Source organism: Egibacter rhizosphaerae (genome assembly GCF_004322855.1).
Taxonomy (GTDB): domain Bacteria; phylum Actinomycetota; class Nitriliruptoria; order Euzebyales; family Egibacteraceae; genus Egibacter; species Egibacter rhizosphaerae.
This window is the reverse complement of the sequence record NZ_CP036402.1, coordinates 1,651,265-1,881,950: the sequence shown is the minus strand read 5'-3', so window position 1 is coordinate 1,881,950 and position 230,686 is coordinate 1,651,265. Positions and strand designations below refer to the sequence as shown.

210 protein-coding genes, 2 tRNA genes, 1 other RNA gene and 4 pseudogenes (2 of these 217 cut by a window edge) are annotated in these 230,686 nt (G+C 71.9%); 125 read left to right on the top strand and 92 right to left on the bottom strand.

From position 1 onward, the window contains the following. From ER308_RS08750 to ER308_RS08720, 7 genes are all read left to right on the top strand, one after another. Positions 1–621: the 3' end of a DISARM anti-phage system protein DrmE domain-containing protein gene (locus ER308_RS08750; protein WP_476700502.1), read on the top strand. The gene continues 960 nt to the left of window position 1, outside the view; the window shows 621 of its 1,581 coding nt (coding positions 961–1,581); the start codon falls outside the window, past its left edge; it ends in the stop codon at positions 619–621. 119 nt (positions 622–740) lie between these two features. Beyond that, positions 741–4,298, top strand: coding sequence for a helicase C-terminal domain-containing protein (locus tag ER308_RS08745; RefSeq protein ID WP_131154627.1), 3,558 nt, complete (start codon positions 741–743; stop codon positions 4,296–4,298). Beyond that, positions 4,298–6,100: a hypothetical protein gene (locus tag ER308_RS08740; RefSeq protein WP_131154626.1), complete on the top strand. Its 1,803-nt coding sequence runs from the start codon at positions 4,298–4,300 to the stop codon at positions 6,098–6,100. Before ER308_RS08745 ends, ER308_RS08740 begins: the two co-directional genes overlap by 1 nt. Before the next feature lie 17 nt (positions 6,101–6,117). Beyond that, on the top strand, positions 6,118–6,477 hold the full coding sequence (locus tag ER308_RS21485) for a hypothetical protein (protein ID WP_165491926.1): 360 nt from the start codon (positions 6,118–6,120) through the stop codon (positions 6,475–6,477). Further along, the gene (locus ER308_RS08730; protein ID WP_131154624.1) at positions 6,402–7,019 is read left to right on the top strand and encodes a phospholipase D-like domain-containing protein; all 618 of its coding nucleotides are present in this window, start codon (positions 6,402–6,404) and stop codon (positions 7,017–7,019) included. Before ER308_RS21485 ends, ER308_RS08730 begins: the two co-directional genes overlap by 76 nt. A gap of 86 nt (positions 7,020–7,105) precedes the next feature. Continuing rightward, positions 7,106–8,959, top strand: a complete 1,854-nt coding sequence (locus ER308_RS08725; RefSeq protein ID WP_131154623.1) for a hypothetical protein — start codon at positions 7,106–7,108, stop codon at positions 8,957–8,959. Positions 8,960–9,470: 511 nt separating this feature from the next. Further along, complete coding sequence (locus ER308_RS08720) at positions 9,471–9,881, top strand: hypothetical protein (RefSeq protein WP_131154622.1); 411 nt, start codon at positions 9,471–9,473, stop codon at positions 9,879–9,881. Positions 9,882–10,577: 696 nt separating this feature from the next. On the opposite strand, the gene ER308_RS08715 is transcribed toward ER308_RS08720, so the two are convergent. Further along, on the bottom strand, positions 10,578–11,021 hold the full coding sequence (locus ER308_RS08715) for a putative toxin-antitoxin system toxin component, PIN family (RefSeq protein ID WP_165491925.1): 444 nt from the start codon (positions 11,019–11,021) through the stop codon (positions 10,578–10,580). A 2-nt stretch (positions 11,022–11,023) separates the two neighbouring features. Next, complete coding sequence (locus ER308_RS08710; protein WP_131154620.1) at positions 11,024–11,230, bottom strand: hypothetical protein; 207 nt, start codon at positions 11,228–11,230, stop codon at positions 11,024–11,026. 275 nt (positions 11,231–11,505) lie between these two features. Here ER308_RS08710 and ER308_RS08705 point away from each other — a divergent pair, with 275 nt between their 5' ends. The 3 genes from ER308_RS08705 (at position 11,506) to ER308_RS08695 (ending at position 13,958) form a co-directional block, all read left to right on the top strand. Continuing rightward, positions 11,506–12,342, top strand: a complete 837-nt coding sequence (locus ER308_RS08705; RefSeq protein WP_131154619.1) for a DinB family protein — start codon at positions 11,506–11,508, stop codon at positions 12,340–12,342. Beyond that, the gene (locus ER308_RS08700; protein WP_131154618.1) at positions 12,339–13,013 is read left to right on the top strand and encodes a CocE/NonD family hydrolase; all 675 of its coding nucleotides are present in this window, start codon (positions 12,339–12,341) and stop codon (positions 13,011–13,013) included. Before ER308_RS08705 ends, ER308_RS08700 begins: the two co-directional genes overlap by 4 nt. 234 nt (positions 13,014–13,247) lie before the next feature. Beyond that, on the top strand, positions 13,248–13,958 hold the full coding sequence (locus tag ER308_RS08695; RefSeq protein WP_165491924.1) for a GAF and ANTAR domain-containing protein: 711 nt from the start codon (positions 13,248–13,250) through the stop codon (positions 13,956–13,958). 49 nt (positions 13,959–14,007) lie between these two features. Here ER308_RS08695 and ER308_RS08690 read toward each other — a convergent pair whose 3' ends face one another. The 3 genes from ER308_RS08690 to ER308_RS08680 all read right to left on the bottom strand — a co-directional run bounded on the left by ER308_RS08690 (position 14,008) and on the right by ER308_RS08680 (position 17,164). After that, positions 14,008–15,024, bottom strand: a complete 1,017-nt coding sequence (locus tag ER308_RS08690; RefSeq protein ID WP_131154616.1) for an alpha/beta fold hydrolase — start codon at positions 15,022–15,024, stop codon at positions 14,008–14,010. A gap of 142 nt (positions 15,025–15,166) precedes the next feature. After that, a complete protein-coding gene (locus tag ER308_RS08685) occupies positions 15,167–15,505 on the bottom strand; it encodes a hypothetical protein (protein WP_131154615.1) in 339 nt (112 codons plus the stop codon). 150 nt (positions 15,506–15,655) lie between these two features. Then, positions 15,656–17,164: an alkaline phosphatase family protein gene (locus ER308_RS08680; RefSeq protein WP_165491923.1), complete on the bottom strand. Its 1,509-nt coding sequence runs from the start codon at positions 17,162–17,164 to the stop codon at positions 15,656–15,658. A gap of 293 nt (positions 17,165–17,457) precedes the next feature. Between ER308_RS08680 and ER308_RS08675 the strand changes: the two genes are divergently transcribed. The 3 genes and pseudogenes from ER308_RS08675 to ER308_RS08665 form a co-directional block, all read left to right on the top strand. Continuing rightward, positions 17,458–17,715 (top strand): hypothetical protein, encoded by a 258-nt coding sequence (locus ER308_RS08675; protein WP_131154613.1) that lies wholly within the window; start codon positions 17,458–17,460, stop codon positions 17,713–17,715. A gap of 188 nt (positions 17,716–17,903) precedes the next feature. Then, positions 17,904–19,646 carry an IS1634 family transposase gene (locus tag ER308_RS08670; RefSeq protein ID WP_131154612.1) on the top strand — a complete coding sequence of 581 codons (1,743 nt, stop codon included), beginning with the start codon at positions 17,904–17,906 and terminating at the stop codon, positions 19,644–19,646. Positions 19,647–19,796: 150 nt separating this feature from the next. After that, positions 19,797–20,165, top strand: a pseudogene (locus ER308_RS08665) (type II toxin-antitoxin system VapC family toxin); the annotation flags it as partial. Positions 20,166–20,242: 77 nt separating this feature from the next. On the opposite strand, the gene ER308_RS08660 reads toward ER308_RS08665, so the two are convergent. From ER308_RS08660 to ER308_RS08635, 6 genes are all read right to left on the bottom strand, one after another. After that, on the bottom strand, positions 20,243–20,971 hold the full coding sequence (locus ER308_RS08660) for an MFS transporter (protein ID WP_131154610.1): 729 nt from the start codon (positions 20,969–20,971) through the stop codon (positions 20,243–20,245). Further along, the gene (locus ER308_RS23170; protein WP_420826251.1) at positions 20,893–21,579 is read right to left on the bottom strand and encodes an MFS transporter; all 687 of its coding nucleotides are present in this window, start codon (positions 21,577–21,579) and stop codon (positions 20,893–20,895) included. Before ER308_RS23170 ends, ER308_RS08660 begins: the two co-directional genes overlap by 79 nt. Before the next feature lie 211 nt (positions 21,580–21,790). Next, the gene (locus ER308_RS08650) at positions 21,791–22,246 is read right to left on the bottom strand and encodes a YybH family protein (RefSeq protein ID WP_131154608.1); all 456 of its coding nucleotides are present in this window, start codon (positions 22,244–22,246) and stop codon (positions 21,791–21,793) included. Positions 22,247–22,354: 108 nt separating this feature from the next. Further along, positions 22,355–22,630, bottom strand: coding sequence for an NAD(P)-dependent oxidoreductase (locus tag ER308_RS22770; RefSeq protein ID WP_165491920.1), 276 nt, complete (start codon positions 22,628–22,630; stop codon positions 22,355–22,357). Then, entirely contained in the window at positions 22,618–22,851 is a 234-nt protein-coding gene (locus ER308_RS23165; protein ID WP_131156963.1) for an NAD(P)H-binding protein, read from the bottom strand. The genes ER308_RS22770 and ER308_RS23165 overlap by 13 nt, the downstream gene beginning before the upstream one ends. Beyond that, positions 22,787–23,233 (bottom strand): imine reductase family protein, encoded by a 447-nt coding sequence (locus ER308_RS08635; RefSeq protein WP_338029794.1) that lies wholly within the window; start codon positions 23,231–23,233, stop codon positions 22,787–22,789. Before ER308_RS08635 ends, ER308_RS23165 begins: the two co-directional genes overlap by 65 nt. Positions 23,234–23,355: 122 nt before the next feature. Between ER308_RS08635 and ER308_RS08630 the strand changes: the two genes are divergently transcribed. Then, positions 23,356–26,619: an ATP-binding protein gene (locus ER308_RS08630; RefSeq protein ID WP_131154605.1), complete on the top strand. Its 3,264-nt coding sequence runs from the start codon at positions 23,356–23,358 to the stop codon at positions 26,617–26,619. Positions 26,620–26,640: 21 nt separating this feature from the next. Here ER308_RS08630 and ER308_RS08625 read toward each other — a convergent pair whose 3' ends face one another. Beyond that, positions 26,641–28,239, bottom strand: coding sequence for an MFS transporter (locus ER308_RS08625; protein WP_131154604.1), 1,599 nt, complete (start codon positions 28,237–28,239; stop codon positions 26,641–26,643). 246 nt (positions 28,240–28,485) lie between these two features. Between ER308_RS08625 and ER308_RS08620 the strand changes: the two genes are divergently transcribed. The 5 genes from ER308_RS08620 (at position 28,486) to ER308_RS08600 (ending at position 31,695) form a co-directional block, all read left to right on the top strand. Then, positions 28,486–28,683, top strand: a complete 198-nt coding sequence (locus ER308_RS08620; RefSeq protein ID WP_131154603.1) for a hypothetical protein — start codon at positions 28,486–28,488, stop codon at positions 28,681–28,683. A 164-nt stretch (positions 28,684–28,847) separates the two neighbouring features. After that, positions 28,848–29,456 carry an NADPH-dependent FMN reductase gene (locus ER308_RS08615; RefSeq protein WP_131154602.1) on the top strand — a complete coding sequence of 203 codons (609 nt, stop codon included), beginning with the start codon at positions 28,848–28,850 and terminating at the stop codon, positions 29,454–29,456. 54 nt (positions 29,457–29,510) lie between these two features. Further along, entirely contained in the window at positions 29,511–30,413 is a 903-nt protein-coding gene (gene sigJ / locus ER308_RS08610) for an RNA polymerase sigma factor SigJ (protein WP_131154601.1), read from the top strand. A gap of 63 nt (positions 30,414–30,476) precedes the next feature. Beyond that, a complete protein-coding gene (locus ER308_RS08605; protein ID WP_131156962.1) occupies positions 30,477–30,914 on the top strand; it encodes a carboxymuconolactone decarboxylase family protein in 438 nt (145 codons plus the stop codon). Between the two features lie 46 nt (positions 30,915–30,960). Further along, positions 30,961–31,695, top strand: a complete 735-nt coding sequence (locus tag ER308_RS08600) for a class I SAM-dependent methyltransferase (RefSeq protein ID WP_131154600.1) — start codon at positions 30,961–30,963, stop codon at positions 31,693–31,695. On the opposite strand, the gene ER308_RS23160 is transcribed toward ER308_RS08600, so the two are convergent. Next, positions 31,623–31,925: a tautomerase family protein gene (locus tag ER308_RS23160; protein ID WP_165491919.1), complete on the bottom strand. Its 303-nt coding sequence runs from the start codon at positions 31,923–31,925 to the stop codon at positions 31,623–31,625. The genes ER308_RS08600 and ER308_RS23160 overlap by 73 nt on opposite strands. Then, complete coding sequence (locus tag ER308_RS08590) at positions 31,849–32,640, bottom strand: GntR family transcriptional regulator (RefSeq protein WP_131154599.1); 792 nt, start codon at positions 32,638–32,640, stop codon at positions 31,849–31,851. The genes ER308_RS23160 and ER308_RS08590 overlap by 77 nt, the downstream gene beginning before the upstream one ends. A gap of 207 nt (positions 32,641–32,847) precedes the next feature. Here ER308_RS08590 and ER308_RS08585 point away from each other — a divergent pair, with 207 nt between their 5' ends. The 3 genes and pseudogenes from ER308_RS08585 (at position 32,848) to ER308_RS23150 (ending at position 34,788) form a co-directional block, all read left to right on the top strand. Continuing rightward, complete coding sequence (locus ER308_RS08585) at positions 32,848–33,732, top strand: alpha/beta fold hydrolase (protein ID WP_131154598.1); 885 nt, start codon at positions 32,848–32,850, stop codon at positions 33,730–33,732. Further along, a pseudogene (locus ER308_RS23155) lies at positions 33,729–34,376 on the top strand (four-carbon acid sugar kinase family protein); the annotation flags it as partial. The gene ER308_RS08585 and the pseudogene ER308_RS23155, both read left to right, overlap by 4 nt. Then, positions 34,333–34,788 carry a nucleotide-binding domain containing protein gene (locus tag ER308_RS23150; RefSeq protein ID WP_131154597.1) on the top strand — a complete coding sequence of 152 codons (456 nt, stop codon included), beginning with the start codon at positions 34,333–34,335 and terminating at the stop codon, positions 34,786–34,788. The pseudogene ER308_RS23155 and the gene ER308_RS23150, both read left to right, overlap by 44 nt. A 137-nt stretch (positions 34,789–34,925) precedes the next feature. Here the strand turns inward: ER308_RS23150 and ER308_RS08570 are convergent, their stop codons facing one another. Then, a complete protein-coding gene (locus ER308_RS08570) occupies positions 34,926–36,593 on the bottom strand; it encodes a methyl-accepting chemotaxis protein (RefSeq protein WP_205745975.1) in 1,668 nt (555 codons plus the stop codon). A gap of 147 nt (positions 36,594–36,740) precedes the next feature. Further along, positions 36,741–37,367, bottom strand: coding sequence for a YczE/YyaS/YitT family protein (locus ER308_RS08565; protein WP_131154596.1), 627 nt, complete (start codon positions 37,365–37,367; stop codon positions 36,741–36,743). A gap of 257 nt (positions 37,368–37,624) precedes the next feature. Here ER308_RS08565 and chrA point away from each other — a divergent pair, with 257 nt between their 5' ends. Next, complete coding sequence (gene chrA, locus ER308_RS08560; RefSeq protein ID WP_131154595.1) at positions 37,625–38,899, top strand: chromate efflux transporter; 1,275 nt, start codon at positions 37,625–37,627, stop codon at positions 38,897–38,899. Here chrA and ER308_RS08555 read toward each other — a convergent pair. Further along, positions 38,883–39,728: a YihY/virulence factor BrkB family protein gene (locus ER308_RS08555; protein WP_131154594.1), complete on the bottom strand. Its 846-nt coding sequence runs from the start codon at positions 39,726–39,728 to the stop codon at positions 38,883–38,885. The two genes, chrA and ER308_RS08555, sit on opposite strands and share 17 nt — an antisense overlap. A 110-nt stretch (positions 39,729–39,838) precedes the next feature. Between ER308_RS08555 and ER308_RS08550 the strand changes: the two genes are divergently transcribed. The 3 genes from ER308_RS08550 (at position 39,839) to ER308_RS08540 (ending at position 42,604) form a co-directional block, all read left to right on the top strand. Continuing rightward, on the top strand, positions 39,839–40,216 hold the full coding sequence (locus ER308_RS08550) for a DUF2203 domain-containing protein (protein ID WP_131154593.1): 378 nt from the start codon (positions 39,839–39,841) through the stop codon (positions 40,214–40,216). Between the two features lie 7 nt (positions 40,217–40,223). Beyond that, positions 40,224–41,351, top strand: a complete 1,128-nt coding sequence (locus ER308_RS08545; protein ID WP_131154592.1) for a DNA glycosylase AlkZ-like family protein — start codon at positions 40,224–40,226, stop codon at positions 41,349–41,351. Between the two features lie 173 nt (positions 41,352–41,524). After that, positions 41,525–42,604, top strand: coding sequence for an LLM class flavin-dependent oxidoreductase (locus tag ER308_RS08540; protein WP_131154591.1), 1,080 nt, complete (start codon positions 41,525–41,527; stop codon positions 42,602–42,604). A gap of 22 nt (positions 42,605–42,626) precedes the next feature. Here ER308_RS08540 and ER308_RS08535 read toward each other — a convergent pair whose 3' ends face one another. After that, positions 42,627–43,289, bottom strand: coding sequence for a hypothetical protein (locus ER308_RS08535; RefSeq protein ID WP_131154590.1), 663 nt, complete (start codon positions 43,287–43,289; stop codon positions 42,627–42,629). A 138-nt stretch (positions 43,290–43,427) separates the two neighbouring features. On the opposite strand from ER308_RS08535, the gene ER308_RS08530 reads away from it, so the two are divergent. Beyond that, on the top strand, positions 43,428–43,670 hold the full coding sequence (locus ER308_RS08530; protein WP_131154589.1) for a hypothetical protein: 243 nt from the start codon (positions 43,428–43,430) through the stop codon (positions 43,668–43,670). A gap of 15 nt (positions 43,671–43,685) precedes the next feature. Here the strand turns inward: ER308_RS08530 and ER308_RS08525 are convergent, their stop codons facing one another. Together ER308_RS08525 and ER308_RS08520 are read right to left on the bottom strand one after the other, a co-directional pair. Next, positions 43,686–44,429 carry an ABC transporter permease gene (locus tag ER308_RS08525; RefSeq protein WP_131154588.1) on the bottom strand — a complete coding sequence of 248 codons (744 nt, stop codon included), beginning with the start codon at positions 44,427–44,429 and terminating at the stop codon, positions 43,686–43,688. Continuing rightward, entirely contained in the window at positions 44,426–45,373 is a 948-nt protein-coding gene (locus ER308_RS08520; protein ID WP_131154587.1) for an ABC transporter ATP-binding protein, read from the bottom strand. Before ER308_RS08520 ends, ER308_RS08525 begins: the two co-directional genes overlap by 4 nt. Positions 45,374–45,566: 193 nt before the next feature. On the opposite strand from ER308_RS08520, the gene ER308_RS08515 reads away from it, so the two are divergent. From ER308_RS08515 to ER308_RS08495, 5 genes are all read left to right on the top strand, one after another. Beyond that, complete coding sequence (locus tag ER308_RS08515; protein ID WP_131154586.1) at positions 45,567–46,730, top strand: sensor histidine kinase; 1,164 nt, start codon at positions 45,567–45,569, stop codon at positions 46,728–46,730. Then, on the top strand, positions 46,718–47,389 hold the full coding sequence (locus ER308_RS08510; RefSeq protein ID WP_131154585.1) for a response regulator transcription factor: 672 nt from the start codon (positions 46,718–46,720) through the stop codon (positions 47,387–47,389). The genes ER308_RS08515 and ER308_RS08510 overlap by 13 nt, the downstream gene beginning before the upstream one ends. A gap of 148 nt (positions 47,390–47,537) precedes the next feature. Next, on the top strand, positions 47,538–47,888 hold the full coding sequence (locus tag ER308_RS08505; protein ID WP_131154584.1) for a hypothetical protein: 351 nt from the start codon (positions 47,538–47,540) through the stop codon (positions 47,886–47,888). Between the two features lie 156 nt (positions 47,889–48,044). Then, positions 48,045–48,938, top strand: a complete 894-nt coding sequence (locus ER308_RS08500) for a serine hydrolase domain-containing protein (protein WP_131154583.1) — start codon at positions 48,045–48,047, stop codon at positions 48,936–48,938. Further along, a complete protein-coding gene (locus tag ER308_RS08495) occupies positions 48,935–49,582 on the top strand; it encodes a serine hydrolase domain-containing protein (protein WP_131154582.1) in 648 nt (215 codons plus the stop codon). Before ER308_RS08500 ends, ER308_RS08495 begins: the two co-directional genes overlap by 4 nt. Positions 49,583–49,593: 11 nt before the next feature. Here the strand turns inward: ER308_RS08495 and ER308_RS08490 are convergent, their stop codons facing one another. Then, positions 49,594–50,976: a PQQ-dependent sugar dehydrogenase gene (locus ER308_RS08490; protein WP_131154581.1), complete on the bottom strand. Its 1,383-nt coding sequence runs from the start codon at positions 50,974–50,976 to the stop codon at positions 49,594–49,596. Positions 50,977–51,179: 203 nt separating this feature from the next. On the opposite strand from ER308_RS08490, the gene ER308_RS08485 reads away from it, so the two are divergent. After that, on the top strand, positions 51,180–52,382 hold the full coding sequence (locus ER308_RS08485; protein ID WP_205745974.1) for a winged helix-turn-helix domain-containing protein: 1,203 nt from the start codon (positions 51,180–51,182) through the stop codon (positions 52,380–52,382). Positions 52,383–52,399: 17 nt separating this feature from the next. Here ER308_RS08485 and ER308_RS08480 read toward each other — a convergent pair whose 3' ends face one another. The 4 genes from ER308_RS08480 to ER308_RS08465 all read right to left on the bottom strand — a co-directional run bounded on the left by ER308_RS08480 (position 52,400) and on the right by ER308_RS08465 (position 56,930). Further along, positions 52,400–53,236 carry an ABC transporter permease gene (locus tag ER308_RS08480; protein ID WP_131154580.1) on the bottom strand — a complete coding sequence of 279 codons (837 nt, stop codon included), beginning with the start codon at positions 53,234–53,236 and terminating at the stop codon, positions 52,400–52,402. Beyond that, entirely contained in the window at positions 53,233–54,288 is a 1,056-nt protein-coding gene (locus ER308_RS08475; RefSeq protein ID WP_131154579.1) for an ATP-binding cassette domain-containing protein, read from the bottom strand. The genes ER308_RS08480 and ER308_RS08475 overlap by 4 nt, the downstream gene beginning before the upstream one ends. A gap of 283 nt (positions 54,289–54,571) precedes the next feature. Then, the gene (locus tag ER308_RS08470) at positions 54,572–55,594 is read right to left on the bottom strand and encodes a sigma-70 family RNA polymerase sigma factor (protein WP_205745973.1); all 1,023 of its coding nucleotides are present in this window, start codon (positions 55,592–55,594) and stop codon (positions 54,572–54,574) included. A gap of 184 nt (positions 55,595–55,778) precedes the next feature. Beyond that, positions 55,779–56,930, bottom strand: a complete 1,152-nt coding sequence (locus ER308_RS08465; protein WP_131154577.1) for an epoxide hydrolase family protein — start codon at positions 56,928–56,930, stop codon at positions 55,779–55,781. Between the two features lie 88 nt (positions 56,931–57,018). Between ER308_RS08465 and ER308_RS08460 the strand changes: the two genes are divergently transcribed. The 5 genes from ER308_RS08460 (at position 57,019) to ER308_RS08440 (ending at position 61,089) form a co-directional block, all read left to right on the top strand. Next, positions 57,019–57,978 carry a helix-turn-helix transcriptional regulator gene (locus ER308_RS08460; protein WP_165491917.1) on the top strand — a complete coding sequence of 320 codons (960 nt, stop codon included), beginning with the start codon at positions 57,019–57,021 and terminating at the stop codon, positions 57,976–57,978. A gap of 192 nt (positions 57,979–58,170) precedes the next feature. Next, positions 58,171–58,524 (top strand): YciI family protein, encoded by a 354-nt coding sequence (locus tag ER308_RS08455; protein ID WP_131154575.1) that lies wholly within the window; start codon positions 58,171–58,173, stop codon positions 58,522–58,524. Positions 58,525–58,529: 5 nt separating this feature from the next. Then, on the top strand, positions 58,530–59,756 hold the full coding sequence (locus ER308_RS08450; RefSeq protein WP_131154574.1) for an RNA polymerase sigma factor: 1,227 nt from the start codon (positions 58,530–58,532) through the stop codon (positions 59,754–59,756). Positions 59,757–59,969: 213 nt separating this feature from the next. Next, positions 59,970–60,209, top strand: a complete 240-nt coding sequence (locus ER308_RS08445; protein ID WP_131154573.1) for a hypothetical protein — start codon at positions 59,970–59,972, stop codon at positions 60,207–60,209. Between the two features lie 118 nt (positions 60,210–60,327). Beyond that, positions 60,328–61,089, top strand: a complete 762-nt coding sequence (locus tag ER308_RS08440) for an isocitrate lyase/PEP mutase family protein (RefSeq protein ID WP_205745972.1) — start codon at positions 60,328–60,330, stop codon at positions 61,087–61,089. 100 nt (positions 61,090–61,189) lie between these two features. Here ER308_RS08440 and ER308_RS08435 read toward each other — a convergent pair whose 3' ends face one another. Together ER308_RS08435 and ER308_RS08430 are read right to left on the bottom strand one after the other, a co-directional pair. Further along, positions 61,190–61,552, bottom strand: a complete 363-nt coding sequence (locus ER308_RS08435; RefSeq protein WP_205745971.1) for a cupin domain-containing protein — start codon at positions 61,550–61,552, stop codon at positions 61,190–61,192. A 666-nt stretch (positions 61,553–62,218) separates the two neighbouring features. After that, complete coding sequence (locus ER308_RS08430; RefSeq protein WP_131154571.1) at positions 62,219–62,476, bottom strand: DUF2277 domain-containing protein; 258 nt, start codon at positions 62,474–62,476, stop codon at positions 62,219–62,221. Between the two features lie 111 nt (positions 62,477–62,587). Between ER308_RS08430 and ER308_RS08425 the strand changes: the two genes are divergently transcribed. Both ER308_RS08425 and ER308_RS08420 read left to right on the top strand, forming a co-directional pair. Beyond that, positions 62,588–62,974, top strand: a complete 387-nt coding sequence (locus ER308_RS08425) for a VOC family protein (protein ID WP_131154570.1) — start codon at positions 62,588–62,590, stop codon at positions 62,972–62,974. Positions 62,975–63,005: 31 nt separating this feature from the next. Next, positions 63,006–63,419, top strand: a complete 414-nt coding sequence (locus tag ER308_RS08420) for a cupin domain-containing protein (RefSeq protein WP_131154569.1) — start codon at positions 63,006–63,008, stop codon at positions 63,417–63,419. A 102-nt stretch (positions 63,420–63,521) separates the two neighbouring features. Here the strand turns inward: ER308_RS08420 and ER308_RS08415 are convergent, their stop codons facing one another. After that, positions 63,522–64,181 (bottom strand): ribosomal RNA small subunit methyltransferase A, encoded by a 660-nt coding sequence (locus tag ER308_RS08415; protein ID WP_131154568.1) that lies wholly within the window; start codon positions 64,179–64,181, stop codon positions 63,522–63,524. A gap of 14 nt (positions 64,182–64,195) precedes the next feature. On the opposite strand from ER308_RS08415, the gene ER308_RS08410 reads away from it, so the two are divergent. The 5 genes from ER308_RS08410 (at position 64,196) to ER308_RS08390 (ending at position 68,296) form a co-directional block, all read left to right on the top strand. Continuing rightward, on the top strand, positions 64,196–65,806 hold the full coding sequence (locus ER308_RS08410) for an amidase (RefSeq protein ID WP_205745970.1): 1,611 nt from the start codon (positions 64,196–64,198) through the stop codon (positions 65,804–65,806). Continuing rightward, positions 65,806–66,498, top strand: coding sequence for a TetR family transcriptional regulator (locus ER308_RS08405; protein ID WP_131154567.1), 693 nt, complete (start codon positions 65,806–65,808; stop codon positions 66,496–66,498). The genes ER308_RS08410 and ER308_RS08405 overlap by 1 nt, the downstream gene beginning before the upstream one ends. A gap of 277 nt (positions 66,499–66,775) precedes the next feature. Next, positions 66,776–67,258 (top strand): hypothetical protein, encoded by a 483-nt coding sequence (locus tag ER308_RS08400; RefSeq protein WP_131154566.1) that lies wholly within the window; start codon positions 66,776–66,778, stop codon positions 67,256–67,258. Positions 67,259–67,264: 6 nt separating this feature from the next. Further along, positions 67,265–67,603, top strand: coding sequence for a hypothetical protein (locus tag ER308_RS08395; RefSeq protein WP_131154565.1), 339 nt, complete (start codon positions 67,265–67,267; stop codon positions 67,601–67,603). Positions 67,604–67,690: 87 nt separating this feature from the next. Continuing rightward, positions 67,691–68,296 carry an NADPH-dependent FMN reductase gene (locus tag ER308_RS08390; RefSeq protein WP_131154564.1) on the top strand — a complete coding sequence of 202 codons (606 nt, stop codon included), beginning with the start codon at positions 67,691–67,693 and terminating at the stop codon, positions 68,294–68,296. Between the two features lie 101 nt (positions 68,297–68,397). Here the strand turns inward: ER308_RS08390 and ER308_RS08385 are convergent, their stop codons facing one another. Next, a complete protein-coding gene (locus tag ER308_RS08385) occupies positions 68,398–68,595 on the bottom strand; it encodes a hypothetical protein (RefSeq protein ID WP_131154563.1) in 198 nt (65 codons plus the stop codon). A 240-nt stretch (positions 68,596–68,835) separates the two neighbouring features. Between ER308_RS08385 and ER308_RS08380 the strand changes: the two genes are divergently transcribed. Genes ER308_RS08380 through ER308_RS08370 form a run of 3 tightly spaced genes read left to right on the top strand, consistent with a single transcriptional unit; the run spans position 68,836 to position 70,950 of the window. Next, entirely contained in the window at positions 68,836–69,825 is a 990-nt protein-coding gene (locus ER308_RS08380) for an ABC transporter ATP-binding protein (RefSeq protein WP_131154562.1), read from the top strand. After that, entirely contained in the window at positions 69,822–70,673 is an 852-nt protein-coding gene (locus ER308_RS08375) for an ABC transporter permease (RefSeq protein WP_131154561.1), read from the top strand. Before ER308_RS08380 ends, ER308_RS08375 begins: the two co-directional genes overlap by 4 nt. Positions 70,674–70,710: 37 nt before the next feature. After that, positions 70,711–70,950, top strand: a complete 240-nt coding sequence (locus ER308_RS08370; protein ID WP_131154560.1) for a helix-turn-helix transcriptional regulator — start codon at positions 70,711–70,713, stop codon at positions 70,948–70,950. 15 nt (positions 70,951–70,965) lie between these two features. On the opposite strand, the gene ER308_RS08365 is transcribed toward ER308_RS08370, so the two are convergent. Next, complete coding sequence (locus tag ER308_RS08365; protein ID WP_131154559.1) at positions 70,966–71,418, bottom strand: VOC family protein; 453 nt, start codon at positions 71,416–71,418, stop codon at positions 70,966–70,968. Between the two features lie 79 nt (positions 71,419–71,497). After that, positions 71,498–72,376, bottom strand: a complete 879-nt coding sequence (locus tag ER308_RS08360; RefSeq protein ID WP_165491916.1) for a class I SAM-dependent methyltransferase — start codon at positions 72,374–72,376, stop codon at positions 71,498–71,500. A gap of 116 nt (positions 72,377–72,492) precedes the next feature. On the opposite strand from ER308_RS08360, the gene ER308_RS08355 reads away from it, so the two are divergent. Beyond that, a complete protein-coding gene (locus ER308_RS08355; protein WP_131154557.1) occupies positions 72,493–73,458 on the top strand; it encodes a helix-turn-helix transcriptional regulator in 966 nt (321 codons plus the stop codon). Positions 73,459–73,619: 161 nt separating this feature from the next. Then, entirely contained in the window at positions 73,620–75,344 is a 1,725-nt protein-coding gene (locus tag ER308_RS08350; RefSeq protein ID WP_131154556.1) for a gamma-glutamyltransferase, read from the top strand. Here the strand turns inward: ER308_RS08350 and ER308_RS08345 are convergent. From ER308_RS08345 to ER308_RS08310, 8 genes are all read right to left on the bottom strand, one after another. Continuing rightward, positions 75,289–76,491, bottom strand: coding sequence for a DUF418 domain-containing protein (locus tag ER308_RS08345; protein ID WP_131154555.1), 1,203 nt, complete (start codon positions 76,489–76,491; stop codon positions 75,289–75,291). The two genes, ER308_RS08350 and ER308_RS08345, sit on opposite strands and share 56 nt — an antisense overlap. A 174-nt stretch (positions 76,492–76,665) precedes the next feature. Further along, the gene (locus ER308_RS08340; protein ID WP_165491915.1) at positions 76,666–76,995 is read right to left on the bottom strand and encodes a cupredoxin domain-containing protein; all 330 of its coding nucleotides are present in this window, start codon (positions 76,993–76,995) and stop codon (positions 76,666–76,668) included. Positions 76,996–77,152: 157 nt separating this feature from the next. Further along, positions 77,153–78,670, bottom strand: coding sequence for a xylulokinase (locus ER308_RS08335; protein ID WP_131154553.1), 1,518 nt, complete (start codon positions 78,668–78,670; stop codon positions 77,153–77,155). Between the two features lie 114 nt (positions 78,671–78,784). Then, entirely contained in the window at positions 78,785–80,158 is a 1,374-nt protein-coding gene (locus ER308_RS08330) for a sensor domain-containing diguanylate cyclase (protein WP_131154552.1), read from the bottom strand. A gap of 196 nt (positions 80,159–80,354) precedes the next feature. After that, complete coding sequence (locus tag ER308_RS08325) at positions 80,355–81,074, bottom strand: PIG-L deacetylase family protein (RefSeq protein WP_131154551.1); 720 nt, start codon at positions 81,072–81,074, stop codon at positions 80,355–80,357. Between the two features lie 315 nt (positions 81,075–81,389). After that, positions 81,390–82,520: an Lrp/AsnC family transcriptional regulator gene (locus ER308_RS08320; RefSeq protein WP_131154550.1), complete on the bottom strand. Its 1,131-nt coding sequence runs from the start codon at positions 82,518–82,520 to the stop codon at positions 81,390–81,392. Positions 82,521–82,647: 127 nt separating this feature from the next. Then, entirely contained in the window at positions 82,648–83,310 is a 663-nt protein-coding gene (locus ER308_RS08315; protein ID WP_131154549.1) for a PhoU domain-containing protein, read from the bottom strand. A gap of 11 nt (positions 83,311–83,321) precedes the next feature. Beyond that, positions 83,322–84,488, bottom strand: coding sequence for a Na/Pi symporter (locus ER308_RS08310; RefSeq protein WP_165491914.1), 1,167 nt, complete (start codon positions 84,486–84,488; stop codon positions 83,322–83,324). 435 nt (positions 84,489–84,923) lie between these two features. Here ER308_RS08310 and ER308_RS08305 point away from each other — a divergent pair, with 435 nt between their 5' ends. The 4 genes from ER308_RS08305 (at position 84,924) to ER308_RS08290 (ending at position 90,299) form a co-directional block, all read left to right on the top strand. Next, entirely contained in the window at positions 84,924–86,423 is a 1,500-nt protein-coding gene (locus ER308_RS08305) for a methyl-accepting chemotaxis protein (protein WP_165491913.1), read from the top strand. Between the two features lie 141 nt (positions 86,424–86,564). Next, complete coding sequence (locus tag ER308_RS08300; protein ID WP_131154547.1) at positions 86,565–87,341, top strand: phosphate/phosphite/phosphonate ABC transporter substrate-binding protein; 777 nt, start codon at positions 86,565–86,567, stop codon at positions 87,339–87,341. Further along, positions 87,338–89,284, top strand: coding sequence for a glycoside hydrolase family 3 protein (locus ER308_RS08295; RefSeq protein ID WP_131154546.1), 1,947 nt, complete (start codon positions 87,338–87,340; stop codon positions 89,282–89,284). The genes ER308_RS08300 and ER308_RS08295 overlap by 4 nt, the downstream gene beginning before the upstream one ends. Before the next feature lie 28 nt (positions 89,285–89,312). Next, positions 89,313–90,299 carry a Gfo/Idh/MocA family protein gene (locus ER308_RS08290; RefSeq protein ID WP_131154545.1) on the top strand — a complete coding sequence of 329 codons (987 nt, stop codon included), beginning with the start codon at positions 89,313–89,315 and terminating at the stop codon, positions 90,297–90,299. 111 nt (positions 90,300–90,410) lie between these two features. On the opposite strand, the gene ER308_RS08285 is transcribed toward ER308_RS08290, so the two are convergent. Further along, positions 90,411–93,119 (bottom strand): cell wall-binding repeat-containing protein, encoded by a 2,709-nt coding sequence (locus ER308_RS08285; RefSeq protein WP_205745969.1) that lies wholly within the window; start codon positions 93,117–93,119, stop codon positions 90,411–90,413. 99 nt (positions 93,120–93,218) lie between these two features. Continuing rightward, positions 93,219–94,049, bottom strand: a complete 831-nt coding sequence (locus ER308_RS08280) for a DUF4349 domain-containing protein (RefSeq protein ID WP_420826249.1) — start codon at positions 94,047–94,049, stop codon at positions 93,219–93,221. Between the two features lie 522 nt (positions 94,050–94,571). On the opposite strand from ER308_RS08280, the gene ER308_RS08275 reads away from it, so the two are divergent. The 5 genes from ER308_RS08275 to ER308_RS08255 all read left to right on the top strand — a co-directional run bounded on the left by ER308_RS08275 (position 94,572) and on the right by ER308_RS08255 (position 100,989). Continuing rightward, a complete protein-coding gene (locus tag ER308_RS08275) occupies positions 94,572–95,957 on the top strand; it encodes a DEAD/DEAH box helicase (RefSeq protein WP_205745968.1) in 1,386 nt (461 codons plus the stop codon). A gap of 79 nt (positions 95,958–96,036) precedes the next feature. Further along, positions 96,037–96,816 carry a DeoR/GlpR family DNA-binding transcription regulator gene (locus ER308_RS08270; RefSeq protein ID WP_131154542.1) on the top strand — a complete coding sequence of 260 codons (780 nt, stop codon included), beginning with the start codon at positions 96,037–96,039 and terminating at the stop codon, positions 96,814–96,816. Between the two features lie 147 nt (positions 96,817–96,963). After that, the gene (locus tag ER308_RS08265) at positions 96,964–97,719 is read left to right on the top strand and encodes an HAD family hydrolase (RefSeq protein WP_131154541.1); all 756 of its coding nucleotides are present in this window, start codon (positions 96,964–96,966) and stop codon (positions 97,717–97,719) included. A gap of 304 nt (positions 97,720–98,023) precedes the next feature. Further along, positions 98,024–99,601: a SulP family inorganic anion transporter gene (locus ER308_RS08260; protein WP_131154540.1), complete on the top strand. Its 1,578-nt coding sequence runs from the start codon at positions 98,024–98,026 to the stop codon at positions 99,599–99,601. A gap of 149 nt (positions 99,602–99,750) precedes the next feature. Then, the gene (locus tag ER308_RS08255) at positions 99,751–100,989 is read left to right on the top strand and encodes an MFS transporter (protein WP_131154539.1); all 1,239 of its coding nucleotides are present in this window, start codon (positions 99,751–99,753) and stop codon (positions 100,987–100,989) included. 30 nt (positions 100,990–101,019) lie between these two features. Here ER308_RS08255 and ER308_RS08250 read toward each other — a convergent pair whose 3' ends face one another. Next, entirely contained in the window at positions 101,020–101,910 is an 891-nt protein-coding gene (locus ER308_RS08250; RefSeq protein ID WP_131154538.1) for an EamA family transporter, read from the bottom strand. A gap of 246 nt (positions 101,911–102,156) precedes the next feature. Beyond that, positions 102,157–103,430: pseudogene (locus ER308_RS08245) on the bottom strand (hydroxyacid-oxoacid transhydrogenase). Positions 103,431–103,556: 126 nt separating this feature from the next. Here ER308_RS08245 and ER308_RS08240 point away from each other — a divergent pair. Beyond that, the gene (locus ER308_RS08240) at positions 103,557–104,306 is read left to right on the top strand and encodes an enoyl-CoA hydratase-related protein (RefSeq protein WP_205745965.1); all 750 of its coding nucleotides are present in this window, start codon (positions 103,557–103,559) and stop codon (positions 104,304–104,306) included. On the opposite strand, the gene ER308_RS08235 is transcribed toward ER308_RS08240, so the two are convergent. Then, positions 104,303–105,157 (bottom strand): alpha/beta fold hydrolase, encoded by an 855-nt coding sequence (locus tag ER308_RS08235; RefSeq protein WP_131154537.1) that lies wholly within the window; start codon positions 105,155–105,157, stop codon positions 104,303–104,305. The genes ER308_RS08240 and ER308_RS08235 overlap by 4 nt on opposite strands. Beyond that, a complete protein-coding gene (locus tag ER308_RS08230; RefSeq protein ID WP_131154536.1) occupies positions 105,147–106,454 on the bottom strand; it encodes an MFS transporter in 1,308 nt (435 codons plus the stop codon). The genes ER308_RS08235 and ER308_RS08230 overlap by 11 nt, the downstream gene beginning before the upstream one ends. 77 nt (positions 106,455–106,531) lie before the next feature. Between ER308_RS08230 and ER308_RS08225 the strand changes: the two genes are divergently transcribed. Continuing rightward, the gene (locus tag ER308_RS08225; RefSeq protein ID WP_165491912.1) at positions 106,532–107,086 is read left to right on the top strand and encodes a TetR/AcrR family transcriptional regulator; all 555 of its coding nucleotides are present in this window, start codon (positions 106,532–106,534) and stop codon (positions 107,084–107,086) included. 65 nt (positions 107,087–107,151) lie between these two features. After that, complete coding sequence (locus ER308_RS08220; protein ID WP_131154534.1) at positions 107,152–109,311, top strand: RecQ family ATP-dependent DNA helicase; 2,160 nt, start codon at positions 107,152–107,154, stop codon at positions 109,309–109,311. Positions 109,312–109,365: 54 nt separating this feature from the next. Here ER308_RS08220 and ER308_RS08215 read toward each other — a convergent pair whose 3' ends face one another. The 7 genes from ER308_RS08215 to ER308_RS08185 all read right to left on the bottom strand — a co-directional run bounded on the left by ER308_RS08215 (position 109,366) and on the right by ER308_RS08185 (position 117,675). Next, a complete protein-coding gene (locus ER308_RS08215; RefSeq protein WP_131154533.1) occupies positions 109,366–109,920 on the bottom strand; it encodes a hypothetical protein in 555 nt (184 codons plus the stop codon). Positions 109,921–110,009: 89 nt separating this feature from the next. Next, complete coding sequence (locus ER308_RS08210; RefSeq protein ID WP_131154532.1) at positions 110,010–111,293, bottom strand: CoA transferase; 1,284 nt, start codon at positions 111,291–111,293, stop codon at positions 110,010–110,012. Positions 111,294–111,359: 66 nt separating this feature from the next. Continuing rightward, the gene (locus tag ER308_RS08205; RefSeq protein WP_131154531.1) at positions 111,360–111,896 is read right to left on the bottom strand and encodes an RES family NAD+ phosphorylase; all 537 of its coding nucleotides are present in this window, start codon (positions 111,894–111,896) and stop codon (positions 111,360–111,362) included. Positions 111,897–111,909: 13 nt separating this feature from the next. Then, positions 111,910–112,356, bottom strand: coding sequence for a hypothetical protein (locus tag ER308_RS08200; protein WP_131154530.1), 447 nt, complete (start codon positions 112,354–112,356; stop codon positions 111,910–111,912). Positions 112,357–112,489: 133 nt separating this feature from the next. Further along, entirely contained in the window at positions 112,490–113,107 is a 618-nt protein-coding gene (locus tag ER308_RS08195) for a TenA family protein (protein WP_131154529.1), read from the bottom strand. A 3-nt stretch (positions 113,108–113,110) separates the two neighbouring features. Continuing rightward, entirely contained in the window at positions 113,111–116,401 is a 3,291-nt protein-coding gene (locus ER308_RS08190; RefSeq protein WP_165491911.1) for an AAA family ATPase, read from the bottom strand. Then, positions 116,398–117,675, bottom strand: a complete 1,278-nt coding sequence (locus ER308_RS08185; protein WP_131154527.1) for a metallophosphoesterase family protein — start codon at positions 117,673–117,675, stop codon at positions 116,398–116,400. The genes ER308_RS08190 and ER308_RS08185 overlap by 4 nt, the downstream gene beginning before the upstream one ends. A gap of 509 nt (positions 117,676–118,184) precedes the next feature. Between ER308_RS08185 and ER308_RS08180 the strand changes: the two genes are divergently transcribed. From ER308_RS08180 to ER308_RS08170, 3 genes are all read left to right on the top strand, one after another. Beyond that, positions 118,185–119,573 (top strand): ABC transporter substrate-binding protein, encoded by a 1,389-nt coding sequence (locus ER308_RS08180; RefSeq protein ID WP_131154526.1) that lies wholly within the window; start codon positions 118,185–118,187, stop codon positions 119,571–119,573. A gap of 103 nt (positions 119,574–119,676) precedes the next feature. Further along, positions 119,677–120,564, top strand: a complete 888-nt coding sequence (locus tag ER308_RS08175; RefSeq protein ID WP_420826248.1) for a carbohydrate ABC transporter permease — start codon at positions 119,677–119,679, stop codon at positions 120,562–120,564. Then, positions 120,561–121,472, top strand: coding sequence for a carbohydrate ABC transporter permease (locus ER308_RS08170; RefSeq protein ID WP_131154525.1), 912 nt, complete (start codon positions 120,561–120,563; stop codon positions 121,470–121,472). Before ER308_RS08175 ends, ER308_RS08170 begins: the two co-directional genes overlap by 4 nt. Positions 121,473–121,555: 83 nt before the next feature. Here ER308_RS08170 and ER308_RS08165 read toward each other — a convergent pair whose 3' ends face one another. Further along, positions 121,556–122,584, bottom strand: a complete 1,029-nt coding sequence (locus tag ER308_RS08165; protein WP_131154524.1) for an SCO4651 family lipoprotein — start codon at positions 122,582–122,584, stop codon at positions 121,556–121,558. A gap of 202 nt (positions 122,585–122,786) precedes the next feature. Here ER308_RS08165 and ER308_RS08160 point away from each other — a divergent pair, with 202 nt between their 5' ends. Next, the gene (locus ER308_RS08160) at positions 122,787–124,067 is read left to right on the top strand and encodes an amidohydrolase family protein (RefSeq protein WP_131154523.1); all 1,281 of its coding nucleotides are present in this window, start codon (positions 122,787–122,789) and stop codon (positions 124,065–124,067) included. Between the two features lie 36 nt (positions 124,068–124,103). On the opposite strand, the gene ER308_RS08155 is transcribed toward ER308_RS08160, so the two are convergent. From ER308_RS08155 to ER308_RS21475, 4 genes are all read right to left on the bottom strand, one after another. After that, the gene (locus tag ER308_RS08155; protein WP_131154522.1) at positions 124,104–124,880 is read right to left on the bottom strand and encodes a DUF427 domain-containing protein; all 777 of its coding nucleotides are present in this window, start codon (positions 124,878–124,880) and stop codon (positions 124,104–124,106) included. A gap of 136 nt (positions 124,881–125,016) precedes the next feature. Continuing rightward, positions 125,017–125,769: a hypothetical protein gene (locus ER308_RS08150; protein WP_131154521.1), complete on the bottom strand. Its 753-nt coding sequence runs from the start codon at positions 125,767–125,769 to the stop codon at positions 125,017–125,019. A gap of 101 nt (positions 125,770–125,870) precedes the next feature. Then, positions 125,871–127,184, bottom strand: a complete 1,314-nt coding sequence (locus ER308_RS08145; RefSeq protein ID WP_165491910.1) for an acyltransferase family protein — start codon at positions 127,182–127,184, stop codon at positions 125,871–125,873. Positions 127,185–127,806: 622 nt separating this feature from the next. Beyond that, complete coding sequence (locus ER308_RS21475; RefSeq protein WP_165491909.1) at positions 127,807–128,370, bottom strand: hypothetical protein; 564 nt, start codon at positions 128,368–128,370, stop codon at positions 127,807–127,809. A 222-nt stretch (positions 128,371–128,592) separates the two neighbouring features. On the opposite strand from ER308_RS21475, the gene ER308_RS08135 reads away from it, so the two are divergent. From ER308_RS08135 to ER308_RS21470, 4 genes are all read left to right on the top strand, one after another. After that, a complete protein-coding gene (locus ER308_RS08135) occupies positions 128,593–129,729 on the top strand; it encodes a Re/Si-specific NAD(P)(+) transhydrogenase subunit alpha (RefSeq protein WP_131154518.1) in 1,137 nt (378 codons plus the stop codon). Next, positions 129,726–130,016 carry an NAD(P) transhydrogenase subunit alpha part 2 gene (locus ER308_RS08130; protein ID WP_131154517.1) on the top strand — a complete coding sequence of 97 codons (291 nt, stop codon included), beginning with the start codon at positions 129,726–129,728 and terminating at the stop codon, positions 130,014–130,016. Before ER308_RS08135 ends, ER308_RS08130 begins: the two co-directional genes overlap by 4 nt. Further along, complete coding sequence (locus ER308_RS08125) at positions 130,013–131,440, top strand: NAD(P)(+) transhydrogenase (Re/Si-specific) subunit beta (protein WP_131154516.1); 1,428 nt, start codon at positions 130,013–130,015, stop codon at positions 131,438–131,440. The genes ER308_RS08130 and ER308_RS08125 overlap by 4 nt, the downstream gene beginning before the upstream one ends. Positions 131,441–131,589: 149 nt before the next feature. Continuing rightward, positions 131,590–132,120, top strand: a complete 531-nt coding sequence (locus ER308_RS21470) for a phosphoglycerate mutase family protein (protein ID WP_165491908.1) — start codon at positions 131,590–131,592, stop codon at positions 132,118–132,120. A 41-nt stretch (positions 132,121–132,161) separates the two neighbouring features. Here ER308_RS21470 and ER308_RS08110 read toward each other — a convergent pair whose 3' ends face one another. Next, positions 132,162–132,890 carry a S24/S26 family peptidase gene (locus ER308_RS08110; protein ID WP_131154514.1) on the bottom strand — a complete coding sequence of 243 codons (729 nt, stop codon included), beginning with the start codon at positions 132,888–132,890 and terminating at the stop codon, positions 132,162–132,164. 186 nt (positions 132,891–133,076) lie between these two features. On the opposite strand from ER308_RS08110, the gene ER308_RS08105 reads away from it, so the two are divergent. From ER308_RS08105 to ER308_RS08040, 14 genes are all read left to right on the top strand, one after another. Beyond that, on the top strand, positions 133,077–134,051 hold the full coding sequence (locus ER308_RS08105) for an aldo/keto reductase (RefSeq protein ID WP_420826247.1): 975 nt from the start codon (positions 133,077–133,079) through the stop codon (positions 134,049–134,051). A gap of 214 nt (positions 134,052–134,265) precedes the next feature. Then, positions 134,266–136,650, top strand: coding sequence for a hydrogen gas-evolving membrane-bound hydrogenase subunit E (mbhE, locus tag ER308_RS08100; RefSeq protein ID WP_131154512.1), 2,385 nt, complete (start codon positions 134,266–134,268; stop codon positions 136,648–136,650). Beyond that, positions 136,647–137,132: an MnhB domain-containing protein gene (locus ER308_RS08095; RefSeq protein ID WP_131154511.1), complete on the top strand. Its 486-nt coding sequence runs from the start codon at positions 136,647–136,649 to the stop codon at positions 137,130–137,132. Before mbhE ends, ER308_RS08095 begins: the two co-directional genes overlap by 4 nt. Next, on the top strand, positions 137,129–137,482 hold the full coding sequence (locus ER308_RS08090; RefSeq protein WP_131154510.1) for a sodium:proton antiporter: 354 nt from the start codon (positions 137,129–137,131) through the stop codon (positions 137,480–137,482). The genes ER308_RS08095 and ER308_RS08090 overlap by 4 nt, the downstream gene beginning before the upstream one ends. Next, positions 137,479–139,062 carry a monovalent cation/H+ antiporter subunit D family protein gene (locus ER308_RS08085; protein ID WP_131154509.1) on the top strand — a complete coding sequence of 528 codons (1,584 nt, stop codon included), beginning with the start codon at positions 137,479–137,481 and terminating at the stop codon, positions 139,060–139,062. Before ER308_RS08090 ends, ER308_RS08085 begins: the two co-directional genes overlap by 4 nt. A 3-nt stretch (positions 139,063–139,065) precedes the next feature. Continuing rightward, positions 139,066–139,482 (top strand): Na+/H+ antiporter subunit E, encoded by a 417-nt coding sequence (locus tag ER308_RS08080; protein ID WP_131154508.1) that lies wholly within the window; start codon positions 139,066–139,068, stop codon positions 139,480–139,482. Next, on the top strand, positions 139,479–139,739 hold the full coding sequence (locus ER308_RS08075; RefSeq protein WP_131154507.1) for an MrpF/PhaF family protein: 261 nt from the start codon (positions 139,479–139,481) through the stop codon (positions 139,737–139,739). The genes ER308_RS08080 and ER308_RS08075 overlap by 4 nt, the downstream gene beginning before the upstream one ends. Continuing rightward, entirely contained in the window at positions 139,736–140,074 is a 339-nt protein-coding gene (gene mnhG, locus ER308_RS08070; RefSeq protein ID WP_131154506.1) for a monovalent cation/H(+) antiporter subunit G, read from the top strand. The genes ER308_RS08075 and mnhG overlap by 4 nt, the downstream gene beginning before the upstream one ends. 317 nt (positions 140,075–140,391) lie before the next feature. Continuing rightward, complete coding sequence (locus ER308_RS08065; protein ID WP_131154505.1) at positions 140,392–141,672, top strand: Kelch repeat-containing protein; 1,281 nt, start codon at positions 140,392–140,394, stop codon at positions 141,670–141,672. A 47-nt stretch (positions 141,673–141,719) separates the two neighbouring features. Beyond that, entirely contained in the window at positions 141,720–142,232 is a 513-nt protein-coding gene (gene tadA, locus ER308_RS08060) for a tRNA adenosine(34) deaminase TadA (RefSeq protein WP_240732013.1), read from the top strand. Beyond that, positions 142,218–142,304: transfer RNA gene (locus ER308_RS08055), tRNA-Ser, on the top strand. The genes tadA and ER308_RS08055 overlap by 15 nt, the downstream gene beginning before the upstream one ends. Positions 142,305–142,373: 69 nt before the next feature. Beyond that, positions 142,374–142,808, top strand: a complete 435-nt coding sequence (locus tag ER308_RS08050) for a very short patch repair endonuclease (RefSeq protein WP_131154504.1) — start codon at positions 142,374–142,376, stop codon at positions 142,806–142,808. A gap of 53 nt (positions 142,809–142,861) precedes the next feature. Continuing rightward, on the top strand, positions 142,862–144,031 hold the full coding sequence (locus ER308_RS08045; protein ID WP_205745962.1) for a hypothetical protein: 1,170 nt from the start codon (positions 142,862–142,864) through the stop codon (positions 144,029–144,031). A gap of 117 nt (positions 144,032–144,148) precedes the next feature. Next, positions 144,149–145,237, top strand: a complete 1,089-nt coding sequence (locus ER308_RS08040; RefSeq protein ID WP_131154503.1) for a DNA cytosine methyltransferase — start codon at positions 144,149–144,151, stop codon at positions 145,235–145,237. A 26-nt stretch (positions 145,238–145,263) separates the two neighbouring features. Here ER308_RS08040 and ER308_RS08035 read toward each other — a convergent pair whose 3' ends face one another. Next, positions 145,264–146,094, bottom strand: coding sequence for a class I SAM-dependent methyltransferase (locus tag ER308_RS08035; protein WP_131154502.1), 831 nt, complete (start codon positions 146,092–146,094; stop codon positions 145,264–145,266). 67 nt (positions 146,095–146,161) lie between these two features. Here ER308_RS08035 and ER308_RS08030 point away from each other — a divergent pair, with 67 nt between their 5' ends. Together ER308_RS08030 and ER308_RS08025 are read left to right on the top strand one after the other, a co-directional pair. Further along, positions 146,162–147,235, top strand: coding sequence for a zinc-dependent alcohol dehydrogenase (locus tag ER308_RS08030; RefSeq protein ID WP_165491907.1), 1,074 nt, complete (start codon positions 146,162–146,164; stop codon positions 147,233–147,235). Beyond that, a complete protein-coding gene (locus ER308_RS08025; protein WP_131154500.1) occupies positions 147,232–148,161 on the top strand; it encodes a sugar phosphate isomerase/epimerase family protein in 930 nt (309 codons plus the stop codon). Before ER308_RS08030 ends, ER308_RS08025 begins: the two co-directional genes overlap by 4 nt. 109 nt (positions 148,162–148,270) lie before the next feature. On the opposite strand, the gene iolC is transcribed toward ER308_RS08025, so the two are convergent. The 4 genes from iolC to ER308_RS08005 form a co-directional block, all read right to left on the bottom strand. Then, complete coding sequence (gene iolC, locus ER308_RS08020) at positions 148,271–150,181, bottom strand: 5-dehydro-2-deoxygluconokinase (RefSeq protein ID WP_165491906.1); 1,911 nt, start codon at positions 150,179–150,181, stop codon at positions 148,271–148,273. Positions 150,182–150,200: 19 nt separating this feature from the next. Continuing rightward, complete coding sequence (locus ER308_RS08015) at positions 150,201–151,205, bottom strand: Gfo/Idh/MocA family protein (protein ID WP_131154498.1); 1,005 nt, start codon at positions 151,203–151,205, stop codon at positions 150,201–150,203. Then, positions 151,202–152,392, bottom strand: a complete 1,191-nt coding sequence (locus ER308_RS08010; protein ID WP_205745961.1) for a Gfo/Idh/MocA family protein — start codon at positions 152,390–152,392, stop codon at positions 151,202–151,204. The genes ER308_RS08015 and ER308_RS08010 overlap by 4 nt, the downstream gene beginning before the upstream one ends. A gap of 64 nt (positions 152,393–152,456) precedes the next feature. Further along, the gene (locus tag ER308_RS08005) at positions 152,457–153,230 is read right to left on the bottom strand and encodes a GntR family transcriptional regulator (RefSeq protein WP_205745960.1); all 774 of its coding nucleotides are present in this window, start codon (positions 153,228–153,230) and stop codon (positions 152,457–152,459) included. A gap of 329 nt (positions 153,231–153,559) precedes the next feature. Here ER308_RS08005 and ER308_RS08000 point away from each other — a divergent pair, with 329 nt between their 5' ends. The 7 genes from ER308_RS08000 (at position 153,560) to ER308_RS07970 (ending at position 162,321) form a co-directional block, all read left to right on the top strand. Further along, positions 153,560–154,600 (top strand): sugar ABC transporter substrate-binding protein, encoded by a 1,041-nt coding sequence (locus tag ER308_RS08000; protein ID WP_131154497.1) that lies wholly within the window; start codon positions 153,560–153,562, stop codon positions 154,598–154,600. A gap of 85 nt (positions 154,601–154,685) precedes the next feature. Next, entirely contained in the window at positions 154,686–155,750 is a 1,065-nt protein-coding gene (locus ER308_RS07995; protein WP_131154496.1) for an ABC transporter permease, read from the top strand. Further along, complete coding sequence (locus tag ER308_RS07990; RefSeq protein WP_131154495.1) at positions 155,747–156,730, top strand: ATP-binding cassette domain-containing protein; 984 nt, start codon at positions 155,747–155,749, stop codon at positions 156,728–156,730. Before ER308_RS07995 ends, ER308_RS07990 begins: the two co-directional genes overlap by 4 nt. A gap of 65 nt (positions 156,731–156,795) precedes the next feature. Beyond that, complete coding sequence (gene iolB / locus ER308_RS07985; RefSeq protein WP_131154494.1) at positions 156,796–157,710, top strand: 5-deoxy-glucuronate isomerase; 915 nt, start codon at positions 156,796–156,798, stop codon at positions 157,708–157,710. Next, entirely contained in the window at positions 157,707–159,605 is a 1,899-nt protein-coding gene (gene iolD, locus ER308_RS07980; protein ID WP_205745959.1) for a 3D-(3,5/4)-trihydroxycyclohexane-1,2-dione acylhydrolase (decyclizing), read from the top strand. The genes iolB and iolD overlap by 4 nt, the downstream gene beginning before the upstream one ends. Further along, positions 159,602–161,104 (top strand): CoA-acylating methylmalonate-semialdehyde dehydrogenase, encoded by a 1,503-nt coding sequence (locus ER308_RS07975; protein WP_240732010.1) that lies wholly within the window; start codon positions 159,602–159,604, stop codon positions 161,102–161,104. The genes iolD and ER308_RS07975 overlap by 4 nt, the downstream gene beginning before the upstream one ends. A 62-nt stretch (positions 161,105–161,166) precedes the next feature. Next, positions 161,167–162,321, top strand: coding sequence for an iron-containing alcohol dehydrogenase (locus ER308_RS07970; RefSeq protein ID WP_205745958.1), 1,155 nt, complete (start codon positions 161,167–161,169; stop codon positions 162,319–162,321). Between the two features lie 8 nt (positions 162,322–162,329). Here ER308_RS07970 and ER308_RS07965 read toward each other — a convergent pair whose 3' ends face one another. The 5 genes and pseudogenes from ER308_RS07965 to ER308_RS22925 form a co-directional block, all read right to left on the bottom strand. Next, positions 162,330–163,598, bottom strand: a complete 1,269-nt coding sequence (locus ER308_RS07965) for a metal ABC transporter substrate-binding protein (protein WP_131154492.1) — start codon at positions 163,596–163,598, stop codon at positions 162,330–162,332. A 74-nt stretch (positions 163,599–163,672) separates the two neighbouring features. Further along, the gene (locus ER308_RS07960) at positions 163,673–164,554 is read right to left on the bottom strand and encodes a metal ABC transporter permease (RefSeq protein ID WP_131154491.1); all 882 of its coding nucleotides are present in this window, start codon (positions 164,552–164,554) and stop codon (positions 163,673–163,675) included. Then, the gene (locus ER308_RS07955; protein WP_165491905.1) at positions 164,551–165,432 is read right to left on the bottom strand and encodes a metal ABC transporter ATP-binding protein; all 882 of its coding nucleotides are present in this window, start codon (positions 165,430–165,432) and stop codon (positions 164,551–164,553) included. The genes ER308_RS07960 and ER308_RS07955 overlap by 4 nt, the downstream gene beginning before the upstream one ends. A 79-nt stretch (positions 165,433–165,511) precedes the next feature. After that, a complete protein-coding gene (locus ER308_RS07950; RefSeq protein WP_131154489.1) occupies positions 165,512–166,171 on the bottom strand; it encodes an O-methyltransferase in 660 nt (219 codons plus the stop codon). 51 nt (positions 166,172–166,222) lie between these two features. After that, positions 166,223–167,184 (bottom strand): annotated as a pseudogene (locus tag ER308_RS22925) (nucleoside hydrolase). 155 nt (positions 167,185–167,339) lie between these two features. On the opposite strand from ER308_RS22925, the gene ER308_RS07935 reads away from it, so the two are divergent. Beyond that, positions 167,340–168,302, top strand: coding sequence for a nucleoside hydrolase (locus ER308_RS07935; protein ID WP_131154486.1), 963 nt, complete (start codon positions 167,340–167,342; stop codon positions 168,300–168,302). Positions 168,303–168,348: 46 nt separating this feature from the next. Here ER308_RS07935 and ER308_RS07930 read toward each other — a convergent pair whose 3' ends face one another. From ER308_RS07930 to ER308_RS07900, 7 genes are all read right to left on the bottom strand, one after another. Next, the gene (locus ER308_RS07930) at positions 168,349–169,392 is read right to left on the bottom strand and encodes a LacI family DNA-binding transcriptional regulator (protein ID WP_131154485.1); all 1,044 of its coding nucleotides are present in this window, start codon (positions 169,390–169,392) and stop codon (positions 168,349–168,351) included. Then, positions 169,385–170,011: a cysteine hydrolase family protein gene (locus ER308_RS07925; protein WP_131154484.1), complete on the bottom strand. Its 627-nt coding sequence runs from the start codon at positions 170,009–170,011 to the stop codon at positions 169,385–169,387. Before ER308_RS07925 ends, ER308_RS07930 begins: the two co-directional genes overlap by 8 nt. A 22-nt stretch (positions 170,012–170,033) precedes the next feature. Further along, a complete protein-coding gene (locus ER308_RS07920) occupies positions 170,034–172,340 on the bottom strand; it encodes an MGH1-like glycoside hydrolase domain-containing protein (RefSeq protein WP_131154483.1) in 2,307 nt (768 codons plus the stop codon). 30 nt (positions 172,341–172,370) lie between these two features. Then, positions 172,371–173,504 (bottom strand): ABC transporter ATP-binding protein, encoded by a 1,134-nt coding sequence (locus ER308_RS07915; RefSeq protein ID WP_131154482.1) that lies wholly within the window; start codon positions 173,502–173,504, stop codon positions 172,371–172,373. 57 nt (positions 173,505–173,561) lie between these two features. Beyond that, complete coding sequence (locus ER308_RS07910; protein WP_131154481.1) at positions 173,562–174,494, bottom strand: ABC transporter permease; 933 nt, start codon at positions 174,492–174,494, stop codon at positions 173,562–173,564. Next, positions 174,491–175,324, bottom strand: a complete 834-nt coding sequence (locus ER308_RS07905) for an ABC transporter permease (RefSeq protein ID WP_131154480.1) — start codon at positions 175,322–175,324, stop codon at positions 174,491–174,493. Before ER308_RS07905 ends, ER308_RS07910 begins: the two co-directional genes overlap by 4 nt. 110 nt (positions 175,325–175,434) lie before the next feature. Further along, positions 175,435–176,613: an ABC transporter substrate-binding protein gene (locus ER308_RS07900; RefSeq protein WP_131154479.1), complete on the bottom strand. Its 1,179-nt coding sequence runs from the start codon at positions 176,611–176,613 to the stop codon at positions 175,435–175,437. Between the two features lie 377 nt (positions 176,614–176,990). Between ER308_RS07900 and recC the strand changes: the two genes are divergently transcribed. From recC to ER308_RS07855, 9 genes are all read left to right on the top strand, one after another. Next, complete coding sequence (gene recC / locus ER308_RS07895; RefSeq protein ID WP_165491902.1) at positions 176,991–180,458, top strand: exodeoxyribonuclease V subunit gamma; 3,468 nt, start codon at positions 176,991–176,993, stop codon at positions 180,456–180,458. Beyond that, complete coding sequence (locus ER308_RS07890) at positions 180,455–184,348, top strand: UvrD-helicase domain-containing protein (RefSeq protein ID WP_131154477.1); 3,894 nt, start codon at positions 180,455–180,457, stop codon at positions 184,346–184,348. Before recC ends, ER308_RS07890 begins: the two co-directional genes overlap by 4 nt. Next, a complete protein-coding gene (recD, locus tag ER308_RS07885) occupies positions 184,345–186,282 on the top strand; it encodes an exodeoxyribonuclease V subunit alpha (RefSeq protein ID WP_205745957.1) in 1,938 nt (645 codons plus the stop codon). The genes ER308_RS07890 and recD overlap by 4 nt, the downstream gene beginning before the upstream one ends. Before the next feature lie 188 nt (positions 186,283–186,470). After that, positions 186,471–186,995, top strand: coding sequence for a DUF4242 domain-containing protein (locus ER308_RS07880; protein ID WP_131154476.1), 525 nt, complete (start codon positions 186,471–186,473; stop codon positions 186,993–186,995). Positions 186,996–187,000: 5 nt separating this feature from the next. Further along, entirely contained in the window at positions 187,001–188,095 is a 1,095-nt protein-coding gene (locus tag ER308_RS07875) for an acyl-CoA dehydrogenase family protein (RefSeq protein ID WP_131154475.1), read from the top strand. Further along, positions 188,071–188,820, top strand: coding sequence for an ABC transporter ATP-binding protein (locus ER308_RS07870; protein WP_131154474.1), 750 nt, complete (start codon positions 188,071–188,073; stop codon positions 188,818–188,820). Before ER308_RS07875 ends, ER308_RS07870 begins: the two co-directional genes overlap by 25 nt. 50 nt (positions 188,821–188,870) lie before the next feature. Continuing rightward, the gene (locus ER308_RS07865) at positions 188,871–190,061 is read left to right on the top strand and encodes an ABC transporter substrate-binding protein (RefSeq protein ID WP_131154473.1); all 1,191 of its coding nucleotides are present in this window, start codon (positions 188,871–188,873) and stop codon (positions 190,059–190,061) included. Position 190,062: 1 nt separating this feature from the next. Then, the gene (locus ER308_RS07860; protein WP_131154472.1) at positions 190,063–190,887 is read left to right on the top strand and encodes an ABC transporter permease; all 825 of its coding nucleotides are present in this window, start codon (positions 190,063–190,065) and stop codon (positions 190,885–190,887) included. 117 nt (positions 190,888–191,004) lie between these two features. Beyond that, positions 191,005–191,430, top strand: coding sequence for a DnaJ family domain-containing protein (locus ER308_RS07855; protein WP_131154471.1), 426 nt, complete (start codon positions 191,005–191,007; stop codon positions 191,428–191,430). On the opposite strand, the gene ER308_RS07850 is transcribed toward ER308_RS07855, so the two are convergent. Both ER308_RS07850 and ER308_RS07845 read right to left on the bottom strand, forming a co-directional pair. After that, a complete protein-coding gene (locus ER308_RS07850; protein WP_131154470.1) occupies positions 191,427–192,437 on the bottom strand; it encodes a glutaminase in 1,011 nt (336 codons plus the stop codon). The two genes, ER308_RS07855 and ER308_RS07850, sit on opposite strands and share 4 nt — an antisense overlap. After that, a complete protein-coding gene (locus ER308_RS07845; protein ID WP_131154469.1) occupies positions 192,434–193,195 on the bottom strand; it encodes an IclR family transcriptional regulator in 762 nt (253 codons plus the stop codon). Before ER308_RS07845 ends, ER308_RS07850 begins: the two co-directional genes overlap by 4 nt. Before the next feature lie 121 nt (positions 193,196–193,316). On the opposite strand from ER308_RS07845, the gene ER308_RS07840 reads away from it, so the two are divergent. The 13 genes from ER308_RS07840 to recR all read left to right on the top strand — a co-directional run bounded on the left by ER308_RS07840 (position 193,317) and on the right by recR (position 206,632). Continuing rightward, the gene (locus ER308_RS07840; RefSeq protein ID WP_131154468.1) at positions 193,317–194,009 is read left to right on the top strand and encodes a beta/alpha barrel domain-containing protein; all 693 of its coding nucleotides are present in this window, start codon (positions 193,317–193,319) and stop codon (positions 194,007–194,009) included. Continuing rightward, a complete protein-coding gene (locus ER308_RS07835) occupies positions 194,006–195,103 on the top strand; it encodes a sugar kinase (RefSeq protein WP_131154467.1) in 1,098 nt (365 codons plus the stop codon). The genes ER308_RS07840 and ER308_RS07835 overlap by 4 nt, the downstream gene beginning before the upstream one ends. 164 nt (positions 195,104–195,267) lie before the next feature. Continuing rightward, positions 195,268–196,701, top strand: a complete 1,434-nt coding sequence (locus ER308_RS07830) for an ABC transporter substrate-binding protein (protein WP_131154466.1) — start codon at positions 195,268–195,270, stop codon at positions 196,699–196,701. Positions 196,702–196,772: 71 nt separating this feature from the next. Beyond that, positions 196,773–197,723 (top strand): carbohydrate ABC transporter permease, encoded by a 951-nt coding sequence (locus ER308_RS07825; protein WP_165491901.1) that lies wholly within the window; start codon positions 196,773–196,775, stop codon positions 197,721–197,723. Positions 197,724–197,726: 3 nt separating this feature from the next. Next, on the top strand, positions 197,727–198,635 hold the full coding sequence (locus ER308_RS07820; protein ID WP_205745956.1) for a carbohydrate ABC transporter permease: 909 nt from the start codon (positions 197,727–197,729) through the stop codon (positions 198,633–198,635). Positions 198,636–198,667: 32 nt separating this feature from the next. Further along, complete coding sequence (manD, locus tag ER308_RS07815; RefSeq protein WP_131154464.1) at positions 198,668–199,876, top strand: D-mannonate dehydratase ManD; 1,209 nt, start codon at positions 198,668–198,670, stop codon at positions 199,874–199,876. Positions 199,877–199,920: 44 nt separating this feature from the next. Next, positions 199,921–200,916 (top strand): alcohol dehydrogenase catalytic domain-containing protein, encoded by a 996-nt coding sequence (locus ER308_RS07810; RefSeq protein WP_131154463.1) that lies wholly within the window; start codon positions 199,921–199,923, stop codon positions 200,914–200,916. 188 nt (positions 200,917–201,104) lie between these two features. After that, entirely contained in the window at positions 201,105–202,220 is a 1,116-nt protein-coding gene (locus ER308_RS07805) for a site-2 protease family protein (protein WP_131154462.1), read from the top strand. Next, positions 202,217–203,305: a PDZ domain-containing protein gene (locus ER308_RS07800; RefSeq protein WP_131154461.1), complete on the top strand. Its 1,089-nt coding sequence runs from the start codon at positions 202,217–202,219 to the stop codon at positions 203,303–203,305. The genes ER308_RS07805 and ER308_RS07800 overlap by 4 nt, the downstream gene beginning before the upstream one ends. Positions 203,306–203,389: 84 nt before the next feature. Beyond that, an RNA gene (gene ffs / locus ER308_RS07795) (signal recognition particle sRNA small type) lies at positions 203,390–203,489 on the top strand. 175 nt (positions 203,490–203,664) lie between these two features. Next, on the top strand, positions 203,665–205,644 hold the full coding sequence (dnaX, locus tag ER308_RS07790) for a DNA polymerase III subunit gamma/tau (protein ID WP_165491900.1): 1,980 nt from the start codon (positions 203,665–203,667) through the stop codon (positions 205,642–205,644). 68 nt (positions 205,645–205,712) lie between these two features. Beyond that, a complete protein-coding gene (locus ER308_RS07785; protein WP_131154459.1) occupies positions 205,713–206,024 on the top strand; it encodes a YbaB/EbfC family nucleoid-associated protein in 312 nt (103 codons plus the stop codon). Positions 206,025–206,038: 14 nt separating this feature from the next. Continuing rightward, complete coding sequence (gene recR, locus ER308_RS07780) at positions 206,039–206,632, top strand: recombination mediator RecR (RefSeq protein ID WP_131154458.1); 594 nt, start codon at positions 206,039–206,041, stop codon at positions 206,630–206,632. An 84-nt stretch (positions 206,633–206,716) separates the two neighbouring features. Here the strand turns inward: recR and ER308_RS22030 are convergent, their stop codons facing one another. Next, on the bottom strand, positions 206,717–206,914 hold the full coding sequence (locus ER308_RS22030) for a hypothetical protein (RefSeq protein WP_205745955.1): 198 nt from the start codon (positions 206,912–206,914) through the stop codon (positions 206,717–206,719). A gap of 198 nt (positions 206,915–207,112) precedes the next feature. On the opposite strand from ER308_RS22030, the gene ER308_RS07770 reads away from it, so the two are divergent. Together ER308_RS07770 and ER308_RS07765 are read left to right on the top strand one after the other, a co-directional pair. Beyond that, positions 207,113–208,363, top strand: a complete 1,251-nt coding sequence (locus tag ER308_RS07770; protein WP_131154457.1) for an aspartate kinase — start codon at positions 207,113–207,115, stop codon at positions 208,361–208,363. Continuing rightward, positions 208,360–209,397, top strand: a complete 1,038-nt coding sequence (locus ER308_RS07765; protein WP_131154456.1) for an aspartate-semialdehyde dehydrogenase — start codon at positions 208,360–208,362, stop codon at positions 209,395–209,397. Before ER308_RS07770 ends, ER308_RS07765 begins: the two co-directional genes overlap by 4 nt. Positions 209,398–209,551: 154 nt before the next feature. On the opposite strand, the gene ER308_RS07760 is transcribed toward ER308_RS07765, so the two are convergent. Next, a complete protein-coding gene (locus ER308_RS07760; RefSeq protein ID WP_131154455.1) occupies positions 209,552–210,448 on the bottom strand; it encodes a type IV toxin-antitoxin system AbiEi family antitoxin domain-containing protein in 897 nt (298 codons plus the stop codon). Between the two features lie 204 nt (positions 210,449–210,652). On the opposite strand from ER308_RS07760, the gene ER308_RS07755 reads away from it, so the two are divergent. Genes ER308_RS07755 through ER308_RS22750 form a run of 3 tightly spaced genes read left to right on the top strand, consistent with a single transcriptional unit; the run spans position 210,653 to position 211,266 of the window. After that, positions 210,653–210,853, top strand: coding sequence for a hypothetical protein (locus ER308_RS07755; RefSeq protein WP_131154454.1), 201 nt, complete (start codon positions 210,653–210,655; stop codon positions 210,851–210,853). Beyond that, positions 210,850–211,092 (top strand): ATP-binding cassette domain-containing protein, encoded by a 243-nt coding sequence (locus tag ER308_RS07750; protein WP_131154453.1) that lies wholly within the window; start codon positions 210,850–210,852, stop codon positions 211,090–211,092. Before ER308_RS07755 ends, ER308_RS07750 begins: the two co-directional genes overlap by 4 nt. A gap of 45 nt (positions 211,093–211,137) precedes the next feature. Continuing rightward, a complete protein-coding gene (locus ER308_RS22750; RefSeq protein ID WP_276319879.1) occupies positions 211,138–211,266 on the top strand; it encodes a hypothetical protein in 129 nt (42 codons plus the stop codon). Positions 211,267–211,279: 13 nt separating this feature from the next. Here the strand turns inward: ER308_RS22750 and ER308_RS07745 are convergent, their stop codons facing one another. The 9 genes from ER308_RS07745 to ER308_RS07705 form a co-directional block, all read right to left on the bottom strand. After that, positions 211,280–212,002 carry a class I SAM-dependent DNA methyltransferase gene (locus tag ER308_RS07745; RefSeq protein ID WP_131154452.1) on the bottom strand — a complete coding sequence of 241 codons (723 nt, stop codon included), beginning with the start codon at positions 212,000–212,002 and terminating at the stop codon, positions 211,280–211,282. A gap of 163 nt (positions 212,003–212,165) precedes the next feature. Then, the gene (locus ER308_RS07740; protein WP_165491899.1) at positions 212,166–212,894 is read right to left on the bottom strand and encodes a VOC family protein; all 729 of its coding nucleotides are present in this window, start codon (positions 212,892–212,894) and stop codon (positions 212,166–212,168) included. Between the two features lie 56 nt (positions 212,895–212,950). Continuing rightward, the gene (locus tag ER308_RS07735; protein ID WP_131154450.1) at positions 212,951–214,210 is read right to left on the bottom strand and encodes a GNAT family N-acetyltransferase; all 1,260 of its coding nucleotides are present in this window, start codon (positions 214,208–214,210) and stop codon (positions 212,951–212,953) included. Beyond that, on the bottom strand, positions 214,198–214,482 hold the full coding sequence (locus ER308_RS07730; RefSeq protein WP_131154449.1) for a MazG nucleotide pyrophosphohydrolase domain-containing protein: 285 nt from the start codon (positions 214,480–214,482) through the stop codon (positions 214,198–214,200). The genes ER308_RS07735 and ER308_RS07730 overlap by 13 nt, the downstream gene beginning before the upstream one ends. Before the next feature lie 82 nt (positions 214,483–214,564). Continuing rightward, positions 214,565–214,639 (bottom strand) — tRNA-Pro (locus tag ER308_RS07725). 44 nt (positions 214,640–214,683) lie between these two features. Then, the gene (locus ER308_RS07720; protein ID WP_205745954.1) at positions 214,684–215,667 is read right to left on the bottom strand and encodes a metallophosphoesterase; all 984 of its coding nucleotides are present in this window, start codon (positions 215,665–215,667) and stop codon (positions 214,684–214,686) included. Then, a complete protein-coding gene (locus ER308_RS07715; RefSeq protein ID WP_165491898.1) occupies positions 215,664–218,183 on the bottom strand; it encodes a transglycosylase domain-containing protein in 2,520 nt (839 codons plus the stop codon). Before ER308_RS07715 ends, ER308_RS07720 begins: the two co-directional genes overlap by 4 nt. 225 nt (positions 218,184–218,408) lie before the next feature. Further along, complete coding sequence (locus ER308_RS07710) at positions 218,409–219,560, bottom strand: ArsA family ATPase (protein WP_205745953.1); 1,152 nt, start codon at positions 219,558–219,560, stop codon at positions 218,409–218,411. Between the two features lie 28 nt (positions 219,561–219,588). Further along, positions 219,589–220,563, bottom strand: coding sequence for an ArsA family ATPase (locus ER308_RS07705; RefSeq protein ID WP_131154447.1), 975 nt, complete (start codon positions 220,561–220,563; stop codon positions 219,589–219,591). Between the two features lie 173 nt (positions 220,564–220,736). Here ER308_RS07705 and ER308_RS07700 point away from each other — a divergent pair, with 173 nt between their 5' ends. The 3 genes from ER308_RS07700 to ER308_RS22020 all read left to right on the top strand — a co-directional run bounded on the left by ER308_RS07700 (position 220,737) and on the right by ER308_RS22020 (position 223,459). Further along, positions 220,737–222,287 (top strand): NfeD family protein, encoded by a 1,551-nt coding sequence (locus ER308_RS07700; RefSeq protein ID WP_131154446.1) that lies wholly within the window; start codon positions 220,737–220,739, stop codon positions 222,285–222,287. Between the two features lie 391 nt (positions 222,288–222,678). Further along, positions 222,679–222,975, top strand: coding sequence for a WhiB family transcriptional regulator (locus tag ER308_RS22025; RefSeq protein WP_131154445.1), 297 nt, complete (start codon positions 222,679–222,681; stop codon positions 222,973–222,975). 19 nt (positions 222,976–222,994) lie between these two features. Then, positions 222,995–223,459, top strand: a complete 465-nt coding sequence (locus ER308_RS22020) for a RidA family protein (RefSeq protein WP_131154444.1) — start codon at positions 222,995–222,997, stop codon at positions 223,457–223,459. A 9-nt stretch (positions 223,460–223,468) separates the two neighbouring features. Here ER308_RS22020 and selB read toward each other — a convergent pair whose 3' ends face one another. Genes selB through selA form a run of 3 tightly spaced genes read right to left on the bottom strand, consistent with a single transcriptional unit; the run spans position 223,469 to position 228,909 of the window. Further along, on the bottom strand, positions 223,469–225,361 hold the full coding sequence (gene selB, locus ER308_RS07685) for a selenocysteine-specific translation elongation factor (RefSeq protein ID WP_131154443.1): 1,893 nt from the start codon (positions 225,359–225,361) through the stop codon (positions 223,469–223,471). Between the two features lie 28 nt (positions 225,362–225,389). After that, positions 225,390–227,522 carry a chloride channel protein gene (locus tag ER308_RS07680; RefSeq protein WP_131154442.1) on the bottom strand — a complete coding sequence of 711 codons (2,133 nt, stop codon included), beginning with the start codon at positions 227,520–227,522 and terminating at the stop codon, positions 225,390–225,392. A 28-nt stretch (positions 227,523–227,550) separates the two neighbouring features. Continuing rightward, positions 227,551–228,909, bottom strand: coding sequence for an L-seryl-tRNA(Sec) selenium transferase (gene selA / locus ER308_RS07675; RefSeq protein WP_131154441.1), 1,359 nt, complete (start codon positions 228,907–228,909; stop codon positions 227,551–227,553). Between the two features lie 402 nt (positions 228,910–229,311). On the opposite strand from selA, the gene ER308_RS07670 reads away from it, so the two are divergent. After that, a complete protein-coding gene (locus ER308_RS07670) occupies positions 229,312–229,752 on the top strand; it encodes a hypothetical protein (protein ID WP_165491896.1) in 441 nt (146 codons plus the stop codon). Positions 229,753–229,804: 52 nt separating this feature from the next. Here ER308_RS07670 and ER308_RS07665 read toward each other — a convergent pair whose 3' ends face one another. Further along, positions 229,805–230,686 carry the 3' portion of an acyl-CoA dehydrogenase family protein gene (locus tag ER308_RS07665; RefSeq protein WP_165491895.1) on the bottom strand. The gene runs 309 nt beyond the window's last position, so the window shows 882 of its 1,191 coding nt (coding positions 310–1,191); its start codon lies off the right edge, out of view; it ends in the stop codon at positions 229,805–229,807.

The following is a 230,686-nucleotide window of genomic DNA, read 5'->3' as shown; positions in this document are numbered from 1 at the left end:
GCCATCGAGCGGGTCGCGGCCATGAGCTACCGGCGATGGCACGTCGAGGATCTGGCACCCGGCGATCAGGTCATCGTCGCTCGCGGCACGGGCCGCGAGGACCTGTTCACCCGCCTGGTCGAGGAAAAGCACCGCGACCACGACGTGCAGGACCTCAAAGTCGTCATTGAACGCTGGCGGCGCGCCTGCCGCGCGGTCGTCGCCGACTGCGACCAGCACCAGCCCACCATCGAAGCGCGGTTGCGCCACGCCGGCTGCCAGGTGCGCACCCAGCTCGACGCGTGGGCCCATGGCCGCACCATCGCGCCACAACACCCCGAGGACATCGCCTGCATCGCCCGTCTCGCCGGCGACGAGTGGCTGCAGCGGCACTGGCGCCGCGTCGCCGAGGTCGCCCGCGAGCTCCGCGGCCTGCACCAGCGCATCGGCCGGGTGATCTCCGGCGCCATGCGCGAGGCCGCCGACGGGGCGGGCCCCAACCTGCGGGCGCTGGCCGCCGAGCTCGGCGGCGACCCCTCGGACGTCCTCGACGAGTTCGAGGTCGCCACCGTCCGCCGCATCGAACCACGCGAGGAGATCCCCGCCCACGCCCTCGGGGGCGTGCACCCACCTGGCACCTGACCCCGGCCCTTGAGCCCGGTGGCAGTCAGCATTCACCGCGACGACGACCCCACCGCACCGACCTAGCGCCCACCGCACCGACAGCAACGTCATCACCCCAGACGGCAGAGGAGCGGTTCGTGCACCACGCCGACAGCGTCCACCCCGACTTCGGTCCCGCGGCCACCGCCACCGGCGGCGCGCCGCACCCCGGACAGCGACCCGAGAACGCCGCCGAAGGCGCGCTGGTCGACCACGTCCTCGGGGTCGTGGCCACCGAGCTCACCGACCGCGCGGGCGGGCGGCACGCACCCCCGTGGGATCCCAAGCAGCAGGTCCGCGTCGGGGTGCTGCGCCCCCAGGTGCGGCCCCCGCGCGAGGAACGCGACGGTCAGCCGCGTGGCGACGCCAGCGACGACGAGGAGGATGACGAGCGGCTCGACGTCAACCACGAGCCGCTGGCGCTAGGCCTCGACTTCGCGGCGCAACCCGACCAGCCCACCCACACCGCCCCCAAGCTCACGCTGGCGGTGGACGTGCGGTTCGCGCTGTACCAACCGCTGCTGCCCGCCCGCGAGGAGATGGCCCGACACGTGCGCGAGCAGGCCGCCCAACACGACGCCACCGACGGCGCGAGCGACGAAGGCGACGAAGACGGGGGCCGCAGGCCCACGCGCGTGCCCGTGCCCCACGCGTGGCTGCGCACCGACGTCGAAGCCCTCGACCTGCCCCTGACCCTCACCGTCGACGGCTCCCACACCGTCGAACGCGACGCCGTGGCCGCCGCGGCCCGGGACGCGGTCGAGGCGCACTACCGCCGCGCCGACGCCGCTCGCCCGTTCACCAGCGCACGCACCGTGGCAGTGCGCTCGCTCGATGGCGACGCGGCGTGGACCGAGGCGGCGCGCGAGCGCACCGATCCCCAGTGGACGCCCGACGCCCCCCGGCCCGAGGTCGTGGCGTTCGCCGAACCGCTGCCCGACGGACGCGCCATCGTGTCGGTGTCGCTAGTCAACCGCACCCAGGTCGACCTCGGCGCGTTCCAGGACCTCGCGCTGTACGACTGCCGCGTCGCGGTGCGCCCACGCGCAGGTGCCCGCGTCGTGCGCCAACGGTTCAGCCTGGCCTCCGAGGACTACCGCTACGCGGAGCAGCGCGACGTCATCGGCCACGGCCGCAACTGCGTGGCGGCCGGCGATGAGCAGGAGCTGCGGTCGGAGACACTGCCCCGCCACGTGCAACGCATCGTGCGGCCGCGCACCGACCATGTCCCAGGGCTGCGCTGGGCCGCGCTCGCCACCGACCCGCAGCCGGTGCTCGGGGGCGTCGAAGACGCGATGCGCGACTACCTCGCCGCGTGGGACCGCTTCCTCGCCGAGGCCACTTTCGCCGATACCCGCACCCGCGACGACGCCGAAGCCGAGCGCGCCGGCTTCGCCGCGGAACTCGAGCGCTTCGCGCTCGGCCGCCAGCTGCTGCGCACCGACTCCGAGCTGCGCACCGCGTTCACGCTGGCCAACCAGGCGTTCGATCACGCCAACGCCGCCGACCCGCAGGTGCACTCGTGGCGGCTGTTCCAGCTCGTGTACATCGTCTCCCAGCTGCCCGGCCTCGCCGCGCGCTGCCACCGCAATGACCCACAGCTCCGCGCCGAGCTCGACAGCGCCGACGTGCTGTGGTTCCCCACCGGCGGCGGCAAGACCGAGGCCTACCTCGGGCTCGTCCTCGCCGCGGCGTTCTACGACCGGCTCCGCGGCAAACACGCCGGCGTGACCGCGTGGCTGCGGTTCCCGCTGCGGATGCTGTCGGTGCAGCAGCTCGCCCGCGTGCTCGACGTGCTGGTCGCCGCCGACCGGGTGCGCGAAGAGCAGCTCGACGGGCTCGGCGCCCCCTTCGAGCTCGGCTACCTCGTGGGTTCGACGAACACGCCCAACCAGCTGCAGTACGAGAGCCGCTGGTGGCCTGGCATCGACCGCGCGGACGAACTGACCGAAGAGGACAAGCTGCACCGGCGGCTGGTCGCGGCCTGCCCGCACTGCGGCGACCACGACGGCGTGCGGCTGGAACCCGACCCCCCGCGCGTGCGTATCCTGCACCGCTGCAAGGTATGTGATACCGACCTGCCGATCCACATGAGCGACGACGAGGTGTACCGCTACCAGCCCACCGTGCTGGTCTCCACCACCGACAAGATCACCGGCTTCTCGCACTTCGGCGAGTTCACCTCCCTGAACTGGGGCCCCGCCAAGCGCTGCCCCGACCACGGCTACTTCACCTACCGGTGCCTGGCCGGCAACCGCTGCGAGCGCGCCACCCAGGAGATGGCGCAGGTAGACGCGTGGCCCGACCCGGTGCCCGCCCTGGTGATCCAGGACGAGCTGCACCTGGTCCGCGAGGAGCTTGGCACGTTCGCGGCCCACTACGACGGGCTGCTCGCCGAGTTGCAGCGCAGCGGACCGTCGCAGCTGCCGAGCAAGATGTTGGCCGCGACCGCCACCATCGAGCAGTACGAGGACCAGCTTCGGCAGGTGTACGGGCGACACCCGCGACGGTTCCCCTCCCCCGGCTTCGAGGCGGCCAAGAGCTTCTACACCGCCGAGACCCCTGACGTGCGCCGCGTGTTCCTCGGGCTCATGCCCACTGGCGGGGGCACCACCAAGGTCGAGGTCGCCGGCAAGGTGCAGTCCACGTTCGTGCGCGTCATCGCCGAGCTGCAAGACGACCTGCCCGCCGCACAACACATCATCGAGCGGCGCTGCGGGCAGACACCGACCGCCAACGAGGCCCTCGAGCTGCTGTTCCAGTACGAGGTGTCACTGGGGTATGTGAACAACCGCGGCCACGGCGCGAGCATCGCCGACGACCTACGCGAGCTCAGCCGAACGCTGGAGGAACGCCACCGTGAGCCGTTGTTGTTCGACCAGCTCACCGGCGACGTGCCCATCGGCCAGCTCGCCGCGGCGATCGACCAGGTCGAGGACGCCGACCCATCGACCGCGCGCGGGCAGCGGCTGCGCGCCCTGGTCGGCACTTCGGTGGTCTCGCACGGGGTGGACATCAGCCGCTTGAACTTGATGGTGATGACCGGGCTGCCGACCACGATCGCCGACTACATCCAGGCGACCAGCCGCGCCGGCCGCTCCCACGTCGGCGCGGTCGTTACCGTGTTCGACCACTTCGCGCGCCGCGAGGCGTCGTCGTTCGCGCACTTCGACACCGCGCACCGGTTCCTCGACCACACCGTCGAGCCGGTCCCGGTAAACAAGTACGCCCGCAACGCGGTCGACCGCACGCTACCGGGCCTGGCCATGGCGCTGCTTTGGGACATGACCCGCGATCCCGCCAACGACCCGCCGGAGGGCGGCATCCGGCGCGTGCGCAACTTCCGGCCGTGGTGGGAACCGCGGGCGGCGATCCTCGAGCCGGTGTTGCGCGACCGGCTCGAGCGGGCCTACCGCGCGGTCGTGGCCACTGCGGTCGACCGCACCCTCGAGGACCAGCTCGTCGAACGCGCGCTTGACCGCTGGGACCACTACGAACGCAACCAGATGGTCACCTACGAGCAGGACAACACCAAGGAACTGTTCCTTGAACGGGTGATGGAGAACCTCCGCGACGTCGACGAGGCCGTGGGCTTCGACCCGTGGCCGCGAGCCGGCCAGATCTACGAGGCGCTGCTCGGCCAGAGAGGGACGTGATGCAACGCAGCCGCTCGCAGACGCTGTACCGCTACCTGCCCGGCGCGGTGTACCTGCACGACGACGAGCTGGTCGTGCGCACCTCGGTGGTGCGCGGCAACCCGCTGGGCCCCACCATCAACAAGAACGCGCTGCTCGCCGAGGTCGAGCACGAGCTGCGCCGGTGGGACGAGGACAAGCGCGCCGGCATCCGGGTGCCGCGGGACACCAGCGACGAGGCCTTCGTGGTCATCGAACCCGTGCTCGTGCAGTGGGAGGTGTGGCCGCTGGTGTTCCAATGCGCCAACCGCCACTGCCAGCGCGTCCGCCGCTTCTACCGCGACGAGCAGGTCCTCGAGGCCCGCGAAGGCGACCAGCGGGTGCGCTGTGAGCACTGCCGCTCGCGGCTGCGCCAGCTGCGCTACTACAGCGCGCACGCGTGCGGGCGGATCCAGCCAATGTTCGTGCCGACCTGCCGCGGGTGCGGCAGCGACGAGAACGTCTTCCTCGAGGACACCGGCTCGTTCGAGACCGCGGCTTGGCGGTGCCGAACCTGCGGCAACGCCTACATCAAGGGCACGCGCATGTCGCCGTGCGACTGCGGTCAGTACCTCTCCCCCCAGCAGACCAGCAGCCAAGCGTTCATGCGCCAGTACACCGTCCGAGACCCCCGCAGCTTCTACCCGCAGACCGTGTCGTTGCTGAACTTGAAGACCAACGCCTACGAGCAGCTGCAGCGCCACCACGCCCGCGGGCGCATCGCCGCCGCCTCCTACCTCGGCGACGAGGCCCGCGTGGGGATTGCGCTGAACGAGCTCGCGGGCGGGGAGTCCGGCGAGCGCATGAGCCAAGAGGAGTGGGAGGAGGCGATACGCACCAAGTACAGCCAACTCGACGACGACGAGATCGAGGCAATCCGCCGCCGCCGCGGACCCGCCACCGAGGGGGTGGCGGCAACCAGCGACCTCAGCGCCGCGGCCTGCGGCCTCGCCGCCGAGCGGCGCATGCTGGAACGCGCGACCCTGTACGACCCTCAGCAGGTCGCCCGCTACCGGCTCGAGGACGCGCACGACGAGGCGCAGCGGACCGGGCGCACCGCGCAGGAGCGCGCGCTCCTGCGCGCCCGCGAACGCGCCGGCGAGCTGGGCGTGGACGAACTTGCGGTGACCGACCAGTTCCCCATCGCCGTGGCCGCCTACGGCTACACGCGCACCTCCAAGCGCCCCAACACCTCGACGCTGCGTGGGTTCGCGCGCCGTGGCGAGTACGACAACAAGGACCCGATCTTCGCGGTCACTACCGACACCGAGGCGGCGCTGGTGGCGTTGTCGGCCGTCGACGTGCTGGCCTGGCTGCGGCGCCGCGGCAGCTACCCCGCCCCGGTGCCCTCCGACGAGCGCGACGCCCGCGCCGCGGTGCTGGAGATGTTCGCCGTCGAGGAGACCGCCCCCGAGGGGCCGCAGGACACCCGCGTGCTCGTGCACACGCTCTCGCATGTGCTCCTGCGCGCTCTCGACGATGGGCGCACCGGGTTCGGGGAGGCGTCGCTGGCCGAGTGGCTGGTGCCCGAGACGCTGACGATCAGCATCTATGTGTCCAGCTTCCAGTCTCACACCCTGGGGGCGCTGTGGACGCTGCTGCACAGCCGCAGCCTCGAGTGGATGGAACGCGCGTTCGATGCGAGCTGGCGCTGCGACAACGACCCGCTGTGCCACCACCGCCGCCCGCGTGCGTGCGAGCGCTGCTTGTACCTCACGTTCGGCTGCCGACGGTTCAACAGCGATCTCTCGCGCGAACTCGCGATGGACTTCTGGCGCACCTAGGGGGAGCGGCGGCGCGAATGGACGATCTGGTCACGTTTGCCGGGCAACTGGCCGATGTCACGGGCGGCTACGGCGGGGCCGCCGCGCTGGCGTACCGGATGGGCGAGCAGGGCGCCGCCGCGCTCAACGTTGCCCACGGCGACGTGCGCGTGGCACTGCGGAGGCAGGCTCGTGAGCTCGGCCTGGTCGACGCGCACGACCGCGGCACCCTGGCGCGCACGGCGCTGCTGACCACGGTGTGCGAGGTGCTGCGCGCTGCACCCCCCGCGCCCCGCCGCCGCCGGGCCGCGACCCCTCACTGGTGTTCACCGTGCCCGAGCCCGCGCAGGGGCTCATCGAACCGCGCGAGCGGCTCGACCTCTTTGTTGAGCGGGTGATCCGCATGGCCACCAGCGAGGTGCTGCTCGGCGGCCCGTTCTGGAACGACCCGGGCATCCAGCGGCTGCTCAACGTGCTGGCCCCCGCGATCACCGAACGCGGCGTGGCCTGCGCCTTCTACGTGCACGCTTGGCCCGACGCCGCGGCGCGTGACCGGCTGGGTGCGCTGATCGGTGCGGTCGGCGCACCCCCGCAGGTGCGCACCTGGTGGTACCAGGGGCCTGCGCGGTCGCTGATGCACGCCAAGTTCGTCGCCGACTGCCGCGAGGGCTACCTGGGCACCGCCAACCTCAGCTCGCAGGGACCGGAGCAGCACGTCGAGATCGGTGCGGCCTGGGCGCCCGCCAGTGCGAGCAACTGCGCGGGCTGCTGGGCTCGCTCACCGAGGCAGGCCTGTTCGTCGCCGACCCCGCGGAGGCGGGCGCTTGCCCACCTGATCCCCCTGCCGGGCGGTAGGTTGCCGCGCGTCCACTGGCCAGCATGCGCGCTAAAGCGCACGCAAGACGCACTGGAGGTGCACGAGTGGGTGGTGTGGCAGTGACCTCAGACCCCCAGGAAACCCCGGGGGGGCGACCTGCCGCGCCGCCGGGGGTGGTCAGCCCACTGCGCCACCTCGACACCTCTGCGGTGTCCGCAGCCGCGCGGCGCGAGAGCCGCGCGCGCGAGCGGCACGTGCCGCCGGTGTCGACCTACCGGTGGTGGGCGCGCCGCACCGAGGCAGTCACCGGCGGGGTACTCGATGCCGTCGCCGCAGATGCGCCCGATCCGCGGCTGCTAGTCGTCGACCCGTTTGCCGGCGGCGGCACGGTTGCGCTGTCGGCCACCGTGCGCGGCCACCGCGTGTACGCCCAGGACATCAACCCGTGGGCGGCGGCGGGACTGGCGACGATGCTGTCCCTGCCGCCGCGGGAGGCGCTGCTCGAGGCCGCCGACGCGCTGCACGAGTCCTGCCGCTCGCTGCTAGAGCGCGCCTATGCCACCCGCTCCACGACCGGTGAGCCCGCTGCGGTGGCGCACACGATCCGGGTCGCGGCGGGCCGCTGCCCGGAGTGCGACGCGCGCTGGCGGCTGTACCCCTACGCGCTGGTGAGCCGCCGCCAGCGCGTCGACACCCTCGCCAGCGGCGACGACGCGTGGCTGGCCTGTGCCTACGGGCACCTGTTCGCCGGCCGCGCGAGCGCGCCCTCGACCTGCCCCGTATGTCGGCTTCGGGTCTCGCCCGAGGACCGCTACACCGCGGCCCGCGTGTTTCGCTGCCCCTGCGGCGCGGCCGCACCGTTGAGAGATGTCGCGGCGAACGGCCTCGAGTGGGACCCTGTGCTCGTCGAACGCGTCGCCGAGAGCCGCCGCGACCTCAGCCCTCCCACCGCGGCCGAGATCGCCCAGGCCACCGAGGGGTGGGCGCCTGACCGCGACCTCGGCGCGATCCCTGTGGGCGTGGAGACCCGAGCGCTGCACAGCTTCGGCTACCGCCGGTGGCAGGACTGCTACCCGCCGCGCCAGCAAGTAGTCCTCGAGGGGGTGCTACGCGCGGTCGAGGAGCTGTCCGCGGCCGAGGAGGTGCGCGCCGCCCTGCGGCTGGCTGTCCTCGGGTCGACCGAGATGGCCGGTTACCTGTCGCGGTGGGAGCGTCGCTACCTCAAGGCCTACGAGGCGGTGTCCTCGCACCGGTTCAGCCTCACCACGCTGGCGTGTGAACCGCACGTGTGGGGCGTGGGGCCGGTCGGACGCGGCACGGTGCGCCGCCGCGTGGACGCGCTGGCCCGCAGCGCGGAGTGGCTGCGCGCCCACGCCGGCGAGCTCACCGTCGACGGGCCCCGGTCCGCGCAGCAGCGCCGCGGTCGCATGCCCGCGCGCGTGGATGTGCGGGTGACCCGCGGCTCGTCGCACCGGATGCTGCTGCCCGCCCACAGCGCCGACGTGATCTGGACCGACCCGCCCTACCACGACGATGTGCACTACGGCGAGCTGTCCGGACTGTTTCGGGCGTGGGACGGCACGGGCGAACTGCTGGCTGACGAGGCGGTGGCCACTGCCTTAGACGACGTCGACTACCAGCGGCTACTCACGTGGGTGTTCGTGGAGTGCCGCCGCGTCCTCAAACCCGGCGGGCATCTGCTGTTGAGCTACGCCAATCGCGAACCGCGGGCGTGGGCGGCGCTGTTCGCCGCCCTCTCGGCTGCGGGGTTCCGCGCCTGCGGCTACGAGGTGGTGCACGCCGAGAACGACGCCGACCACGGCAAGCGCGGCGTGCGCGCGTGCACCATGGACGCGGTGCTCGATCTCGTGCCCGCGGCCGCGGGCACGCCGGCCGCGCCGCACCGCCCGCAGCGTTGCTGCGGCGACGCGCAGGAGCGGTTTCTGCTGCGGGTGGGGGAGTGGTTCCTCGCCGCCGTGGACCCCGCGGCGGGCGCGTGGTGGGAGCCGATGGTGGCGCAGCTATGCGCCGAGCCGTTCCTCGCCCCTCACCCCCCCGGCTAGCCCACGGGCCGCGGCAACCGGGAGGGCTGGCAGAGGTTGCGCGGTGCTGGCGAGGCGGGACGGTGCGGTGAGCAACGCGAGATCCCGTTGTGTGTCCTCGTGGTCACTGACGCCCCCCGACCCTCAGCCTGCCCGAAACACCACCCCCCGCGCACTGCACGCAAGCGGTTGACACGAGCGCGGGCGCCGCATTTACTTGCGCGACCGTTGCCGACGCGTCTACGCGGGCCGCCGGTATCGGGGCGGGCAGTAGATCGGGTGGGAGGGAATCGCGATGCCCTATGACAAGTCCTGTCGAGACTGTGAACGTTGCCGCGTCTGCAAGGGCGCGGGGAAGGCGCCTGCGACGTTCGGCAACTGCACCGAGTGTCGGGGACGGGGCGGAACGCCCTGCGCCCGCCACCGCTAGCCGACGCGCGCGACCGGCCGAGCGGCCGGTCGCGCCTGAACCAGGATGGGCGGGGCGATCCTTGAGGCGCTCTACCGCGTCCCCTGATCAAGCGAGTCCGGTATGGCCAAAGCAAGGTTCTACGACATGGACACGAGCCTGCGCGCCGAGGCGCTCGAAACGGTGTTCCGCGACGCCGTGCAACGGTCGAGCGGCTTGGGCGCCAAGGCCGACCTGTTCTCCCCCGAGGACTCCGACGAGCTGATCGACGGTGCTGAGGAGTTCGTCGTCGAGCCGGCGCTCGAGCTCGGCGCAGAATACCGTGCTCGCGGCTTGGGGGCGCACGTCGGCGTGCTCGTGCTCTCGGTGTACGAGGAGGACGGCAGCGACCGTCGGTTGGCACGGCTGCGGGAGACGCGCGCTGGCACGCTGCTGTCGTTGCGCGTCATGCCCGCGGCCGCGCAACGAGTGGTCGACGAGGTCGGCGAACGTGACCGCACCATGATCGTGCACAAGGAACGCGGCCGTATCTAGTCGGTGGCGCGGGCACGCCGCGACCCCTCGGTGATGAGGGCGTGGCGTGCGATCGGTTGCGGCGCGGCCGCGTTCGCAGGCTGCTCCCACCCAAACCCGACGGGCCGACATTGCGCGCCCACCTCGGCCGCGGCACGCCACGACGCAGGCTGCTGCCCGGCCACGTGGCTGACCTCTGATCGGCTAGCCAAAGCGGTGTACCGCCGGGCGTGGCAGCAGCGGATGGAGTCCGTCGCCCCTCCCGCCTCGGCTGCGGGTTGACGCGATTGTCGTGCGAGGTAAGATCCGGACTCTCGCTCAGTAACGAAGCGACACGCAGAGTGGCACGCGTCGCCCGCGACCGGCACCGACCGGCAGGAACGGCGACACAGCTGGCAGGACAAAACCGCAGGTCACGCCCGCACCGACCGAGCCGAGGGTTACACTACGGATCAGAAGGTCGGGGGTTCGAATCCTCCCCGGCGCGCCAGCACCATTCGTACGTACAACTGACGCATCGCCGCTGGTCAAAGCGCTGCGAATGCGCTCCTGCCGAGTGCTCGCCCATTAGCGAGCGGGTTCAGTCGGCCACGCCGTTCTCGAACATCTGCGGCCTCCTTGCGGACGGCACTCGCCATAAGCCTGGGCTGCATGGCGCGCCGAGCCTCAGGAACGTCTGCGGTGGGTGAAACGACGACCGTGTCGGCGGCCGACCCCTCATGCGCCTTCGGACCGGCTGTCTGCGTCAGCTGGGAACTCGCCGAGCAAATCGGAGGGCGATACAACGCGCAGGTCGTCGGCACCGTCAAGGGCGCGGTGGATGCCCCGATCGCCAGTAAGCAGGCGGTCTGCGCGCCTGCGGCGGGCGAGGGCCACCAAGTAGTCATCGGAGGGATCGGCAACGCCGACCGCAGGGACGTGCGCCGCATCCTCTGCGACTTCAGCGAGTTCGGCGAGCTGTCCCGCCAGTTCCTCAGCGCCGGCGACGCTGAACCACCGCCGAAACCGCTCCTCACGCGCACGTTGCACGAAACGATCAAGCAGCTCCGGAGAGGCGATCGGCGTGGCGTGGACAACGATCCTGCGCACCGCCTGGTCGCTGGCGCCACCAGGCGCGATCAACGCCGACAGCAGCACGTTGGGGTCGATGACGACCCGCAACGTCAGCGTCCGTAGACGATCTTGGCCGCCTCGTCTTCGGACCGCGGGTCAAGATTGCTGGCCTGGACCTCGTCGAGCTTGGCGAGGAACAGGTCCCGCGCGAGCTGGTCGTTGACCCACTGCTCTGGGTCCAGGCCCTGGGCGGCCGCGACCTCATCGACCCTCGCTGCCACCTGCTCGTTCAGTCGCACGGTCCGTGTCTTGGCCATCGCTGCCAGCGTACGCGTCTCACCCGACGCGCGGGCCTAACCTGGCAAGGCTTGAACGCGTCGCCCGGTCCGGGGAGTCAGACCGAACTCGGTCTGCCCCCACCGTGACGATGCGCAACCCGCACCCACCCGAGCCGCCTACCGTGGCCGCCCGGTGGGGCAGCATGTCAGGTACACTTGCGGTCCTAGACTGGGTTCGCAGACTGACTCCGTGACCCGTGCGGGGATGCCGCGACCGTGGCCGACGAGGTGCCGACCACACGGGAGGATCAGTCATGCCCGCCACCGGGCGCGAAACCCTCGTGTTTGACCGCCAGGACCTCTCCAGATCCCGCTTTCGGACGGTCAGGCTGAACGAGGCCCGATTCCACCTCGTCGACCTCCGCGGCGCCCGGTTCGATCAGGTGGTGCTCGATGGCGCCGTGATGCGCGGCGCCGACCTGATCGACGTCGAGATCGACGGCGAGGTGTCCAACCTTGTCGTCAACGGCGTGGACGTCGCGCCGCTCATCGAGGCCGAGCTGGACCGGCGCGACCCGGAACGCCGAAGGATGCGTCCGACCGACCCGGACGGGTTCCGTGAGGCCTGGGACATCATCGAACGACGGTGGGACGAGACGGTCGCCCGCGCGCGGGGCCTGGACCCAGCACTGCTGCACGCGTCGGTCGACGGCGAGTGGTCGTTCATCCAGACGATGCGGCACCTCGTGTTCGCCACCGACGCGTGGGTCCGGCGCGCCGTCCTGGGGCAACCGCGCCCCTGGGACCCCCTCGGCCTGCCGCACACCACCTTCCGCGAGCTGCCTGGCGTCCCGAACGACCCAGACGCGCGCCCCTCCCTCGACCAGGTCCTCGCGCTGCGCCAGGACCGGATGCAGACGGTGCGTCAGCTGCTCGACGGTCTCACCCAGGAGCGTCTCGACGAAGAGACCGAGCCGGTCACCGAGCCCGGATACCCGGAACCCGACCACTACCCGGTCCGTGGCTGTGTGGAAACGATCCTTGAAGAGGAGTGGCGCCACCGAGAGTTCGCCGAGCGTGACCTCGCCGTGCTGCAAGCCCGCGAAGGAGACGGCGACGGCGCCGGGACGCGCCCAGGCGAAGCCGGCTGACGTGGAGGTCGCGTTCCCTGCCGCATCGGCCGGTAGCGCCACCCGGGCGTCGACGAGCTTGGCAAGTCTCGGCCGCCGCGCCAGCGTGGCAGACGCGGCCATCCGACCCGGCCCCCGTTGGGACATGCCACACCACGACCTACCGCTTCGATCCCCGGGACCCCCCTCCGAACGTGGGCGGCGCCGTGCCCGACCTGCCGTTCCGCTACGGCGCAAAGGACACCCGCCGGCTCGAGGCCCGACCAGACGTGCTGACGTTCACCAGCGACGCGCTCGAAGACCAATGCGACGTGGTCGGCCCGGTGGCGGCACAGTTGCACGTACGATCGAGTCGGGACCACACCGACTTCTACACCAAGCTCTGCGACGTCACGCCCCGCGGGAGATCGATCCATATCTGCGATGGGATCACTCGTCTCTCACCCGACCAGGCACGCCCCGACGACTCCGGCATTCACCGGGTAGTGATCGACATGGCCGGCACCGCCTATCGCTTCCCAGCAGGCCACCGCATACGCCTGCAAGTCTCCAGCGGAGCCCACCCCCGGTTCACCCGCAATCTCGGAACAGCAGAACCGCTCGCCACAGCAACCAGCATGCACCCTGCCGAGCAGGAACTCATGCACGGCGGCCCATACCCTTCCCGGCTGCTGCTGCCAATACATCGCTGATCATGAAGGCTGGAACACGGATGAGGAGCTGGATATCGTCGTGGAGACGGCCGCGACAACGCGTCGTCTTTGTGTCCAACGGGCGCGAAGTGGTCGCCTCGTCGTACCCCGCATGCCGGAGGTTCGCAATCCCGTCCTCGTAACTCGCCAATGACCGTAGACATCACGAAGCCGCCGAACCGCCGTTGGCTAGGGTGTCGCCCGTCCGGTCAGGCGCCGTCCGTGAGGTGGGGGATGAGTCGTGAGCGCCGCATCATCGAGAACTTGGTCTATCTGAGCGATTCGCTGCTCGAGGATTTCGATGCTGATGAACTCTTGGGCGAGTTGTGCGAGCGCTGCGTGGAGCTGTTGGACGTCGACGCGGCTGGAGTGATGCTCGCGATGGACCCCGAGCAGCTACGAGCCGTCGCGGCCAGCAGTGTGAGCATGGACCAGTTGGAGGTGTTCGAGGTTGCCGCCGCGGAGGGCCCGTCCTATGGGGCCTACGTGGCAGGAGCGCCGGTGGTGGAGGCCGACCTCAACAACGCCGCCGACCGGTGGCCACGGTTCGTGCCGCGGGCGCTCGAGCTCGGGTTCGTCGGAGGCTACGGGTTCCCGCTGCGGCTGCGTGGGCGCACCATCGGGGCGCTGAACCTGTTCCAGGAGGCGCACCGCCAGCCCCTCGGCGACACGGATGCGGTGGTCGCCAAGGGACTCGCGGATGTGGCGGCGATTACTCTCATGCAGGAAGAGATCATCCGATCGAGGGACACCACGGTCTCCCAGCTCACCCACGCACTCGAAGCGCGCGTGGCGGTGGAGCAGGCCAAGGGGCTGCTCGCCGAGCGGCTCGGAATCTCCCCGCACACGGCGTTCGAACGGATGCGCGAGCACGCCCGCTCGCATCGCCGCAAAGTGCGGGACGTCGCCGACGATCTCCTGGCTGGGCGCCCGCTCCAGATCTGAACGCCACCAAGGTTGCACCCCTGTTTCCGGGGAGCCTGTTGGAAGCCACTTAGCTAGCGAGCAACTCCTTGAGGGCCTCGTCGATAAACTGGATATCCACCGGGTTCGCGCCGCCGCCAGCGAAATGACCCCATACCCCGGGAATTACGCGCAACTCGGCATTAGTCATGTGGGAGACCGCATACTCCTCGTCCTCGGGCGGGAAATAGAGATCCTTCTCGGCAGGCATGACGAACGCCTTCGCCTTGATCGACGCTAGAGCGCCCTCGTGGTTCCCGTCGAAGCCCGGCGTCTGGCCGATGTCGCCATTCTGCCAGGTCCACGCCATCGCCAGCAGGTTGTTGGCGTCCTTGTTAAGGAAGAAGCCTTCCCAAAAGCCAACGAGAAAGTCCTCAAGCGAGGCGTAGTCGAGGGGGTCCTGCTTGTAGAGCTGTTGCCAGTAGAAGGCCTGCGAAAACCCCCAACCAGCGTAGACCCGTCCCACTGCGCGCAGGCCCTTCACGGGCTGCTCGTCGTACAGGCCCTCTTGCCACGCGGCATCAGTCATAATTGCGTGCCTCACGCCCTCAAGGAACACGATGTTGTGCTCGGACGTCTTAGAGGAGCCGCAGAACGGCAGGATGCGTTCAACCATGTCGGGATAGCTGACTGCCCACTGATAGGTCTGACCGGCGCCCATGGACCAGCCGGTGACGAGAGCGAGCTTCTCGATGCCGAGGTGCTCGGTCACCAAGCGGTGCTGCTGCGCGACGTTGTCCTGGAACGTCACGTTGGGAAACCGTGGACTGTTGTGCGGCGGCGGGGTGTTGCTCGGCGAGGACGAGAGCCCGTTGCCGAACATGTTGGGGACGATGATGAAGTACTTCGACGGGTCTAGGGCCATGCCCTGGCCGATGAGCCACTCGTTGTCGTGGTGTTGCCCGGAGTACCACGTGGGGTAAACGATGGCGTTGCTCTTATCGGCGTTCAGTTCGCCGTACGTCTTGTAGGCGAGCTTGGCATCGCGCAGGGTCTGACCCGTGCTCAGCTGAACGTCACCCAACTCGAAGGTCTCGTAGTCGACCATGTGGAACTCCTCCGCACTCGTCATCCGGCTACAGGCACGGGGCACGCTCGGCGACCTCAAAGCGCTCCGCCACTCCGCGGGCTACCTGCGAGGTTGAGCCTACACACCACTCGATCCGGCGTGGCTCGACTGCGACCGGGAATCAGCGGTCCCGGCGGTCGCGCAGGGTCCGTGTCCGCTCCCGGTTCGCGGCCACCCGAGCTTCCTCGCCGAGCGCTGCGCGGAGTTTGACCAGGGTGGCGATCAGCGTGTCGATCTTCGCGAGCGTGTTGCGGCGGTGCGCCGGAGATCCCAGGTCGAGGTCGAGGCTGATGACGCGGTCGCAATCGCTGATGCGCAGTGTGTGATCGGCGTAGCGGGCGTCGTCGTCAGCGAGGACGCGGGTGTCCTCGACGGCTGCGAGGACGTACGCGCCGGTGTGCATTCCGGGCCGGTTCAGGAACCGGCGGCGGTAGAACCGGTAGATGGGTGCGTCGTGCATCGTCGTGCTCCCCGGTCGGGTCACTGGCGTTGCACGACGACCACTCCCTTCTCCGGCGCGGCGGCTTGTCGGAAGTTGACCATGGCCCGGAACGGATAATCAACCCTTCCTGAGACCCTGGGCTCGCCTCACGAACTCGGGCGGCGAGGCTCAGGTTTCGCGGATGCGTCGGCCCTGGTCGAGGTAGCGATGCCCCGCGACGAGCGAGGTCTTGAGCTCGGCGGCATAGGCGCCGTCGGCTGATGCCGTGGTGTGGATCCTTCGGTCGATGGTGACCTCTGCGCGCTCGTGCTCACCGGTGAGCAGCTCGTGGGCGACGCGCCCGTGTCGCCCGTCCGCCTCGTCTGGAAGGCCCGTGAGGGCGAGCACGGTAGGTGCGAGGTCGACGTTGCCAACGGGCACCTCGGACCGGGTCCGCGCGATGTCGGCGCCCCACGCGCGGAAGGTGGTGGTCACATCGGCGGGGCTCAGGTTGCCGTGGTCGCCGCCCCCCGGGGCGGAGGCCGTGCTTCCCCCCGTGCTCGCATAGAGGCCGGTCCAGCCGCCCGTCGGCTCGGCGAGCTGGTTCCAGGCGAGGGTGACGTGGATGTCGGGGCTTCGGGTCGGGTGGGTGGAGCCGAGCAGCTCGAGCGCGAAGGTGCCGTCGACCCATCCGAGCGGGCTCGCGGCGTCGTGGCTAGCGGTGAAGATCAGGTCGGCCCAGTCCTGTCGGCGCAGCCACTCGACGGTCGAGGGGACGCGCTCCTCGGAGTCCGCGAAGATCCCGACACACCCGGTTCTCGCGACGACGAGGTCGGTCGAGTCCGGTCCTTCCTTGCACCCGGCGGCCACGAGGTCCTGCGCGACGTCGACGGTGCGGGCGGCCTGCGAGAACCCGTGATCGGAGACCACGAAGAGGTTCGCCTCGTCGCGCAGCCCGAGACGCTCCAACTGGTCGACGAGCTGTCCGACGTTGCGGTCCGCGCGGCGGAGGGCGTCGGTCGCGGCAGGCGAGCCGACCCCGTGACGGTGCTGGGCGCTGTCCGGCTCGGTCAGCCACAGCATCACCACGCTCGCGTCGAGCATTGGCAGGACGTAGTCGGTGACGATCCGCGTCGCGTAGTCGGAGGAGTCCGCGTTGCTGTGGTCGCGTCCCTTCGGGGGCGGCGGCCCGAAGCGCGCGTGCACCTGGTCGCCGACCTCGGGTGGCCACGCGAAGGGGGCGCCCTTGGCGGGGTCGTCGGCGTTCACGAGGGTGCCGACGCCGTCGGGGGCGCGGGGGTTCAGGCACAGGGTGCTGCCGGACGAGCCCGAGCCCACGGCGACGAACCGCCCACCTGCGTGTTCGATCCGTTCGGCGAGCGTGACGGTGTCGACGATGGAGCCGGTGCGTTCGCGCAGGCGGAGCAGGTTGCGGGCGTCCGCGGTGGTGAAGGGCGCTGGCGCGACCTCGGGGACGTGCAGCAGGTTGCCGGTGATGCCCGTGCGTGTCGGCAGTTCGCCGGTGGCCATCGAGGCGGCGTTGACGCGCGTGACCGCGGGCGCGACCGCGCGCCCTTGGGTGGCGACGGCGCCGTCCTGGCCGAGCGCGTGCAGGACCGGGGTGTCTTGTGGCGTGATCGCGTCGGGGCGGAGACCGTCGATCACCACGATGATCCCGAGGCGTCGCGATCCGGCCAACTGTGCTCCTTCGCCGAGACGGCTGGGGCCGAGCACGCCGCCGCCTGGGTCACCAGTCGAGCCAGGCCCGGCCCGCCCGGAGCTTACGGGGTGGCCCCCCAAGCCCCTCACCCCGGGGGACCCGAGCACTCCGCTCGACGGCGCGCGCAGCGCCGCCGGGATCGAGTAGCCGGCTGGGGCGGGCGTCTTGGCCCGCTACGCCTGATCGCCCGGGTGGGCGGCCCTCGCGGCCGTTCACCCGGCCTTTCGTCGAGCCGCCTCCAGCAGGTCCAACGCATGCTATGCTCATGCTCATGGCGACCTTGACACGACGGTTGCAGGTGCTCATGCAAGAGGAGCGTTTCGCGCATCTCGAGCGGATCGCGCGGGAGCAGGGCACCACCGTCGCGGCGCTCGTGCGCGACGCGGTCGACCGCACCTACCCGCCGGAGGGCCGCTCGGCCGCCGACGCCGCCGATCGTCTCCTGGCTCGCGCGCCGATCGAGCTGGGGACATGGGAGGACGCCAAGGCCGAGGTGGAAGACGCTCTCGGGCGCGGTTCACGGGCATGAACCGGTTTCTGGTCGACACCAACGTCTTCCTTTACCTGACTTCCGCAGCTCGTAGGCAGATTCGGGGGGTCGGGGGTGTGTTGTTGCTGGTCAGGGTGGCGGGTGGGGTCTGACGCTCGGATTCATGTAGACACACGAGATGTTCGGGTTACTTGGCGGCTGGTTGTGGATGCTCTACGTTCGTAGACATGTATTTGCGGGAGACCAAGCGGCGCAACCGCGACGGGTCGGTGGTGTCGTACCTGGCGCTGGCCCACAACGAGCGCGATCCGGAGTCGGGAACGCCGCGGGCGCGGATCTTGTACAACCTCGGCCGGGCCGATCGGGTCGACCGGGCGGCGCTGGGACGGCTGGTCGACAGCGTCGGACGGTTCCTCGATCCCGAGGCGAGCCGGGCAGGCGAGGTCGAGGCGGCGGGGGTGCCGCCGGTGGTCGACGCGCGGCCGATGGGCACCAGCTGGGTTGCTGATCAGCTGTGGCAGCGGCTGGGGATCGCCACCGCGCTCGGGGAGGCGGTCGCCGGCGGCCGCGTGAACGCGGCGGCGGTCGAGCGGGTGATCTTCGCGATGGTGGCCAACCGGCTGTCGGCCGAGCCGCTGTCCAAGCGTGCGGGGACCCGCTGGGTGGCCGAGCGGGTGTTCATCGACGGGCTCGAGGCCATGAGCGACGACGACTGCTACCGGGCGATGGACCGGTTCGGCGACGTGGTCGGCGAGGTGCAGCGGCGGGTGTTCTTCAGCGTCGCCAACCTGCTCAACCTCGAGGTCGACCTGCTGTTCTTCGATTCGACGTCGACGTATTGGGAGACCGAGACCGGCGACGCGCCCGCCGACGGCGACGACCTCGCCGGTCTGGCCGACGACGAGGACGGCGACGGGGATGTGGCGGCCGAGGCGGTCGAGGCCGCGGTGCGCACCTGGGGCCGGTCCAAGGACCACCGCCCGGATCTGCCGCAGGTCGTCATCGGCATGGCGGTCACCCGGGAGGGCATCCCCGTCAGGCTGTGGACCTTCCCCGGCGACACCTCCGATCAGAAGCTCATCCGCCGCGTCAAGGACGATCTGCGCGACTGGCAGCTGGGCCGGGTCATCTGGGTGCTCGACCGCGGGTTCACCAGCGAGCAGAACCGCCGGTATCTCCAGCGCGCCGGCGGCGGCTACATCATGGGCGAGAAGCTGCGCGGCGCCTCGAGCGAGGCCGCCGCCGCGCTTGGCCGCCAGGGCCGGTATCGCACGGTGGCGGGCAACCTGCGCGTCAAGGAAGTCAGAGTCGATGACGGCGCCGGCCGCGACCGGTTCGTCGTCTGCCACAACCCCGAGGCCGCCGAGCGCGACGCCGCCGTCCGCGCGGCGATCGTCGCCCGCCTCGAAGACGCAATCGCCGACAGCGACGGCCTGTCGGCGCGCAAGCGCGCCGAGCTCGCCGGCGCGTTGAAGACCAAGCCCGGCTACAACCGGTTCCTGCGCACTACGCCCAACGGCTACCTGCGCGTCGACCGCGCCGCGGTGCGCCGCGACGCCCACTACGACGGCAAGTACCTGCTACGCACCTCAGACGAGTCGCTGACCGCCGGCGACATCGCCGAGGGCTACAAGGCCCTGTACGAGGCCGAGCGCGGCTGGCGCGACCTCAAGACCGGCATCGACCTGCGCCCGGTCTTCCACCACAAGCCCCAGCGCATCGAAGCCCACGTCCAGCTGTGCTGGCTGGCGCTGCTGCTCATCCGCGTCGCCGAGCACGCCACCGGCGACACCTGGCGCAACCTGCGAGCCGAGCTCGACCGGCTGCACCTGGTCACCATGGCCACCAACGACGGCCACTTGGCCCAACGCGGCGAGCTCACCCCCGGACAGCGCGACATCCTCACCGCCCTCGAACTGCCCACCCCGCCGCGCATCTTCGACTTCACCCCCGCCGACAGCGCCCCGTAACCAGAACACCACAGCCGGTGGGACTGTAGTAACACGACCCCATCAGGTCGTCACGCCCAAAACCGCAGGTCAAACCCCTAATCCCGACCTCCCGTATGACCACGAGCTGCGGAAGTCAGGCTTTACGCACGGGGTACCGAGCATCCTTATCGCCAGCCCTGTCGGGACGTGTTGCACGCCGTGGGACAGGGCCGCGTGGTGCTCGAGGCGAGCGTCGAAGTCGTGCAGGAGTTCGCGCACGTGCTCCTGCGGCGTGGCGCCGATCGATCGGTCACGCTGGAGGAGGTCGATGAGCTGCGCGGTGTCTGCCATTTGTACGCGTTCGACGAGGACGTGCTCGGGGAGGCGACACGACTGCTCTCGCGCTACCGGCAACTCGGCGTGCGGGATGCCGTGCACGCCGCCACCGCGCTGCACGCGGGCGTCGACCAGATCCTGAGCACCGACCGAGCCTTCGACGAGGTGGCAGAGGTCGCACGAGTCGACCCGAGCGACCCGTCAGCGCCGTGGGCCTCGTGAGAGCCGTGAACGCGACCACCAGCATCACGAGGGACAGCCACCGCGATGACGATTCAGCGTCCAGGTCGGCGAGGGGCTCACTGCACACCGCCGGTCTCCGTCGCGTCGGCCCTGTCGTCGCTGGACGCGGTGCCCAGGCGTAGGTGACGCAGCCGGGTCACGACCAGCAGCGTCACGGCGATGATGGCGGCGAGCGCGACCACGTACGCGCCCTGGGTGCCGGTGGTCACCGAGGAGCGCACCGCCTCCAGCAGCTGCTCGCCGGCGTGGGCGTGCAGCCCGTCGGCGACGGCGACGCCGGCCCCGGCGCTGTCCTCGGCCGCACGCAGATCGGCCGCCGCGACGCCCGAGGGCGCGGACCCGGCCAATCCCGTGCGGTACACGAGCATGCTGACGCTGCCGATGAACGCCATGCCCAGCGCGCCGCCCAGCCCGCCGCTGAGGTCCTGCAGGGCCGTGGCCGAGCCGGTGCGCTCCAGCGGGGCGCTGGTAACGACGACCTGGCCCAACGGCACGAGCGCCAGCGCGGACAGCCCGGCCAGCGCCGCGATGAGCACGAGCCAGACCACGCTTCCACCGTCGGCGGTGGCGGGCAGGACCCAGATGGCGAGCACGAACCCGACGAGGGCCGCGGCCAGCCCCCAGGCGATGGCGAAGGCCGGGCGCATCCACCGCAGCAGCACTGGCGCAAGCATCGATCCGGCGATCGAACCCGCGCCCGAGATCATCAGCACCAGCCCGGCCTGGGCCGAGGAGAGACCGGCGCCCACCTGGAGGACCTGAGCGAAGAGCATGTCGGTTCCCATGAAGGCGGACCATCATGAGCACCATCGACACGAGGCTCACCCGCACCGCCCGGGTGGCGAACAGCCGCAGGTCCAGCAGCGGATCGTCGAGACGTCGCTGGCGGCGCACGAACACGGTCGCCACCGCCAGCCCGAAGACGACCGCCGCGAGGTAGCCCGGCTGCACCGCGCCGCGGTCGGCCATCTCCTGGAGCCCGAAGATCGTGGTCATTACCGCGGTCACCGACAGGGCGATGCTGGTCAGGTCCAGTCGCCCCGCCGACGTGTCGCGGTAGACCGGCAACAGCAACGGGGCGGCCACCAGCAGGTTCACCGCGGCCGGGACGTTGGCCAAGAACAAATGAGGACGGCATGATCGTCGCCGCGGCGACACCCAGTAGCGCCCGCGCGGCGATCAGCAGCTCGGCCGAGGGTGACAGTGCCGCTCCCATGGATGCGACCCCGTAGACCGCCACGCCGATCGTCAGCAGGCGGCGACGACCGATGCGGTCGGTGAGCCGGCCCATCGTGATCACGAAGCCGGCGGCCAGGAACTCGCCCACGTGCAGGATCCACAGCGCCTGCGCCCCGCTGGGTGTCAGATCGGCCGCGATCGCCGGCTGGGCCATGAACAGCACAGTCATGTCGGTGGCCATCATGAACACCGGCGCCAGCAGCGCGGCCAGCCCCAGCCACTGGCGCCAGCTCGCCCGCGCCGGCGGAACGTCGGTCGTCGTCGATGAGATTAGCCCGGTGCCCTCTCGTTCGTCAGGTGCGATTGCACCAGAAGGCGCGAGGTCGGCTCTCGCATCGCGAGCACGCGACCGGGGGCAACTATGTTCAGGCCGCCGGGCGTTGCGAGTCCGCGCCCCCTCCATCGGTCATCGTCACCGGGCCGGGAAGGGATTCGTGGTAGTGAATCACCTTCCACCCTCCGCCCTTGCGGCGCAGAATGAAGGTGTTTCGTCCATCAGCGATATGGCTTTCCCCCTCAAGCTCGCCCTCGAAGTGGAAGGTGCAGAACGCATAGGCGGTATCACCAAGAACGTCCACCGACACGTCGGCGATCGTCATGGTGCTAACCGATCCCAGGAACCCGGTTACGTTCTCGTAGTACTGTTCTATGACGGCCCATCCCAGGATCGGCCCGGCTGCTTCCTGGGCGATATAGATGAGGTTGCGGTAGTCACGATCCCAGATTGATTTCAGCGTCTCCGCATCCATCGTGGCGAACCCACGCCGATATTGTTCGATGATCGCCGTGATCTGTTGCCTGTCCTGCGCGCTTGCGGTCATGAACTGTCCCACTTCTGATTGGTTGGCCCCCTTCGGTCAGGGAGCCATCGGACGGCACCGCATCCAAACGTGGAGGCGAATCATCACCTCGACGATGATCAGGACGGCTTAGCGTGAGGCGATGCCCAGCGCCCGGTGCTGCGTGGTGGGGTCGTCGAGGACGTCGAGCATGGCCCGGGCGAGGTCTGCGCGGCGCATGGCGCCCGGGACGTTGGCCTCGATCGCGAGGCGGTAGCCGGTCGCTGGATGATCGGTGAGGTAGCCGGGACGCAGGACGGTCCAGTCGAGGCTGCTGGCTGCCAGCACCTGTTCCATGGCCTCGAGGTCGGCGTACACGCGTCGAAAGATCGTCCGAACGATGGGCCGCAGGGTCAGGCGCGACACCATCGGCTCCCCGGCGCCACCGCGCAGCACGGGGCCGCGCTGAGGACCACCAACCGCCGCGGACCGACCGCCGACATAGCCTCGACGAGCGCGCGGGCCGACCGGGCGCACACTTGCTCATTGCGGCGTGTCGGGCCCAATGCCGACAGTACCGCGTCATGCGCACCGAGCGCCCTCTCGAGAGGAGCACGGTCGGTCGCATCTGCCGCGACGACCCGCAGGCTGGGGTGGGTTCGCGCAACGCGGCGCTTGAACGTTCACACCGCCAGCGGGGCGCTGATAATCGTGATCGCGGCGGATCTCTTCGATCAGGCTCGAGAAGCCGTCCTCGCCGTGCCCGGAGGCCACCCGCCGGTTCATGAGCGGCTGGACGTGGCGTAGCCCTTGCGCGTCCACCCCGCGGGCCTCCCTGTTCTCGATCAGGTCTCCCATCAGGGCGGCCTGGGTACGCAGCGGGCCGAGATCTGGCGGGTAGACGGCCTCGTCGATCTCCCGGGCCAGCTCGGGCAGGAAGCCGACCATCTCGGTGAGGACCTCGGTCACCAGCGGCGTGAACGAGGCCACATCGATGCCCTCCGTGTCCAACAGCGCCGCGGTGTGCAGGTAGCCGACCTACAGCTAGTGCGTTCCTCTGCCCACGAGGCGCGAGAGCTCACCTCGCGACGCGAGATCGCCCGGTCCGCTCGCTTGCCCAGAAGCGTCACGTCCACGGCTATCCTCGGCGCATGGCGATGGAGACGACATTGCCCGGCCGTGAGCACGCTGTCGGGGTGCTGCGCCGTGAGCTGGACCAGACGCTGGCGAGCCACGGCGGTCTGGTCCTGGTCACCGGTGAGGCGGGGATCGGCAAGTCGACCCTGGTGACCGACGCCCTCGCGTGGGCGCGCCAGGAGAACGCGCTGGTGGCGACCGGGGCGTGCTGGGAGCACGGCGGTGCGCCCGGCTACTGGCCGTGGACGCAGGTGCTGCGCGCCGTCGAGCGGTCGGCGCCGGCCACCTGCTTGGGCGACCCACCGGATCCGATGCTGTGCCGACTTCTGGGTGACGACGACACGCCGGTTCCGGCGCGCGACGGTCACGCCGAGTTCCAGCTCGCCGACGCCGTCACGTCGGTGCTGGTCCGCGCGTCGCAGTACCGACCGGTCGTGGTGGCCCTCGAGGACCTGCACTGGGCCGATCCGGCGTCGCTGCGCCTGCTCGAGTTCGCCGCCGCCCACACCTGGTACGAGCAGGTCCTGGTGATCGGCACCTACCGCGACGACGAGGTGGAGGCCGGTGACCACCCCGCACAGGCGCCGTTGTCGACGCTCGCCACCAAGGCGACCCATGTCGCGCTGTCCGGTCTCGACGAGGCTGCCGTGGGTGAGCTCTACGTGAGCGTGACGGGCCACGTGCCCGAGGATGCGCTCGTCGCCGAGGTGCGCCGCCGCACCGGCGGCAATCCGTTCTTCGTCGAGCAGACCGCTCGCGTGTCGGGGCCTGGCGACTCGCTGGGCGTGGCGGCTGCCGGCCTTCGGGCCACGCTGGAGCGTCGCTTGTCGCTGCTGCCCGACGAGGTCCGCAACGTGCTGGCCCTGGCTTCGGTCTTGGGAACCGACTTCCCCATCGGACTGCTCGTAGCAGTCGACGGGCGACCCCGTGAAGAGCTTCGGGAGTGGCTTGGGATCGCGGGGAGGGCGCGGTTGCTGTACGAACCCGAGCCTGACCGGCTGGCGTTTTCCCACGAGCTGGTGCGCGAGGCGCTGTACGACGCGCTCGACGACAAGGAGGCACGCCGCCTGCATGCCGAGGTGGTCGCGGCCATCGAGCAGGCGCCGCATCTTGCCCGCGGGGCGGCCCTCGCCGAGCTCGCTCATCACGCCTGCCGTGCCTACCCCGAGATCGCTCACGACCGGGCGCTCGGGCACGTGCTCGCCGCGGCCCGCGAGGCCGCTTGCCGCTTGGCGTTCGACGAGGCGATCGCCCACTACGTGCTGGCGCTGGACAAGGAGGCTGACCCTGGCTGCCCGGCCCTCGCGGTCGAGCCGTCGACGCGAGGGAAGCGCGCTCAGGTCACGTTGGAGCTGGCCGAGACCCGGCAGCACGCGGGCGACTTGGCAGGTGCCCGCCGGGCCTATCTCGATGTCGTGGCGACCGCCCGCGAGCTTGGCGATCCGCGGCTTCTGGGCCAAGCCGCGCTGGGCATCCATGAACTCGGCAGCTCCGAGGACGACTGGCTCGGCGACCTCGCGCTCCTCGAGGAGGCTCGCGAGCACCTCGAAGACGGAGTGGTCACCGACCCGCTGGCGGTCAGGCTGATGTCGGCGGTGAGCCGTGTCCGCCACCACTGGTCTGCCAGCGTGGCCGACAACCGCGAGCTGGCCGCGCGCGCCCTCGAGCTGGCCCGCGACGCCGGTGACGACCACACGCTCGGCTTCGCGCTGCTGGCGCGCCACGACGCGATCTGGACGCCGGGCACCGCCGACGAGCGGCTCGCCCTGGCCGACGAGATGCGCGTGGTCGCGCACCGACGCGACGACACCGACCTGGACCTCCAGGGGTCGCTGCTGCGGATGACGGCCCTGCTCGAGCGCGGCGACCCGCGCGGCCTTCGCGAGCACGAGGCGTTCGTGGCCGCCACCGACCGCTCGGGGTTGCCGCGCTGGCGCTTCGTGGCCCAGTCGCGCCAGGCCACGCTGGCCACGCTGCAGGGACGCTTCGATGAGGCCGAAGCCCACCTGGAGGCCGCCCGGGAGCTGGGCGGGCACCTGGGCGAGGTCGACACGGTCCACCTGTGGCAGGCCCAGCGGTTCGAGCTGGAGCTGTTGCGGGGCCGGTTCGACGAGGCCGCGGCGGTGCTCGACACCCTCGAATCCCCCCATGGCTTGTCGGCCTTCGACGCGGCGAAGCTGGCGGTCAACCGCGGGGACGCGACGGCCGCGCTCGGCCACCTGGAGGCGGCGACCCTGGAGGCGGCCTCGCTGCCGGGGGAGTTCGGAACGGCCGGGCTGCGACTGATGGCCCAGCTCGCCGCGGCCTCGGGCGAGTCCGAGCGGTGCGAGCAGGCGCGCGCCGCGCTGGCGTCGGTGATCGGCGACTGGGGCATGCAGGGCGCGGCGGCGGCCATCGACGGGCCCCTGCGACTGTGGGCCGCGGTCATCGACACGGCGCAGCAGGGCTTCGACGAGGCGGTCGAAGGGTTCGCCGCCGCAGCCCGAGCCGCCGAGCGTTTGGGGGCACGCCCCTGGATCGCCGAGGCGTGGCTGGGTGAAGCCGAGACCCGGCTGCGGCGCGGCGGCGCCGACGACGCCGAGATGGCTGCGCGCTTATTGGCGTCGGTCGTGGAGGAAGCCGACGACCTCGGCATGGCGCACGTCATCTCGCGAGCGGATGTGGTGCGGGCGTCGCTGGGCACGGTGTCGTCGACCGATGCACCCAGCCCACGTGAGTCCTCGGACCGTCGAACGGGGCAATTCAGGTTCGACGGTCAGGTCTGGACGCTCGGCTTCGCGGGCGTCACGGTCCACATGGGCGACGCCAAAGGCCTGCACGACCTGCAGACGCTGGTGCGACACGCCGGTTCGCAGATCCAGGCGGTGCAGTTGGCCAACCCGGAGGGCGGCGCCGAGGTCGAGGCGTCCAGGCGTCTCGGCGGCGACGCGATGCTGGATGAGCAGGCCAAGGTCGCCTTCCGGGACCGGCTGACCGAGCTGGACGAGGCCATCGACCAGGCCACCACGGCCCACGACGACCGGCGGGCCGCGCAGCTCGACGCCGAACGCCAGACACTGCTCGACGAGCTACGCCGCGCCACGGGCCTGGGAGGGAGGACACGGCGCCTGGGCGATGAGGCCGAGCGGGCCAGAAAGACCGTGACCGCTCGCATCCGCGACGTCCTACGCCGCCTCGATCACCGGCACCCTCCGCTCGCCGAACACCTGCGCGCGTCGGTCTCGACCGGGGCTAGTTGCCGCTACGACCCGACCGAAGGCGTCGCCTGGACCTTCTGAGGCCCCCCGGGGCGGACGACGTCACGCCGGTTCGCTGCCGACCTCGGCGAGTGTGGCCTCCGAGTCGGCGTCGTCGTCTGTCGCGGCCGGCTGCCTCAGCAGCCACACCACGAGGACCGCGACGCCGGCCAGGATCGCGGCGCCCACGGCCAGGCCGGTCTGAAGCGCTTGGGTGAACCCCTCCCGGGCCGTTGCCAGCAGTTCGGCCCCGACCGCTGCGGGTAGTTGCTCGGCAACGGCGGAGGCGCCGGTGACGCTGTTCTGCGCGGCGTCGGCGGCGTCGGGCGGGACGCCGGCCGGCATCGCACTGCCCAGGAAGGCCCGATAGGCGAACATGCCGATGCTCCCGATGAAGGCCATCCCCAAGGCTTGTCCGAACTCGCCGCTGACTTCCTGCATCGCCGCCGCGGATCCAGCTCGCGCCACCGGTGGCGTCGAGATGATCAGGTCGCTGCCGAGCATCATCGCCGCGCCTTGACCGAGCCCCGCAACCGACAGGCCGGTCAATGTGAGGACGAGGTCCGCATTCGCGCCGACCACGGCGGCGAACGTCAGGCCCGCCGCGGCGAGCGCCAAGCCGGCACCCATCACGTAGGCGGTGCGAAACCGCCGGACCAGCACTGGTGCGGTCATGGCCCCGGCGATGTTGATCACGATGTAGGGGACGGTCCACAAGCCTGCTTGCAAGGGGGTGAGCTCGAGCACCCACTGCAGGTACTGGGTGAACAGGTAGAAGGCTCCGACCATCGCGAAGCCGGTGAGCAGCACCGCTGCCAACGAGGCGCTGAACCGGCGATTGGCGAACAGGCCGAGGTCGAGCAGCGGATCGGCGAGTCGCAGCTGGCGGCGCACGAACCACAGCGCAAGGCCCAAGCCGAACACGACGGGTACGGCGTAGGGCCACACCGACTGGTGCTCGAAGCCTTCCTGGAGTCCGTAGATGATGCCCAGCATCCCGCCCAGCGACAGTGCGACGCTGGACAGGTCGAGCCGTTGGGCATCGGGGTCGCGGTATTCGGGCAACAGCAGCGGACCGATGAGCAGCAGCAGCACCAGCGCGGGCGCGTTGACCAGGAACACCGACCCCCACCAGAAGAACTCCAGCAACACCCCAGCAAGTAGGGGACCGATCGCGCCACCGGCCGAGAACGCGCTGAACACCACCGCGATCGCGAAACGACGCTGGCTGTCGTCCGCGAACATGTTGCGCAGCAGCGAGAAGGTCGACGGCATGAGCGTCGCCCCCGCGATGCCGAGCAGGGCGCGCGCGCCGATGAGCATCTCGATGTTGACCGCGTATGCCGCGCACACCGCGAGCACCGCGAACGCGCCCGCGCCGAACAGCAGCAGCCGGCGACGGCCGATTCGGTCGCCCAGCCGACCCATCGTGATCAACAGGCCAGCGATGATGAAGCCATACACGTGCAGGGTCCACAGCATCTGCGACGAACCGGGCTGCAGGTCGGCGGAGATCGACGGCATCGCCAAGAACAGCACAGTGAGATCGGTGGCCAACACCAGCATCGGCAGCGTCAAGATCGCCAGCCCCAGCCACTGTCGCCAGGTCGCTCGTCCCGAGGGGCGGGTCGAGCTGGCAGGTGCGTCTTGTCGGTCGGTCATGGGGATGCCTCCGGGGTCGAGGGGCCGTCACCCACGAAGGCGCCAGATCTCGTCTCGCATCGCGAGCACCGGCCTGGCCCGTTACTCGGGCGACCGATTCGCCGCCGCCCGGAAGTCAGCTGGCGCAGGTGGCGCCCGAGGGCGGGGTGGTCGCGCAGGGCGTCCTCGACGGCCTCGCACGCGAACGCGATCGATCTCCTGGAGAGGGTGGTGGCTGGGGATCGACGGTCAGGGAGCCGGCGGATCGTGAGCGCCGGTGCGCTGGAGGTGCTCGAGCAGGGCCCCGACGACGCCTACGTGGGCGTCCTCCTGTACGAAATGCCCGGCATCGGGGATCCGTGTGACGACGGCGTTCGGGAAGGTAGCCAGCCAGAGTTCCTCGAGGGCCTGGTCAGGGATTACGACCAGGACGAGCTCGCGTTGCTTGCCGACTTCCTCGAATGAACTGCTCAGGCCGGACGCGAAGCCACCGAGGAACTGGGCCACGAATAGGGCTCGCGCCGGGTCGGGTGACGTGGCCGCGCGGCCCGAGGGCGCCCGGAATCTGGCGATGCGAGATCGTGTCTCGCGCCTGGGGGTGGAGCGAACGACGGAGAGAGGAGGTCACTATGTCCATCACCCCCCAGTCCCCCGACCAGCTGCAGGCGACGCCGCCCTTGCGCTTGGGGGTGATCATAGGTAGCACCCGCCAGGGCCGCGCCGGTCGGCCGATCGCTGACTGGCTCGTCGCCCATGCCCAGCCGCGCACCGACTACGACGTCGATCTCATCGACCTGGCCGAGACCGCGCTGCCCACCCTGCTGCCCGACTTCGACGTCGAGCAACTGCCCGAGCCGGTCGTCTCCTTGGGCGAGCGGCTGTCCGCCGCCGACGCGTTCGTCGTGGTCACCCCCGAGTACAACCACAGCTTCCCTGCCGCGCTGAAGAACGCGATCGACTGGTACCACGAAGAGTGGCACGCCAAGCCGGTCGGGTTCGTGTCCTATGGCGGCCGCGCGGAGGGCGCCCGCGCGGTCGAGCAGCTGCGCCAGGTGTTTCCCGAGCTGCACGCCACCACCATCCGCGACGTCGTCGGCATCGACCTTGACATGGTCGACGGGCGAGGCTGGCCGGTCTCGCCCGGTTGTGACGGCGCTGCGAAGATCGTGCTCGACCAGCTGGCCTGGTGGGCCCAGGCGTTGCGCACCGCGAGGATGCGTGAGCCATACCGGGCGTGACGATTGCCGGCCCGAGCGGTGTCACATTTCTGCCCGCAGTCTCGTCCTCCCGGTATGAGCCAGCCCGCTACGCCCGATCCGTCCGACGAGGTCGCCGCCGCTTTCGAGCGGCTGCGACCGCGTCTGATCGGGGTTGCCTACGGTCTGCTCGGCACCTTGGGCGAGGCGGAGGACGCCGTGCAGGAGGCCTGGCTCAGGCTCCAACGAAGCGACGTGGAGACGATCGACGACCTCACCGGCTGGCTCGTTTCGACGACCTCGCGCATCGCCATCGACGTGCTTCGGTCGGCTCGGGTCCGCCGCGAGGCCTACGTGGGCCCGTGGCTGCCGGAGCCGATCGAGACCGTTGACGATCCGGCCGACTCGGTGGGCCTGGCCGACACGCTGAGCTGGGCGATGATGGTCGTGTTGGAGACGCTCGGCCCAGCCGAGCGCGCTGCCTTCGTCCTCCACGACGTGTTCGGGTTGCCGTTCACCGAGGTGGGCGTCGTGCTCGGACGCACCCCGGCGTCGTGCCGGAAGCTGGCGTCGCGAGCCCGCGAGCACGTGCGGGCACGCCAGCCGCGCTTCGACGTGGATCCCGAGTCCCACCGTGAGGTCGTCGAGGCATTCGCCGCGACAGCCATGTCCGGTGACGTCGACGGGCTCCTCGACGTGTTAGCGCCCGACGCGGTTCTCACCGCTGACGGCGGCGGCGTCGTCCCTGCGGCGCTGGAGCCGATCCCGGGGGCCCATGTCGTCGCTCGATTCCTCGCCGCGACGCTCGGCAGTACCGAGTTCGCATCGAGCCGGATCACCGTGATCAACGGCCTTCCAGCCCTGCTCACCGTCGACGTCGCGATGGTCCGCACCGTGATCACGCTCGGCATCCGCAACGGGCGGATCGTGACCATCGACGCCGTTCGCAACCCCTACAAGCTCCGACGCCTGCGCTCATCGGGCGCGGTCGCCTCCTGACACCGAAAGGAACGCCCCATGAGTACGATCCGCCTCGATCCCGCCGAGGTCGAGACCCTGCCGATGATCTGGAAGACCCTGGGCACGGCCGGGCGAACGATCACGAAGGACACGCGCCTTGTGCCCCAGGCCACCCTTGAGCTGATCAACCTGCGGGCCAGCCAGATCAACGGCTGCTCGTACTGCACCGACATGCACACGCTCGACATGGCCGAAGCCGGCGAAGACGCCCGCCGCATCGCGCTCGTGGCCGCGTGGCGCGAGGCCCCGTACTTCACCGAGGCCGAACAAGCCGCGCTCCTGTTGACGGAAGAGGCGACCCGCATCGCCGACGGGGACACGGGCGTGTCCGACGAGGTGTGGGCCACCGTCCGCAAGCACTACGACCAGGAGCAGGCCGCCGTGCTCATCGCCCAAGTAGCGATGATCAACCTTTGGAACCGGCTCAATGTCGCCCTGCAGAACCCCGCCGGCCAGTACGAGCCCGGCCAGTGGGGATGACCCACGACCACCCGGAACCGTCTGCGACCGCCCTGAGGTGTCCACGGTGACGACCGACCCCTACGGCGACCCCGAACTCGTGGCGCTCTACGACGTCGACAACCCCGGTGGGGCCGATCACGACTTCTATCGCGCGTTGGCACACGCCGTGGGGGCCCTTCGCATCGTGGACCTCGGCTGCGGCACAGGGCTGCTCACTCGCAGCCTCGCCACCGCAGGCCGCTCGGCCACCGGCATCGACCCGAGCCACACCATGCTCGACTGGGCCCAACGGCAGCCCGGAGCCGAGAACGTCACCTGGATCCGGGGCGATGCCACGTCGATCGCACCTACTGGCGACATCGACCTGGTGCTGTGCACCGGCAACGCGATCATGCACCTCGAGCCCGACGAGCTCGCCACCGCCCTCGAACGCAGCAGTGCAGCGCTGCGGCCCGGCGGCGTTTTGAGCTTCGAGTCGCGAAACCCATCAGCACGCGAGTGGCACCAGTGGACGCGCGACGCCACCTACGCCGAACGCCACACCGACCTCGGCCGGCTCACCGAGTGGCTCGAGGTCGCCGACGTCGCCGGCCAGCGCGTAACCTTCGACGCCCACAACGTCCTGCCCGACGGCGCCGACAGGGTGTACACCAGCGTCTTGTACTTCCGCGACGCCGACACGCTGCGGACCACGGTCCACGACGCCGGCTTCGACGACGTCGAGATTCACGGGGGATGGTGCGGCGAGGACGTCACCAGCACGTCCCGTCTGCTGGTGGTCCGCGCCAGGCGAGCCTGAATTGGCTGCCGCGCAGATAGATGGCCCGCGGGCTCAGCTTCGCTGGCGCCGCTCCGCCAGGGTCTCCCACCAGCCGACCACAGTGTCGGGGGGACCTCCCGGACGATCACCCGCACGGACTCGTCCCGAACCCCGAGGCTGGACGTGACGGCCTCATGCGTCGTTCGCGTCAGCTGCCGCAGTTGCTGCTCGTCCCTGCCCTCGCTCACGCTGATCTCGACCAACGGCATGGTCCCTCCGATTCCCTGCGGCTGCTGAACGGCTCTCCTCGAGCCACGCCGCGGCGCGCACCCCGAGGCTCGAATCGACGTGGTCGAGCGCGGCCTTGGCGGCGCCCTCGGCGTCCCGGCTCTCGATGCAGTGCAGCAACGCTTCGTGCTGCTCACTCGTCTCCTCGCGCTCACCCTCCTCGCGCCCGGAGCGCAGGGCATACCACCGGTAGCGGTCGGACTTGTCCCACAACCGATTGAGGCTCTCGAGCAGGAGCGCGTTCCCGGCCGCTCGATAGACGAGATCGTGGAAGCGACGATGCGCCTCGAGGTCGGCCATCCCCGGCTCCTCGGGGATGGGGGCGAGTTCGTTGGCGGCTTGGCGCATCCTCGTCATCTGCTCGTCGGTGTGTCGCTCGGCCGCGAGCGAGGCGGCGTAGGGCTCGAGTGCCCGACGCATCTCGAGGATGTCCCTGCCCTCCTGGGCGCTCAGGGTGGACACGCGGGCATCCCGGTGGGGTCCGAGCTCGACCAGCCCCTCCGCCTGCAGACGCCGGAGCGCCTCACGCAGCGGCGTGATGCTCACCGAGAGCTGCCTGGCCAGGACCTCCTGATGGACCACCTCACCGGGAGTGAGGGCTCCGGAGACGATCTGTGCCCGCACCGTCTCGTAGGCGTACTCGCTCTTCGTCTGATAGGGCCCCGCGGTGGTGGGCGGGCCGTCCGGTCGTTGCATTTCACCCTCCCCGGGGTCACCCCACGCTTGGCCGAACCCTCGGCACGGTCTCGGTCAGGGTGCGACGCAGACCCGCCAGTGCCGTGGGAGTCTATCCATCGACGTTTGACCCTCGTAGCCTGCAACCTACAAACTGTATTATCCGCCGCCGCGGGTCGGGCTGGTCGTCGCTCTGCAGCGCCCAAGGGTTCACGCATCGGGGAGGGCATGTTCGAGGGATTCCAGGAGGTCGACTTCGTCACGCGAGGGGCGACCATTCGCGTGCGCCACGGCGGAAACCCGGGCGGGTCGCCGTTGGTGTTGCTCCACGGCAATCCGCTGACCAGTGCGAGCTGGCACAAGATCGCGCCGCAGCTGGCCGAGCGCTTCTACGTCGTGGCGCCGGATCTGCGCGGTTACGGCCGCAGCAGCGCGCCCGAGGCGACCGAGGACTACGGCAACTACTCGTTCCGCGCGATGGCCCAGGACCAGCTGGAGGTGATGGGTCAGCTCGGCTACACGAGCTTTCACGCCGTGGGGCACGATCGCGGGGCACGTGTGGTGCATCGGTTGTGCCTGGATGCGCCGCAGGCCGTCGAGCAGGCCGCGGTGCTGGACATCCTGCCGACGCACCACGTGTGGACCAACACCAGCAAGGACTGGGCGTACAAGTCGTGGCACTGGCTGTTCATGGCCCAACCCCCGGATCTGCCCGAGGGGATGATGGGCGCGGTCTCGGCGCGCTGGTACATGGAGAAGAAGATCGGCAAGCCGGGCATCGGGCTGCGTCCCTTCAGCGAGGAGGCGCTCGAGGAGTACATCGAGTGCTTCGACGAGCAGACCATCCGCGGCAGCTGCAACGACTACCGCGCCACCATCGGGTTCGACTTCGAGATCGACGACGCGGACTACGGGAAGCGGTACGTCGAGTCGCCGCTGCTCGTCCTGTGGGGCGAGAGGAGCCACACCGGCAGCGTGTGGGGCGACCTCGTGCCCATCTGGCAGCGCTACGCGCGTGACGTCCGGGGTCACGGGCTGCCCTGCGGTCACTACGTGCCCGAGGAGGAGCCCGACGCGGTCCTCAAGCACCTCCTCGAGTTCCTCGACCCGTGAGCCAGCCACCCCTGCAGCTGGGTTGCGTGGCGGACGATTACACCGGTGGTGCGGATGTGGCGGCGGCGTTGCGCCGCGGAGGGCTGCGGACGCTGCTGTTGTTCGGAGGGACGCCCGAGTCGTGCGCTGGGTCGCTGCCGCCTGTTGATGCGGTGGTGGTGGCGCTCAAGACCCGCCACTGTCCCGCGGGCGAAGCGGTGGAGGCGACCAGGGTCGCGGCTCGGTGGCTGCGCGAGCTGGGGGCGCCGCGGCTGTTCGTGAAGTACTGCTCGACGTTCGATCCGAGCGACGAGGGCAATATCGGGCCGGTCTGCGACGCGCTCGTGGACGAGGCGGGCGCCTCGCTGGCGGCGATGTGCCCGAGTTCACCGGAGCATCGACGCACGATGTACCAAGGGCACTTGTTCGTGGACGACGTGCTGCTGTCGGAGTCGTCGTTGCGTGATCATCCGCTCACGCCGATGACGGATTCGAGCATCGTGCGGGTTCTGGGTCGCCAGACCCCGCACGACGTCGGCTTGGTCGATCTGCCGACTGTCCACGCGGGCGCGGAGGTCGTGCGCGACCGGCTCGAGGAGCTCGCGGGCCGGGGCACGCGCTATGCGGTCACCGACGTCGTCAGCGAGGACGACCTCGACGAGCTCGCGCGGGCGACGGTGGACGACCCCGTGGTCACCGGGGGCGCGGGGCTCGCGGGCGCGCTCGCGCGGCACCTGCCGGCCGCAGCGCTGCCTGCGGACGACGACGCGGGTGGTCGCGGGGCGGGTCCGGTGTTGGTGCTGTCGGGCAGCTGCTCGGAGGCGACGCTGCGCCAGCTGGCTGTCGCGAGGGAGGCGATGCCCGCGCACCGACTCGACCTTGTCGAGCATCCCTCCGGGTCGGCGCTGGCTGCTCGAGCGGCTCGATGTCGGCCACGTCGAGGTCCTCGAGGAGCAGGAACGCGGCGTGCCCTGGTGCCGCACCATCGACGGATCGCACGTCCGGCTCCTGTTGAAGTCCGGGAACTTCGGCAGCGACCGGCTCCTGGTCGACGCCGCGGGGCTGGGCACGGCATGAGCGCCACACAGGTCGCGGCCCTGGTGCAGTGAGGGGTCATCCCAGCCCACGAGGGGGACCTTTGTGGACTGGGATGATGCAGCGGGAACCCGATGGGGTCACCACGGATGGTGAGGGCGAGCCGGACGTGCCGACGGTCAGGGCGCCGAGGCGAGCGCCTCCTCTTCGGTGTCATCCGCCAGTGAACCGCGGCCCTGCCCACGCGACCGGAAGACGCCGACGCTTCGACGCTGCTCCGACGCCGCGTCCGCGCGTCGTTGCGGCTGGCCGGTGCTGGGGCCGCTGTCTGTGTCTCGATCCCCACGGGCGACCGCGGCGACACGCCCGACGCCTTCGGAGACCTCGTCGACCCCCTGGGCGGCTTCACTCACGTTACGGGCGATCTCGGCGGTCGTGGCCGATTGCTCGTCGACCGCCGAGGAGATCGTCTGTTGCAGGGCGTTGATCCTGTCAATTATCTCGCTGATCCCGCCGATCTCCTCCACGGCGTGCGCCGTGTCGGTCTGAATGGCGGTGACGCGCTGACCGATGTCCTCAGTGGCCTTGCTGGTCTGCTGTGCGAGCGCCTTGACCTCACCGGCTACCACGGCGAATCCCTTCCCGGCGTCGCCGGCACGGGCGGCCTCGATCGTGGCATTGAGTGCGAGGAGGTTCGTTTGCTCCGCGATCGAGGTGATCAGTTCCAGGACACGATCGATCTCGCGGGTGGACTGGCCGAGCCGGTCGACTGTGTCGTTCGTGCCGGCGGCGCGCTCGACGGCCTCTCCGGCGACCTGACTGGCCTCGTTCGCGCTCTGCGCAATCTCGCGGACGCTGCTGTTCATCTCTTCGACTGCGGTGGCTACGGTGGTCACGTTCTGGCTGACCTGCTCGGAGGCTGCCGACACGACGTGGGCCTCGTTCGCCGTCGACTCGGACGTGACGTGCAGGGACGCGAGTAGCTCGCTCGTCTGGGCCATCTGATCGTTGAGTGCCTCGGCGAGCCCCCTCGTCTCGGCGGTGCCCTGCGGCACCAGGCGGAAACTCCGGTCGTCGGGGTCGCGGGCGTCCAACGCCTGCCCGAAGCGGCTGATGGGGCGCGAAACCTTGGTTTGGATCAGCCACAGGAGCCCGGCGATGCCCACCGGGATGGCGAGGGCGAGCGTCAGCAGGAGCCCCTGGCCCAGGCTGTTGCGGGCTTCCGCGTCGGCCGCGGCGGCGTCAGCCTGTTCGGCTAGGCGCTGATTGAACTCCGTGAGCGGGCCCATGATCGATTCGACGTGGCCGCGGTACTCGTCGTCGAACACGAGGGACTGCGCGGTCGCGACCTGCTCGTCGGGGGACGCCGTGACGTCGTCCGTGCTGAGGTCGAAGTCGGCGACGGCACCGGGCATGGCTGCTTCGCTGACCCCCTCGGCCTCCAGCATCAGCCGCATCGCCCGGGCCTCGGTGTCGACGAGCTCAACCGAGTTCGCGTTGGCCTCGTCGACCAGTGCGAGATCCTCGTCGGGCACGCCGAGCGCCTCGAGTTCCTCGAGCGCGGCGTTCTGGCTTTGCGTGACCTCAACCTCCTCCCAGTAGTCGTCAAGGAAGTCGGGATCGCCGGTCATGACGTAGCTCCGCACTTGATCGGTGAGGAATGCGGAGGAGTCAGCGACCTGGTCGCCCAGGGCCGACAACCGCATGCGGTTCTCTTGTGCGTCCGCGAGTTGGTCGTTGGCGCTGCTGGAGAACCAGACAGCGAGCAGAAGAAGGACCGTCACTGCCGCCAGGAAGACGGCGGCGATCAGCATGACCGTGGACTGTTTGATGGCACGTGAACCCATGAATGATCCCCGACTTCCGTGGCGTCGATGCTTCGGCGTTATGCAACCGACGGTCGACTTACCCCGTGCGGGGTTAAGCATGGCTTAATAAGGTCGTGCGCGGCTCAGTGCACTATTCCCGGGGGCCAGCCATCCTGCCCGTGGCCCCTACCGGCAGGGCGCGCTCTCCCGGGCCGCTCGATCCCCGCGCACCTCGGCGGGCAGGAACGCCGAGAAGAGGTGGCCGATGCTCACGGCGATGACCACCGTCCCGAGGCCGATCGCGCCACCGAGCAGCCAGCCCGTGAGGAACATGGTGAGCTCCATCACGGTTCGCACGCGCCCCACCGACCAGCCGCGGCCGGTCAACGCGAGCATGAGCACCTCGACCGGGCCCGCACCGAACCGCGCGGCGATCACCATCGACAGGCCGTAGGCGGCGAGCGCGAGTCCGCCGATGAGCGCGAGCAAGCGCGCGGCGAGCAGCTCGGGCACCTCGGGGTACAGCCATCCCCACAGGTCGATGATCGGACCGAGGGCGAACACCAGCAGGACCGTCGCCGGGCCCACCTCGCCGCCGAGACGCCAGCCGAGCACGGTGACGATGCCCGACAGGAGCACGCTCGCGACCCCGAACGTGACGCCGAGCTGCGTCGCGACCCCGTCGATGAGCAGGTCGTACGGCCCGATGCCCAGCTCCGCCCACAGCATCGACGAGATGCCGAACCCCGCGATCAGGACCCCTGCGGCGAGCGCAGCAGGTCGCGCCCTCCCCGTGAACACGGGCAGGCGCACGTGTCGCAGCGTGCGACGCAGAGCGGACCGTTCGATCTCGTCCTCACTTGGCTCGGCCGGGGGCAAGTCCGACGCTTGTTTGCCGCGTCCGGTAGCCGATCCAGGCGACGGCAGCCAGCCAGCCTATCGACTCGACCCCGTGGTGGCCGCGGCCCAGCCCTTACCACCCTGATCGGATGCGAGGTCGCTCCTCGTGGCTTTGCAGCCCCCGATTTCGAGGCCCGATACTCATCGCGTTGCCGAGGAGGGGATGTCGCATGGCGGAGGGCGCGCCCGGGCCCGGTGCCGCGCCTGGGGACTCGGGTGACGACGGGGGCGACGAGGGCGCCCCTCGGGCGCCGGTGCGCGCGGAGGGCGCTCACCAGCCGGAGTACGCCGAACGGACGGCGTCCTGGCCCGGCCTGCTCGGGGTGTTCCTCAAGCTCGGTGTGGTCGCGTTCGGGGGGCCGGTCGCGCACATCGCGATGATGGACAAGGAGGTCGTCGAGCGACGCCGCTGGGTGCACCGGCAGCACTTCCTCGACGTCATGGCGGCGACGAACCTGCTGCCGGGGCCGAACTCGACGCAGATGACGATGCACATCGGCTACGTGCAGCGCGGCACCGCCGGCGTGTGGGCGGCCGGCAGCGCGTTCATCCTGCCCGCGGCGCTGATCACGTTCGCGCTCACGTGGCTCTATGTCGAGCTCCGCGACCTGCCTGCGATGGACGCGGTGTTCTACGGCGTCCAGCCGGTGGTGATCGCGGTCATCGCCACCGCGATGGTGCGGCTGGCGCCGACCGCGGCCAGCGAGTGGAGGACGCGCGGGGTGTTCGCCGGCGCGCTCGCCCTGGGGTTGCTCGGGGTCAACGAGCTGGTGGTGCTCGCGTTGGGCGCACTCGCGGGTGTGGTGCTGTACCGCTGGCGACCGTGGCAGCGTCGGCCGCGTCGCGGGGTCAACGGCATGGTGATCACGCCGCTGGCCCCCTGGCTCGCGACGACGCCGACGCCGACCGCCGCGCCGGATCTCGTCTGGCAGCTCGCGTGGCTGTTCGCGAAGTTCGGCGTCACGCTGTTCGGCAGTGGCTACCTGCTGGTGGCGTATCTGCAGACCGACATCGTCGACCGGTTCGGGTTGCTCACGACCGAGCAGCTGATCGAGGCGATCGTGATCGGCGAGATGACCCCGGGGCCGCTGTTCACCGTCTCCACCGCGGTGGGCTACATGGTCGGCGACGTGCCCGGTGCCGTCGTCGCGACGGTGGCGATATTCTTCCCGTCGTTCTTCCTCGCGATGCTGCTGGGCCGGTGGATGCCGGCGATCAAGCGGTCCGAGGTCGCGAGCGCGGTGCTCAAGGGGCTGACCGCGGCGGTGCTGGGCGTGATGCTCGCGGTGGCGGTGGAGATCGGCATGCGGGTGATCGTCGACGTGCCCACCGGTGCGCTCGCACTGGCCGCGCTCGCGGCGCTCGTGTGGACGCGGGTCAGCGCGATCCTGCTGATCCCCATCGGGGGACTGCTCGGCTACCTGTGGATCACGTTCGTCGCATAGGAGCGTCACGCTCCCGTTCCAGCCGGCGTCGTGCCGCGTTGTACTCGGCGCCGGTGAGCAGCGCGAGGTTCAGCAGGTACAGCCAGAGCCCGAGGACGATCGCGGTCGCGAGCTGCTCGGGATACTGGTCCCCGAAGCCCTGGACGAAGACGAGCGCGGCCGTGAACGCCAGCGTGCCGAGCACGACGCCGCCGGTGGCGAGCACCGCCCCCCGCCACAGTGCTCGCCACGGGAGTTGCTCGCTCGGTAGCCACCGGTAGATGACGAGGTTCACCGCCAGCTGTACCACGATCGCGCCGGGAACGATGACGAGCGCGATCAGCACGCCTTCGCCCACGAGCGCCGTGCCGAACGACACCGCGATCAGCAGCAGGAAGGCGGCGACGAGGAGCACCGCGCCCGGGATCAGCCCGCGCAAGCGCCCCTTGAGACCGGTGGGTCCCGGCCCCTCGAAGCCGAAGGCGTCGTTCAGGGCGCGCGCCCAGCCGCTTGCCAGCGTCGTGGCCGGCCACAGGAGGAAGACGGCACTGAAGCCGGCGATCTGCCCGGCTTGATCCTCCACCTCGTGCAGCACGTCAACCAGGCCGAACCGGTCGATGGGCGTGTCCTCGAGCAACTCGATGACGGCGTCCACGGCCTCCGAGGAGGCCAGGAACTGCAGCAACCCGAAGCCGATGGCGATCGACGGTCCGACCGAGATCAGCCCGAAGAAGGCCAGGCCAGCGCCCAGCAGCAGCACGTTGCGAGCGCCGGCACCCCGGAGCGTCTCCACCCACAGGGAGGGCGTCTGCTCGCGGGCGCGCGCGGCGTGGCGGCGAACGTCGGACATCTCTGGATGCTCCCCCTCTGCAGGGGGCCTACCCGCGTCCGGGGCATGGGAGTCGTCCCGACGGGGTGGCAGGGCTGGCGAGCCGAGCCGGTCGATCCCATACTCCCGGCATGGACTCGGATCCCGTGGACCGATACTTCAGCGTCGAGCAGGCGCGGGCCGCGCTGCCCGACATCGTCGAGCAGGCCGAACGGCTCATCGACCTGCGTTGGCGTCTCGCGGACGCGCAGTTCGACCTCCAGCACGCGGAGGCACCGGACAGCAGCGTGCCCGAGGCCAAAGCGCTCGAGGCGCGCGTGCACGACATCGTCGAGGGCTTCACCCAGCAAGGGTTGCAGGTCAAGGGCGTCGCGCCGCTGCTGCTCGACTTCCCGGCTCAGGTCGAGGGCCGTGAGGGCCTGCTGTGCTGGCTGGAGCGCGAGCCCGACCTGGCGTACTGGCATCCGGTGGAGCTCGGGTTCATGGGTCGACGCCCGATCCCCGACTGAGGAATCGATGACCGATCGGCGGCACGTGCTGGCACGCCGGGCGGCGGTCCAAGGGCTGCACCGACACGAGCGTCGAGGCGAGGCTGAAGTGCCCGACCTCCGAGTGCTCGACCTCGGGGTGCAGGACACCCCGCCGGGCTCGGCGGCCCAGGCGCTGGCCATCCGCTTGGGCCGGGCGCCTCCCGGCGCCGCCGACGATGACCGGCTCGCGGTCACCTGGACGTTCCGGGGCGCGCCGCATGTCCATCGCGCCGACGACCTGCTCCCCCTGTCCCGTGCGCTGTGGCCGGTGAGCGAGGACGACGCACTGACCCGCTTGGACACGTCGGCCTCCCCGCTTCGGGGCATGGGCATGACCCCCCGGCAGGCCCTGCGGTTCGTCGCGCAGCAGGTGCGCGAGGTCGTGACCGAACCGATGGCCAAGGGTGAGGTGAGCGCGGCGCTAACCCCGCGGGTGCCGGCTGAGCTGACGATGGACTGCCAGCGGTGCGAGGCCACGCACATCATCGAAACATTGTTCCGCTCCGCGATGCTTCCGGCCGGTCTGAGCTTCGTGCCGGGTCGAAAGGGGGTGGTGTTCGCACCGATTCCGGGCTGGCCCGGACCGCCCGAAGAGGCCGAGGCCCCCGCCCACCTACTGCGGGCCTACCTGCACCTGCACGGCCCCGCGACCTTGGCCGAGGCAGCCTCGTTCCTCGGGGCCCGCGGACGTGATCTCCAGGGCCACGTCCCCGCTGATGCCGTCGACGTGGAGGTGACTTCGGCCGACGGCGCGGCCAGGCCGGCTTTGGCCCTCCGGGAGGACCTCGAGGCGCTCCGTGAGCCACCTGATCCCCCGCCGTTGCGCCTCCTCCCGCCGTCCGATCCGTTCCTGCAGGCGCGGGACCGCCACCTGCTGGTCCCCGAGGACGGGCTGCGCGCGAGCCTCTGGCCGAGCGTTGGCCGTCCGGGAGCCGTGCTCGCCGAGGGCGAGCTGGTGGGCATCTGGCGTGCGCGGCGGGCGGGCAAACGGCTGGAGGTCGACATCGAGTCCGCCGATCGCCTGCCCGACGTGGTGCGGCCCCACCTGGACGCGGAGGTCGAGCTGATCGCCGAGGCTCGTGGGGCGCACGGGGCCACCGTCGCGGTGCGCTGACCGCGGCACGGACGCTGACCCCGGCACGCGTGCTGCCCCCGCCGGTCGCGGCCTGGCGCTCGTTCGGTCCGCCGCCGGGACCCGGAGGGCCTGCTACGTTGACCGATCGGCGAGTCCGCTGGCATCCCGACCGGTCGAAGCCCCGGCGGGCGCGGACGTGAAAGGCGGCGACTGTGCAGTTCGGCATCTTCTCGGTCGGGGACGTCACCCCCGATCCCACGACCGGCTACACGCCCTCCGAGGGAGAGCGCATCCAGGCGATGCTCGCCATCGCGCTCAAGGCCGAGGAGGTCGGCCTCGACGTGTTCGCCACCGGTGAACACCACAACCCCCCGTTCGTGCCCTCGTCGCCCACGACGATGCTCGGCTGGATCGCCGCGCGCACCGAGCGGATCGTCCTCTCGACCGCGACGACGCTGATCACCACCAACGATCCGGTCAAGATCGCGGAGGACTTCGCGATGCTCCAGCACGTCGCGGCCGGGCGGGTCGACCTCATGCTCGGCCGCGGGAACATGGCGCCCGTCTATCCCTGGTTCGGGCAGGACATCCAGCAGGGGATTCCCCTCGCGATCGAGAACTACGACCTCCTCCACCGTCTGTGGCGCGAGCGGGAGGTCGACTGGCAGGGGCGCTTCCGCACGCCGCTCGAAGGGTTCACGACGACTCCCTGGCCGCTCGACGGGATCCCCCCGATCGTCTGGCACGGGTCGATCCGCAGCCCCGAGATCGCCGAGCAGGCGGCCTATTACGGCAACGGGTTCTTCCACAACAACATCTTCTGGCCCATCGAGTTCGTCGAGCGGATCGTGGGGCTGTACCGGCAGCGCTTCGAGGAGCGCGGCCACGGCCGAGCGGACCAGGCGATCGTGGGCCTCGGCGGGCAGGCGTTCATGCGCCCCAACAGCCAGGACGCGGTCGAGGAGTTCCGTCCCTACTTCGACGTCGCACCGGTGTACGGCCACGGGCCGTCGCTGGAGGAGTACATGGCGCAGACGCCGCTTGCCGTCGGGAGCCCGCAGCAGGTGATCGAGCGGTACGCGGGCATGCGCGACCACGTCGGCGACTATCAGCGTCAGCTGTTCCTGATGGACCACGCGGGCCTCCCGTTGTCCACGGTGCTGGAGCAGATCGAGATCCTCGGGGAGGAGGTCGTGCCCGTCCTCCGCAAGGAGATGGCCCGGGACCGGCCGGAGCACGTGCCCGGCGCGCCGACCCACGAGAGCCGCAAGCAGGCTGCGGGTCTCGAGTAGGCGGAGGGGCCGGCGGGTCCGGTCAGCTCCGCCGTGGATCCAGCGAGACGCCCTCGGCCATCGCGCGCTGGCGCAGCCCCTCGACCGCTCGGTCGAGCTCGCGGACCTCGGGTCCGAGCCGGGGGTCCTCGCCGAGCTCCCGCGCCTCGTCCTTCAGCGTCCCCGCCCGCTCGAGCAGCAGCGAGCCGAACAGGGACACCTCCTCGCGGTCGAGGGTCCGGATCCGTCCCAGCAGGTCGGAGATGTCCCGGCGCAGGCCCTCGGACTCGACGAAGCGCTGGCGGCGCCGGTCGGCTTCGACCACCGCGTCGGGATCCAGTTCGAGCCTGCGCGCGAGGGTGCGCAACGCCTCCTCGTACTCGTGGTCGCTGTCGTCGCCGAAGACGAGGACCGCCCGCTCGATGTCGACGAACGGTTCGGGCGGCGGTCGCAGCTTCGCCTTGTAGAAGGCGTCGTCGCACGTCTCGGTGAAGACGTCCGCGTGCCATTGCCCGACCGCGTAGTAGGCGTTGGTCGCGCCGAGTCGGTCACCGTCGGCCGTCCGCGCGGCGGCCTCGTGGAGCTGGTGGCCGCGCTCCTCGATCGCGCGCACGTAGAGATCCCGCGCCAGCTGCGCCGGATCCCGTTCGGGGCGCCGCCGGAACAGTCCCACGTCCGCTCTCGTGTCGAGGTCCGATCGGTCCATCACCGTAGCTGGTCAGCCGGGCCATCATCGGAGCGGTTGGCGCCCGAGGCCGTCGCGGACGTGCCCCGAACCCCCGGCCCGTCGTTTCGAGGCACCCGATCCCGGGCACACGGGCGGCCCCGGAACGAGGAGGACCACATGGGCAGCGCGCACACGCCAGCCGACGACATCGTCTACAACCTCGTCAGCATCCAGTTCCACGCGCTCAAGGCCGCGGAGCTCTACGAGAACTACCTGCAGGACGCGGACCCCGAGCACCAGGAGGTCGCCGACTTCATCCGCGAGTGCCAGCGTCACGACGCGTGGCGCGGCGAGCGGGCCCACGAGCTACTGCGCGACCTGACGAAGGACCACGGCCTCAACCCGCAGTCCGGCGCCTGACGCGATCGGGGCGGATCAGTCCCATCGGAACCGGAGCGTGGCGATCGCGACGGTGGCGACCGTCCAGACCGCGAGCACCGCGAGGTGCCACGCATTCACGCCGGCACCCGTCCAGGCGTCCTGAAGTCCGTGCATCGTCGCGCCGACGGGTGTGAACTCGCCGATCCGCGCCAGCACGTCGGGGAGCAGCTCGGCCGGGACCATGAGCCCGCCCAGGAACAGTTGCGGGAAGAACAGGCCCAGCCCGTACGCGGTCGCGGCACTGGCCTTCGGGGCCACCGCGGCGATGGCCACGCCCAAGGCGTAGAGCGCGAGCATGCCGAGCCCGAGCACCGCGACCACCCCCCCGATGTGCTGTGGCGCCGACACCCCGAACACCGCGCCCGCGATCGTGGCGGTCAGGCCCAGGCTCACGACCACCACGCCGACGTGGACGATCAACTGCGCGAGCAGCACCGACAGCGGGTTCGCGGGGGTCGTGGCGAGGCGACGAAGGACCCCCCGCTCGCGATAGGTCGACAGGGTCACCGGGAAGACCGAGATCGCCATCATGGCGAGCACGAGCACCAGCGCGATCGGCAGGATGAACACCTCGAACGCCGAGTACCCACCCAGGTCCGGGTCGGCCTCGCGGAGGTCCGGGGCGCTGCCGAAGCCCACCAGCAGGGCGAGCGGCAGCGCGAACGGCAGCACGATCGACGCGATGTCGCGCCGGAACAGGGTGAACTCGATCGCGGTCAGCTTCGTCAGTCGGCTCACGGGGACACCTCGCCGGCCGCATCGGCTCGCAGCTCCTCGGGGGCGTGGTCGCGGCCGGTGAGCGCGAGGAAGGCGTCCTCGAGCGTCGCTTGACCGAGCCGCGCCGACACCGTGACCGCTCCGAGGGCACGGACTCGCGTGGCGATCGCGTGCAGCACGTCCCCGTCGCCCCGGATCACGAGCTCCTCGCCCTCCGTGGCGACCGCGTGCACCTCCGCGAGATCGGCGAGCGCGCTTGCCTCGATCGGCGGCACGGTCCGCAGGCGCAGTTGGGCGCTGGTCTCGACGCCACCGATCAGCGCAGCGGGGGTGTCGGTGGCCACGACCCGACCGCGGTCGATGATCGCGAGGCGGTCGCACAGGCGCTCCGCCTCGTCCATGAAGTGGGTGACCAGCACCACCGTGACCCCGGAGGCGCGTACCTGCTCGATCAGGTGCCACGTCTCGCGCCGGGCGTTCGGATCGAGACCTGTGGTCAGTTCGTCCAGGATCGCGACCCGCGGGTCGCCGACCAGTGCCAACGCGATCGACAGCCGTTGTTGTTCGCCGCCCGAGAGGTTCCCGAACGCCGTCGTCGCTCGCTCGGTGAGCCCGAGGTCGGTGAGCAACCGGTCGGGGTCGGCGGGCGCCTCGTAGAGATGCGCATACAACTCGAGAGCCTCGCCGACGCGCAGGGCGTCGGGAAGCCGGCTCTCCTGCAGCTGCACGCCGATCTGCTCGCGCAACGCTCGGCCGTCGCGCCGAGGATCGAGACCGAGCACGCGGATCCGTCCGCGGTCGGGGCGGCGCAGGCCGATCAGGCACTCCACCGTCGTGGTCTTGCCGGCGCCGTTGGGTCCCAGGATCCCGAAGATCTCGCCGTCCTCGACCGTCAGCGAGACCGCGTCGGCCGCGACGGTCTCGCCGTAGGCCTTGTGCAGCTCGTGCACCTCGATGACGGACATGGCGCCTCTCCAGTGGGTCGGGCGGGCGGCGAGCGTCAGTGTCGGGGAGGGCCGGCGGGTGCGCATCGGCCGTCGGTCGACGGCTCCGGGCCTCCAGGTCGACGTCGGGTGGTGGAGGGTGTCGACCCTGGTCGAGCGGGCGGTGGACCAAGGTCGGTGGTCCGCCGCCAGGCGGACAGCGTAGGCTCGGCACGTGGACCCCAGCCGGCAGCGCGGGTGGCTCATCGAGGCCGGCGTCGTCGTCGCGACGGCGGCCTGGCCACTGGTGCTGTGGTATCAGCACCGAGCCGGGGAGTTCGCGTGGCCGGGGCGCGAGCGGTTGGCCGTCGAGCTGCTCGCGACCGTGCTCGCCCTCGGGGCGCTGGCCTGGCGCCACCGCCACCCCACGGCCGTGGCGCTGGTGATCCTGCCGCTGTCGGCCTCGGCCTTCGCGGTCGTGCCCGCCTTCGTGGCCCTGTTCACCGTCGCCGTGCACCGCGAGCGCCGCGCGGTGGTGGCCATCGCCGCCGGCTATCTCGCCGCCGCGCTCGCCGGGGCCGCCGTCCTCGACCCGCCCGAGAGTTGGCTGCCGCACGTCGCGACGATCGCGGCCTTCCACGCGCTCCCGGTCACCCTGGGCATGGTGCGCGCCTCGCGGCTCGCCCTGCTGCGCGAGTACGAGGACCGCGCCCGGCGCGCCGAGGCCGAGCAGCAGCTGCGGGTCGACCAGGCCCGCCGCCTGGAACGTCAGCGCATCGCCCGCGAGATGCACGACGTCGTCGCCCACCGGCTCTCGCTGGTCAGCCTGCACGCCGGGGCGCTGACCTACCGTTCGAACGCGTTCGGCCAGGACGTCGCCGAGGCCGCCGAGGTGATCCGCACGAGCACGCACGAGGCGCTCGACGAGCTGCGCGGGCTGATCGGGGTGCTGCGGGAGGCCCCGGAGAGCGCCGAACCCGAGCGACCGCAGCCGACCCTGGCCGATGTGCCCGCCCTGCTCGACCGTTGCCGCGCCGCCGGCACGAGGCTGACCGTGCACGACACCGCCGACGGTGCCGATTCGCTCCCACCGGCCATCGGCCTGGCCGCCTATCGCGTGTTGGAGGAGGGGCTCACGAACGCGGCGAAGCACGCGCCCGACGCGCCCGTCGCGGTCACGATGGACGGCCGGGCGGGGGACCGGCTGCTGGTCGAGGTTGCGAACCCCCTGCCGTTGCCGCTCGGTGCGGGCCGTGACCGGCACCGCACCATCCCCGGCGCGAACGCGGGCCTCGTCGGACTCGTCGAGCGGGTGACGTTGGCCGGCGGGCGGCTGGAGCACGGACCGACCCAGGACGCGAGGTTCCGGCTGCGGGCGGAGCTGCCGTGGCGAGAGTGAACGACGCGAGCGTTCGCGTGCTCCTCGTCGACGACGATCCGCTGGTCCGCTCCGGCCTGCGCCTGATCCTCGACGGTGCGGACGACGTCCGGGTCGTCGGCGAGGCGGCCGACGGCGACGAGGTGCCGGACGCCGTCGCCGCCTCCCAGCCTCACGTGGTGCTCATGGACCTACGCATGCCGCGGGTGGACGGGTTGGCGGCGACCGAACGCGTCCGCGGGCGGACCGGGGCGCCGGAGGTGCTCGTGCTGACCACCTTCGACGCCGACGAACACGTCCTGCGGGCCCTCGAAGGCGGCGCCAGCGGCTTCCTGTTGAAGGACACGCCGCCCGAGGCGATCGTCGACGCCATCCGGACCGTGGCGGCGGGCGAAGCCGCCCTGTCCCCGTCGGTCGCGCGGCGGCTGATCGCCCACGTCGCCGACGACGAATCCGCGGAGTGCCGCAACGACGCGACCGCGCGTCTCGCTCGGCTGACCGACCGTGAGCACGAGGTGGCCCTGGCGGTCGGCCAGGGCTCCTCCAACGCCGAGATCGCGGACGACCTCGCGATGAGCGTCGCCACCGTCAAGGCGAACATCACGCGGATCCTCGCGAAACTCGGGGTCGACAACCGGGTGCAGGTCGCGCTGCTGGTCCACGAAGCACGCGGACGCTGACCTGCGATCGGCAGGAGGCTGTCCCGGAACTGATGGGCGGATGGCGTGAAGATTGGACGTTTCAACGTACCACTACTGGCGGCGCGTTCCCGGCAGTAGGTTCGCTCCGCTCCCGGGTTCACCGGGACCTCGATGGGAAGGGGCGAGGATGAGGGGAAAGACACGGGCCGTCGTGGTGCTGCTGGCGACACTTCTGGCGGTCGGGATGATGGCGGGGCCGGCGGCGGCGCACTATCTGGTGGTCGATCCGCCGGGCCAGGACGAAGCACAGGTCCAGTGGGTGGGCGGTCCGGCACTCCCGGATGCGACGCTCGGCAACGAGGCGTTGGCGGTCGTCGGCGGCGGGCCGGATGCGGGCCGCATGCAGTCGCCCGCGCATGAGAAGGGGCTGAACACGGCCTGTGAGCGCATGCGGGAACAGGGTCGCAGCGCCGCGGACATCTTCGGTCCACCGGGCCCCCCGATGGTGCCGACGTCCGGCTGCCCGCACGGCCAGTAGCGGGCGGCGCACGTCGCCCGCGAGGCCGCACCGTTCGAACGGCGCGGCCTCGCGGACGCTGAGCGCCGGTTCCAGGCGGTCACGCCATCCTCTCGGTGCCCCCCGGGGAAACCCCTGATCGCACGGTCGTGGGCCGGGCGTCACCATGCGTCCGTCATGGCACGCCTCGACCGTTTTGTCCGCACCTCCCGTCTCGGCAAGGCCTGGCTCGGGCTGCTCGTCGCCGGGGCCGTCCTCGCCGCGGTCGCTCCTGCCGTGCGGGCGGCCCGCGAAGCGGATCCCGTGAATCGCGTGCGCACGGACGCCGCCGAGCCCGCGGCAGCCGAAACACTGGACGCCCATCTCGAAGATCTCGAGGGCTATCTCGCCGAAGAGGTGGCTGTGAGCCCGCTGCCGGGCCTGGCGGTCGCGGTCACCCACGGCGACGAGATCGTCCACCTGGCCGGCTACGGCAGCGCGGCCCACGGGGAGCCCATGACCCCCGACACGCCGATGCGCCTGGCCTCGCTCAGCAAGTCGTTCACCGCCCTGGCCGTCCTACGGCTCGCAGAGGAGGGCGCGCTCGACCTCGACGACCCGGTGCGCGATCACGTCCCGGGCGTCGTGCCCGCCGACCACCACGCCGGCACCCCCCTCACGCTGCGGCACCTGCTCAACCAGACCGGTGGGCTCGCCGACCGGTCCTTCGACAGGCTGTGGGACCTCGACGTGGAAACGCCCGCCGACCGGGTCACTCAGCTCGCGGGCGCCGAGCCGGTCGCGCAGCCCGGCACGGCCCACCGCTACTCGAACCCGAACTACGAGATCCTCGCCCGGGTCGTGGAGGTGGCCTCCGGTGAGACGTTCGACGACTACCTCGACGAGGCCGTGTTCGGCCCGCTCGGCATGGACGACACGGCCGGTCATGCCCGGACCGATCTGGCCACGCCCGAGGTGGCGCAGGGCCACGTGGTCGCCTTCGGGGTGCCCGTCGCGCGCGACGAGCCCCCCGGGTTCATCGCGGGCTCCGGCGGCGTCGTCTCGACCGCCTCCGACTCGCCCGAGCGGTGATCGCCCAGAGCAACGGGGGCCGCTTCGACGACGAGCAGGTGCTCCACCCCGAGAGCGTCGAGCTCGTGCGGACGTCACCGGCCGACGTCGACGGCGACTACGCGATGGGCTGGTGGACCGACGAGTCGAGCGGGCATCCGACGCTCGAGCACAACGGGGTGCTCGGCACCGCCTACGCCGAGCAGGTCCTGTTGCCCGACACCGGCCACGGGATCGTGCTGCTCGCCAACGCGAACCACGCGTTCACCGAGGTGCCCCGGATCAAGGACGGCGTCGTGGCGCTGCTGAACGGCGAGGCCCCCTCGAGCGGTCCCGTGACGCACCGGCGTCTCGCGGGCCTGTTCGTCGTACTGATCCTGTTCGGGCTGCTCGTCCGGGCTCGAGGGTTCCTCCGGCGCGACTCGTGGGCTCGTCGCAGCCTGCGGCGGCCCGCCTGGCTGCGGTGGCTCGGCATCGCGCGGCTGTTCCTGCCCGCGGTGCTCCTCGTGGGCCTGCCGAGCCTCATGGCGACGCTCGCCGGTCGGGTCTTCCCGCACCGCATGCTGCTCCTGGCCGCTCCCGAGCTCGTGATCTGGCTCGGCGTCGCGACCGTCACCGGCGCGGCACTCGCGGGGGCACGCGCGCTCGCGTTGCGCCGAGCGTGACCGCACGACTGTCAGTCGTCGGCGTCGTTGCTGAGGCGGATGAGGTCGGTGGGGTCGTCGTCGATGGCGAGGTAGATGTGACCGGTGTCGGGGTGGGTCGCCAGGTCGCGGATGCGCCAGCCCTGGTCGGCGAGCAGGGGGTCGTGTTCGGTGAGTTCGCCGTCGCGTTCGCTGAAGTGGGCGAGGTGTTGGCTGGCCAGCCCGCCGAGGAGCAGGTCGCCGTGCCAGGTGGGGAACTCGTCGCCGGTGTAGAACATCGTCCCGGCGGGGGGGAAGCCGCCGGTGTTGCATTCCCAGGTGTGGACGGGGTCGGTGATGTCGTCGTGGTCGCCGGGGTGGTCGCCCAGGGGCGTGTCGGTGCCGTAGTGGCAGCCGGTGTGGGTGGTCGGCCAGCCGTGGTTGCCGCCGGGGGAGAGGCGGTTGATCTCGTCGCCGTCCTCCTCGCCGTGTTCGCTTTGCCAGATGTCGCCGGTGTCGGGGTGGATGGTCATGCCTTGGACGTTGCGGTGCCCGTAGGTGTAGATCTCGTCGGCGATGTCGTCGGTGTCGGTGAAGGGGTTGTCGTCGGGCACCGTCCCGTCGGGGTCGAGGCGGATCGTGGTGCCCAGCGTGTTGCTGGGGTCTTGGCTGGGGTGGTCGTCGAAGTCCTTGTTGCCGCGGTCGCCGATGGTCATGTACAGCTGCCCGTCGGGGTCGAAGATCACGCGTGAGCCGTAGTGCTGGGTGCTGTCGACGAACGGTTCGGCGGCGAACAGCACCTCGACGTCGTCGAGGGTGAGCTGGTCGGTGTCCAGCTGCCCGCGGACGAGGTGGGTGCTGGTCGCGCCGGTGTCGTCGGCGGCGGAATAGGTCAGATAGACCCAGGGCGTGTCGGCGAAGTCGGGGTGGGCGGCGACGTCGAGCAGGCCACCCTGCCCCCCGGTGTGGACCTCGGGCACCCCCTCGATGCGGTCGAGCTCGCCGGCGGCGGTGTCGACCAGCGCCAACGAACCCGCCCGCTCGGTCACCAACAACCGGTCCGGCTCATCGGGCAGGAACGCCAACCCCCACGGCTCGGACAACCCCTCCACCACCGACTCCACCGCCAGCTCCGGCTCGGGGTGTTCCTCCTCGTCCGCGTCGTCGGGGCCGTCAGCCGGCTCGTCGTCGCGGGGCTCGTCCTCCCCGTCGAGGGGCTCATCGGGTTCGTCGCCCTCGTCGCCCTCGTCGCCGTCGTCGGGCTCGTCGGTCGCCTCGTCGTCCGGGTCGTCGGTCGGATCCTCGGCGTCGCCGTCCGCGGCTGGCTCGGGTGGCTCCTCCTCGGGCTCTCCGCCGGCGAGGGCGACGTACGCGCCCACTCCGGCCAGAATCAGGACGAGCGCCACGGCGACAACGGCCAGGGGTCTCTTGCCCATTCAGTCCCTCACTGGGCCGGTCGGTGCCATCGGCGTCCCTCGACTGTAGCGGGGCAGGGCGGGGCTCGGCTCGGAGCAGCTGCGCGGGTGCGCCGGTGCTTGCGCTCGGTCCCGGCGCCTCCCTAGGCTCGCCGCGCTCGGTGTTCGCGGGGGCCGTCGACCTCCCCCGGTAGCGGCGCGATCGGCGGGGACGGAGGGGTCACGTGGTCCGGCGCGGCGCCCGCTCGGGTACGCAGTCCCTGAGCCGTGCGCAGGCCCGCGGGGTCGCGCTCGCGGCCCAGGGGTTCGCCGACGCCTCGCCCAGCGGACGGGTCGACGCCCGACACCTGCGGCGGGTGCTGGCCCGAACGCAGGTGTTGCAGATCGACTCGGTCAGCGCTGTCGCGCGGGCCCACTACTTCCCCGCCTTCTCACGCCTCGGCCCGTACCCGCGTGGGTTGGTCGACGACCTCGCCTACCGGCGTCGGGAGCTCTTCGAGTACTGGGTGCACGAGGCCTCCTTGGCGCCGGTCGACCTGCACCCGCTCCTGCGCTGGAGGATGCGGCGCTTCGGGTACCGGCCGGCGAGCCGGGTCCTGGCCGACGCGCCGGCCGGCTGGCTCGATGCGGTCGAGCAGGCCATCCGCGAGGGCGGGCCGGCGACCGCGGCCGAGATCGAGGGCCATCGCGCCGCGCGTGGCCCGTGGTGGGACTGGTCGGAGGTCAAGGCCGCCTGCGAGGAGCTGTTCGGCCGGGGACGCCTCGCCGTGCGCGAGCGACGCGGGTTCGTGCGCGTCTACGACCTCGCGGGACGCGTCGTGCCCGAGGGGGTGCTCGCGGCGCCGACTCCCAGTGAGCCGGATGCGCACGCGGCGTTGGTGGAGCGGGCGGCCAGGGCCCACGGCGTCGCGACCACCGGCGACCTGGCCGACTACTTCCGGCTGCGCAAGGGCGAGGCACGCGTTGCGGTCGACCGGCTCGTGGAGGAGGGCCGGCTCGAACCCGTCGCGGTCGAGGGCCTCGACGGCGAGGCGTACCTGCACGCGGAGGCGCGGGTGCCCCGACGCGTGGAGGCCTGCACCCTGCTCGCCCCCTTCGATCCCGTCGTCTGGTATCGGCCGCGCGCCCGGTGGCTGTTCGGGTTCGACTACCGCATCGAGATCTACACACCAGCGGCCAAGCGGGAGTACGGCTACTACGTGTTGCCGCTGCTGCTCGGCGACCAACTGGTCGCCCGGGCCGACGTTCGAGCGGACCGTGCGAACGGAACGCTGCGGGTGCCCGGTGCGTTCGCCGAGCCCGCGGCCGACCCGGGAAGCGCCGCCGACGGCCTACGAGACGCGCTCGGCCGGCTCGCGACGTGGCTTGGCCTCGAACGGGTCGAGCCCGGCGACCGAGGCGACCTCGTCGGCCGCCTCGGCGCCTGAGAAGCCGGCACTCGCGCTCACGCCTTGCGGCGGTAGACGTACATGGTCAACGGCCCGAACACCGCGACCAGCGCGGCGCTGATTGCCAGCACGACGCCGATCTCCGTGCCCACTGCATGACCGTGCGCGAGGCCGCGCGTCGCGGTGACGAGGATCGTGACCGGGTTCAGGCTCACAAAGCTCTCGAGCCAACCGGGGAGTGTCTCCGGGGGCACGAACACGTTGCTCACGAACGTGAGCGGGAACAGGATCATCATCGACAGCCCCATCAGGGCGTTCTCTGAGCGCATCACGATCCCGAGCACCGTCCACACCCACGACAGGCTGAACGCGAAGGCGAGCAGCAGGGCGACGGCCATGAGCATGCCGCTCGCCCCGGCGTCGGGGCGGAAGCCCAGGACGAGCCCGAGGGTGATCATGATGGTCGACGCGAGCGTGTAGCGCACGACGTCGGCCAGGAGCGGACCGACGAGCGTGGACGGCCGCCAGATCGGCAGCGACCGGAACCGGTCGTGCACGCCCTTCTGGATGTCCCGATTGAGCGTGAGCCCCGTGTACATCGTGATCATGGCGACGGTGAGCACGAGGATCCCGGGCAGCACCTCCTGCAGGTAGGCGCCGGTCGATCCGGCGAGGGCGCCACCGAAGAGGTAGGTGAACATGAGCAGGAACATGACCGGGAACGCGGTCACGTCGAAGAGTTGCTCGGGCACGTGCTTGATCTTGAGCATCGCGCGCCACCAGAACACGAGCGAGACCGTGAGTCCGCTCGGCCGGGATGGCCGCGCGCTCGTCGACAGCACGGTCCGCACCGCGTCCTGCTCGAGTTGTTCGGGGGCGGCAGCGGTGGTCATGCGGTCAGCTCCTCTCCTGCGGCCCCGGGGGCCTCGTCGTCCGGTGTGTCGGGATCGTGGGGTTCCGCGGGCCGGCCGGTCAGGGCCAGGAAGACCTCGTCGAGGCTCGGCTGGCCCAGCGCGAAGTCGGCGATGTCGATGCCCGTCCCGGACAGCTCGGTGAGCGCGTGCGCGACGCGTCCGGCGTCCGAGACGCGGGCGGACAGCGCGGCCGGGTCGGCCTCGAGACGGACCGGCGCGTCGAGCGCGGTGACGAGCACCCGCTCGGCCTCGGCGCGCTGCTCGGGGTCGAGCACGCGAACGTGCAGCGCCCCCGCCCCCACCGACGCCTTGAGCTGGCTGCTGGTGCCCTCGGCGATCACCCGGCCGTGGTCGATGACGGCGATCCGACGGGCCAGCTGGTCGGCCTCGTCCAGGTACTGCGTGGTGAGCAGCACCGTCGTCCCCGCCGCCACCATGGTGCGCACGATCTCCCACACCTGGTTGCGGCTGCGGGGATCCAGCCCGGTCGTGGGCTCGTCGAGGAAGATCAGCTCAGGGGTTACGACGATGCTGGCCGCGATGTCGATCCGGCGGCGCATGCCGCCCGAGTACGTCTTGACCTGGCGTCCGGCCGCATCGGCGAGGCTGAAGGCCTCCAGCAGCTCCCCGGCGCGAACCCGGGCGGCGCGACGGTCGTGGCCCCACAGCCGGCTCAGCAGCACGAGGTTCTCGAAGCCCGTGAGGTCCTCGTCGACCGACGCGAACTGGCCGGTGAGGCTCACCCGGCTGCGCACCGCGTCCGCCTCCCGTTCGACGTCGTGCCCGAGCACGCGCGCGTGCCCCTCGTCGGCCTGCAACAGGGTGGCGAGGATGCGGATCGCGGTGGTCTTGCCCGCGCCGTTCGGCCCGAGCACGCCGTACACCGCGCCGGCCGGGACCGAGAGGTCGAGGCCGTTGACCGCGACGGTCTCGCCGAACCGCTTGACGAGGCCGCGGGCCTCGATGGCCGGGCCGTCGGGCCCGGTGGGTGCGTCGCCGTTGCGCGCGACGCGTGGTTCTGCGGTGGACATGAAGGCTCCTGTCTCGTGGCCCGCGGGCTCGTGGTGCCCGTGAGCGAGCGTGGTACGACCCTCCCCCGGGGGAGGGCCCAGCGGCGACCGCGGCCCGAGTCTCCGGCCGCCGCGGACAGATCGCGTCCGCAGCGGGTCGATGCCCGGAGCTCGCCGGTGGCGCGCCGTTCGCACGGTTCGGCTCGGGTGGTCAGGCTCGGGTCGTCAGGGGGTGTGACGCGCGCCCGGGCCGAACCTCATCGGTGGGTCGACGCGAGAGGCCGTGCCGGCCCCTCGGACGCGGTCACCCCAATCGGGCAGGCAGCCCGAAGAGCGGGAACAACCGGTCGGTGTCGAGGAACGCGTTCAGGCCCACGATCCTTCCCCCGGAGATCTCGACGACCTGGAGCGCCCACGGTTCGTGGCGGCCTCCCGGCCCGCTGGGGCGGTACTGGCCGTAGGCCGGCAGCCCGTTCGCGGCCGTCGGGACCAGCCGAGAACCACGGCATTCGGCGCCCGGCCCGAGCATCCAGTCGCGGATCTCGCCCGCTCCCTGAAGCCACAGGTCGAACGGGGGCATCGTTTGGACCGCGTCCTCGGCCAGCAACGCCGTGAGCGCGTTCATGTCGTAGCGTTCGAACGCGTCGACGAAGCGGGTCAGCAGCGCTTGCTGCTCGGGATCGTCGGGTCGCAGCGGGTCGGCGGGCGCCGGCTCGATGGCCGCCAGGGTGGCGCGTGCTCGTTGCAGCGCGCTGTTGACGGACGGGACGCTCGTGTCGAGCAGCTCGGCGACCTCCGCAGCCTTCCACCGCAGGACCTCCCGCAGGATCAGCACCGCCCGCTGGCGCGGCGGCAGGTGCTGAAGGGCTGCCACGAACGCCAAGCGGACACTGTCGCGGCTCGCCACGACCTCGGCCGGGTCCTCGCCATCGGTCACCACGTGACCGTCGGGAACGGGCTCGAGCCAGGTGTTCTCGGGTCGGGTGACCAGCTGTGCCTCCGCGACCGTCGAGGACGGCGCCAGGTCCATGGGTCGGGCGCGCCGATCGCGGCCGCGGGTCATGTCGATGCAGACGTTCGTCGCGATCGTGTAGAGCCACGTCCGCACGCTGGCGCGTCCCTCGAACCGGTCCATCGCGCGCCAGGCGCGCACCATGGTCTCCTGCACGGCGTCCTCGGCCTCGAACGGGGATCCGAGCATGCGGTAGCAGTGCGCGGTCAGTTCCCGGCGGTAGACCTCGAGGTCCGGCTCGCCGACCCCCGGCGTTGCGGACGAGGGCTCGTGGGTTCGAGGCCTCGATGGGCGCGAAGCAGCGAGATCACTCAATTCCAGACCCTCCCGTCCGAAGCCCTTCCGAGGCCCACAACAACATTGCGCCACAGCCGAGTGCAGCAGGTCAGCGTAGACCATCGGTCGTGCTGCGCCACTGTCCATCGATCCAGGTGGTCGTTCGTTCCGCTCGCCGGTTTGCTGGTGGATCCCGATCCCGACCTGGATCGGCCCAGGACCGTCACGATGAGCCGACGGTACGGAAGAAGGCCCGAACATCGTCGACGAGGAGGTCGGGTGCCTCCATGGCGGCGAAGTGGCCCCCGCGCTCGAACTCGGTCCAGCGCACGATGTGGTTCTGCTTCTCAGCGATGCCGCGGACGGTCACGTCCCCCGGGAAGACTGCCACCGCGGTCGGAACCCCCGAGGAGGCGGGCTCGGCGTCCCACTGCTGCGACTCCTTGTACAGCCGGAACGACGAGCCGATGGTGCCCGTGAACCAGTACAGGCTGATGTTGGTGAGCAGTGCGTCCCGGTCGACGGCGTCGTCGGGCCGCTCGACGTCGGGGTTCGAGAAGGTGTGGAAGATGTCGACCAACCAGGCGAGCAACCCGACGGGGGAGTCCCGGAGCCCGAACGCGAGGGTTTGTGGCCGGGTGCCCTGGATGGCCGCGTAGCCGAAGCCCTCCTCCCATGCCGCGTGGAGCTCGGCGAGGCGTGCCTGGTCGGTCTCGTCGTAGCCGCTGCCGTCGTCATCCCACGAGGGGATCGTGACCATCGCGTTCATGTGGACGCCTACGACCCGCTCGGGAGCGATCCGCCCGAGTTGCGGGGAGACGAAGGCTCCCACGTCGCCGCCCTGGGCGCCATAGCGGTCGTAGCCCAGCCGGGCCATCAGTTCCGCGACGATCTCCGCGTACCGCTCGGTCGTGCCCTGGCCGGCCGCGAGGGTGGGACCCGAGAAGGTGAAGCCCGGCAGGGTCGGCACGACCAGGTGGAAGGCGTCGCCCGGGTCGCCCCCGTGTCGGCGGGGGTCGGTGAGGGGTCCGATGACGTCGAGGAATTCCACGATCGAGCCGGGCCATCCGTGTGTCAGCACCAGTGGGAGCGCATCGGTCTCGGGGGAGCGCACATGAACGAAGTGGACGGGCTGCCCCTCGATCTCGGTGGTGAACTGGGGCAGATCATTGAGCCGCGCCTCGTGCGCTCGCCAGTCGTAGCCAGTGCGCCAGTACTCCGCGAGTTCCCGCAGGTACGTGACCGGGACGCCGTAGGACCATCCCACCCCGGGCAACTCGTCGGGCCAGCACGCACGTGTTAAGCGGTCGTGCAGATCGTCGACGTCGGCTTGGGGGACGTCGGTCGTGTACGGGCGGATCGTCGGGTCGGCCACCGCTGGGTCCTTTCGTCGTCGATCGGTGGCCGGAAGGTAGGTGGTCCGCGGTCAGATCCTGTCCGCAGGCTCGGCCATGCTGTGTGGCATGGATCCCACCAGCCGCATGTTGCAACTGCTCGGGTTGCTGCAGGCCCGCCGCGAGTGGTCGGGCGAGCAGCTGGCGGAGCGGCTGGGCGTGACCCCGCGGACGCTGCGCCGTGACATCAGCCGCCTGCGCGACCTCGGGTACGCGATCGACTCCGCTGCCGGCACCGAGGGGGGCTACCGCCTGGCGCGCGGGCAGGCGCTGCCCCCGTTGGTGCTCAACGAGGAGGAGGCCGTTGCCGTCGCCGTGGGACTGCGGACGGCCACGACGAGCGGTGTCACCGGAGTGGACGAGTCGGCGGTGAGCGCGCTCGCCAAGCTCGAGACATCGTTGCCCGCCCACCTGCGGGGCCGGGTCGTGGCGCTCGGAGCCGACACCGTGCAGCTCGGTGCCGCCGGGCCCTACCGCGGCGTCGATCCCGACACCCTGGCGGTGATCGCTCAGGCCAGCCGGCAGGGTGAACAAGTGCGCATCGCCTACCGGGATCGGACCGGCACGACGAGCCGGCGTGACATCGACCCGTATCGCCTGGTGCGTACCGAACGCCGTTGGTACCTGGTGGCGCGGGACGTGCGCAAGGATGCGTGGCGCACCCTGCGGGTCGACCGCATCACCGAGGTGGCACCCCTGGGAACGCGTGTCGCGTCGCCTGGCCCGCCCGATCCTGCCGCCATGGTGGCCGAGGCGGTCGCGTTCGGGATGCACCAGCGTCGCGTCATCGTGCGCCTCATGATCCCGGTCACCCGCGCGCGGCGCTTCATCCCGCCCACGGAGGGCACGTTGGAACCCGACGGCGAGCGCGCGACCCTGATGGAGCTCGGCGGCGACGATCCGTACTGGGTCGCGCGCTACCTTCTGTCGCTCGGGTGCCGCTTCGAGGTCGTCGAGGGCGATGATCTCGTCGAGGAGCTCCACCGGCTCGGCGCCGAGCTGCTCGACGTCCGGGCGACTCCCCGCTGAATCGCTGCTCGTGCCCGTGCTCGGTGCCTCACCGCAGGCTCCCGTCGTGCTCGTGCGTCCTCGAGAACGGGACGGGGCCTCGGGAGGGTGGAGACGAGATCGGTGACGGTGTCGAATGTGCGGGGTCGGGTTCGTGGAGGGGGTAGAGGGGCCGGTAACGGAGCCGCCCCCGGATGACGAGGAGGGACCGTCATGTCGCACTACCTGCTGTCCGTCGTCTACCCGGCGGACGGTGTCCCGCCGTCCCCGGAGGAACTGCAGGAGATCACGGGCCGGGTCGAGGCCTTCAAGGACGAGTTGAAGGCGGCCGGTGCCTGGGTGTTCGCCGGAGGTCTCCACGACCCTGACGCCGCGACGGTCGTGCGCGTGGAGGGGAACGAGGTGCTGACCGCCGACGGCCCGTTCGTCGAGACCAAGGAGCAGCTCGGCGGGCTGAACATCATCGAGGCACCCGATCTGGACGCTGCCCTGCGCTGGGCGGAGAAGGCCTCCCGGGCCACCGGTACCCCCATCGAGGTCCGCCCGTTCCAGTGGGCGAGCCTCTAGCACGCGTGTCCGCGAGCTACACCGACGAGATCAGCCGGGTCTTCCGCGAGGAGTCCGGGCTGGCGGTCGCGGCGCTCATGCGCGCCTTCGGCGACCTCGACGTGGCCGAGGAGGCCGTCCAGGAGGCGTTCGTCGTGGCGAGCCGGCGCTGGCCGGCCACCGGGGTTCCACCGAACCCCGGTGGCTGGATCACGACCACGGCTCGTCGGCGGGCAATCGATCGGCTCCGGCGCGAGGCCCTCCGTGACGATCGTCACGCCGAAGCGGCGCGTCTTCGCGCCGAGCCCGATCCTCCGACCGGCGCGCCGATGCCGGACGACCGTCTCCGCCTCATCTTCACGTGCTGCCACCCCTCCCTGGCCGTGCCCGCCCGTGTCGCCCTGACCCTGCGGATGGTGGGAGGGCTCCAAACCGGCGAGATCGCTCGCGCCTTCCTCGTGACCGAACCGACGATGGCCCAGCGCCTGGTGCGAGCCAAACGCAAGATCCGCGCGGCGAACATCCCCTACCGGGTCCCGGACGAGGAGGAGCTCTCTGATCGGCTGTCGGGCGTGCTCGGGGTGCTCTACCTCGTCTTCAACGAGGGCTATCTGGCCGCCAGTGGCGAGGGCCTGGTACGCGATCACCTGTCCGCGGAGGCGATCCGACTTGCGCGTCTGTTGGTTGGGCGCCTGCCCGACGAGCCGGAGGTGCTCGGCCTGCTCGGGTTGATGGTGCTGTCCGAGGCGCGGCGCGCGGCGCGGACGACCGATGACGGGTCGCTGGTGCCGCTGCGCGAGCAGGACCGGTCCCTCTGGGATCCCAGGCTCATCGCCGAAGGCCAGGCCCTGGTCCGCGAGTGCCTGCGCCGTGACCGGCCGGGTCCCTACCAGATCCAGGCGGCGATCAACGCGGTGCACACGGACGCGCGGACGGCGGTCGTGACCGACTGGCGACAGATCCTGGCGCTGTACGACCAGCAGATGGCGATGGCGCCCACCCCGGTGGTGGCGCTCAACCGGGCGGTGGCCCTGGCCGAGGTGCGCGGGCCTGCTCCGGCGCTGGACGCGGTCGAGGCGCTCGGCCTGGAGGACTACCACCTGTTCCACGCGACGCGGGCCGACCTGCTGCGGCGCCTCGGACGTGACGCCGGGGCTGCTCGTGCCTACGAGCGCGCGTACCGGCTCGCGACCAATGCCGCCGAGCGCCGGTTCCTCGAACAGCGGGCACGCGAGTTGCCGGAGGCGCCCTGACCGGTCTCGACCGCGCCCGACCTCGTCGGCGCGGCGTGCGATGGCCTGAGCCCGGCACGTCCGGCGATGACCGCGGACCCCACCTGTCGTCTCATGGGTAGCGAGGCGAGTTGCGCGACGGGTCGCCCCTCCTGCCTCTCTGCGAACCCCGGACCGGATCGGTCCGGGTCCGCCCGTACCGTCGCACTCCGGCCAGGGAGGAAAGGCAACCCCGTGGGACCCATCGACACTTACGACCTGATGGAGTACCGCGCGCGCGAGTTGCGCCGAATCGCCGAGCGGGAGCGGCAGGTGTCCCGAGCGCGGCAGCGGGCGCGGTACTCCGCCGGCGCTCGTCCCACCCGCGTGGCCATGGCGCGGGCGCGGGTCGCGGCCGGCCTCGAGCGCCTGGCCGCTCGACTCGACGCGCCGACGGTCGACCCTGCGTCGCCGGATGCGAGGCGGCCTACCTAGGCCTCGCCGAGCGCCCCTCGGTCAGCCGCCCACGCTCGGTGTCGGTCCACGCTCAGCCGGGATGAGGCAGGTTTCGTGTGCGATGATCTCCCATCGAACCCGCTGAGGAGACGACGCCGTGCCCGCACGCCAACGGTTCCACGATCTGCATTCCGGCGATTTCTTCATCATGCCCAATGCTTGGGACGTGGGCAGTGCCGTCCGTTTCGCGGCCATGGGCTTTCCGGCCCTCGCAACGACCAGCTCGGGCCACGCGATGTCCCTCGGCCGCGACGATCAGCAGGTCGGATTCGACGAGCTGTGTGCGCACGCCGCGAGTCTCGTCGCGGCGGTCGACGTTCCGGTGAGCGTGGACTCCGAGCGGTTGTTCGCGACCACGGCCGCCGGAGTGGCGGCCAACGTGGCGACCCTGGCCGCCGCAGGGGTCGCGGGGCTGTCGATCGAGGACTACGACCCCGCGACCGGGGCGATCGACCCGTTGGAACCGGCCGCCGAACGGGTGGAGGCCGCAGCGACGACCGCTCGTGCGCACGGGCTCGTCCTGACGGCGCGGGCGGAGAACCACCTGTACGGGATCGACGACTTCGATGACACAGTGCATCGCCTCGACACCTACCGCCGCGCGGGAGCGGACGTCGCCTATGCCCCGGGGCTGACCGACCCGGAGCGGATCCGCACCGTCGTCACCGCGACCAGAGCTCCCGTCAACGTGCTCCTGTTGCCGGACGGCCCCGATCCAGCCGAGCTCGCCGGGCTCGGCGTGCGGCGGGCCAGCACCGGTGGGCGCCTCGCGAGGATCGCCTACGACGCGGCTTGCTCGGTGGCCGGGGAGCTGTCAGCCGGCCAGGGCCCGCCGGAGCGGGCGACCACCGAACCGTGACGGCGCCCGCGCGCGGGCCCGGTCACGGGTGCGACCTGGATCTGGGCGGGCTCGTGTGCACGTGTGCACACGAGCCCGCCCAGGCGGGATGGCGCGAGCGTCAGGACACGGCCTCGCCCGCGGTGCCGCCCCCAAGATCGCCGTCGTTGAGGGTTCCGCGCGGCTCGAACATCAGGATCCGCGTCCCAGGTGCCGCCGAAGGCTGATGTGACACACCGCGTGGCACGGTGAACACCTCACCGGCAGCGATGACGACCGAGCGGCCCTCCCCCGGCAGCGTCAGCGTGAGCTCCCCGGCGAGGACGTGGAAGTACTCGTCGGTGTCGTCGTGCACGTGCTCGACGTACTCGCCCTCGACATGGGCGATCTTGACGTCGTAGTCGTTCACCCGGGTGACGATCCGCGGTTGCCACCGCTCGTCGAAGGACGCGAAGCACTCCTCGAGCGACCGAGGCTCCTCCATCGGCATCCCCTTTCCGTCCGTGGTCGGTGTGACCCATCCGCCGCTGGGGTGTGGTCGGCGTGATGGCGTTGGCGGCGCGCGGCGTGCGCGGCCTGATGGCGTTGGCGGCGCGTGGCGCGATCGATCACGCCGGCTTGCCGCACCCGCCATCGGTGGGCTGGGCCGGTCCGGGGGCGATACGCCGGGCGAGACGCCGCAGCACTCGGGCCGCGGTTCGGCGCGCCGCGGGCAGCCGCACCGGCCTCTGCCGGGGTTCGCCCGAGCGGAGGCCGGGGCCATGCGGGGGCGGCGGGCTCGGGTCGTCGAGCGTAGAGCCCGGGTGCGGGTTCGGTGGCGGTTCCATGTCGCTCCTCGCCGGGGCCGGGTGTGTGATGGGTCGTGCGGTGCTCGGTGCACGCAGACTAGGCACGTCGGGGTCAGTTCCGGTCCGCGGAGCCGCCCCAGTCGTCCCTCACTGCCGGCAGCCCCACCGCCGTGTCGCCTCCGTCACCAATGGCCGAGTCGACTGGCAAGAGGAGACGATGCAGGTGCGCGCGGCTCATCGGTCGGCGCCCGCTCTGATCGGTGGGCGCCCCGCCCTCACCGGTTGGCGCGCGCTGGCCGGTCAAGGCGTCGGTGGCGAGCCCGAGCGCGCGCTCGTGACCGACGGTCCGGCGTCACGGTGGCTCAGCCCTGACGCGCCTCACGGATCCCACGCTGGACCGGCGTAGCCGGCCGCGAGTTCTGGGTGACGACCAGGCCGTCGAGGAGTCTTCGCGTGGCTGCCGCGACCTCGTCGACCGCGGTGTCGAAGGCCTCCTGGTTGGCCGAGGACGGCGAGCGGTAACCGCTGACCTTGCGGACGTACTGCAGCGCGGCGTCGCGCACCTCCGCGTCGGTGGCCGGCGGATCCGCGCCTCGTAGCTGCTGGATGTTGCGGCACATGCACTGAAGATAGCCGCTCGACGCGCGTCCGCACGACCGATGAGTCGGCGGCGCGAACGGGGTCTGCACCAGTAGCGCCCCAGTGGGGGGCGACCGGCCAAGGAGACGATCATGACCCGCCCCGCCCTCGACAGCCTCCTGCTCGCCAGCCCCGAACCCGATCGGCTCGGCGACTGGTACGCGGGCACGCTCGACCCCGCCGAGGACTCGCGCGTCGACGGGTACCGCATCCTGCGCTTCGGCGACGTGCACGTGCTGATCGACCGCCGCGACGACGTGGCGGGCCCCACGGTCGACCCGGGTCGCATCATCCTCAACTTCGACGTCGCCGACGCTCGCGCGATCGTCGCCCGCATGGAGGACGCGGGGGTGCAGTGGCTGGCCGCGCTCGAGGATCGCGAGGGCAGCCTCTTCGCGACGGCCATCGACCCGGATGGCAACTACGTGCAGATCATCCAGCTGTCCGAGGCGCACCGGGCGGGCATGGCGCAGGGCTGAGGGTCCCGTGTTCCCGGACTGGGCGTGAACGATGGATGATCCCCCGACGACAGGGCACGACGACGCCGACCTCGTCGACGTGGTCGGGCTGGTCACACGTGTCGACCTGCCGGGGATGTTCGAGCGGTGGTGGGTCGTTCTCGGGCCCGGGGCCGAGCAGCCAACGGAGGCCGCCGACTGGGGAGGGTCGCTCGTGGTGGTCGAGCGGGGGCGCCTCGAGGTGGACTGCGAAGCCGGCGGCCGGAGGACGTTCCGGGCCGACGACCTGCTGGTGCTCGGGTGGCTGCCGCTGCGGGCGGTGCGCAATCCGGGTCACGTGCCCACGAGGCTGGTCGCGGTCCGACGCCGCCGCGACCGTCCCGCGTCAAGGTTGCTCGACGTCATCGAGTCGATCCGGCGTCAGCGGGCCGCGCTCGAGCTCCTTCGCGCGCCGGGCCGTCGGTGATTCCCTCCTCCCGCGACGCCCTCGCTGGATGGTGACCGATCGCTCGCTGGCCCTGGAGGCACGACCATCACGTGGAGCTGGAGGACCCGGTCGCGTGATGGCTCAACGCCCGGTCTCCCACGCGGGACGCAAGACTTCGCGAAAGCCGGGTGCCAACCGGGTGGGCAGCACCGGGGGCTCGCGCTTGCGCACGGTCAGCCAGGCCCCGTCGACGCGCGGCACGGGGCGGAAGGCCTGCCGGGGGACGACGGGGCCGAGCTCGAAGGTCCACCAGGGGGCCCAGGCCGACGACTGCAGCGTGGCGGGCGGCTCGGCGGCGCGCTTGACCGCCACCTCGTGCTGGACCAGCAGGTCGGCGCGTTCCGGTCCGCGGTCGGGGTCGTCGCACAGCCGGCGCATCAGGTCGGTGGTCAACGCGAACGGCGGGCTGCTCACCACCCGGTAGGGAGACCGCGGCAACGCGTACGCGCGCAGATCCGCACGGACGACCTCGACCCGATCGTGGAGGCCTTCCGCCCGAACGCGCTCGCGGAGTTGCCGTGCCCACGCCGGGTCCCGTTCGACAGCGATGACCCGGGCACCAGTGGTCGCGAGCGGGACCGTCAGCGCGCCTGTCCCGGCGCCGAACTCGACGACCCGCTCGCCGGGCGCGAGCTCAGCCCGAGCGAGGAACTCCCGGACGACCGACTGCCGAACGAGAAAGCTCTGGCCGTGGGTGCGTCGACGTGCGTCCCGGCTGGTGTGCCGCTTGCGCCCGCCCACGGAACCGCACCGTCATGATCGCCGCCATCGCGCCCTCCGTTCGCTCGCGTCGGGTCCGTGCAGGCTACCCCGAGGCGGGTCGCCGTGCTGCTCGAGCCGAGAGCACCGCCACGTCGTCGTCGTGCTCAGCCGGGGTTGCCGGGCACCAGAGAATAGTGAACACTCTATTCACTATTCGTCGAGAGCGAGGACCCGCGATGCCCACTTCACTGACACCCGACGACCTCCGCCGCCTGGACGCGCTCGCCATCGCCGATCTGGTTCGGCGCGGTGAACTCGACCGCGCGGAGGTGACGCGCACGTTCGCATCGCGTATCGAAGCGGCGAACCCTGATCTGGCCGCCTTCGTCGACATCGATCCCGAGGCAGCCCTGGGCGGGACCGAGGGCCAGCGCGAGGGACCGCTGGACGGGGTGCCGTTCGCGGTCAAGGACATCGCGAGCTACCCGGGGATGCGCTGGGCGATGGGCTCCCGCCTGTTCGCCGCGAACCGGGGACACGAGCACACGCCCCACAGCCGCGCCGTCGACGAAGCCGGTCTGGTCACCCTCGGCAAGACCGCGACCTCGGAGTTGGCGCTGCTCGGCAGCACCGAGACGCTGCTCGAAGGGGTCACGGCAAACCCGTGGAAGGAGGGCGTCTCGGCAGCGGGGTCGTCCGGCGGAGCGGCCGCGGCCGTGGCCGCCGGGCTCCTGCCGCTCGCCCACGCCTCCGACGGCGGCGGATCGATCCGTGTCCCGGCCTCGGCGTGTGGCGTGTTCGGGTTCATGCCGAGCAACGGGCGCTGCCAGCCGGCGATGCCGGCGGCTGGGGGGCTCGGACGCCTCGTCGTGGAACACGCCGTCAGCCGGTCGGTGCGCGACAGCGCCATGCTCCTCGCGCTGACCGAGCGCACCGACGAGACCGCACCGTACGATCCGATCGGCTTCGTGGACGCGGCGCTCGATCGGTCCCTGCGCGTGGCCACCTGGCGCGTCACGCTCGGCGGCCACCAGCCTGCTCGGGAGGTGGCCGAGGCGCTGGATTCGGCCATCGCGCTGCTGGTCGCGCTCGGGCACCGGGTGGAGGAGACCACGCCGCCGGCGATCGACGGTCGCGCGGCGAGCGACGCGTTCTTCACCCTGGCCGGCCAGTCGGTCGACCAGGTCGCGACGATGATGGCGCCGATGCTGGGACGCGAGGTCGGCTCCGACGAGCTCGAGCCCTTCACGCTGGAGCTGCTCGACCGGTACCGGGGTCTGCCGGCCGACGCCTCGGACTGGGCGGACCGAGTGCTCGGCGAGGCGGGCTCGGCGTACCGCTCGGTCTTCGACGACGCCGACGTCGTCGTGACGCCGACGATGGCGATCCCCCCGTGGCCGGTGGGCTACCTGGCGCCGACATTGCCCTACGAGACCCTGGTCGCGCGGACCGAACGGGCGGTGGGCTACACCCCGATTCACAACATCGCGGGCTGCCCGGCCATGTCGGTGCCCTTGTCCTGGTCGCCGGACGGCCTGCCGATCGGCGTCCACGTCGCGGCTCGGCCCGGCGACGATGCGCTGCTGTTGCGACTGGCGTACCAGCTGGAGACGGCCCGGCCGTGGCGTGACCGTCGGCCGGCCAACGGGTCGGGTGACCGCTGATGCCGCAGGTCCGCAAACCCGAGGTCGACGCGCGCATCCAGAGCGCTGCGCTGCGGTGCTTCGCCTCCACCGGTTTCGGACACACGTCGATGGCGTCGATCGCCGCCGCGGCGGACATGGCACCCGCCAACCTCTACCGCTACTACCCCGACGGCAAGCGCGAGCTCTTCGAGACGGTGGTCCCCGAGGAGGTCGCACGACAGCACGATGCGCTGATCGAGCAGCGTGTGAGTGCCCTGTTGCTGCCGACGGATGAGGGGGGGACGCCCGGCCCGGAAGCTGAGCAGTTGCTGGCCTTCTGGATCGCCCACCGCCTCGAGGTCGTGATCCTGCTGGATCGTGCCGGCGGGACGCGGTTCGAGGGGTACGGGGAGCGGTTCGTCGAGCGGCTCGTGGGCCTCGCGATCGATCGCCTGCGGGCGGATGGGGCCGAACCGGGCCCACTGGAGCGACAGCTGCTGGAGGTCGTCTTCGACAACACCCGCCGCGCGATCGTGGCTCTGCTGTCCGAGGTCGAGAATCCGGTGCAGGTGCGCCGGGCGGTCCAGGGCTTCTGGAGCTACCAGCTCCCGGGCCTCGGTGGGCTGCACGAGTGGATCCTCGCCCAACGGGCCGGTGGGCCATCCCCGCGGGAGGGTGGGGACCACCTCCAGCGGGAGGACGGTGGGGCCAAGGCCGCGGGGAAGCGCTGAGACCCCCGTGTGGTCATCGCGCGGCCGAAGCCGTCGTCCGTTGCGTCAGCCGGTGTGCGTCACTGTTGTGCGAGATCTCGCGCCGGACTGACATCAACGATGGAGTGCAGCCCACCGTCCCGTTGCGTCAGCCGGTCTACGTCACCGCGACGCGAGATCTCGCGCAGGACTGACGTCAACGCCTGAGTGCAGCCCGTCCGACCGAGCGCGGCCCGTGTCACAGCGAGAGCGCCGTCCTCGTCATGAGGGGGACGAACCCAACGAGGAGGGTCAGCACATGCGATTGACGCGGCTCTGCCTGGCCGTCCTGGCCGCGGCCCAGCTGTACACGGGCGTCTGGGCGCTGGCGGCGCCGGCCAGCTTCTATGCGGACTTCCCCGGTTTCGGAAGCGCTTGGGTGGCCCCCGACGGGCCGTTCAACCACCATCTCGTGGTCGACGCGGGCGCGGGCTTCCTGGCGACGGGCCTTGCGCTTGCCGTGGCCGCGGCGTGGCCGCACTGGTGGGCGCGTCTGGTCTCCCTCGTCGCCTACCTGGCCCACGCGCTGCCGCACCTTGCCTACCACGTGGTCGATCCGCCCGGCGCGCTCCCACCCCTCGAGCGGGCGCTCTCGTGGGGGCTGCTCGCAGTGGGGGCGGCCGCCGCGACGGCACTCTTGGCATGGACCGTTCGTACGCGCGAGCGAGACCTCGCACCGGTCTCCCGTCGTGCCTGCACATGCCCGCCCGATCCGACCTCCGGCCCCCGAACGCGTGCGTGATCGCTGGTGGCCCGGCCAGTGGTGTGCGAGTTCCCACCCCGCAAGGCGAGAAACGAGATCGACTGCGCCACTCGTCGAGAGGAGGACGAAAGTGCCGCCGCCCTCGACGAGGAGCGTGCCGCGTTGCTCGAGGAGCTGCGCACGTCCACCGGCCTCGGGGGGCACGCTCGGCGGCTCGGCGAGGACGCCGAGCGCGCCCGCAAGACCGTGTCAGCGCGCATCCGTGACTCGCTGCGACGTCTCGAGGGCGTGCACCCGGAGCTCGCCGAGCACCTCCGGGCCTCGGTCTCGACCGGCGTGGCGTGTCGCTACCAGCCGGCCCGGCGCACCGAATGGAAGCTCTGAGCGCGGGTCCCGTCCCGATCTCGCGATGCGATACCCGGTCTCGCGCCTCCTGTGGTGACGTTGTTCCCGTCACCACAGGAGGAGCCCATGACCGCCGTCAGTACCCACCCCGACCGCACCACCGGCGTCACCGATCCGTTGCGCGTGGTCGTCATCCTCGGCAGCACTCGTGAGGGCCGAGCCGGGGAGCCCATCGCCGAATGGTTCCTGCGGCAAGGCGAGGGGCGTGACGACCTGGAGTTCGACCTCCTCGACCTCGCCGAGGCCGATCTGCCGGTGGTCCTGCCCGATTCCGAGGACGTGCCCGCGTCGGTCGAGGCGGTCGGAAGGCGCCTCGACGCCGCCGACGGCTTCGTGATCGTCGTGCCCGAGTACAACCACAGCTTCCCGGCGGCGCTCAAGAACGCGATCGACTGGTTCTACAGCGAATGGAACGCGAAGCCCGTCGGCTTCGTCTCCTACGGTGGCCGTGCGGAGGGGATCCGGGCCGTCGAGCAACTGCGGCAGGTGTTCGGCGAGCTCCACGCGGTCACGACGCGTGACGCGGTCAGCGTCAATCTGGAGCACGTCGACCGGCGCGGTCACCCGACGCTGCCCGGCTGCGAGGCGGCGGCGAAGGTCTGCCTCGATCAGCTGGCGTGGTGGGCGCACGCCTTGCGGGAGGCACGGCGCGCGCATCCCTACAACGCCTGATCCCCGTCGGGCCGACGAGCCGGCGTCCGCGACGATCGGCCTCCGCTGCTCGTCGGGCGCTGCGCGGCCTCGCGTCGGAGCATCGCAGGCGGTGAGGTTCCTCAGTGCTGGCAGGCCGGTCCGTGCTGGTGCTCGACGGCGACGTCGAAGCGGCGGCCGAGCAGGCCTCGCTTGATGTCGATCGTGATGCGGTTCGACCAGCGCGCCATCGACGGTGCGACCAGGACCTCGACGTCACCGTGCGCGGCTTGGGCGTACGCGCTGGTGTTCTTGCCTTTGAGGTAGGTGTCGACCGACACCTCGGGCTGGCCGCCTCACCCGACGGCGCGGATGAAGTTGAGCGCGGCCGTGCCCCCGCGGCGGCGGATGAGCTCGGAGGCGTCCGGCGTGAGGTGGATGTCCAATGGGCCGTTCCCGACTCGGGTGAAGGGACGACGGCCAGCGTAGCCCTCGGGGGCGCCCGGGATGGATTAGTGCTTGTGCTGCCCATGCAGCACAAGTACTATCCTCGGCTGCTGCGACGGGAGGGGACAGTCAGAATGCGAACCGCCGATCATGCCGAGCCGAACGGCCTCGCCGTGGACACCACCGGGCCGCCGGTCAGGGTCCGCGGCCTGCGGATGCGCTACGGGGACGTCGACGTCCTCACCGGCGTCGACTTCGAGGTGCGGCGCGGCGAGGTCGTGACCCTGCTCGGCCCGAACGGGGCCGGGAAGACGACCACCATCGAGATCCTGGAGGGGTTCCGTCGCCGGTCCGCGGGCGATGTGCTCATCCTGGGCGAGGACCCGGCGAGCGCCGACGAGGACTGGCGGGCGCGGGTCGGTGTGGTCCTGCAGTCGTGGCGCGACCACGCGCGCTGGACGCCCCGGCAACTGCTCGCGCACCTGGGCCGGTTCTTCGAGCCCTACTCCACTCAGGAGCGGGTGCGCCCGTATCCGGCCGACGAGCTGATCGAGATGGTGGGACTCGGGGAGCAGGCCGACCAGAAGATCCGCCTGCTGTCGGGTGGTCAGCGGCGCCGGCTCGACGTGGCGGCGGGCATCGTCGGCCGACCCGAGTTGCTGTTCCTCGACGAGCCGACCGCGGGGTTCGACCCGCACGCGCGCCGCGAGTTCCACGACCTGATCCACCGCCTCACCGACCTCGAGGACACCACGATCCTGCTCACGACCCATGACCTCGACGAGGCGGAGAAGCTCGCGGACCGGATCCTGATCCTCGCCGGCGGGCAGGTCGTGGCCGATGGCACGGCCGACGAGCTCGCCCGGCAGGTGGCGACCGAGGCCGAGGTCCGCTGGAACCTCGACGGGCAGCGGTTCGTGCACGCGACCGAGGAGCCGATCGCGTTCGTGCGCGAGCTCCTCGCCCAGCACGGTGACGAGCTCACCGAACTCGAGGTGCAGCGAGCGAGTCTCGAGGATACCTACATCGCGATGGTCCAGCAGCACGAGACGGGGCGCGGGGACCTCGCCGCGGTCCGCTTCGCGGGGGCTGCCGGCGCCGACGGCGAGGAGGTCGGGCGATGAACCGCACGTTGGACGCGATCGGGGTCGGCCTGCGGCGCGGATGGACCGAATTCCTGCTGAGCCTGCGCAGCCCGCAGGACCAGGGCTTCTACCTCTTCGTCGCGATCGGGACCCTCACGTTCCTGTGGTTCAACCGCGACAACGAGGTCGGCGAGGGACTCATGCTCCCGACGGTCGCGATGCCGAGCATCCTCGGCGGCCTCATCGCCTTCGGCGTGGTCATCGGGCCCGCGTACGCCCTGGCGATGGAGCGCGAGGATGGCACGCTACTGCGCCTGAAGGCGGCTCCGCGCGGCATCGTCGGCTACATCAGTGGCCAGCTGCTGTTCCAGATGGCCAGCGTCCTCCCGCTGCTCGCCGTGGTGCTCATCCCGAGCGCCGTGCTGTTCGACGGGCTGTTCCACGGCGGGTGGACCGGTGTGCTCACCGCCGTGTGGGTGCTGGTGCTCGGCATGCTCGCGATGCTGCCGCTCGGCATCATCATCGGCTCGTTGGTGCCCAACGCCCAGAAGGTGGGGACGTGGGGGATGCTGCCCGTCGTCGTGCTGGCCATGATCTCGGGCGTCTTCTACCCCGTCCAGGAGCTGTGGGGGTGGGTGCAGGGGGTGGCGCAGGCCTTCCCGATGTACTGGATCGCCCTGGGGATGCGCTCGGCCTTCCTGCCGGACGCTGCGGCCGCCGGCGAGATCGGGGGCAGCTGGCGGACCGGGCTGACCGTGGTGGTGCTGGTCGCCTGGGCCGTCGTCAGCTCCGTCGCGGCCACGTACGTCGTGCGCCGCATGGCACGCCGTCAATCGGGCTCACAGGTGGAGGCCGCCCGCGACGCCGCGGTGCAGTGGGTCAGGTGACCGGGTCACGCCCGAACGACGAGGCACGGAGGCGGACGTGAGCGAGAGGGTCCACAACCGGATCGCCCAGCTCCGCGCCGAACAGGGCGTGAGCCGCCGGGAGCTCGCGGACGCGCTGGGCGTCCACTACCAGACCGTCGGCTACCTCGAGCGCGGGGAGTACAGCCCGAGCCTGCATCTCGCGCTGCGGATCGCGGCCTTCTTCGAGCTGCCGGTCGAGGTGGTGTTCTCGATCGAGCCGTTCCCGCGGATCAGCGACGTCGAACGCTCCGCTTGACCAGTCGGGTGCCGCTCACTGCACGCAGAACTCGTTGCCCTCGGGGTCGGCCATGGTGGTGTGTACCGACCCCGGTTCGTCGACGCGGTACTGCTCGGTGGCTCCGAGTGCGCAGAGCCGTGTGACCTCCTCGTCGATGCGCTCGCGCCCGACGTTCAGGTCCAGGTGCACGCGGTTCTTGCCGGCCTTGGACTCGGGCACCGCCTGAAAGAGCAGGCGGCGCGGGGCCGGATCCTGCAGGCCGCCCAGTCCGAAGTCGTCGGGATGGCGGATCGCCGTGGCCGCCCGGAAGGCGAGGCGTCCGTCGACCTCCGTCACGTCGTCGTCGGTGACGTGCCCCTGGTCCAGGAGGTCGCGGATGAAGGCGTCGTAGTCCTCCACCACGAACCCCAGGGCCTGGGACCAGAAGCGGGCCTGCTCGTGTGGATCCCGGGCGTCGATGGTCACCTGGTAGCCGATCGGGCTCATGGGCGGGCCTCCTGCGACGGTTCGCCGTGTCGCGCGCCACGATGGACTCCCACCCGGACGAACTCGGTCCGGATTGCGGTCAGGGCTCGGCGGTGAGCAGGACCGCCGGCGCCCACCAGAACTCGGTCAGCCGCGTGACCGTGAGGTGTCGGAAGCCGTTCGCGCGCAGCTGGGCCTCCCATTCCACGGCCGCCTGCTCGTGGGTGTGGCGGGTCCGCTCGGGGTCGAACTGACCGACCAGCACGGGCATCAGGAATCCGTCGACGACCTCGGGGTGGTCCCGGTACTCGGCCACGCCCGACTCGAAGCGGGCGGCGGCGTAGGCGGCGTGCTCCACGGAGCCGTCCTCGAAGTCGGGGACGTCGAACTCCACGATCAGCAGCCGGCCGACCCGTTCGGCGAGGGCCGCCAGGACAGTGGCCCGGGTCGCCGGGTCGAGGGTGTGCAGGGCGAACGTGGCCTGCGCGAGATCCCAGCGGCGCTGTCGCCCGTCCCCCTGAAGGAAGGTCTCGACGTGCTGTTCGTGTGCTGTCGCCGGTGCCTCGACGTGGGCCAGGCGTTCGCGGGCATGCTCGAGGAGCGGGGGTGACGGCTCGACCAGGTCGACGCGGCGGGTCTCCGGCACGGCCACCGCGGCGGTCACGCGACCGTCGCCGCAGCCGATGTCGAGCACGCTCGACGGCCGGACCTCGCGGTGGTGTGCGGCGACCGCCGCGATGGCCCGATCGTAGAGATGCGGGTTGCTGCCCCCGTCGATGAATCCCTCGAACGCGCTCGGCTCGTCGTAGACACCGTGCGAGGCCGCCCTCTGGAGGTAGGCCAGCAGGGCCGGTGCGAGAGCGCTGCGTGGACAACGGTCGGCAGCGGCCCGGGTCGTGCGGATCGCGGCGGGCAGGTCCCCGTCCGCCACCGCGAGAAGGGCGGCCGCCACGTTGCTCGAGCTCTCGGTCGCGCCCATCACGCTCCGTTTCGTCGGGGAGGTCAGACTCGTCGGGAGGTCGGAGCGTAGCCGGGTGCGGCGCGACGGCGGACGACGCGGACCGAATTCGTCCGTGAACATGCGAGGATCCCGGTATGGACACGCTGGCGCGCGTGCTGCAGCTGCTCGCCCTCCTGCAGCAGCAGCCGACCTGGACGAGCGATGCGTTGGCCGAGCGACTCGGCGTGACGCCCCGCACGGTGCGTCGGGACATCGCGCGGTTGCGCGACCTCGGCTACGTCGTCGACGCCGAACCGGGACAGCACGGCGGTTACCGCCTCGCCGGGGGACGGGCCGTGCCCCCGCTGGCGCTCGCCGACGACGAAGCGGTGGCCGCGGCGGTCGCGCTGCGAGGCGGCGCGGGCAGCGGTGTCGTGGGCGCGGAGGAGGCGGGCGTGACGGCCCTGGCGAAGCTCGAGCAGGTCCTCCCGCCGCGGCTGCGCGAGCAGGTGCGATCCCTGGAGACGGCGACGGAGTTGCTCCAGCACGGCTCCGACGCGCACGTGGAGCCGTCCACGCTCGTGGGTCTCGCCCACGCGTGCCGGGCCCGTGAGCGGGTGCGATGCGCGTACACGGACCGTGCCGGGACCCCCGGGAGCCGCGACCTCGAGCCGTACCGGCTCGTCCGCGCGCGCGGCCGCTGGTACCTCGTCGCCTTCGACCGCGGTCGGGATGCGTGGAGGACGTTCCGCGTCGACCGGGTCCGCAGCGTGCAGCCGCAAGGGGTGCCCGCCGAGCCCCGCCCCCTGCCCGATGCGGCCGCGCTCGTGGCCACCGCGATCAGCGTCGCGCCGTATCCCTGGCACGCACGCGTGCGGCTGCACGCGCCGCTGTCCGAGGTCGCGGTCAAGGTCCCGCCCACCGTCGGGACGCTGTCCGCCGACGGCGATGCCTCCCTGCTTGACATCGGAGCCGACGACCTCGAGTGGCTCGCCCACTACCTGCTCGGCCTCCAGGTCGCGTTCGAGGTCCTCCGGCCCGATGAGTTGCGTGCCGTCCTGGCCGACGTCGGGCGCCGGCTGGTGACCGAATTCGGCTCGGACGGGGCGCCGTCGGGTTGAGGAGGACCCCGCCCGGTGGTCCGGGTCGCCTCGCCTGCGGACGTACCCGGCCGGGGGCAGCATGGCCGCCACGAGGCCGGACATTCGTGCGCCGGGGGAGCCGCTTGGGGACTTCGACTCCATCGACGCGAGGACACGCAACGCGCGGGATCGTGCTGGTGGTGGCGCTGGCGTTGGCGGCGCTGGCCTGCGATCCCGATGCGGGCGAGGAGGAGGCCGAGCCGGAGGCCCCCGTCGAGGACGAGGAACCGGAGCCGCCCGCCGAGGATCCCGACGAAGGCGACGCGGGTGCGGAGGCTGACGACCCCGACGATCCCGAGGACGGGGACGAGCCCGATGGCGACCATCCCGAGGACCCTCGCGACGAGGAGGACGACGAGCCCGAGGAGCAGGGGCCGGGCGAGTTCGCGGTGAGCGCCGGCCACCCGCGAGCGGTCGACGCCGGCATGGAGGTGCTCGAGGCCGGGGGCAGCGCCGTGGACGCCGCGGTCGCGGCGGCCTACGCGGTCTCGGTGGTGGAGCCGTTCGCCTCCGGCATCGGGGGCGGGGGTCAGACCCTCGTCGCCGCTCCCGGGGAATCACCGCAGGCGTACGACTACCGTGAGGTCGTCCCCCAGGACGGTCAGGTACCCGAGAGCGGGGCGGGCATCCCCGGGTTCGTCGCCGGCATGGAGGCGCTGCACGACGAGTACGGCGAGGTGTCCTGGGAGGAGCTGCTCGACCCGGCCGTGGAGCTGGCCGAGGGCGCCGAGACGAGCGGCCTGCTGGCCGACCAACTGCAAGGCGCCAGCGGCCGCTTGCCGGTCGGCGAGCTCGGCCATCTGTACCCGGGCGGGCAGGCGCTGGCGGCTGGCGAGCCCCTCGTGCAGGAGGAGCTCGCGTCCACGCTGCGGCAGCTGCGTGACGAGGGCGCGGACACGTTCTACGAGGGCGTGCTGGCCGAGCAGCTCGCCGGGTCGGTGGCGGGCATCGACCTGGCGTCCCTGGGCGCGTACGAAGTTCAGCGCTCCGAGCCGCCGTCGGGGGAGTTCGGCGGCTACGAGGTCGTCGGCGCCGCCCCTCCGCTGCCGGGCTCGACGCTGATCCAGCAGCTGCAGATCGCGGAGGCGGCCGGCGTGGCCGACGTCGATCCCGCGTCCGCGGACGCGATGCACACGACGGCGATGGCGTGGCGCGCGGCGCGGTCGCACATCGAATGGGATCTCGGGGACCCCGACTTCGTCGATGTGCCGACCGAGGTGCACACCGATCGCGGGCGCAACGAGGCGATCGCCGAGACCGTCCCCGCCGATGGTCTCCTCCCGATCGATCCTGGCTCGCCGCGCGGCGGTGTCGACCCCAACACCACGCACGTGACCGTGGTCGGCCCCGACGGGCAACTCGTGTCGATGACGAACACGCTGACGAACTTCTGGGGCTCCTCCCAGTACGCGTCGGGCTATTTCGTCAACAACCAACTGGCCCGCTTCTCGATCGGTCAGAGCGACGCGAACAACCCCGAGCCGGGCCGCAGGTCGGTGAGCTGGAGCCTGCCGGCGATGGTGCTCGACGAGGACGGCGACCCGGTTCTGGGGATCGGGACGCCGGGTGGGGAGCGGATCCCCAACGTCCTCACGCAGCTGCTCGCGCGCTGGGCGCTGCACGGGCAGTCGCTCCAGGAGGCGATCGACGCGCCGAGGTACCACCTCGAGGGTGCGCGGTTGCAGGTCGAGCAGCCGCTCGGGGGCGGGGTCGGTGACGACCTCGGTGCGCGTGGCTACGAGGGGTTCGATCAGCAGCCGGCGTTGTACTTCGGGTCGGTGCAGGCCCTCGAAGTCGGCGAGGACGGGATCAGCGGAGCACGCGACGGGCGTCGCGAGGCGGATTGGCGTGCGGATTCCCCCTGACCTCCGCCGTCGTCGGCTCGTTGGGCGGCGCGGGCTCGGCTCGTGGTGTGATGAGCCACGGCAGGTGCAACAGCGATTCGAGTGGTCCGTAGCGCCAGACCGAGCGCCAGAGCACCGCGACCGTCCCCGCCACGGCGGCGAAGCCACCGAGCAGTGCGAGCGCGCCGGACACCTCGTCGCTGGTGAGCAGCGTGGGGGCCAGGTGCAGCGCGACGAGGTGTCCCACGTAGATCGTGAGCGCGAACTGCCCGGTCGCGACCAGCGGCGACGCCACGCGGTCGATCGCCCGCGCTGCGAGCAGGCATCCCCCGAGCACCGCGACCGCAAGACCGGTCGATGACCACAGCCACAGCGGCATCTGGCTGTGGGCCCCGCGCGCCAACAGCATCCGCGGATCGCCCCAGCCCGTGGGCTCTCCCATCAGCCCGACGAGGATCACCGACACCATCCAGGCGCCGATTCCCACCGCGAGCCCGCCCAGCAGCAGCCGTCGCTGCACGGCGCGGTCGCCGATCGCTCGGCGTCCCAGCCACATGCCGAAGATGAACGGGGCGGCCCACACCAGCAACGGGAACGCGCCGGTGGCCAGCAGCGCGTGTGCGATCGCTGCCGGCCCGTCGGCGAGCACCGGGCCGCTGCGCTCGAACGTCGCCGGCGCCACTGACTGGCCGAGGAAGTAGGCCACCGGTCCGAGCGCCGCAACAGCCCCGGCGGCCCCCAGCAACTGTCGGTCGCTGGCGTCGAGCAGCAGGATCGCCAGCGCGAACAGCACGGCGTACTCCGCCAGGATCACGAAGGCGCCGTGGTCGAGGAGCTGCAGCGCCAGCCCGGCCGGCAGCAGCAACGCCGCCCGCCAGGCGAGCCGCCGACGGGCCACCGCGCCCGACGTCCGCCGCGACCGGGCCAGCAGAGCGACCCCGACACCGGCGAGGACGACGAACAGGACCGACGCCCGCCCGTGCGGCAGCGCGTACAGCCGTGTCGCCAGAGCCGAGCCGTTCGTCGGGCCGACGTGCACCGCCAACATGCCCAGCACCGCCAGTGCGCGCGCGACGTCGATCCCTCGAAGGCGGGCCGAGTCCCCGGAGGACGCGCCGAGGGGCCGGGTCAGGACGGGGCCCGTCGCGCGTACGGGAACGAGGCTCACGCTCGGCCCCGCCAGCGGCGACGAGTCGCGCAGTCGGGGGTCGTGCCCATCGGTCGCCTCGCCCACTCGGTCGGTGCGGCCCTTCGTGTGCCATGATCTACCCACACCCGGGGCCTGCCACGATGACCCGATGGCCAGGTCGCGGGCGCGCGCCTCCCCCCTGGGGGCGCGCAGCTAGTCCTCGACGATCACCGTGCCCTCCATGCCGGGGTGGTAGGTGCACTCGTAGGCGAACTCGCCCTCCTCGTCGAAGGTGCGGGTGTAGCTGTCGCCCTCCTCCAGGTCCTCGGAGGCCTCCCCGTCGTCGAACGCCACGTCGTGGACCATCTGCTCCTCGTTCACGAACTCGACGGTCTCGCCGGGCGCGATCTCGACGGTCTCGGGTGAGAAGGCGACGTCCGACATCGTCACGGTCGCGGCGACGGTGTCGTTCCCTGCGTCCGGCTCCTCCGCGGTGTCGGTGTCGCCCTCGTCGCAGGCGGTCAGCAGGGCCACTGCTGCCACGGGGCCCAGTAGACGGATCGCGAACCGTGAACGTCGCACGGCGGTACCTCCCGTTCGGCTTCGGTGCCACGGGGTGTACGAACGAGGGCCCCGGTGCGGTTCACGCCGTCCCGACCGGGCGCGGTCACCCCGCGCCGCGCTCGTCCCGGCCGGGCGGTCACCCCGCGCCGCGCGACGCGTGGACGCGCTCGGTGTAGTGCGTGAACGCGGCCTGGTAGGCGGGCGCGTTCGGACCCGGTCGCTGCGTCGCCCGCGGCCGGAGGGGGGACGGACCCGGGCCCGCTTCGCCCTCCAGCGCGGACAGCGCCAGGAGGCCGGCGCCGCGGAGCGTGGCCTCGGGCTCGTCGACGACCTGCACCTCGGTGTCGAGGACGTCCGCGAGGAGGGCCTGCCACCGGGGCTCGGTGGTGCCGCCACCGACCAGCCGCACGGGCGCGTCCCGGGCGGGCCCATCGAGCGCGTCGCGCGCGGCGCGGATGGCGAAGGCCACACCCTCGAACACCGCCCGCAGCAGGTGTGCGCGCCGATGCGCGCGCCCCGCGCCGAGCCAGGCCGCGCGCAACCCCGGATCCAGGTGGGGTGTGCGCTCGCCGGTGAGGAACGGCAGGAACACCACCCCCTGCGCCCCGGGCTCGGTCGCCTCGAGCGCTCGGTGGGCCTCGTCCCAGCCCGCGTCGAGGACCTCCCAGGCCCACTCGAACGCGAGTCCGGCGTTCTGGACCGCGGCCATGGCGTACCAACCCTCGCCGGCCGCGCGATAGCAGTGCAGACCCTGCTCGGGCTCGAGCGTCCGGGTGTCGACGGTGGCGCCGTCGAGCGGCCGGACCCACTGCGCCCCGGTGCCGATTCCCAACTGCAACGCTCCCGGCGGCGTGTCGGCGCCCCGAAGCGCTGCGGCAGTGTCCGCCGCGCCGGCGATCACGGGCGTGTCCGGGATGAGCTGGAGCTCGGCGGCCGCGCTCGTGGTCAGGCGGCCGACGATGCGCTCGGACCTCACGATCGGGGGTAGCAGCCCTCGCGGCAGCGCGAGCAGTTCGACGATCTCGTCGTGCCAGTCGTCGGCTTCGAGGTCCCACAAGAGCGTGGCGGAGGCGTCGCTCGGCTCCGCGCACGGGCCGTCGACGCCCTCGGGTCCGGTCAACCGGGTGCGCAGCCAGTCCTTCGGGCTCAGCGCCCATCGAGCCCGGGCGACGACCTCCGGTTCGTCGGCCCGGAGTGACGAGAGGATGGGCCCCATCATCCCGGGAACGAGCGGGTTGCCGAGGCGTCGCAACGCGGCATCGTCCGCCTCGCGGTACCGGGTCAGCTGCTGCTGTGCCCGCCGGTCGGGCCACAGGACGGCGGGGCGTAGGGGTGTCCCCTGTCCGTCGGCGAGGACGACGCCGTGCATCTGTCCCGCGATGGCGACGCCCGAGAGATCGTCGAGGGGGTCGCTCGGCAGGGCGCGCAGTTCGCGTACGACCTCGCGGGTGGCGGCCCACCAACGCGCCGGATCGGCCTCGGCACGGTCCTCGCCGGGTGTGAGCAGCGGATAGTCACGGGCGGCGGTCTCGCCGAGTCGCCCGTCGGGGCCCATCACGCCCGCCTTCACCGAACCGGTCCCCAGGTCGAGCGCGAGCACCCGTTCTGCCGCATCGTGAGCGCCCGTCTCGCCCGGGGTTCCCGTGATGTCCACATCTCCGACGATACGCCTGCTCCGGCGCCGCGACCGCTCCACGGTGGCGCATCGAAGGTGACGGGACCGAACGTCGGGCCCGGCCGATTCCCGCGAACGCGTCGGCGCGCCTCGTCAGTCCGGCACCGGCTGCTCGCCCGGGCCCACCACCTGGCCCTTGCCCGCGTGCTTGGCGTGGTACATCGCGAGGTCGGCCGAGCGCAGCGCGGCATCGGACGAGGTTCCTTCGAGCAACGCGACCCCGACGCTGGCCGAGATCCGGAACACGCCTTGCGAGAGGTGGTGCGGGCGCTGCAACTCGCTCGACGCCCTACGGGCCGCGGCCTTGCCGTCCTCCACCGACTCGACCCCCTCGAGGAGGACCACGAACTCGTCCCCACCGAGCCGCGCCGCGGTGTCGCCGGGCCGGATGGTGTGGCGGATCCGATCGGCCACCGAGCAGAGCAGCTCGTCGCCGAGGGCGTGCCCGTGCCCGTCGTTGATGCTCTTGAAGTCATCGAGGTCGAAGAACGCGACCACGCCCCGCGGCCGGTCCCCCCGGGGGCCGCGCCCGAGGCAGCTGCTGATGCGCTCCTCGAAGAGCTTGCGGTTCGGCAGCCCGGTGAGCGAGTCGTGGAACGCCTGGTGCTCCAGCGCGTCCTCGAGCCGCTTCTCGCGCGTGACGTCGGCCATGACCCCGTGCGCGACGAGTTCGCCCTCGCGGTCGTGCTCGACCGCGAACTCGTCGCGCACCCACACCTCGTCGCCCTCGCGCCGATGCATCCGGTAGCGGATGGTCGTCGGCTCCGTCGAGGGACGTCCGGCGCGCTCCAGCCACGCGTCGTGGACCGCCGCACGGTCGTCGGGATGGACGCGGGCGAGCCACAGGTCGGGCTGCTCGAGCCACTCGTCAGGGGTGAACCCGAGCAGGATCTGGACCTGGGGGCTCACGTACTTGCAGGGCCGATGGGGTGCGAGGGGCGCCACGTAGACGACGCCGGGGGAGCGTTCGACCAGCAGCCGGTAGGTGGCCTCGGCCTCCTCGAGTTGCTGCTCGAGCCGCCGCTGCTCGGTGACGTTCTCGAGCATCCCCACGTGCAGGGCCGGGTGTCCGTCATCGTCCCGCAGGAGCGAGACCGTCAGCCGGCACCACAGTTCGGAGCCGTCGCGCGCGTAGAAGCGCTTGTCCATGTGGAAGCGCTCGCGGTGGCCGGCCAGCATCTCGCTGACGAGTTCGCGGTTGCGGACGGTGTCGTCGGGGTGCGAGTAGTCGTCGAAGTGCATGGCGGCGAACTCGGCCTCCGAGTAGCCGAGCATCGCGCGCAGGGCGGTGTTGCTGAGGACGACGTGCCCGTCGAGATTGACGATGCCGACCCCGATCGGGGCGATCTGCAGGATCTCCCACAACCGCTCGAACGTGGCCACCGAGGGGTCGACGGCCTCGGGCTTCGCATCATCGGGCGGTTGCTCCCGCTCTCGAGCGCGTTCGGGTTCGAGCTCCTGCTGCACGGCTCCCCGCTCCTCGCGTCACCGCTGAGGGCACGGCCGTTGCCGAGTGCTCAGCGAGCGCGACGTGTCCCGCCAGCTGCTTGCACCCCACCGGTCGTCGCGTCGACGGCGAACTTGAGCGTGACGCCCCGACGAACCGTGACGAAGCCGTCGACCCGGCACGTGTCGTGTTCGCCGCGCCTCGGTCCGATGCGGTTCAGAACTCGAAGAGCTCGATGGCCACGGCCGCGTCGCGGCCGGCGCGGGCGCCCGCATCGGCGAGCACCCAGCGCAGGAACTCCGGGTCGGCCATGGGATGGTCCCCGAGCCCTTCGAGGTAGGCGCGGTGCTCGGCGAGGGACGCCACCGCAGCGTCGACCGTGCCGCTCACGTCGATCGCGTGGCGCGCGTGGGGGCTACCGGCGACCATCGCCCGGCGAACCGCGTGAGGGTGGCCCCCGACGCCAGGGAAGATCCAGCGGTTGCCCGCGTCCTGGACCGCGTCGAGAACCGCGGCGCCGAGCGCGCGGTGGTCGGCCGAGTTCAGTGCGCCCGGAGGGCCCCACGTTTCGCGGTGGTTGACCGTGATGACGGTGTCGGGACGCTCCCGTCGGATCGCTGCGACGAGGTCTCGCCGCAGTTCCGGGCCGTGGACGAGGGTCCCGTCGGGATGGTCGAGGAACTCGACGCGGTCGACGCTGACCACCGCGGCGCTGCGCTGCTGCTCGGCGCTGCGGAGCGGCCCGGCCTCGTCGGGACTCACGCTGTCGATGCCCGCCTCGCCGCGGGTGGCGAGCAGATACACGACCTCGTGGCCGGAGCGGGTCCACCGCGCGACGGCGGCCGCGGGCCCGTACTCCAGGTCGTCGGGGTGGGCGGCGATCGCGAGGACACGGCCGATGTCGCCGTCGAACTCCTCCAGTTCCGGACTGGTCATACGCCCCTCCTTGCGCCGTCGAAGGTGAGATCGTGGTGCGGTTACCCGCGCCACTCGCCGGTTGGCCTCACCGCCGTACGGTTACCTGCGCCGGCGCGGGTGCGCGTACCGCGGGCGGGGCGGTGCGCGGCGGGTCGACGGCCGCTCCTGGCCCGTGGTGCGGTTACCCGCGCCGACGCGGGTAACCGCACCACGAGTCGGCGCAGGTTGGGCGGCCGGGGGTTCGGTCGGGTGTCGAGGTCAGGTTGGGCGGCCGGGGGTTCGGTCGGGTGTCGAGGTCAGGTTGGGCGGCCGGGGGTTCGGTCGGGCGGCCGGTCAAGCGCGCATCGCCTCGGGGTCGAGGCCACGCTGGAGGCACCAGTCACGATAGGCGAACGGGCTGACCTCGCTCGGCTTGATCTCGCTGCGCCCGCCCCAGAACACGTTGGTGTACTCGACCGGGATCCCGACGGCTTCCAGATGCTCGTCGATCGCCGCCTTGTGCGCTAGCACCCGGTCCTTCTCGGTGCCGTGCGACACGCCCATGATGTTCACCCCGGCGAACTCGGGGCCGCCCTCGCGCCAGTAGGCATGGGTCATGCAGTGGTGGCGCCCGACCTCTTGGCCCGCGCGGATCTCGGCGCCTTCGGGCACGCGCCAGTGGAACAGGGCGTTGTAGCGGGTCACGCGCGTGCCGTCGCGGTGCTGCTTGTAGTGCTCGAGGAAAGTCGAGAACCTCCCGACGATGTTGCGCTCCGTGAGGTCCTCGGCGATCGCGCAGAAGTCCTCGAGCGTTTCGCCCGCCTCCTGGGCGCGCGGCGCCCACGGGTCGGGTCGCAGCTCCTCGGGCTCGAACTCGCGCTTGAGGGCGGTCAGGACCCGCCATTCGCGCTCGGTCAGGTCCACCACCTCGGTGTCGAGCACCCGACCCGGTTCATCGGTCCGGTCGCCGGGCTCGATCTCGCGGCGACGCACGTGGCCGACGCCGAGCGCGAACAGCTTCTTCGCCGGCAGGAGCTTGTACGCCGTGGCGCCGGTCCGCTCGGCGAGATACCGACAGTGCGCCTCCATGTCGTACGGTCGCGGCACCTTCAGCGTGGTCCAGAGCTTGTAGTCGCTGCCGGGGGTGTCACGGTCGGTGCTCCGCGTCACGACGTGCCCGCTGAAGGGGTCCTCGCGGAACATGAACTCGAAGGCGGGTTTGATCCGCTCCCCGGGAAGTCGCCACGCCACGAGCGCCCCCGGAGCGAGGCTCGTCGACATCAGCGTCTGGCGCACCCGGCGGATCGTGCCCTCTCGCAGCATCGCGGCGATGCGGGTGATCACCGTGTCGAGCTCGACCTCCGACTGCTCGGCGATCGTGCGCAGGGGCTCGCGGTGGAATCCCTGCACGCGATCCTCGGAGACCGCGAGGATCTTCGCGTTGACGGGGTCGTCGACGTGCGCGGGGATGGTTGTCGGAGCCATGCCGCGAGTGTAGGTCGCAGCCACGGTCGGCTCCCGACCGCCGACGCCTCGGCCGCGTTGCGCGGGAGCCACGGGGGAATCGAGCCGGCGGGGTCGCGTCGGCGGCCATCGCGTCGTGACGCCGCTGCTACTCCTCGCCGGGGGCCCGGTGCGGGTAGTCCAGCTGATCGAGGGGCATCACCACGGCGGAGACGATGTTGAGCAGGTTCGCGAGCACCCGCGACAGCTGACGGTAGGTCATCGCGGTCGCCGCGGGCTGAGGCACGGCGACGCGCTCGAGCAGCAAGTCGTCGATGCGGCGGCGGCAGTCTCCCTGGAGTCCCCGAGCCCGTTCCAGGAATCGTTCGGCCTCCTCCGTGCGCTCCTCGGCGAAGATCCGCGCCGCGTCGGTGATCATGGGCGAGACCTCGGCCCGCAGCCTCGCGAGCTCGTCGAACAGCTCGCTGTGAGGCTGCGTGCCGACCGTGTCGGCGATCCCGAACACGTTCTTGGACAGGTCGGCGACCCGCTCCGCGTCCTTGGCGACGCTCATGTAGAGCAGGCAGGCGGAGATGTTCGCGCCGCCCTGCACGCTCGCGTGGGTGAGCAGGAGGCGCCGGATCCGGCGTTCGGCCTCGTCGGTGCGCTCCTCGGTGGCCTCGAGCTCGCTCTTGATGCTCTCGGGAGCGGCCTCGCCCAGTCGCGCGTCGAAGGCCAGGTCGAAGACCCGACGGCCGTCGGCGAGCATCTCCTTGAAGGCCTCCTCGACCTCGGCGAGGCCATCGGAGCTTCCACGCAGCCAGCGGAACATGGCGCCTCCAGTCAGCGGAGTACGAGGATGCCGACGAATGGCACGACATAGAAGAGCAGGATCACGTACGCGAGCACGGTGCTCCGCCGTTTGACCGCCTGGTCGCCCATCCAACGGGCCGCGCGCAGGGGAATGCGGCGCAGCGGCGGGATCGGCCAGAACAGCAAGAGGCCGACGACGTTGAACGCGAGATGCACGAGGGCGATCTGCAGCCCCGCGATCCCGGGGACGGCGAGCGCGGCCAGCAGGGCGCTCACCGTCGTGCCGAGGTTCGCCCCCAGAGTTACCGGATAGGCATGGTCGAGCCGGAGCACGCCCGCGGCGATCATCGGGATGAGCAGGGCGGTCGCGATGCTGGAGGACTGCACCGCGACCGTGAGCACGATGCCGATCAGGATCGCGAGCGTGCCGGCCCGGCCGAGCACCGCGTTCAGCCAGCGTTCCGCGGTGCCCGCCATCACCACGCGCATGTTCCTCGTGATCGAGTAGAGCGTGCCGAAGATCAGGCCCAACCCGAGCACGAGCAGGGTGCCGGCGGCGACGAGGTCCCCCGGCGCGAGGGCATTGACTCCCGCCTCGATCTGTTCGCCGACCCCGGCCACCACCGCGCGCACGGGGCTCTCGAACTCGCCGGTCTGCGCGTCGCCGACGAAGTCGCTCAGGAACACGGCCGTGCGCGAGAGCAGACCCGTCAGGAGCTCCACCGGGAGAAGGATGACGATGCTGGCCAGGTTGAACACATCGTGCATCGTCGCGCCGGTGAAGGCGCGGCGGAACTCCTCGGTGCGGCGAATGCTTCCCAACGACGCGAGCGTGTTGGTGATGGTCGTGCCGACGTTGGCGCCCATGATCACCGGCACCGCCTCGTCGACGCCGACCACGCCGCTCGCGACGAGCCCGACGAGGGTGGCGGTGGTCACCGAGGACGACTGCGCGAGCACGGTGGCGAGCACGCCGACCAGCAGGCCGACCGCGGGGTTGCCGATGCCGCGGAACAGCTGGTCGGTGAAGCCCTCCCCGAAGCCGGCGATCCCGTTGCCCAGCGTGTCCACTGCCAGCAGGAAGAGGTAGAGCAGGGCGACGAGCAGCAGGAGGCGCAGAAGCCGCTCGCCGCGCGACATTCCGGTGACGCGGGCGCGCGCCGGCCGTGGTGAGGGGTCGTCCGGGACCGAGGGCACGCGGCGACTACTCCGTGGCGTCGGTGAGGCTCTCCGCCGGCGTGGCGGTCGCGGGGAAGTCCGGCCGGCGGGAGGATAGTGCGCTGACGCCACTACTTGCGAACGCCGGCCCCGGCCGTTCTCGGCCATCGGGTGCGCTTCGGAGCTCGAGCGGCACTCGATGCGACCGGGACGCCAGTAGTTCGGGCCCTTATCTCGTCGTCCGTCGGGTCGACCGGCGGGAGAACAGGCTGCGCGAAGGGACCGTGGCGGGTGTCGTTGACCGGACCCGGCGCCTCGCGCAGGACACCAGGCCGGGCGGTTCGCGGACCCTCGTCGGCCGAGCAAGAACCATCCGATTCCAGGGGGACCACTGTGCTATCCCGGTTCAAGCGCGCGTCGCTCAAGTTCAAGCTGTTCGCATCGTTCGGGGTGGCCGTCGTTGGCCTCCTAGCAATGGGGTGGGTTGCGTATGACGCCATCGCTGACCTCGACGAGGCCGCCACCGATCTGGAGAGGACGGCGGCCATCAACGCCGAGCTCGACCGCTACATCGCCGCGATGAGCGAAGGCGAGGCTGCGGTGTTCGAGTACCTCATCACCGGCGACGCCGGCGAGCTCGAAACCTACGGGGGGACCCAGGAAGCCGCGTTCGAGCACCTCGACACGGTCGCCGACATCACCCAGGTCGACGAGGTGCAGGCGTTCGTGACCGACGTACGACCCCGGACCGAGCAGCACTTCACCCTGCTCGACGGGATCCTCGAGACGTCCGAGGCCGACGGTTCCGAGGCCGCGCAGGAGTTCGCCGCCCAGGGCGAGGTGGACGACAACATGGACGTCGTCGAGGCCGAGTACGCGGCGCTCATGGGCGAGCGCGACCAGCTGATGGAGCAGCGCCGGGACGACGCGAACGCCGAGGCGGCGCAGGCGCAGACCCAGATCCTCGTCGGGATCCTCATCGCGCTGCTGATCGTGGGGGCGCTGGCCGTCCTCGTGACCCGCCAGATCACCCGGCAGGTCGGGTCGTCCGCGGAGGGGCTCGCCGAGTCCGCCGACGAGTTGAGCGGGGTGTCGACCGAGATGAGCTCGGCGGCCGAGGAGACCGCGAGCCAGGCCAATGTGGTCGCCGCGGCGGGCGAGCAGGTGAGCCAGAACGTCGCGACGGTCGCCACCGCGGTCGAGGAGATGACCTCGACGGTGCAGGAGATCAGCCAGAACACCGACGAGGCGAACAAGGTGACCGGCCGGGCCGTCGAGTCCGCCCAGCAGGCGAACCAGACCGTCTCGCAGCTGGGCGAGTCGTCGGCCGAGATCGGCAAGGTCATCGAGGTGATCAACTCGATCGCGGAGCAGACGAACCTCCTCGCCCTCAACGCGACGATCGAGGCCGCGCGCGCCGGGGAGGCGGGCAAGGGCTTCGCCGTGGTGGCCAACGAGGTGAAGGAGCTGGCGCAGCAGACGTCGCAGGCGACCGACGACATCTCGCAGCGCATCACGACGATCCAGACCGACTCCTCGTCCGCCGTGACGGCGATCGAGCAGATCAGCGAGGTAATCGACCAGGTCGCCGAGATCTCCCAGACGATCGCCTCCTCGGTGGAGGAGCAGAGCGCGACCACCAACGAGATCGCGCGCAGCGTCAACGAGGCGAGCGAGGGCTCCAGCCAGATCGCGTCGAATATCGCGAGCGTGGCGGAGGCCGCCGAGAGCACTGCGGCATCGGCGAACCGGACCCACTCGACGGCGCAGCACCTGACCGCGCTGTCCGCCGAGCTGCGAGAGGTGGTCGAGGGGCAGGCCGGTGAGTCGGTTGATCGTTCGGGCGCCGGCGCCGCGGCCCATCGGGCGGTGGGAACCGACAGCCGCTCCCCGCAGGAGTCGCACTCCGCCGAGCGCGGCGGCTGGGGACAGTCCGACGACTCGCAGCTCAGCGGCACCGGCTCGCACCGCTAGCCGCGCCGAGCCGCGTCGCCGCGCGACACGCCCGAGAGGGGCGGGGAGGAACGTCCCCCCTCTCGGCGTCCCGGCCCCTCGGGCGTGCCCCGGTGACTGGTCGGGGCTGCGACCGGCGCGCTTATCGGTCAAGCTAGCCGCATGCATCGCCCCGGCGCTCCATTGCGGATGGTGAGCTACCTCGTGCCCGCGGGTCCGGTATGGCTGTTCGAACGTCTCGCGTCCGTGGTCGCGCGCACGCTCGACCGCCCGGTGGAACTGCACTTCGACGCCAGCCGGTCCGGGCCCGGCCCTGACGGCGTGCCGTTCACGTCGTACGGGGCCGACATCGGGTTCGTGTGCGCACCCTCCTACCGTTGGCTGCGGCACGGAGCGGTCCCCGTCTCCCTGGTCGGGGTCGCGCCCGTGCCGAGCGACCCGCGCAGCGCAGGCGTGGCCCGGCACGTCTCCGAGGTCGTGGTGCGCCCGGAGCATCCCGCCGGCTCGGTCGAGGACCTCGCGGACGCGACCTGGGCGGCGAACGATCCCTGCTCGCAGAGCGGTTACCACGCGATCACCGAGTTCCTGCCCCGCGCACGCACGGTGTTCTCCGGGAGTCACGAGCGGTCCATGGCCATGGTCGAGGCGGGGGAGGCCGATGCCGCTGCGATCGACGCACAGGTCCGGCGGGGCGCCCACGACGGTCTGCGGCCCCGCGACGGGCTGCGTTGCGTGGGCGTGCTGGGGCCGCATCCCACGCAGCCGATGGTGGCGGGTCCTGCCCTGACCGCGGCCGAGCGCGACGCCCTCGCCGTCGCGATGCTCGCCCTACGAGGGGGCTCCGCGCTGACCGACGCGGGCCTCGCCGGCTTCGGGCGGGTCGCCGACGAGACCTACGCCGGGGTGCGGACCGTTCGTCCGGCGCTCGAGGCTCCGTGACCGGGCACCGCCGCGGGGTGGCCGCGGGTTGGGTGTTCGCTGTGGCTGGCCTCGTGCTGCTCGGCTGCGAGGCCGAGCCTCCCGGTGACGCTCCCGGTCGATCCAGCCCCGACGAGCGGGAGGAGGCGACGGGCGACCCGGCACCGGACCGTCCCACCCTCGACGACGAGCCGCAGCATGACCCCACGAACGGGACGGCGACGGGCGACGCTGACGAGGAGGCCGAGGGCACGCCCGATGAGCCGGCCGGGGACGCGGTCGCGCAGGCCGAGCGGGTCCTCGAGCGTCTGTCGTGGGAGCAGAAGGTCGGCCAGCTGCTGGTCGCCGACGTGCGGGGCGATCACCCCACCGAGGTGAGCGCACCGGCGGCGGCCGAGAACGCGGCCCGCTTCGGCGCGCCCACACCCGCGGAGGTCGTGGCGCGCCACGACCTGGGTGGCGTCATCTATTTCACGTACGCCGGGGTCGACGACGAGCCCGATCCCGAGCTCGGCAACATCCAGGGGCCCGAACAGGTCGCGACGCTGTCCGACGGGTTGCAGGAGGCCGCGACCGAAGCCACCGGGGTGCCGTTGCTCGTGGCCACCGATCAGGAGCACGGGTTCATCACCCGGACCCCTGAGCCGTTCACGCGCATGCCCGGTCCGATGGCGCTCGGTGCCGCCGACGACGTGGCGCTGGCCGAGGAGAGTGCCCGGGCGGCCGCGGTCGAGCTGCGCGCGGTCGGGATCAATGTCACGCTCGCCCCCACGGCCGACGTCAACACCGAGCCCACGAACCCGGTGATCGGGGTGCGCTCGGTCGGCGCGGAGCCCGAGCTGGTCGGTCGGATGGTGGCCGCGCAGGTACGTGGCCTCGACGACGGCGGGGTGGGAGCGACCGCCAAGCACTTCCCGGGGCACGGCAGCGTGGACGTGGACAGCCACGAGGCGCTCCCGACCGTCGACGACGCGGAGGAGGCGCTCCGAGCGGTGGCGCTGCCGCCGTTCCGCGAGGCGATCGAGGCGGGGGTCGGGGCGGTGATGCCCGGACACTTGGCCGTTCCGGCCTTCGACGACGAGGGCCGGCCGGCGACGGTGTCCCCCGCGATGATCGACGGGTTGCTGCGCGAGGATCTGGGCTTCGACGGTGTGGTCGTGACCGATGCGCTCGACATGGAGGGCATCACCGGCCGCGGTGAGCCGGCCGAGGTCGCCCTCGAGGCCCTGGAGGCCGGGGTCGACGTCCTGCTCATGCCACCGGACCTCCCCGACGTGCGGGCGGGGTTGATCGACGCCGTCGAGACCGGCGCCCTGGACGAGGACCGGCTCGATGCATCAGTGCGCCGGGTGCTGATCTGGAAGGCCGAGCTGGGGCTTCTCGGTGACGACCGGGCCGCGCGGGCCCCGATCCCCGACGGCGCGGTCGGCGTCGACGAACACACCGGCCTGTCCGAGGAGGTCGCGCGTGCCGCCGTCACCGCGATCGAGGCGGCCTGCGACGTCCTGCCGTTCGCCGAGGGCGAGGCCGTCGCGGTCGTGGGGCCGCGCGACGGCGGGGTGGAGGAACTCGCGCCGCTGCTCGACACGGACGGGGCGTCGATCGCGGCGGTGCCCACCGACCAGCAACCGAGCGCCGATCAGATCGCCGACGCCGTGTCGGCCGCGGTCGACGCGGACCTGGTGGTACAGGTCACGACCTCGGCGTGGCGGTCGACCGGTCAGCAGCAACTCGGCGCCCGCCTCGCCGAATCGGACACGAGCGTCGTCGCCGTCGCCTCCGCGGAGCCCTACGACGCCACCGTGACCGACGCCGACGTGCACCTGGCGACCTACGACCGGGGCCGCGCGGCGATGACGGCGGCGGCCGAGGTCCTCCGCGGTGGCGAGGCCCCCGGCCGGCTGCCCGTCCCGGTGGGTGCGCACGCCGTCGGCGACGGAGCCGCCCTGGCCGACTGCGACTGAGAACGCCACCGCGAACCGAGGAGACACCGTGGCCGCACTGCGATGGGGTGTGATGGGGACCGCCAGGATCGCGACCGAGAAGGTCGTGCCCGCCCTTGGGCACGCGCGCGACTGCGAGGTCGTCGCGATCACGTCGCGGGACCCGGGAACGGCCCGCGAGGCGGCGTCCCGTCTCGGGATCCCACGAGACCACGGCACGTACGCGGACCTGCTCGCCGACGCCGAGGTCGACGCCGTCTACATCCCGCTGCCCAACCATCTGCACGGTGAGTGGGCGATCGCCGCCGCCCGGGCCGGCAAGCACGTGCTCTGCGAGAAGCCCCTCGCGCTGACCTCCGCCGACGCCCAGCGGATGGTGGACGAGGCGCACGCGGCCGGCGTCACGTTCATGGAAGCGTTCATGTACCGCCTGCACCCCAGCTGGGAGCGGGCCCGAGACCTCGTGGCCTCGGGGCGGATCGGGGCATTGCAGGCGGTGCACACCTGGTTCTCGTACTACAACGACGACCCCGCCAACATCCGCAACATCGCCGAGGCCGGCGGCGGCGCTCTGCTCGACCTCGGCTGTTACGGGGTGAACGTCGCGCGGATGCTCTTCGGTGCCGAGCCGAGCGACGTGGAGGGCGCCATGATCACCGAGCCCGCGCTCGGCGTGGACACCACGACGAGTGCGGTGTTGTGCTTCGACGACGACGGGGTCGCCACGCTCACCTGCTCGACGCGCGCGAAGCCGGACCAGTACGTGACGATCCACGGCACCGAGGGACGCATCCACGTCGAGCTCCCGTTCAACATCCCGCCCGACCGCCCGACGCGGGTCCATCTCTCCACGGGCAAGGGGCTGCCGGCGCTCGAGACGCCGGAGACGTTCGAGTTCGCGGGGGTGAGCCCGTACACCGTCCAGGGTGAGCGGTTCGCCCGAGCGGTTCTGGACGGCACCGGGGTGCCGATCCCCGCCGGGGACGGGGTCGCGAACATGCGGGTGCTCGAGCGGATCGTGGCTGCCGCGCAGTGAAGGCCCCGGGGGCTCGTGGGGCCTCGAGACCGCTCGCGGCGAGCGGTGCCGCGCCGAACCCGGCGGGCCGGGGCCCGTGGCCGGTGCCACGAGCCCCGGATGGGGAACCGACTACTCCTCGAGCAGTGCGCCCAACTCCTCGAGGACCGCGTCGTCGATGGCGGCCGTGCCACCGACGGCAGTGAGCCCGTCGAGGGTCTCCGAGCGGTCGGCGACCCAGCCCCGGGTTGCGGGGGAGGCATCCAGGCTGCCGCCGTCGACGAGCAGCAGGTTGCCGGTCGGAGCCGTCCCGGCCTCGGTGGTCGCACCGGCGACGGGTGCCGCCGCCAACGAGTCCGCCCAGCCGTGGCCGCTGGCCACCCAGGCGTGGTCGTCGGCGATGCCGGCCTCCGCCGCCCGATCGGCGACCGCCGCGGAGGTCTCGTAGCGGTTCTCGCCCGACAGGCGATCGAGATCGCCGACGATTCGCTCCGCCTCGGCCGCGACCTCGTCCGAGACGGCCGCCGAGCCGCCGACCACGACGACTTCGTCGGGGTCGAGCGCCTCGAGCGCCGCCTCGGTCCCCTCGGGCAGGTGGTCCTGCAGCGCGAGGAGGATCGGCTGCTGCTCGTACGCCGCGAGGGTGGAGACGCTGACGGCGTCCGGCCACCCGCGGTCGGGATCGGGATGGTCGCCCTCGACGAGGAAGACCGTGTCGACGTCGGTGTCGAGTGCGTCGGCGACCGCCGCCGTCGTCGCGAACCGGTTCTCACCCTCGTGGCGCTCGATGGTCGTGATACCGGCGTCCTCGAGCTCCCCCTCGACCTCTTCGCTCAACGCGGCCTCGCCACCGAGCACGTGCGCGGTGTCCGCGCGGAGCCGGTCGATCTCGGTGGCGACGTCCTCCCGCAGGCCGTCCTGCGGTGTCAGCAGGAGCGGGGCCTGCCCGGCCGCGGCCAGCGGTCCGCCGGCGAGGGCGTCCGCGTAGTCGTCCGCGCGCCCGATCACCACCTCGTCGGACGCGTCGAACGTGCGGGCGAGCTCGAGCGCGGTCTCGATCCGGTCGTCCCCGCTGATGCGGTCGACCGGATCGGGTGCCACGTCGGTGTAGGCGCCGTGCGTACGCGGATAGTCCGCGTGCAGGTCGTCGTCGTAGCAGTTGACCATCTCGGTGCCCGGGCCGCCCATGTCCTGGCTGGCCGGCGGGGTCGTCTCGCTGCGGTCGCCCTCGAACTCCTCGCCCTCGGGCTCGCGGATGTCCCAGTTCGTTCGCAGGTCGTCCTCGACCTCGTCGCTGAGCGCCATCGCGAGGTCCATGCTCTCGAGCAGCCGCTCCCCGACGTTCTCGGTGAGCAGCTCGCGGGCGGCCTCGGCATCGCCAGCGTCGAACAGCTCGCGGGCCTGGCTCTCGAGCTCGTCACGCTCGGCGAGCAGGTCCAGCTCGAAGTCCTCGATCTCCCCGGTGACGTCCGTGTAGAACTCGCCCGGCTCCTCGCAGGCCAGGTACATCAGCCGCTTGAACTCGCGGGTGCCGTACCGGGTGCCCTCCTGCGCCTGGTAGTCGTCGCTCAGGAAGTCGGAGGGGGAGCCCGAGGTCATGTAGCGGTGCTGGCGGAACTCCGGCGGCACCTCCTCGGCGCCGATCGGGATCGGCACGTACGGCGTGGTGACCGAGCTGGTCGTCGCGGTCCAGAGGGTCTGCAGCTCCTCGTGGGTGTCGGGCCGCAGGTGCGCGACCTGCCCGTAGCCGGCGTGATCGGTCGACCAACGCGGGTCGCGGACCAGCGCCAGCATGTCCTCGAGGCTGATGTCGCCCCGCTCGTCGATCAGGTCCCGGACCTCCTCCTCGCGTTCCTCGGGGTCGCGGGCGTCCTGGTAGAAGGTCGGGGCGACGTAGTCCTCCTCCTCGTCGTCGTCGGCGGGGAACTGCCCCACGCCGAACACCTCGAGCAGGTCGAGGGTCTCGCCGTCCTCGGCGGGGTCGTACCAGCCCTGATCGACGGCGAAATCGACGAGCTCGTCCGAGGCCTTGAAGTCCGGATCGTCCTCGTGGTCGGCCGGAAAGTCGCGGATGTAGCCCGGGTAGGAGACGCGGACCTCGTCCGAGCCGAGTCGCTCGGCGGCCCAGAGCTCCCCGTCGGGATGGGCGTAGTTGATGAACACCCAGCCCTCGTCCTCGTCGGCGAACAGGTGCGAGTTGCCGCCGTAGGTCGAGTAGCCGTGCTCCTCCATGAGCCCGCCGACGATGTCGACGGCCTCCTCGGCAGTGGAGGCCCGCTCCATGGCCGCACGCGCGAGGTCGGAGTACTGCGGGCCCTCCTGAGGCTCCTCCTCCTCGGCGATCTCCTCGATCTCGGGCCGCGAGGGCGACCAGATGTCGCGGGCGGCCACGCCCTGGTCGTTGAGTCCGCCGTTGGTCAGCGGCGGGGGAAAGCCGGCGAACTCGGAGTAGAGCGAGGAGATGTACTTGTTGGTCTCCTCGGCCTGGGGGATCTCGATGAGCTCACCCGGGATCCGGGCGTCCTCGGTGACCCCCACCTGGGTGGTCGAGCCCGCCGGGTGCTCCTGACGCGGGATGATCTCGAGCCAGTGGCTCGAGGGCTCGTGGCCGAACCCGCCGAGCAGCGTCGAGCCGTCATCGGTGAGGTCGCTGCCGACGTAGAACCCGATGCTCTTCGTCGGAGGGGGCTCCTCCTCAGCCGTCGCGGAACCCTCGGCGACGTCGGGAGCGTCAGCCTCCTCGTGGTCGGCGTCGGCGAGCACGGCCGCGGTCGCCACGCCGGCGACCGCGACACCTCCGAGCGCGGCCGTCAGAAGCGTTCGTCGCCACTTCGAGAACACGGTGCGCCCTCCTTGCGGACGGTTGCGCGGCACACGCATCACGGATTCCTGTAAGAAATCAGGCCGCTCCGGCACCGTGCAAGCCCGGCAGGCAGGGCTTCAGGTGGAGGGCGCGGAGGTGCGCTTCCATGCCCGGCGCGCGGCGAGGCCGGCCAGGACGAGTGCGGCGCCGGCGAGCAGCAGCGGGATCGCGCCCACGGCGAGCACCAGCAGGGTGCCGGCGACCTGCACGAACCCGTCGGCGGCCTCGGACCAGTAGCCGCCGAACGCCGCGGTGTCGGGCTCGCGATCGTCGACGTCGTAGCCCGCCGGGACGAGCTCGACGCGCAGGGTCGAGGTGGCGGCTCGGTCCTCGAGCTCGTCGAGTTGGCCGCGCAGCCGCTCGATGCGCTCCTGCACCTGCTCGAGTTGCTGGCTGATCGCCAGCGCTTCGTCGACGTCCTCGGCGTCGTCGTAGAGCCCCAGGTAGAAGTCCTCCAGGGATTCCGCGTGGCGCAGCCGGCTCGAGAGGTCGACGTGCTCACCGGTGACGTCCTCGGTGCGAATGTCGCGGCGCTCCACCTCCCCCAGGTCGGCGACGGCGCGCAGCAGTTCGTCGTAGGCGTCGACGGGCACCTCGATGCCGACGGTGCCGAACTCCGCGCCGTCGGGGCCGGTGTCGGTGTCGATGTCGCCGATCGCGCCGCCGAGGTGTTCGGCCAGATCGTCAAGCTCGTCGAAGGTGCGCTCGAAGGAGCCGTCGTACACGAGCACCAACGAGCCCTCCCGCACGAGGTACTGGCCGTCCCGCGCGGTTGTGTCGTCGAGGTCGCTGGCCGGTGCGGCTCCGCCGACCCCGTCGTCCGCCTCGGCCCCGTCGTCCGCCTCGGCCGCGTCGTCCGCCTCGGACGCGGGGGCCTCGATCGGCTCGTCGGCGTCCGGTGACTCCATGTCGGCTTCGTCGACCTCCTCCGCGGCATCCTCGACGGCCTCGTCGCCTGCGCTGCAGGCTGCGAGCAGCAGGGCCAGGCCCAGTGCGCCGAGGAGCGCCGCGGGCAGTGCGGGGGTGCGGGACCGTGGGCGGGTCATCGGGGCCTCCGATCGCGAGGGCGGTGTCGGTCGCGCGGTTCGACGTGCCGTCCGAGCGGTTCGTTCCGGCGGCTCGCGGAGCCTGCGCTTGCGGCGACCGCGGGTCCCGTCCGGCCTGCGCTCGCGGCGACCGCGGGTCCCGTCCGGCCCGCCTCGCGGCCCCGGAGGCCTCGAGCCCCTACACTGTCCGTACGGGCGGCCACGCTCGCCCGGAACACGCGCGCCGCACGGATCCGCCGAATCGGTGCATCCGACCGCCAGGCGCCGGACGTGATCGCGGGATCTCGCCGTCACCTCTTCGGGCGTGTTCGCCCATGCGCGCGGCGACGCGTCGTGCGCCCACTGACCGTCCGGCTCGAACGCAGCCGGTCAGGAGCCAAGACCTTGACGAACACCTTCACCGAGCTCGGCGTGCCGTCGAAGCTCGTCGACACGTTGGCACGGGGCGGCGTGACCGCCCCGTTCCCCATTCAGGCCGCGACCATCGCCGACGCGATGGCCGGCAAGGATCTGACCGGCCGGGCGCCCACGGGCTCCGGCAAGACCCTGGCGTTCTCGGTCCCCCTCGCCACGCGGGTCGGCGAAGGCTCACCGCGCCGACCGCGAGCGCTCGTGCTCGTCCCGACCCGTGAGCTGGCCGGCCAGGTCGCCGACGAGCTGCGGCCCCTCGCCGACGCGCGAGGCCGCTCGGTCGCCACCTTCTACGGCGGCACCAGCCTGAGTCGCGACCAGCGGTGCCTGCGGCGCGGCATCGACATCGCGATCGCGTGCCCCGGGCGACTGGCGGATCTGGTGCGCCGCGGCGACGCCGACCTCTCCAAGGTGGATCTCGTCGTGATCGACGAGGCCGATCGCATGGCCGACATGGGCTTCCTCCCCGAGGTCCAGCGCCTCCTCGACAAGACGGCGACTGACCGGCAGACCCTGCTGTTCTCCGCGACGCTGGACGGGGACGTGGACGTGCTGATCCGCCGTTACCAGCGGGACCCCGCACGCCACGAGCTCGCCGGCAGCGCGGAGTCGACCGGCGACGTCCGCCACTTCTTCTGGCACGCGCAGCCGCAGGGGCGGGTCGCGTACACCCGCGACGTCGTGAACACGCTCTCCCCGGCGATTGTGTTCACCAGGACCAAGCACGCCGCGGACCGCGTCGCCAAGCAGCTGAACCGCGAGGGGGTGCGTTCGGCGGCGATCCACGGCAACCGTTCGCAGGGGCAACGCGAGCGCGCGCTCGCCGACTTCTCGAACGGTCGCGTCGCGGCCTTGGTGGCCACCGACATCGCGGCGCGGGGCATCCATGTCGATGACGTCGGCGTGGTCGTGCACTACGACCCGCCCGCGACCGACAAGGACTACGTGCACCGTTCGGGGCGGACCGGTCGGGCCGGTAACGACGGCGTCGTCGTCACGTTCGTCGCCCCCGACAAGGTCGGGGACGTCAAGGGTCTGCAGCGCCAGCTGGCGATCCGTCCGCGGATCGACGCGGTCGCGGTCGAGGAGCTGACCGGCGAGGGGGGCTCGCGTCGCGGCGAGGTCCCCGTCGAGCACGGTGGACAGGGCTCGTCCAGGCGAGGCTCGAACGGGTCGAACGGCTCGAACGGGTCGAACGGCTCGAACGGGTCGAACGGCTCGAACGACGGGGCGAACCGCCCGCGGAGCCGCTCCCGTGGGGGGCGTTCGTCCGGGAGCCGTTCGTCGGCGAGTCGGCGCGCCGCCTCGAATCGCCCTTCCGCCTCGAACCACCCCTCCGGGTCGTCCTCACGCCGCTAGAGGCGACGGGCTCGACACGTGTCAGGATGTCCGCGTTCGAGCGGCCTCCGAAGGGCTGCGCGACCAAGGAGCCGGACCCGTGGATCGCCGCGCGCGATGGAACAAGCTGCTGGAGCTGCTTTCCGACGAGGGCAGCCTCGATGTCGCGACCGCCTCGGAGCGGCTCGGCGTGTCGCCGGCGACCGTCCGACGGGACTTCAAGGAGCTCGCGGAGCAGGACCTCGCGACGCGCACGCACGGAGGGATCGTCGCGACCGCCGTGGCCTACGACCTCCCCCTGCGCTACCGCAGTGCGCGGCGAGCGGCCGAGAAGCAACGGATCGGTCGGATCGCCGCGAACCTCGTGGCGCCGGGTGAGGTCGTCGGGCTGAACGGGGGAACGACGACCACGGAGGTGGCTCGCGCGCTCGGGGGACGCAGCGACCTGCGTGAAGCCGCGAACGTCACGACGGTCGTCACCAACGCGCTCAACATCGCGAGCGAGCTGGTCCTGCGGACCGGGTTCAAGCTCGTGGTGGTCGGAGGGCGGGTGCGCTCCCAGACCTACGAGCTCGTCGGGCCGTTCGCCGGCGCGATGCTCGACGACGTCGTCCTCGACGTCGTGTTCATCGGCGTGGACGCCATCGATTCCGTCCTCGGCGCGACCTCGAACGACGAGGACGAGGCGACCACGAGCCGTCAGATGGCCAGCCGCGCGCGACGCACGGTCGTCGTCGCCGACAGCCACAAGCTCGGCAAGCAGGCGTTCGTGCGCACGCTGGCCCTGTCGGGGGTCCAGACGCTCGTCACGGACCCGGGCGCAACGAGCGAGGAGCTGGACGCTTTCGCCGAGGCCGGTATCACCGTGCTCACCAGCTGAGCACTGCGCAGCCAACTCGTGATTACTATCGCGCGGCTTGCTGACCTAATATGCACGATCGCGCATGAGCCGTGCTTGGCCTGGGTCACGTGTCCTGGATGGCGCCGGCTGTGCGGACCGGACCCGGATCACGGAGGTCGTGGGAGGATGGGCCTCGAGCTGCGCGTCGCTGGACGCGAGTTCCGCGCCGAGGCGGCGTTGTTCGACAAGGACGGGACGATCATCGACCTCCACGGGCCGTGGACGGTCTGGGGTGAGGCGGTGATCGACGAGTTGGTCACGAGGCACCCGTCGTTGTCGGCCCCCGCCCTGCGCGGCGCCATCGGGCTCGCGGACGGGCGCGTGCTGCCCGACAGTGCGCTGGCCGGCGGGACCGTCGAGGTGCTGAACCACACCCTGTCCCGGGAGCTGGCGGACCTCGCCGTTGTCCGGGCTGACGAGGAAGTGGCGAGGGCGATCGAACGCGTCGACGCCCGCATCGACATCGAGGCGCACGTCGCCGCACTCCCGGGGGCGGTGGAGGCGGTCGAACGGTGCCGTGTGGCCACCGGCTCGGTCGGCGTGGTGACGGCCGACACGACGGCCCGGGCCCGGGCACACCTGCGGCGCGTGGGGTTGGGTGACGCCGTACGCGTCGTGGTGGGCGCCGACCAGGTCGACCACGGAAAACCGGACCCCTCGGCCGTGCACGTGGCGTGCGCGCAGCTCGGTGTCGCCCCAGAGCGGGTCGTGTTCTTCGGGGACAGCGCGCACGATGCCCTTGCGGCGGAGCGCGCGGGGGTGCCCGTCTGCGTCCTGGTGCGCACGGACGCTCCCAACGACGCGCTCGATTCGGCCGTCTGGGCCGCCGCCTGGAGCGAGGTCGCGGTCGAGAAGGTTCGTGTCCGGGAGCGTGATCGCTAGTGATCGATCGTGCGTGTTTTGCGCTCCGAGCAATCGCGAGTAGTCCCCATTTTTGGGTGCCTCTCGGGCCGCCAGGCCCCGAGAGCCCGAAAGGCGGCGCGGACCCGCGCAGCGACACAGCGAGCCGTCGCGAGTCGGGATCACCGGGGCTTGACGGGGCCGGCCCGCGCCCGCAGGCTGCCGGACCGTCACACGTCAGCCACGCGACGTGAGTGAGAGCGGCGGAGTCCCCCCACGCACGGGGGCTCGGTCGGGAGGGACGTTCCCCGCGCTTCCAGCGTTGCGGCCAGCCGGGAGGCCGTGAATGACGACCGCCACCAGCGACGTCCGCTACCCGTGGTTCAAACGCCAGGACGTCGACGGGTTCTTCGCGCTGTTCCAGAACAACGCCGCGAACTTCATCATCGTGGCGGTGACCCTCCTGGGGTTCGGGTACCCGCCCGAGATCGTTTTCGGGCGCGTCATCCCCGGGGCCGCGGTCGCGGTGCTCGCCGGCAACCTCTACTACGCGTGGATGGCCGCGCGACTCGCCCGCCGCGAGCAGCGGACGGACGTGACCGCGCTCGCCTACGGCATCAGCACGCCGGTCATGTTCGTGTTCCTGTTCGGCGTCTCCCTGCCGGCGCTGGAGCTGACCGGCGACCCGGAGACCGCCTGGCGGGTCGCCACCGCCGCAGCCCTGCTCGCCGGCGTGGTCGAGGCGGCGTTCGCGCTGATCGGGCGGTGGGTGAAGCACCACCTCCCGCGCGCGGCGATGCTCGGCGCGCTCGCCGGAGTCGCGCTCACGTTCATCGCCGGAGAACTGCTCTTCACGGTGTTCGACGCACCGATCGTGGGGCTCGTCGCGCTCGCGATCGTGCTCGTCGCCTTCGTCGGCAAGGTGGCACTGCCGTTCCGGATCCCCGCCTCGCTCGTCGCGATCCTCATCGGCACCGCCCTGGCCTACGCGATCGGCGTTGCCGACACCGGCGAGGCCGCCGAGGGCCTCGACCGGGTCGGGTGGTGGCCGGCGGTGCCGACGGTCGCGGGGTTCGACGGCCTCACCCTGTTGTTCGGCGCCGCGGCGACCCTGCTGGCCGTCGTCCTGCCGATCACCCTCTACAACGCCGTAGAGACGATGAACAACGTCGAGGCCATGGAGGCGGCCGGCGACCGGTACGACGTGCGCGAGTGCCAAGCGGTCGACGGGGCCGGCACGGTCATCGGGGCGCTCTTCGGCTCGATGTTCCCGACCACCGTGTACATCGCCTCGGTCGGGTCGAAGTGGATGGGCGCCGGTCGCGGGTACAGCATCCTCAATGGCGCCGTCTACCTGCTTGCCGCCCTCTCGGGGCTCATCGCCGCGATGGCGGCGATCATCCCGCTCGCGGCGGTCGGGCCGATCCTGGTGTTCGTGGGTATCTCGATGATCGCCACCGCGTACCAGACGACCGAGGTCCGCCACCACGCAGCCGTGGCGATCGCGATGTTGCCGTACTTCGCGAACTGGGTGATGACGCAGTTCGACGGGGAGGCACCCGAGGTCCTCGCCGACGTCTCCGAGGGCATCGTCCCGCTCGGGCAGGGCGCGTTGTTCACGGCCATGCTGCTCGGCGCGATCACCGTGTTCGTCATCGACGTCCGCTTCTACCGCGCGGCGGTGGTCGCCCTGGTCGGCGCGGGGCTCTCGTTCGTCGGTGTCATCCATGCCCCGGAGCTGGGGTTGAACGCGTCACCCGACTACAGCATCGCCTACGTGCTGGTCGCGGCGTTGCTCGCGGGGTGCGGCGCGGCCCGACTCGGTGAGCGCAAGGTCGGTGAGCCGGTACCCGATCCGATCGTCGAGCAGACGGTCAGCGCCGACGACGAGCCCCCGCCCGACCGCGGGGGCCACGGGGGCTGACCGGGGCGAGTGCCGCCGCTGTCGTGCTTGCCGCCGGCCCTTTGCGGGCTGGTGCGCGCATCGGTGTGTCCGAACCGTGACCGGTGCGCCCCCGGCCGTGACCCGCCGCCCGATTCGCAGCCTCGGGCGCGAACGGGGATGATCGGGGCATGCCGTTCTGGACACCGTCGACGCGGTTCGACCGCGCGCGACCCGCCCGCGGGGTGCTCGGATTCGCGGCCGCGCTCGTGGTCATCATGGCGGTCGCAGCGATCGTGCAGTTCCTCGTCGGCGCGCTCGCGCCGTTCATCGCCGAGGACCTGGACACGACGCGTGCCGAGCTGGGGCTCCTGACGAGCGTTCTGTTCACCTCCGCAGCGGTCCTGTCGCCGGTGGCCGGTCCCCTGGTCGACCGCCTCGGCGCTGGCGTCATGGTGGTGACGCTGCTCGTCGCGAGCGTCGCGACGTTGCTGCTGATGGCGGCGGCGCCGGCGGTCGGGTGGCTGCTCGTCGCGATGGTCGTCGGCGGTGTCGGCATCGCGGTCATGAACCCCGTGACGAATCTGCTCATCGCGGAGCGGCTGCCGGCGGGGCGGCGCGGCGTCGTGACCGGGGTGAAGCAGTCGGGCGTGCTCGCCGGCAGTGCGCTGGCCGGGGTCGGCGCCGCGCCGCTCGCGGCGTGGGTGGGGTGGCGCAGCGCGCTGGTGATCCTGGCGGTCGTGACGCTGCTGCTCGCGGCCGCCGCGGTGCGCGCGGTGCGCGGCCGGGTCGTGCCCGACGAGCGCGCGGCGCCGAGCGTCGCGCCCGGGGCGGTTCCCACGGTCCGGGTGGGTTGGCTCTCGGCCTACGCGCTCGCGATGGGTGCGGCCGCGTCCTCGTTCGGCGCCTTCCTCGTCATCTACGCCGTGGAGTCCCTCGACTTCGCGCCGAGCACGGCGGGCGCCGCGTTCGGCTTCGGGTCCGCGGTGGGCGTCGTCGCCCGGGTGTGGTGGGGACGGGCGACCGAGCGCAGACAGCGGGTCGCGCCGGCGTTGCTGCTGCTCGCCGTGCTCGCGACCCTCGGCCAGGCGGCGATCTGGGCCGCGCAGCTGCAGGGGGCGCTGCTGTGGATCGGGGCGCTGCTGTTCGGCTGCAGCGCGATGTCCTGGAACGCCGTCGGGATGCTCGCCGTCATCCGCGGAGCGCCGAACGGTCGGACGGGACGGGCCTCGGGGATCGTGCAGGCAGCCTTCTACGGCGGGTTCATCGTCGCCCCGGTCCTGTTCGGCGCGGCGGTGGACCACACGGACGGCTACGACCTCGCGTGGGCGGGCACGACCGCGATGTTCGCGCTCGCGGCCGTCATCGCGGGCGTGCACGTCGTGTTGGAGCGGCGCGATGCCGTGGCGCTCGAGCACGACGCGCCTTGATGGCGGGTCGGGCGGGCGGCTCGACAGGTCTCAGGCGACGCTGAGGAGGAAGACGCCGACGGCGATGACCGCCGCGGCGATCACCCGCTGCGCGGTGCTGCGCTCGCCGAGCAGGAGCACTCCCATGGCGGTCGCGACCACGATGCTCGCCTCGCGCGCGGGCGCGACGTACGAGACCGGGGCCAGGGTGAACGCCCACAGGACGAGCATGTAGGCGAGCGGCGCGAGCAGGGCGATGCCGACGATGGAGGTACGGGCGTCGCGGCCGACGCGACGGAGCTCGTCCCAACGTCCCCACACGGCCGGGGCCAGCAGGCCCACGCGGCCCACCGTTCCGCCCCAGTGGTAGAGGATCGGCGTCAGCGTGAGCGTCTGCATGGCGTACCCGTCCCAAACGGTGTAGCCCGCGATCATCGTCGCCGTCGCGAGCGCGTAGAACAGCGGAGGGCCCAGGGGGTTCCGCACGACCCCGACCCCGGACGATCTGGGGGCGCCGCCGCGGGCGGTGAGGCCGATCCACACCACACCCCCCGCGACCGCGACGGCTCCGGCGAGGGCCAAGAGCGTGGGCTGCTCCCCGAGGAGCAGCACGGCACCGCCCACCGCGATCAGGGGCGCGAGACCTCGCGCGAACGGGTACACGAACGAGAGGTCGCCGGTGGCGTAGCCGCGCTGCAGCAGCACGACGTAGGCGCTGTGCAGCACGGCGCTACCGAGCATCAGCACGAGCGCCGCGACGCCGACCTCCGCGGAGGTCACGAGGGCGGCTCCGAGGGCGATCGGTGCCCAGAGCACCATCTCGACCACCGTGTAGATCCAGACGAAGGCGACCCCGCGCGCGCCCCCGCGCTTGGCAAGCAGGTTCCACGACGCGTGCGCGAGCGCGGCGAGCAGGACGAGGGCGACCGCTCCGGCGGTCACGCCGGATCACCCTTCAGCGGTTCGGCGTGCATCCCGCCACGGGACGCGCGGTGGGTGGATCGGGGGGACGGACAGGGGGTCACGCGGCTCCGGGGGTCGGGGCGCCGGCCGCCGGTCCCACTCCCCGCGCGTGGGACCGCCACGGCCGCAGCATCGTGAGGTGGATCGGATGCTACGGGTGCGCGGCCGTGCGCCCCAATCGGTCCACCTCGACGCGTTGGCCGGGTGCGGGTGGCCGATCCGGCGTCAGTCGTTTTCCATGGACTCCAGGAGGATGTTCCGGAGGTCCTCGGCGGTCACCTCGCGCGGTGCCCCGACGAGCAGGCGCTGCTGGGCGAGCGCGCCCTCGACGAGGGTGTCGAGGTCGGCCTCGTCGTAGCCGAACGCGGCGACGCCGCGGGGCTGCCCGACGTCGGCGAACAGCGACACAAGGGCGTCGGGTAGTGCGTCCCGTGGCGAGCGCGCGCGGTGCACGTCCGCCCCCAGCAGCTCGGCCGCGTGGGTGTGCCGCTCGGGCTGGGCCGGCTGGGTGAACCGGAACGCCGCGGGCGCGGTCACCCCCACGGACTGGCCGTGGGGGACCAGCGGCGCGTCGGGGTAGCCCTCGGGCCGGTAATGCTCCACCCGGCCGGCGATCGGGTAGCCGCAGGCATGCGGGACGTGGACACCGGCGTTGCCGAACCCGAGGCCGGCAAAGGTAGCGGCGAGCATCATGTCGCTGCGTGCCTCGAGATCGTGGCCGTTGTGCACGGCCCGCCGGAAGGAGCGCGCCAGCAGCGACAGCGCTCGCTCGCACCAGACGTCCGAGATCGGGTTGGCGCCGCAGTAGGCCACGCGCTCGTGGGGCTGCCCCCGAGGGCGCGCGTCGTAGGGGCGCGAGGTGTACGACTCGAGCGCGTGCGTGAGCACGTCGACGCCGGCGGCTGCGGTCACCTGGGGCGGAACCGACAGGGTGGTGAGCGGGTCCACGATCGCGAGCGACGGGCGCAGGCGCGGGTGGCTGATGCCGGACTTGACGCCCAGCCCGAGGATGTCGAGCACGCACACCGGCGTGCTCTCCGAACCGGTGCCCGCGGTGGTGGGGACGGCGACGATCGGTGTCACCTCCCCGGTGGCGCGTGGCCTCGGCCGACGGGCGGGTTGACGTAGTCCATCAGGTCGCCGCCGTGGCTCGTGAGGAGGCTCACGGCCTTTGCGGTGTCGATGACCGAGCCTCCGCCGACGGCGAGGAAGGCGTCCCACTCGCCCGGTGCCGCGTGGGCCGCTGCCGCCCGCAGGCTCTCGTCGGTGGGCTCGACGTGGACGCTCGCGTAGAGGTCGCACTTGATCCCCGCGTCCGAGAGCTGCTCGAGCACGCGCTCGGGCAGGCCGGTCGCGGCGACACCGGGGTCGGTGAGCAGCAGGATGCGCTCCGCCCCCCACCGGCCCAGGTCATGGCCGAGCTCGTCCACGGCCCCGGCCCCGAACTTGATGGGAGGGCCGCCCCAGGTGAAGACCGTGTCGGTGAGGTAGGAGGTCATGGATCCTCGTGTCCTCGGCCGTGGGTCGATGCCACGTGACATGATGCCCGAGGTGCGGTGCGATGGCGTCACCCGGATCGGGCGGAGGCAACCATCGCACCGACGGTGCCGAATCCGGAGGGTCCAGTGAGCACGGTTCGAACGATCGAGCACGGCGACGGTGTACGGGAGCTCGTCCTGTCCGCCCCCGAGCGGCGGAACGCCATGAACCTCGAGATGTCCACCGAACTGCGCGCGGCGGCCGCGGCCTGCCGGGAGGCGGGCGATCGGGTCGTGGTCGTCTCCGGCGAGGGGAAGGCCTTCTGCGCGGGGGCGGATCTGCCGGAACTGTTCGGCCATCCCGATCGGCCGGTGGCGCAGACCCACGAGCTGTTGCAGGACTACTACCGGGCCTTCCTGGACCTGCGTGACCTGCCGGTACCGGTGATCGCTGCGGTCCAGGGCGCCGCGGTCGGGGCGGGGCTCAACCTCGCCCTCTCGTGCGACATTCGGATCGCCGGGCACGACGCCACCTTCGGCGCGACGTTCGCGAGGATCGGCCTGCATCCCGGAGGAGGCTGCACCCTGTTCCTCGTGCGTCGTCTGGGGGCCTCGCGGGCGTTGCGCACGCTGCTGCTCGGCGAATCACTGGACGCGGCGCGTGCGGTCGAGTGGGGGCTGGCCGACGGGCCGTACGAGGAGCCGCGGGACGCTGCCCTCGAGCTCGCGGCCCGCTGCGCCCAGGTGCCCGACGACCTCCGCGGACACATCGTCGCCACCACGCGCCTCGCAGAGGACACGGACGATCTCGACGCGGTCCTCGCGCAGGAGACGTGGGCCCAGGCCGTGTCCGCCAGCAGCCCCCAGGTGCAGGAGTGGGTCGACCGCTTCCGCTAGCCGTCGATCCCGGCGACGGGCCCGGCTCCGTCGGTGAGGAACGCGGTGAGCTCGACCGCCACGATCGCCGGGGCGTCGAACTGGACGAGATGGTCGGCGTCGGGGATCGCTCGGAATCGTGCGTCCGGGATGCGTGCCGCCAACTCCCGGCCCTGCTCGGCGGGGAGCCACTGGTCCTCCTCGCCCCACAGCACCAGGGTCGGGATCGCGATCTCGTCCAGCCGCTGCTCGACCTCCTCGGTCCAGCGCTGGTCGTTCTGCGTGATCTGCCGGTACAACGCGGCCTTGCCGCGCTCGCCCAGCCACGGCGCCGCCAGCCGATCGACCACCCCGGGCGCCGGCCGTGACTGCATCGGCCAGCCGACGTAGCCGCGCACCAGCCCCTCGTGGACCGGGTCGGGCAGCTGGTTGAGCGTGTCGGCGTGGTCGCTGGCGAGTTGGAAGAAGCCCGTGCCCCAAGGCGCGAGCGCCACCGCGTCGAGCAGGGCCAGGCGAGCGTAGGGGCGCTGCTCGACCAGCAGCGCCCGCAGCGCGACGGCGCCCCCAAAGTCGTGACCGACCACGTGCGGGGAGTCCAGCCCCCAATGGTCGAGCAGCGCGGCGAGTACGCGCCCCTGTGCGGCCAGGGACACGTCCTGGCCGTCGTGCTGTGCGCTGCTGCCGTAGCCCGCGAGGTCGTAGGCGTACACGGTGAACCGATGCGCCAGCGCCCGTGCGACCTCGTGCCACACGAACGACGAGAACGGTGTCCCGTGCACCAGCACCACGGGCGGTCCCTGGCCCCGGACGTCCCAGCGAACCTCCCCCTGCTCGCTGTCGAACGACCGGGTGAGCTCCCAGTCAGCGGTCATCTCCTTCTCCTTCCTCGCGGGCTGCGGGCAGTCGTGGTGCGGGTTCGGACGGGCTGTCCCGGCGCTTCGCTCGGGATGGCAGGGCGAGGGCACCGCCGAGCGCGGCGAACGTTGCCACGGCGAAGGCCCACGCGAGCCCTGCCTGATCGGTCAGCGCGCCGGCGAGCGGGGCGCCGGCACTCTGACCGATCGCGAGGATCGCGAAGGCCGCGGCCACGGCGGTGGCGGGGCGGTCGGGACGATCGCGGACGCTCCACACGATGAGGAGCCCGGTGAGCACCATATAACCGGCGCCGAACGCGCCGGCGGCGGCGTAGGCGGGTACGGGCGAGGACGGGCCGCTCCCCAGCCACGCGAGGGAGGCGGCCAGCGGTGTCCAGCCGATCAGCAGCGCGGTTCGTAGTCCGTAGCGCACCGACAGACTGCCGGCCCCCGCACCGGCCAGCCCGCCCACGCCGGCCGCCATCCACGCGGTGCGTCCGACCAGCGGCGACAGGCTGCCGAGCGTCTCGAGCGCCTCGCGCCCGAAGCTCCAGAAGGCGGCGCTGGCCACCCCCAGGAGCGCAGCCGCGGCGACCAGGGCAGGGCTCAGCACGTGCCGGTGAGCGGTCCCGGCGGTGACGGGCACGAACGGGTCGTCAAGGGCTGTCGAGCCGGTGCCCGCGCGCCCGGCCCCGCCCGCACCCGTGTGCCGGGAGGCCGCAGGGTCGGTGGCGGGGGAGCGCGCTGCCCCGCGATCCGGCCGCGGCGCACGGCTCGGCGCCCGCAGCGCGACCGCGACGGAGGCGGTAGCCAACAGCGCGACGCCGGCGAAGACCCACCAGGCGGTGCGCCAGGCGGCGGCGACGGTGAGCGCGACCGGGACGGCCGCGATCAACCCCAGGGACGTGCCGGCGTTGATCACCGTCTGCGCGGCCGGCCGGACGGCCACGGCGAGCCGGTGCTCGACGGCGCTGGCCAACGCGGGTGAGGCCAACCCGGTCGAGGCGCCCCCGACGAACGCTGCCACCCCGAGCGCGACCGCGACGGGCGCGGCCGCGACGCCGGCGGTACCCGCGACCGCCGCGAGACCTCCCCCGACGGCGACCGTGCGGGCACCCAGGCGCCCGACGAGCCGGCCGACCGCCAGGAGCGCGGTGAGATAGCCGGCGAACGAGGCGCCCATCACGACGCCGATGACGGTCGCCGTCACGTCGAACGCGGCCTGCAGCTCCGGTACGAAGAGTCCCAGGGCGAACCGTGCGAGCCCGTAGGTCACCGCGATCAGTCCGGCACCCGCCGCCACGAGCTCCCGCATGTCCGCACTCCAGTAGTTAGACAGATCGGTCTGTCTAACCGATGGTAGGCTTGCGGTATTCCCGAGAGGGGAGACGAATGCCGCGACCCAGTCGCCGGGACGATCTGCTGCGCGTCGCCGGGCAGCACTTCTACCGGGCGGGCATCACCGCGACCGGCGTCGACACGCTCGTGGCCGACGCCGGCGTCGCGAAGATGACGCTCTACAGCAACTTCGGCTCCAAGGACGAGTTGGTCGTCGCCTACCTCGAGGACCGGGACGCGCGCTTCTTCGCGCGGCTCGAGGCCGAGATCGACGGGCGCGACGAGCCCGTCGCCCGGGCGCTGGCACCGGTGGACCTCTACGTGCGCTACCTGGACGAGCGGGGCTTCCGCGGATGCGCGTTCGTCAACGCCGCAGCCGAGCTGCCCGACGAGCATCCCGGCCGCGCGGTGGTGGCACGCCACAAGAGCCGGATGCTGCGCCGCTGGGTCGAGTTGATCGCCGAGGCGGGCGTGGACGACGCCGAGACGGTCGCGAGAGAGTGCGCGTTCGTGCTCGAGGGCGCGTTCGCCCTCGCGGGTCTCGGACTCGTGACCGACGGCCTGGCGAGCGCGCGGGAGCTCGTCCGGCGACGGCTGGCAGGTGACTGACCTTTCCACAGCCTCGCCGGGCTGTTTCGGCCGGGATGTCGGCCCTCCCCGGTACCGTTCCGGGCATGGGGCAGCGGAGGACCGAGAGGATCGAACTGAACGAGGTGACCACCGCGACGCGTGAGCGTGCCGCGACGTTGTTGTGCGACCTCGCCGGGGACGATGCGGCGTTGCGAGACGACCAGGCCGAGGCGATCGGCGCGCTCGTGGACGAGTGTCGTCGTGCGCTCGTGGTGCAACGGACCGGGTGGGGGAAGTCGGCGGTCTACTTCATCGCCACCCGGCTGCGCCGTGACGCGGGGGCGGGGCCGACGTTGCTCGTGAGCCCGCTGCTCGCGCTCATGCGAGATCAGATCGCGGCCGCGCAGCGGATCGGCCTCGCGGCGGAGACGATCAACTCGACCAACGTGGGCGATTGGCAGGACGTCGCCAGCCGTACGACGGACGGCGGGGTCGATCTCCTGCTGATCTCCCCCGAGCGGCTCAACCATCCCGGGTTCCGCCGCGACGTGCTCGAGCCCCTCGCGGGACACGTCGGCATGGTCGTCATCGACGAGGCGCACTGCATCAGCGACTGGGGCCACGACTTCCGGCCGGACTACCGGCGCATCCGCGACGTGCTCGCCGCGCTGCCCGACGGCACACCGGTGCTCGCGACCACCGCGACCGCGAACGAGCGCGTCATCGCCGACGTCGCCGACCAGCTCGGTGCCGACCCGATCACGCTCCGGGGCGACCTCGACCGCGCGAGCCTCGTGCTCGACCTCCGCGACCTCGGCGGGATGCCCGAACGCCTCGCGTGGCTCGCGGACTGGGTGCCCACCACTCCGGGTTCGGGGATCGTCTACTGCCTCACTGTCGCCGATGCCGAACGGGCCGCGCAGTTCCTCGCCGCCGAGGGCCTCGACGCGGTCGCGTACACCGGCCGCACGGATCCCGCGGAGCGTGAGCGGATCGAGGCCTTGCTCGTGAGCAACGAGGTGGCCGTCGTCTGCGCGACGACCGCGTTGGGGATGGGCTACGACAAGCCCGATCTCGCGTTCGTCGCCCACCTCGGCCTGCCGGCCAGCCCCATCGCGTACTACCAGGCGATCGGGCGGGCGGGCCGTGCGCTCGACCGCGCCGAGGTGGTCGCCTTGCCGGGCCCCACCGACGAACGCATCTGGGAGCACTTCGAACGGCAGGCGCTCCCGTCCGAGAGTCGGGTCCGGGAGGTGCTCGACGCGTTGACCGCGTACGACGAGCCGGTGTCGACCGCGAAGCTCGAACGCGACGTGAACCTGCGGCGCACGATGCTGGAGCTCGTGCTCAAGGTCACCGACGTCGACGGCGCGGTCGATCGCGTCGACGGGGGATGGGTGGCGACCGGGCGGCCGTGGCGCCCCGATCCGGAGCGGTTGGCGCGGGTGCGAGCCGCCCGAGAGGCCGAGGCCGAGGCGATGCGGACGTACCGGGCCCGCACCGGTTGCCTGATGGCGTTCCTGCGGGCCGAGCTCGACGACACCGACGGTCGGGGACCCGACGATCCGGCCGTGGCCTGTGGACGCTGTGCTCGCTGCACCGGCGAGCGCATCGGCCCTTCGGCACCTGACCCCGATCGCGTGTCGCGGGCGCAACGCAGCCTGCGCGGCCGGGACGTGGTGCTCGACGCCCGGCGCCAGTGGCCCGTCGGGCTCGCCGACCGCCGGGGGAGGCTCGCGCACCCGCCGCGGCCGGGCAGAGCGTTGGCGATCGGCGCCGACCACGGGTGGGAGCACCCCCTCGACCTCCTCCTCGAGCATGCTGGCGACCCGCGCGCGGGCGGTGCCACGGCCGCGCTGCGCTCCGCGTTCGCCGAAGTCCTCGACGGTCTCGTCGCGGTCCTGGCGCGCTGGGACTGGGACCGCCGTCCCACGTGGATCGCCACGGTGCCCTCCCGCCGCCGGGGCCCGATGGTCGCCGCGATCGCCGACGAACTCGCCACACGTGGACGCCTGGAACGGGCCGACCCGTTGGTCCGCGTGGACGACACCGCACCGCAGCGGCCCCGTGCCAACTCTTCTCAGCAGGTCTCCGGTGCCCTCGCCGCCCTCGGGACCGACCCCGACGTGACCCTCCCCGCGGGCCCCTGCCTGCTCATCGACGACGTCGCGCACTCCCGCTGGACGGTGGCGGTGGCCGCCGAGCTCCTCGGCGAGGCCGGCGCCGACGAGGTGCTCCCGCTCGTGTTGCACCACGATCCCTGAAACCGCTGCGAGCGGGCGGGCTCGTCGGGCGGCGGGGTGGCCCCACCGAGCGGCTCAACGGGCGGTGAGCAGCCCGGCGGGGGTCCAGCCCCGCCGCCGCGCGTGGGGGCTCAGCCGCAGTCGGAGTCCGGAACCGAGCATGGCCCCGAGCTGGTGGCGATAGTCCTCGTCGTCCACCGCCCACGGTTGGAGCGCCATCACGGCGATGTCGCGGATCCCGGGCGGGAAGTCCTCGTTCCCGTCCAGCGTCGCCCACCGCAGCCACATCCTCTCGTGCGACCAGCCGAACGTGCGGCACGACTCGACCCAACCGTCGGCGACGTGCTGCACGTCGGCGACCCAGACGAGGCCGAGCCGGCCACCGAACCGCCCGCCGTCCCGCACCCCGACCGCGGCCTGAACTCGAGCCGGCCGCGCCATTTGAGCGCACACCAGCGTTTCCGCCAGGGCCGAGCCTCGCCCGCCGGAACCCGGGGTGCGCGCGCCCACGAGCAGGTGTGGCGCGTGTGCGTCGCCCACCACGACCGTGAGGAGGTCGCTGCTGCCGCCGCGGACCTGACGCCCGAGGTCGCGGCGGATGGCACGGATGGCGCGGTTCCAGGTGCGCATGGGGGTAGGTTGCCGCGAGGGATGCCGGACACCCGGGAATCGGTCGTATCGGCTTGTGGATCGTGAGCGCGGAGCCCGTCGGCGTCAGGTCATCCCGAGGAGAACGCGCCGGCGTCGCGGGCTCGCCCGAGCTCGGTGCGGGAGAGCCCGAGCACCTCCGCGAGCAGGGGTTCGGTGTCGCCGCCGAAGGTCGGTGCCGCCGTCGGGGGCGCGATCGATCTCCCGCCGGTGCTGAGCGCGCTGCCAGCGGCGAGCAACCGGCCGATGCCGGGCTGGTCCAACCATGAGACGACCCCTGCGGTCACCTCGGGTGCCGGTCGCGCGTTTCCCTCGGGAGCCCGGTCGGACTCGAGTGCCGAGGCCTCGCCGGCGCACGCGTGCACGAGCTCGTCCACCGTGCGGTAGCGCTGAACCAGTACCGCGGCGTCCGCGAAGGTCGCGGCCACCTCCTCGGCGGTCCGTGCGGCGAACCACGGTCGCAGCAGCGCCGCGAGGGCCTCGCGCAGTTCGAATCGCCCCGCTTCGTCGTCGAGGTCCACGCCGGTGCCCTGTTCGAGGGCGGCCACGGCCTCTTCCAGCCCGGTGATGGCCACCAGCTCCCGCCACTGGCGTGGGGTGATCGCAACGACCATGACGCGCTCCCCGTCCGCGGTCGGGAAGTCGGTGCCGAACGTGCCGTACACGAAGTTGCCGTCGCGATCCCGATCGTCGATCCCGAGCGACCGTTCGGCGAGGAATCCGAGGTGCCCGAGTGTGGAGACCGCGACGTCCGCGAGCGACAGCCGCAGGTGCCCGCCCGAGCCGGTGCGGGCGCGCTGGCGCTCGAGGGCGACCGCGGCGAGCGCCGCGAGCTCGCCCGCAGCGACATCCCAGGCCGGCAGGACGTGGTTGACCGGCACCCCCAGGTCCCCGGGGCCGGTGAGCAGCGGCACCCCGGTCGCCGCGTTGATCGTGTAGTCGACGGCGGCACCGCCGTTCGGAGTCCCGGTGAGCTGGACGTGCACGAGGTCCTCGCGGTGGGTGCGCAGCTCCTCGTCGGCGAGCCAGGGCCTACCGATGACGTTGGTCAGGAACACCCCCGCGTCGGGGGCGGCGTCGGTGATCAGGCGCGTCGCGAGCTCGCGACCGGCGATGTTGCGCAGGTTCAGGGCGACCGACCGCTTGCCCTTGTTGAGGCTCGCCCAGTAGATGCTCTCGCCGTTCTCGCTACGGGGGAGGCGTCCGAGGTCGGCCGCGCCGCCGGCCGGGTCGAGCCGGACGACCTCGGCGCCGAGCTGCGCGAGCAGCATCCCCGCGAGGGGGATGGCGACGAACGAACCGTGCTCGACGACCCGAACGCCCTCCAATGGCAACGCCACCCCGTCCTGAACCATGGTGGACGAGGCTCCCACATCGCCGGCGGTCCCGGCAAGGCGCCTACCCCCCGACGGGGCTGGACCTTAGCCCCAGAACCACGTCTCGAAGGGGAGCGTGTGCTGCCGGCGGGCGCGGCTGCGCCGACCGGCCGGGAACCATGCGAGCTCGCGGCCCGCGCCGTCGGGCGTCTGCGCCGACCGGCAGCGCACCCCGCGCAAGCCCTGCTCGTGGGCCTGCGCGCCGATCGGCTGACACGTCGCGTGCCCGACGAGGGCCCCGGTCTCGTCGAGCGGGTAGGTGGTGGGAAGAGCGATCGCGGCCACCCCCTCGGGGGTGTGGACATCGACAGCGTGTTGTCCCGACGGCAGGGTCGCCGCGACGAGGATCGGCCCGGTGTCGTCGCGCAGATCCTCGGGCTCGTAGGGCCAGTTCGCGATGAACGCGCGTAGGTTCAACCGCGCGGTGACGACGTCCTCGTTCACGTACAGGGTCGGGAAGCTGTCGGGCGGATTCCAGCGGCCACCTCGCTGGGCCGCGAACGTCGGATCCAGCGGGTCCTGCCAGGCGGGGTCGGCGACCCGCAACCAGTGGTGCCCGTCGCGCAGGCGTTCGGTCCGCATGGTGGGGCTGGAGCTACGCGTGAACGCCGGTCACGTCGAACATCTCGCGACAGGCGCGTAGCACCTCGCCCGTCTCGCCCTCGGCGGCGATCTGCAGCAGCGACCGGTCAGAGAGCGCCGGCGCGGGCCGGCGCACGACCGCCGGGATCCGATCGCGCTGCAGGTAGCGGGTGAGCAGGTCGCTGGCGGCGGCCAGATCGGCGATCGCCTCGGCCCGCTCACTCGGCACGCCGCGACCGAGCCACTTGCTGACCGCTTGTCGCGAGACACCGAACACGCGGGCGGTCTCGGCTTGCGAGAGGCCCCACACGGAACGGACGCGCTCGAGCTGTTGGGCGCCGCGCTGTCGATCGAGAGCCTCGGCGAAGCGGTCGAGCCAAGCCGTGTCGTCGCCGTGTGCCGCCACCAGCTCCGTCGCCGCCTGCGCGGGATCGTCGTGCAGCAACTCGGGTGCGGCCACGGGCTCTCCTTCCTCGTGCGACCCTGGTGCGACCCTCGTGCGACACCGACAGGACAACCGTTCGTCAACCTCGATCCTACGTGGGGCGCAACCGGTCGTCAACCGTGGCCGAAGCAGCACAGGGTCCCGTAGGTCAGCCGCGCACCGCCTGGTCGAAGAAGTCGTACTCGCGTGCCATGGCGGTGCGGTAGTGGCGATCGAGCGTCCGGCTGCCGTCGTCGTGGGTGTCGAGGACCGCTTCCATGCGGGCGGCGAGCGCGTCGAACTCCGGATCGGCGTACGTGTCGACCCACTCGTGGTAGGGGCTGTCGGGGCGCCCGTCCTCGGCGAGCCGGGTACCGAGGTGGGCGTACAGCCGCATGCAGGGGGTCATTGCGGCCATGATCGAGGCCACCGGCTCGCTCCAGGCGACGCGCAGCAGGAAGTCGGTGTACGCTGATGTGGCCGCCGAGGGCTCGGGTTCGAGCGATGCTCCCCACCGCTGGGCGTAGCCGCGGTGCAGCTCGAGCTCCTCGAAGACCCCGTCGAGCAGCGCCCGGATCTCGACCATCGTCGACGTGTCGGGGGCTTTCGCGAACGCGAGCGCGTAGGCGCGGGCGAAACTGGCGAGGAAGAACGCGTCCTGCTCGACGTAGAACACGAAGCTGTCCCTCGCCAAGGCGCCCGAGCCGATCCCCTGCACGAACGGGTGCTCGAGGCACGCGTCGGCGAGGTCCCGGTGGGCGTTCCAGAGGTCGGCGGCTCGTCCCATGGTCTAACGGTCCCTGTCGCGGTCGGTGTAGCGAGCCACCGGGGGGCCGCCGTCCCTGGGCAGGTCGTAGACCTCGCTCGCGCCGGCCTTCTCGAGCAGCTCGACGGTGTGTGGATGGCAAGTGAAGTAGAGCACCTGGTGATGGGTGGCGACGTCGGCGAGCAATCGCGCGACCTGCTCGGCGCGGTCGGGGTCGAAGTTCACGAGCACGTCGTCCATGACGAACGGCATGGCCGTCTCGCGGTCCCCGAGGTCCTCGGCGAGCGCGAGCCTCAAGCACAGGTACAGCTGCTCGGCGGTGCCGCGCGAGAGCGACTCGACCGGCCACGTCCGATCGCCTGGGTCGGCGACGAGGAGGTCATCCTCGCGCTGCACCACGCGCGTGTGCGCGCCGTCGGTGACGGTGGCGAAGTGCTCGGCCGCGCGCCGCAGCACCCCCGGCTGTCGATCGCGCTCGAAGCCGGCGAGGGTCTCGTTCACGAGGTCGCGCGCGAGCGCGGCCACCCGCCACTCGTGCACCTGCGCGTCGCGCTCGGCGAGCGCGGTGTGCCGCTGCCGCTCGAGCTCCGCGATGCGCTCGCTCGTCTCGAGCTCCTCCCGCCGTCGGCGAGCCTCGTGCAGTTCCTCGAGCGCCGCGTCCCGGGCCTCGCTGAGCTCCTCGCGCTGCTCGGTCGCGCGGTCGCGCTCGGCCCCCCACGCATCGGTCCGGCCCGTGGCGAGCGCTGCGCGCAGCTCGGCGGCTCCCTCGCCCTCGCCGAGCTGCTCGGTCAGGGCGGCCTCGGCCTGCCGCTGCTCCTCGCGCCGTCGCGCCTGCGCCTGGGCGCACTCGGCGAGCTCGCGGAAGGCGTCCACGTCGTCGACGCCGGCGTTGCCAAGCAGCGTGTCGCGTTCGGCCCGGGCGGCGTCGCGGCGGCGGGCCTGCTCCTGCGCCTCGCGCTCCAGCTCGGTGTCGCGTTCCGTGAGGCGGTCCCGTTCGGTGCGGGCCGCGGCATCGGCCCGCACGTCGGCGGCGAGCTCGCGGACCGCGTCGAGCCGTGCCCGTAGCGTGTCACGTCCGGCACGGTCAGTCGCCGAACTGCCGTTCGCGCCGTCCCGCCCCGCGGTGGCCAGCGCCCGCGCCGCTCGGCGGGCGAAGCCGTCCACGGTCTCGGCGGCCGCGTCCCGCTCGGCCTCCAGCGCGGCGACACGGTCGCGGTGCTCGCGGGCCCGCGCGACCTGCGTGAACACGTCGGCGGCAGTGGCGGGGATGAGTTTCGGGTCGAGCTCGCGCGCGGTGCACCACTGCCGCCAACGCCGGGCAAGCGCGTCGCGGTCCGCGATGCGCGCCTCTCGGCGCTCGGAGGCGGCATCCCGCTTCTCGCTGGCGCGCTCCGCGGTTCGCTCGGCGGTGCGGGCCTCCTCTTCGAGCCGGTCGAGACGCTCGCGTTCGCGCCGCGCGCGGTCCAGTGCCTGCGCCGCTCGCTCGATGGCGGCGGTGGACGGTTGGGCGGGCAGCCCCAACAGGCTCGCGTGCTGAGCAACGCGCTCGACGGCCTGCTCGCGTCTCCGGTGGGCGTCGTCGGCCCCGGCCGCGCCCGGTCCGCTGCCCCCACCGGACCAGCGACGCAGGGCCAGCGCAGCGACCACGAGCAGTGCGGTGAGCGCACCCGCCCCGGCCGCGGGCACGGTTGCGCCGGCCAATGCCTGCCAGACCGCCACGCCGCCGGCCGCGAGCGCGGCGACGCCTCCCGCTGGGGGAGCCCAGCCGGGCACGCCGGATCCAGCGCCGGCAGCGCTGGTGCGCTCGATCGCCGCGAGCTCGGCGTCGGCCGCGTCCCGCTCGCCGGCCGCGACCCGCACCTCGGCGAGCGCGGCCCCGCGCTGCTCGAGCGTCTCCAGGCTGGGCGGGGCGCCCGCGCTGCCGTCGTGGTCCGCGCTGCCGCCGTGGTCCGCGCTGCCGCCGTGGTCCTGCCTGCTCGCGTGAGCCTCGCCGCCGTGGTGGCCCTCGCCGCTCCGGGCACCAGGAAGGGTCTCGTCGACCGCATGGCGTGCGCGGGCAGCGATGGCGTTCGCCTCGTCTGCCTGCTCGGCGGCGGCGGCGAGGTCGCGCTCGGCGTCCGCGACGGCCCGGTCGGCTTGCTCGAGCTCGGCCTGCCACTCGCGCAGCTCGCCGCGGGCGGGGATGGAGGCGTCGAAACGCTCCAGCGTGTGGCGGTCCCAGCCGGGGCCGAGATCGGCGAGCGCACGGTCGAGCTCGACGGTCGCCTGGTGGAGCTCCCGGTCGAGCTCGTCGAGGCGGTCGAGGCGTACGCGCTGGGCCTCCCGCTCGGCGTCGAGTTCGGCGGCCTCGGTGGCGAGCTCCGCGAGCCGGTCGTCGACCTCGGCGGCGTCGCGTTGCTCGGCGAGCGCCCCCCGCTCGGCGGTGATGTCGGCGAGTCGTAGGTCGGCGGCGGCGATGCGCTCGTCGAGCCGTTCGAGACGCTGCACGCCGTCAGCCGGGAGCTCGGGCACCTCGCCGAGGTCGTCGAGGGCTTGCTCCGCGCGGCGGCGGCGCACCCAGGCCGGCCAGGCGGCCAGCAGCCGCTCCGCGCGGCGGCGCGCGGCCTCGACCTCGCGCACTTTTTCGGTGAGTCGGGCCACCTCGTCCTCTTGTCGCTCTTCCTCGCGCAACCGCTCGGGGTAGTTCCGAGCCGCCCGGCGTACCTCGGCGAGCTCAGTGTCGATGCGCTGGAGCGCGTCCTGCTGTCGATCGATCTCGCGCTGGCGGCTCGCCGGGGTCCACAGCTCCTTCACGCGCCCGTCGAGCTCCGCGATCGCCGCGCGGGCGGACCGTCCGGCGCCCGCGATGCCGGCCGAGAACAGCCGGTCGCGCACGGACTCCTCCTCGAGGCTCGACAGGGTGGCGAGTTCGTCGAGGCCGAACGCGTACACCGCGCGGAACAGCTGCTCGTCGCACCCGCCCGTGATCCGGCGCAGCTCGTCCTCGCCGACCACGGTCTCGTCGGGCAGCAGGACCTGCAGTCGCCCGCCGCGTCCTGCGTGGCGCTCGACGGTCACCGGTCGGTCGGCGGCGTCGAGGCGTACGCGGCCGCCCCGCCAGGCCGTGCCATCGACCGGCTCGTAGTGGTTGACGTCGCGGCGGTTGCCGTGCGGGTAGCCGAACAGCGTACGGCGCAGGAACGCGAGCAACGTCGTCTTGCCCGAGGCGTTCGGTCCGTGCACGACGACCAGGCCGTCGGGCAGGTCGCCGACGCCGGTGTCACGCAACGTGCCGAGCGCGTCGACGTGCCAGCCGGTGATGCGCACTCGCGTCACCCCCCCGCCCCGTCGTCGAGCGCGTCGAGCGCGCGCGTCTCGGCCTCGCCGAGCAGATCGGCCAGGGGTCGGCCCTCCGGTACGTCGTGGCCCAGCGAGCGCAGGATGCGGTCGGCCTCGCCCCCGAGCCGGGCGAGCTCGTCGGGTTCGGCGTGCAAGCGGTCGACGAGGCGCACGACCTCGCCCGTGACATCCGGGCGCGCGCGCAGGGCCTCGCGGTCGAGCGGGGGACGGGTCTCGTCGCGGACCCGGTCCCACCAGACAGGCGGGTCGCCGCCCGCGACCTGGTCGCGGAGCCCCGTGAGGAGGTCGTCGACCACCCCCGGCCGTGCGAGGTCGCGGTGGACCGGGCCACGGCCGGTGAGGCGGGCGCGCAGCACGAGCGCCCGACCCTCGGCCCCGGTCCGCGCGTCGTGGGCGGCTGTCGCGAGTGCGTCGGCGACCTCGCTGATCTCGGTGAGCTCGTCGGTGTCGACCGCCACCTCGGTGAAGCGCACGCGGTCGAGCGCCACGAACTCCGGCTCGCGCGGCTCGAGCCGGCCGCCCGTCTGCTCGACCGGCACGACCAGCGCGCCCTTCGCGCCCTGCTCGGACGGCTTCGGGCTGCGGCCCTGGGTGTTGCCGCTGTAGACGACCCAGGGGTCGTGGCGGTGTACGACCGCACGGCGGTGGATGTGCCCGAGCGCCCAGTAGTCGAGCCCGGTGGCGCGAAGGTCCTCGACGGTGCAAGGGCTGTAGGGGTCGTGTTCGGGCTGGTGGCCGACGGTGCAGTGCAGGACCCCGACGTGCAGGCCCGGATCGTCCGTTCGGGCGAACCGGCGCGCGAGGTTCTCGTGCACCGCGCGCTGCGGGTAGCTGATGCCGTGCACGGTGGCGAACGGTGCCCCGCCGAGCTCGACGCGGCGCGTCTCGACCTCGTGCGCGCTGAAGATCGTCACCGCGTCGGGCCACGAGCGGATCGCCGACCAGCCGTCCTCGACCGGGTCGTGGTTGCCATGGACCACGAAGGTGGGGGTCCCGGCCTCGGCGAGCCGGGCGAGCCCGTCGCGGAACCGCAACTGGGCGCGGAGCCCGCGGTCGGCGCCGTCGTAGATGTCGCCGGCGATCGCGAGGAACGCGGCCCCACGCTCGAGGGTGAGGTCGACGAGCCGGTCGAAGGCGTCGAGGGAGGCGTCGCGCAACAGTTCGGCCATCTCCGGCGCGTCCTGGCGCACGCCCTCGAACGGCGTGTCGAGATGCAGGTCCGCGGCGTGCACGAAGCACGGCTGGTTCATGCTTGGGGCCTCCCGGGCGGTCGCTGGTCTCGTCGGTCGCCGGTTGCCGCTCTCGTCGGTTGCCGCTCTCGTCGGTTGCCGCTCTCGTCGGTCGCCGCTCTCGTCGGTCGCCGCTCTCGTCGCGGGCCGCTCTCGTCGCGGGCCGGGCCCACCGGCCCGATCATCGGCACCGTAACTCGCGGGTGTGACACCGCCGCGGAGGCGGGACGGCCGTCCTGCGGACCGCGAGACGGCTCCGAGCCCGTGCGCGGGGGTGGCCCGCGCGAGGCGTGTCCCGATTGTCGGCGCATCAGCCACGGAACCGTCCCAGTCGCAACGGCTCCGTTGTGGACTAGTCCACTGTCATCCATGGCAGGCGCGTGTTCGCCGTGAACTGCCTGCCGGATTGGCGATTCGAGAAAAGATCTAGACCACTACGCGGATCGTTGCTACGGTGCCCCATCGTCGTGCCGGGGAGAGCAGGTGGCGTGCCTCGGCTGCTGCCGACACACGAAGCGAGGAAGGCCGTGATGATGAGACGACTCGCGCCGTTGGCGCTGATTCTGGCCCTCGGGCTTCTGGCCCTCGCCTGCGAGCCCGAGGTCGAGGACGACCCCGCGGACATCGCCGATGACGAGCCCGACGAGGAGCCCGACGAGCCGGACGACGATCCGGACGACGATCCCGACGACGAGGATGAACCCGACGACGAGGACGAACCCGACGACGGTGAGGCCGTGACGCTCTCGATCGAGAGCTGGCGCAGCGACGACATCGATCAGTGGGAGAACGAGATCATCCCGGCCTTCGAGGAGGAGCACCCCGACATCGAGCTCAGCTTCGATCCGACCGCCCCCACCGAGTACGACGGGGCGCTGCGTTCGCGCCTCGAAGGGGACACGGCCGGGGACATCATCACGTGTCGCTCGTTCGACCGTGCTCGCGAGCTGCACGGTGACGGCTTCCTCGAGCCGATCGACGACCTCGAGGGCCTCGAGAACTTCGACGAGTTCGCGCTGAACCCCTGGCAGTCGGCCGACGACGGCGAGCAGTTCTGCCTGCCGCTCGCCTCCGTGATCCACGGCTTCTACTACAACACCGAGGCGTTCGACCAGGTCGGCGTCGAACCGCCCGAGACCACCGACGAGTTCCTCGACACGCTCGGGGCGCTCGAGGATGACGGCACGTACACGCCCCTGTCCTGGGGGACTGCCGACGGCTGGATCGCCGTCAGCACTGCCTTCGACCTCGCCGGGCCGAACTTCTGGGACGGTGAGGAGGGCCGCCAGGAGCTGTTGGCCGGCGACCGTGCCTACACCCACGACGACTTCGTGGCGGCGTGGGAGTTCATCGACGAGTGGCAGCCGTACTTCCCCAGCGGGTTCGAGGCCATCACCTATGAGGACACCCAGCAGTTGTTCGCGATCGGCGATGCGGCGATCATGCCCGCAGGGTCCTGGGAGATCAGCCTGTTCGAGGACATCGGCGAGGTGGAGATCGACGTGTTCGAGCCGCCGGTGCCCGAGGGTCAGGACCAGTGCCACATCAACGACCACCCGGACATGGGCATGGGGATGAACGCCGACACCGATCACCCCGAGGAGGTCAGGACCTTCCTCGAATGGGCAGCCACCCAGGAGTTCGGCGAGATGTACGCCAACGAGGTGCCCGGGTTCTTCCCGCTCGGGGAGTACGAGGTCGACATCGACCACGAACTCGCCAGCGAGTTCGTGTCCTGGCGTGACGACTGCGAGAGCACGGCGCGGATCAACTTCGAGGACCTCACTGCCGGGGATCCCGGTGCGGAGGAGGAGGCCCAGCGGTTGACCGTGCAGATGTGGAACGAGGACCTGCCTCCCCAGGAGGTGGCTGCGGGCGTGCAGGAAGCGCTCGAGTCGTGGTACGAGCCGCAGCAGTAGGCTCCGCACCCGCCACGCTGCGATCCCGACGGGGGTCGCAGCTGGCCGGCCCCGCGGTCGTCGGCCGCGGGGCCGGGCACCGTCGATCCAGGAGGGCGCCTTGCTGAGGCGTGGCTACCGTCTCCCGTTCGTCGTGTTCCTGGCCCCAGCGCTGCTGGTCTACACGATGTTCGGGATCTACCCGATCGTCGACTCGCTCCGTCTCAGCCTCTACACCGGTGCGGACGACGGCGGCGTCGCGTTCGTGGGGCTCGCGAACTTCGTGTACCTGTTGACCGACCAGTTCGCGGCCCCGCGCTTCTGGAACGCGTTCGTGAACAATGTCCAGTTCTTCGCGATCCACCTCATCGTGCAGAACCCCATCGGGTTGCTGATCGCCGGACTACTCACCTCCGGGTTCCTCCGCCGCAGCGAGGGCTGGTACCGCACGCTGATCTTCATCCCCACGACGCTCTCGGTGGTGGTCGTCGGGTTCATCTGGCAGCTGATCCTGAGTCCGCTGTGGGGCTTCGTCGAGACCCCGCTACTGGGGCTGGAGAGCACCGCCCTGCCGACGCTGTCGCTCATGAGCGTCTGGCAGTACGTCGGGATCCCGATGCTGTTCCTGTACGCGGTGCTCGTGAACATCCCGCGGGAGCTCGACGAGGCCGCCCGCATCGACGGCGCGAGCGGCTGGCAGACGTTCTGGCGCGTGAAGTTCCCGCTGCTCGCGCCGATGTTCGGGATCATCTCGGTCATCACCTACATCGCGAACTTCAATGCCTTCGACCTGATCTACTCGGTGCAAGGGCCGTTCGCGGGTCCGAACTTCTCGACCGACATCTTCGGGACGCTGTTCTACCGGACGTTCCTCGGCGCCCAGACCGCCACGGGGAGCGTCACCCTCGGAGCGGCGGTCGCGAGCCTCATGTTCATCATCATCCTCATCGGCGTCGCGCTCTACCTGCTGCTCGTCCATCGTCGCCTGCGGACCTACGACCTGAGCTCATGACTACGACACGGGACACCACCGACAGCGCGACCTCCTCACCGGAGCCGTCGGCCGGGCAGCTCGTCCGCGAGCGCCAGTCGCGACGGCGGCAGCTGCGCGCGAGGATCGCCGTCCACGGCATCCTCGTGGGCTACACGTTGGTCGCGCTCGCGCCCATCGCCATGATCGTCATGAACTCGCTCAAGGAGCGGGCGGCGATCTTCGATTCGCCCTTCGCGCCGCCGACACCCGAGACGTTCTCCGGGGACGGCTACGAGTCCGTATTCAACCGCGCCGACTTCGTCACCTATTTCGCCAACAGCATCACGGTGACCGTCGCGAGCGTCGTGCTCACGGTGCTGTTCGCGGCGATGGCGGCGTTCGCGCTCACCGAGTACCGCGTGAAGATCGCGCCCTTCCTGCTCGCCTACCTCGCCCTGGGGATCATGGTGCCGATCCGCCTCGGCACCGTGAGCATCCTGCAGCTCATGAACCAGTTGGGCCTCGTCAACACTCGAACGGCGCTGGTGCTCGTCTACGTCGCGATGGGGTTGCCGCTCGCGGTGGTGCTGCTCACCCAGTTCTTCCGGCAGGCGCCGACGGAGCTGCGGGAGGCCGCCCGCGTGGACGGCGCGAGCGAGTACCGCGTGTTCGCGATCCTGTTGCCGATCGTCCGTCCGGGGCTCGCCGCCGTCGCGGTCGCGAGCATGCTGCCGATCTGGAACGATCTCTGGTTCCCGCTCATCCTCGCGCCGAGCGACGCGACCTCGACGGTCACCCTCGCGGTCCAGCAGTTTATCGGCCAGTTCAGCGCCGACTGGAACGCCGTGCTCGCGACGCTGACGCTCGGCGCACTGCCGCTCATCCTGCTCTACCTGGTGTTCGCTCGACAGTTCGTGCGGGGCCTCACCGCGGGGGTCGGCAAGTAGGCAGGCCCCGATCCGCCCAGCGCGACGGCCGGACGAGCACCCGGGCCCGCGCAGGGCGCGGGCCCGGCGTGGCACTGACCGGCTCAGCGTTCCAGGTCGTCGACGTCGTCCGGCTGGGGCATCCCCTCGATCTCGCCGGCCTCGACCACGTCGCCGTCGTCGGGGAAGGCGAACTCGACCTCCGCGCCGAAGTCGAAGAACTCGATCGTGGTCGTCTGGCTGAGCCCTTCGAGGAGGTCCCCGGCGAGTTCGTCGAGCTCGTCCGACTCGGGTAGGTCGGCGCCATCGGGGAGCTCGTCCGAGTCGGGAATATCGGTGCCCTGCGGGAGCTCGCCCTCCTCCGGCAGGAGCGTGCTCGTATCGAGGTCCGAGAGCTCGACGGCGGCGTCCATGCGCACCACGCGGTCCCGGTCGTCGACCCACACCTCGGTCGGCATCTCCGCGATCCCGAGCCCCGTCAGCATCGTGTCGACCGCCTCGCGCTCGTCGGGATCATCGACCTCGTCGAGCGCGAGTGCCTCGAGGTCGGTCGTCATCTCGTACCGGGTGGCCTGCTGTCCCCGGACCTCGCCCTCGCCGACCTCCTCGACGGTGGTGGCGGCCTCCTCGAGCAGCGTGAGCTGGGTGTTGGGATCCCAGTCGAGCTGCCCGCCGAAGCCGGCGGTCTCGTCGGCCTGGAGCTGTGCGGCGTCCATGCGGATCCACTCCGCGTCGACGTCGAGCTGGTCGGCCGCCCGGGGCATGCGCAGGTACGCGGTGGTGCCGTCCACGAGGATCTCCATCTCCTCGTCCCCCCCGACGCTGGCGTCCGCCTGCGCGGACGCCCCGTCCGGCATGTCGTCGATCGCCATCGTGAGGTGCATGCGCTGCTCGGCGAGGTCGAGCTCACCCTCGCCGCTGACCCCGAGTGCGCCGGTGCCGGCCTCGTCCGGCAGCCCCTCCATCCGCGTCTCGAAGCTCATCCGCGCGGTCTCGTCCGCGGTGGCCTCGGCGGCGGCCGCGACCCGCTCGCCCGCGGGCCCCCCGTCCGGGGTGTCGAGCGCCGCCGAGCATGCCGATACCAGCAGGGCCATCCCCGCCGCCAGCGCCATCAGTGGTGTCCGTCGATGCATCGTCGTTCCTTTCGGTCGTCGCCGCATCGGTCGCCAGCGACGGTAGGAACGGGGCTGGTCGCACGAATCGGTGTCGGAGACGATTTCACGCTCCACCCGAAGGTGGACGCGACTGGACCCGCCTCCCACGCGGGGTGGGGACGGTGGGGACGGCCCGGCCGGTGCGAGCGTTCGGTTCCCGCCGGCCGCGTAGGCTGCCCGCATGAGCGACGAACCCACCCGCCCGACGGCCGACCTCGTCATCGTGGACGCGACGCTCCGCGGCCTTTCCGGGCGCGCGAGCGTCGCCGTGCGGGACGGGCGCATCCTCGCGGTGAGCGCCACCGAGCCCGCGCCCCGAGCCGCGGAGGTCATCGACGCGGGCGGGGGCCTGGTGTTGCCCTCGTTCGCGGACGCCCACCTGCACGTCTGCAAGGCGCACACGTTCGCGGCGGCGGGTGATGGTGCGGTCGACCTCTACACCGGCGAGGCGATGGCTGGCGCGGCGGCCGCGGTCGACCGCGCCGCGGCGGTCAAGTCCCGGTACGAGACCGACTGGAATGCCGACAACGCTCGAAGGGCCCTCGCGGCCGGTCTGCGGCACGGGGTCACGCGCGTGCTGGCGTTCGCCGATACGGACACGGCAGCCGGTCTGCACGGAGTGCGCGGGGCCTTGCGGGCCCGGGACGAGTTCGCGGGTCTGGTGACCGCGAAGGTGGTGGCGTTCCCCCAGGACGGGATCGTGCGCGACCCCGGGGCCGCGGGGCTCGTCGAGCAGGCGCTCGGCCTGGGGGCTGACGTGGTCGGTGGGATCCCTTGGATCGAGGACGGCGAGGCCGCGCAGAAGGCGCACATCGACCGCATGGTCGCCCTCGCGGTCGACAGCGGCCGGGACGTGGCCATGCTGACCGACGACGCGGCGGATCCCCGCCTGCGCACGACCGAGTGGCTCGCGAGGGCCCTCGTGGCGCGTGGCTGGGAGGGCCGCGGGGTGGCGTGCCATGCACGTGCCCTCGGGGCGTACACGCCCGAACGATTCGCGCAGGTGCTCCCGATCGTTCGCGACGCGGGGCTGCGCTTCGTGACCGACCCTCACACCGGTGCCGCGTTCCTGCGCGCGCTCGAGCTGCGCGAGGCCGGTGTCCCGGTGGCGATCGGCCAGGACGACATCGCGGACGCCTACTACCCGTTCGGGCAGCACAACCTCCTCGAGGTGGCCTTCCTGGCCGCTCACCTGTGGCGGCGTTTCGATCTCCCGACCCTCGAGGCGCTGCTCGATCTGGTGACCACCGAGGCCCACCGCGTGCTCGATGGCAGCACCGTGGGGATCGAACCCGGCGCTGCGGCCGACCTCGTCGTGCTCGGCGAGAGCGACGCCGTCGAGGTGCTCCGACGCCACGCTCCACCCCGGGTGGTCCTGCGAGACGGCCGTGTGGTCGTGCGCAGCACCGAGCAGGTGACGTTCGCGCCGGAGGTCCCCGACGTGCCGCTCGAGCGTCACTGAGCCGGGCAGCGGTGGATCCGGACGGCGCGCCGGGCGTCAGGCGAACGGCGTGTCGGGGGGTACCTGGCGTACGCCGTCGACGGTGACCTCCACCCGCTCGTCGTAGAAGCAGACGTAGCCGGCGATCAGGGCGCTCTCCCACGTCGGTGCGGGATACCACCACGCGAGGTCGGGACGGCGGGTCCCCTGCACCTTCACGGCGTAGTAGCTCGCGGTGCCCTTGTAGGGGCAGCGCGTCACGGTGTCGGTGGGCTCCAGACACGACATCGCGACGTCGGGCTTGGGCAGGTAATACCGGGGCGGAAGCCCCGTCTCGAACAGGATGCGCGGCTGGTGGCTGTCCGCGATCGTGATCCCCTCGACGGCGATTTGCACGTGGCGGGAGCTCTGCAGCACGTCGACACGCTTGTAGGGGTCGCGGGGATGGACGAAGACCTGCTCGTCCTCCTCGAACCACGCGTCCATGGCGCCCCAGTCCAGGCGCACGTACCCGCGTAGCGCGTCCGCGGCGCCGTCCCGGTACCAGTGCGCGGCACCGGGCACGATGCGCTCACCGACGGCCAGGCCGTGCGCCTCGGCGTGGCCGCCAGCCGGTGTCGACCTCGACTCGCCTTCCGCCCTCAGCAGGTCGAGGCGCACGTCCGCCTCGGGTACGTAGTAAGTGGGGTAGTGGGGATGCTCCCAAACGAGCAGAGGGCGGGTCGTGTCAGCCACGAACGTGCCCGCGAGCTGCGCCCGCACCCGTTTCGCGCCTCGTTCGACGCGCGCGGCCCCGTCGTCGGTCCACCGATCGCCGGTCGCGTCCTCGTGCACGTGTCCCCCGGATCATCGCTGGCGGTGTGACGCCTCGCGGCGTCCCAACGATCGTCTCGGGCCGGGGATTCCCGAACCTCCAACATGGAGTGCCGGCGTGTCCGCGTGGGCCGTGGCCAACCTCGAGGCTCGTCGATCAGTGCCCCGGTCCAGTGGATGCAGTCGAGGTCCGGTGACTGCCCAGGCACGGCGGTAGCGGGGGAGTGGCGAGCACGGCCAGCTCGTAGGCGCACCCCGCAGCCCGTTCCGGGGCGTGCAACCGCTGTCCGACGCGTCCCGCGGCGCGCTGCAGCGCCGCGTCGACCTCCGACCAGAGGCTCGTCGTCGACGGGGAGCTGGCCTCGGCGGCCACGCGTACCAGCGGAGCGAGCGCCTCGAGCAGGTCGTTGGCCTGCCGGGTCAGCAACTGGCGATGCGTGTCGACGAGCTCGACACCGTCCCGCAGCGACACCGGGTCCTCGGGGAGGGCGACGAGGCGGGCCTCCTCGACGTGGGCACGAAGGGCACGCCCGCATTCGCCGAACCCGACCGCGACGCGGCCGTCGGACATGTCGAGAGCCTGGTTCGGGCTGAGCAGCGCCCCCACCGCGAGCTGCCCCAGGAGCTCGGCGACCGCGCCGACGAGCTCCGGTGCGGCGTCGTCGATCGTGAGCTCGGACCGGTCCGCCCGCTCGGCGAGCCCCCGCGCCACGTGGTCGGGGGTCCACAGTGCTTCGAGCCACTCCCACCGATTGATGCACGCGGCCTCCCCGTCGCCGCCGAGGCAGTCGAACCCGAGGGCCTGACAGCGGCGTCCCATCACCGCGGCCGGGCAGGTCGGGATCGACGACAGCGTGACGGGTGGACTGGCACCGTCCACGTGCGGGAAGGTCCGGGGGTCGCGGGTCATCGGCGGGCCTCTCGGGAAGGCGTGCTCGGCCGCGTCGAGATGTAGCGCGAAAGCGGGTGCGACGCAAGGCGGGTGCGCCCGAAAGGGCGCGGAATGGCGGGTCAGCCCGACACCTCGTCGGTCGGCCGATCGCGCTCGAGGACACCGAGCGCGGCCAGGGCGGCGAGGAGCGCCACGAGCGGCCACAGTGCGAGCCCGAGAGGGCCGTCGGCGTCGTACACGCCACCCGCCGACAGGGTGCCGACGGCCACGGCCGTGACGAGCGCGCCCGCGGTCGTCCCGACGGCACCCGTGGGCGAGACCGACCGGTTCCGGGGCACCCGCTCGGCGCGGCCGAGGAGGGCGACCAGGACCGCCAGCACGACCGCGCACATCAGCATCCAGACGGGGCGGCTGCTCCACCAACCCCAGTCGAGCGCGTCCCGCAAAGGGAGCCAGCCGGCGGCCGCGAGGCCGGCGGCGACCGCGATCATGGCGGTCATGTGCCACAGGAACACGGTCATGATGCGGCTGCCGACCAGCGCGACCGCGCCCCACAGGCCGGGACGGGCGAGTGCCCGCTCCAGCGGTGGGCGCAACAGGGCGACGAGCCCGAGTTGCGCGACGGCGAGTCCGAGCATCGCCAGCGACGGCGGGGTCGCGTTCGTGCGTCCGTTCTCCTCCGCCACCATGTCCACCGGGTAGCCGGCCAGCGTCACGAGGACGCCCAGCGACGCGACGCCGGCCACGAGCAACGCGATGCCGCCGACCGGGCGCACCAGCCCGCGACGGTGCCAGCGCAGTCCCAGCTGGTGGACGGCGAACCAGACCCACACGAAGTTCGCCCACTGCACCTCCTCGCTGGCACCGAGAGCGAGCGCGTCGGTCCCGGCCACCAGAGCGGCCAGGACCGCCGGCAGTGCCAGACCGAGCCGCTCCTCGAGGCGCAGTGTGATCGGGACCGCGACCGTGACCACGACGTAGACCGCGAGGAACCAGGCGGGCACCAGGGCGCTCTGCGAGGCGAACGTGAGCCAGCGCGCCTCGACCCCGACCGCCTGGCCGACGGCGACGAGCACCACCCAGGCCACGACCACCGGCGCGAGCGGACGCAACAGCCGTCGAGCACGGCGACTCGCCCAGGCGACGGCGGATTCGCCCGCGGCCTCGGCCCGCGTCCAGGCCACGGCGTTCGCGTAGCCGCCCACGATGAAGAACACGGGCATGACCTGAAACAGCCACGTGGCCCAGCGGGTCCACGGCTCCTGGGTCATGATGAAGTGAACCGCGAAGTCGCCGTTCGCGGGCACGAACACCGGGATGATCCAGTGACCGACGACCACGGCGCCGAGGGCCGTCACGCGGAGGAAGTCGACGTAGCGGTTCCGGTCGGCCGGCGTGGCCCGCGCGACCTGCCGCACGAGCTCGCCCGCCATACGCCCTCCTCCTGCGTCGGGTCCCAGTGCGTGGGTCTCGGTGCGTGGGTGTCGTGGGGATCGCGCCCGATGCTCCCACACGCCTCCGAGGGGCATCGTACGTGCTTGCCGCGCGCCACCTTCCACGCTGCGCGTCGGCCGCGCTGCATCATGTCCCTTCGGAAGGGTGAGCCTGAGGTCACCCCGGCCGCCGACAGGTGAACGAGCGGAACGAGCAGGAGGTGAGGGTGTCCCCCCGCGAGAACCGAGGGGAGTTGCCGGCCTGCGGCAACCAGGCGGGCGAACTGTGTCCGAACTGTTGGCAGACGGTCCTGCGCCCCGAGGGTGCGCACGGGCGATGCGACGCGTGCGGGTGGGTCGGCAAGTGCTGCGAGTAGTGCGGTGGGCCTCGGGCGCGTGGGCCGTCGGGAATCGGGGAAGAATCTTCACTCGGCGCGCAACCTCCGAGGGGGTTGATGCGTCGAACTGGGTGACGGCGCGATCCCGGTAGGCGCCTCGCAGGTGTCGTGGGGGGTGCCGCGAGGATTACCGGCGAGTTGTTCGTGGGGGACCGCTCGTCGGCGCCACCGGGGTCGTGCCGCACCCTCCTGTCGGTGCCGCACCTCCGCCTCGCGCGGGCCCGTTATCGCTCGTCGCCGGGGGCCTCGCCGGGCGGGCTCTCCCCCGGAGGCGCGTCGCTGGTGGAGTCGATCCCCCGTAGGCCCGCCGCCTGGCTCGGGTACTGCGCGCGCACGGCATCCCGGAACCGGGGATGAACGCCGCGCAGCACGACCTCCTCACCACGCAGCGCCGCCGTGGGCTCCCGGTCACGCCGCGCGAGCCAAACGACCAGGGCCGTCGCCAGGGCCGCCACGCCGAGCAGCGCGAAGGGCGCCCACTGGGTGAGCAGCCAGACGAAGAGCGCGAGCGCGCCCACGGCAGCGCCGAGCCGCGCCGCCTGGCGGAGCAGCGCGATCTCGTCGGAATGGTGTCGGGCCAGCGGCACCGAACCCTCGACGACGCGCAGCGTGAAGAAGAGCGCGATGAAGAACGGGATCAGCCCGAACGCGAGCAGCGGCCAGATCCACAGGGGCACGCGGGTCGCGCGGCTGGGCACCGTCGCCTCGGCGTCCACACCCGTACGGACGCACACCGGCGGCAAGGCGCCGCCAGTGAAATCGTCCCGCGGCACACGCACGGCCGTCATGACCCGACCGTACCCTACGAAGGGGGTGGGTAGACGCCGGGGGTGGGTAGACGCCGCCCCTGGCCGGGTTCCGGGACCGAACCTGCACGCGTGGCCATCGCTCGCGGGCCCCTCGACTGGCTGTCGACGGCGAGAGACGGCACGATGCACGCGACCGGGTCGGCGGAGATCGGTGCCCGGGCAGGATGCCCGAGCGCGTCGTCCCGATGGAGGGTCGTCCCGATGTTGTTGTTCGTGCCGCGGGAGCGCGCTGCGGGTGAGCGGCGGGTCGCGGTGAGCCCCGAGACGGTGACGGCGTTGTGCGAGGCCGGCATCGACGTGCGTGTCGAGCGCGGCGCGGGGGAGGGCGCGCGGTGGTCGGACGATGCGTTCGCGGCGGCCGGCGCCGAACTCGTGAGCGCTGAGGGGATCGCCGACGCGGATGTCGTCGCGCGCGTGTCGCCCCCGAGCCCCGACGAGGCCAGAGCACTGCCCGAGCGCGCGGTCCTGCTGGGATTCGTCGCGCCGCATCGCAACCGCGAGGCCGTCGGTCTGCTGGCCGAGCGGAAGATCACGACGCTGGCCTTGGAGCTGCTGCCGCGCGTCAGCCGAGCGCAGGCGATGGACGCACTGTCCAGTCAGGCCAACGTCGCCGGATATCGGGCCGTGATCGTCGCCGCGCACGAGATCGACAAGTACTTCCCGCTCTTCATGACCGCCGCCGGGACGATCCGTCCTGCGCAGGTGGTCGTGCTCGGTGCGGGCGTGGCGGGCCTGCAAGCCGTCGCGACCGCAAGGCGGCTCGGCGCGATCGTGCATGTCTCCGACATCCGTGAGGCCGCCAAGGAGGAGGTCGAGAGCCTCGGCGGGAAGTTCATCGAGGTGCCCGAGGCCAGCGACCTCTCCGCCGAGGGGGGCTATGCGGCGGAGGTGGGTGAGGACTTCCTGGCGCGTCAACGAGCGGTGCTGACCGAGCGGTTGCGCGAGGCCCACGCGGTCATCACCACGGCTCAGGTGCCCGGCCGCCCCGCGCCACGGCTGGTGACCGCCGAGATGGTCGAGGCCATGCCCGCGGGCAGCGTCCTGATCGACGTAGCTGCTGCCGACGGCGGCAACTGTGAGCTCACCGACCCCGCCGCCGAGGTGCACCGCGGTGAGGTGCGGATCATCCCCGGCCAGCACCTGCCCTCGGACATGGCCGGCGAGGCGAGCGCGCTGTTCGCGCGCAACATCCGCGCGCTGATGAAGCTGCTCGTCGACGACTCGGGCTCACTGGCGCTCGACCTCGACGACGAGGTGGTCTCCGGTGCCCTGCTCACGCACGACGGCGGCGTGGCGCACGCCCCCACCGCCGAGTTGCTCGCGGAAGGAGCCGCCTGATGGGGCCGCTGCTGGTCAGCATCTACGTGTTCGTGCTCGCCGCCTTCCTGGGGTTCGAGCTCATCACCAAGGTGCCTCCCACGTTGCACACCCCGCTGATGAGCGGTGCCAACGCGCTCAGCGGCATCACGGTCCTCGGGGCGCTCTCGCTGGTCACCGTCGCCGATCCCAGTGTCGGAGTGGTGCTCGGCACGCTGGCCCTCGTCCTCGCCACCATCAACGTGGTGGGAGGGTTCCTGGTGACCGACCGGATGCTGTCCCGGTTCGGCGGCGGGGGTGACCGGTGACCGGTGATCTGATCGCGCTCGCCGCCCTGGCGAGCATCGCGTTGTTCGTCGTCGGGCTGAAGCGCCTGTCGAAGATCCGCACCGCGCGGAGCGGGAACCTGCTGATCGCCAGCGGGATGTTGCTGGCGGTCGTCATCACGCTCGTCGAGCAGGGGTTGGTCGACTACCGGTGGATCGCGGGTGGTCTTGCCGTGGGGGCCGTGGTCGGGGTCCTGATCGTGGTGCGCGCCAAGGCGACCCAGATGCCCGAGATCGTCGCGCGGTTCAACGGGTTCGGCGGTGCTGCCTCGGCGCTGGTCGCTCTCGCGCTGTTCTGGCTGGAGGTCGTCGAGGCCGGCGCGGACGATCCCGCCGCGGTCGTTCTCGGGATGGCCAGCGCGATCACGGTCTCGCTGTCGATCCTCATCGGCGTCACGACGTTCACCGGCAGCATCCTGGCCGAGCTGAAGTTGCGCGGCACCGTGAAGGGGCAGCCTCGGATCCCCCTGCGCGGGATCCTGTTGACACTCCTCCTCGCGGGCGGTCTGGCGGCGGGGCTCGGCGGTCTCTTCGCCCTCGCCGATCCGCTGACGGCTTCGGCGCTCGTCGCCGGCCTCGTCGCCGCGAGCCTGGTGGCCGGTGTCGTGCTGGTCCTGCCCATCGGTGGGGCCGACATGCCGGTCGTGATCAGCCTGCTGAACTCGCTGTCGGGGCTGGCGGCCGCGGCGACCGGTTTCGCACTCGAGAACAACCTCCTGATCATCGCCGGCACGATGGTGGGGGCCGCCGGTCTCATCCTCACCCAGATCATGTGCCGGGCGATGAACCGATCGCTCGCGAACGTCATCGTCGGCGGCTACGGCGGGGACGCCACCGGCGGCGAAGGGGCCGAGGCGTACGAGTCCGTGGTCTCCAGCGACGCCGAGGAAGCGGCGATGGTCCTCGAGTCCGCGCAATCGGTGATCATCGTCCCGGGATACGGCATCGCGGCAGCGCGCGGACAGCACGCGGTCAAGGAGCTCGCCGCGGCACTGGGGCGTCGCGGGGTCGAGGTGCGGTTCGCCATCCACCCGGTGGCCGGGCGCATGCCCGGACACATGAACGTCGTGCTCGCCGAGGCCGAGGTGCCCTACGAGCAGCTCTTCGAGATGAGCGAGATCAACCAGGACTTCGCGCACACCGACGCGGTCATCGTCGTCGGCGCCAACGACGTCGTGAACCCGGCCGCGAACACGCAGCCGGGCAGCCCCATCGCCGGTATGCCGATCCTGGAAGTCGGCCGTGCGCGGCGCGTCTTCGTGATCAAGCGCTCGCTGGCCCCCGGATACGCGGGGATCAAGAACGATCTGTTCGAGGCCGACAACACGGTGATGCTCTTCGGCGATGCCAAGGGCGTGCTCGACTCCCTCACCGCCGAGGTCGCGGAGGGCGCCCCGGCCGGCTGAGCGCCGGCGATGGGGGTGCACCGACCGGCTGGCGGGATCCCGGTTATCCTTGGGGCCGCACCGGCGGTACGCGCCGACCGGGTAGGCCGGGAGGTGGAGCAGGAGGTGCGCTGCTGAGCGCCGAAGGCCCGGTCACGGTCGTCGAGCTGTTGCGCCACGCCAAGGCTGTCGGCCGGCGCTCCTGGACCGACCACGACGAGTCGCGGCCGCTGGACGCCGGAGGGCGGGGGCAGGCCAAGTGGCTCTCCGATCGGCTGGCGAGCGGCGGGTCGGGTGACCCCTCACCCCTCTCGGGGGTGCGCACGAGCCCGCTGACGCGCTGCGTCGAGACCGTCGAGCTGCTCGGTCAGCTCACGGACGCGCCGGTCGTGACGGACCGAAGGCTCGCCGATCGACGGATCGCTCCGCCGGTCGACCGCGGCTCGGCCTGGGTCGGATCCGCGTGGCTCGGCGGGCGCGCCCTCGCGGCGGTCGACGAACTCGTCCGCTCGCACGCTCGTGGACGCGTCGTCGTGTGCTCGCACGGTGACGTGCTCGCCACGCTGCTCGCGGTGCTCGTCGGCCGCGACGGCGTCGCGGTCGCCGATGCGCGCGTCCGCAAGGGCGCTTGGGTCACGCTCACGTTCGCCGCGGGCATCTGCGTCGAGGCGGTCGCTCACGAACCCGCGCCGAAGGGCTGAGCGCACCGACGCTCGATCGCCTGGGGTGCTCGCGAGCGCCGCTACGCGGGCACGCGCGGTCCTCGACGAGCGTCGCCGGGCGCGTTCGCATTCTCCGACCCGTCACCCGGCGGCAGGTCCCGTTCGCCGATCACGCCGGGCCGCAACGGCACCGCGGCGATGGTGCCGATCGCGGCGGCGCAGAGCAGCAGGAAGGCGCCGAGCCGCCCCACCGAGCCTTCGGCGAGCCAGACCAGGGGGGCCCCGGCCCAGGGGACGCGTCGGTCGACCACCCCGGTGACCCGGTCCGCGTTGATCTCGGCGACCGGTGACCGGTGCCGGTCGGCGATCATGCGCAGCGCCTCCCCCTCCCGCACGACGCGGTGCACGTGGGCGGCACCCCGGTCGTCGACCCATCGCACCACGATGCCCTCCGAGATCGCTCCCGCCGGCTGCACGAGGGCGACGTCACCCCGTTCCAGGGCGCCGGTCATGGCGTCGTCCGTGACGACGTGCGCTTCCGCGCCGTCCAGCCACGTGAACGCCCCCACGGTGAGGGCGGCGACCGCGAGGGAGACGAGGAACATCGCGGCGAGCCCGCGAAGCAACAGCGCCGGCACGGGCGGGCCGTCCTCGCGTCGGCGTGGCCACGGCCGCCTGCGCGGCGTCGCCGGTGCGGCCTGCCCGTTGTGCGCGTTCTGCTCGCCCCTTCGGCCGTTCCCGCCGGGACGGGCGGGCCGGTCGGGGGGGTCGAGTTCCTCGGGTCCGTCGGAGGGCGGAGGGTCGGTCATCTGCGTCGCCGCCTGGTCGCCACGGGGTCCTTGCTCCCCTCGGCCGGACGATACCCGGTCGGTGTGCCAGCGGCGCGGATCCGGGACCGGGCGCTGTGAACGGGGCGCATGCGCCCGGTGAGCTGCGCTGTGAACGGGGCGGATGCGCCCGGTGAGTCGGCGCGGTTGACTGTGCGCATGCAGCTCATACCACGGATTCGCGTTGGCGCCTCCGAGCTACCCGCCACCCCGCTCGGCATCGGGCTCGCAGCGGTGGGCCGCCCCGCGTACCTGACCATCGGACACGCGGAGGACCTCGGGCAGGCGCGTGGCGTGGCCGACCTGGAGCGGCGCAGTCACGAGGTCCTTGACGCAGCTCTCGAGGCGGGGCTGCGCTACGTCGACGCCGCACGCTCGTACGGTCGAGCCGAGGCGTTCCTCGCGAGCTGGCTCGATCGCCGTGGGGCCGACGCGGACGGGGTCACCATCGCGTCCAAGTGGGGATACGCCTACACCGGTGGTTGGCGGATGGACGCGTCGACCCACGAGGTGAAGGACCACTCGGCCGCTGCGTTGCGCCGGCAAATCGGCGAGACGCGGGCGGTGCTGGGCGACCGACTCGACGTCTACCAGATCCACTCGGCGACGCTCGATACCGGTGTGCTCAGCGACCCGGAGGTCCTCGATCTGCTCGCCGACCTGGCGGCGGAGGGCGTGCGGGTCGGGTTCACGACGAGCGGTCCGCAGCAGGCCGACGTCGTGCGGGCGGCGCTCGCGGCGCTGGACCGCTGCCCGTTCGCGGTGGTGCAGGCCACCTGGAATCCGCTCGAGCCATCCGCCGCTCCGGCGCTGGCGGAGGCACACGACGCGGGCCTCGTCGTCGTGGTGAAGGAGGCGCTGGCCAACGGGCGGCTCGCCCCCGGCGGGGACGCGGCGACCGGGTTGCTGTCGTGCGCCGGGGCAGGGGCGGAACCCCCGACGGCCGATGCGCTCGCGCTCGCGCTCGCACTGGCGCAGCCGTGGAGCGACATCGTGCTGTCCGGAGCGGCCACGCCGGGCCAAGTGGCGGCGAACGCGCGCGCGGTCGGACTCGCTTCGGCGGTGTCCACCGGTGCCGTCACCGAGCTCGCCGAGGACCCCTCGGCCTACTGGGGACAGCGGAAGGCGCTGCCCTGGAGGTAGGCCGCGGCATTCCGTGCAAGGTACTGCCGCCCCGTCGGCCTTGTGGGCGAGCCGAGTGGCGTCACCGGATCCACTGCGCGATCCTAGGGCGCCGTCGACGTCCTCGGCGGGTCCCGCCATCGACCCCCAAGTCGCAAGAGCCCCACGCTGATGCCCTCATGAGCCCGATCCCGCCGACGCCGCACCACGCCCCTGCGCGCCGGGAGGCCGGCGCATGATCCTCGTGGGCGTCCTTGCGGCCACCTTCCTCGCCGCCGCGATCGCGAAGCCGCTCGCCACGGCCATGGGTCGCGACGCCGGATGGCTGCTGGCGGGCGTCCTGGCGGTCTTCACCGTGCTGGTCGCGACCGAGGTGCCGGGTGTGGTCGCCGGCGAGCCTGTGACGGGGGAACTCGCCTGGATCCCCTCCGCCGACCTCACCCTCGCGCTGCGCATGGACGGCCTCGGGCTGCTGTTCAGCCTGATCGTGCTCGGCATCGGTGCCCTGGTGCTCGCGTACAGCGCGCGGTACTTCGGCACGGACCGGGCGAAGGCGGGGCGCTTCCTCGCGCTGCTGACCTTCTTCGCCGCCTCGATGCTCGGGCTCGTCCTCGCCGACGATCTCATCGCGCTGTTCGTGTTCTGGGAGTTCACCAGCGTCTCGAGCTTCTTCCTGATCGGCGGCAAGGGCGAGGGCGCGCAGGGCGCGACGCGAGCGTTCCTCGTCACCGCGGTCGGCGGGCTCGCGCTGCTCGCCGGGTTCGTGCTCCTCGGACTGGCCGCCGACACGTTCGTGCTGTCCGAGATCCTTCGGAGCCCCGAGGCGGTGCTCGCGGCGCCGACCATGCCGGCCATCGTGGTGCTCATCCTGCTCGGCGCGTTCACCAAGAGCGCGCAGTTCCCCTTCCACTTCTGGCTGCCTGGGGCGATGGTCGCCCCCACCCCCGTCAGCACGTACCTGCACGCCGCCACGATGGTCAAGGCCGGCATCTACCTGCTCTTCCGGCTGACCCCGGTGTTCGGCGGGGAGCCCGTCTGGCAGGTGCCGCTCGTCCTGTTCGGCCTCGGGACCGCGCTGCTCGGCGCGGTCGTCGCGACCAAGGCGAACGACCTCAAGCGCCTGCTGGCGTACGGCACGGTCAGCCAGCTCGGCTTCCTGACCGGATTGATCGGCATCGGCACACCGCTCGCGCTCGGGGCAGCCGGGGTGCACCTGTTCGCCCACGCGCTGTACAAGGCCACGCTCTTCATGAGCGTCGGGATCGTCGACCACGAGACGGGGACGCGCGACCTGCGCGAGCTCGGCGGGCTCAGGGCCGACATGCCGCGCACGGCGCTCGCCGGCGGGCTGGCCGCGGTCTCGATGGCCGGGCTGCCCCCACTGCTCGGGTTCGTGTCGAAGGAGGAGGCCTTCGCCGCGTTCGTCGAGTCCCCCGGTGCCGCGTGGCTCGCGCCGACCTCGGCCACGCTGGCGGTCGCGGCGAGCGTCTTCACGTTCGCCTACAGCGCCCGCTACTACTGGCGCACGTTCGAGGGGCCGTTGCGTACGCACGCGCACGCGCCACCGCTGTCGTTCGAGGCCGCCCCGCTGCTCCTCGGCGTGGCCGGCCTCGCGCTGGGCCTCGTCGTCCCGCTGCTCAGCCCGTACGCCAACGTCGTGGGGCTCGACACCACCGGGGAGAGCCCCGAGTTCGGCCTCTCACTGTGGCACGGCCTCACCCTGCCGCTCCTGATGTCGGCCATCGTCGTCGGTGGCGGCATCGCGTTGTTCCTGACGCGGGAGCGCGTCGAGCGGCTCCAGGGCCGGGTCCGCCTGCCGATCGACGGCGAGGGGACGTTCGACCGGCTCTACGATCAGTCGATCGCGCTCGGCAAGCGCATCGGCGCCCCGGCCGCGTCCTCGTCGATCGCGGTGCACGTGGCGCCGGTCCTCGTGGTCCTCGCGGTGGGCGGCACCGCGGTCGCCCTGGCCGCGGATCTCACCACCGCCCAGCCGCCAGCTCCCCACGAGCCCCTGGACTGGGGAATCGTGGCGTTGCTCGTGCTCTCGATCGCGGGCATGGCGCAGGCCAAGAGCCGCGTCGGCGCCGTCGCGATGCTCGGCTTGACAGGGTTCCTGATCGCCGCCTGGTTCGTGCAGATCGGCGCACCCGACCTGGCGCTGACGCAGCTGCTCGTGGAGACCCTGACCGTGGCGCTGGTGGTGCTCGTGTTCCGCCGGTTGCCTCCGGACTTCCTGCGGGTCCGCCGCCCCCGGGTCGCCGGCGCGGGTGTCATCGCGGCGGTGGTCGGCGCGCTGGCGTTCGCGGGGACCTATCTGCTGACCGGACGGCGCGGGGAGTCCGATCCCGCCGCCTACTACCTCGCTGAGGCCGAGGAGGTGACCGGCGGCAGCAACGTCGTCAACACGATCCTCGTGGACTTCCGCGCCCTCGACACCTTGGGCGAGGTGGGCGTGCTCGCGATCGCGGCGGCCGGCATGTACGCGCTGGTCCGCCTCGTCCCGGACGGCCGCGCTCGCGCACAGCCTGGTGAGGAGCCGCGGGACGTCGATCCGTACTCCGGTGCGGCACCGGGCGACGACGGGGATGCGGACGAGGGCGAGGAGGTGACGCGGTGAGCACCGTGATCCTGCGCACCGGGCAGCGGGTGCTCGTCCCGTTGATGGTCGCCTTCAGCCTCTACCTGCTTCTGCGCGGGCACAACGAGGTGGGGGGAGGCTTCATCGGGGGTCTCGCCGCCGGCGCCGCTGTCGTCCTCGAGTACCTGACCCTCGGCACCCGGGGCGTGCTCCGGTACCGGTTCCTGCGCTTCGTCCCGCTGTGCGGATGGGGGCTCGCGCTCGCGACCGTCTACGGAATCGGTGGTCTCGTGCTCGGCCAGAGCTTCCTGCAGAGCGCCAAGTTCGAGTTGGGACAGTTCGAGTTGGCCGCCTCACTGGTGTTCGACGTGGGCGTCTGGCTGATCGTGGTCGGGATGGTGGTCGCCATCATGACCTACCTCGGCGAGCCGCGTGACGACGATCGGGTGACACCGGGACTGCCGACGTGGGTCCCCGATCCCGACACGGGGTCGGAGAGCCCCCGGGAGGGCCGCCGATGACCGCGGCGCTGATCGTGGGGCTCTGCGCCGCGGGGGGGACGTACCTCATCCTGCAGCGAGGCCTCGTCCGGGTCGTGCTCGGGTTCGTGCTGCTCGGTCACGCCGGCACCACCGCACTGGTCGCCAGCGGCGGTGTCGCTCGCCGCGCGGTGCCATTCATCGGGGAGAACGGGGCCCAAGCCGACCCGCTGCCGCAAGCCTTCGCGCTCACGGCGATCGTCATCGCGTTCGGGATCACCGCCTTCCTGCTCGCCCTGGCCTATCGGAGTGCGGACGTCCTCGGCGACGACGACATCGAACACGGTGAGGCGGAGTCGGTCCCCGGGAGCGACGAGGCGGGTGGCTCGTGAACAGCCTGCTGACGCTGCCCGTCGCGTTGCCGCTGCTGGCGAGCGCGCTGAGCCTCGTCGCCCGCCATCGCCGCCGGGTCCAGCGGGTGCTGACGATGGTGACGGTCGCGGCCGTCCTGGGGCTCTCGGTGGTCTTCGTCGCGGTGACCCGCGACGGCGACGTCCTCGGTCACCAGGTGGGGGGCTGGGAGGTGGGGATCGCCATTCCCTTCGTCGCGGACGGGTTCGCGGCGCTGCTGCTGGCGATCGCGTCGTTCATGACGCTCGCGAGCGTGCTGTTCTCGATCGCCAGCGGCGAGGACCGCCACCCGCTGTTCCATCCCATGGTGCTGGCGCTGGTCGCGGGGGTGTACGGCTCGTTCCTCACCGCCGACCTGTTCAACCTGTTCGTGATGTTCGAGGTGATGCTCATCGCCTCGTACGTCCTGCTGACTCTGCGCGGGGCCGCGGCGCAGGTGCGGGCGGGCGCCTTGTACGTCGGGGTGAACCTGCTCGCGTCGACGGTGTTCCTCGTCGGCATCGCGCTGGTCTACGGCACCGTCGGCAGCGTCAACTTCGGGGTCCTGGCCGGCGCCGGGCGGGAACCGCTGGCCGCCGCAGCCACCGGGGTGGTCGCCCTCGCGGTGTGTGTGAAGGCCTCGATCGTCCCCCTGCACACGTGGCTGCCGCGGAGCTACGTCGAGGCGTCGCCGGCGGTGACCGCGTTGTTCAGCGGGCTGCTGACCAAAGCCGGTGTCTACGTCCTCTACCGGCTCTACGCGGTGGTCTTCGACGGCGATCCCATGTATGCCGGGGCGCTGCTCGCGATCGCAGGCCTCACGATGGTCGTGGGGGTGCTCGGCGCGGTCGGCAAGGGCGACATGCGCGGCATCCTCGCGTTCCACATGGTCAGCCAGGTCGGCTATCTCGTCCTGCCGCTGGGCCTCTGGACCGTCGCCGGCGTGACGGCCGGGATCTTCTACTTCATCCAGTACATCGCGGTGAAGGGATCCCTGTTCCTCGCGGCCGGGGCGGTCGAGGCGATCTACGGCACGGGCACCCTCGCGCGGTTGGGGGGCATCGTGCGTGCGCGTCCGCTGCTCGCGACCGGGTTCATCCTGTCCGCGCTGGCGCTCGCCGGCCTGCCGCCGACCAGCGGGTTCGTCGGCAAGTACCTGCTGGTGCGCGCCGCATTCGACGACGGAGCGCTGCTCGCCGGTGCCGTCGCCGTGATCGTCTCGTTCTTCACGCTCATGTCGATGATCAAGATCTGGAACGGGGTCTTCTGGGGTGAGCCCGCGTCGGAGCACGAACCCATGAAGATGGCCGAGGGCATGCCGGTGCCCGCCGGGGGGGCCGGAAGCGCCGCCGGCCATGGCGACGCCGCGGGCCACGGGGACGCGACCGGCCACGGGGACGCGACCGGCCACGGGGATCGTGTCCGGCGTGGTGTCGGGATCGTGGCGCCGTGCGTGGTCATCGGCACGGCGACCCTGTTGCTCGGGATCGGGGCGCAGCCGCTGCTCACGGTCGTCGAGTCGGCGTCCGAGGCCCTGCTCGACCCTTCGGCCTACCTCGACGCGCTCAGGACGGAGGGCTGAGCGATGGCGATCGTCGCGATCCTCGCCCGCCTGCCCCAGGTCGTGGCGTACGTGCTGTTCTTCATCTGGGAGCTCATCCTGGCCAACGCCCGGGTGGCCTGGGAGGTCTTGACCCCCCGCTATTCGATGGCCGCCGGGATCGTGCGTGTGGAGACGGCCTGCGAGACCGACACCGAGATCATGCTGCTCGCGAACTCGATCTCGATGACCCCGGGCACCTTGTCCATCGAGGTGGAGGAGGACCGCAACGTGCTGTACGTGCACACCCTCTACGCCGACCCGCTGGACGACTTCCTCGAACAGGTGTGGCGCATGGAACGGCGGCTGCTAGCCGCCACTCGTGGCCCATCGAGCCCAGCGCGTCCCCCGGAGGGCAGGGTGGCGAGGAGAACGCCGGGTGACCGAGGGGAGGCCACGTGACCGGGATCGATGTCGCACTCGCGGGGCTCGGTGTCGCGTTCCTGCTCGGCCTCATCCGAACGGCGATCGGCCCCACCGTCGCCGATCGGGCCGTCGGCGCCGACGTGTGCTTGTTCACGCTGGTTGCGGTGTTCGGCCTCATGGGTGTGCGGTCGGGCAGCGAGATGTTCCTCGACGTCGTGCTCGTCGCGACCCTGCTCGGATTCCTCGCCACGGTCGCCCTCGCTCGTCTGGTCGGCAAGCGGGGTGACCAGTGAGCATCGTCGGCTCTGCCCTCATCGGGCTCGGGGTGGTGCTCGTCCTGCTCGCCGGCGTGGGCGTCCTGCGCTTCCCGGACCTGCTCACCCGCGTGAACGCGTCCACCAAGGCGGTCGGCCTCGGCGTCGCGCTGGTCCTCGCGGGGGTCGCCTTCCTGGAACCGGGAGTGTCCGCGACGGTGAAGATGGTCGTCGCGATCTTCCTGCAGTTCGCGACCGCGCCGCTGGCTGGCCACGTGCTCGGGCGAGCTGCCTACCACTCGGGCACGCCGCTCTGGGAGGGCACGGTGCACGACGACCTGGCGCCGCACTCACCCCATCGGGATCGTTCCTAGGCGGTCCCCCGCCCCCTGGACCCCCACGGCGGGCGCCGGGTGCACGCTCGAGCTGATTGGTTCTCTGTTCGTGGGTTTACGGACTGCTCCACCGTGGTGGAACGGCGTGCTCGAACTGGCGATCGCTCACCCGCCCGAGCAGAAGCCGCGGCGCATCGAGGTCGGTCAGGGATCGGGCCGCGACGTGGTCGACGTGAACTAGCCACCGGCCGGCGCGAACCCGGTCACTCACGAGGCCCCGGCACTCGGCCGGGGCCTCGCGCGTGCGACCGCCGAAGGACGAACCAGCGCACCACCGACCCGGTACCCTCAGCGACGTGACCGATGACGGCGCCTGGGAACAGCAGACCGTCCGCGCGCGGCGCGGGTCGCGCCGCGGTGCGCTGGTGGCCCTCGGCCTCGTGGCTGCCGGTGCACTCTGGGTGTGGGCAGGCAGCACCCCCTTCGGGGAGTCCGGGGTCCGTTCGCCCGAGCCGGTCGAGCGCACGCCCGTCGAGCCGGCCGGCGAGTGGCGCGAACTGCCCGACGGGCCGGTCGGGCCCCGCACCGGTGCCACCGCCGCGGTGCTGGACGGTGACGGAGGAACGGGGGAGGCCGTGATCTGGGGCGGGACCGCCGCCCCCAGCGCACCGCTCGGTGCCGCCCTCGACGCGGACGCGGGGCGGTGGCGCGAGCTGCCCGAGGCGCCGCTGGAGCCCCGCGTCCATCACGCGGCGGTCTGGACCGGCGAGGAGTTCCTCGTATGGGGTGGACGCGCGCGTCACGGACCCGGGGGCGCCGGTGGCCGGGAACTCGGGGACGGTGCCGCCTACGATCCGATCGACGACGCCTGGCGGCCGCTGCCACGGGCGCCGATTCCTGGTCGGGTCCACCACCGCATGGTGTGGACCGGCTCGGAGGCGATCGTGTGGGGCGGGCGCGGTGAGGGGTTCCGGGCCGATGGGGCGGCGTACGACCCGGCCCGGGACGCGTGGCGCACGATCCGCGACGCGCCCATCGAGGCGCGCGCACGGCACGCCGCGGTCGCGGGTGACGGCGAACTCCTCGTCTGGGGCGGGGAGGGGGAGGGCGGCCAGCGCTTCGCCGGCGGCGCCCGCTACTTCCCCCGACTCGACACCTGGTCCGTGACGCCCCCGGCCGACACGGGCCGTGCGGACGCCACGGCGGTCTGGAACGCCGGCGCGTCCGCAGCTGCCGGCGGCTCCGAGACGTCCGACACCTCCGCTGGATCCCCGGTCGGGGGCCAGATGATCGTCTGGGGCGGGGTGCCGATCGGCGACGAGCCGGATCCGCTGCGTGCCTACGACCCCATGCGGGCCAGCTGGCACCGGCTCACGGCACCGCCGCTGGCCCCGCGCTCGGACCACGCTGCCACCTGGACCGACGACGCCCTGTTCATTTGGGGTGGGCGCACCTCGCGGCCGCTCGAGGACGGCGCGGTCTGGGATCATGCGCAGGGATTCTGGCGGCCGTTGCCGCCTCCACCCCTCGGCGGCCGCGTGGGCGCGAACGCCGTCTGGACGGGCGAGGAGGTCCTGGTGCTGGGCGGGTTCGGAGGGGAGCGGCCCGGAAGGTCGATGGCGTGGCGGCCCGATTGAGTCGGGGACCCGCGACGGATCCCGTTGCGCCGCGCGATACTGGACGGATGCCTGGCCTGACCCACCGGATCTGGATGGACCGCGCCCTCGAGGAAGCACGGGCGGCCGAACGCGACGGCGACGTGCCGGTCGGCGCGCTCGTGGTGCGCGACGGCGAGAAGCTGGCCAGCGGCCGCAACCGTCGCGAGGTCGATGCCGACCCCACCGCGCATGCCGAGCTGGTCGCCATCCGGCGCGCGGCTCGGGCGCTGGGCCAGTGGCGCCTCGACGACTGCTGGCTCTACGTGACCCTCGAGCCCTGCGTGATGTGCGCCGGAGCGCTGGTGAACGCCCGCTTGCCCGCGCTCGTGTTTGGTGCGCACGATCCCAAGGCCGGCGCCGTCGGGTCGCTCTACGACGTGTGCCGGGACGAACGCCTCAACCACCAGGTGGCCGTGACCGGTGGAGTGCGCGCGGACGAGGCCGGCGAGATGCTGCAGCGCTTCTTCCGTGCCCGGCGCGCGCGGTCGCGGCGTAACCACCGGATTGCTAGCCTCGGGCCCGCGGGTGGAGTCGCATAGTCAGGCCTAGTGCGCCCGCCTCGAAAGCGGGTAGGGCGAAAGCCCTCGTGGGTTCGAATCCCACCTCCACCACCGGTGGCACGTCTGGACACGTGCCTTCTGTCGTGCTGAATGGGACGTGAACGAGCGCTCATCCCGACCATGGCCGATCACAGTCTTCCACCCGGCTCCTGGGCCTCGTCCGAGGCCTCCCGCGCGGTGATGCTGGGGAACCGAGGACGAGACACCAGCCCTGAGCTCGCACTGCGCCGAGCCTTGCACCGTCTCGGCTACCGCTACCGCGTCGACCATCCTCCGATTCCCGAGCTGCGGCGGCGCGCCGACCTCGTGTTCACCCGACGCCGCGTCGCCGTGTTCGTCGACGGCTGCTACTGGCACGGGTGCCCCCAGCACTACGGCGAGCCGTCCACCAACGCCGAGTACTGGCGCTCGAAGATCGCTCGCAACCGAGAGCGCGACGCCGACACCGACGCGCGGCTGCGCCAGGCCGGCTGGACGCCGGTGCGCATCTGGGAGCACGAGTCCGTCGACGACGCCGTTGTCAAAGTCGCCTGCGCCCTCGACGCCCCCGGCTGAGCTGATCGTCCGCTAGCCTCGTCCCCGGGCGTCGGCGAGGCGGGAGGGCCAGGTTGGTCGAGTGGGATCGCAGCGCGCCCATCGCCGGCCGCTCGTACGCCAACGCCTACCGCTCCCGCGGCAAGGACGACCTCGCCGTGTGGCTGCGCGACGCCGCGGAGGCCTCAGGTGGGACCGTCCTCTCGGAGAGCGGAGCCGGGGTCTCGCCGATGCACCTGGGCATCCGTCTGCCAGGCGACGAGCGGCTCGGCGCGATGGTCTATGCGTTCCGCTCCAAGAGCCTCGGCACCGGCGGGAGACCCGAGGACGAGTACGAGATCCAGGTCCGGCTCATGTCCGAGAGCGCCTGGGAGGACTGGGAGCATCCGGTGGGCTTCGACCCCGCCGGGGTCGACGCCACGGCGGTGATTGGGATACAGCTCGACGCGGGCATCGGCGTCGCGCTTGACCCGCGCCTGTACGACCCACTGCCGATGGGCAACTCGGTGCAGGTGCGCCACCACGACATCGCCGTGGCCCAAGAGGGCGGCTGGCACGTCTGGGAGCGCGGCAACGCGCCCGGCACAAGACGGGAGGCCCGCTCGGCGCAGGGTTTCGAGACCTGCATCGCCTTCCGGTCCGAGCGCCTGGTCGACCTGCTCCGCTTCGAGCGCGACGCCCGCGAACTCGAGCTGGACCAGGCGCTCCGGCATCAGGCCGCGGTCCGAGCCGGCCAGCGACCATCCGAGGGGCTCCGCCACAGCCTCGAGGACGAGTGGGGCCTCAACGCCCACGAGATCCTCGACCTGATCGCCGATCGGCGGCGCCTCGGTACGGCGGTCAAGGGCGGCGTCGCTGAGCTGCATCTCGAGCGGCATCTGCGCGAGCACCTGCCCGAGGCGCGAGTCATCCCCCTCGACAAGGACGCCCAGCCCGACTTCGAGGTCGTCGTCGACGGCGAGTCACTCCGCGTCGAGTGTAAGAACGTGCTCTCCACCCGCACCGACCCCGCGACCGGCGCCCCGCTCGTCGAGCTCTGGAAGACGCGTGGCAGCGTCCCCGGGCGGCTGTATGACACCGACGCGTTCGATGTCGTCGCCGCATGCCTGTACCCGCAGACCCACGCCTGGGAGTTCCGCTTCAAGCGGACCGCCGACATGCCGCGCTACCCGGACTACCCCGACAAGCTCCACAACTTCCACACCGTCGACGAGACCTGGCAGCCGACGCTGCCCGGGACCTGACCCCCCGCGGACATCCGATCGGGTCCAAGCTCTCATGCCGCCGCCGGCAGCCCGATGTCCACAGCCACCGGGCCCCGCTTGCCGAGTCTGGTCACATCCACGTGGCATGCTGCGGGCATGATCGACACCACTACTGCACGCCGACGCGTGGCGATCTCGCTGTTCTCGGGCGCCGGCGGCCTTGACCTTGGCATAGAGCAAGCCGGCTACGCCGTCGCCGCCGCTGTCGAGCCCGATGACGACGCCGCCGACACACTCGAGAAGAACTTCCATGGCCTCGCCGCCCCGGTCATCCGCGAGGACATCCTCCACCTCCCTACCGAGCGGATCCTCGGCGCCGCCGGCCTTGTCGCTGGCGAGCGACCGGACCTGCTCGTCGGTGGCCCTCCGTGCACGCCCTTCTCCAAGTCCGGCTTCTGGCTCGACTGGAAGCGCGCCGGTCACGACCCCGACGCGAGCCTCCTGCAGGAGTACACGCGGGTGCTCGCTCAGGCGCAGCCGTGCGCGTTCGTTCTCGAGAACGTCTACGCGCTCACCTACGACAATCGGGCGAGCCGCCCAGCCTTCAGGCGGCTGCTCCGCGAGATCGACGCTGCCGGCTACGACTACCGCTGGAAGGTCCTCAACGCCGCCGACTACGGTGTCGCTCAGTCTCGGCCACGCCTGTTCATCGTCGGCGTGCCCAAGGACGAGCCGTGCCCCGAGCTGCCCGCCCCCACGCACGGTGGCAAGTGGGAGCGCCGCGACACCGGCAACCTCGCGCGACCGCACGTCACCGCCGGCCAAGCGCTCGAGGGCCTGGCCACCGAGCCCGAGGCTGGCGAGGAGGTGCGCGGCAAGTGGGGCCACCTGCTGCCCCAGATCCCCCCGGGAGAGAACTACCTCCACCTCACCGCCGAGCGCGGCCACCCCGAGCCAGTCTTCGAGTGGCGCAGCCGCTACTGGTCGTTCCTGCTCAAGCTCTCCCCCGACAAGCCGTCGCCCACCATCCAGGCTCAGCCCGGACCGAACGTCGGCCCCTTCCACTGGGAGAACCGCCGCTTGCGCGTCCCCGAGCTCAAGCGCCTATTCGGCTACCCCGACGACTTCGACCTGGCCGGCAATCGTGCCTCGGTCCAGTCCCAGCTCGGCAACAGCGTTCCGCCGCCGCTCGCCGCCGCGGTCGCTCGGGAGGTCGTGACGGCGTCGGAGCAGCGCGATCACTGACAAAGCTTCTGCGATCGCAGTTCCGGCTACTGGTCGGCGCCGGCGCGCCAGGCGAGCGAGACAACGCGCCGTTGTTGGGGCGGCGGGTGAGCCTCGAGGAGGGCACCGATCTGCTCGGCACGGTCCGCGGTGAGGCACAGGTGACGTCGCAGGAACGTCGTCGCGTCGTCGCCCGGGCGGTCGGCGCGCTGGGGCTGCTCCCACCGGTCGATGCGTGGCTGGCGCCCGTGCGCGCGGACGAGCGCGATGAGGTGCTCGCTCGTGGGGCCCTCCGGGCGCTCCAGGCCGTGCAGCGCTCGCCAGAACGGCGCCGTCCAGCTGAGCGGATGCGTGACCGTCGCCTCGAGGAGCACGGCGCGGCGCGCGTGGGCGGTCAACGCGGCGAGGAAGGCGTCGATGTCGGGCACGTTGTAGGCCACGTGGGTGCAGACGACGACGTCGGCGATCGGAACGCGCCCGGCCACGTCTGGCCAGCGGCCGCCCACCGTCTCCGCTCGTAGCTGCTCCCGGCGAGCGCGGTCGGCGAAGGCGTCGAGCAATGCCTCGGACTCGTCGACACCGATGAGGGCGCCCGCGCGCCCGGCGAGGGGCAGGCTGGCCGCTCCCGCTCCGCACCCCACGTCAAGCACGGTGCCACCCGCCGGCAACAGGGCGTGTGCACGCTGGGACGTGGGGGTGCTCGGGCCGTCGCGCCGGGCTTCGTCGGCCCTGGACGCGAATCGCTCCACGCTGAAGCCGTGCGGGGACCGTGGAGCGGCGGCGAGGATCTCGTCGGGGATCGCCCACGCGTCGAGCTCGTCGGCCCAGCGCTGTGCCAATTCCGACACCGTCGGTGGCGTGTCGGCGTGCCGGGTCATGGGGACGACGGTCGGAGTAGATGAGAATGTCTTGACAAAGTTGGCGTCCTCTGCCTACCTTCCGCACGTGACTGTCCTGGACTCCGTGGAGGGGGTGGGCGTGCCAGCCGCCGCGGTTCTCGTCGCCGAAGGCACGCTCGGATTCGAGAACCGCCCGCAGCCCGCGCTGTTGCGCGCCGACGACGTGCTGGTCGAGGTGGAGGCGTGCGGAGTCTGCGGCACGGACCTCCACATCCTCAGCGATCCGCCAGCCCATCCGGCCACGGTGGGGATCGTACTCGGTCACGAGATCGTCGGGCGCGTGCACGAGGTCGGCGCCGCGGTGGACCGACCGGCGCACGGCGAGCGGGTCGCGATCGACCCGATCCTCGCCTGCGGGATGTGTGCCCTGTGCCGCCGTGGTCACCCCAACCTCTGCGAGGACCTCGACGCGCTCGGGGTGTTCCGCGACGGCGGCCTCACCCGGTTCGTCCGTGTGCCGGCCCCCAACTGTCATCCCATCGGCGAGGAGGTGCCGACCGCCCTGGCCGCCCTCTCCGAGCCTCTCGCCACGGTCATGAACGGGCTGGAGAAGGTCCGGGCCGTGCCGAACGAGGTCGCCGTGGTCCTCGGCGCGGGTCCGGTGGGCCTCATGTGGACCGCCCTACTGGCGGCAGCCAGTGCGGTGGTCGTGATCGTCGAGCCCCGGGCGCCGCGCCGCGAGATCGCACTCGAGGTGGGGGCCGCAGCGGTGATCGACCCGAACGCGGCCGAGCCGACCGGCGAGCTGTCCGCGCGCACGGGCGGGCTCGGGGCGGACCTCGCGATCGACGCGACCGGAGCGGCCTTCTCCGAAGCCGTGCGGATGGTCCGGCCAGCTGGGCGCATCGTGCTGTTCGGCATGAACAGCGGGGCGCGGCCGCAGGTTCCCCAGATCGACATCACCGAGCGCGAACTCTCGGTGATCGGGTCCTTCGTCGGCAAGGGACGCTTTCCGAGCGCGATCCGCGCCCTCGAGCACGGTACGCCGGACCTGGCGCCGATCATCAGCGGTACGTGGTCTCTGTCCGAGCTGCCTGCGGCCCTCGAGGAACTCCGGAACGGTGACGCCGTCAAGGCGATCATCACCCCCGACGACGCGGACGGAAGGATCTCCGGGTGACCGAGCGAACGATCCTGGTGGCGAACGCGCCGGTGAGCTACGGCGCATTCGAGCTGACCGTGGGCCGAGAGGGCACGAACGTCCCGGGTCCGGAGGAGGTGGTGGCGTCCGTGGCCGAGAGCGGCTACGACGGCATCGATCTCGGCCCCCCGGGCTACCTCGGTGACCCGGGGGAGCTGCGTGATCGGCTCGCGCGCCACGGGCTCCTGCTCGCCGGCGCGTTCGTGCCGATGCGGTTCTCCGAGCAGCCCGGATACGAGGACGACCTCGGGGGGCTCGGGGACGCGATCGGTCGCCTGCGTGACGCGGCGGACCACGGCCTCGCGCGCGATCCGAAGGTGACGCTGGCCGACGCCGGCGATCCGACCCGCCAGGCTCATCCCGGAGAAGGGGGAACGTCCCGCGCGCCCGGGCTCACCCGCGACACGTGGCAGGCAGCCGGAGCACGCCTCGACGATGCCGTCGATCGGTGCGCCGCCGCGGGGCTCGCCAGCACGTTCCACCACCATGCGGGCACCTATGTCGAGACCGCCGACGAGATCGACGCCTTGCTCGACGCCTCACGCGTCTCGTTGTGCTTCGACAGCGGTCATCTCGCCATGGCCGGCGCCGACGTCGTCGTCGGGTTCGACCGCTGGCGCGAGCGCATCAACCATCTCCAGCTCAAGGATGTGCGCGAGGACCGGCTACGCGCCGCTCTCGACGAGGGCGGCGGGATGTACGAGGTGTGGAGCCGGGACATCTTCTGCGAGCTGGGCCAGGGCAGCCTCGACCTCGACACGCTGTGCGAGCGGATCAGGGCCGGCGGCTTCGAAGGCTGGCTCATGGTCGAACAGGACCGTATCCACGGCCCCGAGGAGACGATCGCCGACGCGAGCGAGGCCCAGGGGCGCAACCGGCGGTTCCTGCGGGAGCGCGGCTTCTAGGGCGCACCACGCGCGTCGCGCCTCGTGCTTGGTGCCTCGGCTCTCGCTTCCCCGAGTGTCCGAACCCCGGGTCCGGGTCGCGGGAGGCGGGTGCGAAGGGCGGGCCCGGTCAGCGACGTTGCGCCCAGAGCCTGGCGATCGCGCGGTAGTTGTCGGCGATCGCGTTCACGAGAGCTTCGTCGTCGAGTCGGCCGCCGAACCAGTCGCTGGCGGGGCCGGCGAAGATCGAGCGTCCGACCGCGAAGCCCTTGCAGAGCGGTTCCCGGGCCGCGGCGGCGAAGCTCGCGGCGAGCTGATCGGTCGCGGCGCTCTGGCCGAGCACGAGCAGGCCGTGGCAGTGCGGGTCCCCACGTCGCACGACCTCGCCGCTCGCGTACCACTGCTCGGCGTCCTCGACGGGCGGCAGCTTCCACCACTCGGGGCGGACACCGATGCGGTAGAAACGCTCGAGCGTCCGCGGGAGGTCGTCGCCCTCGTACCTGCGGCCGGACGGCGTCTGGAGCTCGAGCATCAACGCGCGATCGAGGTCCATGCACGCCTCGGCGAGCCGCAGCACGCGGCTCTCCTGCGTGTGCCACAAGGCGGGGTCGTCGTCGGGGTGGCAGTAGACCATGCACTTGACGACCTGTTCGGCGGGCCAACGGCGCAGCGTCGCGGTCACGTCGTCGCCTCCGGCCAGGGCGACCGGGCGGCTGCCCGCCAGCTCGACGGCGCGCGCGACCCAGTAGCCCTGCCCGGTCACGGCCTCGAGGGGTTCCCGCCCGTACACGTCGTCGAGGAGGATGCCCGGCGTGCCCTCGAGGTCGGCGGCAACGCGTGTGAACGCCTCGGCCAGCAGCCCCTTCAGCCGGGCGACGCTCGTGCGGGGCGCCCCCAGGTCCTCGGCGAGCTCCTCGAGCTGCCACCGGTGGTCGACGGCGAGCACCTGCAGGTCGTCCACCGCGGGGCGCGTCGTGGCCTTGTGCAGGTGCGCGAGCCAACCGTCCTCACGCGGCCGCTCGAGGGTCCGTGCCTGGGGCAGGAAGTAGTCCAGCTCCGCCGTGGTCGGCATCGCCGGGGAGCACCCGTGCCGCGAGACCACGAGCGCCCCGGCGGCGTTGCCCCGCTCGATGCACCGCGCCGGCGCGTCGCCGTCGAGCCAGGCCCGCAGGAACCCGCTCATGAACGCGTCGCCCGCACCGACCGAATTGAAGACCTCCACGGGGAAGCCCGCGACGTGCTCGCCCTCCGAGATCGCCCCCGCGTAGGCGGTGGCCCCCGCGGCGCCGTGCTTGATCACGAGGAGCGCGCTGGTCTGCTCGCGCACCGCCCGCAGCGCCGCCTCCGTGTCGTCGGCGTCCACCACCGACCGGAACTCCTCCTCGGTGCCCACGACGAGCTCGCAGGAGGGCAGCACGCTCTCGTAGGCGCGCACCACGTCCGCATCGGTGCCGGTCATCTGCCCACCCTGCGCGGTGTCGGCCACGCCCCAGAGCACGGGACGGTAGTCGAGATCGAGGGCGACGGGGGTGCCGTGCTCGCGGGCACGCTTGACCGCGGCCTGCATCGCCGAGCGCATGGCCGGCTCGATCAGCGCGGAGCCGCCGAGCAGGAACGCACGGGCACGCTCGATCGGGGCGGCGTCGACGTCCTCCTGGCGGACGCCGAGGTCCGCGGGCTCGGGGTAGTAGAAGATCCGGGGGAAGTCGTCACTGGGGCGCACCGCGAGCAGCACCATCGGCGTGAGGCGTTGGGGATCGGTCGTGACCCACCGCGTGTCGATGCCCTCGGCGGTGAAGCGCTCGCGCACGAGTCGTCCCAGCTGCTCGTCGCCGACCCGCGTAAGCACCGCGACGTCGAGGCCCTGCCGGGCGGCCCCCACCGCGATGTTGGCAGCGCTGCCGCCGACGTAGGTGCGGAAGGACTGAACGGCTTCGAGCGGGGCCCCCTCCTGCTCCGCGTACAGGTCGACGCACACCCGCCCGACGCTGATCAGGTCGGGCTCGGGGGCGGCGCTCGTTTCGGGGCTCGCGGTGCTCAAGGGGGCTCCTTCTCGTCGGTCACGTCGCGGGAGCGAACTCGTCGAGCCGGACCGGCCGCCCCTCGGTGAGGGCGCGCTGCCCCGCCAGCGCGGCCGCGACGGCCTGCCGTCCGTCCCAACCGGACGGCTGTGCGGGCCCGCCGGTGACCGCGTCCCGGAAGGCGGCGAGCTCGGCGCGGTACGCCGCCGCGTACCGCTCGACGAAGAACGGCGGGGGTGGGGCGCGGTGCAAGCCGTCACCGTCCCCGACGCGGACGGAGGTCGGCTCGACGTTGTCCATGAACGCCGTGCCTCCCTCGCCGTGGACCTCGACCCGCTGGTCGTAGCCGAGCGCCGAGCGACGGCAGTTCTCGATCGTGGCGATCGCGCCGTCGGTGAGGCGCAGCAGCGTCGTGGCCGTGTCGGCCTCCCCCGTCGGGGTCTCGGGCATGCGCGCCGTGCCCCAGGCGCTCACCTCGGTGATCTCCGAGCCGGTGACGAAGCGCACGGTGTCGAAGTCGTGGATCGTCATGTCGACCAACAGGCCGCCCGCCCGCGCGGCGTACTCCGTCGGAGGCGGCGCCGGGTCCCGGGAGGTGACCCGGACCTGCCAGATGTCGCCGAGTTCGCGGGCCACTCGGTCCCGCAGAGTCGCGAGGTGCGGATCGAATCGCCGGTTGAAGCCGGTCATCAGCAGCGTGCCGCGACGGGCGACGCGCCCGAGGAGCTCGTCGATCACGGCCAGGTCGGTGTCGAGGGGCTTCTCGCACAGCACGGGCGTGCCCGCGTCGGCGGCCGCACGGACCTGCTCGGCATGCAGGTCCGTCGGGGAGGCGACCACGAGCGCGTCCACCCGCTCGTCGCCCACGACGTCCTCCCAGCGAGGGGTCACCGCCGTCCCGAGCTCGTCGACCAGTCGTGAGCGGGCGGCCTCGTCGGGGTCGGCGACGATCTCGAGCGAGACGCCGGGAACGGCGTGGGCGGCGTTCGCGGCGTGCAGCCCGCCGATGCGGCCGGCGCCGAGAATGCCCAGTCGCAGGCTCATGGGGTAGCCCCTCCGGACGGTGCGGTGGTGAGCGGTTCGACGGTCACCCGTGAGCCGGTTCGCGCCGCACGCTGCATGGCGCCGATCACGGCCATGACGGCGGCGGCCTCGGGGAGACCGGCGGCGCGGGGTTCGTCGTCGACGATGCCCTCCAGGAACCGGTGCACCTCGATGACCTTCAGGTCGTCGAAGCCCAGCCCGATCCCCGCGGAGGGTTGGAACCGACCGTGCTCGGCGGTGCCGGGCCCGCTCAACACGCGCCGGTAGCCCGGGTCGGGATCGCGGCGGTCGTATCGCCACAGCTCGTTCATCCGCTCGAAGTCCCACGCGAGCGCGCCCTCGGTCCCGTGGAGCTCGAAGGCCATGCGGACGTGCGGGCCCACGGTGACGCGGCTGGCCTCGAGCGTGCCGCGGGCACCGCCCGCGAACCGGACGAGGCTCGCGGCGTAGTCCTCGTTCTCGACCGGCGCGAGCGCGGCGTCCTCGCTGACGTCGAAGTGGCTGGCCTCGAGCGAGACTCGCGGCCGTTCGGGGACGAACACGGCGCGTTCCGCCGACAGCTCGTCGATGGGGCCGAGCAGATGGCAGGCCATGTCGGCCGCGTGGCTCATCACATCGCCCAGTACGCCCAGCCCTCCGTAGGCCTCCTGGAAGCGCCACGAGCGGCCACCGCGAGGATCGCTCGCGTAGTCGGCGAGGAAGTGCCCCCGATAGTGCGTGGGCGTGCCGACGGCGCCCGCGGCGAGGAGCTCCCGGGCCCGCTCGACCGCGGGGGTGTAGCGGTAGTTGAACCCGACGGCCGTGTGGATCCCCGCCCGTTCCACCTCCTCGGCGATCTCGGCGGTCTCCGCCGGCACGCGCCCGCAGGGTTTCTCGAGCCACAGGTGCTTGCCTGCCCGAGCTGCGGCGATGGCGATCTCACGGTGCAGGAAGTTGGGGACGGCGATGCTGACCACGTCGACGTCGGGATGCTCCGCGACGCGCTGCCACTGGTCGGTGGTCTCGCGGTAGCCGTGCACGTCGGCAGCCTCGGCGCGGCGGTCCGGCGAGGCATCGGCCACGATGACCAGCTCCGGCCGCGCCACCGTCTCGGGGAAGTGGTCGCGCAGACGGCGATACGCCCGACTGTGTACGCGGCCCATCCAGCCCAGGCCGACCGTCCCGACTCCGATCCGGCGGGTGGTCACGCGTGCCTCCTGCGGGTCGACGGCATCGGTCCTGGTGGTGGGGAGGCGGTGCCCGAGAGGCGCATCAGCGTTCCACCAGCGTCATCTCGACCTCGTAGCTGTCGGCCGGGTACAGCAGTCGGGCGTACTCGATCGGGCGGGCCATCGTGTCGTAGGTCGTTCGGGTGACCGCGACCAGCGGGTTCCCGCGCTCGATCATCAGGCGGTCGGCCTGCTCTGAGTCGGCAGCGGTGGCGCCAAGGCGTTGCGTCGCGGCGTGCAGCTCCACGCCGGCGTCGCGCAACAGTCGGTACAGGCTCGTGTGCTCGAGTTGTGTGGCCCCGAGCTCGACGAGATCCCCGGGGAGCACGTTGTGCATGAGCGCGATCGCTCGGTCGTCGGCGTAGCGCACGCGCCACATGTCGACGACCTCGTCCTCCTCGGAGAGACCCAGGGGCTCACGGGCCTCCGCCGGGCAGGGGGTTCGCTCCAGCCCGAGCACCCGGGTGGTCGGCGTGCGCCCGCTCTGCGCGAGGTCGTCGTGCAGGCTCGTGAGCGCGAGGGGACGCGTGATCGGCACGGCCGCGACGACGGTGCCCACACCGCGCCGTCGGACGAGCATCCCCTTGTCGACCAGTTCCTTCAGCGCGGCCCGCATCGTGGGTCGGCTGATCCCCAGACGCTCGGCGAGCTCGACCTCGCTCTCGAGCTTGGCGCCCGGCGGCAGTCCGCCGTCGACGATCAGCTGCTCGATCGCCACGGCCGCCTGGTGGTAGAGCGGCACCGGGCTGCCGTGGTCCAGGCGAAGGTTCATCAGCGCGTCGGCCAGCGTTCCCACCTCCCCGTGGTCTGCCGGCATTCTCGCGGCTGATCGCCCGCGGAGCCGTTCGGTCGGACCCTCGAGGCGGGCTGCCGGAACCGGATCCCGACTCGAGCCGATTGAGATTAATGTCTTGACAACTGGATGAACCGTACCCTACGGTCGCGCTCGGGGTCAATCCCCGTCCGCGGCCCCTCGTCGGCGGGGGGCGGGCGGACCGACAACCACTCGGTGGGAGGGGCAGATGGGTGCGCCGACGGCAGGCGGCGGTCGATGAGCCGCTCGGCGGTGAGTCCGCCACCCCCCTTTCCGTCCCGACCAGCCATCGGTCAACACTGCCGTCCCGACACGGCGATAGAGGAGCCGAGATGACGCAGAGAAGGACACGTTGGGCGCTCGTCTTGCCGCTCGCCCTCGTCGCGCTGGTGCTCGCCGCGTGCGAGACCGAACCGGCGGAGGACATCGACGAGGACGTCGCGGATGCGGAGGACTCCGACGACAACGGTGAGGTCGCGGTCGAAGGTGGGGAGCGCGACGACATCGAGATCGTGATGATCACCCACGGCCAGGCGGCGGACCCGTTCTGGACGGTTGCCGTCAACGGCGCCGAGGTCGCGGCCGAGGACCTCGGCATCGACTTCACGTACCAGGCCCCCGACGAGTTCGACATGGTCGAGATGAGCTCGTTGATCGACGCCGCCGTGGCCGACGAGCCCGACGGCATCGCGGTGTCCATTCCGGATGCCGATGGGCTCGAGGACGCCATCAACTCCGCGGTCGAGGCCGACATCCCCGTGGTCTCCTTGAACTCCGGCGACGATGTCTACGAGGAGATGGGCGTGCTGGCGCACGTGGGGCAGAGCGAGGAGCTCGCCGGATACGAGGGCGGCGCGGAGCTCGCGGACGCCGGCGCCACGAACGCCCTGTGCGTCAACCACGAGCAGGGCAACGTCGCCCTGGATCTCCGGTGCGAGGGCTTCCTCGAGTCCATGGAGGAGGCCGGCGCGGAGGCGGGGCAACTCGCCGTCGAAGGGACCGACGCGGTCGAGAGCCAGGAGCGGATCGAGGCCGCGCTGATCGAGGACGACACCATCGACGGCATCCTCGCGCTCGGTCCGCTCGGGGCCGATCCGGCGATCAACGCCCTCGAGGAGCAGGGCATGACCGACGACGTCGCGATCGGCACGTTCGATCTCGGCCCCGACATCCTCGACGCTGTGGACGCCGGCGACATGCTCTTCGCGATCGACCAGCAGCAGTACCTGCAGGGCTACCTTCCGGTGCACATGCTGACCCAGCAGGCCGAGACCGGCACGATGCCGGTGGGCGAGGTGCTCACCGGCCCCGGCTTCGTCTTCCAGGAGGACGCAGCCGATGTCATGGACCTGACCGAGGAGGGTCTGCGCTAGGACGGCGCACCGCACCTCGCGGCCGGGGAGCGCGTGACACCACGCCGCGTCCCCGGTCGCGGGGCCCGGCGAGAGGAGTGTTGCCGTGGCCGCGACCAAGGCCCCCAGCGAACAACGATCGACCGAGGCGGCCAGCGGGGCGCCGGACGAGCGCGTCCGCGAGGTCAGCCTCTTCACCCGACTGTTCCGCCGTCCCGAGTTCGGCGCCATCGTCGGGACCGTCGTGGTGTGGACGATCTTCGCCGTCTGGGCCGGCGGGGGTTTCCTGACCCTCGGCGGGGCAGCGAACTACCTGCTCGTGGCCGCCTACCTCGGGATCGTGGCGACGTTCGTCACCCTGCTCATGATCGGCGGCGAGTTCGACCTCTCGGTCGGGTCGATGATCGGCGCGAGCGGCATGATCGTCGCGCTGCTCACGGCGTTCTACGGGCTGCCCCTGAGCGTCGCGGTCCTCGTGGCGTTCGGCTTCGCGGTCGCGTGGGGCTCGCTCAACGCGTACATCGTGCGCAAGACCGGCCTGCCGTCGTTCATCGTGACCCTCGCGGGCCTGTTCGCGCTGCGGGGCCTGACGATCGCCGTGAGCCGGCTACTCACCGGCCGCACGCAGGTCGGCGGGGTGAGCGACGCGACCGAGGGCAGCCCCCTCGTGGCCCTGCTGGCGGGTGAGGTCGGCGGGTTCGATGCGCCGATCCTCTGGTGGATCGTGCTCGTCGCGGTCGCCACCTACATTCTGCTGCGCACCCGGTTGGGGAACTGGATCTTCGCATCGGGCGGCCACGGGACCGCGGCCCGGAACGCGGGGGTGCCGATCTACCGGGTCAAGTGGCTGTTGTTCATCGGAACGGCCTGCGCGGCCACCCTCGTCGGCGTCCTGCAGGTCGTGGCGCTGGGCAGCGCGGACTCGCTGCGAGGCGAGCTCGTCGAGCTCGAGGCCATCGCGGCGGCGGTCATCGGCGGGGCCCTGCTGACGGGCGGTTTCGGCTCAGCCGTCGGGGCGGCGTTCGGCGCGCTCACCCTCGGGATCGTGCGGCAGGGGATCTTCTTCGCCGGGATCGACAGCGACTGGTTCCGCGTGTTCCTGGGCGTCCTGCTGCTGGCGGCGGTCGTCGCGAACAACTGGTTGCGACGCAAAGCGATGGAGGCCAGATGACCAGCGAGGAGATCACTGCGGGGACCTCCGTCTCCGGCCACGACGGGGCCGCCGACGCGCGAGACCCGCTGGTGGAGCTGCGCGGCGTCTCCAAGTACTTCTCGGGGGTGATCGCCCTCAAGGACCTCGACATGACCGTGCGTCCCGGTGAGGTCATGGCGTTGCTCGGTGACAACGGGGCCGGCAAGTCGACCTGCATCAAGATCCTCTCGGGGGTGCATCACCACGACGAGGGCGAGTTCGTCTTCGACGGGCGGTCGGTGCGGTTCGAGAGTCCCCGCGAGGCGATGCAGCACGGGATCGCGACCGTCCACCAGGACGTCGGGACGATCCCGCTGATGAGCCTCACCCGCAACTTCTTCCTGGGCAACGAGCCGCGGAAGGGTTGGGGCCCGTTCAAGGTCTTCGACCAGAAGTACGCCGCGCAGGTCGCCCGCGAGCAGATGGCGAGCATCGGCATCGACGTCCGGGACCCGTTCCAGCTCGCCGGTACGCTGTCCGGCGGCGAGCGCCAGTCGATCGCGATCGCGCGCGCCGCCTACTTCGGCGCGAAGCTGTTGATCCTCGACGAGCCGACGTCCGCGCTGGGCGTAAAGGAGGCGGGCAAGGTCCTGCACTACGTGCTCAAAGCCCGCAACCAGGGCCTCGGGGTGATCTTCATCACCCACAACGTGCACCACGCCTACCCGGTCGCCGACCGGTTCACGATCCTCAACCGCGGCCGCAGCTACGGCACGTTCGACCGTCAGGACACCAGCCGCGAGGAGGTGCTATCCATGATGGCCGGTGGCGAGGAGCTCGAGGAGTTGTCCCACGAGCTGCGCGAGTCGGCCGACAGCGAGGTCGACAGCGAGCTGGCTGACGCCCTCGCCGAGGAGCTCGAGCAACTGCCGACCAGCGGCGACGCGGCACCGGACGGGCACGGCGGGGACGACGGGCACGGCGGGCCGAGGTCCGGTTCCCGAGACGACCGGGCGTGACCGGCGCGCCCGATCGACGTGCGGCTCGCGACCCTGAGCCCCAACACGACGCTGAGGAGACGCGCATGAGCGACGAGCACGTGTTCCTGCCCCGTGGTCGGGCAACCGAGGGCGACGACCCGCTGCTCATCACCCCGGCGCGCGCGGGCTGGGACCACGCCGGCCTGCGGGTGCTGGAAATCGCCCCCGGTCGGTCGCGCACGATCGCCACGGGGACGACCGAGCTGGCCGTGCTGCCGCTGTCCGGCGGGCTGACGGTGACCTGCGAGACCGAGCGATACGCGCTGGCCGGACGCGAGAGCGTCTTCCACCGGGTCAGCGACTTCGCCTACGTGCCCAGGGACAGCGAGGTCACGCTCGAGAGCGAACGCGGGGCCCGGGTGGCATTGCCCTTCGCCGAGGCCCGCACTCGCCGGCAAGCCGTCTACGGGCCCGCCGAGGAGGTGCCCGTCGAGGTGCGCGGCGGCGGGAACGCCTGTCGTCAGGTGAACAACTTCCTCCAGCCCGAGGCCTTCCCCGGCGCCGACCGGCTGATAGCGGTGGAACTCCTCACGCCCGACGGCCTCTGGTCGAGCTGGCCGCCGCACAAGCACGACGAGGAGCGTCCCGGCGAGGTCATCAACGAGGAGATCTACTACTTCGAGGTGGCCGGTCGCGACGGGTTCGCGGTCCACAAGCTCTACACGCCCGACGGGGCCATCGACGCGACCGAGACCGTCCGCGACGGCGACGCGTTCCTGATCCCGCGGGGCTACCACGGCCCCTCCATCGCCGCGCCCGGGTTCGAGCTGTACTACCTGAACGTCCTGGCGGGACCGGGCGAGCAGCGGGCGATGACGTTCTGCGACGATCCGACCTACGCCTGGCAGCGGTCGTGGCTCGACGAGCTCGAGCCGGACCCGCGGCTGCCGTTGACGAGCCACGGGGGTCGGGTCGGCCCGTGGCCGGCGGCCCTCGAGCGAGCGGAGGTGGAACGGTGAGCGAGGCGACGCACCGGTTGACCACGGGGCAGGCGATCGTCGCGTTCCTGACCGCGCAGTACACCGAGCGGGACGGCGTCGCGCAGCGCTTCGTGGACGGCTGCTACGGGATCTTCGGGCACGGCAACGTCGCGGGGCTGGGCATCGCCCTCAAGGAGCGCCAGGACGCCCTGCCCTACTACCTTTCGCGCAACGAGCAGGCGATGGTGCACTCCGCGGCCGCCTACGCGCGGGCGCGTCGGCGGCTCTCGACGCTCGCCTGCACGAGCTCGGTCGGCCCGGGCGCGACGAACATGGTCACCGCGGCCGCCGGCGCGACGATCAACCGGTTGCCGGTGCTGCTGCTGCCGGGCGACGTCTTCGCGACCCGCACCCCCCGGCCGGTGCTGCAGCAGCTCGAGGACTTCGGCGACGGCAACGTCAGCGTCAACGACACGCTGCGCCCGGTCAGCCGCTACTTCGACCGCGTCGAGCGCGCCGAGCAGCTGCCCCACGCGCTGCTGGAGGCGCTGCGGGTGCTCACCGATCCCGCCGAGACCGGCGCGGTCACGATCGCGTTGCCGCAGGACGTCCAGGCCGAGGCGCACGACTTCCCGGCCTCGCTCTTCGCCGAGCGGGTCTGGCGGGTGCCACGGCCGGAGCCGGCCGAGCGGGAACTGCGCGAGGCGGCCGACCTGCTCCGCGGCGCGCAGCGCCCGCTGATCGTCGCCGGCGGCGGCGTGATCTACAGCGACGCCACGGACGCGCTCGCCCGTTTCGCTCGGCGGACGGGGGTTCCGGTCGCCGCGACCCAGGCGGGCCTGTCAGCGCTGCCGGCCGATCACCCGGCGGCCGTCGGCGCCCTGGGCGTCACGGGCACCGACGCCGCCAACGAGCTCGCCCGCGAGGCCGACGTGGTGGTGGGTATCGGCACCCGCTACAGCGACTTCACGACCGCGAGCCAGACGATCTTCGCCGACCCGGACGTGCGGTTCGTCAACGTCAACGTGGCCGCTCCCGACGCCCGCAAGTTCTCGGCGGTCCCGCTGGTCGCCGACGCCCGCGCGGCGATCGAGGCCCTCGACCGCGCCCTCGAGGGGTGGGCGATCGGCGACGAGCACCGCGCCGAGGTGGGGCGGCGCAAGGCGGCCTGGGAGGAGGCACTGGCCGCCAGCCTGAAGGGGGACGGTGGCGTGCTCACACAGCCGCAGGTGATCGCCGCGGTCAACGAGGCGGCGGGCCGGGACGGCGTGGTCATCAACGCGGCCGGGAGCATGCCGGGTCAGCTGCACCGGGTCTGGCGGCCGGGGGAGCCGGGCACCTACCACGTCGAGTACGGCTACTCGTGCATGGGCTACGAGATCCCGGCAGGGATCGGCGTGCGCCTCGCCGAGCCCGAGCGCGAGGTCTTCGTGCTCATCGGCGACGGCTCGTACCTCATGCTGCCCGGGGAACTCGTCGTCGCGCTGCAGGAATCGCTCGACCTCACCCTCGTGCTCGTCGACAACCACGGGTTCGGGTCCATCGGCGCGCTGTCCGGCGCGGTCGGCGCCGAGGGGTTCGGGACCCGCTATCGCCGGCGCGACCCCGCCACCGGCGACTACACCGGCGAGCGGCTGCCCGTCGACCTCGCCGCGAACGCCGAGAGCCTCGGCGCGCGCGTGTGGCGTGTGGGGACCACCGACGAGCTGCGTGCCGCGCTGGCCGAGGCCGCGAACGTGACGGGGGTGCGGGTCGTCTACGTCGCCGCGGAGCCCGGTGACGTGCCGGGCGGCGCGTGGTGGGATGTCCCGGTCGCGCAGCAGAGCGACGAGCCCGGGGTCACCGCGGCGCGCGCGGACTACGAGCAACGGCGCCCCGACGTGCGCAGCCACGCCGAGCCGGCACGAACGACGAGAGCAGGGAGCCCGCGATGAGCAACGCACCGATGGTCCCCCACTGGATCGCCGGGGAGCGCGTCGAGGAGGCCGCCGCCGAGACGGTGGGTGTGACGGAATCCGCCACCGGCCGGGTGGTCGGCCGGGTGCCCGCGGGCGGCGGCGAGGCGGCGGACCGCGCGGTCCGGGCCGCGCGCGCCGCCTTCGGCGAGTGGCGCCATGCCTCCCTGGGACGGCGCAAGACGACGATGTTCGCGTACCGGGAGCTGCTCAACGCGCGCCGGGACGAGCTGGTGGACCTCCTCGTCACCGAGCACGGCAAGGTCGCCGACGACGCGGCCGGGGAGGTGCAGCGCGGCCTCGAGGTCGTGGAGTACGCGTGCGGCATCCCCGATCTGTTGAAGGGTGAGCACACCGAGAACGTGTCGACCAACGTCGACAGCTGGTCGGTCCGGCAACCGGTGGGGGTGATGGCGGGCATCACGCCGTTCAACTTCCCCGTGATGGTGCCGCTGTGGATGCTGCCGATCGCGATCGCCTGCGGGAACGCGTTCGTCCTCAAGCCCAGCGAGAAGGACCCCTCGGCGTCGCTGCGCCTGGCCGAGCTCGCGCACGAGGCCGGGGTGCCGCCCGGGGTCGTGGGCGTCGTGCAGGGCACCGGGGAGGCCGCGCAGACGCTGCTCACCCACCCGGAGGTCGACGGCGTGTCGTTCGTCGGCTCGACACCGGTCGCCCGGCACGTGCAGCGGACCGCGGTCGAGCACGGCAAGCGGGTCCAGGCGCTCGGCGGCGCGAAGAACCACGCGGTTGTGCTCCCCGACGCCGACCTCGACGTCACGGCGGACGCGCTGGTCGGTGCGGCCTACGGCTCGGCGGGTGAGCGCTGCATGGCGATCAGCGCCGCGGTCGCCGTCGGCGGTGTCGGCGACGCGCTCGCGCCGGCCATCACCGAACGGCTGAAGGGCCTGGAGGTCGCAGCCGGCACCAATCCCGACGCGCACATGGGGCCGCTCATCACCGCCGAACACCGCGACCGGGTCGCCGGCTACCTCGCAGCGGGCGTCGCCGAGGGCGCGACCCTGGCCTACGACGGGCGCGACCACCCGATCGACGGCGACGACGGCGGGCACTGGCTCGGGCCCAGCCTCTTCGATCACGTCACCCCCGGCATGACCGTGTACACCGACGAGATCTTCGGCCCCGTGCTGGTGCTGTTGCGCGCGGACTCGTTCGAGGAGGCGATCGACCTCGTGAACCGCAACCGGTGGGGCAACGGCACGGCGATCTTCACCAACGACGGGGGCGCGGCGCGCCGGTTCCACCACGAGGTGGAGGTGGGCATGGTCGGCGTGAACGTGCCGATCCCGGTGCCGATGGCCTACCACTCGTTCGGAGGCTGGAAGGAGTCGCTCTTCGGTGACCTGCACATCCACGGGCCCGAGGGCGTGCAGTTCAACACGCGCGGCAAGGTGGTCACCTCGCGCTGGCCCGACCCCACCGAGCGCGGCATCGACCGCGGGTTCCCCACCGCACGGTAGCCTCGCGGGGGAGGCCGTCCCGTGGCGGCCGGATCTCCGGAGCCCGAGCAGGGAGGCGCGTGGTGCGGTTCGACTTCGTCGCTCCGCGACGGATCGCGTTCGGCGCCGGGCGCGTCGCCGAGCTCGGCGCGGCCGCGGCAACGATGGGCTCCCGCGCGCTGCTCGTCACCGGCTCCCGTCCGGAACGCGTGAAGGTCGCCGCGGAGCAACTCGACGCCGCCGGCGTCGCGTACGACACGTGGTCGGTCAGCGGGGAACCGACGGTGGAGGTGGCCGAGCAGGGCACGGCACACGCTCGGGAGGCCGGCGTCGACCTCGTCGTGAGCGTCGGGGGAGGCAGCGTCCTCGACACCGGCAAGGCGATCGCGGGTCTGGCCGGCGCCTCCGGCCCGGCCCGCCGCTACCTCGAGGTGGTGGGGGACGCGCAACCGCTCGACGGGACGCCCCTGCCGCAGATCGCGGTCCCGACGACGGCCGGCACCGGCTCCGAGGCGACGAAGAACGCGGTGCTCGGCGTTCCCGAGCGCGGGGTCAAGGTCAGCTTGCGCGATCCCGCGATGGTCCCCGCGCTCGCGCTCGTGGACCCCGAGCTGACCCGTGGCGTCCCGCCCACGGTCACGGCCGCGAGTGGCCTCGACGCGCTCACCCAGCTGATCGAGCCCTTCACCAGTCACCTGGCGACGCCCACGACCGACGCGTTGTGTCGGGACGGGATCCCTCGGGCCGCACGGGCGCTGCCGAGGGCTCACCGTGACGGCGACGATCTCGACGCCCGCTCCGAGATGGCGCTCGCGAGCCTCTACGGCGGTTTGGCGCTCGCCAACGCGAAGCTCGGCGCCGTGCACGGGTTCGCGGGGCCGCTCGGCGGGCTGCGCCCGGCGCCGCACGGCGCCGTGTGCGGGCGGCTGCTGCCCGTCGCGACCGCGGTCAACGTGCGGGCGTTGCAGGAGCGCGACCCCGACGGGCGCGCGCTCCTGCGCTACCGGGAGGTCGGCGCGCTGCTGACCGGGGACCCCGACGCCACCGTCGAGGACGCCGTGGAGTGGCTGCGCGCACTGGTCGAGTCGCTCGACGTGCCCGGCCTGGCGGAGTACGGCGTGACCGAGGAGGACCTGCCGGCGGTCGTCGAGGCCGCGGGACGGTCGAGCTCGATGCAGGGCAACCCGATCGAACTGACCGTGGACGAGCGCCGCGAGATCCTCGCCCGCGCCCGCTGACCGGCCGGTCAGCGCTCGAGCACGTCGTTGAGTGCGCTCGCGTCGCCACCCAGCGAGTCCACGATCACCGACACGTTGTCGACCATCATGCCGACGTAGGAGTGCTCCACGTCCCCGGGCTCGCCGGGAAGCTGGTCGTCGGCGAGGTCTCCGACGTACGCGGCGCCGGTCTCGTCGGCGATCGTCGACACCACGTCGGCGGGGAACTCCTCGCTGCCGAAGAGGGCCGGTACGTCCTCGGCCTGGATCTGGTCGATGATGTCACGGACGTCCGAGGCGGACGGCTCCGAGAAGTCGCCGGGCTGTACGGCCGCCGTGACCTCGAGGCCGTACTCCTCGCCGAAGTACGACCAGGCGTCGTGGTAGACGACCAGCCGGCGCTGCCCGTCGGGCACGGTCTCGACGCTGTCGGCGATCGCCTCGTGCAGCGCGTCGAGCTGCTCCGTGTAGTTCGCGGCGTTCTCCTGGTACACGTCGGCACCGTCGGGATCGAGGTCGGCGAGCTCCTCCGCGGTGGACTCCACGTAGGCGGTGACGTTCGGCACGCTTGTCCACACGTGCGGGTTGGGGGCGCCGTCCTCGTCGTGGGCGTGGCCGTCGTCGTCGTGGGTGTGGCCGTTGTCGTCGTCGTGGGTGTGGCCGTTGTCGTCGTCGTGGGTGTGGCCGTCGTCCTCGTCGTGGGTGTGGCCGTCGTCTTCGTCGTGGGTGTGCCCGTTGTCGTGGTCGTGCCAGTGCTCGTGAGAGAGGTCGTCGGCCTCGAGGGCCTCGTCGCCGAGCAGCACCAGTGGTGCGTCGTCGGGCAGGTTCGCCTCGGCGAGGTCGACCGAGGCGTCGTTGAGGCCCAACCCGTTGCCGATGAACGCGTCGGCCTCGCTGAGCGGGGCGACATCGCTGGGTGACGGTTCGTAGGTGTGCGAGTCCGCGCCGTCCGGGACGAGCGTGGCCACCTCGCCACGGTCGCCGAGCACGCGCTCGATCGGCTCGGCGATCGGCGCGACCGAGCTCACCACGAGCAGCCCCCCGTCGTCGGCCTGCTCGTCGGCGTCGTCCGCGTCCGCGCGGTCCGCGTCACCGTCCTCGCCGCCGTCCTCACCGGTCTCCTCCTCGGGCTCGATGTCCTCGGAGCCGGTGTCACGGTCGGACTCCTCGCGCCCCTCGGTGGTGTCGTCCCGTGATTCGTTCGCCGTCTGCTGTGTGTCGTCCCCGCAGCTCGCGAGGAGCACCAGGCCGAGTACGCCGGTCAGCGTCACCAACGTTCGACGCCCTGTCGGTCGCATCTGGGAGCCTTTCCGCCGAGCAGGCCTCGCTGGGCTGCGCACCGCTACTTGTTGCAAGTGACTTGCGACAAAGGCTAGACAGTGGGCGCGGGTCGCGCAACATCCCCGTGCGAGCGTGCCCGACGCAGTCTCGAGCGGGTGCGCAGCGCCGTGCCGGTGAAGGCGACCGCGAACAGCGCGGCGCCGGTCAGCACGATCATCGGGCCGCTGGCGACGTCGAGGTGATACGACCCGTAGAGTCCCACCACGCTCGAGACGACGCCGACCGCCGTCGCGATCGCCACCATCGCGCCGAACGAGTGCGTCACGAGGCGCGCGAACGCGGCGGGGATCACGACCGCAGCAGCGACCAGCAACACGCCGAGCACGCGCACCGACACGATCACCACGGCGGCCGTGAGGACGTTGAACAGCAACTCCATGAGGCCGGCGCGGACGCCGTGCACCCGAGCCACCTCCGGATCGAACGACACGAACACGAGCGGCTTGTAGTACGCGAACAGGGTCGCGGTGAACGCCCCGGCGACGCCGACGGCGAGCCACAGGTCCGTGGAGGTCACCGCGAGGGGGTTGCCGAACAAGAGCGCCTCGGTACTCACGCGGGGCGAGTCCAGACGGCTCACCACGGCGATGCCGAGCGCGAACAGTGCCGTGGTCACGATTCCGATCGCGGCGTCGGCGTGCAGCCCGCGCCGCCGGGTGATCCGGTCGATCAACAGCGCGCTGACGAGCGTCGCGACGACCGCCCCCAGGTACTCGTGGTAGCCGAGGGCGACGCCGACGGCGACGCCCCCCAGGACACTGTGCGCGAGGCCGTGGCCGACGTAGCTCATCCGCCGCAGCACGATGAACACGCTGATCGCTCCGCACAGGGCCCCGACGAGCAGGCCGGCCGCCATCGCCCGCACGAAGAAGTCGTACGTGAACGGCTCGGTGAGCAGCTCCGGCCAGCTCACGGTGTCACGGAGGCCGCGGCGTCCCGTAGAGCCGGTGGGTGCGGCGCCTCCGAGGTCCCGTCGAGGGCCCCGTACTCGTCGGTGACCACGACGCGACCGTCCGCGTGGACCACCCGCATCCGGCTGCCGTACGCTTCCTCGAGGATCCCGGGCGTCACGACATCGGCCGGGGCGCCCTCGGCGACGATGCGGCCGTTGAGGAACGCGACCCGGGGCAGGTGCGCGGCGACCCAGTTGAGGTCGTGGGTGGTCAGCACCACGGTCAGCCCCTCGGCGTTCAGGTCGCCGAGCAGCTCCAGGATGTCGAGGCGCGTGCGCAGGTCCACCCCGCTGGTCGGTTCGTCGAGCAGCAGCACGTCGCTGTCGCGCACCATCGCGCGCGCGAGGAACATGCGCTGCTGCTGGCCGCCGGAGAGCTCGCGGATGTGGCGTCGCGCGAGATCGCCGATCCCGAGCCGGTCGAGCAGCGCGCGTGCGTGGCGCCGCTCACGTCGGCTGAACCACGGGGTCGGTCGGCTGTCGGCCGTGCCGCCGAGCAGCACCGTCTGTTCCACGGTCAGGGGGAAGTCCCAGTCGATGGTTCCGAGTTGAGGCACGTAGCCGATCCGCCGGGTCCCTCCACGCGCCACGTCGTGGCCGTGCACCTCGACCCGACCGCGGTGACGCTCGGCCTGCCCGGTGAGCAGGCGCACCAGGGTCGTCTTCCCGGCGCCGCTGGGACCCGCCACACCGACGAAGGCGCCACGTTCGACGCGCCAGTCGATGCCGCCGTCGCCCTGCCCGATGACCGTCCGGCCGCCGTAGCCGGCGGCCACGTCACGAAACGCGACCGCGGGGGGCTCGCTCGTCGCGGCGCCGTTGCCCGGGACCAGCTGCAATCCGACCTCTCCTGCGAGTGACTTGCGGCTAGCGTACGGGATCGGCCGGCCACGCGCAGCCCGAGGATCGGCGCCGCGCTCAGCCTGCTCGGGTGATGAGGCTCAGCCCGTCGCCCACGGGCAGCATGAGCACCTCGACACGCTCGTCGGCCGCGACCCGGGCGTTGAAGTCGACGAGCGTCGCGGTGTCGCCGGACGGCTCGGAGTCGAGCACTCGGCCGCTCCAGAGGACGTTGTCGACGATGATCATGCCGTGGGGGGAGAGGCGGGCGAGCAGTTCCTCGTAGTAGGCGTGGTAGCCGCCCTTGTCGGCATCGACGAACGCGAGGTCCACCGGCGGGTCGTGGGGCAGCCGGCTGACCGTCTCGTGGGCGTCGCCGAGGCGCAGGTCGATGACGTCGTCGAGGCCGGCCCGCTGCCAGTAGCGCCGGGCCACGGCGGTGTACTCCTCGCTGTTGTCGCAGCAGGTCAGCCGGCCGCCCGGGGCGAGGCCGCGCGCGATGCAGATGGCGGAGTACCCGGTGAAGGTCCCGACCTCGACCGCGGTGCGCGCGCCCGCCAGCCGGGTGAGCAGCGTGAGGAGCCCGCCCTGCTCGGGGGCGATCTGCAGGTTCGTGCGGTCGGCGTAGTGCTCGCGTGTCTCCTCGATCAGGTCGCGCAACAGCGCGTCGGGGCTCGAGCTGTGGTCGAGCAGGTATCCCTGCAGTTCGTCGGACAGGCCGACGGTCTTGGTGGTCACGTTCGCCTCCGCTCCCTGGTCGCGTGGGGACGATGATGTCGCGCGGCCACGCTACGCCAGCGCGCCTCGATCGTGCTGCTGCACGGCAGAGGACGCGAGACGCGCGTGCAGCATGGCCCGCACCGGCTCGGCCTCCACCCCGAGAGCGACGTCGGTGAGCGGAGCGTCGCCGGCGGCCGAGCCCCCGCGGCGCGAGCGCAGGTCGACGACCGTCATCCCCCGGGTCCAGCCGCCGGCGGTTTCGACCCGGACCGGCAGCGCCTCGGTGGTCACCACCGAGGGATCGACGGCCGCCGCGACCGCGAGCGGGTCGTGCAGCGCGCAGCGCCGTTGGCCCGTGCGCGACGCCGCCACGTCGAGGTAGTGCGGAAGGATCCCGGCGGCGAACGCCGCGGCCGGGTCGCCGGAGGCCGTCAGGGCGGCGAGATCCTCGTCGTCGAAGTGCACCCGGGTGGTGACGCCCCCGAGCGCAGCAGGACCGCCGCCGCCTCGGGATCGGCCCACACGTTGAACTCGGCGACCGCCGAGACGTTGCCGAAGTGGTCCGCGGCGCCTCCCATCACGTACACGCCCGCGAGCCGTTGGGCGAGGCCCGGGTCCCGGGTGAGCGCGGCCGCGACGTTGGTGAGGGGTCCGAGGGTCACGAGGGTGAGCCTCTCGGGGCTGGCGTTGATGTGACGCACGAGGGCGTCAACGGCGTGCTCCGGCTCGGGTGGTCGCGCCGGCACGGGCAGGGCCGAGTCGCCCATGCCGTCCGAACCGTGCACGTCGGTCGCGGTGACGGGATCGCGCAACAGGGGGCGAGCACCACCCGTGTGCACCGGCACGTCGAGCGCGCCGGCGATCTCGAGCGTGGTCAGCGCGTTCCGTGTGCACTGCTCGACCCCGACGTTGCCCGCGACCGTCGTGACGGCATCGATCCGAGCGTCGGGCGCGGCGACCGCGAGCAGGAGCGCGATGGCGTCGTCCGACGCGGTGTCGGTGTCGATCAGCAGGCGTCGTGCCTCGCTCATTCCGGACTCCTCGTCGATGGTCCGCGGAAACCGCGGGTACCCGCGGTGTGAACGTGCGGTTGAATGCGCGTGTCCGGTCGGCACCGCACGGGACCCACCCAGCCAGTGGGGCCCCAGCTCGCCCGGCCCACCCCCCGACGTCGAGAGGACGCGCGATGCCCCACAACGACCGGACCGGCCCGACGCCGGTCATCCTCGACTGCGACCCCGGCCACGACGACGCGGTCGCGATCCTGCTCGCCGGCGCGCATCCGACGATCGACCTGCGCGCGGTCACCACGGTGGCCGGCAACCAGACGCTCGAGAAGACGACGTTGAACGCTCGGCGCGTGTGCACGGTCGCGGGCCTCGACGTGCCGGTCGCTGCCGGGTGCGACCAACCGCTCGCGGGCGAGCTCGAGACCGCCGGGGACATCCACGGGGACAGCGGTCTGGACGGGCCGAGCTTCGGGACGCCGACCGTGCCGCTCGACCCGCGTCACGCGGTAGACCTCATGCACGAACTGCTGGCGGAGGCCGAGCAGCCGCTCACCCTCGTCGGCGTGGGACCCCTGACGAACCTGGCGACGCTGCTCCGTCGGTACCCCGAGGACCGGGAGCGCATCGAGCGCATCGCGATCATGGGCGGTTCGACCGAGCGGGGGAACCGCACCCCGTACGCCGAGTTCAACATCTTCACCGATCCCGAGGCCGCCTCCGAGGTGCTGCACAGCGGGGTCCCGACCGTGTGGCACGGGCTGAACGTCACCCACCAGGCGACCGCGACGCCCGAGGTGCTCACCCGGATCTCCGAGCTCGGCACCCCGCTCGCCGGGATCTGCGTCGAGTTGCTCACGTTCTTCCGCGAGGCGTATCGCGAGGCGTTCGGGTTCGACGCACCGCCGGTGCACGACCCCGTCGCGATCGCTCACCTCATCGATCCCGAAGCGGTGAGCTGTGCGTTCGTGCCGATGCGGATCGAACTCGACGGCACGCACACCCGGGGGGCCACGGTCGTCGATCTGGCGAGCCGCACCGGGTGGGAACCCAACGCGCAGGTTGGTCTCGAACTCGACCATGCCCGCTTCTGGGACCACATCCTCGCGGCGGTAGGTGCGCTCGAGCCCGGCGACGCATAGTCGTTGCGACGCAGCGATCGAGGGGGGACGCCATGGCGCAGCTTCGTCACCGGGTTCTCAGCGTCCTGGGCGCCGGCCCCGTCGATTGGCGCACGACCACCCAGGGGGCGAGCTGCAGTGCCCGCGCGTTGGTCGTCTCAGCGTTCATCAGGTCCAGCAGAAGCGTCGTCGCCCGCTGGCCAACCGAGCGGATCGGCTGGGCCACAGTAGTCAGCGCGGGCATGCTCAATTCTGCGTAGGGGATGTCGTCATAGCCGATGATCGAGAGATCCTCCGGCACCCTCACGCCGCGGCGTTGAGCGGCGCGGAGCAAGCCCAACGCCAGCAGGTCGTTCGCGGCCACCACAGCCGTCGGGGCCTCGCTCGGCGGCAGCGCCATCAGTCGCTCACCGGCCGATTCCCCCGATTCCATCGTGAACGGTCCGGCATCCTCCCACACGGGCGCGAGCCGATGCCCCTGCATCGCTTCACGCCAGCTGGCCCGTCGCCCGCGAGCGAGCGGCAACCGTTCGTCGCCCCCCAGGAACCCGATGCGCTGGTGGTTGAGCTCGACGACGTGCTCGACAGCGAGTCGGAGGGCTTGGCGGTCGTCGGTGGTGACGCTGCTGGCCGACCAACCGCTGGGGACACGGTCGATCGCGACGGCTGGGTGGTCGCCCAGGACCCTCCCGAGGGCCGCGCTGTCGGCGGTCACCGCCAGCAGCAGGCCGTCGACCCCACGCTCCAGCAACTCCGCGATGTAGATCGACTCTCGCTCGGGGTCGTTCTCGACACCGCCGAGGACGACGCAGTAATCACGAGCCCGGGCGGTGTTCTCCACGGCGGCGGCCAGCTCCGCGAAGAACGGATTCGCGATGTCCGGCACGACCATGCCGATCATGTGCGTTTGCTGCAGGATCAGGGAGCGTGCGACACGGTTCGGGCGGTAGCCGAGCTCGTCGGCTGCACGCATGACGCGGTCACGTGTCGTGGGCGCCACGGGCGCCTTGCCCGACATCACGTGCGAGACGGTACCGATCGAAGTCTCCGCCCGCGTCGCCACGTCGTGAATCGTTACCGCCTTGCGTCGCAAGCGCCCCCGGTCATTCATTGGCTCCCCCACGTTCGCTGGGCGGGGCGCCGTGCTTCTGTGGGTTGCCCCCCGCCGGGTACGGACGCCGGAGCGCCTCGGAGGCGGTGACGACGCGCACTTGTTCGGGGAGTCGGCGCGCCGCCGCGATCAGCCCCGAGTGGCTCTCGGGGTCGGGGCCCACGACCGCGTTCTCCACGAGGCTGACGGGGACCCCGGCGTCGACAGCCGCGAACAGGGTCGCCGCGACGCAGCAATCGGTTTCGCAACCCGCCAGAACGAGCTCGGTCGCCGGGCCGCTGAGCCGTTCGCTCAGTTCCGGGGCGGGATAGGCCGAGTAGGTGTGTTTGTCGATCAGCGAGGCGCCCTGCGGCATCGTCGCCGAGACCTCGTCGAGCAGATCCCACCACTCGGGTTCCTCATCGAGCGCTGCCCAGCGCTGAGCGAAGGCGGACCAGGTTCCCGGTCCGGAATGTGCGAGCCGATGTCTCGTTAGCACCGTCGCCGAGCCGAAGGCGCCGATCAGTTGTCGCACCGAGGGCAGGATCCGTTCGATGCCGGGAACCTCCCAGGGGCCGCCGGGGCCCACGACGCGCTGCAGGTCCAGGACCACCAGCGCACGGCCGGAGTCGACTGCCATTCCACCCCCTTGTGTGAGCCTTCTAGGCTCGGACCAGTTCGACGTGCGCGGGCTCGGGCCGCGGGGGAATCACCAGGGTCGCGGCGTCGTCTACCGTCTCGATGTTCGTCGCGACCCCGTCGACGAGCCCCGCGAGCACCCCCAGCGGTGCCGGGGACCACGTCACGCGGATCGGCACGGTTGCAGCCGGCACCGTCGCGGCGACGACGCGGGCCTCGATCCGGACGTGCGTGAGGTAGCGAACGCCTTCCGCGCGCAGCTCGCCGCCTCCGGGGGGCCGCAGCCGCACGAGGTCGCGGTCGGTGGCGACACCCCACCATCGGCCGTCCAACAACACCTCCCCCGTGCCCGGCCCGACCCGGACTCCGTCCCAGGGAGTTACGTCTCCCGCTTCTAGGAGTGCCAGCAGGGGCAGCAACGCCGCCCAGCCGTAGAAGTCGTCGACATCCGGGTGCCGATGCTGTCCATCGGCTGCGATGTGGTAGCTCTCGAGCGCGACGCGATCGTTGCGCCACAGGCGGTGGAACAACTCCGATGCTCCGTGAGCCAGCTCGGCGGCCGTGGTCCGTTGCCCTGACCGGTGCAAGCCGACGTGGACGAGGTACGAGAGCGGGGGCCAGACCCGACCACGCCAGTACGACCGTTCGTTGGTCGCCGGTTCGTACAAGGCGTTCGCTGGCAGGGCCGGGGCGCCCCAGAAGGCCGCCGGGTCCCGGATGTGCTCATCAACCAGTGCGCGGGCCTGGTCAGGATCGGGGATACCAGCGAGAAGGGGGAAGAAGCTCGTGGGTGTCAGCGACTCGACGAACCCACCGTCGCGCCATCGGCCGGCGAACACTCGGCGCTGCGGGTCCCACAAGTGCAGGCGCACAGCCTCGGCACGAGCCTCTGCGGCAGCCGTGAGCGCCTCGGCCTCCTCGGTCCGTCCCAACTCGCGCGCCATGCTCGCGAGGACCTCCGCGTCGAGGACGTGCAGCGCGTTCACGCCCACTTCGGTCATGTTGAGCACCCGCGCGTCGTCGGTGAGCGAGACCCCGTCGAACATCGGAGAGTTGTCCATCGAGGATTCGTTGCGGGCCGCGAGCTCCGTGCCCGCGTACAGCCCCCGTCCGGTCGGCGACGTCCCGTACGTCACGAGACCGGCACCGGCGGACCGCGCGTCGTCCCACCAGCGGTGCGCCCGCAACAGCGTGTCGAAGTGGCGGGCGGGCAGGGAGCGATCACCGAGCCGCGCCGCGCAGCTCCACACGACCCAGGCGGCGATCGGGGGATGGGCACGGTCGACCCACTCGCTGCGCTGGCTCAGCAGGCACGGCAGGTTGCCGGCCGGTTGGGCGCCGTGGAGCACGGCGTCGAGGTTCGCCGTGGTGAGCTCGGCGTCGCCGAGCGTCGCTGCGAGCAGGGCGTTGTAGAGGACGTCGGTCTGCCAGACCAGCCATCCGCCGAACTTCGCGGCCGCCCAGCGTCGACTCGGACCCGTGTACCAGCGCACGTTCTCAGGGTCGTAACAGGTGTTCCATGCGACCACGTCGCGGATCGCCTCCGCTGAACGCGCGACAGCCCGTCCGTCGTGGTTGCGGCTTTCAGGCCCCTCGTGTTCCGTCCGCGAGACGCTGACGGCGGCGTCGATGGTCCCGTCGGCCTCCGCCAGGGCCATCCGGGCCTTCGTCGCCGCGGTCTCCGGATCGGTCGCCAACGCGGCGGCGAATCGCACCACACTCACGGCCTCGTGGTTGAATCGTGCCACCGCGGCGCCGGGGGTGCTCGGGACGTCGCGAGCAGGCGGAACGTACCCCTCGCGTTCCAGTTCGTCGAAGGCGTCCGTCGCGGACGCGTAGCCGCCACAGATCGGTGGTTCGGGATCGGTGACCAGCGCGAGGTGCTCGCTGCGGGCACGCGCCTGGATCAGCAGCGGGGCCTCGTCGAAGCCGGCAGGGCGCGCCGGTACGGGTGCGAGGGCCGCGTCCGCGAGACGTCCCGCGGCTCGATCGACTTCGACGATGAGCAGCGACCACAGGCGCAGCTTGAGCTCGGCGGCTTCGACGAGCGTCGTTCGGCCGATCACCACGGTGGGGTCGTCGGTCGGCTTGGCCCATTCGAGTCGGAAGCGACTGTCGCCCACGGCCAGGTCGAGCTCCACGTACCCCGAGTCGAGTCGGTGCGTGCCGAACACGACCCCTGCGGCGCCCGCGAAGTCGATGACCGCTCCCGCGCGCCCGCTGTAGGCCGCCAGACGAAGCTGGAGGCCGCTGGATACGTCGCTGAGGGCGGTGGGGTATCCCGGGTGCCAGGTGCCCCAGCGACGGGCCACGCTGCTCGGTCGTACCACGCTGGCTCCTTGCTCGCTCGTGGGGCGGCGTCAGGTCACCGTCGGTGTCGTGGCGTCCCCGCCGACGGCCTCCCGAGCCGATCCATGATCGAAGACGTGCACCTCCCGGGGGGCCGCGCGCAGACGTACACTCGTGCCCTCGCGCGTCGTCCGGGCCTGCGGGGACAGCACCGTGACCGCCACCGATCCGAGGATGGTGGAGGTTCGGCAGTCGACCACCTGGCCCGCGAGCTGGACGGTCTCGATGCGAGCGTCGAGGAGGAGTCCGTCGGTGGGTTGACTCGGGACCTCCGCAGCCTCCAGTACCTCCCAGTGTTCAGGTCGGACGCAGACCTCGACGAGGTCACCGGTGCCCGCGTGGTCGGGCAGATCGAGTCCGCGGACCACGAGTCCCTCGCCCAGCGACACAACCGAGGGCTCCGACGATTCGACGCGCCCGGGGAAGAGGTTCGCGGCCCCCAGGAACGTCGCGACGAACCGATTGCGTGGCCGACGGTAGACATCCTCGGGGGAGCCTTCCTGCTGGACCCCCCCGCCCTCGAGCACCATGAGGCGGTCACCGAGGGCCAGCGCTTCCTCCTGGTCGTGGGTGACGATGATGGCGGTGACCCGCGTTTCCCGTTGGATGCGTCGCAGCTCGGCCTGCATGTCCTGGCGGATCTTGCGGTCGAGCGCGCTCAGCGGCTCATCGAGCAGGAGGGCCTTTGGTTCGGTGATGAGCGCCCGCGCGAGGGCGACCCGCTGCTGCTGTCCGCCCGAGAGCTCATCGGGATAGCGGTGCTCCAGTCCCGGCAGTCCCACGAGGTCGAGGAGCTCGGCGGTCCGGCCCGACCGCCGCTTTCCGCGCACGCCGCGCATCCGCAGCCCGAATCCGATGTTGTCGGCCACGGTCATGTGCGGGAAGAGCGCGTAGCTCTGGAAGACGATGCCGAGGTCGCGGTCTTCGGGGGGCACTCCGTTGATCGTTCGACCGTCGAGTACCACGCTCCCCTGATCGGGCTCCACGAATCCCGCGAGCACCTTCAGGATCGAGGTCTTCCCGGACCCTGACGGGCCGACCATCGCGTAGAACTCCCCGTCGGCGACGCGCAGTGTGAGCCCCCGCAGGACCGAGGGGGAGCCGGGGTACGACATCCAGACGTCGTCGAGCTCCAGATCAGCCATCGCCTCGCACCTCACAGTCCGCCGTAGGTGTGCCGGATCCTTGGCCGGGCCCGGACCTCACGGCGCCCCGTCACGCCACAGCTGCAGGCCAGAGGTCGCTCCCGGTGCACGGGCACGGCGACGCGTCAGCAGCAGCACCGCGATCCCGAGCGTCACCGCGACGCCGATGAGTACGGTCGCGAGCGCGTTGATGTCGGGGTCGTAGCCCGTGCGCACGTACGCGTAGATCTCCATGGGCAACGTGTTGAAGCCGAACGGTGCGAGGAAGAAGTGGATCGGGAAGTTGTTGAACGTGATCACGAACGCGAGCAGCGTCCCGCCCAGGACGGCTTTGGATATCAGCGGGAGGGTGACCACCAGGAAGGCTCTGAGGGGCCGCGCTCCCAGTGAGCGTGCTGCGAGCTCGAGCTCGGTCCCGAGCCCCTGCAAGCGCGAGAGGACGACGAGTACGACATAGGGCAACGCCACCGCCAGACTGCCGAGGAAGAGCATGGGCAGGCTGCGGCCGAGACCCACGGCGTTGGCCACGAGGAGCATCGCGACCGAGAGAATGAGCCACGGGATCGTGATCGCCGTGGTCAGTAGGGCGGTGAACAGCGTGAACCCCAGGCGAGCGAACCGGACCATCCAGAGCGCGAGGGCGGTACCCAAGACGGCCGCCGCAGCCGCCACGCTCGCGGAGAGGACGATGCTGCGGCTGGTGGCTTCGACGAGCGCCGTGTTCCGAGCCAGCGCTGCGTACCACTCCGTGGTGGCCTCGAATGGCAGTGTCCCGTACTGCGAGGCGTTGAACGACAGCACCATCACGAGGAGCACCGGGGCGTAGACGAGGGCGAGGACGAACCAGAGCCAGGCGACCCACCCTCGGCGGCCGCGGCGAGCGCGGGCATCCTGCACCGAGGGGCGGGGGGTACGGGAGGCGCCCGTCGCCGCGTTCGCGTCCGTGGCCGTGCCGACCGGTTGCCCGTCCACCCGAGTCGAGGTGCTCATCGGGTTCGCTCCCGTCGCATCGCTCCCGGGAAGCTGCGCTGGCCAGCCGCGCGCAACGCGGCGAGCAGGAGCAGGATCGAGACGAGCAGGATGATCGACATCGCCGCGGCGCGGGGCTGGTTGTTGACCCTCGACACCTGTTCGCTGATCACGGTGCCGAACATCATGCCGTCCGTCCCCCCGAGGATCTGGGCCTCCACGAACGAGCCCGCCGCAGGCGTGAAGACGATGACGAGTCCGGCCATGATGCCCGGGAGCGTGACGGGGAACACGATGTGCCAGAAGCGCTGCCATCCGTTCGCGCCGAGGCTGCGGGCTGCGAGCAGCATCGTCGAGTCGATCCGCTCCACGGAGGCGTAGAGCGCCATGACCATGAACGGCAGGAACAGGTAGGCCAGCATGATCAGCACCGCCCACCTGGTGAACAGGATGGTGTCACTCGCATCGGCGACGCCCGTGGCGCCCAGGGCGGCCATGAGCGGCCCCCCCGGCTGGAGGAGCACGTACATCGCGTAGATCAACAGGAGCGAGGACGTGAGGTGCGGGATGATGATCAGGGCGAGATAGAGCGACCGCACGCGGACCGCGTGGCGCGAGAGGGCCCAAGCGGTCGGCCATCCGATCGCGATCGTGATGGCGGCCGCAGCCAGTCCCAGGATCAACGAGCGAGCGAGCAGCCGCCCGTAGAAGGCGGGATCCGAGACGATGCCGCGCCACTCCGCGCCGGTGATCGGACCGTCGACCCCCGGGCCGCTCAACAGCCCGAAGTAGACCAGCAGGATCAGCGGCAGCACCACCAGAAACCCCAGGACCAGGGCACTGGGCCCCATCAGGGTTCCGCGGGCGAACCGCTGCCACCGCAGGGAACGCCCACGAGCTCCGGTCGCCACGCCACGAGCGGCGCCCGGTTCGGCGGCGCCGCCCGCGGGGCGCGTCCTGCTCACTCCGCGCCGGCCTTCACCTGGGAGAGCAAGTCGGTGTACTCCTGCTGCTCTTCCTGCGACAGCGTGCTCATGATCGCGAGGTTGTCCACATCCTCGGCATCGTCCTGAATGCGCTCCTGCGCTGCGTCGGAGAGGCCCTCCGCAGCCAGCTCGTTCGCGGGTGCCGGGGCGCCGCCCTCCGGGTCCTCGGCCCACTCCGAGAGGAACTCCTCGCTGATCATCCAATCGATCCACTCGTGAGCCAGCTCGGGGTTCGGCGCGTCGGCGATGACGGTCCAAGCGTCAATCCAGCCGACGGCGCCCTCCTCGGGAATCGTGTACCCGACGGGCTCGCCCTCCTCCATCATGCGTCCCGCATCCCCGGCCCAGAAGTTGCCGACGCTGATCGACTCCGTCGTGAACGCACGGTTCCAGTCGTCGAACGACGACCAGTAGAGCTCGACGTTGGGCCGCATGTCGATCAAGGCCTCCTCCACCGCGCCGAGATCGGGATCATGCGGATCCTCACCGAGGTAGAGGGCGGTGAGCATGATCGCTTCGATGGGGCTGTCCATGAAACCGACCTGGCCCTCCCATTCCTCGTCCCAGAGGACCTCCCAGGAGGTGGGCTCCTCATCGAAGTGATCGGTGTTGTAGGTGAGCCCCGTACTGCCCCAGATCCACGGTGCGCCGTAGAGTTCGTCGCCGGCGTACAGCTCCTCGCTGTCCATGAAGTCGTCGTACACGTGCTCGAGGTTGGGGATCCGGTCGGCGTCGAGCGGCTGGAGCATGTCCTCCTCCACCATCTGCTGGAGGAAGCTGAAGTTCGGGTTCGTCACGTCGATCTCGCCGATCCCGCCCGTCCGCAAGGTCTCCCGCAACTCCTCGCCACTCGAGTGGTAGACGTGCTCGACGGTCGCCCCGGTGCGCTCCTCGAAGCCTTCGATGGCGTACTCCGTGTCCGAACCGAAGTCCTGCCAGTTCAAGACCGTGAGCGTCTCACCCTCGAAGGGCCGGTCCCCCGTGTCCGCGTCGTCTTCCCCGGCCTCGGCGCTGTCGTCCTCCTCGGGGTCGGCTGCTGCGTCCTCGTCCTCCTCTGGTTCCGTGTCAGCAACCTCGTCGTCCCCGCAGGCACTGACCAGCAGCAGCGCCCCCACCGCCACGGCGAGCAACTGCCAGAACCGCGTTCGTCTCATGGCGCATCCTCCTGTCAGGTCGCCGGGAGTGGTGAGCCGACGACGACCTCGTCCACTGCGTGTCGTTGGCTGGAATCGCCGCGAGTGCCCACTCGCGGCTGTGGCGCGACCTTCGACTGAAACCCTTCAATCGGCAGCATACGACCGAGGTGGGATTCGTCAAGGACCTCCGGTGGCGGCGATACGGTGAGCCCGGCACCAGCACGGTCTACTCGGCACCGGCATGTCACACGTGGGCGGTAGCGTGTGCCGTTGCCGGCGACCGGCGCATCCGCGGGGGCGCGTGGGCCCGGGCGTAGGACGGAGTGGACGCTGTCGTCGACCAGCGACGTGCGGAACCAGCGGCATTCGAAAGGAGCGCGACGCTGCTCGAGATCGTGCGTGATCACCGCCTCGAGGTCCTCGTCGAGTCGCTCGCCGCCCGGCTGCGCGACGAGCCCCTGGGTGATCCGATGGTGCTCGAACCGGTGGCGGTCCCGAGCCGGGGGTCGGAGCGCTGGCTGTCCCAGCGACTCGCCGAGCGGGGGGGTCGTGCCGGGCTCCACGACGGGATCGCGGACGGGATCTGCGCCGGGCTCGAGTTCCCGTTCCCCGGCGGGCTCGTCGAGCACGTCGTCGAAGCCACGATCGGGACCGGGGCCGCACACTCGGCATGGCGGCCCCAACGCCTGACGTGGCCCGTGCTCGAGGTGCTCGACGACCTCGCGGCCGACCGAGGGCCGTCCCGGGATTCGCGCCTCGCCCCGCTGGGCGAGCACCTGACCGACGGGGGGGAGCCCGCGCTCGCCCGGCGGCTGCCCCTCGCTCGACGGATCGCCGACACCTTCGACCGCTACGCGCTGCTGCGCCCGCGCATGGTCGCCGCCTGGGAGGCCGGACACGACGTCGGTCCCGGAGCGGACCTGGGCCACGCGTGGGCGGGTGGCTCGCCCGCGCCGCGCGAACGGCTGGATCCACGCTGGGCTTGGCAGCCGTGGCTCTGGCGCCACCTCTGCGAGCGACTCGGCACGGCGAGCGCGGCGTCCCGGCTCGAGCACGCCATCACGGCCCTGCGCGCCGGCGAGGTCGACCCCGCCGGGCTGCCTCCCCGCGTCAGCGTCTTCGGGGTGACTGCCCTGCCCCCCGCGCACCTGCGGCTGCTGTCGGCGCTGGGCGAGGTGGTCGACACGACCGTCTACCTGCTCGTCGCCTCGCCGGCGCTCTGGCCCGCGGCGCCTCCGACGAACATCGACGATGCCATGCCCGGCGAGCTCGCCGTCGCCGAGCCCGACCACCCGTTGCTGTCGTCGTTGGGCGGGGTCGGCCTCGGCATGGGGTGGGCGTGCGCCTCGATCCCCTCCGAGGTGCGCGATGCGACCCGCGCGGCCGGGGACGTCGACGACCGGGGGACGCTGCTCGAGCGGGTGCAGCGTGACCTCGCCGCGGACCGCCGCCCGGACGAGACGCCGTCGTGCGCGCGCGACACCACCGTGCAGATTCACGGCTGTTACGGCCCCGCACGGCAGGTCGAGGTGCTGCGGGAGGTCCTGACCGGCCTGCTCGCCGATCATCCGGGGGGTGAGAACGTGCGGGCCCTCGAGCCCCGGGACGTGCTCGTGATGACCCCCGACCTGGACACCTACGCACCGTTGATCGCGGCGGTGTTCGACGATACGTCGGACGACACCGTCGCCGGCGCCCCGCCGCTGCCGGCGCGTATCGCCGACCGGCGACTCGACGCCGCCAACGAGGTCGCCGTGGTGCTGCTCGGGCTGCTCGACCTGCCCGACGCACGCGTCAGTGCCTCCGCCGTGCTCGACCTGTTGGCCGCTGCCGCGATCCGCCGTCGGTTCGACCTCGAGGACCGGGACCTCGATGCACTCGACGCATGGGTCCGCGCGACGGGGATCCGCTGGGGCATCGACGCCGAGTACCGGGCCTCCCACGGGTGGGTTCAGGACGCGGCCCACACCTGGGAGGCCGGGCTCGATCGCTTGCGGCTCGGCGTGGCGATGCCCGACGTGGCCGACCGGGTCGTCGGCGAGGCCGTGCCGTACGACGATCTCGAGGGCGACGACGTCGAGCGGTTCGGTCGCGTGAGCAGGGCACTGCAAACCGTGTTCGCCCACACCCGAGGGTTGCGCGAGCCGCGGTCGGTCGCGCAGTGGCGGGACGCGCTCCTCGACGCGCTCGACGCCGTCGCCTCGGTCGGCCGTGACGATGCGTGGCAGCGCGAGCAGGTACGCGAGGTTCTCGAGGGGCTCGTCGACGACTCGCGGCCGGATCCCACCCGTCGCGACGGGTCCGGGGCCGAGCCCCCGCCGAGTCCCGTCCTCCTCACCCTGACCGAGATCCGCGGCGAGCTCGCCGCCAGGCTCGGACGCCACCCAGCGGCCGCCGCCTACGCGACCGGTGCGATCACCGTCTGCGAGCCGGCGCCGCTGCGTGCGGTCCCGCACCGCGTGGTGTGCTTGCTCGGCGTCGACGACGAGGTGTTCCCTCGCGCGTCCTCCCCGCTCGGCTTCGACCTCGTGGCGTCCGCACCCCAGCCGGCGGACCGTGACGCGCGCCGGGAGGACCGCCAGCTCCTGCTCGACGCGATCATGGCCGCGCGCGAGCACCTGGTGGTGACGTACACGAGCCACGACCCGCGCACGAACGAGCCGTCCCCACCGTGCGCCCCGGTCGCCGAGCTCCTCGAGACGGTCGCGTGCACGACCGGGCTTCCCGCCCGCGACGCCGGGCAGCTCGTGGTGCACCACCCGCTGCACCCGTTCGATCCCGCCTACTTTCGGGAGGGCCCGGACGACGAGGCCGGAGCCGTGCCCGGGCTCCGGAGCTTCGACCCCCAGCGGCTGGCGGCCGCCCGCGCCTACACCGAGGGACGGCGGCCGGCCGGTGCGTTCCTGTCCGGGGGGTTGGCCGGCGATGAGCCCGGCGATGAGCCGGTCACGGTCGACCTCGTGGTGCTCGATCGGTTCCTGCGCAACCCGTTGCGCCAAGTGCTGCGCGATCGCCTGGGTCTCGCCATCGCCTTGCGCGAGGGCGTGATGGACGACCGCGACCCCTTCGAACTCGCCGGGCTGGAACGCTGGAGCGCCCTCGAGGAGCAGCTCGAGCGCTGGCGCGGGGGAGCGGATCTCGAACGATGGCGGGAAGCCGCGCTGCGTCGGGGAGCGGTGCCGGCGGGCACGCCGGGCGGGTACGTCCTGGACGACGTCGGGGGCGACCTGCGTGCACTGCTCCGTGGGCTCTCGGCCGAGGACGTCACCGACCCCGCCGACTGGGCCGCCGAGCCGGTCGAGGTCGATCTGGCCCTGGACGTGGACGGGGTCGCTCACCGGCTGGTCGGCACGATCGACGAGCGCGTCGGGGAGCGTCTCGTCACCGTGCAGGCCTCGCGGCTCGACGCCCGAGCGTCCCTGCGGGCCTGGCCGCGCCTGCTCGCCGCCGGGGTGACTGCCGGTGTGTGCGAGGCGGTCGTCGTCGGACGCAGTTCCCAGGGGCGCGGCCAGGCGAGCAGCGTGCGCCTCACCCTGCCCGACGAGGCGCCGGCGTCCTACGCCCGCGACCGGCTGGTCGAGCTCCTGCGGCTGCTCCGTCGGGGCCAGGGCGAACCGCTCCCGGTGATGCCGAAAACCGGGGCGGCCTACGTGGACCGGCTCGGTCGGGAAGGCGAGGCCGCGGCGCTCAAGGCGGCGCGGACCGCCTGGGACGGCTCCCGTGACGACGGGGAGCGCACCGACGACGCCGTGGCGCTCGCGCTCGGCGACGACGTGCCGTTGGACGCCCTCATCGATCAGGCCTGGATCACGGCGGCGCGGACGATCTGGGACCCGCTCCTCGACCGTGGGGGCAAACCGTGAGCGCGCTGGAGGACTTCGATCCCCGGGGCCCTTTGCCGGACGGACACACGCTGCTCGAGGCGAGTGCCGGCACGGGCAAGACCCACACGATCACCACGCTCGTGGCGCGACTGGTCGCCGAGCGCGGGATCGAGCTACCCCGTCTGCTCGTCGTCACGTTCACCCGAGCCGCGGCCTCGGAGCTGCGGGAACGGGTCCGGACTCGCCTTGCGGAGGTCGCCCGGACTGTCACGGAGGCCGATCCGGGCCGGGCTCTCGAAGACGATGCGGCGGCCGCGCTCATCGTCGGCGCTGGCGAGGACCCCACCGAGGTCGCCCGCCGCGGGAAGGCGTTGCGGCGAGCGAGCGAACAGCTCGACGAGGCGACGATCACGACCATCCACGGGTTCTGCCAGCGCATGCTCACCGTGAGCGCGCTCGAGACGGCGGTGGATCTCGACGCCGAGCTGCTGCAGGACGAACGGCCGCTGCAACAGGAGGTCGCCGACGACCTCGCGGCGCGCGAGCTGCGGGGCGCGGACCCCGGCTGGTACGCCTACCTGCGCGATGTCGCCAGGATCGACCATGCCGACCGGGAGGAGCTCGTGGTGGCCGCCACCGCGGGGGTGGCGCCGCGCCTGCTGCCCGATCCCACGGCACCGGCGGGAACGCAGGAGTGGTCGGCGGCGTGCCAGGCCTTCGCCGACGTCTGGGCGGCGCACCGCGATCGGCTGGCCGAGGAACTGCGGGCCCTCACGGGCCCCGACGGGCTGACGAGCTGGAGGCGCAGCAACGGCGACGACCCGTGCGAGCGGACCGTCGAGCGCGTCGACGCGTGGCTGGACTCGACGCCTGGACTGCCGGACAGCCGGGACTGGATGGCCGAGTGCGGGATCGGGTGGTTGCTCGGCCGATTCCGTGGCGACCGGGAACGGGGATGGCACCCGGTCCTCGATGCGGCGATCGACCTCGTCGAGGCCTGCCACCGTTCGTCCAGCGACTGGTTGGCCCGGTTCGCGGCGAACGCTCGCGTCGAAGCCGACCGCCGCAAGCGCGAGCGGCGGGCCCTGGCGTTCGACGACCAGCTGCGTCGCCTCGCCGACGCGCTCAGCGATCCGGAGCGCAGCGGCGCGGTCGTCGATGCCGTCCGTGGCCGCTACGACGCCGCGCTCGTCGACGAGTTCCAGGACACCGACCCGCTGCAGTGGACGATCTTCGCCCGGGCGTTCGGGGACCAGCGACTCGTCCTGATCGGGGACCCCAAGCAAGCGATCTACGGCTTCCGCGGGGCCGACCTCCCCACCTACCTGCGTGCGCGCGATCAGATCCCGCCCGACCGCCGGTTCAGCCTGCCGGTGAACTGGCGCAGCGACCAACGCTTCCTCGATGCGGTGAACGCGCTGTTCACGCCTGCCGGCGCGTTCGCGGATCCACGCTTGCACGCCCCCCCCGTACGGGCCGTTGCCCACCATCGCGACGACGGGCTCGCGTGGCCCGACGGCGGCGTCCGCCCAGGACTGCGTCTGCGGTTCGTGTCCACCGACGCGGCCGCCCCCGACGCCGGATTGACGGGCAAGGAGCGACCGCGGATCACGAAGGGCTGGGCGGAACGGCACCTGCCCACCGACGTCGCGTCCCAGATCCGGGGGTTACTGGCCGAGGGTCCGCGGCTCACGCGGGACGGGGAGACCCGCGAGCTCGCGCCGGGCGACATCGCCGTGCTCGTGCGCACCAACCGTCAGGCCACGCGGGTCCACGAGCGGCTGCTCGCCTGTGGGCTGCCCGCCACGCTCGCCCGCGCCGGCAGCGTGTTCGCCTCGACCGAGGCCACCGAGCTCCTGCGGTTGCTGGAGGCGCTCCGGGAGCCCGGCCGCGAATCGCTCGCCCGCACGGCAGCCGCCACCCGGCTGTTCGGTTGGCGGGCCGCCGACCTGCTCGACCCGGCCCACGAGGAGGCGTGGGAGCGCTGGGTCGGGCGTCTGCGCGAATGGAGTCGGCTGTGGCACGAACGGGGGGTCATGACGGCCCTGCGCACCGTCTTCGCGGACGCCGAGGTGTGGCCGCGCCTGCTCGCCACGTCCGACGGTGAGCGCGCGACCGCGAACCTCTCGCACCTCGCCGAGCGGCTGCACGCGGTGGAGCACGCGGAACGTCTCGGGCCCGCCGCGTTGGTCGGTTGGTTGCTGGCGACCCGCGAGGAGGCGCGCGAGGGCGAGACCCCGGCCACCGAGGACGCGGAACTGCGTCTCGAGCGTGACGACGCCGCGGTGCAGGTCGTGACCGTCCACGCGAGCAAGGGGCTCGAGTACCCCGTGGTGCTGTGCCCCTTCCTCTGGGACGGGCGCCTGCTCGCCGAGCGCGACAAGAAGGTGCTCCGGTTCCACGATCCCGACGACGACGCCCGGGTGCTCGACGTGCACACCGACCAGCGGGGCGAGCCCAAGCGGGACAACCTCGAGCTGGCCCGCCGCCAGCGCCACGAGGAGAACCTGCGCCTCGCCTACGTCGCGCTCACGCGCGCTGCGCATCACGCCGTCGTCTGGTGGGGCCGGTTCAGCGAAGCCGAGGAATCCCCGCTCGCCGCGCTGCTGCACCGCCCCGCCGGGACGGACTCGTTCGAGGCCGGCAAGGCCGCGGGCGCGCGCGACGAGGCCGACCTGCGCGCCGACCTCGGGTCGCTGGCCGATCGGAGCCGCCGGGAGGCGGCGGTCGACGAGGGCCCGATCATCGGGATCGAGGAGCTCGCTGCCCCCCCGGACGCGCCGGAGCCGTGGACCCCGCCCACCATGGGCGAGGCCGGTCCGTTGGCGGTGCGGCCGTTCGCGCGACGCCTCGACCGCGCCTGGCAGCGTGCGAGCTTCACCCGCCTCGCTCGCCACATCGAGACCCCACCGGAGGAGGCGCGGGGCGAGCTCGGTCGGGGCGACGACGAGGCCGACCAGCTCGAACTCGTCGACGCCACGGCCGGCCTCGACCACCCGGCCGCCGGCCCGGAGCCCGACCTGCCGCTCGCCGATCTCCCACGGGGGCCGGCCTTCGGCGACGCCGTGCACCGGATCCTGGAGCTCACCGACTTCCGCGCGGCCCCAGGGGTCGGCGACGGGTTGGCGTCGGTTACAGGGGTCGGCGACGGGTTGGCGTCGGTTACAGGGGTCGGCGACGGGTTGGCGTCGGTCACCGATCGGATCGTCGCTCGCTCCAGCGTGCTCGATGCCAGCCATCGCGACCGCCTGGTCGCCGGGCTCGGTGGCGTGCTGGCGACTCCCCTCGGAGCGGATCTCGGGGACGCACGACTGAGCGACATCCCTCGAGCCGACCGGTTGGACGAGCTCGCGTTCGAGCTGCCGCTGGCGGGCGGGGACGAGCCCACCGGGTGGGTCACGCTCGCGCGGCTGGCGGAGGTCCTGGACGCACACCCGGACGGGCGCGACGTCGCCGAGGTGCTGCGCACCGGGCCGCACGATCGCCGGGTGCGGGGTTTTTTGACCGGATCGGTGGACCTCGTGGCCCGCATCCCGGTGGCGGGCCGGAAGCGCTACCTCGTCGTCGACTACAAGACCACGTGGCTCGGCGAGCGCGCGGACCCCGCGAACGATGTGCCCGCGGAGCGCTCCACCGTCTGGCACTACCGCCCCGAGGCCCTGCACGCGGCCATGCGCCCGCACGCGTACCAGCTCCAGGCCGTGCTCTACCTCGTGGCCGTGCACCGGCATCTGCGCAGCCGGCTCGGCTCCGCCTACGACCCAGACCGCGACCTGGCCGGGGTGGCCTATCTCTTCGTCCGCGGCATGGCCGGTGCCGCCGCGAGGCGCGCGGACGGCGGCTCGTGCGGGGTGTGGGCGTGGCACCCGTCCGGTCGGCTCGTCGAGGACTGCAGTCAGCTGCTCGCGACCGGATCGGAGGGCGCGTGACCGGCCAGCCCGACCACCCCGGGAGGATGGTGACCTCGGGTGGCGAGAGCCTCGCGACCCTGCCGCCCGCGACCGAGCGTCGCCTCGGTCCCGAGGCGGCCGCCGGGCTGGGGTCGTTCCGGGCCGCCGGGGTGCTCGCCGACGCCGACGCCGACGTCGCGGCCGGCCTCGCCGCGCTGACGGGCGCGGAGGATCCGCGGGCGGTTCTCGCGGCCGCGCTCGCGGTCCGGGCGCCTCGGGTCGGTCACGTGTGCGTCGACCTCGCGCACGTCCACGAGCACGTGGTGCTCGACCTGGGGCCCGAGGAGGAGCTCGAGCGCCTCGGCTCCCTCGATTGGCCCGATCCGGCGACCTGGGCGGAGGCGGTCGCCTCGAGCCCCATGGTGCGGGCGGCGACCCGGCACGAGCATCCCGGGTCCACTGCCGACGGTCAGGCGCGCCCGCTGGTCTGGTGCGACGGCCGCCTCTACCTGGAACGGTACTGGCGCTACGAGCAGGAGCTCGCACGGCGGCTGCGCGACCTCGCGGGCACGACCGTCGCGAGCGCCGGGTCTCCGCCGAGCGATCCCCAAGCCGCGGCGGTCGAGCTCGGTGTCACCCGCGGTCTCGCGATCGTCACGGGCGGACCGGGGACCGGGAAGACCACCACCGTCGTGCGGCTGCTCGCGACACTGCTGGAACGGGCCGGTCGGCCGGTCGACGCGCCGCTCGTCGGGCTCGCGGCCCCGACGGGCAAGGCCGCGCGGCGCTTGGCGGAGTCGCTGCGTGAGGGGCTGGCCACCCTGGACCTGCCCCCGTGGGTCACCGAGCACCTCTCCGCCCTCGAGCCGGTGACGCTGCATCGTCTCCTGGGCGTGCGCCCCGACCACGGCAGCCGGTTCCGCCACCACCGCGACCGTCCGCTGCCGCACGACCTCGTGGTGGTGGACGAGGCCTCGATGGTCTCGCTGCCCATGATGGCGAAGCTTGCCGACGCTGTCGGCGAACAGGGACGGCTCGTGCTCGTCGGCGACCCCGACCAGCTCACCAGCGTCGAGGCCGGCGCGGTGCTCGGCGACCTCGTGGGTCCGGCCGTCCCCGCGAGCCGGGCGGTCCCGTCGACCTCCGGGACCGAGCCGCCGATCGCTCGCTCGGTCGTTCGCCTGACCCGGGGTCACCGCTTCGAGGCCACCGGCGGGATCGGCCTGGTCGCGGAGGCGATCCGGCAGCTCGACGACGATCCCGCGCCGGCTCTCGACGCTCTCCGTGCCGTGGGGGACGACCCGCACCACGAGGTGGACTGGCGGCAGCCCGACGCCGATGGCGGCGGTCCCTCGGAGCTCGTCGCGTCGGTGGGCGACGCCTACCGGCTCGTCTGCGATCTCGCCGAGGCCGGCAGGACGGGGGAGGCCCTCGAGGCGTTGGCGGCGGTGCGGGTGCTCTGCGCTCACCGTGACGGCCCCGGCGGCGTGGCCTGGTGGAACGCCGCGGTGAGCGAATGGCTCGGAGAGCGAGGCGTGCGCATCGACGAGCCCTGGTTCCCCGGTCGACCGGTGCTCGTCACCGAGAACGACTACCAGCGGCAGCTGTTCAACGGGGACGTGGGGGTCGTCACGGAGACCCCGACCGGCGACGGTCACGCGCGACGCCTCGTCGCGTTCCCGGCGGCCGACGGCGGCGCGACCCATCTGGCGCCGGCGCGCCTGCCCTCCCACGACACGTCGTTCGCGATGACCATCCACAAGGCGCAGGGCTCGCAGTTCACGCACGCCGTGGTGGTTCTGCCGCGACGGGACTCGCGGATCTGCACCCGTGAGCTCGTCTACACCGGGCTCACCCGCGCGCGCCAAGCGGCCACGCTCGTCGGCTCCGAGGAGGTCGTGCGCGCCGCCCTCGCGCGCCGGATCCAGCGGCCCAGCGGCCTCCGGGCCGCGCTGGCGGACTGGTCGGGCTGACCGAGCGCGCCACGGAGAGCCGCCCCGACGGGCCGGCGATCGGCGGACCTTAAGAACCGTTGCAACCCCGACCGCCCACCCCTCGGGCCTCGTTGCCCGCTATCCAGGGTCGCAGCGCGCCGTCCACGCGGTGCGCGGACGGGGTCACCCCGTCCGTTCACGTTCTCCACCCGCGAGGAGTCCCCGCCATGCCCTTGCATCTGATCGAGCTCTCCCCGGCCGAACCCGAACGTGCCGCGATCGACGGCCTGCTCGAGCGCGTCGCCGACGTCATCGCCGGCGACGGGGGTGACGTCATCGAGGCGCAGGTCACCGCCGACGCGAAGCGGGCGTTCATCGTCGCCGAGCACGCCGCGGACGACGGCCCGCGCCGCGCGCTCGAGGCCGGCGGCGTCGCCTTCGACACCGTCGATCCGGTGCGTCTGGTCGGTGCGGAACTCGAGGACGTCAAGGCACGTCGCGGCAGCGGCCGTTACCTCGTCGAGTGGGACCTGCCCGCCGATCTCACGATGGACGCGTACCTGGCCCGCAAGAAGGCGAACGCGCCCAAGTACGCGGAGGTCCCCGAGGCCACCTTCCTGCGCACCTACGTGCGCGAGGACGTCGACAAGTGCCTCTGCTTCTACGACGGCGAGGACGCCGACGCCGTTCGTCGCGCCCGCGAGGCCGTCGAGGCCCCGATCGACCGCTTCCACGAACTCGAGGAGCGCTGACCGCCGTGACGACGCTGTCGACCGCCACCGCTCCGCACGTCGCCTCCAACCTCGACGAGGTGGAGGACTGGTTCGGCGCCCGCGTCGCCGAGATCGATGCCGACCGAGCCCCGACCCGCGGCGGGCTCGGCTGGCTGGGCGAGCGCGGATTGCTCGATCTCGGGGCGCCGGGTCTGCCCGGATCGCTCGCCGACATGGTCGCCATCGTCCGAGCGGTCGCCCGCCAGGATCTCGCGAGCGCCTTCAGCGTCTGGGCCCACCGTGCGGTCATCGAGTACCTCGCGCGCTGGGGAGGTGAGCGAGACGCGGGGACCCTCGACGCGTTGCGGCGAGGCGCACGCCCGGGTTCCACCGCGATGGCGAGCGCGTTCCAGCAGGCCGCCGGGCTCGGCGAGTTGACCGTGACCGCGACCCCGATCGACGGGGGCTGGCGACTCGACGGGCAGGTCCGGTGGGCGTCGAACCTCTACCCGGACACGGTCGTCGTGCTTCCCGCTGCCACCACGGGCAGCCGCGATCCGGACGACGGGCACGACCTGGTCGTGGCGCTGCCCCTCGACCGGGAGGGCGTGGAGGTGCGCGACGAACCGCCGCTGCTCGCGCTGCAGGCGACCCGTTCGTCCTCGATCCGCCTCGAAGGGATCGAGGTCACCGGGGACGAGGTCCTGACCGAGCGGATCGATCCGTTCCTCGCGAGCGTGCGCCCTGCGTTCCTGCTCCTGCAGTCGGCGTTCTGTCTCGGGCTCGCCGAGGCCGCCGCGGCCTCCGCCCGCGATCGGCTCGACGGTGCGGCCGCCGTGTTCGCCGAGGATGCGGACTCGCTGGAGGGGCGCCTGCGCACCTCGGACGCGCGGCTCGCCGCGCTGGCGGCCGAGGCCGACGCATCAACGACGGCTTGCGACGCCGGCGAGCTGCTCGCGCTGCGGCTCGAGGTCGCCGGGCTCGCCGGCGAGGCGACCACGCTCGAGACCACGGTCGCCGGCGGCGCCGGCTACCTGCGCACCAGTCCGACGGCGCGGCGCCTGCGCGAGGCGGCGTTCCTGCCCGTCCAATCACCTACGGAGGCCCAGCTGCGATGGGAACTCTCACGCTCCGCGTAGCCGACGGCACCAAGCGATACGGCCCCTACGAGCCGGCGGTCCTGTGCGGCCTCGACCTCGCGGTCGGCGAGGGGGAGTGGTTCGCGCTGATCGGCCCCAGCGGGTCCGGGAAGTCGACGCTCCTGCGCATCCTGGCCGGTCTCGACGAGCTCAGCGACGGTCAGGTCATGTTCCCGGCCACCGGCGCCCCGCCCCGGGCGGCGACGGTGTTCCAGCAGCCGCTGCTGCTGCCCTGGCTCGATGTGCGAGCCAACATCACGCTCGCCGAGCGGTTCCGAGCGAACGACGACCTCGTCGTCGACGCCGACGCACTGCTCGCCACCGTCGGGCTCGGCGAGCTGATCGACGCCGACGTGACGCGGCTTTCCGGGGGACAGGCACAGCGGGTCGCGCTGGCCAGGGCCCTGGCCCGGCGCCCCGAGCTGCTGCTGCTGGATGAACCCCTCGGGGCGCTCGATCCCGCCAGCCGAGCCGATCTGCAGGACCACCTGCGCCGGGTGCGCCGGGAGACGGCGCTGACCGCGGTGTTCGTCACCCACGACGTCGACGAGGCGCTGCTGCTCGGCGACCGCGTGGGCCTGCTGTCCGGCGGTGCCGTCGCGCGGACGTGGGACGTCGAGGGGATCGACCGCGACGGGCTCCGGGACCACCCGCTGCGCGATGAGGTCGTCGCCGCGTACCGCGAGGACACCACTGCTGTCTCGGACGCGGCGGAGGCGCCGTGACCGGTTCGACGACCCGTTCGCGCGGCGCGGCTCCCGTCGGCCGCGGGACCATGAGCCGACGTCGGCTGCTCCGCTCGCTCGGTGCCACGGGGGCCCTCGCCGCGGGCGGCGGCGTGCTGAACGCCTGCACCCCCGGACTCGCCGAGACCGGCGCCGCGGAGCCGGTCGGCGATCCCGAGCGACCGCTGCGCATCGGCTACCTGCCGATCACCGACGCGACCCCGCTCGTCCTCGCCGAGGCCAACGGCCACTACGCGGACGCGGGACTCACCGTCGACGAGCCGAGGCTGTTCCGGGGCTGGGCGCCGATCGCCGAAGCCTTCCAGGCGCGCCAGGTCGACGTCGTGCACCTGCTGATGCCGATGGCGGTGCACCTGCGGTTCGACCAGGGCTATCCCGCGCGCATCGTCGCGTGGAACCACACCGACGGGTCGGCCCTCACCGTGCGACACGAGATCGACTCCATCACCGACCTCGCCGGCGGGACGGTCGCGGTGCCGTTCTGGTACTCGATCCACAACATCGCGTTGCAGATGCTGTTCGCCGAGGGGGGCCTGCGGCCGGTGCTCCGCGGTGAACCCGATCCCGAGGCCGGGGAGGTCAAGCTGCTGGTCATGGCGCCGCCGGACATGCCACCGGGGTTGGAGGCCGGGTCGATCGACGGCTACATCGTGGCCGACCCGTTCAACGCGGCCGCCGAGGTCGGCGGGATCGGCCGGATCCTGCGCTTCACCGGCGACGTGTGGCGGCAGCACGCCTGCTGCGTGACCGTCGTGCACGACGACCTGGTCGAGGGCCATCCCGATCGTGTCGCCGCCATCGTCGGTGCGGTGGCCCGCGCGCAACTCGACGCCCGGGAGGATCGCGAGGCGACCGCCCACGTCCTCTCCGGGGACGGCGACGGCTACCTGCCCCAGCCGCGCCCGGTGATCGAGCGCGCACTCACCGGCATCGACGATCCCGCCTACCGGGAATCGGGCGCGGTCTCGCGCCCCGAGTGGGAGAGTCCGCGCATCGACTTCCAACCGTTCCCCTTCCCCTCCTACACCGAGGAGCTGGTGCGGCGGATGCGCAACACGGAGGTCGAGGGCCGCGACGGGTTCCTCGCCGAGCTCGAGCCCCGGCGCGCACACCGTGAGCTCGTCGCCGGCGCGTTCGCACGCGACGCGATCGACGAGCTGGGCGGGCCCGGGGCGTTCGGCCTCACCGACCTCGCCCGCGACGAGCAGATCGGGGTCTGACGTGGCAGCCACCCCCACGCCCGAGCCCATCGCCCCGGCCTTCCTCCCCCAGCGCGGCGCGGGAGGCGGGCGTGCCCGCGCCACCGGCCGGCGTGCCGGTCTCGCGCTCGTCGGAGCCGGGCTGACCGTCGTGCTGTGGTGGCTGGTCACGGCCGTGCTGCCCGCCGACGACGCGATGCTCGTCCGGTTCGGGCCCGGTCCGGCGTTCGCCGCGCTCGTCGAGCTGGTCGGCGGGGGAGTGCTCGCTCCCCACGCGCTCGACAGCCTCCGTCGGCTCGCGGGCGGACTCGCGATCGCGGCGGCCCTCGGCGTGCCCGCGGGGCTGCTCATCGGGCTGGTCTCGACCGTCCACCAAGCCGCCGGCCCGGTGCTGCAGTTCGCGCGGATGATCTCGCCGTTGTCGTGGGCACCGGTCGCGATCATCGCGTTCGGGGTCGGCGACGGGCCGGTCGTGTTCCTCATCGCGGTCGCAGCCGTCTGGCCGCTCCTGATGAACACCGTCGCGGGCGTCGGCGAGCTCGAGCCGGGGTGGCCGATGGTGGCGCGCAGCCTCGGGGCGAGCCGCTGGGAGGTGGTGCGCCACGTCGTCGTACCCGGGGTGCGGCCCCACGTGCGCACGGGCTCCCGGGTAGCGGTCGGGATCGCCTGGGTCGTGCTCGTGCCCGCGGAGATGCTCGGCGTCGACTCCGGGCTCGGGTACTACGTGCTCGACAGCCGCGACCGGCTCGCCTACGACGACCTGACGGCGACGATCCTCGTCATCGGGGCGCTCGGGTTCGTGATCGACGCCCTCACGCAGCGCTTGACCGCGTCGCGCCGCGGTTGATGGCGTCGCGCCGCGGTTGATGGCCAACGCAGCACCGGGCCGGCCGCACCGGGCCGTCCCCACCGAACTGTCGCGGGTCCGTCGGCCGGGGGATGCCACTCGTGCGACCATGGGACCATGACCGAGCGGAAACCGCCGGGAATGCCGCACGAGACGTGGGTCGATCGCCAGATCCGCGAAGCGCAGGAGCGCGGCGAGTTCGACGACCTGCCGAGCAAGGGCAAGCCGCTGCCCGACCTCGATCGCCCCCGTGACGAGATGTGGTGGGTCAAGCAGCTCGTGCGGCGCGAGAACCTCTCGCTCACCCCCGAGACGATCGCGCTGCGGCGGGAGGTCGAACGCACTCTCGACCGCATCGACGGGATGCGGTCCGAACGCGCCGTCCGCCGGCTCGTCGACGAGCTGAACGAGCGGATCCGCGAGGTCAACGCGCGTCCCGCCACCGGACCGCCGTCCGATGTGGCGCCACTCGACCCCGACGAGGTCGTGCGGCGCTGGCGCGACCACGTCCGCCGGCAGGGGGATGGCTCCACCGGGAACTAGAAGAGCGAGATCCGCAGCCGCTCCGCGAGGTAGGCGAGGGCCGCGGTCCCTCCGGCCGAGTTGCCCGACGGCGCCAGCGGCGGGGACCAGACGCAGACGCCCATCGTGTCGGTGACGGTCCCGACGATGCCGCCGGCGACCCCGCTCTTGCAGGGCAGCCCGACGTTGAACGCGAACTCGCCCGCGGCGTCGTACGTCCCGCAGGTGAGCATGATCGCGGCGACGCGGCGGGCCGAGGCCGGTTCCAGGACCTGGCGGCCCGTCGCCGGGTCCACACCATGGTTCGCCAGGAACCGCACGGCCCGCGCCAGCTGACGGGTGGTCATCGAGACGGCGCACTGGTGGACGTAGGTGTCGAGCACTCGATCGATCGGGTTCCGGAGGTTGCCGAACGAGCTCATCAGGTAGGCCATCGCCCGGTTGCGGTGACCCGATTCCCCGTCCTGCTCGAGGACGGTCCCGTCGAGGTCGAGCGGCTCGCCGGCGAGCTCGCTCACGAGCGACCGCATGTCGCCCGGCGGGTCCTCGCAGTGGGTCACCAGGACGTCGTCGACGATGAGCGCACCCGCGTTGATCATCGGGTTGCGCGGGACACCTTCCTCGTGCTCGAGCTGAACGAGCGAGTTGAACGGGTCCCCCGAGGGCTCGACGCCGACCCGCTGCCAGAGCTCGGCCTCGATGCCGCGCCCGTCTTCGGCCTTCTGCATCGCGAGCACGAGCGAGAAGACCTTCGAGATGCTCTGGATGGGGAAGGGCGTGTCGGCCTCACCGGCCACGTGCTCCGTCCCGTCGAGTTCCACCGCGGCGATGCCGAAGCGGGTCGGATCGACCTCGGCCACCGACGGGGCCCGGGTCGGAAGCGTGCCCTCCTCGGCGTACGGGCGGGCGTGCTCGAGCGCTCCCGCCAGGACCTCGTCGAGGTCCCCGGTGACCGTCGGATCGAGGTCGTGCGGCCCTTGCGCACCATCCGCGGACGACCGTTGGTCGCGCTCGTCCGCGCGGGTCATGCCAGTGCCCGCGTGTGTGCGAGCTCGTCGCGGGCGCGTAGGAGCCGTTGGCGGACGGCCTCCCGGCGCTCTGGCCCGAACCGCACCGTGGGCACCGAACACGACAGGGCGTCCTGAGGGGGATCGTGCAAGGGCACCGCGACCGCGAGGCACGCGATCCCCTCGCTGTTCTCGCCTTCGTCAGCCGACCAGCCCTGGGCTCGGATCTGTGCCAGCTGGTCGCGTAGCTCCCCGCGGTCGGTGAGGGTCGCCTCGGTGAGCGCTTCGAGCCGCTCGGGAAGGTGTGCCTCCAACCGGTCCTCGGGCAGCTGGGCGAGGAGGGCCTTGCCGAGCGCGGTCGCGTAGGCGGGCAACCGGCGTCCGACGGCCGAGAACATGCGCAGCTGCTGAGTCGACTCGCGCTTGGCGAGGTAGACGATGTCCGTCCCGTCGAGACGGCCGAGGTGCACGGTCTCGTCGAGTTCGGCGACCAGCTCGTCCAGGACCGGGCGCGCGAGTGCCACGACCGGGTCGGCGTCCAGGTAGGCGGTGCCCACCAGGAGCGCTCGCCCGCCGATGCTCAGCCTCCCCGCGCCGTCACGGTCGACCCATCCGCGGCGGATCAGGGTTTGCACCACGGCATGGATGCTGCTCTTCGGGGCTCCGAGGTCGCGCGCCAGTTCCGCGAGGGTCGGCCCGTCGGGTTCGGTGAGCCGTTCGAGGATCTGGATGGTTCGGACCGCCGACTTGGCTTCCCGCTCGCTCGTCTCGTTCGCCACGGGCGAAGTCTCCCCCTGTTGACAGTGCCGTGCAAGGCGTCCATGCTGTCGTTCACGCTAGTGGATATCGTCCACCTATGTGGACGGACCGTCGTCGCTGCCGCAACGCAAAGAAGGGTGCATGGCTCGGTTCACTCGCCTTGAGGCCCTGGTGGTGATGCTCCGCCAGGGCTTCGTCCCGCTCTTCCACGATCCGGACCCGGACCGTGCGTCGAAGGCGCTGCACGCCGTCGCAGCCGGCGGGGGGCGGACCCTCGAGTTCACGCATCGCGGCGATGGTGCCTACGAGGTCTTCCTGGAGCTCGAACGCGTCTGTCAGCGGGAACTGCCGCACGTGGTGCTCGGCGCGGGTTCCGTGCCCGATGCGGAGACCGCGTCGCTGTACCTGAACGCGGGGGCGTCGTTCGTCGTCTCCTCGACGCTGGACCCCGACGTCGCGAGAGTCTGCAATCGTCGCAAGGTCGGGTACCTGCCGGGCTGCGCGACCCCGACCGAGATCGCGCGGGCCGAAGAGCTGGGCGCCGAGATCGTCAAGGTCTTCCCGGGGGGCGCGGCTGGGGGTCCCGAGCTCATCCGTTCGGTGCTGGGGCCGTCGCGATGGTCGCGGCTCATGCCCACCGGGGGCGTCGCACCGACGACGGATTCGCTGAGCGCGTGGTTCGACGCGGGAGCCGCGTGCGTCGGGCTCGGCTCGCAGCTGCTCCCGTCGAACGAGCTCGCTGAGGGCCACTGGCAGGCCATCACCGACCGTGTGGCGGCGACTGCGCGTCTGGTTACCGAATGCCGCCCCCGGCCCGCAGAGGAGTGGTCATGAGCCTGGACATCAAGGAGGCGGGGGCAGCCCGCTGGGACTGCGTCTCGCTGGGGGAGGTGATGCTCCGACTCGACCCTGGTTGGACACGGATCCGCGCGGCTCGCTCATTCGACGTCTGGGAGGGCGGGGGCGAGTACAACGTGGCGCGCGCGCTCGCGAGCTGTTTCGGACTGCGCACGGCCGCGGTCACCGCACTGGTCGAGAACGAGGTCGGGCGGCTCGTTCAGGGCCTCATGCAGGCCGGCGGAGTCGATACCCGCCATGTGCACTGGACGCCCTACGACGGGTTCGGGGGCAACGGCCGGGTCGGCCTGAACTTCACGGAGAAGGGTTATGGGATCCGCCCCGCCCGAAGCGTGTACGACCGCGGACACACCGCGATCGCGGAGATGCGGCCCGGGGACATCGATTGGGCACAGCTCTTCCACGAGGAGGGAGTGCGGTGGTTCCACACCGGCGGGATCTACGCGGCGTTGGCGCCCCAGAGCATCGATGTGCTGTTGGAGGCGCTGCAGGTCGCGAAGGCGAGCGGTGCGCTCGTGTCCTACGACCTCAACTACCGCCGGGGGCTCTGGGCGGCTCAGGGGGGGCAGGAGCGTGCGATCGAGGTGAATCGTGCCCTTGCTCCCTACGTCGACGTGATGTTGGGCAACGAGGAGGACTTCACGGCCGCCCTCGGCTTCGAGGTGAAAGGCACTGACCCGGACCTCGCGGAACTCGACCCGACGAACTTCAAGCGGATGATCGGCGAGGTCGTCGGGGCTTTCCCGAACGTTCAGGTCGTCGGTACCACGCTGCGGCATGCCACCACGGCCAACCGCAACGACTGGGGGGCGATCGCCTACGCGCAGGGCGCGTTCCACCAGGCGACGACTCGAGAAGGCCTGGAGATCTACGACCGCGTGGGGGGCGGCGACGGCTTCGCATCAGGGCTGATCTACGCGCTGCTGGCCGGCAAACCGATGCCCACTGCCGTCGAGTACGGGGCCGCCCACGGGGCGCTGACGATGACGACGCCCGGGGACACCTCGATGGTCTCACTCGACGAGGTCGAGGCAGCCATCGATGCGCGCACGGTGCGAGTTGTCCGTTGATCCGACACCACGTATTCGCTCATCACTCGCCAGTGCACGACCCATCACCGAACGAGGAAGCGATCGGAACCGGAGTAGCACGAACGAGGCCTTGCTCCGAGCGCGGCCTCACTGAGACCCCGCCCGCGACGAGCGCAAGGACCAACGCAACGCAAGGAGAGCCGATGCACACCGACACTCGTAGAGCAGTGCCCCGCTGGATGCTGACCCTCGTCGCCGTGCTGGTGCTGGGGCTCCTGGCGGCAGCTTGTGCGGAGGACGAAGAGGCTGTCGACGATGAGGAGGACGAGCCCGGGGAGGAAGAGCCTGCCGACGAGGAGGACGAGGCCGACGCGGACCCCGCGGACGAGGAGGATGACGGCGAGGACGTCGCCGAGGACGCCGAGGACGGCGACTTCGATTGGGATCGCCACGAGGGTGAGACGATCCGCGTGGCCCTCAACCAGCACCCTTGGCAGGAGGAGATCGAGCCGCTCATCCCCGAGTTCGAGGAGTTGACGGGAATCACCGTCGAGGCCGACGCGCAGCCGGAGGAGCAGTTCCGCCAGCGGGTGACCACCGAGCTCACGGCGCGGTCCGACGACATCGACGTCTTCATGACCAGTGCTCTTCAGGAGGGTGGGCGATACCACGACTCCGGGTGGTACGAGGACCTCTATCCCTACCTCGAGGACGATTCACTGACCGCTGACGACTACGACTTCGACGACATGGCCGACCGTCCGGTCGCCGACCACGAGCAGGACGGTGAGTTGATCGGCATGCCGATCCAGATCGAGACGGACATGCTCTTCTACCGCGAGGACGTCCTCGACGAGCACGGCCTCGAGCCTCCGGAGACGCTCGAGGAGCTCGAGGAGGTCGCCGCGGAGATCGACGACCCCGACGGGATGCGAGCGTTCGCGACGCGTGGCCGCACCGCCGCCGCCGTCACGAAGATCGCCGCCTTCCTGTACGCCCATGGGGCGGATTGGAGCGATGACGAAGGGATGGCGGACTTCGACAGCCCCGAAGGCGTCGAGGCGTTCGAGTACTACGGCCGCCTGCTGGGCGAGTACGGCCCATCCGGGGTGATCAACAACTCCTGGGAGGAGAACATCCCCCTCTTCCAGCAGGGTGAGGTCGCCATGCTCACCGACGCCAGCGTGTTCTCGGCCGACCTGATCGACCCGGACGAGTCGGCCGTGGCCGATGACGTGGGCTTCGCACCGGTGCCCGAGGGGCCGGGCGGGCACGCCCACACGTTCTGGGCCTGGGCGATCGCGATCAGTTCCGCGTCGGAGAACAAGGAGCCGGCGTGGTACTTCGTCCAGTGGGCGACGAGCCCCGAGGTTGTTCAACAGGTGCAGGACGCCGGGGTCACCGGCGCCCGCGAGTCCACCGAATACGGAGACTTCTACCCCGACGAGTGGGTCGAGGTGTTCGAGGAGCAGCTACCCGAGGCGCGGCGCACCACGCCCGACGTCGTGCCGGTCCCGGAGGTCCGCGACGCCATCGGTGAGGGGATCGTGCGATCGATCGAGACGAGCGGCGAGGAGGCTGAAGCAGCGGCTGAAGCCGCCGCCGAGGACTTCAACCGGATCGTCGAGCAGGAGTAGCAGTCCGACATCGGGCCATGGCGGGCGGCGCGAGGCGCCGTCCGCCATGGCCCGCGTACAGGAGCGAGGCCATGGCGTCCGAGGTCGCAACCCAGGGGGAGGGTCCCAGCGGGCCCCCGGGGAGCCGGGGGTCGAGAGGGCTCGGCGACCGCGTCGCCTCCTTCGTGGACCGCCACGTCGTCGGCGTCTTCGTCTCGCCGGGCGTGGCGTTCGTGGTCGTCATGATGGCGTTCCCGGTCGCGTACACCCTCTACCTCTCGGTTCACGAGTGGGTCGGGGGCATCGACCAACCGCCGCAGTTCGTCGGACTGGACAACTTCCAACGGCTCCTCGAGGACCAGCGATTCCTCCTGGCTCTCGGCCGAACCTTCCTGTTCACCGGTGTGGCGATCACCTTCCAGACCGTCCTGGGCGTCGCGATCGCGGTGTTCCTCCATCGCGAGTTCCGCGCCCGCGGGATGATCCGCTCGATCATGCTCATGCCCATGATCGCCACACCCGTCGCGATCGCCCTGATATTCCGCCTGATGTTCCAGCCCCAGTTGGGCATCCTGAACGACATCCTCACGTCGATCGGCATGCCGCCGCTCGCGTGGACCTCGAGCGCCTCCACCGCGTTGTGGTCACTCGCGGCGGTCGATGTGTGGGAGTGGACGCCGCTCATCGCGTTGATCACGCTCGCGGGGCTGTCAGCGCTCCCCGAGGAGCCGCTCGAGGCTGCGTCCGTCGACGGTGCGAACGGTTGGCAACGGTTCTGGTTCGTCATCCTGCCGATGGTGCGACCCGTGGTCATCATCGCGGTCGTGTTCCGCCTGATCGAGGCCCTCAAGACGTTCGACATCATCCTCGTGATAACGCAAGGAGGGCCGGGCTTCGCGACCGAGACCCTCAACATCTACGTCTACAACACGACCTTCCAGTACATGCGGTTCGGCTACTCCGCCGCGATGCTGATCGTCTACTTCCTCGTCGTACTGGGCTGCGCGGTGCTCCTGCTGCGCTTCCGTCGAGCAAAGGACTGAGGGATGGGCACCACCACCGACACCGAGCGCTCTGACGAGATGGCCCCCGTTGAGCGCGAGCCCCGTCCCGTGCGCGACCCCAACAGCACCTGGGTGCGGGTGCGGGGACCGTTGCGGACGATCGGGTTCTACACGTTGCTCGTGGTCGTGCTCGTTCCGTTCCTCTTCGTCTTCTACTACATGGTCACCACGTCCCTGATGTCGCCGGTCGATATCACGGCCGCCGACCATCAGTGGACGTTCACACCGACGCTCGACAACTACCGGGCCGTGTTCGAGCAGACCGACTTCGTTCGATTCGCCTTGAACTCGCTCGTCATCGCCGCCGGGGCGCTGGTCATCTCCTGGGTGGTGGGCCTGCCCGCGGCCTACGCCGTCGCGCGCTGGAACGTGCCGAAGTTCGCGCTGATCATCCTGTCCTCTCGCATCACACCCGGGATCACCTTTCTGATCCCGTGGTTCATCCTCTTCAGTCGGGCCGGACTCATCGACAGCTACCGCGGGATGATCGCGGTCCACCTGATCGTGGTCCTCCCACTCGTGACGTGGCTGATGATCAGCTTCTTCGAGGAGCTGCCGACCGAGGTGCTGGAGTCCGCCGCGGTGGACGGGGCGAGCGTGTTCCGCACGTTCCTGCTCGTCGCGCTGCCGATGGTGCGTGGGGGGCTCGTCGCGTCGAGCATCGTGGGCTTCATCTTCAGCTGGAACCACTTCATGTTCTCGATCCCGATCAGCGGACGGTCGACCGAGACGCTGCCCGTCGCCGTGTTCAACTTCATGAGCTACGGCCAGGTCAACTGGGGCGCGATCGCGGCCGCGGCCACGCTCATGGTGCTACCCGTCGTCGCGATGGCGCTGGCAGTGCAACGGCACATCGTCCGCGGCCTCGCGATCGGCGCCGTCAAGGGCTAGCCCGCTGCCACCACCGAAAGGATGGCTCTCCCATGCGCATCACCGACGCGCGCACCCTCGTCTGCAGCCCGGGGCGCAACTTCGTCACGCTCCTCATCGAGACGGACCGAGGGTTGCGTGGCTACGGCGACGCGACGCTCAACGGGCGGGAGCTCGCCGTCGCGAGCTACCTCGACGACCACGTGCTACCTCTGCTGATCGGTCGCGACGCGACGGAGATCGAGGACATCTGGCACTCGCTCTACAAGGGCGCCTACTGGCGTCGGGGACCGGTCACCATGACCGCGATCGGAGCGGTGGACGTCGCGCTGTGGGACCTGAAGGGGAAGCTGCTCGACACACCCGTGTACAACCTGCTCGGGGGACGCGCTCGACGCGGGGTCACCGTCTACGGACACGCCAACGGGTCGACCATCGACGGTGCCATCGCCGCCGCCCGCGGCTACATCGACATGGGATACCGCGCGGTCCGACTGCAATCGGGCCTGCCGGGTCTCGAGCAGCCCTACGGCGTGGGGCGAGGCGATCTCTACTATGAGCCGGCGGCACCTGACCACCCCATCGAGGAGACCTTCGAGCCCGGCCCGTACCTGCGAGGCGTGCCCCAACTCTTCGAACGCGCCCGCGCGGAGCTCGGCTGGGAGGTGGAGCTGCTGCACGACGCCCATCACCGTCTCACCCCGAGGGAGGCGGCCCAGCTCGGCAAGGCGCTCGAGCCCTACCAGCTGTTCTGGCTCGAGGATCCCGTGCCGGCCGAGGCGCAGGAATCGCTACGGCTCGTCCGACACCATACGGTGACCCCGATCGCGATCGGCGAGGTGTTCAACACGATCCAGGACGCACACCAGTTGATCGGCGAGCAGCTACTGGACTACATCCGAACGACAGTAGCGCACGCCGGGGGCCTCACCCATCTCCAACGCATCGCGCACCTCGCCGAGCTCTACCACGTGCGCACGGCCTGCCACGGACCCACGGATCTGTCCCCGGTCAACCTCGGGGCGGCGCTGCACTTCCAGACGGCGGTGCACAACTTCGGGCTTCAGGAGTACATGCGGCACCCTGAGGAGGCGCACGAGGTCTTCCGTGTGGGGTACTGGCTCGAGGAGGGCATGCTGCACGTCTCGGACAGTCCGGGCCTCGGGGTCGAGGTCGACGAGGAGCGGGCGGCGGACTTCCCGTACCAGCGGGCCTACCTTCCGGTGGCTCGCCGTTGGGACGGCACCGTCCACAGTTGGTGAGCCTGGCCGAGGGCCCCTCCGCATCCGGATCGAACGAGGGTGTCATGCGCGCGGTGGTGCTGTACGAACCGGGTCGTGCCGAGGTGATCGACCGTGCCGATCCGGTTCCCGGGCGGGGTGATGTGATCGTCGAGGTGTCCGGAGCCGGCCTCTGCGGTACGGACGTGCACATTTTCGAGGGCTTGTTCCCGCCCACTCCGTACCCCATCGTCCCTGGTCACGAGTTCGCAGGTCGGGTGGTCGCGGTCGGCGCCGAGGTCGACGGGTTGGACGAGGGAGAGTTCGCCGCGGCCGATTGCACCCTGACCTGTGGCCGATGTCGCTACTGCCGGTCCGGGCGCTACAACCTGTGCCTGGGCTGGGGCGCCATCGGCGACACCGTCGACGGCGCCTTCGCGGAGTATGTGTCGGTCCCCGCGGTCAACGTCTTTCGTTGGCCCGAGCACCTGCCCGAGTCCTGGACCCCGCTCACCGAACCGCTGGCTTGCGTGGTGCGGGGAGCCGAGCGGCTCGGCTCCGTCGCGGGCATCTCCGTACTGGTCGTCGGGGGCGGCGTGATCGGTGCGCTGGCCGGGAAGCTCATGCGGGCTTCCGGGGCGACACGCGTCGACTTGTGCGAGCGCGGTGAAGTCCGGCGCACACGGGCGGCCGATTGGGCCGATACCACCTTCGACGATGTCGCTAGGACGGACGAGGCCTCGTACGAGGCGGTCGTGGACGCGACGGGATCGATCGCCGCCATCGAGGCCGGCATCGCCCGACTCGCCCCTGGGGGCCGGTACCTGCTGCTCGGGGTGGCGCCCGCCGACGCCGTGGCCGGCTTCTCACCCTACGAGCTGTTCAAGCGGGAACTGACCCTCCTCGGCTCGATGTCGAAACGGTACAGCTTCCAGCCCGCCCTCGATCTGTTGCATCGTGGCGCGATCGATCTCCACTCGCTGGTCGACCAGCCCCTGCCGCTCGAGAGCTACGTGGATGCCGTGGAGCGCGTCGCTCGCGGCGAGGGCATGAAGACCGTGCTGGCCCCCGATGCCGGATGAGTCAGTGCCGCCCGGGGCGGTGTGCCAGGACCCCGGGTCGGTGGGCGTGGTGGGAACCGCATCGGTCGCGGCCTCGTTTTCGTCCATGCCAGAGCGTCCCTCATGCGGCCGGTCGAGCGGGAACCCGGCGCGCTCGACAGGATGGGGCGTAGCCCGGAAGGACCGCCGCTACGGGATCGCACGAGCCCATGAACCGCGAGAGCGCCGTCGCCGCGCTGAGCCGCCCCGTGATGCTGCGGACGGCCACGCTCGCGACCCCGCACGGGCTCACGGTGCGGGTCCACCTCTCGTGGCTGCTGGTGTGCGGGCTCATCGTCTGGGTCCTCGTCGATCGCTTCGCCACGCTGTTGTGGCCGTTCGGTTGGGCGGGGATCGCGGGTGCGGTCGCGGTCGGCGTGACCCTCGCCCTCGCCAGCCTGCTCGCTCGAGACGCCGCGCAGCTCGCCATCGCGCACGAATTGGGTCTGCGTCCCCGCTCGTTGACGTTCGCGCTCGTGGGCGGGACCGTGCGCGGATTGCACGCTGCTCCACGCCCCCGTGATGCCGCCGCGGTCGCGGCCGCCGGCCCCTTCACCAACCTGGCGCTCGCGAGTGCCAGCGGCCTCATCTACTCGATCGCGCCGGCGCAGAACCCGTTCGGGGTGGTCACCGGGTACCTCGCGTGGACGAACTTCTTCCTGGGGATGGCCGCGCTGGTGCCGGCGCTGCCGCTGGACGGAGGACGCCTGGTCAGCGCGGTCGCATGGGCGCTGGGCGCGCGGCCGGCACGGGCGGCACGGGCCACCGCGACCGGGGGGATCGTGGTCGCCCTCGCCCTCCTCGCGGCCGGCGTCTACGGGATGGCCGGAGGGCCGCAACCGCTGATCACCGGGCCCTTGCTCTATGCGGCCCTGCTCGGCCTCACGAACTGGGTCTTCACCCTGCTCGCCGGAGGGTTCCTCCTCCAGGCCGCCTGGCAGGCCCGACGCTGGGCGACCTGGCGGCAAGCCCTCGCGAGCACCCGCGTCCGTGATCTGATGCGTCCCCTGCCATCGGACGTGAGCGGGGCTGACGCGCCCGGACCCCCCGGGGCCACCGGTGTCGCCATGAGCGTGACGCCGGCAGCGGAGCTCCTCACTGACCACCACGTCGACGCGGACGAGGCGGCCGAGTCCCTCACCGACCACCACGTCGAGGCGGACGAGTCGGCCGAGGATGCCCTCGACCGCCTGTTGGAGTCCCCGGGCGAGAGCGTGCTGGTCACCGAGCTGGGTCGGCCGGTCGGCCTCCTGGTCGGCGACGACGTGAGAGGGGTCGGCCGGTGAGATCGCGGATGGGCTGGCTCAAGCGGTGGCCCGCCTGGTTCCTGGTGGTGGGGATCGTGCTGATCGTGGCCGCGGGATTCCGAGCGCCGTTGCCCTACTTCGTCGAGACCACGGGCAGCGTCGTGACCCTCGGCGGCTGCGTCGACGTCCATGCCGAGGACACCCTGCCGGTGCACGGCGACTTCATGCTGACGACCGTGAGCCTCAGGCGCGCCACCCCGTTCGGGGTGGTCGCGAGTGCGGTCGATCCTTCGGCTCGGCTGCGGCCCGACGACCGCGTCGTGACCCCCGGCGTCGACGACCGGGACCACTTCGCGGGGCAGCGGCGCGTGTTCTCGCAGACCGCGCAGCGCGCGGCCGCCCTCGGGCTGCAGGCCGCCGGATTCGGAGTGGACCCGGACCGCCTCATCGGGGACGGCGCGCGGGTCACCGGGATCGTGGAGGACAGCCCCGCTGAAGGCCTGTTGCGCGGCGGTGACGTGATCATCGGGGTCGACGGGCAGGCGATCGGCACCGAGGCGGAGCTGCGGGCGGCCATCGACGACACCGAACCGATGGTCCTGCGCATCGAGCGCGGGGGTCAGCAGCACGACGTCGAGATCACCCCGTCCGAGTTGACGATCGACGGGCAGGAGCAGCCCGCGATCGGGGTCAACCTGGAAACCCTGAACTCCCGGGTCGAGTTGCCCGTGCCCGTCGATGTCGAGAGCGGACGGATCGGGGGCCCCAGTGCCGGGCTCATGATCGGTCTGGCGGTGTACGACCAGAGCGACCCGTCGCTCAACCTCGCCGGGGGGCGCCGGATCGCCGGGACCGGAACCCTCACGAGCCAGGGCGTAGTCGGGCGCATCGGGGGGGTGGACCTGAAGGCCCTCGCCGCGCACGAGCGGGGGGCGGACGTGTTCCTCGTCCCGGCGACCCAGTTCGAGGAGGCCCACGAGCTGCTCCCGGACGACACGAGCATGGAGCTGTATCCGGTCGCGTCGTTCGACGAGGCGGTGAACGTGCTGCTCCAGAGCGGCGCGCCGAACATCCGGCCGGTCGACGTCGAGCCGCTCGACTGCCCCTTCCGTCCCGCGGCCTAGGCGCGTGCCCGGGTCGGCCCGCGAGATGGTCGGTGCCGCTGCTACCATCGCCACCCCGCCGCGGACAGCACCGGGCGGGCGACGGGTGAGGTCCCGTGCGACGTCGCGCCGTGAACCTGGTCAGGGCCGGAAGGCAGCAGCCATAAGCGGTCAGCGACGGGCGCCGCGGTCACGCCGCACTTCGTCGCCCGTCCGGTGGTGCCCGCGGCGGCCCGCACGGAGCGCCGCAGTCAGTATCCCGGGTACCGGATCCCGGACCGTGCCCGTGCCACGGGCAGAAGCGCCGGCGTGGCGGACCGTACCGAGCGCAACGTCCTCACGGCCGGCGCAGGACGCCTCGTAGTGACCGGAGTGTGGGCGTGGCTTCCATCTCGCTGTACCGCAAGCACCGTCCGCAGACCTTCGAGGAGGTCGTCGGGCAGGCGCACATCACCGAGACGCTCTCCCAGGCCGTCGACGACGACCGCCTGCACCACGCGTACCTCTTCACCGGACCGCGCGGGACCGGGAAGACGTCCACGGCGCGCATCCTCGCGAAATCCCTGAACTGCCGGGACGGCCCGACCGCGACCCCGTGCGGGACCTGCGAGCACTGCGAGCAGATCGCGGGTGGCAGCCACGTCGACGTGATCGAGATCGACGCGGCGAGTCACGGTGGGGTGGACGACGTGCGCGAGCTGCGTGACCGCGTCGCGTTCGCGCCCGCGTCCGCTCGCACGAAGGTCTACATCGTCGACGAGTGTCACATGCTGTCGACGGCCGGCTGGAACGCCTTCCTCAAGACCGTCGAGGAGCCCCCCGGTCACGTCGTGTTCGTCTTCGCGACGACCGAGCCGCACAAGGTGCTCGACACGATCCTCTCCCGCACCCAGCGCTTCGACTTCAAGCGGGTCGGCGGGTCCGAGCTGGCCGCGTTCCTCGAGCAGGTGGCGGCCGCCGAGGGCCTCACCGTCGAGAGCGACGCGCGGGATCTCGTCGTCCGTGCGGGCGACGGCAGTGTCCGCGACACGCTGTCGATCCTCGACCAGGTCGTCGCGTTCACCGGGCCCGACGTCACCGTCGACGGCGTCGCCGACGTGCTCGGCTCGGTACCCGACGCACTGCTCACCGATCTGGCCGACGCGATCGGGACCGGGCAGGTGGCGGATTGCTGCGCCTTGCTCGACCGAGCGATCGAGCAGGGCCATGACGTCCGCCAACTGGCTCGGGATCTCGTCGAGCACCTGCGGGCGGTCTTCCTCGTGCAGGTCGCTCCCGGCGAGCAGCTCGTCACCACGACCGCCGAACGCCTCGAGCGGCTCCGCGCACAGGCTGAGCGGATCGGGCGCGCCGAGCTCGTGCGAGCCATGGAGCTGCTCACCGAGGCCGAGACGCAGATGCGCCGGGGCAGCGCCCGGCTGCCCCTCGAGCTCGCGCTCGCGAAGGCCGCCCTGCCCGATGTGGCAGGGGATCCAGGGGCGCTCGCCGCTCGGCTCGACCGCCTCGAGCGCAGTTCGGCGGCGGTACCCGCCGGCGAGAGGGCTGCGGACTCGCCGGAGCCCGAGCCGGTGCCGGAGCCCACCCCGCCGCCGCAGCCGGGCCCGGTCCCCGAGCCCGATCCGTCACCGATCCCGACCCCGACGCCGGATCCCCGTCCCCCCGATCCCGAGCCCACGCCGGAGCCCGAGCCGGTGCGGGACGCGCCGCCCGAGCCCGGTGGCGTGCCCGAGCCCGGTGGCGTGCCCGAGCCCGGTGGCGTGCCCGAGCCCGGTGCCGTGCCCGAGCTCGAGGTCCTGCCCGCCGACGATGGGGAGTCCGAGCCTAACGCGGGCTCCGATCCGGGTGCGGTGTCCGCGTCCGAAGTGGGGCCGGCCACGGAGCCCCGATCGGCCCCTGCCTCCGACGCGGGGGCCCCGACTGCGTCGGGTGTGGATGTCGGGCAGCTGCGCCGGTCGTGGGACCGGATCGTCGAGGCGGTTCCCCGCAAGTCCGTCGCGTCCTTCCTGGCGCACGGCCGCCCGCTCGCGCGCGAGGGGGACGTCGTGACCGTCGGGTTCCCCTGGGCATATCACGTCGATCGCTGCAGCCAGCCCGACAACGCCGAGCTGATCAGTGGGGCGGTCGAGCGAGTGCTCGGTGAGCGCCTGCGGCTCACCTGCGTGTTGCAGGAGGACCTCGACGCCGCCCCGACGGGGTCCACGCCCAGCGTGTCTGCCGACGCCGAAGGGGAGTCGGTGGCCGAGCGCGAGGCCCAGGAGGCCGTCGGCGCGACTCCCGACCCGGATGCCCTGCAAGAGCAAGCCATCGAGACGGTCACCCGAGAGCTCGGGGCGACCGTCATCGACGACCACCGCGGCTGACCGATCTCGCGGTGCCCGGGTAGGCTTGTCCCGGAACCGCAACCCGACCCCCGACCGCCGAGGCTCCGATGGATCCGCAGATGATGCGCCAGGCGCAGGAGATGCAAGCCAAGCTCGAGCAGGCGCAGCAGCAGATCGCCGCAGCCGACGTCTCCGGCAGCGCGGGCGGCGGCATGGTCACCGTGACCCTCAACGGCACCGGCAGCGAGGCGCGCGCGGTCGAGATCTCCCCCGACGTCGTCGACCCCGAGGACGTCGAGATGCTGCAGGACCTCGTGGTCGCGGCGGTGAACGAGGCGCTGCGTGCGGCGAACGAGTACGAGCAGGACCAGCTCGGCGGCTTGGCCGGCGAGCTCGGGCTGCCGCCCGGCATGGTCTAGGCGGGCGCCGGCCGATGTACGAGGGTCCCGTCCAGGACCTCATCACCGAGCTGGGTCGCCTGCCCGGGGTCGGACCGAAGAGCGCCCAGCGGATCGCCTTTCATCTCCTGACCGTCGACAGCGCCGACTCCGAGCGGCTCGCGAACGCGATCACACGCGTTGCGAGCGAGGTGCGCTTCTGCGTCCGGTGCGGGAACGTCAGCGAGGCCGAGGAATGTCGCATCTGCCGTGATGCCCGGCGCGACCCACGGCTGATCTGCGTCGTCGAGGAACCACGCGATCTCATGGCCATCGAGAAGACGAGCGAGTTCCGGGGCCGCTACCACGTGCTCGGCGGTGCCATCAGCCCGATCGATGGGGTCGGGCCGGAGCAGCTGCGCATCGCCGAGCTCATGAGCCGGCTGACCGACGAGGACGTGCAGGAGGTCGTGCTCGCGACGAATCCCAACATCGAGGGGGAGACGACCGCGAGCTACCTCGCGCGCCAACTCAAGGCGACCGGAGTGCGCGTCAGCCGCATCGCGTCGGGATTGCCGGTGGGAGGCGATCTGGAGTACGCCGACGAGGTGACCCTCGGCCGTGCTTTCACCGGTCGGACGGAGGTGTAGCGCCGCGGCCTCTCTGGGCCGCGGCGCAGGGTGGTCGCGACGCTTGGCTGCGTCGGTGGCGAGGCCTCGGCCTCGCCGGTGCGGCTAGTCGAGGTCGTCACCCTCGTCGTCGAGGCCGTCGCCCTCGTCGTCGAGGTCCTCGTCGAGCTCGTCGTCGGGCTCCTCGACCCCGTCATCGGCCGGCTCGTCACCGGCATCCTCGATGTCCTCGCAGGCCACCAGGCCCAGGGACAGCAGCGCGGCCGACATGATGCTGAGACGGCGGATCGTCTTCGTGCGCATGGCGGTTTCCTCCTCTCCGATCGATGTCGGTGTCCACCAGCGTGAGGACCGCGGGCGTGCGTGGCAGGCGCGTGGACTTGCCCCCTTCTCGCCCCGTGGTACGGGGCTCGTCGTGGGGACCGCCGATCCACGAGCGCGAGCGGTGACGGTCACTGGCTAGCATGGGAGCGTCCTGTCCGCGACCGTGGGAGTGCGTGGGTGCTCGTCGTTCAGAAGTTCGGTGGGTCGAGTGTCGCGGACACCGATCGGGTCCAGGCGGTGGCGGATCGGATCGCGCGCGCCAAGCGCGACGGTGACGATGTCGTCGTGGTCGTCTCCGCGATGGGCAAGACGACGGACCAGCTCATCCGCCAAGCGCATGAGATCAGCGAGATCCCGCCGGGGCGCGAGTTCGACATGCTGCTCACCGCGGGCGAGCGGATTTCGATGGCCCTGCTCGCAATGGCCATCAGCGAGCGCGGCCTCACCGCCCGGAGCTTCACCGGCAGCCAGGCCGGCATCATCACCGATGCGAGCCACGGCAAGGCCCGCATCATCGACATCACGCCGGGGCGCATCACCGACGCGATCCATGAGGGCCACGTCGTCATCGTCGCCGGGTTCCAGGGAGTCTCCCGCGACTCGAAGGACGTGACCACGCTCGGGCGCGGTGGCAGTGACACGACCGCGGTCGCGCTCGCCGCCGCTCTCGAGGCCGACCTCTGCGAGATCTACACCGACGTCGACGGGGTCTACACCGCGGACCCGCGCATCGCCCCGCGAGCACACAAGCTCGACCGCGTCACGCACGAGGAGATGCTCGAGCTTGCGGCGAGCGGCGCCAAGGTGCTGCAGGTCCGCTCCGTCGAGTACGCGCGCAATCACGGGGTCCGCATCCACGTGCGGAGCTCCTTCACGTTTCACGAGGGCACCTGGGTCGAGAGGGACGGAACCATGGAGCAGGCGATCATCTCGGGCGTCGCGCACGACACGAGCGAGGGCAAGCTCGTCGTCCGCCGGGTGCCCGACAAGCCCGGGGTCGCGGCCAAGATCTTCTCGGCACTCGCCGACGAGAGCATCAACATCGACATGATCGTGCAGAACGTGAGCGACGACGGGACGACCGACATCTCGTTCACCCTGCCGATCGCCGACGGCCCGAAGGCGGTCCAGCGGCTCGAGGAGTTGCGGGCCGACGTGGGGATGGAGGAGGTCGTGCTCGACGAGGCCGTCGGCAAGGTGAGCCTCGTGGGAGCGGGCATGAAGACCCACCCGGGCGTGGCCGCGGCGATGTTCCAGGCACTCTCGGACGCGGATGTGAACATCGAGGCCATCTCGACCTCGACCATCCGCGTGTCCGTCGTGGTCCGGCAACAGGACGTCGAGACGGCGGTCCGGGCGGTGCACGAGCGCTTCGGCCTCGGGGACGAGGTCGAAGCCGCCTTCGGCGAAGGGGAGGTTCACGTATGACCCGCACCGTTGCCATCGTCGGCGCGACCGGCGCGGTCGGCCGCGAGCTGCGACGCCTGCTCGCCGAACGCGACCTGCCCGCCGACGAGATCCGCCTCGTCGCGAGCGAGCGATCCGCGGGGACCGAGCTCACCGTCCGGGGCGAGCAGGTCACCGTCCGAGCGCTCTCCGACCCGGACGTCTTCGAGGGGGTGGACCTCGCCCTGTTCAGCGCTGGCGGCGGGCGCTCGAAGGAGTACGCGCCGCAGGCCGTCGACGCGGGCGCGCTCGTCGTGGACAACTCGTCGGCGTGGCGCCTGGACCCCCAGGTGCCGCTCGTCGTCACCGAGGTGAACGCGGGCGTGCTCGATCAGCGGCCCCCGAGGGGCATCGTCGCGAACCCGAACTGCACGACGATGGTGGCGATGCTGCCGCTCAAGGCGTTGCACGACGCGTTCGGTCTGACCGGGTTCACGGCGACGAGCTTCCAGGCAGCCGGTGGCGCGGGGCAGAAGGGCATCGACGAGTTGATGACCCAGGCTCGCGAGCTCATCGACGATCCGGAGTTGCTGCGCTCGGACGGTGCGGCTGCCGCCAAGCGCGTGAGCCACGAGGTCCACGCCGCGCCGCTGGCGTTCAACGTCGTACCGAAGATGGGAGAGGTCGACGAGCGCGGCTACACCGACGAGGAGATGAAGCTCCAGAACGAGTCCCGCAAGATCCTGGGTATCGCGGATCTGCCGGTCACGCCTACCTGCGTGCGAGTGCCCGTCGTGGTCGGCCACGCGATCCAGGTGCGGGCGACGTTCTCCCGTGAGGTAACCGCTTCGGCGGCGCTCGAGGTGCTGGAGGCGTTCCCGAACCTCCTCACCGACGAGCTTCCAACTCCACTCGAGTGGGCTGGCCGGAGCGAGACGGTCGTCGGCCGGGTTCGTGACGACCTCGTGGACCCGCAGGCGCTGAACCTCTGGGTGACCGGCGACAACCTGCTCAAGGGCGCAGCGCTGAACACGCTGCAGATCGCCGAGGAGCTCATCGCGCGCGGCCACGCCTGAGGCAACGAGCACCCGCTCCGTCGCGGCAGTGTTGACTGAGCCACGCCCGGCGTCGGCTGATCAACGCACGTTCCGGTGTTCCGATCGGGGCTGCGTTGACGGACCGTCGTCGGGGGTCGGTTGATCGACACATCCCGGCGCGTGACGTCCCGGGTTACGCGTGCAGAGCGGCGCGCAGCTCCCGAGCGACCCGCTGCGGCTCGCCCACGACGTCCTGCCAGGTGAATCGCAGCAGGGGATAGCCGGCGAGCGCGATCTCGTTGGCGCGTGCGCTGTCCTTGCGGCGCTGTGCGGGTGAGCCATGGAACCGCAGGCCGTCGAGCTCGACCACGAGCGGTGGGTCGAGCCAGAGGGCGTCGACGACGATGTGCGGGTGCCCGGGCAGCGGAGTGTTGAAGACGGGTGGCGGCAACGCCGCAGCCCGCACCACCTGGTCGAACCGCCGCTCCAGCCAGGACCAGAAGACGCCCGGAGCATCGGTATGGGTCACCCGCGCCACGGTCCGCACACCGGAGCGACCGACTGACAGCGCCGTCGCCCGGGCGTGCAGCCACGTGCGCGAGGTGACCCGGGCGCAGATCGCGTCGTCGACGAGCGCGATCACGTCCTCGGCCGACAGTGTCGCGGCGAGATCGATGATCGTTCGGGCCCCGGTCGTACAGCGCAGCCCTTCGACGACGCAGACGTCCTTGGCGGGCAGAGTCCGTGTCCGTCGCACGTCGACGCCTGGCAGCTCGCTGCGGTGGCTGCCGCTCACGAGCAGCTGTGGTCGGAGCGGCCGAGGCACGCGTTCCAGGCCCAGCAGGTGGGCCGCGCTGCCGTGGGAGGCCGCCGCACGATCGCCCAGGGCCAGCAGCGCGGCTGCCACCGGCTGGTGCGCGGTGTGAGGGATGCCGGCCACGCGGTGCACGCCACGGTGCACCGTCTCCAACACGCCTTCTCGGCGCAGCTGACGCAGTTTGCCCTCGCCGATTCCGAGCGCGTTGGCCTGGGCGGTGGTGACGCACCCGTGCGTGGTCGTGGCGGCCGAGAGCAGGGCGGACATGGACATGGGACGAGCCTGCGTGCCGCGGACAGCAGCGCACGCATCGAGTCCCGTGCGACTTGTGGACGGTCGCTGGCCTGCCCCGGGTGCGTTGATGAGCCGTCGGCACAGCGCGGCTGGCCAACGCACCTGAGGGGACTCGGGGGTGGAACAGCACCCGAGGGGACCCCCGGGATTGACACTAGCTTGCTAGTATAGTAGCCTCCCTTCATGGCCTACGAGGATAAGCAGCAGTTCAACGTCTACCTACCGCCGGAGCTCATCAGGCGAGTGAAGCACGCGGCGGTGGACTCGGACACGTCGTTGTCGGGTTACGTCGAGCGGGTGCTTGCCACGCATCTCGACCGGGTCGAGCGCCACGGGTTGGACGAGGCCTCGACCGTGGAGGGCGGCCCGAACCCGGACGCGTGAGCCGGCCGCGTGAGCCGGACGCCACGCCGGACACCGCAGGGGGGATGCTGATGCAGCCACAGCCGATCGTTCTGTCCAGGGCCCTCGAACGCTCGATCGTGTTCTGGCGCGCCCTGGGGTACGAGGTCGACGAAGGGACCCGGACGAGCACGTTCGCGGCGATGGTCCGCGAGGGCCACGTGGTCGGTCTCCATACGGCGGACGAGTTGCCCCCGGCCGATGACCCGAGTCGGTTCTGACTAAACCTGATCGCCGACGAGCCGCTCGAGAAGGTCCGGGGACGGTTGGAGGAGGCCGGAATCGCGGTCGACCGGGACATCGCCGACGAGACGTTCGGTCGATCCATGCAGATCCGCGACCCGGACGATACGTGGATCTGGATCGTCGAGTACGACGACACCCTCCGCCGGTAGGGGCTGCCGTGATTCAGGCGGGGCGGTAGATCGAGACGTGCATGCCGCTGGACGCCGTGAACGGCTCGCGGCGCCAGCCGCCCCAGCGCTCGGCCAGTCGAAGGCCCGCGAGTCGGGCCATGAGATCGAGCTCCGTGGGCCAAGCGTAGCGCACCGACACCGGGTACGTCCGAGCGCCCTCCCGGCCCAGGCGCAGGATCGTGCTGTCCACCCGCTGGGTCACCGGATCGTGGAGGCTGCTCTCCAGCAGGACCTCGTTGCCGCCCGCGCGCATGCTCTGGGTGCGCTGCCCCCGGTCGAAGCGTCCCGGGTCGGGCACGAACCCGTCGAGGACGAACGCGCCGTCGGGGGTCAGGTGTCGCGCCGCGTTCGTGAAGCACACGACCTGGACCTCCTGCGTCGGCAGGCCGAACAACGTGTTGGCCGCGAGCAGTACGATCGTGAACCGGCGGTCGACCGCCACCTCGACGAAGTCCCCCTCGATCCCCTCGATCCCCTCGCTGCCCGGCTTCGCCCGCAGCCGGGCGAGCATCTCCGGGGAGGCATCGATCCCCACCACCTCGAGGCCCCGGTCCGCGAGCGGCAGCGCGATGCGGCCCGTGCCGACCCCGAACTCGAGCACCGGTCCGCCACCGGCCAGGTCCGACACCGCATCGACGGTCGGGTTCGGGTCGGCCCCGTGCAACTCGTCGTAGTCCTCGGCCCAGTCACGCCCGTACTGTGTGGGATCGTCCATCGTCGTGCCCTCTCGACGTCCGGGAGGACGCAGGCTAGCGGCGAATGGCCGGACAGATGCTCCATAGCGGCGCACTTCGACCCTCGGGCGCGGAGCCACCTCGGGCGCGGAGCCACCTCGGGCGCGGAGCCACCTCGGGCGCGGAGCCACCTCGGGCGGGGAGCTACCCCCGGTCGCGGGCGCTCTCCTCGAGGACCGCGGGACCCGCGGCGTTGTCCGGCGGCAGGGTGCCGGAGCCCGCGAAGCGGAGCCCTCGCGGCCCTGCGGACTTCCCGTGGACGATCGCCACCGTCAGCACGCTGTCGGGCCAGGCGACCAGCAGTCGATCGCCCTCGTCGCGGACGTCGCCGCCCAGCAGGCCCCAGAGCTCCCGAGCGACGCCGAGGTCCGGGTGGGCGAGCAGGGGGCCGCGCAGCTCGGCCGCCTCCCGGTGCGGCGCCTCGGGGATCCGCCCGAACTGCGCGGCCCATTCCTCCGCGGACAGGGAGGACTGTGCGACCTGCACGATCAGGCCACCGACCTGCGAGGGCCGCATGAAGCCCTCCCACCAGTGGGGGTGGGTGTCCTGAACATCGACGACCTCGTAGCCCGCCGCCTGCATCTCCCGCAGTGCAGGGTGCAGCTCGGGCACCTTTAGCGTCACGTGGTGGACGCCCGCGCCACGCCGGTCGAGGAACCGCCGAACGAAGTTGTCGGGGGAGTCGTCGTCGGGCGGGGGCGCGAGCAGCTCCAGCTTGCCGCCGCCGGTGTAGCGGATCTGGCGGGTGGCGAAGTGCTCACCCGAGGCGTCGTTGAGCGTCCCACCGCCCAGCTCGTCGACCCAGCGCTGGCTCGCGACCCGAGGGTCGGGCACCGCTGCCGCGACATGGTCGATGACGGACGTGATCGGCACGTGGCCTCCTCTCGGTCCGTGGGGCGACGAGCCCGGCGCCCCGCCGTGTCCCGCAGTCAGAAGAAGTCGATCATGCTCGGCGACGACCCCGCGAAGGCCGCATCGAGGAGCTCGAGCGAGTCGCTCGGGCCCCGGACCAGCCCCAGCATCCGGAGGTCGCTCGCGCTGCGGAAGCCCGTGATCAGGGGTCCCACCGCCTGCGGCGCCAAGCGCACGTCGGCGCCGGGGACGTCGACGAGGCGGCCCTCGCCGCCGGCCACCTCCAGACGCCACGGCCCCGACGGCACGACCTCCTCGAGCGCAGGTTCGTCCTCGACCTGCAGGGTGACCGCCAACGCCAGGCCCGCCGGGAAGCCGCGCGCGCCGATGGCGGCCGGCAGGTCCAGGCCGCGGGCCATCCAGTGCAGCTGCCCCGCGATCTCGAGCTCCTGCTCGGGCAGCACCGCCGACCAGCGCGCCGGCGTCGTGTCGACGAAGACGGCAGCGCGGGCGATCGAGTCGCTCTGGCCGACCAGCGCGACGACCGCGTCCAGACCTCCACGGTCGGTGGCGGCCCAGTCGCGCAGGCGGAGACGGAACTGCCAGTCGGTCGGCTCGTGCTCGTGGTCGACGAGGGCGTAGGCGCGGAGCTCCCCGGGCTGCTCGGGGTCGTCGAGCGCGTAGCGGTAGCGGGCGTCGGCCAGCTGTTGCCATCGATCCGGCGGGCGCACCGCGGTCCCCGCGACGTCGGCCACCGACCGTTCGCGGCACCGCTGCAGCGCGGCCCAGTCGGTGGGACGGTCCGCGAGGCGCATGGTCGGGCCACGCGTCGTCGCCGCCCGCGTCAGGACGCGATAGCGCGAGCGCGTGCCCGCGTGCTCCCATCCCAACGCGCGATAGAACGCGGTCGTTGCCGGATAGAGGACCGAGGCGCCGAAGCCCTCGACCGCGCCCAGCACGGTCACGTCACGCACGAGGGTGGCCGCGTAGCCGTGTCGGCGCTGCTCGGGGGGCACGGCCACGCCGGCGAGACCCAGGCAGGGCACGGGCCGGCCGCCGAGGCGGTGGAACGTGGGCACGAGCCGCGCCTGCGCGAGCACGGTGTCACCGTCGACGAGGCCCCACAACTCGCCGTCGGCGAGCTGCCGCTCGATCCGCTCCGACTCGGTCTCGGGGGCGGTGCCGAACGCGGACGTGCGGTTGTGCAAGCACGAGTCGAGGTGCCGTGGCTCCAGGCGCACTGCGGCTCGATGTGCCCGCTCGGGGCGGTCGGGTGCCGTGTCGCGGGCGGGCGAGCCGGGAGTGCTGCCCGGTGCGAGGCCGATCATCGTCCGCATCCACAGGGTGTCGAGCCGCAACGCGGACAGCCCGAGGCGTAGCGCTCCGCCGCGGTGGCGAGGTCGACATCCGCTTGCTCCGCGAGGGAGGCCAGCCAGGCGAGGACGTCGGCGAACTCCCGCTCTCGGTCGGCGTGGTCGCCCCGGAACAGCGCTCGCGACAGCTCACCGCACTCCTCGGTGAACCACGCGAACGAGCGGGCCAGGCCGCGGGCCCGATCGCGCTCCCCGTAGAGGGTGGCCATTTGCTGTTGGAACTCGGCGAGGTGCATGGCGGCAGAGTCTGTCACTCGCGGGCTGCGTGCGCCGCACGCAGAACGGCCCGCGGCGAGTGACCGCGGGCCGATTCAGCCGTCGGGATGCCCGGATTTGAACCGGGGACCTCCACGTCCCGAACGTGGCGCGCTAACCAAGCTGCGCTACATCCCGTCAGACCGTTCGAGCGGCCAGCCTAGCCGCACGGGCACGGCCCCTCAAAGCTGCGCGCGGCGCGGTTGGGCGGCTGCCCGGTCGGGTGCGTCAGGGCCGGCGGGCACCAGACGCAGGATCGTGGCCTCGGGGCGGCAGGCGAACCGGTAGGGCGAGTAGCGATTCATTCCCAGCCCCGCGGAGACGTGCAGCGGCAGTCCGTTCCATGCCGAGACGCCCGAGGCCTGGCGCCTGGGGAGGTCGCAGTTCGTCGCGAGCGCGCCGATGCCGGGGACCCGCACCTGACCACCGTGCGTGTGACCGCACACGGCGAGATGGCAGCCGCGTCGCGCGAGCTCCTCGAGCACCCGGGCGTACGGCGCATGCGCGACACCGAGACGTAACAGCACGTCGGGCGCGATCGCGCCCGCGGGTACCGCCTCCGGTCGATCGGCGTCGATGTGCGCGTCCCCGAGACCGACGACATCGATCGGTCCGCTCGGCGTGTCCACTCGCGCGCCGGCGTTCTCAACGACCGTCCACCCCGTCGTGGAGAGTCCCCGCAGCAGTCGGCCGGTGTCGACCGGGGGTCCGAAGGGCTTGTCGGGGTCCCTGCCGTCGGGCTGGAGCAGGTAGCGCAGTGGGTTGTGGGGCGTCGGCCCGTAGGCGTCGCTCGAGCCGAGGGTCACGAGGCCCGGGCGCTCGGCCACGAGGGGCGCCAACGTGGCGATCACCTCGTCGATCGCATCCGGGTGACCGGTGAGGTCGCCGGTGACGACGACGAGATCGGGGTCCTCGGCGAGGCAGCGTTCGAGGAAGCGGCGCAGCGTGTTGGCGCGCGAGGCCCTCCCGGCAAGGCCGCTCGGCTGCAGGTGCAGGTCCGAGAGGTGCAGCATCGACAGGGGTCGCGAGGCCGTGCGGGGCAGCGACGGGACCACGCGTTCGCGCAACGCGAACCAGCGGGGCTCGACGAGCGTTGCCCAGCCCGCCGTGGCGACCGTCGTCGCCGCGGCGCCCGCGACGATGCCGCGCAGGCCCGAGCGCGTCACGAGTCCTCGCCGATCTCGTCCTCGCCGATCTCGTCCTCGCCGATCTCGTCCTCGCCGATCTCGTCCTCGCCGATCTCGTCCTCGCCCGCCCCGTTGTCGTTGTCCTCGCCTGCCGTGTCGCTCTCCTCGCCCCCGTCGTCCTCGATGCGGTCGGGCAGTCCGGGCAGGCCGGTCTCCACGCCGGGCTCGTCCGCGGTCGCCGGTACCCCGACGGCGAGGACCACCGGGACCTGGTCGACGCCGTCGAACAATGGGGTCCCCGGCGCGGGGGACTGATCGAGGATCCGGTCCACTGCGTCGGGATCCTCGACGGGTACCTCGTCGACGTCGAAGTCGATCCAGGTGAGCAGGTCGACCTCGTCGACTCGTCGGCCGATGAGGTCGAGCATCTGCGGCACCTCGTCGGTGCCGTCGGAGATCTCGAGCGCCACTTGGCTGCCCTCGTCCACGCGGCTGCCGCCCTCGGGCGACTGATCGACCACGATGCCCGCGGGGGCCCAGTGGCTGGTGGTGGTGGAGGAGGCCGTGAGGTCCTCGTCCTCGAGCGTCTCGGCCGCATCGTCCTCCTCGTCGCCCACCACGTCGGGCACGGAGGTCTCGGGGATGGCGGGCGGCTCCGGGAACTCCTCGGGCTCGAGGTCGAGCACGTCCACGGCGGCGCGCATGTAGTCGGCCCAGAGGATCGTCGGCAGGCAGCTGCCGGTGACCGGTCCACCGCAGGCGTCGTGGGTCATCTCGCGAGGCTGCTCGTGGCCGATCCAGGCGGCCGTGGTCAGCTGTGGCACCGAACCGACGAACCACGCGTCGCGGTGGTCGCTGGTCGTGCCGGTCTTGCCGGCCGCCGGGCGGCCGATCTGCCCGTGCTCGCTTGCGGTGCCCGATTCGATCGGCTCGCGCAACAGGTCGTTGGTGCGATCGGCCACCTCGGGGGCCACCGTGCTGGCGCACTCGTCGTCGCTCTCCGTGATCAGATCTCCGCGGCGGTCGCGGATCTCGATGATCGCATGGGGCTCACAGCGCTCACCGGAGTTGGCGAGTGTCGCGAAGGCCCCGGCCATCTCCAGGGGGAACACGTCCTCGCCGCCGAGCACGACCGAGCACCGCTGCTCGGCGATGACCTGTTCGGCGTGGGGAAGGGTCAGACCCACGCGCTCGGTCACGTCGATGAGCGGTTCGATCCCGACCTCGTCGAGGAGGTGGGCGAAGTAGACGTTGCTCGAGATCTCGGTGGCGTCCGCCATGTCGAGGGTCCCGTGGGAGGCCCCGCCGTAGTTGCTGGGCCTGTAGTCGTCGCTGCCGCACTCGAGCTGCTCGAACTCGTACTCCTGCCCGCCGTCGTGCACGTAGCCGGGCGACAGCCCGTCCTCGAGTGCGGCGGCGAGCATGAACGCCTTGAAGACGCTGCCGGGCTGGCGGCCGCTGCCACCGAGGTCGGCGCTCGCCGGGTTGACCTGCGTCTGGCCCTCGTCCTCGCCGTACTCGCGGGGTCCGACGCCGATGGCGAGGATCTCCCCCGTCGTGGGGTCGATGGTGGTGAGCACGCCGTCGGGGTCGTCCGCGCCGTCCAGGACGTCGCGGATCGTCTCTTGAGCGAGGTCCTGCAGCTCGGGGTGCAGCGTCGTGCGGATCTCCAGTCCCGCCTGGCGGATCCGTCGGCGACGGTCGTCCCGGTCATCGCCCAGCATCGGCTCGTTCAGCAACAGCTCGTGCACGTAGTCGACGAAGAACGGCTGCTCGGGCTCGGGCAGCGGCTCCACATCGAGGTCGAGCGGCTCCTCTGCGAGCTGACGGGCCTCGTGCTCGGACAACCAGTCCTGGCGGGCCATCTGGGCGAGGACGATGTTGCGACGCTGGAGGGCTTGGTCGGGATGCTCGATGGGGTCGTTCGCGGTGGGGGCACGGATGACGCCGGCCAGCAGGGCCGCCTCCTCGACCTCGAGATCGCCGACCTCTTTGCCGTAGTAGAACTCCGCGGCGGTCGCGATGCCGTAGACGCGGTTGCCGAAGTAGGCCTCATTCAGATACGCCTCGAGGATCTGCGCCTTCGACAGGGTGTTCTCGAGCTCGATGGCGTAGACCGCCTCCTGCAGCTTGCGGTCGACCGTCTGCTCTCCCGAGAGCGCGATGTTCTTCACGAGCTGTTGCGTGATCGTCGAGCCACCACCAGTGATCTCGCCGGCCCGGACGTTGCTGACGGCCGCGCGCGCGATCGCTGACCAGTTGACGCCCTCGTGCTCCAGGAAGCTGGCGTCCTCGGTCGCCAGCACCGCGCGCTGCACGTGCCGGGGCACTTCGTCGAGGTCGACGGTGGTGCGGTTCTCCTCCCGGATGACGGCCAGTTGACCGCCGTCGCGATCGGTGATGACGCTGCGCTCCCACGGGTCGCCGAGGTCGTCCGACAACGGGGGGAAGTCGAAGAAGGACTCGAGCGCCCGCGCTGAGCTCGCCGCGAGGGCCGCCGCCGGGGTGAGGCTCGCCGCCACCAGGGCACTCGCGCCGAGGATCAGGAAGATCATCCCGAGCAGCGCCTCGGGTCCTGGCGTGGTCCGGAGCGGCGGGCTCGGGGACCCGCGCGAACTCGAGGAACGGGGTGCGCTCATGCAGTCGCCGGTGGGGGATCGGTGACGTGGCCGGTCAGTGGCGGGGTACGCGATCGGATCCGCCTGCCCGGGTCGCCGGAACGCGCCCCGGATGCGACACAGTGTAGCGGGCGGGGTGGCCGACCCGAGGCGCAGTCGCCGTTACGCCACGCCCCGCAGGTGTGCGCCCACCCAGTCGAGCCCGCCGATATCGTGGATGTCCTCGGCGCGCTGCGGGATCTCGACGAGCACGCCGGGGTCGGTGCGGTGCAGCCCGGCGACCAGGGCCCGGTGCTCGCGGTGGGCGACGGCGTCGTCCTCGGCGGCCAGCTCCAGCAGTGCGGCGGCGGCCGGGGCAGGTTCCTCGCCGTCGGCGAGCGACGCCGCGGCGGTGCGAAGGTGCGGCGAATCGGCGAGCTCGTCGGGCAGCGGGGGGGTGGTGCGGTTCACCACGAGGCCGGCGGTGGGCATCCCGTCCCGGGCGAGGCGTTGCAGGAAGTACCGTGCCTCGCGCAGCGTGTGATCCTCGGCGGTGGACACCACCACGAAGCCCGATTCGCTGCTCTGCAGCAGGTGATAGACGTCGTTCGCCCGTTGCTTGAACCCCTCGTACATGCCCTCGAACGACTGGAAGAACTCACCGAGGTCCTCGAGCACGCCGGAGCCCGTGATGCGGGAGGCGGCTCGCATGAACATCCCCGTGCCGAAGCCGACCGCCTTGCCGGCCCAGCGTCCCGCGGTCACCCCAGGGGACAGGAACATCCGCAGGAAACGACCTTCGAGGAAATCGGTCAACCGTCGTGGTGCATCGAGGAAGTCGAGTGCGTTTCGTGTCGGTGGAGTGTCGATGACGATGCAGTCATACGTGCCCTCCCGATGCAGGTCGTACAACTTCTCCATCGCCATGTACTCCTGCGTGCCCGCGAGGCTCGAGGACAGCTGTTGGTAGAAGCGGTTGCGAGTGATGTTGCGCACGTGCTCCGCGCTGTCGGCGTGCCGCTCGATGACCTCGTCGAACGTGCGCTTCATGTCGAGCATCATCGCGTCGAGCCCGTCGACGGCCTCGACCGGCCGGGGCCAGTTGTCGAGCGAGGACAGTCCCAGCGACTGGGCCAGGCGGCGCGCCGGATCTATCGTCAGCACGATCGTGCGCCGGCCCTTGCGCGCGGCGGCCACCGCGATCGCGGCAGCCGTGGTGGTCTTGCCGACCCCTCCCGAGCCCGTGCACACGATCACGTGCGACCCGGCGATGACCTCGTCGAGATCCCCTGCGCGCGCGGCCTCGATCATCGCCGCGTCCCGGCTCGGGCTCACGGGTGCACCGTCCCGGTGTCGATGGGGCTCATGTCACGACCTCGGCGATCTCCTCCGCAAGCCGCCCGACCTCCGCCTCCCCGAACGCACGGGTCGAGAGGAACGGCAGCTCGAGCATCGGCACCTCGCTGCGTCGGACCAGCTGCTCGCGCATCCGTTCCTGCAGGGCGATGCGGTGGGCATGCCGCTCGCCGCGGGCGAGGAGGTCGGCGACGGTGTCGTCGCTCACCGGCAGCCCGGCCCCGTTCAGCATCGTCGTGAGCTCCCCCCCGTCGAGGCCCGCGGCCAGCAGCTTCTGGACCGAATCGTCGCCCTTGGGTTGCAGCACGCGGTTCACGAGCAGTGGGCCGACCGTCACGCCGAGCTCGCGCAGGGCACCCACCGACTGCACGGTCTCCTCCACCGGCATCTCCTCCAGGAGCGTCACGAGTTGCAGGTGCGTCCGCTCGGGATCGAGCACCATGTCCACGAGGGACTGCGCCTGGTTGCGGATCGGGCCGACATTCACGAGCTCGGTCGTGGCGTCGGGGGCGCGCAGGAAGTTCACGATCCGTCCGGTCGGCGGCGCGTCCACGACCACGAGGTCGTAGTGGAACCGGCCGTCGGGATCCCGCCGCCGCTCGAGTTCTTTCACCTTCCCGATCAGCAGCACGTCCTTGATCCCGGGAGCGGCCGTCGTCGCGAACTCCACGGCGGTCGACCCGACGACGAGCTTCGAGAGCCTCCGTGCGCCGTAGAACATCTCGAGGTACTCGGTCAGCGAGGCCTCGGGATCGATCGACATGCCGAACAGGTCGGGGCGGAACTCGCGCTCGTCGAAGTCCCACGGCTGCGTCTCGAACAGGCGGGACATCGTCTGCCGACCCTCGACCTCGACCAGGCACGTGCGCCGGCCCGACCGTGCGCCCGCGAGCGCGACCGCGGCCGCGGCGGTCGACTTGCCGACCCCACCCTTGCCGGTCACGAACAGCACGCGCGGATCGAGCAGGTCGGCTGCCTGCACGGGCGCTCCTCTCGGTCATCGGCTACGGCCCCGCGCGACCGCGCGCTCGGCGGAGGTGTACCCGGCGGGCGGCCGCGCCATCCGGCTAGCCGGCGGGCGGCCGCGCCATCCAGCTACCGACGGGTGGCCGCGCCACTCAGCGGCCGCGGGCGGCCCCGCCTAGACTGACGTCCATGCGCTTTTCGCTCGTCCGGGCGGGTGCGTGCCGCACCGGTACCCCCGCCCGAGCCTCCCGCAACGGAGGTCCCGCCTCACCCCCTCCCATCGCGACGGACGCGTTCCGCTCGGCGCGGCGGGCACTCGGTGCTGCGGCACTGGTGGCGGGTCTCCTGCTCGCGTTGTGGCCGAGCATCGCTGCTGCCGAGTCCGACTCCGGGGAGGGCGGCTCGCAGGTGGAGGTCGTTCAGGTCGAGGGGCCTCTGGACGGCCGAATCGTCGGGCAGATCGAGGACGCGCTCGAGCGGGCCCGGGAGGCCGACGCCCAGGTGCTGGTCCTGGAGCTCGACAGCCCCGGGGCACTGCGCACGGACGCACTGGCGCTCGCCGAGCGCATCGACGCGAGCGAGGTGCCGGTCGTCGCCTGGATCGGCCCCGCGGGGGCCGAGGCGACCGGGGGCGTCGCGGTCGTCGCCCAGTCGGCCCACGTGCTGGCCATGTCCCCGGCCTCGGTGCTCGGCGGCGCGGGCGCCGTCGACCTCGCCGACGCCGACCGGGATGCCGTCCCCGAGCCCGACCCCGACGAGGCCGAGCGCGTGGCGGACGTGCTCGGTGACTACGCCGACGATCGTGGTCGGGACCCCGACCTCGCACGGGACATGGTCACCGGTGGTGCCGTCGTGGCGCTCGGGCCCGGCGAGCCGACCGATGTCGACCCGGACGCGCTGCCGTGGGCGGTCGACCCCGACGCGGCGACGATGGGATCCGATGCGGAGCTCCTGGACGCCGGCGCGCTCGATGTCGCTGCGGGCGAGCTGCCGGACGTGCTCGCGGCGGTCGACGGCGCCGAGGTCATGACCGCGGGGGGCGAGCGGACCATCGCGATCGATCCGGGTGGCGCGGAGGTGCGCTTCGACAACCTCGGGGTCTGGGACGCGATCCTGCACGGGGTCACCGACCCCACGCTGGCCTACCTGCTGGTGGTCGGCGGTTTGCTCGCGATCCTCTTCGAGGTCTTCCAGCCCGGCATGGGCGTCCCGGGCATCGCTGGCGCCGGGCTGCTCGCGGCCGGGGCATGGGGTCTGTGGGTCCTCCCCGTCGCGTGGTGGGCGCTGCTGCTCCTGTTGATCGGGCTCGCGCTCCTGGCGGTGGACCTGGCGATCGGCGGGTTCGGGCTCGTCACCGCCGGTGGCACCGCGGCGCTGGCCCTCGGCTCCTGGCAGTTGTTCAGCGGCCCGCCGCCGCTGCAGCCCGTTGGCTGGGCGGTCGCGCTGGTGGTCGTCTTCTGCGTGGTGTTCTTCGTCGCGATCATGACGGGGGTGCTGCGGGCACAGGGGCAACAAGCGCTCGCCGGGGCGGAGGACGCCGTCGGCGACACCGGTGTCGTGCGCTCGATGCTGAACCCCGAGGGCCACGTGTTCGTGGACGGCAAGCTCTGGCGGGCGCGGGCACCCGAGGACGTCGGCAAGGTGCCGACCGGTACGAGCGTTCGGGTGACCGGCCTGGATCACGAGCGGCAGGCCCTGGCCGTCGAACCCGCCGAGCGCGAGCCCGCCGGGGACCCCTGAGCCGCGCGGACGTCCGCTGGCCGGCAGGAGCTCGTTGGCCGGCGGGAGGCTGTTGACCCGCGGGAGGACGGTGGCCGGCAGGGACTCCTGATCGGCCGTCGATCGCCGCCGATCGAGCCGGATTCTCACGCACCCCTTGGGTGCAGCGCCGATCGTGACGATACTGCCCACACGGGTCCATCGTGTCCACCATGGGACGGCGTGGCCACCGGGGGTCACCAGCGAGGCCTCGATCTCCGCGCTGGCCCGGCTCGTGTGGTGGACCCGTGAGACACGCACGATCACAGGGGACGATGGGACAACGCCGCTCGCCTACCCGCGGGCGAACATCCGATCTAGTGCGGTTTGAGCGCACAAGGTACGCTCGCCGCCGGCCGTCAACGGAGCAGCATTGGCTCGCTCGAGATCACCACAACCCGACCTTGCGCAGGCGACCGAGCGTGATTGGCAGGACTACGCGGCCTGTCGCGAGGTCGACGCGGACGTGTTCTTCCCGCCGGTCGACGTGGAACCGACGGCGGACCGTCTGGCCCGTGAGGCCGCCGCGAAGGAGGTCTGCGCGGGGTGCCCCGTGCGGCTCGAGTGCTTGCACTGGGCATTGTCGGTCGGTGAGCCCCACGGGGTGTGGGGCGGTCACACGGAATCCGAGCGCCGGCAGCTGGTGCTGCAGCGGCGGACCGCAAGCTAGCAGCCGTCGAAGGGGCAGCGTGGCCGTGCATCCCGACGAACGCCTGCGCGAGCTCGGCATCTCGTTGCCGGAGCCGCCCGCTCCGGCCGCAGCCTACGTCCCGACCCGAATCCACCAAGGGTGGGTGCAGGTCTCCGGGCAGATCGCCGCGGCGGGCGGGGAACTCGTCCTCTCCGGACGCCTGGGCGCCGAGCTCGACCGTGAATCCGTCCAGCCTGCCGCGCGCCAGTGCGCGATCAACCTCCTCGCCCAGCTCCGAGCCGCCGCGGAGGGCGACCTCGGACGGGTCACCCTCCTGCGGGTCGGCGTCTACGTCGCCTGCGACCCGAGCTTCAACGAGCAGCACCTCGTCGCGAACGGGGTGTCGGAGTTGCTCGGCGACGTGCTCGGCGACGCCGGTAGCCACGCACGCGCCGCGGTGGGTGTCGCCGCGTTGCCGCTCGGCTCGCCCGTGGAGGCCGACGCGCTCGCTGTGCTCGACTGAGCAGCCCGGTCACGGCGCCTGCACCTCCCGCTCGTCGCCGACGCGGCGCGTGGCCCCGCGCTTGTCGAGGAGCTCCAGCAGCGGGAGGGCGAACTTGCGGGTGGTGGCGAGCACGTCCTTGGCTCGTGCCGCGGTGAGTGGCCCCTCGGACACGAACGCGGCGTGCAGGCGGGCGTGCGCGTCCTCGATCGCGTCCGCCGCGAGCGCGAGGTCCTCGCCGAGCCGCACGATCTCGCCGCGGCGCTCGAGCTCCCGGACGAGCGCGGTCGAAGCGCCCGCGTCGCGCGCGAGCGACGACAACGGCGGCGGCGCGAAGGGCGAGTCCCGCAGTGCGGACAGCAGTTCGTCCCGGGCGCGGGCCTCCTCCTCGCTCAGTACGACGCGGTGGTCGGGGATGCGCGCCCCCGGCCCCTCGAGCACGATCCGTCCCTGGGCATGCAGGGTCGCGAGGAGGTCCTCGGCGTTCGCGCGCGGGCAGCCGGCCCGGACGGCGGCGTCGATCGCGAGCGCCTTCGGGGCCGTCGCCTGGACCGGATGATCGGTGTGGTGCGCGGCGAGGGCCGAGACGACCTCGTCGCCCCATCGCGCGACGGCGGCCGGATCGGCGACCTGCTCCCCCACCGGGAGAAGCTCGGCGGCGGCGACGTCCGCGCGCGTCCCACCCACCGCGGCCGCGGCGTGGCTCGGCGCGGCGAGGCCGCGCTCGGTGACGTGTGCGACGACGAGGGCGACCCGGTCGCCCGCGGCGAGCGCGCGCTCCCGCTCCGTGAGCACGGTGCTGCGCCGCTCGCGGGCGGCGCGCCCGCGCCGCCGGTGCGGTGGTGCGGCATCGAGCACGATCCCACCGCCCAGCGTCGCATCGCGCCCGCTCTCCCGAAGCACGAAGCGATCGCCGGCGGCGAGCGGCAAGGGCTCGTCGAGCGTGATCCGGCACGGCGCCTCCGGGCCCTCGGGGTCGTCGCCCCGCGCCGGCCGCCCGATCGGGGCGAGCCCGGCGGGTACCACGGCGGTGCCGGCATGCAGTTTCCACGCGCCTCGAGACCCCAGCTCGGCGCCGGGCAGGGCACGGACCCGGGCCTCGAATTCGGCCACCGGCAGCCACGCGTCCGCCCGCCCGACGGCCGTGCCGCGCGGCACCGCGCCGCGCTCGATCCGCGCGAGGTTGATCGCCACCCGCGAGCCCGGTCGGGCGACCCGCGTGTCGCGGCCGAGCTGCTGCAGGCCCCGGACCCGGCCCCGTGGACCGTCCGGCAGCACCGCGAGCGTCTCGCCGACCTCGACCGCACCGCCGAGCAGTGTCCCGGTGACGACCGTGCCGGCTCCCGAGATCGTGAAGGCGCGGTCGACCCACAGCCGGGGCCGGCCGACATCCGCGGGTTCGGGTGCGGTGGTGACGAGATCACGCAGCCGGGAGCGCAGCTCCTCCAACCCGTCGCCGGAGGCGCCGCTCACCGGCACGATCGGCGCGTCGTGCAGGCCCGTGCCCGCGAGCTCCTCGCGGACGAGCTCGACGGCCAGCTCGGTGGTCTCGGCGTCGACCGCGTCGGTCTTGGTGATCGCCACGACGCCGTGACGCACCCCCAGCAGATCGAGGATCTGCATGTGCTCCCGGCTCTGGGGCATCCAGCCCTCGTCGGCGGCGACCACGAGCAGCGCGAGCGTCACCGAGCCGGCGCCCGCCAACATGTTGCCCACGAAGCGCTCGTGACCGGGCAGGTCGACGAACGCGACGGTGCGAGGGTCGGCCTCGCCGGGCGTCAGGTCGGTCCACGCGAACCCCAGATCGATCGTCAGCCCGCGTTCCTGCTCCTCGGCGAACCGGTCGGGTTCGGTCCCCGTGAGCGCGCGCACGAGCGTCGACTTCCCGTGGTCGACGTGCCCGGCCGTGCAGACAACGCGCATCACCGGCGAGCCTAACCGTCGGCGGCGGTCACGGGCGATCGGGTGGCGGCCCGACGAGTCGCCACAGTTCGGCGGTGCTGCCGGATCGCTGCAGCGCGACGAGCTCGTCGCCGGCTTCGAGGACCGTGTCGCCGTTCGGCACGATCAGCTCGTCGCCCCGACGGACGCTGGTGAGCACCGTGCCGGCCGGCCAGTCGACCTCGCTGACCCGGCGGCCCGCGGCCGACGAGTCGGGGGCCACCACCAGCTCGGAGAACCGCGCGCCCGCGAGATCGCGCAGGCGTGAACGCTGGCGCCGTTGACTCTCGCCCAGGCTGCGTTGCAGCGCCTGGCGGTAGGCACGGACGATGTCAGCCCGACGAACGAGCCCGAGGAGCCGTTCGGGATCGCGGCGATCCACCACCGGCAACCGGCCGACGTCGAGGGCCGCCATCCGTTGCACGGCCCGGTAGATGGGGGCCTCGGGGGTGACCGTGACGATGTCGCGGGTGCAGATGTCGGCGGCGGTGAGCTCGCGGATCCGGGACGACATCGAGAAGATGTCGCCGGTGTCCCCGAGCCGCCCGGGACCGGGCTCGTCGGCCCCGGCGATGTCGGTGAGGGTGACGACACCCACGAGGCGGTGGGTGCCGCTGTCGTCGACGGTGACCACCGGCGCGCCGTGGTGGCGGGTGTCGCGGAACCACTCACGCAGGTCGGGCAGCTGGGTGTCGGCCGTCACGATGTCGGGGTCCGTGTTCATGACCTCCCGGACGGTGACGGTCTGCAGGACATCGACGTCCTCGCCCACCTCGTAGGTGATGCCCCGGCGGCGCAACGGCTCGGTGTAGAGCGAGGGCCCGAACACCCGGTCGCCGAGCACCGTGGCGACGCCGGCGGCCAGGATGATCGGCAGTACCAGGTCGTAGCTCCCGGTGAGCTCGAACACGAGCAGCGCACCGGTCAGCGGGGCGCGGCTGGCGGCCGCGATCACCGCCGCGGTGCCCGCGAGGGCGAAGGCACCCGGCTCAGCGGTCGGGATCAGCACCTGTGCGCCGTGGCCGAACGCACCGCCGAGCGCCGCGCCGAGGAACAACAGCGGACCGAAGGAACCCACGGCGTTGCCGGTGCCCAGCGAGAGGCACGTTGCGACGAACTTCGCCGCGAGCAGGGTCAGGAGCATGGTCGGGGCGACGGCACCGGAGAACATCGCGGCCACCGGCTCGGTGAGGCCGCCCGCGACGTCGGGGATACGATCACCGGTGCCGAGGACCTCGGGCACCGCGAGTGCGAGAAGCCCCACCCCGAGCCCTCCCAACGCGGTGCGCAGCGGGAACGCCATCGGCAGCTGTGCGGCGAGCCGTTCGCTCAGGGCGATCGCTCGGACGTAACCGACGCCGACGATCACGGCGACGAGGCCGAGCAGCCCGTAGAGGAGGAGTTCCTGAGGCTCCCCGAGGGAGTAGGCCGGCGGCCGGTAGATCAGTTGCTCCCCGAGGATCTGGCGGGCGGTCACGGACGCCACCACGGCGGCGAGCACGACGGTCTGGAGGTGGCGGATGCCGAAACGGCCGAGGATCACCTCGAGGGCGAAGAGCATCCCGCCGATGGGCGCGTTGAACGACGCGGCGATCCCGCCCGCCGCGCCCGCGGCGATGAGCGAGCGGGTCTCGTCCTCGTCGGTGTCGACGGCACGTCCGAGCAGCGAGCCGACCGCCCCGCCGATCTGGACGACGGGCCCCTCGCGGCCGCCGGAGCCACCCGTGCCGAGGCCGACCGCGCTCGCGGCCAGCTTTCCCCCCACCACGCGGCCACGGACGTGCCCGCCGCGCAGAGCGATGGCTTCCATGAGTTGGCTGATGCCCGAGCCGCGGGCCTCGGGGACAAGCCGCCACACCAGCAGGCCGACGAGCAGCCCTCCGATCGTGGGCACGCCGACGACGATCGGGACGCTCGGCGCGAACTCCGCGGTCCCGTCGAACACGGTGTCGCGTGCCCAGGAGATGCCGAGGAAGAGGGCGGCCGCGAGGAGGCCGGTCGCGAGTCCGATCACGATCGCCATGGCGGAGAGGACCGCGCTGCGGGAGCCGAGACGCGCGGCGCCGGCACTGACCAGACGGCGGAGGGCAGTGGCGCCGTGGGCCGTTGCGTTGGCGATGCGTCGGGCGACGGGAGCGCTCATGGCGGGCGCAGGTTACCGGCCCGAGTGCTCAGCGCGGCGCCCGTTCGGTCCGAGCGGCTCGGATCGCGTCCACGAGCCGCTCGTCCAACTCGGCCGGGACCGTGCGCGGGTCGAGGTGGACGGCATCGTGCTCGACGCGGGGCCAGACAGCCGGATCACCGGTGCGCAACGCGTGCGCGAGCGCGTCGGGATCGGTGTCGGGCAGCCGGATCGCCGGGGAGGGGAGCTCGCGGCCCGGCGCCGCTCCGCCCCCCACGACCGATGCTCCGGTGACCACCCTGCCCCCCAACTGCTCGGCCAGCCGACCGGCCCGCTCGGCCAGGTCGTCCGGGTGGGCCTCGAGCATCGCCCACACCGGGAGCGACGCGCGCCGCCCGTCGAGATGGGCCCGCAGCGTGGCGACGAGGGCCGCGATCCGGAGCTTGTCGAGGCGCACGGCTCGGGCGAGGGGGTGGCGGCGGCAACGGTCGACGAGCTCGGCCCGGCCGGCGAGCAGGCCGGCCTGCGGGCCCCCGAGCAGCTTGTCGGCGCTCGCGAAGACGAGGTCGGCTCCGGCGGCGAGGGATCCCGACAGGCTCGGCTCGTCGGCGAGCCACGGCGCGTCCTCGTCGGAGAGCAGCCCGCTGCCGACATCGTGCACGAGCGGGACGTCGCGTTCTCGTGCGACCGCCGCGAGATCGCCGATCGCGGGAGCCTCGGCGAAGCCCTCGATCCGGTAGTTGGAGGGGTGGACGGAGAGGATCAGCGCGACGTCGTCCCCGGCCTCGGCGAAGTCGCGGGCGCGCGTGCGGTTCGTGGTGCCGACCTCGACCAGGCGCGCCCCGGCGGCTTGCATCATCTCGGGCAGGCGGAAGGACCCTCCGATCTCGACGAGCTCGCCCCGGCTCACCAGGACCTCGCGGCCGCCAGCGAGCGCCCCGAGCACGAGCACGAGCGCCCCGGCCGCGCTGTTGACGGCGAAGCCGGCCTCCGCGTCACAGGCGTCGGCGACCAATGGCTCCAGGCGACTGAGACGCGAGCTCCGAGCGCCGCTGTCGCGGTCGGCCTCGAGATCGCATGCGTCCGCGGCGGCGTCGAGCGCCCGGCGGGCCTCTCCCGACAGGGGCGCCCGGCCGAGGTTGGTGTGCACGATCACCCCGGTGGCGTTGATCACCGGGGCCGGGGGATCGGGCCGCCGTGCCGCGAGCTCGGCTCGGGCGGTCTCCTGCAGGGCCGTGGTCTCCGCGGAGGCTGGCTGTCCGGCGACGAGGGCGGTCCGCGCGGCCTCCACCGCCCGTCGCAGGGCGGCGGTCGCAGCGTCGCGCCCGTAGTCGTCGACCAGTTCGGGTGAGGCCGCGACGAGATCGTCGATCCGGGGGAGGTCCCGCAGTGCGGCGCGGTTGCTCATGACGACCATCATGCCTGCTCCGGGCGGACCGCTCGCCCCTCGCCACGGCTGGATCGCTCGCCCTTGGGTGGAGGGTCGGTGTCCGAGGAGCTCGGCGCACTGCTTTCGGCGCGCTCGCGGTACGGTTACCCGCGCGTTCTGATCGGCGGTGCGGTTGCCCGCGCATCCGCGGGTATCCGTGCCAGCGGTGTTGGCCAGGAGTCGGGGGCTCGGGACCGGCGGTGCGGTTGCCCGCGGATGCGCGGCCAACCGCACCATGAGTCCGGCTGGAGGCCTCCTGGGTGCGGCTGCGGGCGTCCTGGGTGCGGCTGGGGGCGTCCTGGGTGCGGCTGGGGGCGTCCTGGGTGCGGCTGCGGGCGCCATGGGTCCGGGTGTGGAGGTGCCGGGTACGCTGCGGGCGACATGGCCGATGACGCCGACGACGGGCCGCCCCGCCCGGCACCGGCAGGCCGCCGCGACACGCCGCCGGCCTGGCTCGTTGCCTGGGAGCGACTGCGAGGTCGCGCGATGGCGCTGGGTGCTGTGCTCGCCGCGGCCGCCATCCTGCCCACGTTGCTGGCTCCGAGCCCCGAGCTCCTGCCCGTGGCCCTCACAGTGGGGTGGGCCGGGCTGTTGCTCATGATCGCTGCGCTGTGGCAGCCGCGGCGCTTGCAACATCACGAGGCCTGGGTGCGCGACGTGCGCCCGCCGATGGACGACGCCAACAGCTTCCCTCGTCACGCGATCGCGTGCTGCACGTGCGGGTGGTACGGGATCGAGCGGGGCGAGGTCGCCGAGGCGTTCTCCGATGCCGCTGCCCACGCGCCCGTCGTCGACCCCCAGGTCGACCGGCCGATGGGCTAGATGGGCGCGGGCGACGGCCGCCCGGCGGGCGAGGTGCGGTGGTTCCAGGTGTCTACCGGCCGCCGGTCAGGGCACGGGCGATGACCATGAGCTGTACTTCGCTTGCGCCCTCGACGACCCGGAGCATCCGCAGGTGGCGCAGCACCCGTTCGATGGGCCCGTCCCGCAGCAGCCCCTGGCCGCCGAACACCTGCAGGCAGCGGTCGGCGATCCGGTGGGCGTACTCGGTGTTGAACCACTTGACGACGGACGAGTCCAAGGGCACGCCGTCGCCGGGATCCCGCTCGGCGGCGACCTCGTCGCAGCTCCAGGCGAGGTGATAGGTGAGCCAGCGCATCGCCTCGATCTCGGCCTTCGACTCCGCGAGGGGGAACGTCACGCCCTGGAACGAGGCGAGCGGTTGTCCGAACGCCTCCCGCGTGCGGGCGTGCGCGGCTGCTTGGTCGACGCACCATTCGGCCATCCCGAGGCACTGCGCTCCGATGTACGCGCGCCCGGCGTTCAGGAAGCGCATGGCCGCGTAGAAGCCCTGCCCCACCTCGCCCACGACATGGTCCGATGGCACCCGAGAGCCGTCGAAGAACAGCTCGACGGGGTGGCTGTCGGCCATGGTCAGCTGGGTCGCTCCGACCGCGTACGCCTCGCGCGGCACGAGGAGGGCGGTGATGCCGCCCTGCGCGCGTTTGTCGGGATCGGTGACGGCGAACACGATCGCGAGGTCGGCGTCCTCCCCGTTCGTGATGTAGTGCTTCATCCCGTCGAGGACCCACTCGTCGCCCTCGCGTCGGGCTCGGGTGGTGATCGCCTGCGCGTCGCTGCCGGCCTCCGGCTCGGTGAGGGCGAAGCACATCGTCGCTTCGCCGCGCATCAACGGAGCGACGTAGCGGTCCCGCAGGTGCTCGGGGAGCTCCAGCAGCAGCGGGGTGGGGGCGTG

Bases quoted from the DNA above. Each gene is read 5' to 3' on its own strand.
- ER308_RS07900 (WP_131154479.1), bottom strand. From the start codon at position 176,613: ATGAGACGAACGCGGTTCTGGCAGTTGCTCGCCGTGGCGGTGGGGGCG.
- ER308_RS07855 (WP_131154471.1), top strand. From the start codon at position 191,005: ATGACCGAGCGGAAACCGCCGGGAATGCCGCACGAGACGTGGGTCGAT.
- ER308_RS07785 (WP_131154459.1), top strand. From the start codon at position 205,713: ATGGATCCGCAGATGATGCGCCAGGCGCAGGAGATGCAAGCCAAGCTC.
- ER308_RS08570 (WP_205745975.1), bottom strand. From the start codon at position 36,593: ATGGGTTCACGTGCCATCAAACAGTCCACGGTCATGCTGATCGCCGCC.
- ER308_RS07965 (WP_131154492.1), bottom strand. From the start codon at position 163,598: ATGCGACCGACAGGGCGTCGAACGTTGGTGACGCTGACCGGCGTACTC.
- ER308_RS08230 (WP_131154536.1), bottom strand. From the start codon at position 106,454: ATGCGGGAGCTCGTGGCGGCGGGTGCCGGACTGATCGCGGTGACCTAC.
- ER308_RS08530 (WP_131154589.1), top strand. From the start codon at position 43,428: ATGGGCAGCGCGCACACGCCAGCCGACGACATCGTCTACAACCTCGTC.
- ER308_RS07975 (WP_240732010.1), top strand. From the start codon at position 159,602: ATGAGCAACGCACCGATGGTCCCCCACTGGATCGCCGGGGAGCGCGTC.
- ER308_RS08615 (WP_131154602.1), top strand. From the start codon at position 28,848: ATGTCCATCACCCCCCAGTCCCCCGACCAGCTGCAGGCGACGCCGCCC.
- ER308_RS08315 (WP_131154549.1), bottom strand. From the start codon at position 83,310: ATGTTCCGCTGGCTGCGTGGAAGCTCCGATGGCCTCGCCGAGGTCGAG.
- ER308_RS08455 (WP_131154575.1), top strand. From the start codon at position 58,171: ATGTCGCACTACCTGCTGTCCGTCGTCTACCCGGCGGACGGTGTCCCG.
- ER308_RS08165 (WP_131154524.1), bottom strand. From the start codon at position 122,584: ATGCATCGACGGACACCACTGATGGCGCTGGCGGCGGGGATGGCCCTG.
- ER308_RS08380 (WP_131154562.1), top strand. From the start codon at position 68,836: ATGCGAACCGCCGATCATGCCGAGCCGAACGGCCTCGCCGTGGACACC.
- ER308_RS08625 (WP_131154604.1), bottom strand. From the start codon at position 28,239: ATGACCGACCGACAAGACGCACCTGCCAGCTCGACCCGCCCCTCGGGA.
- ER308_RS08255 (WP_131154539.1), top strand. From the start codon at position 99,751: ATGCCGTTCTGGACACCGTCGACGCGGTTCGACCGCGCGCGACCCGCC.
- ER308_RS07670 (WP_165491896.1), top strand. From the start codon at position 229,312: ATGGCCGATGACGCCGACGACGGGCCGCCCCGCCCGGCACCGGCAGGC.
- ER308_RS08400 (WP_131154566.1), top strand. From the start codon at position 66,776: ATGCGATTGACGCGGCTCTGCCTGGCCGTCCTGGCCGCGGCCCAGCTG.
- ER308_RS07935 (WP_131154486.1), top strand. From the start codon at position 167,340: ATGCCCCACAACGACCGGACCGGCCCGACGCCGGTCATCCTCGACTGC.
- ER308_RS08235 (WP_131154537.1), bottom strand. From the start codon at position 105,157: ATGACCGCTGACTGGGAGCTCACCCGGTCGTTCGACAGCGAGCAGGGG.
- ER308_RS07915 (WP_131154482.1), bottom strand. From the start codon at position 173,504: ATGGCTGATCTGGAGCTCGACGACGTCTGGATGTCGTACCCCGGCTCC.
- ER308_RS08265 (WP_131154541.1), top strand. From the start codon at position 96,964: ATGGGCCTCGAGCTGCGCGTCGCTGGACGCGAGTTCCGCGCCGAGGCG.
- ER308_RS08425 (WP_131154570.1), top strand. From the start codon at position 62,588: ATGACCCGCCCCGCCCTCGACAGCCTCCTGCTCGCCAGCCCCGAACCC.
- ER308_RS07840 (WP_131154468.1), top strand. From the start codon at position 193,317: ATGGCTCGGTTCACTCGCCTTGAGGCCCTGGTGGTGATGCTCCGCCAG.
- ER308_RS08005 (WP_205745960.1), bottom strand. From the start codon at position 153,230: ATGCCGGCAGACCACGGGGAGGTGGGAACGCTGGCCGACGCGCTGATG.
- ER308_RS07805 (WP_131154462.1), top strand. From the start codon at position 201,105: ATGAACCGCGAGAGCGCCGTCGCCGCGCTGAGCCGCCCCGTGATGCTG.
- ER308_RS07850 (WP_131154470.1), bottom strand. From the start codon at position 192,437: ATGACCCGCGCGGACGAGCGCGACCAACGGTCGTCCGCGGATGGTGCG.
- ER308_RS07820 (WP_205745956.1), top strand. From the start codon at position 197,727: ATGGGCACCACCACCGACACCGAGCGCTCTGACGAGATGGCCCCCGTT.
- ER308_RS07735 (WP_131154450.1), bottom strand. From the start codon at position 214,210: ATGCGGACGATGATCGGCCTCGCACCGGGCAGCACTCCCGGCTCGCCC.
- selA (WP_131154441.1), bottom strand. From the start codon at position 228,909: ATGAGCAACCGCGCCGCACTGCGGGACCTCCCCCGGATCGACGATCTC.
- ER308_RS21475 (WP_165491909.1), bottom strand. From the start codon at position 128,370: ATGACGGCCGTGCGTGTGCCGCGGGACGATTTCACTGGCGGCGCCTTG.
- ER308_RS08460 (WP_165491917.1), top strand. From the start codon at position 57,019: ATGGATCCCACCAGCCGCATGTTGCAACTGCTCGGGTTGCTGCAGGCC.
- ER308_RS08180 (WP_131154526.1), top strand. From the start codon at position 118,185: ATGATGAGACGACTCGCGCCGTTGGCGCTGATTCTGGCCCTCGGGCTT.
- chrA (WP_131154595.1), top strand. From the start codon at position 37,625: ATGGCGGAGGGCGCGCCCGGGCCCGGTGCCGCGCCTGGGGACTCGGGT.
- ER308_RS07905 (WP_131154480.1), bottom strand. From the start codon at position 175,324: ATGGGGCCCAGTGCCCTGGTCCTGGGGTTTCTGGTGGTGCTGCCGCTG.
- ER308_RS08220 (WP_131154534.1), top strand. From the start codon at position 107,152: ATGGGGCAGCGGAGGACCGAGAGGATCGAACTGAACGAGGTGACCACC.
- ER308_RS08435 (WP_205745971.1), bottom strand. From the start codon at position 61,552: ATGGAGGAGCCTCGGTCGCTCGAGGAGTGCTTCGCGTCCTTCGACGAG.
- ER308_RS07925 (WP_131154484.1), bottom strand. From the start codon at position 170,011: ATGGCAGTCGACTCCGGCCGTGCGCTGGTGGTCCTGGACCTGCAGCGC.
- ER308_RS08505 (WP_131154584.1), top strand. From the start codon at position 47,538: ATGAGGGGAAAGACACGGGCCGTCGTGGTGCTGCTGGCGACACTTCTG.
- ER308_RS08360 (WP_165491916.1), bottom strand. From the start codon at position 72,376: ATGGGCGCGACCGAGAGCTCGAGCAACGTGGCGGCCGCCCTTCTCGCG.
- tadA (WP_240732013.1), top strand. From the start codon at position 141,720: ATGCCTGGCCTGACCCACCGGATCTGGATGGACCGCGCCCTCGAGGAA.
- ER308_RS08325 (WP_131154551.1), bottom strand. From the start codon at position 81,074: ATGACCAGTCCGGAACTGGAGGAGTTCGACGGCGACATCGGCCGTGTC.
- ER308_RS08050 (WP_131154504.1), top strand. From the start codon at position 142,374: ATGGCCGATCACAGTCTTCCACCCGGCTCCTGGGCCTCGTCCGAGGCC.
- ER308_RS07930 (WP_131154485.1), bottom strand. From the start codon at position 169,392: ATGAATGACCGGGGGCGCTTGCGACGCAAGGCGGTAACGATTCACGAC.
- ER308_RS08320 (WP_131154550.1), bottom strand. From the start codon at position 82,520: ATGGCTCCGACAACCATCCCCGCGCACGTCGACGACCCCGTCAACGCG.
- selB (WP_131154443.1), bottom strand. From the start codon at position 225,361: ATGCGCGTTGTCTGCACGGCCGGGCACGTCGACCACGGGAAGTCGACG.
- ER308_RS08375 (WP_131154561.1), top strand. From the start codon at position 69,822: ATGAACCGCACGTTGGACGCGATCGGGGTCGGCCTGCGGCGCGGATGG.
- ER308_RS08500 (WP_131154583.1), top strand. From the start codon at position 48,045: ATGGCACGCCTCGACCGTTTTGTCCGCACCTCCCGTCTCGGCAAGGCC.
- ER308_RS07865 (WP_131154473.1), top strand. From the start codon at position 188,871: ATGAGCCGACGTCGGCTGCTCCGCTCGCTCGGTGCCACGGGGGCCCTC.
- ER308_RS08685 (WP_131154615.1), bottom strand. From the start codon at position 15,505: ATGCACGACGCACCCATCTACCGGTTCTACCGCCGCCGGTTCCTGAAC.
- ER308_RS08550 (WP_131154593.1), top strand. From the start codon at position 39,839: ATGGACTCGGATCCCGTGGACCGATACTTCAGCGTCGAGCAGGCGCGG.
- ER308_RS08110 (WP_131154514.1), bottom strand. From the start codon at position 132,890: ATGACCGACCCTCCGCCCTCCGACGGACCCGAGGAACTCGACCCCCCC.
- ER308_RS07680 (WP_131154442.1), bottom strand. From the start codon at position 227,522: ATGAGCGCTCCCGTCGCCCGACGCATCGCCAACGCAACGGCCCACGGC.
- mbhE (WP_131154512.1), top strand. From the start codon at position 134,266: ATGATCCTCGTGGGCGTCCTTGCGGCCACCTTCCTCGCCGCCGCGATC.
- ER308_RS21485 (WP_165491926.1), top strand. From the start codon at position 6,118: ATGGACGATCTGGTCACGTTTGCCGGGCAACTGGCCGATGTCACGGGC.
- ER308_RS08630 (WP_131154605.1), top strand. From the start codon at position 23,356: ATGGCGATGGAGACGACATTGCCCGGCCGTGAGCACGCTGTCGGGGTG.
- ER308_RS08355 (WP_131154557.1), top strand. From the start codon at position 72,493: ATGGACACGCTGGCGCGCGTGCTGCAGCTGCTCGCCCTCCTGCAGCAG.
- ER308_RS23170 (WP_420826251.1), bottom strand. From the start codon at position 21,579: ATGGCCCAGCCGGCGATCGCGGCCGATCTGACACCCAGCGGGGCGCAG.
- ER308_RS08260 (WP_131154540.1), top strand. From the start codon at position 98,024: ATGACGACCGCCACCAGCGACGTCCGCTACCCGTGGTTCAAACGCCAG.
- ER308_RS07715 (WP_165491898.1), bottom strand. From the start codon at position 218,183: ATGATCTTCCTGATCCTCGGCGCGAGTGCCCTGGTGGCGGCGAGCCTC.
- recR (WP_131154458.1), top strand. From the start codon at position 206,039: ATGTACGAGGGTCCCGTCCAGGACCTCATCACCGAGCTGGGTCGCCTG.
- ER308_RS08720 (WP_131154622.1), top strand. From the start codon at position 9,471: ATGGCCAAAGCAAGGTTCTACGACATGGACACGAGCCTGCGCGCCGAG.
- ER308_RS08040 (WP_131154503.1), top strand. From the start codon at position 144,149: ATGATCGACACCACTACTGCACGCCGACGCGTGGCGATCTCGCTGTTC.
- ER308_RS22030 (WP_205745955.1), bottom strand. From the start codon at position 206,914: ATGCGCACGAAGACGATCCGCCGTCTCAGCATCATGTCGGCCGCGCTG.
- ER308_RS07810 (WP_131154463.1), top strand. From the start codon at position 199,921: ATGCGCGCGGTGGTGCTGTACGAACCGGGTCGTGCCGAGGTGATCGAC.
- ER308_RS08215 (WP_131154533.1), bottom strand. From the start codon at position 109,920: ATGCGCACCTGGAACCGCGCCATCCGTGCCATCCGCCGCGACCTCGGG.
- ER308_RS08090 (WP_131154510.1), top strand. From the start codon at position 137,129: ATGACCGCGGCGCTGATCGTGGGGCTCTGCGCCGCGGGGGGGACGTAC.
- ER308_RS08225 (WP_165491912.1), top strand. From the start codon at position 106,532: ATGCCGCGACCCAGTCGCCGGGACGATCTGCTGCGCGTCGCCGGGCAG.
- ER308_RS08605 (WP_131156962.1), top strand. From the start codon at position 30,477: ATGATCTGGAAGACCCTGGGCACGGCCGGGCGAACGATCACGAAGGAC.
- ER308_RS08705 (WP_131154619.1), top strand. From the start codon at position 11,506: ATGCCCGCCACCGGGCGCGAAACCCTCGTGTTTGACCGCCAGGACCTC.
- ER308_RS07870 (WP_131154474.1), top strand. From the start codon at position 188,071: ATGGGAACTCTCACGCTCCGCGTAGCCGACGGCACCAAGCGATACGGC.
- ER308_RS08420 (WP_131154569.1), top strand. From the start codon at position 63,006: ATGGATGATCCCCCGACGACAGGGCACGACGACGCCGACCTCGTCGAC.
- ER308_RS08520 (WP_131154587.1), bottom strand. From the start codon at position 45,373: ATGTCCGTCATCGAGGTGCACGAGCTGCACAAGGCCTACGGCGAGACC.
- ER308_RS08015 (WP_131154498.1), bottom strand. From the start codon at position 151,205: ATGAGCCTGCGACTGGGCATTCTCGGCGCCGGCCGCATCGGCGGGCTG.
- ER308_RS08390 (WP_131154564.1), top strand. From the start codon at position 67,691: ATGACCGCCGTCAGTACCCACCCCGACCGCACCACCGGCGTCACCGAT.
- ER308_RS08490 (WP_131154581.1), bottom strand. From the start codon at position 50,976: ATGGGCAAGAGACCCCTGGCCGTTGTCGCCGTGGCGCTCGTCCTGATT.
- ER308_RS08555 (WP_131154594.1), bottom strand. From the start codon at position 39,728: ATGTCCGACGTTCGCCGCCACGCCGCGCGCGCCCGCGAGCAGACGCCC.
- ER308_RS08210 (WP_131154532.1), bottom strand. From the start codon at position 111,293: ATGGTTCAGGACGGGGTGGCGTTGCCATTGGAGGGCGTTCGGGTCGTC.
- ER308_RS08480 (WP_131154580.1), bottom strand. From the start codon at position 53,236: ATGACCACCGCTGCCGCCCCCGAACAACTCGAGCAGGACGCGGTGCGG.
- ER308_RS08710 (WP_131154620.1), bottom strand. From the start codon at position 11,230: ATGGCCAAGACACGGACCGTGCGACTGAACGAGCAGGTGGCAGCGAGG.
- ER308_RS07730 (WP_131154449.1), bottom strand. From the start codon at position 214,482: ATGCACCTCGCCGAGTTCCAACAGCAAATGGCCACCCTCTACGGGGAG.
- ER308_RS08670 (WP_131154612.1), top strand. From the start codon at position 17,904: ATGTATTTGCGGGAGACCAAGCGGCGCAACCGCGACGGGTCGGTGGTG.
- ER308_RS08740 (WP_131154626.1), top strand. From the start codon at position 4,298: ATGCAACGCAGCCGCTCGCAGACGCTGTACCGCTACCTGCCCGGCGCG.
- ER308_RS08590 (WP_131154599.1), bottom strand. From the start codon at position 32,640: ATGCAACGACCGGACGGCCCGCCCACCACCGCGGGGCCCTATCAGACG.
- ER308_RS08585 (WP_131154598.1), top strand. From the start codon at position 32,848: ATGTTCGAGGGATTCCAGGAGGTCGACTTCGTCACGCGAGGGGCGACC.
- ER308_RS23160 (WP_165491919.1), bottom strand. From the start codon at position 31,925: ATGCCGTTGGTCGAGATCAGCGTGAGCGAGGGCAGGGACGAGCAGCAA.
- ER308_RS08135 (WP_131154518.1), top strand. From the start codon at position 128,593: ATGTTGTTGTTCGTGCCGCGGGAGCGCGCTGCGGGTGAGCGGCGGGTC.
- ER308_RS08535 (WP_131154590.1), bottom strand. From the start codon at position 43,289: ATGGACCGATCGGACCTCGACACGAGAGCGGACGTGGGACTGTTCCGG.
- ER308_RS23150 (WP_131154597.1), top strand. From the start codon at position 34,333: ATGCGGTCACCGACGTCGTCAGCGAGGACGACCTCGACGAGCTCGCGC.
- ER308_RS07825 (WP_165491901.1), top strand. From the start codon at position 196,773: ATGGCGTCCGAGGTCGCAACCCAGGGGGAGGGTCCCAGCGGGCCCCCG.
- ER308_RS08185 (WP_131154527.1), bottom strand. From the start codon at position 117,675: ATGAACCAGCCGTGCTTCGTGCACGCCGCGGACCTGCATCTCGACACG.
- ER308_RS07700 (WP_131154446.1), top strand. From the start codon at position 220,737: ATGCGCTTTTCGCTCGTCCGGGCGGGTGCGTGCCGCACCGGTACCCCC.
- ER308_RS07765 (WP_131154456.1), top strand. From the start codon at position 208,360: ATGACCCGCACCGTTGCCATCGTCGGCGCGACCGGCGCGGTCGGCCGC.
- ER308_RS08000 (WP_131154497.1), top strand. From the start codon at position 153,560: ATGACGCAGAGAAGGACACGTTGGGCGCTCGTCTTGCCGCTCGCCCTC.
- ER308_RS07745 (WP_131154452.1), bottom strand. From the start codon at position 212,002: ATGGACGATCCCACACAGTACGGGCGTGACTGGGCCGAGGACTACGAC.
- ER308_RS08170 (WP_131154525.1), top strand. From the start codon at position 120,561: ATGACTACGACACGGGACACCACCGACAGCGCGACCTCCTCACCGGAG.
- manD (WP_131154464.1), top strand. From the start codon at position 198,668: ATGCGCATCACCGACGCGCGCACCCTCGTCTGCAGCCCGGGGCGCAAC.
- ER308_RS08160 (WP_131154523.1), top strand. From the start codon at position 122,787: ATGAGCGACGAACCCACCCGCCCGACGGCCGACCTCGTCATCGTGGAC.
- ER308_RS08150 (WP_131154521.1), bottom strand. From the start codon at position 125,769: ATGACCCGCGACCCCCGGACCTTCCCGCACGTGGACGGTGCCAGTCCA.
- ER308_RS08205 (WP_131154531.1), bottom strand. From the start codon at position 111,896: ATGCGGACCGAACGCCTGCGCGACGGGCACCACTGGTTGCGGGTCGCC.
- ER308_RS07760 (WP_131154455.1), bottom strand. From the start codon at position 210,448: ATGTCCATGTCCGCCCTGCTCTCGGCCGCCACGACCACGCACGGGTGC.
- ER308_RS08195 (WP_131154529.1), bottom strand. From the start codon at position 113,107: ATGGGACGAGCCGCCGACCTCTGGAACGCCCACCGGGACCTCGCCGAC.
- iolB (WP_131154494.1), top strand. From the start codon at position 156,796: ATGAGCGACGAGCACGTGTTCCTGCCCCGTGGTCGGGCAACCGAGGGC.
- ER308_RS07835 (WP_131154467.1), top strand. From the start codon at position 194,006: ATGAGCCTGGACATCAAGGAGGCGGGGGCAGCCCGCTGGGACTGCGTC.
- ER308_RS07755 (WP_131154454.1), top strand. From the start codon at position 210,653: ATGGCCTACGAGGATAAGCAGCAGTTCAACGTCTACCTACCGCCGGAG.
- ER308_RS07880 (WP_131154476.1), top strand. From the start codon at position 186,471: ATGCCCTTGCATCTGATCGAGCTCTCCCCGGCCGAACCCGAACGTGCC.
- ER308_RS08410 (WP_205745970.1), top strand. From the start codon at position 64,196: ATGATCGCCGCCATCGCGCCCTCCGTTCGCTCGCGTCGGGTCCGTGCA.
- ER308_RS07830 (WP_131154466.1), top strand. From the start codon at position 195,268: ATGCACACCGACACTCGTAGAGCAGTGCCCCGCTGGATGCTGACCCTC.
- ER308_RS08545 (WP_131154592.1), top strand. From the start codon at position 40,224: ATGACCGATCGGCGGCACGTGCTGGCACGCCGGGCGGCGGTCCAAGGG.
- ER308_RS08430 (WP_131154571.1), bottom strand. From the start codon at position 62,476: ATGTGCCGCAACATCCAGCAGCTACGAGGCGCGGATCCGCCGGCCACC.
- sigJ (WP_131154601.1), top strand. From the start codon at position 29,511: ATGAGCCAGCCCGCTACGCCCGATCCGTCCGACGAGGTCGCCGCCGCT.
- ER308_RS08305 (WP_165491913.1), top strand. From the start codon at position 84,924: ATGGGGTGGGTTGCGTATGACGCCATCGCTGACCTCGACGAGGCCGCC.
- ER308_RS08080 (WP_131154508.1), top strand. From the start codon at position 139,066: ATGGCGATCGTCGCGATCCTCGCCCGCCTGCCCCAGGTCGTGGCGTAC.
- ER308_RS08660 (WP_131154610.1), bottom strand. From the start codon at position 20,971: ATGGGAACCGACATGCTCTTCGCTCAGGTCCTCCAGGTGGGCGCCGGT.
- ER308_RS08280 (WP_420826249.1), bottom strand. From the start codon at position 94,049: ATGGAGTCACCGGACGCCGACGAGCCGATCGAGGCCCCCGCGTCCGAG.
- ER308_RS08145 (WP_165491910.1), bottom strand. From the start codon at position 127,184: ATGGCGGGCGAGCTCGTGCGGCAGGTCGCGCGGGCCACGCCGGCCGAC.
- ER308_RS08300 (WP_131154547.1), top strand. From the start codon at position 86,565: ATGCATCGCCCCGGCGCTCCATTGCGGATGGTGAGCTACCTCGTGCCC.
- ER308_RS08690 (WP_131154616.1), bottom strand. From the start codon at position 15,024: ATGGTCGACTACGAGACCTTCGAGTTGGGTGACGTTCAGCTGAGCACG.
- ER308_RS07990 (WP_131154495.1), top strand. From the start codon at position 155,747: ATGACCAGCGAGGAGATCACTGCGGGGACCTCCGTCTCCGGCCACGAC.
- ER308_RS08675 (WP_131154613.1), top strand. From the start codon at position 17,458: ATGGCGACCTTGACACGACGGTTGCAGGTGCTCATGCAAGAGGAGCGT.
- ER308_RS07910 (WP_131154481.1), bottom strand. From the start codon at position 174,494: ATGAGCACCTCGACTCGGGTGGACGGGCAACCGGTCGGCACGGCCACG.
- ER308_RS08475 (WP_131154579.1), bottom strand. From the start codon at position 54,288: ATGTCCACCGCAGAACCACGCGTCGCGCGCAACGGCGACGCACCCACC.
- ER308_RS08035 (WP_131154502.1), bottom strand. From the start codon at position 146,094: ATGACCCGGCACGCCGACACGCCACCGACGGTGTCGGAATTGGCACAG.
- ER308_RS08695 (WP_165491924.1), top strand. From the start codon at position 13,248: ATGAGTCGTGAGCGCCGCATCATCGAGAACTTGGTCTATCTGAGCGAT.
- ER308_RS08405 (WP_131154567.1), top strand. From the start codon at position 65,806: ATGCCGCAGGTCCGCAAACCCGAGGTCGACGCGCGCATCCAGAGCGCT.
- ER308_RS08365 (WP_131154559.1), bottom strand. From the start codon at position 71,418: ATGAGCCCGATCGGCTACCAGGTGACCATCGACGCCCGGGATCCACAC.
- ER308_RS08650 (WP_131154608.1), bottom strand. From the start codon at position 22,246: ATGACCGCAAGCGCGCAGGACAGGCAACAGATCACGGCGATCATCGAA.